The 230,686-nt window shown below is 66.5% G+C and carries 208 protein-coding genes, 4 tRNA genes and 6 pseudogenes (2 of these 218 only partly in view); 149 read left to right on the top strand and 69 right to left on the bottom strand.

Annotated features, from left to right (window positions below):
- Nucleotides 1-971 carry the 3' portion of a TRAM domain-containing protein gene (locus tag ABZ293_RS08040; protein WP_355178402.1) on the top strand. 649 nt of this gene lie to the left of the window's left edge, so 971 of the gene's 1,620 nt are visible here — the last part of the coding sequence; the start codon falls outside the window, past its left edge; the stop codon is at nt 969-971.
- Nucleotides 972-1,096: 125 nt separating this feature from the next.
- Here ABZ293_RS08040 and ABZ293_RS08035 read toward each other — a convergent pair whose 3' ends face one another.
- From ABZ293_RS08035 to glsA, 3 genes are all read right to left on the bottom strand, one after another.
- On the bottom strand, nt 1,097-1,900 hold the full coding sequence (locus ABZ293_RS08035; RefSeq protein ID WP_354950547.1) for an enoyl-CoA hydratase: 804 nt from the start codon (nt 1,898-1,900) through the stop codon (nt 1,097-1,099).
- 49 nt (nt 1,901-1,949) lie between these two features.
- Nucleotides 1,950-2,645 (bottom strand): SIMPL domain-containing protein, encoded by a 696-nt coding sequence (locus ABZ293_RS08030; RefSeq protein WP_355178400.1) that lies wholly within the window; start codon nt 2,643-2,645, stop codon nt 1,950-1,952.
- A gap of 73 nt (nt 2,646-2,718) precedes the next feature.
- A complete protein-coding gene (glsA, locus tag ABZ293_RS08025) occupies nt 2,719-4,566 on the bottom strand; it encodes a glutaminase A (protein ID WP_355178554.1) in 1,848 nt (615 codons plus the stop codon).
- Between the two features lie 221 nt (nt 4,567-4,787).
- On the opposite strand from glsA, the gene dxs reads away from it, so the two are divergent.
- Nucleotides 4,788-6,686 carry a 1-deoxy-D-xylulose-5-phosphate synthase gene (dxs, locus tag ABZ293_RS08020; protein ID WP_355178398.1) on the top strand — a complete coding sequence of 633 codons (1,899 nt, stop codon included), beginning with the start codon at nt 4,788-4,790 and terminating at the stop codon, nt 6,684-6,686.
- Between the two features lie 29 nt (nt 6,687-6,715).
- Here the strand turns inward: dxs and ABZ293_RS08015 are convergent, their stop codons facing one another.
- Complete coding sequence (locus ABZ293_RS08015) at nt 6,716-6,925, bottom strand: CGNR zinc finger domain-containing protein (protein WP_355178397.1); 210 nt, start codon at nt 6,923-6,925, stop codon at nt 6,716-6,718.
- Here ABZ293_RS08015 and ABZ293_RS08010 point away from each other — a divergent pair.
- Complete coding sequence (locus ABZ293_RS08010) at nt 6,924-7,076, top strand: hypothetical protein (RefSeq protein WP_355178395.1); 153 nt, start codon at nt 6,924-6,926, stop codon at nt 7,074-7,076. The genes ABZ293_RS08015 and ABZ293_RS08010 overlap by 2 nt on opposite strands.
- A 270-nt stretch (nt 7,077-7,346) precedes the next feature.
- On the opposite strand, the gene ABZ293_RS08005 is transcribed toward ABZ293_RS08010, so the two are convergent.
- Together ABZ293_RS08005 and ABZ293_RS08000 are read right to left on the bottom strand one after the other, a co-directional pair.
- On the bottom strand, nt 7,347-8,624 hold the full coding sequence (locus ABZ293_RS08005; RefSeq protein WP_355178393.1) for an HRDC domain-containing protein: 1,278 nt from the start codon (nt 8,622-8,624) through the stop codon (nt 7,347-7,349).
- A gap of 22 nt (nt 8,625-8,646) precedes the next feature.
- On the bottom strand, nt 8,647-9,285 hold the full coding sequence (locus ABZ293_RS08000; protein ID WP_355178391.1) for a DUF3000 domain-containing protein: 639 nt from the start codon (nt 9,283-9,285) through the stop codon (nt 8,647-8,649).
- 131 nt (nt 9,286-9,416) lie between these two features.
- Between ABZ293_RS08000 and hemE the strand changes: the two genes are divergently transcribed.
- Together hemE and ABZ293_RS07990 are read left to right on the top strand one after the other, a co-directional pair.
- The gene (hemE, locus tag ABZ293_RS07995; protein WP_355178552.1) at nt 9,417-10,481 is read left to right on the top strand and encodes a uroporphyrinogen decarboxylase; all 1,065 of its coding nucleotides are present in this window, start codon (nt 9,417-9,419) and stop codon (nt 10,479-10,481) included.
- Nucleotides 10,482-10,492: 11 nt separating this feature from the next.
- On the top strand, nt 10,493-11,089 hold the full coding sequence (locus ABZ293_RS07990; protein WP_355178389.1) for an AAA family ATPase: 597 nt from the start codon (nt 10,493-10,495) through the stop codon (nt 11,087-11,089).
- Between the two features lie 41 nt (nt 11,090-11,130).
- Here ABZ293_RS07990 and ABZ293_RS07985 read toward each other — a convergent pair whose 3' ends face one another.
- Nucleotides 11,131-11,772, bottom strand: coding sequence for a TetR/AcrR family transcriptional regulator (locus tag ABZ293_RS07985; protein ID WP_355178388.1), 642 nt, complete (start codon nt 11,770-11,772; stop codon nt 11,131-11,133).
- Between the two features lie 232 nt (nt 11,773-12,004).
- Here ABZ293_RS07985 and ABZ293_RS07980 point away from each other — a divergent pair, with 232 nt between their 5' ends.
- The 7 genes from ABZ293_RS07980 (at nt 12,005) to hemQ (ending at nt 20,100) form a co-directional block, all read left to right on the top strand.
- A complete protein-coding gene (locus tag ABZ293_RS07980; protein WP_355178386.1) occupies nt 12,005-12,808 on the top strand; it encodes an SDR family NAD(P)-dependent oxidoreductase in 804 nt (267 codons plus the stop codon).
- Nucleotides 12,809-12,839: 31 nt separating this feature from the next.
- Complete coding sequence (locus ABZ293_RS07975; protein ID WP_355178384.1) at nt 12,840-13,967, top strand: DUF5938 domain-containing protein; 1,128 nt, start codon at nt 12,840-12,842, stop codon at nt 13,965-13,967.
- Nucleotides 13,968-14,048: 81 nt separating this feature from the next.
- A complete protein-coding gene (locus ABZ293_RS07970) occupies nt 14,049-15,584 on the top strand; it encodes an AMP-binding protein (RefSeq protein ID WP_355178382.1) in 1,536 nt (511 codons plus the stop codon).
- A 96-nt stretch (nt 15,585-15,680) separates the two neighbouring features.
- Nucleotides 15,681-17,027, top strand: a complete 1,347-nt coding sequence (locus tag ABZ293_RS07965) for a protoporphyrinogen oxidase (protein WP_355178380.1) — start codon at nt 15,681-15,683, stop codon at nt 17,025-17,027.
- A 522-nt stretch (nt 17,028-17,549) separates the two neighbouring features.
- Nucleotides 17,550-18,020 (top strand): Rrf2 family transcriptional regulator, encoded by a 471-nt coding sequence (locus ABZ293_RS07960; protein WP_355178378.1) that lies wholly within the window; start codon nt 17,550-17,552, stop codon nt 18,018-18,020.
- Nucleotides 18,017-19,252 carry a globin domain-containing protein gene (locus tag ABZ293_RS07955; protein WP_355178376.1) on the top strand — a complete coding sequence of 412 codons (1,236 nt, stop codon included), beginning with the start codon at nt 18,017-18,019 and terminating at the stop codon, nt 19,250-19,252. The genes ABZ293_RS07960 and ABZ293_RS07955 overlap by 4 nt, the downstream gene beginning before the upstream one ends.
- Before the next feature lie 152 nt (nt 19,253-19,404).
- On the top strand, nt 19,405-20,100 hold the full coding sequence (gene hemQ / locus ABZ293_RS07950) for a hydrogen peroxide-dependent heme synthase (protein ID WP_354950574.1): 696 nt from the start codon (nt 19,405-19,407) through the stop codon (nt 20,098-20,100).
- Between the two features lie 113 nt (nt 20,101-20,213).
- On the opposite strand, the gene msrB is transcribed toward hemQ, so the two are convergent.
- From msrB to ABZ293_RS07930, 4 genes are all read right to left on the bottom strand, one after another.
- A complete protein-coding gene (gene msrB / locus ABZ293_RS07945) occupies nt 20,214-20,657 on the bottom strand; it encodes a peptide-methionine (R)-S-oxide reductase MsrB (protein WP_355178374.1) in 444 nt (147 codons plus the stop codon).
- An 86-nt stretch (nt 20,658-20,743) separates the two neighbouring features.
- On the bottom strand, nt 20,744-22,105 hold the full coding sequence (locus tag ABZ293_RS07940; protein WP_355178372.1) for a glycosyltransferase family 87 protein: 1,362 nt from the start codon (nt 22,103-22,105) through the stop codon (nt 20,744-20,746).
- A gap of 137 nt (nt 22,106-22,242) precedes the next feature.
- Entirely contained in the window at nt 22,243-23,799 is a 1,557-nt protein-coding gene (locus ABZ293_RS07935) for an alpha/beta hydrolase (protein ID WP_355178370.1), read from the bottom strand.
- Nucleotides 23,800-23,924: 125 nt separating this feature from the next.
- The gene (locus ABZ293_RS07930) at nt 23,925-24,686 is read right to left on the bottom strand and encodes a pyrimidine reductase family protein (protein ID WP_355178368.1); all 762 of its coding nucleotides are present in this window, start codon (nt 24,684-24,686) and stop codon (nt 23,925-23,927) included.
- 35 nt (nt 24,687-24,721) lie between these two features.
- Here ABZ293_RS07930 and zapE point away from each other — a divergent pair, with 35 nt between their 5' ends.
- Nucleotides 24,722-25,738, top strand: a complete 1,017-nt coding sequence (zapE, locus tag ABZ293_RS07925; RefSeq protein ID WP_355178366.1) for a cell division protein ZapE — start codon at nt 24,722-24,724, stop codon at nt 25,736-25,738.
- Nucleotides 25,739-25,798: 60 nt separating this feature from the next.
- On the top strand, nt 25,799-26,593 hold the full coding sequence (locus tag ABZ293_RS07920; RefSeq protein WP_355178364.1) for a tyrosine-protein phosphatase: 795 nt from the start codon (nt 25,799-25,801) through the stop codon (nt 26,591-26,593).
- Nucleotides 26,594-26,645: 52 nt separating this feature from the next.
- Here the strand turns inward: ABZ293_RS07920 and ABZ293_RS07915 are convergent, their stop codons facing one another.
- The 3 genes from ABZ293_RS07915 to ABZ293_RS07905 all read right to left on the bottom strand — a co-directional run bounded on the left by ABZ293_RS07915 (nt 26,646) and on the right by ABZ293_RS07905 (nt 27,786).
- Complete coding sequence (locus ABZ293_RS07915; RefSeq protein ID WP_355178362.1) at nt 26,646-27,137, bottom strand: MarR family transcriptional regulator; 492 nt, start codon at nt 27,135-27,137, stop codon at nt 26,646-26,648.
- Nucleotides 27,138-27,212: 75 nt separating this feature from the next.
- Nucleotides 27,213-27,404: a hypothetical protein gene (locus ABZ293_RS07910; protein ID WP_355178360.1), complete on the bottom strand. Its 192-nt coding sequence runs from the start codon at nt 27,402-27,404 to the stop codon at nt 27,213-27,215.
- The gene (locus ABZ293_RS07905; protein WP_355178358.1) at nt 27,370-27,786 is read right to left on the bottom strand and encodes an ATP-binding cassette domain-containing protein; all 417 of its coding nucleotides are present in this window, start codon (nt 27,784-27,786) and stop codon (nt 27,370-27,372) included. The genes ABZ293_RS07910 and ABZ293_RS07905 overlap by 35 nt, the downstream gene beginning before the upstream one ends.
- A 118-nt stretch (nt 27,787-27,904) precedes the next feature.
- On the opposite strand from ABZ293_RS07905, the gene ABZ293_RS07900 reads away from it, so the two are divergent.
- Nucleotides 27,905-28,657: an alpha/beta hydrolase gene (locus ABZ293_RS07900; protein WP_355178356.1), complete on the top strand. Its 753-nt coding sequence runs from the start codon at nt 27,905-27,907 to the stop codon at nt 28,655-28,657.
- Nucleotides 28,658-28,663: 6 nt separating this feature from the next.
- On the opposite strand, the gene ABZ293_RS07895 is transcribed toward ABZ293_RS07900, so the two are convergent.
- Both ABZ293_RS07895 and ABZ293_RS07890 read right to left on the bottom strand, forming a co-directional pair.
- Nucleotides 28,664-29,194, bottom strand: a complete 531-nt coding sequence (locus ABZ293_RS07895; RefSeq protein WP_355178550.1) for a GNAT family N-acetyltransferase — start codon at nt 29,192-29,194, stop codon at nt 28,664-28,666.
- Nucleotides 29,195-29,276: 82 nt separating this feature from the next.
- Nucleotides 29,277-30,503, bottom strand: coding sequence for an MFS transporter (locus ABZ293_RS07890; RefSeq protein WP_355178354.1), 1,227 nt, complete (start codon nt 30,501-30,503; stop codon nt 29,277-29,279).
- Nucleotides 30,504-30,712: 209 nt separating this feature from the next.
- On the opposite strand from ABZ293_RS07890, the gene ABZ293_RS07885 reads away from it, so the two are divergent.
- From ABZ293_RS07885 to ABZ293_RS07870, 4 genes are all read left to right on the top strand, one after another.
- Complete coding sequence (locus tag ABZ293_RS07885) at nt 30,713-31,939, top strand: cytochrome P450 (RefSeq protein WP_355178352.1); 1,227 nt, start codon at nt 30,713-30,715, stop codon at nt 31,937-31,939.
- 72 nt (nt 31,940-32,011) lie between these two features.
- Nucleotides 32,012-33,349 (top strand): cytochrome P450, encoded by a 1,338-nt coding sequence (locus ABZ293_RS07880; protein WP_355178350.1) that lies wholly within the window; start codon nt 32,012-32,014, stop codon nt 33,347-33,349.
- A 60-nt stretch (nt 33,350-33,409) separates the two neighbouring features.
- On the top strand, nt 33,410-34,942 hold the full coding sequence (locus ABZ293_RS07875) for an NAD(P)/FAD-dependent oxidoreductase (protein ID WP_355178348.1): 1,533 nt from the start codon (nt 33,410-33,412) through the stop codon (nt 34,940-34,942).
- 603 nt (nt 34,943-35,545) lie between these two features.
- Nucleotides 35,546-36,493, top strand: a complete 948-nt coding sequence (locus ABZ293_RS07870) for a LysR family transcriptional regulator (protein WP_355178346.1) — start codon at nt 35,546-35,548, stop codon at nt 36,491-36,493.
- Between the two features lie 101 nt (nt 36,494-36,594).
- Here ABZ293_RS07870 and ABZ293_RS07865 read toward each other — a convergent pair whose 3' ends face one another.
- Complete coding sequence (locus ABZ293_RS07865; RefSeq protein WP_355178344.1) at nt 36,595-37,695, bottom strand: hypothetical protein; 1,101 nt, start codon at nt 37,693-37,695, stop codon at nt 36,595-36,597.
- Between the two features lie 569 nt (nt 37,696-38,264).
- Between ABZ293_RS07865 and ABZ293_RS07860 the strand changes: the two genes are divergently transcribed.
- Nucleotides 38,265-39,248 (top strand): hypothetical protein, encoded by a 984-nt coding sequence (locus tag ABZ293_RS07860; RefSeq protein ID WP_355178342.1) that lies wholly within the window; start codon nt 38,265-38,267, stop codon nt 39,246-39,248.
- A gap of 28 nt (nt 39,249-39,276) precedes the next feature.
- Here the strand turns inward: ABZ293_RS07860 and ABZ293_RS07855 are convergent, their stop codons facing one another.
- Nucleotides 39,277-40,494 (bottom strand): sigma factor-like helix-turn-helix DNA-binding protein, encoded by a 1,218-nt coding sequence (locus ABZ293_RS07855; RefSeq protein WP_355178340.1) that lies wholly within the window; start codon nt 40,492-40,494, stop codon nt 39,277-39,279.
- A 242-nt stretch (nt 40,495-40,736) separates the two neighbouring features.
- Here ABZ293_RS07855 and ABZ293_RS07850 point away from each other — a divergent pair, with 242 nt between their 5' ends.
- Both ABZ293_RS07850 and ABZ293_RS07845 read left to right on the top strand, forming a co-directional pair.
- Complete coding sequence (locus ABZ293_RS07850) at nt 40,737-40,937, top strand: hypothetical protein (protein ID WP_354950610.1); 201 nt, start codon at nt 40,737-40,739, stop codon at nt 40,935-40,937.
- A 126-nt stretch (nt 40,938-41,063) separates the two neighbouring features.
- Nucleotides 41,064-42,065 (top strand): MASE1 domain-containing protein, encoded by a 1,002-nt coding sequence (locus ABZ293_RS07845; RefSeq protein ID WP_355178338.1) that lies wholly within the window; start codon nt 41,064-41,066, stop codon nt 42,063-42,065.
- A 323-nt stretch (nt 42,066-42,388) separates the two neighbouring features.
- Here ABZ293_RS07845 and ABZ293_RS07840 read toward each other — a convergent pair.
- From ABZ293_RS07840 to ABZ293_RS07830, 3 genes are all read right to left on the bottom strand, one after another.
- Nucleotides 42,389-42,463: transfer RNA gene (locus tag ABZ293_RS07840), tRNA-Val, on the bottom strand.
- 1 nt (nt 42,464) lies between these two features.
- Nucleotides 42,465-42,535: transfer RNA gene (locus tag ABZ293_RS07835), tRNA-Cys, on the bottom strand.
- Nucleotides 42,536-42,579: 44 nt separating this feature from the next.
- Nucleotides 42,580-42,652 (bottom strand) — tRNA-Gly (locus ABZ293_RS07830).
- 552 nt (nt 42,653-43,204) lie between these two features.
- On the opposite strand from ABZ293_RS07830, the gene ABZ293_RS07825 reads away from it, so the two are divergent.
- Nucleotides 43,205-43,276 (top strand) — tRNA-Val (locus ABZ293_RS07825).
- Nucleotides 43,277-43,569: 293 nt separating this feature from the next.
- On the opposite strand, the gene ABZ293_RS07820 is transcribed toward ABZ293_RS07825, so the two are convergent.
- Together ABZ293_RS07820 and ABZ293_RS07815 are read right to left on the bottom strand one after the other, a co-directional pair.
- Nucleotides 43,570-43,857, bottom strand: coding sequence for a hypothetical protein (locus ABZ293_RS07820; protein ID WP_355178336.1), 288 nt, complete (start codon nt 43,855-43,857; stop codon nt 43,570-43,572).
- Complete coding sequence (locus tag ABZ293_RS07815; RefSeq protein WP_355178334.1) at nt 43,854-44,540, bottom strand: TetR/AcrR family transcriptional regulator C-terminal domain-containing protein; 687 nt, start codon at nt 44,538-44,540, stop codon at nt 43,854-43,856. The genes ABZ293_RS07820 and ABZ293_RS07815 overlap by 4 nt, the downstream gene beginning before the upstream one ends.
- A gap of 108 nt (nt 44,541-44,648) precedes the next feature.
- On the opposite strand from ABZ293_RS07815, the gene ABZ293_RS07810 reads away from it, so the two are divergent.
- From ABZ293_RS07810 to ABZ293_RS07790, 5 genes are all read left to right on the top strand, one after another.
- Nucleotides 44,649-45,782 (top strand): NAD(P)/FAD-dependent oxidoreductase, encoded by a 1,134-nt coding sequence (locus ABZ293_RS07810; RefSeq protein WP_355178332.1) that lies wholly within the window; start codon nt 44,649-44,651, stop codon nt 45,780-45,782.
- Nucleotides 45,783-46,274: 492 nt separating this feature from the next.
- On the top strand, nt 46,275-46,628 hold the full coding sequence (locus tag ABZ293_RS07805) for a hypothetical protein (protein ID WP_355178330.1): 354 nt from the start codon (nt 46,275-46,277) through the stop codon (nt 46,626-46,628).
- A 61-nt stretch (nt 46,629-46,689) separates the two neighbouring features.
- Entirely contained in the window at nt 46,690-47,064 is a 375-nt protein-coding gene (locus tag ABZ293_RS07800; protein ID WP_355178328.1) for a DUF3578 domain-containing protein, read from the top strand.
- Between the two features lie 839 nt (nt 47,065-47,903).
- Nucleotides 47,904-49,088, top strand: coding sequence for a lipid-transfer protein (locus ABZ293_RS07795; protein ID WP_355178326.1), 1,185 nt, complete (start codon nt 47,904-47,906; stop codon nt 49,086-49,088).
- Between the two features lie 53 nt (nt 49,089-49,141).
- Nucleotides 49,142-50,032 carry an SDR family NAD(P)-dependent oxidoreductase gene (locus tag ABZ293_RS07790; RefSeq protein ID WP_355178324.1) on the top strand — a complete coding sequence of 297 codons (891 nt, stop codon included), beginning with the start codon at nt 49,142-49,144 and terminating at the stop codon, nt 50,030-50,032.
- Nucleotides 50,033-50,318: 286 nt separating this feature from the next.
- On the opposite strand, the gene ABZ293_RS07785 is transcribed toward ABZ293_RS07790, so the two are convergent.
- Nucleotides 50,319-51,509 carry a TetR/AcrR family transcriptional regulator gene (locus tag ABZ293_RS07785; protein ID WP_355178322.1) on the bottom strand — a complete coding sequence of 397 codons (1,191 nt, stop codon included), beginning with the start codon at nt 51,507-51,509 and terminating at the stop codon, nt 50,319-50,321.
- A gap of 73 nt (nt 51,510-51,582) precedes the next feature.
- On the opposite strand from ABZ293_RS07785, the gene ABZ293_RS07780 reads away from it, so the two are divergent.
- From ABZ293_RS07780 to ABZ293_RS07765, 4 genes and pseudogenes are all read left to right on the top strand, one after another.
- Entirely contained in the window at nt 51,583-51,801 is a 219-nt protein-coding gene (locus ABZ293_RS07780; RefSeq protein ID WP_355178320.1) for a hypothetical protein, read from the top strand.
- Nucleotides 51,780-51,905: a hypothetical protein gene (locus tag ABZ293_RS07775; RefSeq protein ID WP_355178318.1), complete on the top strand. Its 126-nt coding sequence runs from the start codon at nt 51,780-51,782 to the stop codon at nt 51,903-51,905. Before ABZ293_RS07780 ends, ABZ293_RS07775 begins: the two co-directional genes overlap by 22 nt.
- Nucleotides 51,902-52,543, top strand: a pseudogene (locus tag ABZ293_RS07770) (hypothetical protein); the annotation flags it as partial. The gene ABZ293_RS07775 and the pseudogene ABZ293_RS07770, both read left to right, overlap by 4 nt.
- 447 nt (nt 52,544-52,990) lie before the next feature.
- Nucleotides 52,991-55,789 (top strand): AAA domain-containing protein, encoded by a 2,799-nt coding sequence (locus ABZ293_RS07765; protein WP_355178316.1) that lies wholly within the window; start codon nt 52,991-52,993, stop codon nt 55,787-55,789.
- Nucleotides 55,790-55,932: 143 nt separating this feature from the next.
- Here ABZ293_RS07765 and ABZ293_RS07760 read toward each other — a convergent pair whose 3' ends face one another.
- On the bottom strand, nt 55,933-59,367 hold the full coding sequence (locus tag ABZ293_RS07760; RefSeq protein WP_355178314.1) for a protein kinase: 3,435 nt from the start codon (nt 59,365-59,367) through the stop codon (nt 55,933-55,935).
- Between the two features lie 168 nt (nt 59,368-59,535).
- On the opposite strand from ABZ293_RS07760, the gene ABZ293_RS07755 reads away from it, so the two are divergent.
- Complete coding sequence (locus tag ABZ293_RS07755) at nt 59,536-60,069, top strand: VOC family protein (protein ID WP_355178312.1); 534 nt, start codon at nt 59,536-59,538, stop codon at nt 60,067-60,069.
- Nucleotides 60,070-60,118: 49 nt separating this feature from the next.
- Here ABZ293_RS07755 and mftR read toward each other — a convergent pair whose 3' ends face one another.
- On the bottom strand, nt 60,119-60,730 hold the full coding sequence (gene mftR / locus ABZ293_RS07750; protein WP_355178310.1) for a mycofactocin system transcriptional regulator: 612 nt from the start codon (nt 60,728-60,730) through the stop codon (nt 60,119-60,121).
- 30 nt (nt 60,731-60,760) lie between these two features.
- Between mftR and mftA the strand changes: the two genes are divergently transcribed.
- The 5 genes from mftA to ABZ293_RS07725 all read left to right on the top strand — a co-directional run bounded on the left by mftA (nt 60,761) and on the right by ABZ293_RS07725 (nt 65,273).
- Nucleotides 60,761-60,919, top strand: a complete 159-nt coding sequence (gene mftA / locus ABZ293_RS07745) for a mycofactocin precursor MftA (protein WP_354950637.1) — start codon at nt 60,761-60,763, stop codon at nt 60,917-60,919.
- On the top strand, nt 60,909-61,217 hold the full coding sequence (mftB, locus tag ABZ293_RS07740) for a mycofactocin biosynthesis chaperone MftB (protein WP_355178308.1): 309 nt from the start codon (nt 60,909-60,911) through the stop codon (nt 61,215-61,217). The genes mftA and mftB overlap by 11 nt, the downstream gene beginning before the upstream one ends.
- Nucleotides 61,214-62,383, top strand: coding sequence for a mycofactocin radical SAM maturase (gene mftC / locus ABZ293_RS07735; RefSeq protein ID WP_355178307.1), 1,170 nt, complete (start codon nt 61,214-61,216; stop codon nt 62,381-62,383). Before mftB ends, mftC begins: the two co-directional genes overlap by 4 nt.
- A 14-nt stretch (nt 62,384-62,397) precedes the next feature.
- Complete coding sequence (mftF, locus tag ABZ293_RS07730) at nt 62,398-63,723, top strand: mycofactocin biosynthesis glycosyltransferase MftF (RefSeq protein WP_355178305.1); 1,326 nt, start codon at nt 62,398-62,400, stop codon at nt 63,721-63,723.
- 602 nt (nt 63,724-64,325) lie between these two features.
- Nucleotides 64,326-65,273: an undecaprenyl-diphosphate phosphatase gene (locus ABZ293_RS07725; protein WP_355178303.1), complete on the top strand. Its 948-nt coding sequence runs from the start codon at nt 64,326-64,328 to the stop codon at nt 65,271-65,273.
- Nucleotides 65,274-65,390: 117 nt separating this feature from the next.
- Here the strand turns inward: ABZ293_RS07725 and ABZ293_RS07720 are convergent.
- Nucleotides 65,391-65,629: pseudogene (locus tag ABZ293_RS07720) on the bottom strand (cholesterol oxidase); the annotation flags it as partial.
- Between the two features lie 151 nt (nt 65,630-65,780).
- Between ABZ293_RS07720 and ABZ293_RS07715 the strand changes: the two are divergent.
- The gene (locus ABZ293_RS07715) at nt 65,781-66,251 is read left to right on the top strand and encodes a MarR family transcriptional regulator (RefSeq protein ID WP_355178301.1); all 471 of its coding nucleotides are present in this window, start codon (nt 65,781-65,783) and stop codon (nt 66,249-66,251) included.
- A 469-nt stretch (nt 66,252-66,720) separates the two neighbouring features.
- Nucleotides 66,721-66,864, top strand: a pseudogene (locus ABZ293_RS07710) (methylmalonyl-CoA mutase family protein); the annotation flags it as partial.
- Nucleotides 66,865-66,876: 12 nt separating this feature from the next.
- Here ABZ293_RS07710 and ABZ293_RS07705 read toward each other — a convergent pair.
- From ABZ293_RS07705 to ABZ293_RS07695, 3 genes and pseudogenes are all read right to left on the bottom strand, one after another.
- Entirely contained in the window at nt 66,877-67,209 is a 333-nt protein-coding gene (locus tag ABZ293_RS07705; protein ID WP_355178299.1) for a hypothetical protein, read from the bottom strand.
- 46 nt (nt 67,210-67,255) lie between these two features.
- Nucleotides 67,256-67,372 (bottom strand): annotated as a pseudogene (locus tag ABZ293_RS07700) (acyl-CoA dehydrogenase); the annotation flags it as partial.
- A 127-nt stretch (nt 67,373-67,499) separates the two neighbouring features.
- Nucleotides 67,500-67,973: a MarR family transcriptional regulator gene (locus ABZ293_RS07695; protein WP_355178548.1), complete on the bottom strand. Its 474-nt coding sequence runs from the start codon at nt 67,971-67,973 to the stop codon at nt 67,500-67,502.
- Nucleotides 67,974-68,127: 154 nt separating this feature from the next.
- Here ABZ293_RS07695 and ABZ293_RS07690 point away from each other — a divergent pair, with 154 nt between their 5' ends.
- The 14 genes from ABZ293_RS07690 (at nt 68,128) to ABZ293_RS07625 (ending at nt 85,955) form a co-directional block, all read left to right on the top strand.
- Nucleotides 68,128-69,567 carry an MFS transporter gene (locus ABZ293_RS07690; RefSeq protein ID WP_355178298.1) on the top strand — a complete coding sequence of 480 codons (1,440 nt, stop codon included), beginning with the start codon at nt 68,128-68,130 and terminating at the stop codon, nt 69,565-69,567.
- A 220-nt stretch (nt 69,568-69,787) separates the two neighbouring features.
- Nucleotides 69,788-70,345 (top strand): helix-turn-helix domain-containing protein, encoded by a 558-nt coding sequence (locus tag ABZ293_RS07685; protein WP_355178297.1) that lies wholly within the window; start codon nt 69,788-69,790, stop codon nt 70,343-70,345.
- A gap of 352 nt (nt 70,346-70,697) precedes the next feature.
- Nucleotides 70,698-72,962: a bifunctional SulP family inorganic anion transporter/carbonic anhydrase gene (locus tag ABZ293_RS07680; protein WP_355178296.1), complete on the top strand. Its 2,265-nt coding sequence runs from the start codon at nt 70,698-70,700 to the stop codon at nt 72,960-72,962.
- 289 nt (nt 72,963-73,251) lie between these two features.
- Nucleotides 73,252-75,507, top strand: a complete 2,256-nt coding sequence (locus tag ABZ293_RS07675) for a bifunctional SulP family inorganic anion transporter/carbonic anhydrase (protein ID WP_355178295.1) — start codon at nt 73,252-73,254, stop codon at nt 75,505-75,507.
- Nucleotides 75,508-75,655: 148 nt separating this feature from the next.
- On the top strand, nt 75,656-76,084 hold the full coding sequence (locus ABZ293_RS07670) for a TIGR02611 family protein (RefSeq protein WP_355178293.1): 429 nt from the start codon (nt 75,656-75,658) through the stop codon (nt 76,082-76,084).
- Nucleotides 76,081-76,794 carry a (2Fe-2S)-binding protein gene (locus tag ABZ293_RS07665; RefSeq protein ID WP_355178291.1) on the top strand — a complete coding sequence of 238 codons (714 nt, stop codon included), beginning with the start codon at nt 76,081-76,083 and terminating at the stop codon, nt 76,792-76,794. The genes ABZ293_RS07670 and ABZ293_RS07665 overlap by 4 nt, the downstream gene beginning before the upstream one ends.
- A 255-nt stretch (nt 76,795-77,049) precedes the next feature.
- A complete protein-coding gene (gene thrS / locus ABZ293_RS07660) occupies nt 77,050-79,101 on the top strand; it encodes a threonine--tRNA ligase (protein WP_355178289.1) in 2,052 nt (683 codons plus the stop codon).
- A complete protein-coding gene (locus tag ABZ293_RS07655) occupies nt 79,098-79,688 on the top strand; it encodes an HIT domain-containing protein (protein WP_354950673.1) in 591 nt (196 codons plus the stop codon). The genes thrS and ABZ293_RS07655 overlap by 4 nt, the downstream gene beginning before the upstream one ends.
- A 1-nt stretch (nt 79,689) precedes the next feature.
- Entirely contained in the window at nt 79,690-80,373 is a 684-nt protein-coding gene (gene pgsA, locus ABZ293_RS07650; protein WP_354950674.1) for a phosphatidylinositol phosphate synthase, read from the top strand.
- 101 nt (nt 80,374-80,474) lie between these two features.
- Entirely contained in the window at nt 80,475-81,440 is a 966-nt protein-coding gene (locus ABZ293_RS07645; protein ID WP_355178546.1) for a phosphatidylinositol mannoside acyltransferase, read from the top strand.
- Entirely contained in the window at nt 81,437-82,561 is a 1,125-nt protein-coding gene (locus ABZ293_RS07640) for a glycosyltransferase family 4 protein (protein ID WP_355178287.1), read from the top strand. The genes ABZ293_RS07645 and ABZ293_RS07640 overlap by 4 nt, the downstream gene beginning before the upstream one ends.
- Before the next feature lie 47 nt (nt 82,562-82,608).
- The gene (locus ABZ293_RS07635; RefSeq protein ID WP_355178544.1) at nt 82,609-83,652 is read left to right on the top strand and encodes an NUDIX domain-containing protein; all 1,044 of its coding nucleotides are present in this window, start codon (nt 82,609-82,611) and stop codon (nt 83,650-83,652) included.
- Between the two features lie 536 nt (nt 83,653-84,188).
- A complete protein-coding gene (gene pdxS, locus ABZ293_RS07630; RefSeq protein ID WP_355178285.1) occupies nt 84,189-85,091 on the top strand; it encodes a pyridoxal 5'-phosphate synthase lyase subunit PdxS in 903 nt (300 codons plus the stop codon).
- 369 nt (nt 85,092-85,460) lie between these two features.
- Nucleotides 85,461-85,955, top strand: a complete 495-nt coding sequence (locus ABZ293_RS07625; RefSeq protein WP_355178283.1) for a hypothetical protein — start codon at nt 85,461-85,463, stop codon at nt 85,953-85,955.
- A gap of 391 nt (nt 85,956-86,346) precedes the next feature.
- Here the strand turns inward: ABZ293_RS07625 and ABZ293_RS07620 are convergent, their stop codons facing one another.
- Complete coding sequence (locus tag ABZ293_RS07620) at nt 86,347-86,973, bottom strand: hypothetical protein (RefSeq protein WP_355178281.1); 627 nt, start codon at nt 86,971-86,973, stop codon at nt 86,347-86,349.
- 121 nt (nt 86,974-87,094) lie between these two features.
- On the opposite strand from ABZ293_RS07620, the gene ABZ293_RS07615 reads away from it, so the two are divergent.
- Nucleotides 87,095-87,916 carry an acyl-CoA thioesterase II gene (locus tag ABZ293_RS07615; RefSeq protein ID WP_354950685.1) on the top strand — a complete coding sequence of 274 codons (822 nt, stop codon included), beginning with the start codon at nt 87,095-87,097 and terminating at the stop codon, nt 87,914-87,916.
- Nucleotides 87,917-88,034: 118 nt separating this feature from the next.
- On the opposite strand, the gene ABZ293_RS07610 is transcribed toward ABZ293_RS07615, so the two are convergent.
- Nucleotides 88,035-89,726 carry an APC family permease gene (locus ABZ293_RS07610; protein ID WP_355178542.1) on the bottom strand — a complete coding sequence of 564 codons (1,692 nt, stop codon included), beginning with the start codon at nt 89,724-89,726 and terminating at the stop codon, nt 88,035-88,037.
- Between the two features lie 219 nt (nt 89,727-89,945).
- Here ABZ293_RS07610 and pdxT point away from each other — a divergent pair, with 219 nt between their 5' ends.
- Nucleotides 89,946-90,596 (top strand): pyridoxal 5'-phosphate synthase glutaminase subunit PdxT, encoded by a 651-nt coding sequence (pdxT, locus tag ABZ293_RS07605; RefSeq protein WP_355178279.1) that lies wholly within the window; start codon nt 89,946-89,948, stop codon nt 90,594-90,596.
- A gap of 113 nt (nt 90,597-90,709) precedes the next feature.
- Nucleotides 90,710-91,465, top strand: coding sequence for a YebC/PmpR family DNA-binding transcriptional regulator (locus ABZ293_RS07600; protein WP_355178277.1), 756 nt, complete (start codon nt 90,710-90,712; stop codon nt 91,463-91,465).
- Between the two features lie 155 nt (nt 91,466-91,620).
- Here ABZ293_RS07600 and ABZ293_RS07595 read toward each other — a convergent pair whose 3' ends face one another.
- Nucleotides 91,621-91,827, bottom strand: a complete 207-nt coding sequence (locus ABZ293_RS07595) for a DUF5988 family protein (protein ID WP_354950689.1) — start codon at nt 91,825-91,827, stop codon at nt 91,621-91,623.
- Nucleotides 91,828-92,028: 201 nt separating this feature from the next.
- On the opposite strand from ABZ293_RS07595, the gene ABZ293_RS07590 reads away from it, so the two are divergent.
- Nucleotides 92,029-92,280, top strand: a complete 252-nt coding sequence (locus ABZ293_RS07590) for a hypothetical protein (RefSeq protein ID WP_354950691.1) — start codon at nt 92,029-92,031, stop codon at nt 92,278-92,280.
- A gap of 10 nt (nt 92,281-92,290) precedes the next feature.
- On the opposite strand, the gene ABZ293_RS07585 is transcribed toward ABZ293_RS07590, so the two are convergent.
- Nucleotides 92,291-93,241 carry an NADP-dependent oxidoreductase gene (locus ABZ293_RS07585; protein WP_355178275.1) on the bottom strand — a complete coding sequence of 317 codons (951 nt, stop codon included), beginning with the start codon at nt 93,239-93,241 and terminating at the stop codon, nt 92,291-92,293.
- Between the two features lie 70 nt (nt 93,242-93,311).
- Between ABZ293_RS07585 and ABZ293_RS07580 the strand changes: the two genes are divergently transcribed.
- Nucleotides 93,312-94,301, top strand: coding sequence for a helix-turn-helix domain-containing protein (locus ABZ293_RS07580; RefSeq protein ID WP_355178273.1), 990 nt, complete (start codon nt 93,312-93,314; stop codon nt 94,299-94,301).
- Nucleotides 94,302-94,335: 34 nt separating this feature from the next.
- Here the strand turns inward: ABZ293_RS07580 and ABZ293_RS07575 are convergent, their stop codons facing one another.
- A complete protein-coding gene (locus ABZ293_RS07575; RefSeq protein WP_355178271.1) occupies nt 94,336-95,802 on the bottom strand; it encodes an alpha/beta hydrolase-fold protein in 1,467 nt (488 codons plus the stop codon).
- A gap of 200 nt (nt 95,803-96,002) precedes the next feature.
- On the opposite strand from ABZ293_RS07575, the gene ABZ293_RS07570 reads away from it, so the two are divergent.
- The 4 genes from ABZ293_RS07570 (at nt 96,003) to ruvB (ending at nt 98,858) form a co-directional block, all read left to right on the top strand.
- Nucleotides 96,003-96,488 (top strand): MmpS family transport accessory protein, encoded by a 486-nt coding sequence (locus ABZ293_RS07570; RefSeq protein WP_355178269.1) that lies wholly within the window; start codon nt 96,003-96,005, stop codon nt 96,486-96,488.
- Between the two features lie 109 nt (nt 96,489-96,597).
- Nucleotides 96,598-97,167 carry a crossover junction endodeoxyribonuclease RuvC gene (gene ruvC, locus ABZ293_RS07565; RefSeq protein ID WP_355178540.1) on the top strand — a complete coding sequence of 190 codons (570 nt, stop codon included), beginning with the start codon at nt 96,598-96,600 and terminating at the stop codon, nt 97,165-97,167.
- Complete coding sequence (ruvA, locus tag ABZ293_RS07560) at nt 97,164-97,769, top strand: Holliday junction branch migration protein RuvA (RefSeq protein WP_355178267.1); 606 nt, start codon at nt 97,164-97,166, stop codon at nt 97,767-97,769. Before ruvC ends, ruvA begins: the two co-directional genes overlap by 4 nt.
- Nucleotides 97,770-97,775: 6 nt before the next feature.
- Nucleotides 97,776-98,858 (top strand): Holliday junction branch migration DNA helicase RuvB, encoded by a 1,083-nt coding sequence (gene ruvB / locus ABZ293_RS07555; protein ID WP_355178265.1) that lies wholly within the window; start codon nt 97,776-97,778, stop codon nt 98,856-98,858.
- A gap of 10 nt (nt 98,859-98,868) precedes the next feature.
- Here the strand turns inward: ruvB and ABZ293_RS07550 are convergent, their stop codons facing one another.
- Both ABZ293_RS07550 and ABZ293_RS07545 read right to left on the bottom strand, forming a co-directional pair.
- Nucleotides 98,869-99,447, bottom strand: coding sequence for a DivIVA domain-containing protein (locus tag ABZ293_RS07550; protein WP_355178263.1), 579 nt, complete (start codon nt 99,445-99,447; stop codon nt 98,869-98,871).
- A 165-nt stretch (nt 99,448-99,612) separates the two neighbouring features.
- Nucleotides 99,613-100,263, bottom strand: a complete 651-nt coding sequence (locus ABZ293_RS07545; RefSeq protein WP_355178261.1) for a TetR/AcrR family transcriptional regulator — start codon at nt 100,261-100,263, stop codon at nt 99,613-99,615.
- Between the two features lie 98 nt (nt 100,264-100,361).
- On the opposite strand from ABZ293_RS07545, the gene ABZ293_RS07540 reads away from it, so the two are divergent.
- The 8 genes from ABZ293_RS07540 to ABZ293_RS07505 all read left to right on the top strand — a co-directional run bounded on the left by ABZ293_RS07540 (nt 100,362) and on the right by ABZ293_RS07505 (nt 110,069).
- Nucleotides 100,362-101,852: an NAD(P)/FAD-dependent oxidoreductase gene (locus ABZ293_RS07540; protein ID WP_355178259.1), complete on the top strand. Its 1,491-nt coding sequence runs from the start codon at nt 100,362-100,364 to the stop codon at nt 101,850-101,852.
- A 269-nt stretch (nt 101,853-102,121) separates the two neighbouring features.
- A complete protein-coding gene (gene yajC / locus ABZ293_RS07535) occupies nt 102,122-102,484 on the top strand; it encodes a preprotein translocase subunit YajC (RefSeq protein ID WP_355178257.1) in 363 nt (120 codons plus the stop codon).
- A gap of 116 nt (nt 102,485-102,600) precedes the next feature.
- Nucleotides 102,601-104,334 (top strand): protein translocase subunit SecD, encoded by a 1,734-nt coding sequence (secD, locus tag ABZ293_RS07530; RefSeq protein WP_355178255.1) that lies wholly within the window; start codon nt 102,601-102,603, stop codon nt 104,332-104,334.
- A 23-nt stretch (nt 104,335-104,357) separates the two neighbouring features.
- Nucleotides 104,358-105,584, top strand: a complete 1,227-nt coding sequence (secF, locus tag ABZ293_RS07525) for a protein translocase subunit SecF (RefSeq protein WP_355178538.1) — start codon at nt 104,358-104,360, stop codon at nt 105,582-105,584.
- Between the two features lie 25 nt (nt 105,585-105,609).
- Nucleotides 105,610-107,325 carry an ABC transporter substrate-binding protein gene (locus tag ABZ293_RS07520; RefSeq protein ID WP_355178253.1) on the top strand — a complete coding sequence of 572 codons (1,716 nt, stop codon included), beginning with the start codon at nt 105,610-105,612 and terminating at the stop codon, nt 107,323-107,325.
- Between the two features lie 37 nt (nt 107,326-107,362).
- Entirely contained in the window at nt 107,363-107,935 is a 573-nt protein-coding gene (locus tag ABZ293_RS07515) for an adenine phosphoribosyltransferase (protein WP_355178536.1), read from the top strand.
- Nucleotides 107,936-107,995: 60 nt separating this feature from the next.
- Complete coding sequence (locus tag ABZ293_RS07510) at nt 107,996-108,286, top strand: DUF4291 family protein (RefSeq protein ID WP_355178251.1); 291 nt, start codon at nt 107,996-107,998, stop codon at nt 108,284-108,286.
- Between the two features lie 193 nt (nt 108,287-108,479).
- Nucleotides 108,480-110,069 (top strand): ATP-binding cassette domain-containing protein, encoded by a 1,590-nt coding sequence (locus ABZ293_RS07505; RefSeq protein WP_355178249.1) that lies wholly within the window; start codon nt 108,480-108,482, stop codon nt 110,067-110,069.
- Between the two features lie 2 nt (nt 110,070-110,071).
- On the opposite strand, the gene ABZ293_RS07500 is transcribed toward ABZ293_RS07505, so the two are convergent.
- Nucleotides 110,072-110,482, bottom strand: coding sequence for a nuclear transport factor 2 family protein (locus ABZ293_RS07500; RefSeq protein ID WP_355178247.1), 411 nt, complete (start codon nt 110,480-110,482; stop codon nt 110,072-110,074).
- An 84-nt stretch (nt 110,483-110,566) separates the two neighbouring features.
- Between ABZ293_RS07500 and ABZ293_RS07495 the strand changes: the two genes are divergently transcribed.
- The 7 genes from ABZ293_RS07495 to ABZ293_RS07465 all read left to right on the top strand — a co-directional run bounded on the left by ABZ293_RS07495 (nt 110,567) and on the right by ABZ293_RS07465 (nt 116,749).
- Nucleotides 110,567-111,067, top strand: a complete 501-nt coding sequence (locus ABZ293_RS07495; RefSeq protein WP_354950720.1) for a helix-turn-helix domain-containing protein — start codon at nt 110,567-110,569, stop codon at nt 111,065-111,067.
- Between the two features lie 22 nt (nt 111,068-111,089).
- Nucleotides 111,090-112,391 carry a hypothetical protein gene (locus tag ABZ293_RS07490; protein WP_355178245.1) on the top strand — a complete coding sequence of 434 codons (1,302 nt, stop codon included), beginning with the start codon at nt 111,090-111,092 and terminating at the stop codon, nt 112,389-112,391.
- A 106-nt stretch (nt 112,392-112,497) separates the two neighbouring features.
- Entirely contained in the window at nt 112,498-113,769 is a 1,272-nt protein-coding gene (locus tag ABZ293_RS07485; RefSeq protein WP_355178243.1) for a hypothetical protein, read from the top strand.
- Between the two features lie 72 nt (nt 113,770-113,841).
- The gene (locus ABZ293_RS07480) at nt 113,842-114,207 is read left to right on the top strand and encodes a DUF4345 domain-containing protein (protein WP_355178241.1); all 366 of its coding nucleotides are present in this window, start codon (nt 113,842-113,844) and stop codon (nt 114,205-114,207) included.
- Nucleotides 114,208-114,546: 339 nt separating this feature from the next.
- Nucleotides 114,547-115,506: an acyl-ACP desaturase gene (locus ABZ293_RS07475; RefSeq protein ID WP_355178239.1), complete on the top strand. Its 960-nt coding sequence runs from the start codon at nt 114,547-114,549 to the stop codon at nt 115,504-115,506.
- A 131-nt stretch (nt 115,507-115,637) separates the two neighbouring features.
- Nucleotides 115,638-115,796, top strand: coding sequence for a hypothetical protein (locus ABZ293_RS07470; RefSeq protein ID WP_355178237.1), 159 nt, complete (start codon nt 115,638-115,640; stop codon nt 115,794-115,796).
- 326 nt (nt 115,797-116,122) lie between these two features.
- Nucleotides 116,123-116,749 carry an NUDIX hydrolase gene (locus tag ABZ293_RS07465; protein ID WP_355178235.1) on the top strand — a complete coding sequence of 209 codons (627 nt, stop codon included), beginning with the start codon at nt 116,123-116,125 and terminating at the stop codon, nt 116,747-116,749.
- Between the two features lie 41 nt (nt 116,750-116,790).
- Here the strand turns inward: ABZ293_RS07465 and ABZ293_RS07460 are convergent, their stop codons facing one another.
- Both ABZ293_RS07460 and ABZ293_RS07455 read right to left on the bottom strand, forming a co-directional pair.
- On the bottom strand, nt 116,791-117,123 hold the full coding sequence (locus tag ABZ293_RS07460; protein ID WP_354950735.1) for a YnfA family protein: 333 nt from the start codon (nt 117,121-117,123) through the stop codon (nt 116,791-116,793).
- Nucleotides 117,124-117,156: 33 nt separating this feature from the next.
- Nucleotides 117,157-117,915 carry a metallophosphoesterase gene (locus ABZ293_RS07455; protein WP_355178233.1) on the bottom strand — a complete coding sequence of 253 codons (759 nt, stop codon included), beginning with the start codon at nt 117,913-117,915 and terminating at the stop codon, nt 117,157-117,159.
- Nucleotides 117,916-118,110: 195 nt separating this feature from the next.
- Here ABZ293_RS07455 and ABZ293_RS07450 point away from each other — a divergent pair, with 195 nt between their 5' ends.
- The 19 genes from ABZ293_RS07450 (at nt 118,111) to ABZ293_RS07360 (ending at nt 139,821) form a co-directional block, all read left to right on the top strand.
- Nucleotides 118,111-119,076, top strand: a complete 966-nt coding sequence (locus ABZ293_RS07450) for an alkaline phosphatase family protein (RefSeq protein ID WP_355178231.1) — start codon at nt 118,111-118,113, stop codon at nt 119,074-119,076.
- Between the two features lie 160 nt (nt 119,077-119,236).
- Nucleotides 119,237-121,642 (top strand): RelA/SpoT family protein, encoded by a 2,406-nt coding sequence (locus tag ABZ293_RS07445; RefSeq protein ID WP_355178229.1) that lies wholly within the window; start codon nt 119,237-119,239, stop codon nt 121,640-121,642.
- Between the two features lie 341 nt (nt 121,643-121,983).
- Nucleotides 121,984-123,615 (top strand): cutinase family protein, encoded by a 1,632-nt coding sequence (locus tag ABZ293_RS07440; RefSeq protein ID WP_355178227.1) that lies wholly within the window; start codon nt 121,984-121,986, stop codon nt 123,613-123,615.
- Nucleotides 123,616-123,669: 54 nt separating this feature from the next.
- The gene (locus tag ABZ293_RS07435; protein ID WP_355178226.1) at nt 123,670-124,605 is read left to right on the top strand and encodes a hypothetical protein; all 936 of its coding nucleotides are present in this window, start codon (nt 123,670-123,672) and stop codon (nt 124,603-124,605) included.
- Between the two features lie 19 nt (nt 124,606-124,624).
- A complete protein-coding gene (locus tag ABZ293_RS07430; RefSeq protein ID WP_355178224.1) occupies nt 124,625-125,503 on the top strand; it encodes a hypothetical protein in 879 nt (292 codons plus the stop codon).
- On the top strand, nt 125,500-126,141 hold the full coding sequence (locus ABZ293_RS07425) for a hypothetical protein (RefSeq protein WP_354950748.1): 642 nt from the start codon (nt 125,500-125,502) through the stop codon (nt 126,139-126,141). Before ABZ293_RS07430 ends, ABZ293_RS07425 begins: the two co-directional genes overlap by 4 nt.
- Nucleotides 126,142-126,201: 60 nt before the next feature.
- Nucleotides 126,202-126,498: a hypothetical protein gene (locus ABZ293_RS07420; protein WP_040692318.1), complete on the top strand. Its 297-nt coding sequence runs from the start codon at nt 126,202-126,204 to the stop codon at nt 126,496-126,498.
- A gap of 8 nt (nt 126,499-126,506) precedes the next feature.
- Nucleotides 126,507-126,782, top strand: a complete 276-nt coding sequence (locus ABZ293_RS07415) for a hypothetical protein (RefSeq protein WP_354950750.1) — start codon at nt 126,507-126,509, stop codon at nt 126,780-126,782.
- Between the two features lie 23 nt (nt 126,783-126,805).
- Complete coding sequence (locus ABZ293_RS07410) at nt 126,806-127,504, top strand: hypothetical protein (protein ID WP_355178222.1); 699 nt, start codon at nt 126,806-126,808, stop codon at nt 127,502-127,504.
- Nucleotides 127,501-128,316 (top strand): hypothetical protein, encoded by an 816-nt coding sequence (locus tag ABZ293_RS07405; protein ID WP_355178220.1) that lies wholly within the window; start codon nt 127,501-127,503, stop codon nt 128,314-128,316. The genes ABZ293_RS07410 and ABZ293_RS07405 overlap by 4 nt, the downstream gene beginning before the upstream one ends.
- Entirely contained in the window at nt 128,310-129,161 is an 852-nt protein-coding gene (locus tag ABZ293_RS07400) for a hypothetical protein (protein ID WP_355178219.1), read from the top strand. Before ABZ293_RS07405 ends, ABZ293_RS07400 begins: the two co-directional genes overlap by 7 nt.
- Nucleotides 129,155-130,639, top strand: a complete 1,485-nt coding sequence (locus tag ABZ293_RS07395) for a hypothetical protein (RefSeq protein WP_355178217.1) — start codon at nt 129,155-129,157, stop codon at nt 130,637-130,639. The genes ABZ293_RS07400 and ABZ293_RS07395 overlap by 7 nt, the downstream gene beginning before the upstream one ends.
- Nucleotides 130,636-132,129, top strand: a complete 1,494-nt coding sequence (locus ABZ293_RS07390; RefSeq protein ID WP_354950759.1) for an SCO6880 family protein — start codon at nt 130,636-130,638, stop codon at nt 132,127-132,129. Before ABZ293_RS07395 ends, ABZ293_RS07390 begins: the two co-directional genes overlap by 4 nt.
- 7 nt (nt 132,130-132,136) lie before the next feature.
- Nucleotides 132,137-134,455, top strand: coding sequence for a hypothetical protein (locus tag ABZ293_RS07385; protein WP_355178215.1), 2,319 nt, complete (start codon nt 132,137-132,139; stop codon nt 134,453-134,455).
- A gap of 49 nt (nt 134,456-134,504) precedes the next feature.
- Nucleotides 134,505-134,813 (top strand): transposase, encoded by a 309-nt coding sequence (locus tag ABZ293_RS07380; protein WP_355178213.1) that lies wholly within the window; start codon nt 134,505-134,507, stop codon nt 134,811-134,813.
- Nucleotides 134,814-134,859: 46 nt separating this feature from the next.
- Nucleotides 134,860-136,563: a peptidoglycan DD-metalloendopeptidase family protein gene (locus tag ABZ293_RS07375; RefSeq protein ID WP_355178211.1), complete on the top strand. Its 1,704-nt coding sequence runs from the start codon at nt 134,860-134,862 to the stop codon at nt 136,561-136,563.
- A complete protein-coding gene (locus tag ABZ293_RS07370; protein WP_355178209.1) occupies nt 136,560-137,267 on the top strand; it encodes a hypothetical protein in 708 nt (235 codons plus the stop codon). Before ABZ293_RS07375 ends, ABZ293_RS07370 begins: the two co-directional genes overlap by 4 nt.
- Before the next feature lie 48 nt (nt 137,268-137,315).
- Nucleotides 137,316-139,139 carry a TraM recognition domain-containing protein gene (locus tag ABZ293_RS07365; protein ID WP_355178207.1) on the top strand — a complete coding sequence of 608 codons (1,824 nt, stop codon included), beginning with the start codon at nt 137,316-137,318 and terminating at the stop codon, nt 139,137-139,139.
- Between the two features lie 295 nt (nt 139,140-139,434).
- Nucleotides 139,435-139,821, top strand: coding sequence for a DUF4913 domain-containing protein (locus tag ABZ293_RS07360; RefSeq protein WP_355178205.1), 387 nt, complete (start codon nt 139,435-139,437; stop codon nt 139,819-139,821).
- A 64-nt stretch (nt 139,822-139,885) separates the two neighbouring features.
- Here ABZ293_RS07360 and ABZ293_RS07355 read toward each other — a convergent pair whose 3' ends face one another.
- A complete protein-coding gene (locus ABZ293_RS07355) occupies nt 139,886-140,440 on the bottom strand; it encodes a hypothetical protein (protein WP_355178203.1) in 555 nt (184 codons plus the stop codon).
- A 424-nt stretch (nt 140,441-140,864) separates the two neighbouring features.
- Nucleotides 140,865-141,680, bottom strand: a complete 816-nt coding sequence (locus ABZ293_RS07350) for a peptidylprolyl isomerase (RefSeq protein WP_355178201.1) — start codon at nt 141,678-141,680, stop codon at nt 140,865-140,867.
- A gap of 135 nt (nt 141,681-141,815) precedes the next feature.
- Here ABZ293_RS07350 and hisS point away from each other — a divergent pair, with 135 nt between their 5' ends.
- The 3 genes from hisS (at nt 141,816) to ABZ293_RS07335 (ending at nt 145,377) form a co-directional block, all read left to right on the top strand.
- Nucleotides 141,816-143,093, top strand: a complete 1,278-nt coding sequence (gene hisS, locus ABZ293_RS07345) for a histidine--tRNA ligase (protein ID WP_355178534.1) — start codon at nt 141,816-141,818, stop codon at nt 143,091-143,093.
- 45 nt (nt 143,094-143,138) lie between these two features.
- Nucleotides 143,139-143,795 carry a hypothetical protein gene (locus tag ABZ293_RS07340; RefSeq protein ID WP_355178200.1) on the top strand — a complete coding sequence of 219 codons (657 nt, stop codon included), beginning with the start codon at nt 143,139-143,141 and terminating at the stop codon, nt 143,793-143,795.
- A gap of 574 nt (nt 143,796-144,369) precedes the next feature.
- Nucleotides 144,370-145,377 carry a malate dehydrogenase gene (locus tag ABZ293_RS07335; protein ID WP_355178198.1) on the top strand — a complete coding sequence of 336 codons (1,008 nt, stop codon included), beginning with the start codon at nt 144,370-144,372 and terminating at the stop codon, nt 145,375-145,377.
- Between the two features lie 32 nt (nt 145,378-145,409).
- Here the strand turns inward: ABZ293_RS07335 and ABZ293_RS07330 are convergent, their stop codons facing one another.
- A complete protein-coding gene (locus ABZ293_RS07330) occupies nt 145,410-145,805 on the bottom strand; it encodes a hypothetical protein (protein ID WP_355178196.1) in 396 nt (131 codons plus the stop codon).
- 58 nt (nt 145,806-145,863) lie between these two features.
- Between ABZ293_RS07330 and ABZ293_RS07325 the strand changes: the two genes are divergently transcribed.
- Nucleotides 145,864-146,310 (top strand): MarR family transcriptional regulator, encoded by a 447-nt coding sequence (locus ABZ293_RS07325; protein WP_355178194.1) that lies wholly within the window; start codon nt 145,864-145,866, stop codon nt 146,308-146,310.
- A gap of 6 nt (nt 146,311-146,316) precedes the next feature.
- Here the strand turns inward: ABZ293_RS07325 and ABZ293_RS07320 are convergent, their stop codons facing one another.
- The 4 genes from ABZ293_RS07320 to ABZ293_RS07305 all read right to left on the bottom strand — a co-directional run bounded on the left by ABZ293_RS07320 (nt 146,317) and on the right by ABZ293_RS07305 (nt 151,475).
- Nucleotides 146,317-147,396, bottom strand: a complete 1,080-nt coding sequence (locus ABZ293_RS07320) for a 2-oxoacid:ferredoxin oxidoreductase subunit beta (RefSeq protein ID WP_355178192.1) — start codon at nt 147,394-147,396, stop codon at nt 146,317-146,319.
- A complete protein-coding gene (locus tag ABZ293_RS07315; RefSeq protein WP_355178190.1) occupies nt 147,396-149,339 on the bottom strand; it encodes a 2-oxoacid:acceptor oxidoreductase subunit alpha in 1,944 nt (647 codons plus the stop codon). The genes ABZ293_RS07320 and ABZ293_RS07315 overlap by 1 nt, the downstream gene beginning before the upstream one ends.
- Nucleotides 149,340-149,422: 83 nt before the next feature.
- The gene (locus ABZ293_RS07310; RefSeq protein ID WP_355178188.1) at nt 149,423-150,439 is read right to left on the bottom strand and encodes an Rv2578c family radical SAM protein; all 1,017 of its coding nucleotides are present in this window, start codon (nt 150,437-150,439) and stop codon (nt 149,423-149,425) included.
- A gap of 31 nt (nt 150,440-150,470) precedes the next feature.
- Nucleotides 150,471-151,475: an NAD-dependent epimerase/dehydratase family protein gene (locus ABZ293_RS07305; RefSeq protein WP_355178186.1), complete on the bottom strand. Its 1,005-nt coding sequence runs from the start codon at nt 151,473-151,475 to the stop codon at nt 150,471-150,473.
- Nucleotides 151,476-151,722: 247 nt separating this feature from the next.
- Between ABZ293_RS07305 and ABZ293_RS07300 the strand changes: the two genes are divergently transcribed.
- Complete coding sequence (locus ABZ293_RS07300) at nt 151,723-152,049, top strand: type VII secretion target (RefSeq protein WP_354950788.1); 327 nt, start codon at nt 151,723-151,725, stop codon at nt 152,047-152,049.
- A complete protein-coding gene (locus ABZ293_RS07295) occupies nt 152,046-153,650 on the top strand; it encodes a hypothetical protein (protein WP_355178184.1) in 1,605 nt (534 codons plus the stop codon). Before ABZ293_RS07300 ends, ABZ293_RS07295 begins: the two co-directional genes overlap by 4 nt.
- 280 nt (nt 153,651-153,930) lie before the next feature.
- Here ABZ293_RS07295 and ABZ293_RS07290 read toward each other — a convergent pair whose 3' ends face one another.
- Both ABZ293_RS07290 and ABZ293_RS07285 read right to left on the bottom strand, forming a co-directional pair.
- Entirely contained in the window at nt 153,931-154,470 is a 540-nt protein-coding gene (locus ABZ293_RS07290) for a hypothetical protein (RefSeq protein WP_355178182.1), read from the bottom strand.
- A 129-nt stretch (nt 154,471-154,599) separates the two neighbouring features.
- Nucleotides 154,600-155,523, bottom strand: a complete 924-nt coding sequence (locus ABZ293_RS07285) for a neutral zinc metallopeptidase (RefSeq protein WP_355178180.1) — start codon at nt 155,521-155,523, stop codon at nt 154,600-154,602.
- 216 nt (nt 155,524-155,739) lie between these two features.
- Here ABZ293_RS07285 and aspS point away from each other — a divergent pair, with 216 nt between their 5' ends.
- Together aspS and ABZ293_RS07275 are read left to right on the top strand one after the other, a co-directional pair.
- Nucleotides 155,740-157,542, top strand: coding sequence for an aspartate--tRNA ligase (aspS, locus tag ABZ293_RS07280; protein WP_354950910.1), 1,803 nt, complete (start codon nt 155,740-155,742; stop codon nt 157,540-157,542).
- A 140-nt stretch (nt 157,543-157,682) separates the two neighbouring features.
- On the top strand, nt 157,683-158,651 hold the full coding sequence (locus tag ABZ293_RS07275) for a DUF389 domain-containing protein (protein WP_355178178.1): 969 nt from the start codon (nt 157,683-157,685) through the stop codon (nt 158,649-158,651).
- Between the two features lie 66 nt (nt 158,652-158,717).
- On the opposite strand, the gene ABZ293_RS07270 is transcribed toward ABZ293_RS07275, so the two are convergent.
- Complete coding sequence (locus ABZ293_RS07270; protein ID WP_355178176.1) at nt 158,718-159,419, bottom strand: hypothetical protein; 702 nt, start codon at nt 159,417-159,419, stop codon at nt 158,718-158,720.
- 808 nt (nt 159,420-160,227) lie between these two features.
- On the opposite strand from ABZ293_RS07270, the gene ABZ293_RS07265 reads away from it, so the two are divergent.
- Nucleotides 160,228-161,397, top strand: a complete 1,170-nt coding sequence (locus tag ABZ293_RS07265; RefSeq protein WP_354950799.1) for a kinase — start codon at nt 160,228-160,230, stop codon at nt 161,395-161,397.
- A gap of 18 nt (nt 161,398-161,415) precedes the next feature.
- Here ABZ293_RS07265 and ABZ293_RS07260 read toward each other — a convergent pair whose 3' ends face one another.
- The 3 genes from ABZ293_RS07260 to ABZ293_RS07250 form a co-directional block, all read right to left on the bottom strand.
- Nucleotides 161,416-162,684 carry a sigma-70 family RNA polymerase sigma factor gene (locus ABZ293_RS07260; protein ID WP_355178174.1) on the bottom strand — a complete coding sequence of 423 codons (1,269 nt, stop codon included), beginning with the start codon at nt 162,682-162,684 and terminating at the stop codon, nt 161,416-161,418.
- Nucleotides 162,685-162,702: 18 nt separating this feature from the next.
- Complete coding sequence (locus ABZ293_RS07255) at nt 162,703-163,050, bottom strand: YciI family protein (protein ID WP_355178172.1); 348 nt, start codon at nt 163,048-163,050, stop codon at nt 162,703-162,705.
- A 283-nt stretch (nt 163,051-163,333) separates the two neighbouring features.
- On the bottom strand, nt 163,334-165,001 hold the full coding sequence (locus ABZ293_RS07250) for an alkaline phosphatase D family protein (protein ID WP_355178170.1): 1,668 nt from the start codon (nt 164,999-165,001) through the stop codon (nt 163,334-163,336).
- 154 nt (nt 165,002-165,155) lie between these two features.
- Between ABZ293_RS07250 and ABZ293_RS07245 the strand changes: the two genes are divergently transcribed.
- The 6 genes from ABZ293_RS07245 (at nt 165,156) to ABZ293_RS07220 (ending at nt 172,897) form a co-directional block, all read left to right on the top strand.
- Nucleotides 165,156-166,502 (top strand): replication-associated recombination protein A, encoded by a 1,347-nt coding sequence (locus tag ABZ293_RS07245; protein WP_355178168.1) that lies wholly within the window; start codon nt 165,156-165,158, stop codon nt 166,500-166,502.
- 113 nt (nt 166,503-166,615) lie between these two features.
- Nucleotides 166,616-169,282, top strand: coding sequence for an alanine--tRNA ligase (gene alaS, locus ABZ293_RS07240; RefSeq protein WP_355178166.1), 2,667 nt, complete (start codon nt 166,616-166,618; stop codon nt 169,280-169,282).
- A 170-nt stretch (nt 169,283-169,452) separates the two neighbouring features.
- A complete protein-coding gene (gene ruvX / locus ABZ293_RS07235) occupies nt 169,453-169,926 on the top strand; it encodes a Holliday junction resolvase RuvX (protein ID WP_355178532.1) in 474 nt (157 codons plus the stop codon).
- On the top strand, nt 169,923-171,515 hold the full coding sequence (locus ABZ293_RS07230) for an endolytic transglycosylase MltG (protein WP_355178164.1): 1,593 nt from the start codon (nt 169,923-169,925) through the stop codon (nt 171,513-171,515). Before ruvX ends, ABZ293_RS07230 begins: the two co-directional genes overlap by 4 nt.
- Entirely contained in the window at nt 171,505-172,368 is an 864-nt protein-coding gene (locus tag ABZ293_RS07225) for a shikimate dehydrogenase (RefSeq protein WP_355178162.1), read from the top strand. The genes ABZ293_RS07230 and ABZ293_RS07225 overlap by 11 nt, the downstream gene beginning before the upstream one ends.
- 46 nt (nt 172,369-172,414) lie before the next feature.
- Nucleotides 172,415-172,897 carry a B-4DMT family transporter gene (locus ABZ293_RS07220; RefSeq protein WP_355178160.1) on the top strand — a complete coding sequence of 161 codons (483 nt, stop codon included), beginning with the start codon at nt 172,415-172,417 and terminating at the stop codon, nt 172,895-172,897.
- 71 nt (nt 172,898-172,968) lie between these two features.
- On the opposite strand, the gene aroB is transcribed toward ABZ293_RS07220, so the two are convergent.
- The 5 genes and pseudogenes from aroB to ABZ293_RS07195 all read right to left on the bottom strand — a co-directional run bounded on the left by aroB (nt 172,969) and on the right by ABZ293_RS07195 (nt 177,882).
- Nucleotides 172,969-174,102 (bottom strand): 3-dehydroquinate synthase, encoded by a 1,134-nt coding sequence (gene aroB / locus ABZ293_RS07215; RefSeq protein ID WP_354950812.1) that lies wholly within the window; start codon nt 174,100-174,102, stop codon nt 172,969-172,971.
- Between the two features lie 400 nt (nt 174,103-174,502).
- Nucleotides 174,503-175,021, bottom strand: a pseudogene (locus ABZ293_RS07210) (shikimate kinase); the annotation flags it as partial.
- Complete coding sequence (aroC, locus tag ABZ293_RS07205; protein WP_355178530.1) at nt 175,018-176,211, bottom strand: chorismate synthase; 1,194 nt, start codon at nt 176,209-176,211, stop codon at nt 175,018-175,020. The pseudogene ABZ293_RS07210 and the gene aroC, both read right to left, overlap by 4 nt.
- A gap of 91 nt (nt 176,212-176,302) precedes the next feature.
- Entirely contained in the window at nt 176,303-176,758 is a 456-nt protein-coding gene (locus ABZ293_RS07200) for an A24 family peptidase (RefSeq protein WP_355178158.1), read from the bottom strand.
- A 101-nt stretch (nt 176,759-176,859) separates the two neighbouring features.
- Nucleotides 176,860-177,882 carry a glycerophosphodiester phosphodiesterase gene (locus tag ABZ293_RS07195; RefSeq protein WP_355178528.1) on the bottom strand — a complete coding sequence of 341 codons (1,023 nt, stop codon included), beginning with the start codon at nt 177,880-177,882 and terminating at the stop codon, nt 176,860-176,862.
- A gap of 166 nt (nt 177,883-178,048) precedes the next feature.
- Between ABZ293_RS07195 and ABZ293_RS07190 the strand changes: the two genes are divergently transcribed.
- Genes ABZ293_RS07190 through ABZ293_RS07175 form a run of 4 tightly spaced genes read left to right on the top strand, consistent with a single transcriptional unit; the run spans nt 178,049 to nt 180,590 of the window.
- Nucleotides 178,049-179,176: a Xaa-Pro peptidase family protein gene (locus ABZ293_RS07190; RefSeq protein ID WP_355178156.1), complete on the top strand. Its 1,128-nt coding sequence runs from the start codon at nt 178,049-178,051 to the stop codon at nt 179,174-179,176.
- Between the two features lie 43 nt (nt 179,177-179,219).
- Nucleotides 179,220-179,783, top strand: coding sequence for an elongation factor P (gene efp, locus ABZ293_RS07185; protein ID WP_355178154.1), 564 nt, complete (start codon nt 179,220-179,222; stop codon nt 179,781-179,783).
- Nucleotides 179,784-179,817: 34 nt separating this feature from the next.
- Nucleotides 179,818-180,327: a transcription antitermination factor NusB gene (gene nusB, locus ABZ293_RS07180; RefSeq protein WP_355178152.1), complete on the top strand. Its 510-nt coding sequence runs from the start codon at nt 179,818-179,820 to the stop codon at nt 180,325-180,327.
- A complete protein-coding gene (locus ABZ293_RS07175) occupies nt 180,324-180,590 on the top strand; it encodes a YciI family protein (RefSeq protein WP_355178150.1) in 267 nt (88 codons plus the stop codon). The genes nusB and ABZ293_RS07175 overlap by 4 nt, the downstream gene beginning before the upstream one ends.
- 269 nt (nt 180,591-180,859) lie before the next feature.
- Here ABZ293_RS07175 and ABZ293_RS07170 read toward each other — a convergent pair whose 3' ends face one another.
- Nucleotides 180,860-181,816, bottom strand: a complete 957-nt coding sequence (locus ABZ293_RS07170; protein ID WP_355178148.1) for an NADP-dependent oxidoreductase — start codon at nt 181,814-181,816, stop codon at nt 180,860-180,862.
- Between the two features lie 293 nt (nt 181,817-182,109).
- Between ABZ293_RS07170 and ABZ293_RS07165 the strand changes: the two genes are divergently transcribed.
- From ABZ293_RS07165 to ABZ293_RS07150, 4 genes are all read left to right on the top strand, one after another.
- On the top strand, nt 182,110-182,751 hold the full coding sequence (locus ABZ293_RS07165) for a TetR family transcriptional regulator (RefSeq protein WP_355178146.1): 642 nt from the start codon (nt 182,110-182,112) through the stop codon (nt 182,749-182,751).
- Between the two features lie 69 nt (nt 182,752-182,820).
- Nucleotides 182,821-183,717, top strand: a complete 897-nt coding sequence (locus ABZ293_RS07160; RefSeq protein WP_355178144.1) for a hypothetical protein — start codon at nt 182,821-182,823, stop codon at nt 183,715-183,717.
- Nucleotides 183,718-184,434, top strand: a complete 717-nt coding sequence (locus ABZ293_RS07155; RefSeq protein WP_355178142.1) for a hypothetical protein — start codon at nt 183,718-183,720, stop codon at nt 184,432-184,434.
- Nucleotides 184,416-185,372 (top strand): inositol monophosphatase, encoded by a 957-nt coding sequence (locus tag ABZ293_RS07150; protein ID WP_355178140.1) that lies wholly within the window; start codon nt 184,416-184,418, stop codon nt 185,370-185,372. The genes ABZ293_RS07155 and ABZ293_RS07150 overlap by 19 nt, the downstream gene beginning before the upstream one ends.
- On the opposite strand, the gene ABZ293_RS07145 is transcribed toward ABZ293_RS07150, so the two are convergent.
- On the bottom strand, nt 185,355-186,614 hold the full coding sequence (locus ABZ293_RS07145; RefSeq protein WP_355178138.1) for an SLC13 family permease: 1,260 nt from the start codon (nt 186,612-186,614) through the stop codon (nt 185,355-185,357). The two genes, ABZ293_RS07150 and ABZ293_RS07145, sit on opposite strands and share 18 nt — an antisense overlap.
- A 105-nt stretch (nt 186,615-186,719) precedes the next feature.
- Between ABZ293_RS07145 and ABZ293_RS07140 the strand changes: the two genes are divergently transcribed.
- The 3 genes from ABZ293_RS07140 (at nt 186,720) to ABZ293_RS07130 (ending at nt 194,505) form a co-directional block, all read left to right on the top strand.
- Nucleotides 186,720-192,443, top strand: coding sequence for a TIR domain-containing protein (locus ABZ293_RS07140; protein ID WP_355178136.1), 5,724 nt, complete (start codon nt 186,720-186,722; stop codon nt 192,441-192,443).
- 117 nt (nt 192,444-192,560) lie between these two features.
- Nucleotides 192,561-193,118, top strand: a complete 558-nt coding sequence (locus tag ABZ293_RS07135; RefSeq protein ID WP_355178134.1) for a DUF4334 domain-containing protein — start codon at nt 192,561-192,563, stop codon at nt 193,116-193,118.
- 154 nt (nt 193,119-193,272) lie between these two features.
- Nucleotides 193,273-194,505 (top strand): FAD-dependent oxidoreductase, encoded by a 1,233-nt coding sequence (locus ABZ293_RS07130; RefSeq protein ID WP_355178132.1) that lies wholly within the window; start codon nt 193,273-193,275, stop codon nt 194,503-194,505.
- 142 nt (nt 194,506-194,647) lie between these two features.
- Here the strand turns inward: ABZ293_RS07130 and ABZ293_RS07125 are convergent, their stop codons facing one another.
- A complete protein-coding gene (locus tag ABZ293_RS07125) occupies nt 194,648-195,616 on the bottom strand; it encodes a zinc-binding dehydrogenase (protein WP_355178130.1) in 969 nt (322 codons plus the stop codon).
- Between the two features lie 84 nt (nt 195,617-195,700).
- On the opposite strand from ABZ293_RS07125, the gene ABZ293_RS07120 reads away from it, so the two are divergent.
- The gene (locus ABZ293_RS07120) at nt 195,701-196,273 is read left to right on the top strand and encodes a helix-turn-helix domain-containing protein (protein ID WP_355178128.1); all 573 of its coding nucleotides are present in this window, start codon (nt 195,701-195,703) and stop codon (nt 196,271-196,273) included.
- 20 nt (nt 196,274-196,293) lie between these two features.
- Here the strand turns inward: ABZ293_RS07120 and ABZ293_RS07115 are convergent, their stop codons facing one another.
- A complete protein-coding gene (locus ABZ293_RS07115) occupies nt 196,294-197,013 on the bottom strand; it encodes an HD domain-containing protein (RefSeq protein WP_355178126.1) in 720 nt (239 codons plus the stop codon).
- A 139-nt stretch (nt 197,014-197,152) separates the two neighbouring features.
- Here ABZ293_RS07115 and ABZ293_RS07110 point away from each other — a divergent pair, with 139 nt between their 5' ends.
- Entirely contained in the window at nt 197,153-198,010 is an 858-nt protein-coding gene (locus tag ABZ293_RS07110; protein WP_355178124.1) for a hypothetical protein, read from the top strand.
- A 41-nt stretch (nt 198,011-198,051) separates the two neighbouring features.
- Here the strand turns inward: ABZ293_RS07110 and ABZ293_RS07105 are convergent, their stop codons facing one another.
- The 3 genes from ABZ293_RS07105 to ABZ293_RS07095 are packed head-to-tail and all read right to left on the bottom strand — an operon-like array spanning nt 198,052 to nt 199,793.
- Nucleotides 198,052-198,498, bottom strand: coding sequence for an SgcJ/EcaC family oxidoreductase (locus ABZ293_RS07105; protein WP_355178122.1), 447 nt, complete (start codon nt 198,496-198,498; stop codon nt 198,052-198,054).
- A gap of 58 nt (nt 198,499-198,556) precedes the next feature.
- On the bottom strand, nt 198,557-199,183 hold the full coding sequence (locus ABZ293_RS07100) for an alpha-ketoglutarate-dependent dioxygenase AlkB (protein WP_355178120.1): 627 nt from the start codon (nt 199,181-199,183) through the stop codon (nt 198,557-198,559).
- Between the two features lie 55 nt (nt 199,184-199,238).
- On the bottom strand, nt 199,239-199,793 hold the full coding sequence (locus ABZ293_RS07095) for a helix-turn-helix domain-containing protein (protein WP_355178118.1): 555 nt from the start codon (nt 199,791-199,793) through the stop codon (nt 199,239-199,241).
- 105 nt (nt 199,794-199,898) lie between these two features.
- Between ABZ293_RS07095 and ABZ293_RS07090 the strand changes: the two genes are divergently transcribed.
- The 17 genes from ABZ293_RS07090 to ABZ293_RS07010 all read left to right on the top strand — a co-directional run bounded on the left by ABZ293_RS07090 (nt 199,899) and on the right by ABZ293_RS07010 (nt 220,297).
- A complete protein-coding gene (locus ABZ293_RS07090) occupies nt 199,899-200,759 on the top strand; it encodes an SAM-dependent methyltransferase (RefSeq protein ID WP_355178116.1) in 861 nt (286 codons plus the stop codon).
- A gap of 193 nt (nt 200,760-200,952) precedes the next feature.
- Entirely contained in the window at nt 200,953-201,588 is a 636-nt protein-coding gene (pyrR, locus tag ABZ293_RS07085) for a bifunctional pyr operon transcriptional regulator/uracil phosphoribosyltransferase PyrR (RefSeq protein ID WP_354950858.1), read from the top strand.
- Between the two features lie 73 nt (nt 201,589-201,661).
- Nucleotides 201,662-202,618, top strand: a complete 957-nt coding sequence (locus ABZ293_RS07080) for an aspartate carbamoyltransferase catalytic subunit (protein ID WP_355178114.1) — start codon at nt 201,662-201,664, stop codon at nt 202,616-202,618.
- Nucleotides 202,615-203,913, top strand: a complete 1,299-nt coding sequence (locus tag ABZ293_RS07075; RefSeq protein WP_355178112.1) for a dihydroorotase — start codon at nt 202,615-202,617, stop codon at nt 203,911-203,913. The genes ABZ293_RS07080 and ABZ293_RS07075 overlap by 4 nt, the downstream gene beginning before the upstream one ends.
- Nucleotides 203,914-204,408: a transporter gene (locus ABZ293_RS07070; protein WP_354950864.1), complete on the top strand. Its 495-nt coding sequence runs from the start codon at nt 203,914-203,916 to the stop codon at nt 204,406-204,408. It abuts the gene before it with no gap.
- A gap of 23 nt (nt 204,409-204,431) precedes the next feature.
- Nucleotides 204,432-205,571 carry a glutamine-hydrolyzing carbamoyl-phosphate synthase small subunit gene (gene carA / locus ABZ293_RS07065; protein WP_355178526.1) on the top strand — a complete coding sequence of 380 codons (1,140 nt, stop codon included), beginning with the start codon at nt 204,432-204,434 and terminating at the stop codon, nt 205,569-205,571.
- Nucleotides 205,571-208,879, top strand: a complete 3,309-nt coding sequence (gene carB, locus ABZ293_RS07060; protein ID WP_355178110.1) for a carbamoyl-phosphate synthase large subunit — start codon at nt 205,571-205,573, stop codon at nt 208,877-208,879. Before carA ends, carB begins: the two co-directional genes overlap by 1 nt.
- 28 nt (nt 208,880-208,907) lie before the next feature.
- Nucleotides 208,908-209,732 carry an orotidine-5'-phosphate decarboxylase gene (pyrF, locus tag ABZ293_RS07055; RefSeq protein ID WP_355178108.1) on the top strand — a complete coding sequence of 275 codons (825 nt, stop codon included), beginning with the start codon at nt 208,908-208,910 and terminating at the stop codon, nt 209,730-209,732.
- A 625-nt stretch (nt 209,733-210,357) separates the two neighbouring features.
- The gene (mihF, locus tag ABZ293_RS07050) at nt 210,358-210,675 is read left to right on the top strand and encodes an integration host factor, actinobacterial type (RefSeq protein WP_062993489.1); all 318 of its coding nucleotides are present in this window, start codon (nt 210,358-210,360) and stop codon (nt 210,673-210,675) included.
- 8 nt (nt 210,676-210,683) lie between these two features.
- A complete protein-coding gene (gene gmk, locus ABZ293_RS07045; protein WP_355178106.1) occupies nt 210,684-211,268 on the top strand; it encodes a guanylate kinase in 585 nt (194 codons plus the stop codon).
- Nucleotides 211,269-211,327: 59 nt separating this feature from the next.
- Nucleotides 211,328-211,609: a DNA-directed RNA polymerase subunit omega gene (rpoZ, locus tag ABZ293_RS07040; protein ID WP_040692158.1), complete on the top strand. Its 282-nt coding sequence runs from the start codon at nt 211,328-211,330 to the stop codon at nt 211,607-211,609.
- A 51-nt stretch (nt 211,610-211,660) separates the two neighbouring features.
- On the top strand, nt 211,661-212,884 hold the full coding sequence (coaBC, locus tag ABZ293_RS07035; protein WP_354950876.1) for a bifunctional phosphopantothenoylcysteine decarboxylase/phosphopantothenate--cysteine ligase CoaBC: 1,224 nt from the start codon (nt 211,661-211,663) through the stop codon (nt 212,882-212,884).
- A 286-nt stretch (nt 212,885-213,170) separates the two neighbouring features.
- Nucleotides 213,171-214,385, top strand: coding sequence for a methionine adenosyltransferase (gene metK, locus ABZ293_RS07030; protein ID WP_354950878.1), 1,215 nt, complete (start codon nt 213,171-213,173; stop codon nt 214,383-214,385).
- A gap of 76 nt (nt 214,386-214,461) precedes the next feature.
- Complete coding sequence (locus ABZ293_RS07025) at nt 214,462-217,731, top strand: hypothetical protein (RefSeq protein ID WP_355178524.1); 3,270 nt, start codon at nt 214,462-214,464, stop codon at nt 217,729-217,731.
- Between the two features lie 97 nt (nt 217,732-217,828).
- Nucleotides 217,829-218,236, top strand: coding sequence for an SSI family serine proteinase inhibitor (locus ABZ293_RS07020; protein WP_355178103.1), 408 nt, complete (start codon nt 217,829-217,831; stop codon nt 218,234-218,236).
- A gap of 763 nt (nt 218,237-218,999) precedes the next feature.
- Nucleotides 219,000-219,605, top strand: coding sequence for a helix-turn-helix domain-containing protein (locus tag ABZ293_RS07015; RefSeq protein WP_355178101.1), 606 nt, complete (start codon nt 219,000-219,002; stop codon nt 219,603-219,605).
- Nucleotides 219,602-220,297: a hypothetical protein gene (locus tag ABZ293_RS07010; RefSeq protein WP_355178099.1), complete on the top strand. Its 696-nt coding sequence runs from the start codon at nt 219,602-219,604 to the stop codon at nt 220,295-220,297. Before ABZ293_RS07015 ends, ABZ293_RS07010 begins: the two co-directional genes overlap by 4 nt.
- A gap of 95 nt (nt 220,298-220,392) precedes the next feature.
- Here ABZ293_RS07010 and ABZ293_RS07005 read toward each other — a convergent pair whose 3' ends face one another.
- A complete protein-coding gene (locus tag ABZ293_RS07005; protein ID WP_355178097.1) occupies nt 220,393-221,238 on the bottom strand; it encodes an NAD(P)H-binding protein in 846 nt (281 codons plus the stop codon).
- 74 nt (nt 221,239-221,312) lie between these two features.
- Between ABZ293_RS07005 and ABZ293_RS07000 the strand changes: the two genes are divergently transcribed.
- The 5 genes from ABZ293_RS07000 (at nt 221,313) to ABZ293_RS06980 (ending at nt 225,873) form a co-directional block, all read left to right on the top strand.
- Nucleotides 221,313-221,903: a TetR/AcrR family transcriptional regulator gene (locus ABZ293_RS07000; RefSeq protein WP_355178095.1), complete on the top strand. Its 591-nt coding sequence runs from the start codon at nt 221,313-221,315 to the stop codon at nt 221,901-221,903.
- A 279-nt stretch (nt 221,904-222,182) separates the two neighbouring features.
- Nucleotides 222,183-222,839: a PadR family transcriptional regulator gene (locus ABZ293_RS06995; protein ID WP_354960846.1), complete on the top strand. Its 657-nt coding sequence runs from the start codon at nt 222,183-222,185 to the stop codon at nt 222,837-222,839.
- Between the two features lie 62 nt (nt 222,840-222,901).
- Nucleotides 222,902-223,951, top strand: coding sequence for an alpha/beta fold hydrolase (locus ABZ293_RS06990; RefSeq protein WP_355178093.1), 1,050 nt, complete (start codon nt 222,902-222,904; stop codon nt 223,949-223,951).
- 149 nt (nt 223,952-224,100) lie between these two features.
- Complete coding sequence (locus ABZ293_RS06985) at nt 224,101-224,751, top strand: TetR/AcrR family transcriptional regulator C-terminal domain-containing protein (RefSeq protein WP_355178092.1); 651 nt, start codon at nt 224,101-224,103, stop codon at nt 224,749-224,751.
- 132 nt (nt 224,752-224,883) lie between these two features.
- Complete coding sequence (locus ABZ293_RS06980) at nt 224,884-225,873, top strand: NAD(P)-dependent alcohol dehydrogenase (RefSeq protein ID WP_355178090.1); 990 nt, start codon at nt 224,884-224,886, stop codon at nt 225,871-225,873.
- Nucleotides 225,874-225,880: 7 nt separating this feature from the next.
- Here the strand turns inward: ABZ293_RS06980 and ABZ293_RS06975 are convergent, their stop codons facing one another.
- Nucleotides 225,881-227,833: a VWA domain-containing protein gene (locus tag ABZ293_RS06975; RefSeq protein ID WP_355178088.1), complete on the bottom strand. Its 1,953-nt coding sequence runs from the start codon at nt 227,831-227,833 to the stop codon at nt 225,881-225,883.
- A 31-nt stretch (nt 227,834-227,864) separates the two neighbouring features.
- Complete coding sequence (locus ABZ293_RS06970) at nt 227,865-229,259, bottom strand: ATP-binding protein (protein WP_354960852.1); 1,395 nt, start codon at nt 229,257-229,259, stop codon at nt 227,865-227,867.
- A gap of 166 nt (nt 229,260-229,425) precedes the next feature.
- Here ABZ293_RS06970 and ABZ293_RS06965 point away from each other — a divergent pair, with 166 nt between their 5' ends.
- Nucleotides 229,426-229,974, top strand: a complete 549-nt coding sequence (locus ABZ293_RS06965) for a TetR/AcrR family transcriptional regulator (protein ID WP_355178086.1) — start codon at nt 229,426-229,428, stop codon at nt 229,972-229,974.
- A gap of 498 nt (nt 229,975-230,472) precedes the next feature.
- Here the strand turns inward: ABZ293_RS06965 and ABZ293_RS06960 are convergent, their stop codons facing one another.
- On the bottom strand, nt 230,473-230,652 hold the full coding sequence (locus tag ABZ293_RS06960; RefSeq protein ID WP_355178084.1) for a helix-turn-helix domain-containing protein: 180 nt from the start codon (nt 230,650-230,652) through the stop codon (nt 230,473-230,475).
- On the opposite strand from ABZ293_RS06960, the pseudogene ABZ293_RS06955 reads away from it, so the two are divergent.
- Nucleotides 230,642-230,686 (top strand): annotated as a pseudogene (locus tag ABZ293_RS06955) (DUF1214 domain-containing protein) (its annotated part continues 126 nt past the right edge of the window); the annotation flags it as partial. The gene ABZ293_RS06960 and the pseudogene ABZ293_RS06955 overlap by 11 nt on opposite strands.

Here is a 230,686-nt window from a genome sequence, read left to right as displayed (position 1 = left end):
CGGTGCGCGGTGGGCGTGGCGGGAACCGGCGTGGTGCTGCCGATCGGGACCACCGTGGCGGGCGTCGTGGTGCGGGCCGGGGCCGGGACGGGCGTCGTGGTCGCGGCGATCGCAGCGGTGACCCGCAGTGGCGCGGCATCGATGATCGAGACGGCGGACATGATCGGTCCCGGGGTGATGATCGCGGCGGGGCAGGTCGGGATCATCGTGGGGAAAGGCCGTCACACGGCCGCGAGTGGGATCACGGTGACGATTGGAGCGGCGGTCACGGTCGGGCGCGCGGGATCGGCGATCACGGGGCCGATCAGCTCGGATCGGCGGAGCACGAGGGGGATCGGCGGCGGGCGTCTGCGCGGCGTGCGGCGGCGCATGCGGCGCGGGACGAGTGGGTGCTCGGGGGTAGCGGGCGGACGGTCGAGTATGTGGCCGGGCGACGGTGGGAGCTGTCAGCGACCGGATTCTGGCAGGCGCATCGCGGTGCGGCGCAATGCTATTCGGATCTGGTCGCGGGGTGGGCCGGACTCGGTCACGGGGAGCGGGCGTGGGATCTGTACAGCGGCGTCGGGGTGTTCGCGGCCCGGCTCGCCGACCAGGTCGGTCCGACCGGCTCGGTACTCGCGGTGGAATCGGCGCGGTCCGCGGTGGCCGACGGCGCCGCGGTCCTGCGGGATCTGCCGTGGCTGGACCTGCGTGCCCAGCGCGTCGAGCACTGGCTGGCCGAACACGCCAGCAGTGCCGCTCCGGATGTGGTTGTGCTGGATCCGCCGCGCGCGGGCGCGGGCAAGGAAGTCGTCACCGCGGTGACCACCAGCGGCCCGGTCCGCATCATCCATGTCGGTTGCGACCCGGCGTCTTTCGCCCGCGATCTCGGCCTCTACCAGGCAGCGGGCTACCAGCTCGCCGACCTGCGCGCCTTCGATGCCTTCCCCGCCACCCACCACGTCGAATGCCTCGCCCTGCTGGAACGCTGAACAGCGCCGGTCGCGATGCGGGCGGGAACTGCCCAGCCATCAAGCCGAAGACCGGTCGGTACCGGATCGCAACGGTGCTCGGGGGATTCGAAGAGGCTGGTCAGAGGCATCGGCCAGCGCTCGGCTCAGTCCTCGTAGACGGGTGGGCGGCGGTCGCGGCGTGCACGGATGGCCTCGTCGAAGTTCTCGGTGGTGAGGCGAACGTAGAGCTGGGACATGCCTTCATGCTGCATATGGGATTCGAAGCCGCTGGCCTCCATGCCGCTCCACAGCATGCGTTTGGTGAGTTCGGTGCCGACCCGGCTGAAGCTGATAATTCGTTCGGCCAGGTCATAGCAGGTGTCGAGGAGTTTGGCGGTCGGGACGGTGCGCGAGACCAAACCGATGCGTTCGGCCTCGACCGCGTCGATATCCCGGCCGGACAACATGATTTCGAAGGCGCGCGAGGCGCCGATGGCGCGCGGCAGCAGATAGCTGATGCCCAATTCCGCTGAGGTGAGGCCGTTATTGATCCCGGCGGCGCGAAAGTAGGCGTCCTCGCCCGCGATTCGGATATCGGTGGCGACGCTGAGACAGAATCCGCCGCCGATTGCCGCGCCGTTGATCGCGCCGATGACCGGTTGGTTCATCCGCCGCAGGGCGATCATCACATCGTTGAGCAGATCCATCGAGCGCCGGGCGACGCTGGTCTTGGTCAGCCCCTCGGTATTGGGCACCTTGCCCGCGCTCTGCAGGTCGGCGCCGGAACAGAAGCCTTCGCCCGCCCCGGTGAGCACCACGACCCGCACCTCGTTATCGGCACTGACCTCTTCGAGGGCCTGCCGCAGCGGGATCATCACATCGAAGGCCATCGCGTTCATTCGTTCCGGCCGATTGAGCGTGACCAGCGCGACCTGCGGCCGCGGTTTGTCGATGAGCACGAATGGCATGCGGACCCCTAACCAGACAGGTGAAGCCCTCACTATACCCAAGCAAGCGTTAGGTTAGAGGGTGAGTGAGATGCCAGGTCGCGCGGATGGTCGCCGAGATTTCGGATTCGCCGAGCTCGACCGGAACCGGAGCCCCGCCGAAGCCCTCGTTCATGGGGGCCGCCACCGCCATCAGCCGGGGCGCGGCAGGCACCGCGGAGGCGGTGTTCTCGGTGATCTCGACGACCGGTCCGAGGGTGCGCTGTGCGCGGCCCGCGTACTGCTGGGCCTTGGCGAGCGCGTTGTCCCATGCGGCATCGCGGGCCCGGGCGAGCAGGCTCTCCTGATCGGCGAAGCCGAGATCGAGCCCACCGAGGCGCACATCGTCACCACCCGCGTCGACGCAGTTGGCGATGATCGTGGCGGGGCCGGGATCGGCCGTTTCGCCGATATCACGCAGGACAACGGTGAGGTCGGTGGTCGCGACGTATCCGGTGATCTTGGAGCCCCCGCCCTCCACCCAGACCGTTTCGGCGCGCACCGACAGCCCGCTGGTGGCGATATCAGTGCCCGCAATGCCGTCGGAGCGCAGCGAATCGGTGACGGCGGCGACGCGCTCACCGGCCTGGCCGTAGGCGAGGGCGACCTTGCTGGCCCTGGTCTCGATGGAGATGGTGACCCGCATGAGATCCGGCGTGGCGCGAGCGGTGCCGTACCCGAAGGTAGTGACCGTGCCGGTGTCGTCGTCGGACTGCTTCTTGCTCACGGCGTCTCCTGACTTGATGGCTTCAGATGCGAAACGGTCGATGCCACGGAAATGTCCCCGGGCCACGGTCAACTCAATAGTCGCCGCCACGGACGGCGATCGCTCGCACCGCTGTGTGCATCTGTGCGTAGGCGCCCGCGGCGAGTCGTTCGAGCAGGGCAAGCTTGATCTGCGGCGCTTGTTCGGTGAGCGTGTCGAACCGCTCGGGGCGGAGCACCGCGACGCGGACTGCGGTTTCCGCGCAGACGTCGTTCACGAAGGGCGTACCGAGGAGCATCGGAACCTCGCCGAACGACATTCCGGCCGACAGGGATATCAGGCGAAGGGGGCGGGCATCGGTGCCTTCGAAGGTGATCCGGACTCGGCCCTCCAGGATCAGATACAGCCCTGAGCGTCTACTGCCGCGTTCGGCGATCAACTCGCCGCGTGCGATGGTGCGCACCTCGAAATCCTTGGCCAGCCGGGCCCGATCGTCAGGAGCCAGCGCGGCGAGTGCGGGATGGTCCTCGATCGGCAGTGACGTGCACGCGGGTTCGTCCTCGGGCCGGTGGTGTGCGAGGACGATGTCCTCGCACCATTCCGTAGCGGTATCGCGATCGACGAACACCAGCCCGCGCGGGTCGGCCGGATCCAGACTGGAGACCAGATGGCCGAGTTTGCCGTCCGGGTCGACGATGGCGACGCGGCAGCCAGCGGCGGCGAGTTCGGTCTGCAGGGCGTCGAGCATCTGCACCGCGATCGTGCTCACCTCGTCGACCCGGCGCAGGTCGACGACCAACGCCACTAGTTCCCGCGCCTGTTCCTCGATCTCGCGCACTGCCCGCTCCGCACCGGCGAACAACAGGTCGCCGTGCAGTTCGTAGACCCGCGCCCGGTGCCCGTGCGCGGCGAGCAGGTCCAATTCCTCGGTGGTGCGGCGCAATCGCGACGGCACCTCGGCCACCGAGTAGGCGGCGCGGATCGCGGTGCGCGCCGCTCGCGTGACGTGTAGGAAGTGCAGTTCGAGGCGTTGCGACAGGGCGCGGCAGGCGGTGACACCGCGCACGCTGTTGCCGTGCCGATCCAGCCGGGGAGAGTAGACGGCGATGCCGATCTGGCCGGGCAATACCGCCAGGATGCCGCCGCCGACACCGCTCTTGGCGGGTAGGCCGACGGTGGTCACCCAGTCGCCCGCGGCGTTGTACATGCCGCAGGTGGTCATCACGCTGAGCACGCGTTCGGTCAGTGCGGCGGTCAGGGCGCGTTCCCTGGTCAGTGGGTTGACTCCGTTATTGGCCAGCGTGGCCGCCATCAGCGCGAGGTCGCGGCAGGTGATATCGATCGAGCACTGCCGGAAGTACCGGTCGACCGCCTCGTCCGGATCGGATTCGATGATGCCGAACGAGCGCAGCATGTAGCCGATGGCGCGGTTGCGGAAACCGGTGCGCGCCTCCGAGGCGTATACCGCCTCGTTCATGGTGAGCACACGCCCGGCGAAGCGGGAGTAGCAGTGCCGGATGCGCTCGAATCGGTCGGCCGGGTCGCGGCCGGTGATCAGTGCGGCCGCGGTGATGGCGCCCGCGTTGATCATCGGATTGCGCGGGCGCTCGGTCACCGGGTCCAGGCTGATCTCGTTGAACGCGTCGCCGGAGGGTTCGACATCGATATGCTCGTCGACGGTCTCGATGCCTCGATCGGCCAGTGCGAGCGCGTAGGTGAAGGGTTTGGAGATCGACTGAATGGTGAACTCGGTGTTGACGTCACCGGTGCCGTAGACTCGTCCGTCCGCGGTGGCCAGGCACAATCCGAACGAATCCGGTTGCACCGCAGCCAGTTCGGGAATGTAGTCGGCGAGATCTCCGGAGTCGTCGGCGCGACAGAGCTGGTAGACATCGGTGACTATGCGCGCCACGACACCGGGGTCGACCGTTTGCGGAACCATCTGCTCGGGCAGGGCCACGGGTCCACTCTAAGCTGGGTAACGTTGACCGCGGTCGCCGGACTCGTCCGCCCGAGCGTGTCGTGGAATGGGCTGGCGATTCGTGTGGAGGCTCACACTTCTGCGCGAAGTCGGCTGGTGGCGGGCCGTTGTCGTGCGGTGGCACTGCAGCGGCTCCGTAGACTGATCGGATCAGATGCGCTATCCGGAGGGAGCGAGTTCACGTGGGAGTGCTTTCCCGGGTCGATACACCCGAAGACCTGCGACGGCTCACCGTTGCCGAATTGGGTGAACTGGCGGAGGAGATTCGCGAGTTCCTGGTGCAGAAGGTCGCCGTCACCGGCGGGCACCTCGGCCCCAATCTCGGTGTGGTGGAGTTGACCATCGCACTGCACCGGATCTTCGACTCGCCGGCCGACCCGTTGATCTTCGACACCGGGCACCAGGCCTACGTGCACAAGATCCTCACCGGCCGCAAGGATCAGTTCGACACGCTGCGTAAACAGGGTGGGCTGTCCGGCTACCCGAGCCGATCCGAGAGCGCCCACGACTGGGTCGAATCCTCGCACGCCTCGGCGTCGCTGTCCTATGCCGACGGCCTGGCGAAGGCGTTCGCGCTGACCGGTCAGAACCGGCATGTGGTCGCCGTGGTCGGCGACGGCGCGCTCACCGGCGGCATGTGCTGGGAGGCGCTGAACAATATCGCCGCCGCGCCGGATCGTCCGGTTGTCGTGGTGGTCAATGACAACGGCCGCTCCTATGCACCGACCATCGGTGGGCTCGCCGACCGATTGACCGCACTGCGCACCCAGCCTGCCTACGAGCACGCGCTGGACGCGGGCAAGCGGATTCTCAAGAGCATTCCGCGCGTCGGCGAATCCGCGTACTCGATGGTCCATGCGGTGAAGGCCGGGATCAAGGACGCGGTGAGCCCGCAGGAGCTGTTCAGCGACCTCGGACTGAAGTATGTCGGCCCCGTGAACGGACACGACACCGTCGCGCTGGAGGCGGCGCTGCGTCGAGCGAAGGACTTCGGCGGGCCGGTCGTTGTGCATGTCGTGACGCAGAAGGGGCGCGGATACTCACACGCCGAGAACCATGTCGCCGATCAGATGCACGCCTGCGATCCGATCGACCCGCTCACCGGACGCCCGCTCGGCGGGCCGAAGGCACTCGGCTGGACCTCGGTGTTCTCTCAGGAGCTCATCGCGCATGCGGAGAAGCGCGATGACATTGTCGCGATCACCGCGGCCATGCCGGGACCGACCGGCCTTGCGGCCTTCGGGGACCGGTTCCCGGAGCGGATGTTCGATGTCGGCATTGCCGAACAGCATGCGATGGCCTCGGCGGCCGGACTCGCCCTCGGCGGTATGCATCCTGTGGTGGCCATCTATTCGACGTTCTTGAACCGCGCGTTCGATCAGTTGCTGATGGATGTCGCGCTGTTGAAGCAGCCGGTGACCGTGGTGCTCGACCGCGCCGGCATAACCGGCCCGGACGGCGCGTCGCACAACGGGATGTGGGATCTGTCCGTGCTCGGAATCATCCCGGGTATGCGCGTTGCGGCCCCGCGCGATGCGGCGACGCTGCGTGAGGAATTGGCCGAGGCGCTGGCGGTGAGCGACGGACCCACCGCCATTCGGTTCCCGAAGGGCAGTGTGGTCGAGGATATTTCGGCCGTCGAGCGGCTCGATGGGGTCGATGTGCTACGGCTGCCCGAGCGTGAGGGTGGCTCTGCCCGAGCGCAGCGCGGTGATGTGCTGCTGGTCGCGGTCGGGCCCTTCGCCTCGACCGCGGTGGAGGTGGCGGATCTGCTGGAGCCGGAAGGTATTTCGGTCACCGTCATCGACCCCCGGTGGGTGCTGCCGGTCTCGGATACCGTGGTCAAACTCGCCGAAAACTACCGTCTCGTGGTGACTCTGGAAGACGGCGGTCTGCACGGTGGCATCGGCTCCACCGTTTCCGCTCGGCTGCGCTCCGCGGGGCTGGATGTTCCCACCCGCGATCTCGGTGTGCCCCAGCAGTTCCTGGATCACGCCTCGCGCAATCAGGTGCACGAGGAACTCGGTCTGACCGCTCCCGATATCGCCCGCCGCATCTCCGGCTGGCTCGACGCGAGCTGAGCGCACGGCGCACATCCGGTTCCGATTAGTCAGCGTGCGGCGTTACGACAATGCGACGCACCGACTTTCACCCGGATCCCAGAGGCATCCGTAGAGCACCAGGTGCGGTCGCGGTTGCGGGAGTGGTCGTAGAAGGCCCAGCGGCAGCTGGGTTCTCGGCGCGACCAGGTGCCTGCCGCGACGGCGGTGGCGACATCCGTCGGCAGGAGCGTCACCCCGGCGCACGACAATTCGTCCATGCAGGTCTTCCTGCATGCCGACGGCAGCCGCTTCGTCCGGATCTGCGACACACTGCCGCATGAGCTCGCGCACGCGTTCGGCGCGAGCATGCAACACGGGCTGTCGCTGCTCGAGCAGACCGTGGAGCGTGCAGTCGCGGCCGAGCAATGAGGGCATTGCCGCTGGCGCGGTGCGGGCGAATCGCCGGGGGCACTCGGCTAGTGACGCACCGCACGATCCGACTCCGATCGCGTAACGCGCTCGCCTGCCTGGGCGTGGTCCGGGGTGCCGAGTGGCCGGTGGCGGCACTCGTGAATTGTGGGCCGCTACCTTTCCCGTCGGCGACAGCGCATCAGCAATCGACGCTAGGTAGATGGTGGCTGCGAAACCGCCGATCCACTCGTCTCGACGACGTGCCCACTGGCTGAAGCGGGTCGTGGGCTATGCGTCGGGTGTCGGCGTAAGAGCGGCCGTAAGCACGGGAACCGCGAGTTCACGCTGCCAAGGCCGGGCGCCACCCGATTTCAGGAACCCATCGATCGCGGCCGAGAGATCCGCCGCATCGCCGACTCGGTCGTAATCCGGCAGCCCGTCCCAGCACAATCTGCGCACCAGGTCGGGGGAGAGCAGATTCTCCACCGGGATCGCGTATTCGGTGGACAGCTCACCCATTGCCGCGCGCGCCCTGGCCAGTCTGGCCGCGGCCGCGGGGTCGCGACGCTCCCACCGGTTCACCGGCGGCGGTCCGTCGAACGGTTGGGTCAAGGGTGGCAGTTCGGTATCGGGCAGGCCGCGGCCGCGGTCGACAGCTGCGAGCCAGTCGCGGGAGTAGCGGCGCTGGCGGGGTCCGCCGAAGACCGGGAGCGTGCGCAACTGGGCGATGGTGCGCGGTTCGGCATTCGCGGCGGCGATGATCGCGGCGTCCGGCAGGATGCGGGCGGGTGCGACGTCGCGGGTGCGGGCCAGGGTGTCCCTGGTGTTCCACAGTTCGCGCACGATCGCCAATTGGCGGGTGCGGCGCAGGGTGTGGATGCTGGAGGTGCGCCGCCACCGGTCGGCCTTCGGCGTACTGGGTTCGGTGATCCGGACGTGCTCGAATTCCTGTGCCGCCCAGTCGGTCTTGTGTTGGGCCGCCAGCGAGGCGGCCACCTCGTCGCGCAGCTCGAGCAGCAATTCCACATCGAGGGCCGCGTAGTTCAGCCAATCCTCGGGCAGCGGCCGCGTGGACCAGTCGGCCGCGCCGTGACCCTTGCGCAGGGCGCGGCCGAGCAGTCGCTCCACCATCGCCGCCAGTCCGACGCGTTCGAAGCCGGCCAGCCTGCCGCCCAATTCCGTATCGAACAGGCGCGCGGGCCGCAGTCCGAGTTCGGCGAGTCCGGGCAGATCCTGGTCCGCCGAATGCAGCACCCATTCCAGTTCGTTGATCGCTTCGGCCAGCGGTGCGAGTGCGTCGGTGACCGGGATCGGATCGATCAGGAAGGTGCCCGATCCCGCGCGCCGCAACTGGATGAGGTAGGCGCGGGCCGAGTACCGGAATCCGGAGGCGCGCTCGGCGTCCACGGCCAGCGGTCCGGTGCCCGCGGCGAGGCGGGCGGCGGCATCGGCGACCGCGGCGGCGGTGACGAGCACGGGAGGCACACCTTCGGCAGGCACGAGCAGTGGTTCGGCTGTGCTGTCTTCGGCTGTGTTGCTCGGTTCGGACTCGTCTGCTACCGACATAAACCTGAACTTTACGTGGCGATCAGGTGTGGTCGTTGCTGGTATAGGACTCCGGCAGCAGATGTGTGATTCCGGCGGGCGGCAAACCGGCCGCATAGGCGAGTACTTCGCAGAAGCCTTCCACATGCGGGCGCATCTCGGTGGTCATCGCAGTCCAGGAGGCGCGCAGTTCCAACTGGTGCGCGCGCGGGGGTCCGGCGATATCGCCGTAGCGCACCGAACTGGTGGAGGTGACGGTGCCGCCGAGCGCGGTGAACGGCTCGCCACGGGACTCGAGCGCGTCGACCAGCCAGCTCCAGGCGACCTCGGGCAGCAGCGGGTCGGTGGCGAGCGCGGCATCGATATCGGCCTGGATATAGGCGACCAGACGGAATACACCGTGCCAGGCATCGTCACCATCGGGATCGTGCAGCAGGATCAGCCTGCCGAAGGCATCGCCCTCGGAATCGACCGGTACCACAGTGGTTTCGGGATGTGTGACTTCCGCGCCTAGTGCATAGGAATACGGTGCCAGGCGTTGTGGGGGGCGGATCGGTGCCAGCTCGATTCGAGGGTGCACAGTTGCGGTACCCATCGCATCGACCGCGGCGCGAAACTGAGCTGGCTCGCCGTTGGGTCCTTCGGTCGGTGCGGCTCCGTCGCGAAAGTCGAGCGGTGTCACGCAAACGACGGTAGACCCTGTGCGCCCGGGGTGGTCGGAGGCGCGCCGGATTCCCGCTCCGAGCGGGCGAACATCGCCCTTCCGTGACCCGGCACCCGGCCGCGCGGGGGCGGGGCGCGAGCCCGCATACGATAGCGGTGATGAGCACTCACACCCGCCGCCGGTTGACCGATGCCCCGTTCCTGGCCGCCGCCACCGGCGCCGAACCCACCCGTCGGCCGGTGTGGTTCATGCGTCAGGCCGGACGGTCGCTGCCCGAGTACCGCGAATTGCGCAAGGGCATCGGGATGCTCGAGTCGTGCTTCGATCCGGAGCTGGTGTGTGAGATCACCATGCAGCCGATCCGGCGTCACGGTGTCGATGCGGCGATCTTGTTCTCCGATATCGTCGTTCCATTGAAGGCCGCGGGCATCGACCTCGATATCGTCGCCGGTGTCGGGCCGGTGATCGCATCGCCGGTGCGGACCATCGCGGATGTGCGGGCGCTGCCTCGGCTGCGGTCCGAAGAGGTGGGCGCGGTTACCGACGGCGTGCGGCTACTGACCGACGCGCTCGGCGAGACGCCGCTGATCGGATTTGCCGGTGCGCCGTTCACGCTCGCGTCGTATCTGGTCGAGGGTGGTCCGAGTAAGAACCACGAGCGCACCAAGGCGATGATGCACGCCGATCCGACGACCTGGCACGAACTGCTCGGCGTCCTGACCGATATCACCGTCGCGTTCCTGCAGGCGCAACTGACTGCCGGTGTCGACGCGGTGCAATTGTTCGATTCCTGGGCCGGGGCGCTGTCGCTTGCCGACTATCGCGAATTCGTGCTGCCGCATTCGGAGCGGGTCTTCGCCGAGGTTGCCGCGGCCGGTGTGCCCCGGATCCACTTCGGGGTCGGGACCGGGGAACTGCTCGGTGCGATGGGTGAGGCGGGCGCCGATGTCGTCGGTGTCGACTGGCGGGTACCACTGACCGAGGCGGTGCGCCGGGTCGGACCGGGAAAGGCCTTGCAGGGCAACCTGGATCCCGCCGTGCTGTTCGCCGGATCCGCCGCGATCGAGGCCGAGGCGCGGCGCATCGCGCACGAGGCCGATGAGGCGATCACCATGGGTGCGGCCGGTCATATCTTCAACCTCGGGCACGGTGTGCTGCCCGAAACCGATCCGGGTGTGCTCACCGCGCTGGTGCAACTCGTTCACGAACTGTGACCTAGCTGGTCATGGGCGCGGATCCGCGACCGAGTGGCCTACCCCTGTCCGCGCCGCCGGGCGAGCCCAGTCCGGCGATCGAGGAGATCGTCGGTCTGGTCGCGGCCGGTGCAGCGCGACTCGGATCGACGCGGCTGGTGGCGGTGGACGGGCCGGGTGGGGCCGGAAAGTCAACGTTTGCAGCGTCTTTGGCGGCGCGGTGTGATGCGCGGGTCGTGCACACCGACGACTTCGCCAAGGGGAACAATGAGCTCCCGTGGTGGCCTCGGCTCGAGCAACAGGTGCTCCAGCCGATCGCCAATGGACGTGCCGGTCGATATCAGCGCTACGACTGGAACAAGCGAGCCCTGGCCGAATGGCACGACGTCGCGCCCGGGAGCGTGCTCGTCCTCGAAGGCGTTTCCGCGGCCCGGGCCGCCGTCCGCGATCGATTGACCCTGGCGGTGTGGATCGACACCCCACGCGCAGTGTGTCTGGCACGCGGACTCGATCGCGATGGTCCGCACACGCTGCCGCTGTGGGAGCGGTGGATGGCCGCCGAAGACACCCACTTCGCCGCCGATCGCACTCGTGACTATGTGGACCTGATCATCTCGGGTGAGGTTTGACGATTCCGTAGACGAAAGCCGACGCGCCGCAGCGGGACCGGCTAGGGCCTGCCCTGTCCGACCACCACATCCAGCAGACCCGCGGCCTCGGTGCGGAGATTGTCGGCGGCATCGACCTGCCCGGCGAGTTTGTGCAGCAGTGCCTGTTGGAACAGGCCGTCGAATATGGCGTAGGCCGTGGTCGAGGGGATCAGGAGAGGGCGACCGGACAACTCGGCAAAGCGGTCCACGACGTTGCGGATCATCTCCTCGCGGTGACTGTCGATCTCGAGCACGTCATCGCGGAAGGACTCCTCGAACAGACTCTGGTTGCGCAGGTCGTACCAGAGCCGGTGCAGCGGTGCGTCGGCGTCCAGGGTGGTCGCCATCGCCGTGCCGAAGTCCTTTCGTAGCTGTTCGGCCGTTGTCGCGGTGGCGACGATGTCGTCATAACGGGTGACGCACACCTGCTCGTACTGCCGCACCGCGTGGGTGATCAGCTCGACCTTGTCGTTGAAGTAGTAGTGCAGCACCCCGTGGGTGAACTCGGATTTCTGTGCGATCTCTCGCAAGCTGGTGCGTGCGTAGCCGAGTTCGGCGAGGGTGTGCAGGGCCGCGGCGGCCAGCTGAGCACGCCGCTCGCCGAACTTATCGACCTGTCGGCGCGCGATGCGATTCCGCCTGGTCTCGACGATTTCGGTCATCGTGGCTTCTCTCCGTCATCGCATCCGCATCTTGTGAATTCGCTCAGTGTATCGCGGTACCGGAATCAGGCGACCGGCTGGTTTGACGATTGTGTAAGAAAATCTTGACGACTGTCACGGAAAATCTTGACGGTTGTCAAGAACGCGAGCACACTGTGATCCACGTCGCATCGGGTTGGAGTGCCGGATGAGACCGAAAGCCGAATGGACCATCTCGAGGAGGAGATGCCCGATGAGTGGGTACAACCTGACCGGGCGCACGGCCCTGGTAACTGGCGGCGCGCGAGGGCTTGGTGCCGGAATGGCCGAGGCACTGGCCCGTGCCGGGGCGGCGGTCGCGATCGGCGACGTGCGCGAGGATCTCGGCAAGGACACCGTCGAAGCGTTGCGGGCGACCGGTGCGACGGCCGAATTCGTGCCCCTCGATGTCACCGATGACGCGCGTTGGGCGCAGGCGGTCACCGACACTGTCGGCGCACTGGGCGGCCTGGACATCGTGGTGAACAACGCCGGAGTCGAAATCACCAGCCTCGTTGTCGATCTCGATCCGGAACAGGTGCGCCGGATGCTCGAGGTGAATGTGCTCGGCACGGCATTGGGTATCAAACACGCGTTGCGCGCGATGCGGCCGGGCGGTGCGGCGGGCCGGGGTGGTGCGATCGTGAACATTGCTTCGGTCGCCGCAACGATCGCCTTTCCAGGCATTTCGGTCTACTCGGCGACCAAGTCCGCGGTGGATCGGCTGACCAGGGTCGCGGCGATGGAGTCCGGCAAGCTCGGCTACGGCGTGCGCGTGAACTGTGTCTACCCCGGACTCGTCCCGACCGAGATGGGTGCCCAACTCGCCGACGATGTCGCCCGGATCGGATTGTTCCCCAGCGCGGAAGCCGCCGTCGGCGCGGTGGTCGAGCAGACCCCGCAGGGGCGCCTCGGTGAGGTCGCCGATATGGCCGACGCGGTGGTCTTCCTCGCCTCCGACGCCGCTCGGTTCATTACCGGCGCGGGTCTGCCGGTCGACGGCGGCATGGGCATGTGAGTTTCCGAGACAGCGAAAGGTTCGAGATCTGATGAGTACCGATAAGCCCGTCGTCGTCTACGGCGCATCCGGATACACCGGCCGACTGGTGTGTGAATACCTGCGCGAGTTCAATATTCCGTTCATTGCCGCGGGCCGGGACAAGTCCCGGCTGCAAGAGGCGGTCGACAAGATTCCCGGCATCGACACCGTCGAGCACGAGGTCGTCGAAGTCGCACATGAGGTCGGGCCACTGACCGAGCTGTTTCGCGGCGCCGCCGTTGTCTGCAATACCGTCGGCCCGTTCTCGCAGTACGGACATGAGGTGGTGCGGGCCTGTGTGGCCGCGGGGACCCACTACCTCGACACCACTGGTGAACAGGATTGGCTGATCGACTGCGATGAGCAATACGGTGCCGAGATGGCCGCGCAGGGTCTGCTGCTCGCACCCGGAGTCGCGCAGATGTACACCACGGGGGAGATCGCCGCGAATATCTGCCTGGAAACCCCGGGCCTGGACACACTCGATATCCAGGTCTTCTGGAAGGGCTTCCCGACGGTCGCATCCACGAAGACGATTCTGGTCAATGCCGCGCTGTCCAAGGCCTACTACCTCGAGCAGAACCAATATGTGGAGTGGCCCGCGGACGCTGGACTCTACGACGTGGTGGTGCCCGGACAGCATGAGATCGGGCTCGCACTGCCCTGGGGCGGCACCTCACATCCGGTGTGGTTCAAGCGCGATCCGCGGGTGGCGAATGTAAGGGTGCTCGGTGGTGTGTTCAACCGGCCGTTGATGCAGGGTGTGCCGCAGATCGTGCAGGCGGTCGTCGAACAGGTGAAAGACCTTCCGGCGCAGGAGAAGTACCGCGTCCTCGCCGAACAGGCCGCCCTGGTCCGGGACGAGATGCCGCCGCGGGAGAATCCGCGCATCAATACCTCGCTCGATTCCGTGCACGCGTCCGGACCGCTGGCCCGTGCCCACTGCGTGATCTACGGGAATTGCAACTACAAGCAGACCGGTCTGCTGCAGGCGTTTGCCGCGAACGCGCTGCTGCAGGCACCGCCGAAACGAACCGGGTTCGCTTCGGCGTGCCAGGCATTCGGCCATCGAGAACTGCTCGGCGTGCTACGCGGTTTCGGACTGGTCAGTGAACCGGTACTAACCGTGCATCGTTGATCGCGCCTCGGACCATGGGTGGCCGGAGCTGCCCGTGGTCCGAATCGGCCGTTCCCGCAACAGCTTCCGTAGAGGATTACCGTGCGTTTGACCGACTATCTCGACAAGGGCGCCTCGCTCGGCGCCACCGCACCCTGCCTGACCATGAACGGGCACACGCTGACCTATGCGCAGGTACAGCAGTTGTCCTGGCGGATCGCTCGCGCGCTGGAGCGATCCGGGGTCCGGCCCGGCGAGCGGGTCGCGATCCTGTCAGCGAACGACACGCTGGCCTTTGCGTGTGTTTTCGGCATCGCCCGTGCCGGAGCGGTGTGGTGCCCGATCAATCCCCGCAACGAGGCCGCGGAGAATCAAGAGCTACTCGACCTCTTCGACTGCACCTGCCTGATATTCCAAGCCGCCTTCGCGCCATTGGTTTCCGCCATCGCACCGCGGCTGCCCATGCTGCGGACGCTGGTCTGTACCGACGGAAATATCGCAGGGGCAGCATATTTCGACGACTGGGTGCGGGACTGTCCGGCCGATCCGTTGGAGGTCGAGCCGATCGACGAACTCGCCATGCTGGTCGGCACCGGCGGTACAACCGGACGACCGAAGGGTGTTCGGCTCACCGGTCATAATCTCGAGACGATGACCGCATTGACCCTGATGAGTTATCCGTTCGAACATCGGCCCCGCTACCTGGCGTTGGCGCCCCTCACCCACGCCGCGGGCGTCCTGTGTTTTCCGATCCTGACCCTCGGCGGTGAGATCGTCGTGATGCCCACCCCGGATCTCGGTGAATTCCTTACGCAGATCGAGCGGCACCGGATCACCCATACCTTCCTGCCGCCGACGCTGATCTACATGCTGCTGGATCATCCTGCGTTACCAACCGCGGATCTCGGTTCCCTGCAGTGTCTTTGGTACGGAGCGGCCCCGATGTCGGCGGCCCGGCTGGCGGCGGCGCTGGAGCGGATCGGACCGGTCATGGGTCAGCTGTTCGGACAGTCGGAGGCGCCCATGATGGTCGCCACGCTGGCGCCGAAGGATCACTTCCGCCCCGACGGCTCGATTGCCACCGAACGACTGTCATCGGCTGGACGACCCACCCCGCTCACCCGCGTGGCCATCATGGACGCCGAGGGCCGTCTGCTCCCCGCCGGTGCGCGCGGCGAAATCGTGGTCCGGGGCCCGCTGGTCATGGCGGGGTATCACAAGAATCCGGATGCGACTGCCGAGGTGTCGCGCTACGGCTGGCATCACACCGGAGACATCGGCTACCTGGATGCCGACAACTACCTTTACATCGTCGACCGGGCCAAGGACATGATCATCAGCGGCGGATTCAATGTGTACTCCGCCGAGGTCGAACAGGCGCTGCTGACCCACCCGGCGGTCCAGGACTGCGCGGTCATCGGACTTCCCGACGATAAGTGGGGCGAGCGGGTCACCGCCGTCGTCCAATTGCACATCGGGCGCACCGCTACCCCCGACGAACTGCGCGAGCACACGAAGGCACGTCTCGGCGGGGTGAAAACTCCCAAGCAGGTGGAGATCTGGCCTGACCTGCCGCGCTCGAAGATCGGCAAGGTGCTCAAACCGGAGATTCGGGCACAGTTGCGTGGCGAGCGCTGACCGCGCCCCCACGGTGTCGGCCCGGCGATCGTGCGCTCGGTCACGAAGGCGAGGGGCGTGGTCGGCGCGGATCCACGGGAGGGCTACGGTCGCGACATGAGAATCGCGGTAGTCGGGGGCGGGATCAGCGGGCTTGTCGCGGCGTACCGGTTGCGGGTGCTGCTCGGTGCGGAAGCCGACATCGTTGTGATCGATCGGGCCGCGCGGCTCGGTGGGATTCTCTATACCGGCGAATTGGCCGGGGAACCTTTGGATCTCGGGGCGGAGGCGTTTGTCGGGCGGCGGCCGGAGGTGCCGGAACTGCTGCGGGAACTCGGCCTCGAAACGCAGTTGGTGGTTCCGGCCGGGTTGCGGCCGCTGGTCTGGTCGCAGGGCCGTGCGCATCCGCTGCCGGAACGCACCCTGATGGGTATTCCGTCGAATGCCGAATCGATGCGCGGACTGGTCGATGCCGAAACGCTCGAGCGGATCGAGACGGAATCCCGGCGGCCGCTGGGCTGGTATCCGGATGCCGATATGGACGTCTACCGCCTGGTCGCCGACCGGTTCGGCGTGCAGGTCGTCGAACGCAGCGTCGATCCGCTGCTCGGCGGTGTCTACGCGGGCAGTTCGCGTTCCATCGGCGTACGCGCCGCGCTGCCGACCCTCGCCGCCGCACTCGATGATGGCGCGCCGAGCCTGACCCACGCGGTTGCCGCCGCCATGCCGCCGCCCTCGAACGCTCCCGTCTTCGGCGGTCTGCGCGACGGCTATCGGGTGCTGTTGGATACGTTGGCCGCGAAATCCGGGGCGGAATTCGTCACCGCGACCTCGGCCACCCATCTGGTCCGCGCGTCCCATGGCTGGGTGCTCGAGCCGGTCGGCGGTGTAGACGCGGTGGTGCTCGCCACTCCCGCCCCGGTAACCGCGAACCTGCTGCGCCCGTTCGCCCCCGCCGCCGCATCCGCCGCTGCTGGCATCGAGCTTTCCTCATCGGTCGTTGTGGCCCTCGGTCTTCCGCGCGACACCGCGCTGCCCCAGAACTCCGGGATCCTGGTCGCCACCGGAGAACCCCTGCGCGCCAAGGCATTCACCTTGTCGAGCCGCAAATGGACGCATCTGGCGGAGCGCGGAACCGCTGCGGTCCGAGCATCATTCGGCAAATTCGGCGACGATTCACCCCTGCACTGGTCCGACGCTGACCTGATCGCCGCCGCGACCGAGGACCTCGCCACAGTCACCGGCGCGACCATAGAACCGACCTCCGCAGTGGTCCAGCGCTGGCCCGGCGGCCTCGCCCAATATGCCCCCGGCCACAACGGCCGCATCGCCGAAATCGAGTCGGCCATAGCCGATTTCGATGGTCTCGCCGTCGCGGGTGCCTACCTGCACGGCGTAGGCGTCCCCGCGTGCGTATCCTCCGCCACCGCCGCCGCCCGCCGCGTAGCTTCCATCCTGACCTGAACCGCCACCCCCTGATTCGCTCAATGCCGCGCGCTGTTGTCCCGCGTTCTGCCGCCATCCCGAGTCGAACCGCCGCACCCTGCGCGGTGCGATGCGCTGTTTGTCCACCGGATCGCTACCACCGTTACTCGCACTGCGATTCGTACTGGGGCTTGCGGCGCGACTTTCCGCGGGCTGCGCACGTCTAGTGCCCGCTTCGCGCAAGTTGTATGCCTATCGCGAAGCGGCCAATAGGTGTGTGCCAGCTCACAGACTGGGTCGGGCGTACGAGGTCGGGTTGCTGTCGTCCGAGTGGCCGGTGAGTCGCGAGCGTCCCGGGCCGCCGGCGGTGGTGCGCCGAGGGCGGGTTCGGGCGGCGCAGTAACCCACATGGGTTCCAGGCGTGTGATGCATATCGCACAGGGAGTTGAACGCGGGGTGATCGGGCATTGTCGCTGCACCAAAAACCGCACGGTATTGCGTAATTAAGGACACTGTGGCCGGGGGCTGTGGCAGGGGTTGCTCGTCGGTAGCGTCGGGGGCATGCAGCTCTCACGGTTCACCGATATCGGCTTGCGGGCCATCATGCGGTTGGCGGTGAGTGACGAGGCGGACGGCCGGGTGACTACTCGGTTGATCGCTCGGCAGGTCGATGCCTCCGAACATCATGTTGCGAAGGCGGTTTCGCGGCTGATCGAACTCGGTCTGGTGCAGGCGCAGCGCGGTCGCACGGGTGGTCTGTTCATCACCGCGGCGGGTCGAGCGGTATCTGTCGGGTGGTTGATTCGGGAACTCGAGGACGATCGGGAAGTGGTCGTCTGCGCGGGCGACCATCCGTGTCCGCTGGTGGGCGGGTGCCGGTTGCGCCGGGCGTTGGCCGATGCCAAGGAGGCGTTCTACCGGGAATTGGATCGGTACACCCTCGACGGACTCGTCACCGCGCCGACGTCCGGATTGCTGCGTCTGCTCGCCACATCAGCGGCGGGCGAATATGCGAATAAGGAGATGTCATGAACACCGCGGTCCGTAGCGAACCGGAGCTCGAAGCGCAGCACGCCGAAATCATCCGCGCCACACTGCCTTTGGTGGGCGCGCAGGTGGACGAAATCACGAAGGTGTTCTATCGCACTCTCTTCGGCAATCATCCCGAACTGATCCGCGACCTGTTCAACCGCGGCAACCAGGCACAGGGCTCCCAGTCGCGGGCGCTGGCCGCCTCGATCGCGACCTTCGCCACCTATCTCGTCGACCCGGATCTCCCGCACCCGGCCGCCATGCTCGCGCGGATCGGCCACAAGCACGCCTCGCTCGGTGTCACCGCCGAGCAGTACCAGCTCGTGCACGACAATCTGTTCGCCGCAATCGTGGAAGTACTCGGTGCGGATGTCGTCACCGAACCGGTGGCCGCGGCCTGGGACCGGGTCTACTGGCTGATGGCCGACGCGCTGATCGACCTGGAGAAGCAGCTCTACGTGGCCGCCGGTGTCGAACCCGGCGATGTGTTCCGGGACGTGACCGTCGTTGCCCGCGCCGACGACCCGTCCGGCGTCGCGGTGTTCACCGTCGAATTCGTCGACCCGTCCGCGCCACTGCCGAGTTTCCTACCGGGCCAATATATTTCGGTCGGCGTGCACCTACCCGATGGCGCCCGCCAGCTGCGTCAGTACAGCCTGGTCAACGCCCCAGGAGACGGCACGCTGTCGTTCGCGGTGAAGCGGATCGACGCCACTGGCGGCTGCCCGGCGGGCGAGGTGTCGTCGTGGTTGCACCACACCGTGCGCCCCGGCGACGCGCTGCAGGTCAGCCTTCCGTTCGGCGATCTCGTCATCGATACCGACGCGACCACGCCACTGGTTCTGATCTCCGCGGGCGTCGGCGCGACCCCGACGATCGGAATCCTCGAACACCTCGCCGCGAACACGCCGGACCGTCGCACGGTCGTGCTGCACGCGGACCGTTCGCCGCAAACCCATCCGTTGCGAGAGCGCCTGCTCGAACTCGGCACTCGGCTCCGCTGCGTCACGCTCGAACTCTGGTACCAAGACCCATCCGAGGGCGCGCATCTGGGCCTGATCGACCTGTCGCAGGTAGATCTGCCCGCCGACGCCGATATCCACGTCTGTGGCGGGGCCGAATTCCTGCACTCGGTACGCACCCAACTGCACGCCGCGGGCGTGCCCGGGGAGCGCGTCCATATTGAGCAGTTCACCCCGACCGACTGGCGGCTGGACGTCAGCCCGGTGTAGCAGCGGCGGCGATCATGGCGGCGCGCCGGGGCCCAATGTGACCGCGCGCCAACCATGCTCATGCGCCGCAGACGGCGCACATTCGGCAACCACCCGCGGCGACGACAGCCCACGCGGACACCCTGACCGCCCGCAGTGGCACGATAGGAATCATGGCGCGACTCGACTATCAAGCACTCAACTCCACCATCCGCTACCTGATGTTCTCGGTGTTCCAGGTACAGCCGGGGGTGTTGGGGGACGACCGTGAAGGTGCCATCAAGGAGGCGCGGGCATTCTTCGATGGCCTCGCCGAGCGGGAGATCGTAGTGCGCGGTATCTACGATGTCGCGGGGATGCGCGCTGATGCCGACTTCATGATCTGGTCGCATGCCGAGCGGGTCGAGGATCTGCAGGCGGCGTACGCGGACTTCCGGCGCACCACCGAACTCGGCCGGGCCAGCGCTCCGGTGTGGAGCAATGTGGCGCTGCACCGGCCCGCCGAATTCAATAAGAGCCACATCCCGGCGTTCCTGGCCGGTGAGGACCCGGGCAATTACATCTGCGTGTACCCGTTCGTGCGCTCCTACGAGTGGTACCTGCTGCCCGACGATGAGCGCCGCAAGATGCTGGCCGATCACGGCAAGGCCGCGCGCGGCTATCCGGATGTGCGCGCCAACACCGTGAGCTCCTTCGCGCTCGGCGACTACGAGTGGATCCTCGCCTTCGAGGCCCCGGAGCTGCACCGCATCGTCGACCTGATGCGCGATCTGCGCGCCACCGAGGCACGTCTGCACGTCCGCGAGGAGGTCCCCTTCTTCACCGGTCCCCGCGTCGAGATCGACAAGCTCATCGCCGCCCTGCCCTGATCCATGCCCCTCGGCGAGCCGGAGCGGGGGCGGCGACCGCGCATGCCCCAGGATTTCGGGGCATGCGCAACAAGCCGGTCGGTCTGTATCTTTCGCTGAGCGCGGCAGCCGTTCTACTCCGCTGCACTGCCCGAGGGGTGCAGCTGCAGGGCGATGGAGTTGATGCAATAGCGCTTATCGGTGGGCGTGTTGTATCCCTCGCCCTCGAAGACGTGGCCGAGGTGGCTGTGGCAGTTCGCACACAGCACTTCGACCCGCTGCATGCCGAGCGTGTCATCCGAGCGTAGGATGACCGCTTCGGATTTCGCCGGATCGAAGAATGACGGCCACCCGCAGTGCGAGTCGAATTTCTCGGTGCTGCGGAACAATTCGGCACCACACGCCCGACACACATACACCCCTTCGGTCTTGGTGTCGGTGTACTCGCCGGTGAACGGGCGTTCGGTCGCGGCCTGTCGCAGCACCGCGTACTCCTCCGGATTCAGCTTGGCCTTCCACTCCTGTGGGGTCAGCTGGATGCGCGGCTCGGGTAGGGACGTCTCGGCGTCGGAACTCATTGCTCCACGCTAATAGGTTTCCGACAGCAATGCCGCCCGCGACCCCGCAGTCGTGGGCCGGAACCCCGGTTCTGGCCCACTGGTCGCTACTGCACCGCGCTCGGCTGCGGTTCGGCCCGCAATGACTGCTCGGTCTCCCGGCCGTTCACGACCGAATTGTCGGCGGTGTCGGCGTGTGCGCCGGAATCCGCTGCGACCCGGTGCGGTGCCACTAAGACCGCATCCGGCGACTCCGGCGACCGCATCCACTCCGGATCGATCCCGGACTGCAGCCGACCTTCGCGCCGCGCCGCCAGGTACCGGTCGCCGAGCACGCAGGCGATGACGATCAGCAGCAGGCCCCAGCCGAAGGTGATCCGCAGGTATTCCACGTTGCGCCCCAGCCCCTGCCAGCGGTCGGAGAGCCACTTGTCGTAGGACATGAATCCGAATACCGCCAGCCACGCGGGCCAGTTCCGCATTACCGAATTGCGCAACACCACCGACATCAGCAGCGGGAACAGCATCATCGAGTAGTACATCTGCCCGAGCGAGTTGAGCAGGAACTCCGCGGTCATCAGCACGCCGGAGGCGGTGGCCACGAAGAACAGTTCATCGTCGCGGTAGTAGCGGTAGAGCAGCCACAGCGAGATGAGCACCATTACGCCCATCAGAATGCGGATGCCCCAGGTCAGCCACAGCGGCAACCCGTAGTACGCGGCATTGCCGACGATCGCACTGTTGAAGTAGTCGCGCGGATCGGACAGATAGCGCGCGGTCCTGGTGAAGAATTTGTCCGGATCGGCCGATAGCGGCCAAGCGATCGCGGTCAGTGCCAGCGGCACGCCGATAGCGGTATAGAAGACCTTCCACTGCCCACGGGCCGCCGCGATCAATACCAGCGGCGCCAGCGTCGGCTTCACCGCAATGCTCAAACCCAATATCGCACCGGCCCACAGATCCCGCCGCGCGAGCAGCAGCATCATGAAGACCACCTCGGCCAGCAGCACGCACCCGTTCACATTGGTGAAAACCAGTGTGTTGATGACGGTTTCGGAGCTGAACATGGCCAGCAGCAGGATCGGCGCCGCCATCGAGGAGAGAGTGAACTTGAACAGCTTGAGCAGCAGATACCAGGCCAGGATGATGGCGGCCGCGTTCAACAGAATGAAGCACCAGCGCGACTTCTCCGGGTCGATCAGCGCCAGCGGCGCGATCAGCAGGGTGCCGCTGGGCGGATACAGGTAGTGCGGATCCACCAGATCGTAGTTCGCGGTGTAGACCGGCCGGTGGTTGAGAAACGCCAGTGAGGCGTTGTAGACCGGTTTGAAGTCATCGGTGATGAACCCGTTGACGGCCTTGATGAAGACCCGGTTGAGCACAGTCATGACCGCGAGGGGCCAGAGTGCGAACTTGATCACCTCGGCGGTGGTGCGAGCGGTGCGAGGCTCGAGCTGTCGAAGTAACACTGGGGCACGGTACACCGGATCCGCTCACGACGGTTGCCTGGACCTACCTGGCGCGCCGACGTTAGGGGATCATGACCGTGCCCCTATCTCTCGGCTTCGTCATTTTCCCTAGTGGGCTGTGCCGACGCTCGGCTCGCTCATGCCGGGCACGCGGTGCCGTCGGCGGGGAGCTTGGCCTCCTTCAGGTAGTCGACGAGAGCCCGTTGCGCACAACCGGAATGGGCGAAAACCGGATGTCCCCAACCCTGCCAGGCGATCGCGGCCTTACGCGCGCCAGCGGCGCCGAGCGCACCGGTGACCGAGGCCTGGCCGCCATCGCCGACCATCGGATCCGCGACCCCGCCGAGGATGAGGACGGGCAGGTCCAGCTTCTCCGGCAGTGGCGGCGCGGCACTGACCGGCCAGGCGACACAGGCCATCATGCCGATCGCCGCCGACCTGCCGAAGACCGGATATTTCGTGCCCCAGGTATCGGTGAGCTCCTTGGCCTTGGTCGGGCTCGGTGGCAGCTGGTTATCGGTGCAGCGGTTGACGAACTGGCCGTCGGCCGCGGTGGCGGCGGATTCGCGCTGGATCAGCGTCCCGAGCGGTCCGCGATCGCCGCGTCCGGCCGCCGAGAGCGCGTCGGCCAGTTCGGCGATCCGCGCGGATTGGTCGCGCGGACCGGCGAGGAATCCGGACAGCCCGGTCAGCAGCGCATTCGCTGAAATGTCACCCAGTCCGCCGCTGCCCGCCTTGCGCACGAGATCGATGATCGCGGCGCGCGGATCCGGGCCGAGTGAGCAGCCGATCCCGGTGCAGCGCTGGGCGAATGCCGTGACCGCCGCCTCCGCGCCCTGGACATGCTGTTCGGTTCGGGTGACCGCGTCGGTCCCGACGGCCTCCGGCGAATCGAGGACCAGGCGCGCCAGATGGTCGCCGAATTTGCGCGCGTAGCTGAGCGCGACCTTCGCGCCGTTACCGGAACCGAGCAGGTCGATCCGGTCGACCTGCCACTGCCTGCGCAGCTGTTCGATGTCGTCGGCGGCGTGCGGTGCGTCGAAGGTGCCCTCATAGGGCTGCAGGAAATCGCGGCAGGCGATGGTGGCGTCCTGGCTGAATCCGGTCACCGCGTCGACCGGATCGCTTGCACCCGGCCCGAATTGCCCGTTATCGGCCAGACCGCGGCGGGCATCGATGGGCATACAGTCGATCGGCTGCGATGTGCCGAGACCACGCCGGTCCACCGCGACGATCGGGCGACTGGCCAGCAGACCGTTGCCCGCGCCGACCGCGAGCCCGGCCAGCGTGGCGGTGGATGACCGGTCCGCGCCGGAGGTGATGACCAGCGGCGCGACATCGGTCGGGGTCTGTGGCAGCCGGGCCCGCATGGCGCCGGTGCGGAAGTTGCCGAGCACGCCGCCGGTCGAGTCGATCGGTGTGGTGTATTCGGCGCAGTCCAGGACCAGACCGGACGGCGCGGGGCCGAGACCGAGCAGGTCGAGCGTCGGCGTGGTGCAATCGCGCCAGGTCAGGTCGGTTTTGGGGACACCGGCCGCCGGCGGCGGCGCGATGGCCGTGGTCGGGTGCGGGCCAGCACCGCCCTGGGGCGCGCGCTCGACGGCAACGCCGGGGCGATCAGAAGGGCCCGCACCGCATCCGGCGATCATGATCGAGAGTGTCGAGGCCAGCACGACGGCCCGAGTCCAGTGCATGCGCTACAGCCTGCCAGGTTCGTGCGGTTGTTTCACAAAGCAGGCGTAGATGTGGTGCGGTGCGGTTCGGCGCGACCGTCCATGCGCAGGTATCGCGCGGTCGGTGCGTTCGCTTGTCTCAACGATCATCGGCGGGTCCAACGAGTCAGCATCGTGCCGTCGTCGTCGAGGAGGATGTGCCTGCGCACCATCGGCATGCGGAACTCGTGCGCGGACAGCGATATTCGTCGGGCCGTACCGCCCACGAGCACCGGCGCGGTGGTGAGGCACAGTTCGTCGACCGCATCCGCTGCCAGCAGTTCACCGAACAGATGCGGTCCGCCCTCGCACAGCACGCGCTGCAGTCCGAGGTCGGCCAGTGCGCTGAGCAGTCCCTGCGGGGTGATCGCGACGCCGCCCGCCTCGACGACCCGCGCGCCCGCATCGGCGAGTTGCTGTTTGCGATCCGCTGGCGCGGTGCTGGTCGTGATGATCAACGGCGGCACGGCGGTCTCGGTGAACAGCCGCGCGCCCGGATCCAGCGCGGCGCTCGAGGTGACCACCGCGATCGGTGGCGATGCACCGTCGCGATGGCCGCCGATACCGCGGTCGTAGAGGGCGCGCCGCAGTTGCGGATCGGTCCGCGCGCCGCCGTAGTTCTCCGCACGCGCGGTACCGGCGCCGACCACGATCACGTCGGCTAGTTCGCGCAAGATCGTGAAGACGGTCTTGTCGGCGGGGGTGCCCAGTCCCTCGGAGAGATCGCCGCTGGTAGCCGACCCGTCGATGCTGGCGACGAAATTGGCCCGAACCCAAGGAACCTGGGGATCGGTGGGGTAGGCATACAGGTCCGCCAGGTTGTCGCGGCTCAGTCCTGTGAGCTGGATCGCATTGTGGATACGCTGCATGAAAGAAGATCACACCACGTCATTAGGCTTCGACCATGCAAGAACGCCTTGTCGATCGCCATCCGGAGGTTCCGGCGGACCAGTTGGTCGCCCAGATGGTGCCACCGCCCATGTTCGACGAGGTCAGTTTTGCCTCCTACATTCCGGACCCGAAGGAGCCGAGCCAGGCAGCCGCGGTCCGCAAGGCCGAGGATTTCGCCGGGCAGGTCGCCAAGATCCACCAGGCGGCCAATAAGAAGAGCCTGTTCGGCAAGAAGAAGCAGATCAGCGGTGCCGGGCTCTACCTCGACGGCGGCTTCGGCGTCGGCAAGACCCACCTGCTCGCCTCCATCTTCCACAGCGCCCCCGCGCCGAAGTCCTTCGGCACCTTCGGTGAACTCACCAACCTCGTTGGCGCACTTGGCTTCAACAATGCCCTCGAGCGGCTCGCGGCGAACAGCGTGCTGTGCATCGACGAATTCGAACTCGACGATCCCGGCGACACCATGCTGGTCTCGCGGCTGCTGACCGAGCTGTCCGCGCGCGGTGTCTCGATCGCCGCAACCTCCAACACCCTGCCCGGCCAACTGGGTGAGGGGCGCTTTGCCGCCCAGGACTTCCTGCGCGAGATCAAGAAGCTCGGCTCGATCTTCGAGGCCGTACGCGTCGACGGTCCGGACTACCGGCACCGCGATCTGCCGCCCGCGCCCGAGCCCACCTCGCCCGAGCTGCTCACCGAACGGGCCTCTGCCACAGCGGGTTCCACGCTCGACGAGTTCGACGCGCTGCTGAAGCACCTGAGTACGCTGCACCCGTCCAAGTACGGTGCGCTGATCTCCGGGGTGTCGTCGGTGTACATCTCGAATGTGCATCCGGTGACCGATCAGGCGGTCGCGCTGCGCATCGTCGTGCTCGCCGACCGACTCTATGACGCGAGCGTTCCGGTGACCGTTTCCGGTGCGAAGCTCGATGAGATCTTCTCCAAGGAGATGCTCGACGGCGGGTATCGCAAGAAGTACCTGCGTGCGATTTCGCGTCTGCTGGCGCTGTCGCGCTTCGAGGTCGCGGCGTAGTCGCTCTGGCCCAGAGGGGTTCGGGGGAATAGTCCTGCAGTCGATGATCGGAGCGCCGTCATGGTCCGTCGTACCCTTCGAGTCCCGGTGGCACTGGCCGCCGGTCTCACCGTCGCCTTCGGGCCGCTGGCAGGCATTGCACTGGCCGATCCGGTCGGTGTCGCCGATGCGGTCACCTTCGATCGTTCGCTGAACCTGCAGGGCGTGCAGAACGGCCGCGATGCGGGCGGCTACCGCACCACCGACGGCCACTGGGTGCGCACGGGGCTGGTCTACCGCACCGGTCAGCTCAATAATGCGACTCCGGCCGATCTGGCCGTGCTGAGCGAGCACCAGGTGCGGGTCGTCGACGATCTGCGCACCGTTTACGAGCGCACTATCGCCGCGGACCGCCTCCCACCGGGTGCGGCGGCCAACTGGGTCGATGTCATCGGCCAGGCCCCGCCGCAGACCCTGGTCACCACGCTCACCGGCGGCGACGACCTGTACCGGGCGTTCATCACCGCGCCCGGGGCGAATCAGGCCTTCGCCTCGGTGCTGCGCGACATCATCGACACCGATGGTGCCGTCCTGTTCCACTGCACCGCAGGCAAGGACCGCACCGGCTGGACCGCCGCGGTCCTGCTGACCATCCTGGGCGTCGACCGCGATACCGTGACGGAGGATTACCTGCTGTCCAATCAGTACCGCAATGCCAGCCCGAACGATCCGCTCAACGGTGTCTCGGCCGCGTGGCTGGACGCCGCCTTCGACCAGGCGAACCGGACCTACGGGAGTTTCGACAACTACGTCCGCGACGGTCTGAAACTCACGACCGATGAGGTTGCTGCGTTGCGGGCGAAGCTGCTCGCCTGATTCCGGCCTGTCACGCAGCCGATTTCGGGCCCGGCCGATCGTGCCCGACGGCTCAGGACGGACGGTCCGCGTACCACCGATCGATCAATGCGGGCAGCTCCTTGCCCATCCACACGAAGAACTCGTGCATATCCCGAACTCGTGCGGCGTCGGCACCATCCGGGTCGTCGAAAAGTGCGAGCCCGCGTGCGGTCATATTGGTGAGATCGGTGTACATCCCGCTCTGCTGGCGGGTCAGCTCCGGCAGCACCCCGGGCCGGATCGCGTAGTAGTCCTTGCGGTCGCCCGGCTTGGAGATCTTGTCCACCCAGCGCATGGTGACCAGCGTCTTCAATGCGGAGGAGATGGAACCCTTGGACGCCTGCAGTGCCTCGGCGATCTGGCCGAAGGTCTGCTCCGGCGGATTGCTGACCAGCAACCACCCCGCGGCCCGACCCACCATCCGGACCAGGCCCATCCGCTCGAGGACGAGCGCGAGATCCTCCACGAATGCCAACTGTTGCGCGGTCGGCGCGGTGGTCTGCGCGTTGTCGGTGGTGCTCATCGGAGAAGTATCCCTTCCAAGACGCGGATAGCGGTAAACGGGGCGGACCGTGTCGGTCCGCCCCGTTCGGGTCGGTCAGACCGCCAGATCGCGGCGATCGAAGGCGCCCAGCGCCAGCACCAGGGCCACGGCGGCCACGATCACCAGCACTACCAAATGGATGCCGTTCCAGCCGGTCACCAGCGGTGTGCCGCCATTGGCCCAGTAGAAGGGCGACAGCTTGCGAACGAAGTCACCGCCGAGATTGTTGGCGAGATAGCCCGCCACCGCGACCAGCGACGCCGAACCCAGTGTCACCGAACGCTTTCCGGTGGCCGCGCCGACCAGCAGCGTGATCGTGCCGACGACCAGTGCTAGCAAGCCGAGCCCCGCGCTGGCCCTCGATCTCGAGTTCGCCCGGCAGGTAGCCGATGCGCTTGCGTAGTTCCGCACCGCCGACCCGTGGCTCGACGCCGAATACCTCCACACGTCCCGCGGTCGGCCGGATCAGATCGAGCAGGATGCGGATGGTCGTGGACTTGCCCGCAACGTTGGGGCCGAGGAACCCGAACACCTCGCCCTGGCCGACCTCCAGGTTCAGGTCGGTGAGTGCGATATGCCTGCCGTAGTGCTTGGTCAGGCCCTCGGTGCGGATCGCGGCGGTGGTCATTGAGACTCCTTCGAGAGGGTTCCAGGTCCTGCATGTTCCGCAAGAACTGATCTGTTCAGTAAAGACTGAACAGATAGAACGTGTCAACCCTTCGTATCGGTACCACTACGATCCCGACATGACGAAGTTCACGACCTGGGACGGACTGGAGCTCAACTACCGCGTTTGGGAGGGCGAAGGCATTCCGGTCGTTTTGCAGCACGGGGTGGTCGCCGATACGAATGCCAACTGGATGGGCACCGGCGTGGTCGGCGCGCTACAGGCTGTCGGGCGCACCGTGGTCTCCCTGGACGCGCGCGGGCACGGCCGTTCCGAGAAACCGCACGATGCGGCCCGCTACACGTGGACGGGGATGGCGCGCGATGTCAGTGCGCTCTACGACGAACTCGGCTTCGATCGCGTTGTGCAGGTGGGTTATTCGATGGGCGCGATCATTTCACTGCTGGTAGCGGGCGCGGACCGACGGGTGGCGAAACTGGCGGTCGGTGGCATCGGCTCCGGGGTGCTGGACTGCGGCGGCGTCGATCGGCGCGTCATCGATATCGACGACCTGCGCACTGCCATGCGTGGTGCTGGTGCGGGCGCGCCGCCGATCGCGATGATGTTCCGGATTCTCGCCGATGCGGTGCGCGCCGATCGCGACGCCATCGAGGCGGTTGCGACCGGACTGGACGAGGAGCCGATCAAATCCCTGGCCGACATCACGATGCCGAGCTTGGTGCTGGCGGGGGATAAGGACCCGTTCGCGGCCGAGCCGGAGCGGCTCGCCGCCGCGCTACCCGACGGCACGTTGCGGGTGGTCCCCGGTGACCATCTGATGGCCGTGGTGGATCCGGCCTTCCATGCCGCGCTGATCGAATTCCTGGACTGATTCGGCTCAGAAAACCAGCCGCATGACGAAGTCGTGATGCAACTGACTGCCGACCAGGAAGGTTTTGGTGCCGACCCGCTCGAACCCGTGCTTGCGGTAGAACCGCTGGGCGCGCACGTTTTCCTGGTTCACGCCCAGCCACACCCCTGCCGCACCGTCTGCGCGCCCGCGCTCGAGCGCGGCATTCATCAGCGCCTTCGACACCCCGGCCCCGTGGTGGCCCGGCAGCACGTACATTTTGCTGATCTCGACGACCGGCCGCAGGTCGACCGCCTTGGCAACCTCGGGGTCGGCCGGATCGCCGTAGTGCAACATCGCGTAGCCGACGATATCGCCGTTCGTGACCGCCTTGAGCACGATGCGGGTGGGGTCGGTCAGGTACTCGCCGAAGCGTTCACCGGAGAGCACCTCGGTTATGAAGATCTCGATATCTTCCGGGGTTGCGTGCGGCGGGCATGCGAGCGGAAAGGTCGCGGCCGCAACGTCGCTGAGGGCTTCGGCGTCCCATAATCCGGCCCGGTCGACGATGACTGGGATGTTGCTCATGCCTACGCCTCGCTGGCGCTCGGCTCCGGCATGCGCAACGCGCGCTGGCATATGACTCGCTCGCTCCGCTCGCTCATGTGTCCAGTACAGCATGGCCTTCGTTCGACGCGGAAAGTTCATCCGGTTCGGAACGGGAATGGAATACGCGTGCGAGTCCGATAACGATCGCCATGAACAGCACCGGGATCACGAATCCGATCCGATGTCCGAACCCGGCGGCAATCGCGCCGACCAGCCCGCCGCCGACGAGTGTGCCCGCATAGTTGAACAGGTTCAGTCGCGCGATGAGTGCGTCGAGCTGGCGTCCGCTGGTCAGCTGTCCGGCCTCGCTGAAACACAGTGGCGCGACAACGCCGGTACCGAAACCGCCGACCAGGAACCCCGCGATCGCGACCGCAGGCCCTGGTGCGGCGACCGCGATGGCGAGCCCGAGCACACCGATCGCGCCCGCGACGCGCACCACCCGGCGTCCGCCGAGCCGCCGCACCCACAGGTCTCCGGATAGCCGCGCGGTCAGTGATGCGCACTGATAGACGGCCAGCGCCAGCGCCGCGGTGGACGAACTGGCCAGCAGATCTTCCTTGAGATACAACGCCGACCAGTTGCTGACGGTGAGGTCGATCGCGAAGACGAGCGAGGCCGCGATGCCGAAGGCGAGGTATTTGCGCAGCGGAACCATTCCGGATGCTGCGGATTCGCTCTCGGCTATCTCCGCGGGACCGGCCTCCGCCTCCTGCGCGCTGAGCAGGCGCGGACCGATGACCAGTCCGACCACGAGGACCAGCCCCGCCGCCGTCAGCAGCGATTCGCGCAGTGTGACATCCAGGGCCTCGCAGGTGGAGACGAACAGCGCGCCGATGATCGATCCGGCGCTCCACACCGCGTAGAACGAGGACAGGATGAACGTCCCGTACCCGTGCTGGATGAACACACCCTGCATATTGGTGCTCGCGTCGACGATACCGACCGCGACCCCGTACAGCCCAAGCGTGATCAGCAGGACGGGCGTATTCGGCGCCATCGCGATCGCGCATCCGGTGACCGTGATCCCGAACAGCCCGATCCGCACCGTGACCCGGCTGGACCAGCGCGTGGCCACCTGCTCGGCCGCCACGCTGCCCACGCCGGCCAGGATCGACACCAGGACCACCGAACCGGCGATCAGACCGTCGGAGAGTCCGAAGCGATCCTTCTGCTGGGGCAGTTCGGTGAGTACGACGGCGAAGAAAAAGCCCTGCAACCCGAATGCCAACGAATTCGCGATCCGGGCGCCGCGCAGGATAGGAGAAATCGGTCCCATTTGCGGAGACTATCGGCCCGGCCGCGGTCGTGCCGAGCGAAGTGGTCCACGGTCATCCTTTCGTCGGACGCGGCGCGCGCGACAGACGGACGGCGGTCATCCTTTGGCCAGATACGGCCGCGATCGATGGCGCGGGTGGTCGAGGTCGGTATCGCGTGCCACTATCGAAGGGGCGCAAGACAACTCGCGAACCGGAAAAGGTCGATCGAATGAGACAGCTGCCGCAGGACTTCTTTCGTACACCGTATGCCTTCTACGCGGAGCTTCGCGCCGAAGGCCCTGTACACGCCATCGAGCTGAGCAGCGGCGTTCGCGCCTGGCTGGTGGTGGATCTGGATGCCGCGCGCGAGGCGTTGCGCCATCCGAGCATCCGCAAGGACCCGCACACCGAGGCGAGCCGCAGGGCCAGGGGCCTGCCCACCGGTGACACCGGTGTCGGCGCGGTGAATGCCCGCCTCAGCTACCACCTGCTGAATACCGATCCGCCCGAACACGCGCGGCTGCGCCGACTGGTCACGCCCGCATTCGCACCGGCTCGGATCGAAGCGCTCGCCCCGCGCGTACTCGCGATCGCCGACGAATTGCTCGACCGGATGGCGGCGGACGGCGGTCGCGTGGATCTGTTGTCGGAGTATGCATTTCCGCTGCCCATTACCGTCATCTGTGAACTGCTCGGGGTGCCGGTGGCCGATCGCGCGGAGTTCCGGGAATGGTCGCGGATCATCGTCGAACCATCGACCGCCACGGAGGAGGAGATGCGGCAGGCAACCGCAGCCATCGCCGATTACTTCGAGCGGTTGATCGCGCGACGCCGCGCCGAGGGTTTGGGCGAGGATCTGGTCTCGGACCTGATCGCCGCCAAAGCCGATGATGATCGCCTCACCGACGACGAACTGACCTCGATGGTGTTCCTCATCCTGGTCGCCGGCCATGAGACCACCGTGAACCTGATCGGCAATACCGTGCTCACCCTGCTCTCGGATCCGGTGCGCTACCGAGCGCTGCACGGCAATCCGGAGGACGTGCCCGCGTTGATCGAGGAGATGTTGCGCTACGACGGCCCGGTGAACGTCGCGACCCTGCGCTACACGACCGCCCCGATCACCCTCGGCGATATCGAAATTCCCGCCGATGAACTGGTACTCGTCGCTCTTGGTTCGGCCAACCACGACGAACGGCGCTTCAACGCCGCCGCCGACTTCGATCCGCGGCGGCCCGCCTCCGGCCACCTGGCCTTCGGTCACGGCATCCACTACTGCCTCGGCGCCGGCCTGGCTCGGCTGGAGGCGCGTGTCGCCATCACGCGGCTGGTCGAGCGGTGTCCGGACCTGCGACTGGCCGCCGACGGCGGGGAATTGCGCTGGCGGGAGAGCATACTCATCCGCGGTCTGCACGATCTTCCCGTCGAATTGGCGGGTGCGCCCGCCCTGCGCTGATCCGGCGTTGTGCCCGAGGCTCTTCCGTCGCGCCCGGAAACTATGGAACAGTGCATAGAACCGGGCGTAACGATGCGTCCGGCGCCGGATGCGGAGGAGACGAAGACTGTGGCCTATCCACCCGGCCCACCGATCCCGGCGCTGCTGCAGGGCTTGCTCTACATCCGCAACCGTGCGCAGATGCTGCCACCGCTGCGGCAGCGCTACGGTGACGTCTTCTCGGTGCAAGTACCGCCGTTCGCGGACAATCTCGTCGTATTCACCCGCCCCGAGCACATCAAGGAGATCTTTGCGGGCGACCCGCGCGATCTGCACGCGGGCGAGGGCAACCAGATCCTCGGTCCCATCATGGGCCAACATTCGGTGCTGACGACCGATGAGGGCGAACACGCCAGGGCCCGCCGATTGCTCATGCCCGCATTCAATGGCGCGGCACTGCGCGGTTACCGCGATCTGGTCGCGGAAATCGCGGCCGCGGAGGTCGACCGCTGGCGGCCCGGTTCGACGGTGATCACCCTCGACCGGATGAACGCGCTCACCCTCGAGGTAATCATGCGCGTGGTCTTCGGTGTCACCGACGAGCGCACGCGCGCCGCGCTCGCACCGCGCCTGGGCCGCATCGTCACCATCGGCCCGCTGCAGTACATCGGGCTGATGAAGCCCGCGCTGCAGAAGTACCCGCCGTGGCAGTCCTTCCACGGCAATATGGCCGCCATCGATGACCTGCTCTACGCCGAGATCGCGGCCCGGCGCACCGCGCCCGACCTCGCCGAACGCACAGATGTCCTATCGCGGCTGCTGCAGGCGGGCGGAGATTTCGACGACGAACCACCGCTGACCGATGCCGAACTGCGCGACCAACTCATCACCCTGCTGCTCGCCGGTCACGAGACCACGGCCGCCGCGCTGTCCTGGGCACTGTACGAACTCGCCGTCGATCCGGAGGTACAGCGCGAGGCCCACCAAGCGGTCCGCGCCGAGGACGACAAGTCACTCGAGGCCGTCATGAAGGAGGCGATGCGGATGCGTACGGTCATACCGGGCGCGGTCCGCAAACTCACCAGGGATATGACCATCGGCGGCTGGGATCTGCCCGCGGGCACCGTGGTCGCCTGCTCGATACTGCTGGCGCACCGCAGCCCGCAGAATTACCCGGACACCTGGACCTTCCGCCCGTCCCGTTTCCTCGACGGGGAGGTCGAGCCGAATACCTGGCTGCCCTTCGGCGGCGGGGTGCGCCGCTGCATCGGTGCGGGATTCTCGCTGATGGAGGGCACCACGGTGCTACGCGAGATCCTGTCCCGGTACCGCCTGGACGCGCCGGCGGGGGCGAAGCCCGAACGCGGGAAGGTGCGCAATATCACCACCGTCCCGCGGGGCAAGGCCAGGATTCTAGTCACCCCCCGTTAAGGTTCGTGAAATCGCACCGAGGCTTTGCCGCATTCGCGTGAGCGACGTAATCTCCGTGCCATGACGAGCGGGAACCGCATCGCGATCGTAGGTGCGGGCATCGCAGGCCTCGCCTGCGCGAAGGTGTTGCGCCAGGAGGGTTTTCCGGTCGAGGTATTCGACCGGACCCCGGACGTCGGTGGAGTGTGGAGTGCGACGCGCCGGTATCCCGGCCTGCGCGCACAGAACAGCAAACACACCTATCACTTCTCCGACTTTCCGATGCCCGATGACTATCCGCGGGTGCCCGACGGGCAGCAGATGCAGGAATACCTCGACGGGTATGTGCGCCATCACGGCTTCGGCGAGAGCCTGCGCCTGGGCACCGAAGTGGTCGCCGCCGACCCGGTGGACAGCGGCTGGCTGCTGGAGATCCGCGACCACGTCGGCGTCCACCGCACCTCCTGCGATCATCTGGTCATCGCCAACGGTGTGTTCAATGAGCCCGCGGTGCCCGACTTTTCCGGAGCCGACCGGTTCCGGCAGGCGGGCGGGCAGATCGGCCACGCCTCGGAGTTCCTCGATGTCGAGTGGGCGCGGGGCAAATCGGTCGTGGTGGTCGGCTATGGCAAGTCGGCCTGCGATATCGCCGAGGCCATCAGCCATGTCGCGGCCTCGACGAATGTGGTCGCCCGCAGGCTGATGTGGAAGATGCCGCGCAAGCTGGCCCGTGGGCTGACATACGAGCGCATGATGCTGACCCGGTTCGGCGAGGCGCATTTCCGCTATCAGCAGCTCAATCGGATCGAGCGGTTCCTGCACGGCCGCGGGTACACCTTCCGCGACAGCAACTTCGACGTGATCCAGGAACTCGCCACCAAGAAGTCGCATCTGCGCGAGCTCGGTCTGGTGCCGGAGGGCCGCTTCGAGGAAATTGCCGAGAGCACCATCAGCGTGGTCACCGAGGATTTCTTCGAGAGGGTCGGGATGGGGCTGATCACGGTGCACCGGGACAGCACCATCACCGAGATGTTCGCCGACCAGCAGGGCCCGGCCGTGCAACTGTCCAATGGCACGACCGTGCAGGCCGACATCGTCATCTGCGCCACCGGATTCCACCAGCGAGTGCCGTTCCTGACCCCGTATGTGCAGCGTCAGCTCACCGACGACGACGGCAATTTCCGGCTGTACCGGCAGATCCTGCCCATCGGCGTCCCCAATCTGAGCTTCGTCGGCTACAACTCCTCGGTTGTCAGCGCGCTGAGCGCCGAGGTCGGCGCGCATTGGACCGCCGCTCTGCTGCAGGGGCGTCTGGCGCTGCCGCCCCACCAGGAAATGGCCGGGCAGGTCGACGAGCGGCTGCGCTGGATGGCCGAACGCACCGGTGGCCACCATGCGCACGGTACCGCCATCACCCCGTTCTCCATTCACAATCTCGACGAGATGCTCGCCGACCTGAAGTTCCGCCTGCCGCGCAGAACCCGTGCGGCGCAATGGTTCCGCACGATCCGGCCGTCCTCGTACCGCGGGCTCGCGGATCGACCGAAGGGTCCGGTGGTGATTACGGCGCCGGATGCGACGCCGCAGGTTTCCGCGGAGCAGCGCACGCCGTGAGGTTGTGAAGGTGTAGAACCGGTCGCTCTCACGCATTTCGGCATCGATCACGCTGACGGTGGGGTTGCTCACGAATCGGAGCGTTCCGTTCATGGGCGCCCCCATTCATCGTGAGTGGCGGCAGCCCAGTGTCGGAGTGCTGTGTGGCGCCCGAGATTCTTCCGCACCGGCTGCCGAGGTCGATTGCCAGTAATGCGCTGGAACCGCGCGGATCTTCCCCGACGGTGATGTGCGGCAGTCCGGTCGCGGTGTCGGATCGCAGTGGGGGCGGTGCGTGTTCAGATGCGATATTGCTGTCGCCCATGACCGCATGGGCGACGATGGTGGTCTCATGGCTCTTGGTCTCGTGTGCTAACCGGTGCAGGTATGGCCGGTGGACAGCGGCTGGGGCGTGGGGCCGAATCTCGGTTTGTGACCGCCCATTGATTTGCTCAGTGCGAGTGTGCGTTTCGCGGTTGAGCCGGTTCAGAGTGTGACCGCTCGCATTGAGCACCGCGCGTATGGACCGGACGTGTTGTTCTGCCGAAGGAGAGTTCGAGGACCGGGCAGCGCGGGTGCCGTCTTCGTCAATGGCAGGATCCGCGCCGGATTATCACCGACGCAATGTTGGTTATCAGTCATTTCATTCTGGATAATCCAGGAGTGGACGCGGTCGATATGAATCTGCTGGTTGCTCTGGATGCGCTGCTGGAGACCAATAGCGTCACGCAGGCCGCCGAGCGGCTGCACACCTCGGCGCCCGCGATGAGCCGGACGCTGGCCCGGCTGCGTCGCGTGCTCGGCGATCCGCTGCTGGTGCGCGCCGGCCGCACACTGGTACCCACGCCGCGCGCGCTCGAATTGCGTTATGAGGTGAGTGTTCTGGTCGAACAGAGCCGGACGCTGCTCACCCCGCGCGGCGCGCTCGACCCGACCACGCTGAAGCGCGGTTTCGCGGTGCAGGCCGACGATATGGTGATCGACGAGCTGACAGCGCCGCTGCTGGCGGCCGTCCGTGCACAGGCGCCCGGTGTGACGCTGCACTTGCTCTCGGACAGTTCGGAAGGCACCGCCGCACTCCGCGACGGCCGCGTCGATATCGAGGTCGGCGTTATCGACCACACCGATCCGGAGACCACCGTGCAGCGCGTGCTGCGCGACCGGGTGATCGGCGTAGCCGCACCGGACCACCCGCTGATCACCGACCGCGTCACGGTGGCGCGTTTCGCCGCGGCCGCCCACCTCGGCATCTCGCGCCGCGGCCGCGCCCGCGGCCCCATCGATGACCGCTTGGCCCTGCACGGCCGCACCCGCCGCGTGGTGGCCACCGTTCCCAACCTGACCGCCGCACTGCTGGCGGTCCGCTCCGGCGACCTCATCTGCCCGGTCCCCGCGGCCCTCACCGCGACGACCCGCACCGCATTGGGCTTATCCGCCTTCGAAATTCCCCTCCCACTGCCCGAAGTCGCAATCGCAATGGCTTGGCATCCGCGCAATACCGCCGACAACGGCCATCGGTGGCTGCGCGAGTTGATCCGGACCACGCTCACGGCGCTACAGCCGTCTCTCTAGGGGGCGTTGGGCCGTTTCTCCTGCCCGCACCCTGCTATATCGGCGTAGAGCCGCTACGGGTGCCGTGCGGGTGTGCGAGAGGTGCGGAGACGTGGAGGCGCTCAGCCCTCGGTGCGGACGGCGAAAGTCGGGTCCACGCCGGGGAGTTCGTTGCCGGAGGTGGTGGTTGGTTCGGGGCGGCCGAAGGGGCCGTTCGGATTGCGCTTGAGTTCATCGAGCATGGCTTGCAGTTTGTCGACGTGGGAGGTGTCCTCGCTGGTGCTGGCATGGTGGGCGCCCGCGGTGATTGCACCGCTGTCCTCGGCGCGGGGCGCGGTCATGCCGGAATCGAGCCGGGGAGTGGGGGATTCGTAGCCGTTGCGGGGCGGGGAGGTGAGCGGTTCGAGGCGGCCGTTGCTCGAGCCGATCGAGCCGTAGTCGAGCCGGTCGCTGGCGGTCGGAGGCTCGAGGCGGTTGGTGTAGCCGGGCGTGGCCGATTCGGTGAGGTTGGCCGGTGTGGCCGAGTCGAGCCATTCGCCGCGGGTCGTGGGTCCGGCGTGGGGTTCGCTGCGGTAGCTCGGGGGGACGGCGGGCGGCACGGGCTGTGGCGTCCGCGCGGGGAGGGGGACGGGCTCGTTCGGTGTTGCGGGACCGAAGGGTTCGAGGCGTTCGTTACGGGCTATCGGCGCGGTGAATTCGGTCCGTGCAGGGCGGGAGGCGGCTTCGTCGGGCGCGGCGAGGCGTTCGTTGCGGCCGGTCACGACGTCCAGGCGCTCGTTGTTTCCGGTCGCGGCATCATTGCTCGTGGTCCCGGTGCTGAGGCGCGGACTGCCGCCGGTTGTGGTGTCGAGGCGTTCGATGTGTGTGGTCGCGGCGTCCAGGCGTTCGTTGCGCCCGGTCACCGAGTCGGACCCGGTTGCGGTCTCGTTCCGTGTGGTGACGGCTTCGAAGTGGTCGGCGTGCCCATTGACATGTCCGAGGCGATCCCGGCGCGACGGAATCGGCTCGCGCCGTTCACGCTTCGCGGGCACCGGCTCGGGACGGCTGCTCGGCGTCGGGCTACCCGGTTCGTCCGCCCCGGTCTCGACCTGCTCCAATCGCGACCCGATCTTGGAAACATCCTCCGCCGTACGGAACGCCCACGCCTCCAACTTGGCCAGGCGACCGGCCAGGTTGCGGTCATCGTCCACGTGGGCGGCGACCGCATCGAGCTTATTGCTCACCTCACGTAGTGTCGTTGCGAGACTCGACAAGATAGCGCCGATCGCTTCGCCGCTCTGCTCGTCGTGGTCCATCCCATACCTTCTTCCCCATCTATTGCGGCGCTCCCGGGTCCTCCGTGGTCAACGCAAGCTACCGCCTCCCGGCCCCGTCGCTCACGCCGCAGGTATCGCCCCGAACTCAGCTCGTGGCGCGCCGATTCTATCCGTCGATCGGTAGGCACGTGGCTCGAGTACCGGCGGCGTCCGCGCGATGGGGCATTCGTCCGATTGCGCAGCGGCTTTCGTCCCTCCGTTCCGCGGGCACTGGTCCGTTTTCGCCGGGTGTCCCGCCGTGTCCGAGGAATGGTGGCAAGTATCAATCGATCGAAATTACTGTGGCAATGCTCTCGTGTGTCGCACCGAAATCGCTTGTGAGACAGCGCACATCTGCTGGTCGAGGGCCATTTCGGGGTTGTGGCGCACCCGAGCGCGGGGTATAGGGGGCTAGCGGGCGCGCCAAAGCTGGCGCACTCTTGATCTATGGCGTAGGTCGCCTGATCTGCGGTGGTTTTGGGCAGGGGTGTGGTCGCGTGAGAACGAAGCAGCGCGTCGAGCGGGCGTGCGGGCGTCGGGCGCTGCTCGCCGAATTGGGATTGGCGGACAGTCGCGTCACGGACACCCGGACCGACGGTGGAGCACCCGCGGTCAGTGGATCGGCGCGGAGCGTGGGATACGGCTGCACGTGTCCGGAATGTGCCGCTGCGCAATGGGATATCCAGCGGCTGAAATATTGGCTCTGCGGCAGACTCGCCGCATACGGTGCGGATGCCGCCGAGGTGGACCGCCGTGTCGGCGATATACCGGTGGACGTGCTGTGGCGCAGCGGTACACGGCAGTTCGCCATCGAGGTCCGCACCGGACCGCTGGATCGGGAATCGGCCCAGCACCACACGGCTCGGCTGCGCTCCTCCGGCTGCGAGGGTGTGCTCTGGCTGTGCCCGTCCGGTTACTGGGTCACGCATCTGCCCGCGCTCGGCATCGCGGACTTCGCTCCACCCGCCTGCGACTACCGGATCGAATCGGGGATGTTGGATGCCTCGAACAGCGCAGTCGTCGTGCCGCGCCGCGAACCTTATGAGCTGCGCGATTTCCTGTACGGCTGGGTGCGCGGCGAGATCGCGTGGGGCTACCGCGATGTGATGACAGGAGGATGGGCCACCGTGACCGACTGGGAACGCCACACCAGGACGCAGGCCAGCGTCATCGCCCGCCAGCGCCAGGAACTGGTGAACCAACGCACCACCCTGGCGCTGTCCCGAAAATCCGTGCGGGACAAGCAGAAGCAGATCATGAAGCTCACCACCCGCCTGGAACGCGCCGAGGACTCCGCACAGGAACGCGCGGATTCACTGGCCGAGGTCAAGCGCAAGCTCGACGACCATCACCGCATCGATACCTCGCTGCGCGCCAATATCGCCAGCTTGGAGAAGACGATCGGCCACTGGCAGCTCATCACCTACTGCGCGATGATGCTGATCGTCACATTTCTGGCCGGGGCGATGTTCGTGCGCTGAGGCGAGGCGGGCCGTCCGCAGCGGAGTATCAGTGACCATTGGTCAAACGGAACGGCGCACGGTCCCAACGCCATTCGTTGCGCAGCACCAGCGAGATGAGGTCGAGCAGCTCGAATTCGATCTCGCCGCGCAGCTGCTGCAAGGCAGGCCAATAGACCGGTCCGCGCTCGACGAGCTCCCACAGTCGGCTCTCGCACTGTGCATCCACCTTGTGCCGCAATAGATCTGGGATTCCGGTCCGGCTGCCGGTCCACCCGAGCCAGCCCCACCCATTGGCATGCGCGTGCGCGCGGCCCGCCGCGGACTTGATCCGATTGACATGGAAGCCGACATGTCCCAGCGGTTCGACATCGATCAGCACCACTCGGCCATCGGCCAGCCGGACCGCGATGCTGGGGTGGAAAATCCGTCCCGCGCCATCTATTTCATAGCTGACCGCACTCGGCTGTTCCTGGAAGGTCTCGACCAGATCGCTCGCGTTCAACGTCCGCAGCAGCCGGGCCTCCAGCGCGGAGTCGAACCCGATATCGCGCCCGACCTTGCTCAGGTAGAACCGTCCGCGCCCCTCGTCATCCCCGTCGACGGTGCGGGCCGATTCGATCGGCAGGGGAGCGGGGCCTTTTCCGGAGCCCGGCCAATCGACCTGTGTCAGCCAGGAATTCAGCTCGCCGGTCGCCACTGGCTCCGCATTGTGCAGCTTCGCCAATCGTCGATTCGTCTTCTTCTGCCACGCCATGATCCGCTGCATGACGAATCCGGCGATCCGCTTCGCATCCGCACCCGCATGTCCCGCCAACCGCAGCTTCAGATACGACAGCTCGTTGGCCGCCAGATCGGTATCCGTCGCATACGTCTCCACCAGCAGCGCCCGCACCAACTGCTGATCGCGCGTCCCCACCGGATACCGCGCCGCGAACACTCCCGCCGCCCGGTGCCCACTCAACTGCGCTTCCCGCAGGATCTGCGACACCGCCCGGGTGTGCAACTGCCGGATCCGATCCCGTGACAGGTCGTAGCGCGCTCCGATCCGCGCCAATGTCTCCGGCGGCTCGCCGCTCACCCCCAGTCGGAACCCCACGATCTCCGCATCCCGCCGCTTCCGATCCCCCCGCATCTCGATCAATTCCCCGAGCAGCTCATTGATCTCCTCGAGCCCGAACGAGACATCCCCCGCGATATCGTCGAGCAGTTCGGGATCCGCCTCGTCAACGGCCCGATCCGGTCCAGTGCTCTCGCTCGCCGTCACCCTGCACCCCTGACCCCGACTCGACATGTGCGCCAAAGCCTAGTGCCGCCCGCCGACAACCCGGCTCATCCGCTGGTCGGGCGCCGAATCGGCGTCGAGATGTTGACATCGGCGAATCGCGATGGACACGATGGAACGCGCAGCGCCGCTGTCCAGGGTCGCTGCCCGCAGTTCAGGCTATCGATGTGCCGCGTGAACGCGCGCGCTCAACTCGGGCGCGGCGAACCGAGACGGAGGTTTCGATGTCTGGAAGCAATAAATTCGGTGAGGCTGCTGATAAGGCCGAACAGGCCGCACGTCGCGAGGCGCAGCAAATGAAGCAGCAACAGCAGCATATGAAGCAGCGTGCGGAGGACGACATCAAGCACGCCGCCGACAAGGTCAAGGACGAGGCCGAGAAGGCGATGCGCGAAATGAAGGACAAGCGGGGCCGCAAGTCCTGACCGTTCGCGACAGAAAGGCCCGGGGTTGCCCGGGCCTTTCCGCGCCCGCCTGGTCTGACATCGCGATGACAGGCCGTGGCCGATATTCGCTGATCATGCGCGGGAAATCGGTTCTAAGCTGACGCGGTGGGCCGTTTCCGCGGTAACGCTGTTGCGGCGCTGTGGATCATTGTCGCGGCGGTCGCGTACTTCGTCGCTGCCGAAGTAGGTTTGCGAATGGCCCTGGTCGGCGAACAGGTCACGCCGCTATGGCCGCCGACCGGGGTTGCGCTGGCGTGCCTGTTCTTGCTGGGGCTGCGTGCCTGTCTGGGAATCACGCTCGGCGCATTAGCGGTCAATGCGTTGATCGGGCCGAATCTGCCCGCCGTCCTGATAATCGCCGCCGGGGATACCGTCGCCCCGGTGGTTGCCTACCTCTTGCTCAAATGGGTGCGTTTCCGCACCGATTTCGACACGGTTCGGGACGCACTCGAACTGGTGTTCCTCGGTGCCCTCGCCGCGATGCTGATCAGCGCTACGGTCGGCGCCGTGACGCTGGTGGTGGCCGGTGTGGCGCCCAATTTCTGGGGGACCTGGTCGGTGTGGTGGACCGGTGATGCGATGGGCGTCCTGCTGATCGCGCCGCTCATCCTTGTCGCTGCTCGCGCACGTATACCGAAAGTGCTCCCGCCGTTGCGAGTGCTCGAGGCCGTGGTCCTCGGGATCGGGACATTCCTGGTCGCGGTAGTGGCCACGGCCGTGTCGGCGAATCTGCTCTTCTTGGTCTTCCCGTTCCTGATCTGGGCCGCCATGCGCTTCCACCTGGCCGGAGCCATACCGTGCGCGCTCATCGCGTCGATCGTCGCCATCTTCGCCGTCGACCGCGACCTGCCCGCGTTCGCCGGACTCGACCTCACCAGGCAAATGATCACCTTGCAGGCCTTCAACGGCTCGGTCGCCCTCACCGCCCTGTTGTTCGCGACCATCACCGCCCAACGCGACCGCGCCCGCAAAGCCGTCGACGACACCTGTGCCGAACTCGCCGAAACAGTGATCACGATCAGCCGGGGCTGGCCCCTATCCGGCGTCGTCGATATGGTCCGCCGCGTCGAGTCCGAACATCCGCCATCGGACACCGCGCCGGGATGAGCGGCGGGAGATCGAGGTGGCTGTTGTAGGTGGGGCGGGGCGCGGACCGGCGGTTGAGCATCAGCGTTCCGATGAGAACGATGGCTTCCTTGTCCGCAATGACGTAGCGCCTACCAGCCCGAAATCCGAAGGGCGAGTGGGCTGTAGCTTCGCCGACTACCGCTATTCGGCCCGAATACTGATCCAGTTGGAGGAGATACCGACCGGCTCGCAACGATCACTTGCCCGGCGAACGCAGCGGACGCTTCACTTCGCCTGGGTACATTCGATCCGATCAAAACAAGAAAGCCCCGGTGAAAACCGGGGCTGACCTGCGGAGACGGTGGTGCGCGATACTGGGATTGAACCAGTGACCTCTTCCGTGTCAGGGAAGCGCTCTCCCGCTGAGCTAATCGCGCGAGGTGGAGACGGGAATCGAACCCGTGTGCACGGCTTTGCAGGCCGTTGCCTCACCACTCGGCCACTCCACCGTGCGAAGGGGGAAGGCTTGAATACTGCCTGGCCCTACTCCTCGAGCGGATGACGGGATTCGAACCCGCGACCCTCACCTTGGCAAGGTGATGCGCTACCAGCTGCGCTACATCCGCATTTGCACTTCCGGGAGGCTCGCTGCCCTCCGTGGTGCGAGACAGAACATTAGCCGACGTTCGCCGCAACCTACAAATCCGCTGGTAGAACGGCCCGAACTGGAATCACACGCGTGTTGTTCGGGGGCATGAATCGGGGCGGGATACGGCGCAGCGGGACCCCATGTCGGTTTCAACGGGGTGAGTGGAGTCTGCACTGCGACTTGTAGTCCGGTATCGAGACGCCGGGACGGTATATGTCGATCGGGGTGCCACAGCCCTGACGTGGTCGGGGATCCAGTCGACCGCGTGACGCGTCAGCCCGAGATCTACGGCGGGCCAGTCGAGCCGCCGGAGCTTCCGCCTCGCCGGAGTGAACGACTCGGCGGCCACTCGATCGAAGCATCGGTTCTGCTGGGAACCTTAGGGATTCGTCCATCGCGTCTCCGGAATCCGTAGCGAATTCACTGGATCCCACCCCCACGAGGTGGCGATTTGGTGGGACGCCGGTGATGCGTGCTAAGGTTCCATCTCGTTCGAACGGCCACTCCGGCCCCGCTCGAATACAATTTCGGTCCCATAGCTCAGCGGGAGAGCGTCCGCCTCACACGCGGAAGGTCGCTGGTTCGAAACCAGCTGGGACCACAAAATGGCAAGCCGCAGGTCAACAGCCTGTGGCTTTGTTGCATTCGGGTAGTAGTCCGAACCATTTACGTGCTGGAGCGCGCGCAGCCTCGGCATATCGTGCATAAGCTTCCGGATGGGCTCGTGGCTGTCGTTGCTCGCTGTCGATGGCGGAAGTCGGTGTGGCACAACCGGCGCATAGGGCTGGGCTGCGTCGTCGGGGGTCGGTTAGAGTGCACGCTCACCCTCGTGCGCTGGCCATAGCTGGAACGAGTGAGCGCTCATGCCGAATAGCGTGGGTCCTCGGAGCTGGTTCAGGACGTCTTCTCGGCGATGAACACGAACTCCCGTCCGGGACGATCGGGCGCGTCCCGGACGTCTCGGACCTGGTACCCATGAGCGACCAGGTCCGCCTCGACTTCCGTCCGGTGACGGAACCGCAGCGTCGAATCCGACACGACGACAGCGCCATCCGTAGCGAAGGTGTAGGTGTGCCGGAACGAGACAAGCGGGAGCTGTACAGCACCCGATACCCGGTCCTCGTTACGTGCCTGTTCGACGGCCAATGCGAGGTGGGGGCGGCGGCGCTTGTGGCCCTTCAATGCAGGGTTGAGATACCGGTCAGGAAGATGTCGACTCCGACGAGGAATTGTTGGCGGTCGTCGTGCTCGCGCAGCTGCGTCACTGCCGCGTGCACGAACGGGTACTGGCCGGGGTCCAGTTGCGCCCATTGCGCGGCGGCGTTGTCCAGGAAGGCCGCTCGGTCCGTATCGCTGCCGGCTCGGAGCCGGGCGTTCGCGGCGTTCTGCACGGCGACGCCGAGGACGTAGTTCACCAGCGTGCCAGCCGCGTCGAAGCGCGCATGCTCGGGGACGGCGAGGGCGTCCAGTAGTCTGCCGATGCTCTCGTAGAAGTCCACCAGCGCGGGCCGCCACGGTTGCCGGGAAAGTTCCGCCCCGACCCAGGGGTGTGCGTCGATCGCGTCGAACAGGCCCATAGCGAGGCGACGCAGGGCTTCGCGCGGATCGGGATCGCTGACCGCACCGGCCAGCACGCGGGTGATGATGTCGTCGGTGGCCGCCGCGAGCAGCTCGCCCTTGTCCGCGACGTGGTGGTAGATCGCTCCGTAGCCGGTGCGCAGGCGAATGGTGAGAGCGCGCAGCGTCAGACCGGGCTCGCCGGCGTCGTCCAGAAGGTCGGTCGCGGCCCGAATGATCAGCTCCCTGGACAGGCTGTCCGTGCGCCGCGGGCTCCGCCCAGAACCCGCCGCGGTTCTCTTCACCATATGGCCAGTATGACACTTATGGATCGTTGATCCAATCTCGTGTTAACGTGTTTGGAGTGACGATCCAATCTGGATTCGCTGAGGATCCGGAGACGTGGGAGGAAGACCATGACGACACCGGTCACGATCATCGGAGCAGGCCTGGGCGGTCTGATGCTGGCCCGCGTGCTGCATGTGCACGGCATCGCAGTGACGGTCTACGAGGCCGAGCCCTCGCCGGACGCGCGCCGTCAGGGCGGGCTGCTCGACATCCACCCCGAAAACGGTCAGGCCGCGTTGGAGGCGGCGGGCCTGACCGAGGAGTTCCGCGAGCTGATCCTGCCGGGCCGCGAGACCTATCGGGTCCTGGACCAGGCGGGGAGCGTGCTGCTCGACCTGCCCGACGATGGCACCGGCGCGCGCCCCGAGGTGCCGCGCGCCGCGCTGCGGCAGCTGCTGCTCGACTCGCTACCCGCCGGCACAGTCCGCTGGGGGCACAAGGTCACCGGCGTGCGGCCCCTGGGCGAGGGCCGCCATGAGGTCGGCTTCGCCGACGGCACCACCGTCGTCGCGAGTCTGCTCGTCGGGGCCGACGGCGCCTGGTCGCGGGTGCGCCCGGTGCTGTCCGGAGCCGCCCCCGACTACTTCGGCGTCTGCAGTATCGAGACGTTTCTGTTCGATGGCGACACTCGCCATCCGGCCTCCGCGAAAGCGGTCGGTGGCGGATCAATGTTCGCGCTCGCGCCGGGACGGGGGCTGCTGGCCCATCGGGAGGGCGACGGAACCCTGCACACCTACGCGCAGCTGCGCAAGCCCCGGGGCTGGTTCGCTGACCTCGACACCACCGATGCCGCAGCCCTGACCGCGCGGGTCGTGACGGAGTTCGATGGCTGGGCCCCTGAACTCACCGCTCTGCTCACCGACAGCGACACCCCGCCGGTCCTGCGCCCCATCTTCACGCTGCCGGCCGGGCACCGCTGGGACCGTGTACCGGGGGTGACCCTGCTCGGCGACGCCGCCCACCTGCGGGCGCCGAACGGCGAAGGCGCCAACCTGGCCATGCGGGACGGCGCCGAGCTCGGCCGGGCCCTCGCCGCGCACCCGGACGATGCCGAGGCCGCGCTCGTTGAACACGAACGGAGCATGTACACCCGCGCCGCCGCCGTAGAAGCAGACGATGACGGCTTCTACACGATCATGATCGATGACGACGCACCCCACAGCGTGCTCGCCCTGATGACCGGAGCCGACCAGGAATCGTGACTCACGGCACTGCCCAGACCAGCGGACTACGCCAAACCCGTTGTATTTCGCGCGAGTCCGCAATCCCGTACAAGGCGGCCGCAATCCCCATCGGCCCAGGGCAACTCACTACAGCCAGTCATAGCATGTACTGATGCCGCATATTGAGTGTTTTCCGCTGGTTACAACCGGGATGTCTATCGAGTCGGGTGTTCCGGCGCCGCCGATCATGCAAGCGTGCGAGGAATGCCGATAACGAGCGAACCACCGAAACCGCAGGTCACACCCTCGGTGTCACCTTGTGCGTGCCTACCGGCTTGATCTGGAGCGTCGGCCCCTCGGCCGTGGGATGGTTCGGATTGATCAGCGTTAGGCCCACTGAATCCCCTCGACGTATCGCCTGGTCGGGGGGATCTTTCGGCAGGCTTCGGGGACTCCACATGACCGTGTTCGACCGTGGCAATCCCGTTCGGCCTGGCTCGGAGCTACCGCGCGTGTGCAATACTCGAAAACATGTTCGATCGTCGGCAGTGGAGTGTGTGGCGTCCGTTCTCTCCGCCGCGGCCGGTCTACGTCGACATCGATCGCGTCCTTTCCAGTGATGGCGTGCCATCTGCGCGTGATGTGTCGGCGACCGTGAGGAAGTACGGGTTGGTGCTGTCGGGACAGATGCCTGCGACTCAGCGGGCCTGGCATCGGCTGGTGGATGGTCGGTGGATCGCGAGCATCGAGGTGCCGGTGGAGACCGGTGGGCAGTGGATCTTCCTGGATTTGATCGCGCCCGCCGACGCTGTGTCACCCCGTGATGATCCTGTGGCGTTTCCGGAGCGTCCGTCGAATCAATGGGGTCAGCCGAAGCGGTATTGACTCTCGAAGAACCGTTGCGGGTCAACGGTTTGTGTCGGCGGGGGCGAGTACATTGCTCGTCATGTCACTGGGGGAAACCTTGAACGAGGTCCTGAAACTTCAAGCCGCGTACACGCCGGATCCGAAGAGCGCGTTGATGAAGCGGCGTAAGGATCTGGTGGAGCATGTAATTCGGGATCAGCTCGGATCTGAACTCGCCGCGATTCGGCCCGCGTGGCGAGCGTCAGGTAGTGGCGGCAAAGGGGCCCCGGCGGAGGTGCCATGGAGCCGGTACTTCGATCCTGCTCGCAGCCCGGCGCCGACGGACGGCTGGTACGCGGTGTACTTGTTCGATGCCGTGGGTGAGGCGGTGTACCTGTCGTTGAATCAGGGCACGACAACCTGGGATGTTGAGCGACAAGACTTCTCGTTCCGCTCCTCCGTCCAACTGGCATAGCGAGTGGAGTGGGCACGAATGGCGGTACACCGGTCATCACTCAGCCGTGGAAGATCGATGACACAGCACTGACGCCGATCTCCTTTCGATACCGGGTTCCTCTGGAATAGGCCGGATCCGGATTATTGCCGGACCTGGCTCTTGTTCAAGTGGAGCTAATGAACGAACCCCTGACCCCGCACTGCCAGGAGCGGGCGGAACAGCAGATTTACAGATCGCAATACCGCGTCGATGTTGTTGGCCGGCCTGGTCGCCAGCTCGTCTTTGGGTCGGTCTGCTCGTGGGCGCGCAGAGGCGTGTGGGCTTCCCTCTTGGCTCTGCGCTGAGCAGTTGCGGCGGGGCTGCGGTCGGCGACGTGCACCTCTTCGGTCCAACCCTGACCGGGAGTACCAGTGACGGCCTGCCGCAACGCGTTTGTCGTTAGCGCGGCCTCGACGCCCTTGGTGAGCCCAGGGCTGATGAGTGCTATGAAACCGCTCCGGTTCGTACGGCGGTGAATCCCCGAACAAATACCTTTCCGAGACTGTTTCGCGGGAAACTGCCTGGGACGCTGCACCCGCACTACATCCGCGCCGAGATCGGCGAGTAGAAGCGGGGCGACCGGCCGCGGCTCGTTAGCTCGGATGCCCGCGAGCGGGCCCGGCTGGGCGTGAATGGTGTGCTCACGCCCCTACCTCGGTTCATGGTGGTCATCGGTCGTTGTGGCGATACCAAGTCAAGTGAATCACCACTAGTAGATCATCGACTCGTATGGAGTCAATTACCAACTGACTCTTGTGGAAGTCGAGGGATCAAGTATTAAAGTGAATCATGAATAATGACATATCGAGGAGTGTGTGATGACCGGTCGAGTGGTCGTGGCCGGGGTCGGCATGATCCCGTTCACCACACCGAGCCGCACCCAGACCTACGACGTCATGGGCGAGAGCGCCGCGCGGGCGGCGATCGCCGACGCGGGGATCGACTACGCGGCGGTCGAGCAGGCCTATGTGGGGTACGTGTACGGCGATTCGACGGCGGGGCAGGCGGCGCTGTATCGCGTTGGCACCAGCGGCATTCCGGTGGTGAACGTCAACAACAACTGCTCCACCGGATCGTCGGCGCTGTACCTGGCGCGGCAGGCCGTCGAGCACGGCGTCGCCGATGTAGTGCTGGCGCTGGGGTTCGAGCAGATGCAGCGCGGGGCACTGGCCATGTCCTATATCGATCGGCCGACACCGTTCGACACCTTCACCGAGGTCGTACACGGGTTGCAGGAGACGAGCAACGCGCCGTTCGCCGCGCAATTCTTCGGTGGCGCGGGACGCGAATACGCCGAGAAGTATGGGATGGATCCGGCGGTGTTCGCGCGGATCGCCGTCAAGGTCAGGCGGCATGCCGTCAACAATCCGTATGCGGTGTTCCGCGATCCGGTGACCGAGGCGGAGGTGCTCGCCTCGCCGCAGATCTACGGCCCGCTTACCCGGCTGCAATGCTGTCCGCCGACCTGCGGCTCCGCGGCCGCGGTGCTGGTGAGCGAGGAATATGCACGCCAGCATGGGCTGCGCGCCGATGTGGTGATCGGTGCGCAGACGATGACAACCGACCGCGCGTCCACCTTTAGCGACCAATCGATGATCACCATTGTCGGCTACGAGATGTCCAAGCTTGCCGCACAACAGGTTTACGAGGCGGCCGGAGTGGATCCGATCGACATTCCGGTGGTCGAGCTGCACGACTGCTTCACCACGAACGAAGTGCTCACCTATGAATCCCTCGGGCTCACCCCGGAGGGCACGGCGGAGAAGTTCATCGCCGACGGTGACAACACCTACGGCGGCCGGGTGGTGACCAACCCGTCGGGCGGTCTGCTGTCGAAGGGGCATCCGCTGGGCGCAACCGGCCTGGCGCAATGCGCGGAGCTGGTGTGGCAGCTGCGCGGGCAGGCCGCCGCGCGGCAGGTTCCCAACGCGCGAGTCGCGTTGCAGCACAACATCGGTCTCGGCGGCGCGGCCGTCGTCACCTTGTATCAAAAAGTGAGCTGACATGGCCGTGGATCCGGCCTACTCGAAATCCCCATCAAACCAAGGAGGGTCACGTGACGTATCCGAAGACCGTAGTCATTACCGGCGGCACCAGCGGGCTCGGGCTGATCACCGCGCGTCATCTCGCGAGTGCGGGCAACGCCGTCGTGGTGGTCGGGCGGGATCGAGCCCGCGCCGAGGCGGCGGTCGCGGGCTTCCCCGCCCGCACGACGACTGGTGCACCGACGATTCCGCCGCGCACGTACGTCGCGGACCTGTCCCGCATGAGTCGGGTGCGGGAGGTGGCGGAGCGGATGTCGGCCGATGGCCTGTCCATCGACGTACTGATCAACAATGCGGGTGCGGCGTTCCCGCGCTACGAGGAGACCGAGGATGGGCTCGAACGGGCCTACGCGATCAACCATCACGCGCCGTTTCTGTTGACGCACAGCCTGATCGGGCTCGGGGCGCTCGAGGCCGATGCGCGAGTCGTCAATCTGTCCACCTTTGTGGAGAAGCGGGGCCGCCTGGACCGCACGGCTCCCGAAGTGACCGGAACGTCGTGGCGGCGGCGATACTCCCAGCTCCACGTCTACGCGACCAGCAAGCTGGCGAGCCTGCTGGCAACTTCCGAACTGGCGCAACGACTGCCAGCCGGGATGAGCATCTACAGCGCCAATCCCGGCATGGTGCGGGACACCAGTATCAACCGCAGCGCCGGGGGCCTCATGCGGTGGACTGCACCGCTTTTCAAGCCGTTCGCCATCACCCCGGCCGAGGGCATCCGGACTGTGGTCCACCTCGCGGAAGCGACCCCGGCGCCCGAGCCGAGTGGGGGCTACTTCTCCGAGTCCCGCCCCGCGATGCCGTCCCGACAGGCACAGGATCCGCTCCTGGCCCGTGCCGTCTATGCGCGGACGGCCGCATTGCTGGGTGTCGAGCCGCTGGTCGCGGTCGCTGGATGACGGTGTTCGAGCGGGCAACCGGCCGTGCAAGGACGCTGTGGCCAAAGCCGGTCTCACTCGGCTACCGCCGGTCAGCCTGTCGGCGATCCGCGCGCCGAGCTGGTCGGCAGCGGCGGCAACCGAAGGGTGGCTTTGGGCACACCGGCACCCTGTGGATCGAGGAGTCCGCCGCCCTGTGCGCAGGGACTTGCCGGGCGCGGATTGCACTCGAAAGTTCGGGAAGTATTGCGCGTCGCCGGACGAGCATCCGGAAGCCAGGTGGGAGCTTTGATTTCCGGTAATTCACTTATCGCTCGACGGAGAGCAGTCTGAGAGACAGGGAGTTCAGCACCGGCCCGAGATCGGCGCTGGTACGTAGGTGCGGCATGCGCGCGGCATCGTTGATTACCGCCAGGGCCGCATGGACACGGATGCGCGCGGTCGGGGCGTCCAGCTCCGGAACCACCGATCGCAGCAGGTGCACCCATTCGCTGACATAGTCGTGCTGCACCTGGCGTGCACGCTGCCGGTGTTCGGCTGGCAGGTGATCGACCTCGGTCACCAGCAGGCCGATCAGGTGATGGTGTGCCCGGCAGAACGAGATGTAGTCGCCGATCAGCCGGCCCAATGCGTCACCGGCATCGGTGGCGTCGCTGAAAACGGGCGAGAGGTCCAGCAGCAGGGCTGCGCCACCGCGGTCGAACGCGGTGGTCAGCATGTCGAGCTTGCTCGAGAAGTGGTTGTAGATGCTCGGTCCGGTGACGCCGACGGCTTTGCCGATGTCCTCGATGCCGACCTCCGCGTAGCCGTAGGTCGCGAACATTCGAACGGCCTCGGTCAGCAGCGCTTCGCGGCGAGAAAACGGCAGCAGGTTCGATGATCCGGTGTAGCGGTCACCGGCGCTGAAACCGGTTGGCACGGTGGTGTCGAGCACAGTGGCGGCCAGTTCGGCGAGTAGGCGCACATAGTCCGCCCGCGGCAGCTCGAGGCGGTGGAAGGACGGGCTGGCCAGCACCGCAAGCAGTGACCAGGCCAGCAAGTCGGCGGCATCGGTGCCGAGATCTGTTCGGGCGCAACGGACCTTGTCGGCGAGCTGGGCTGACATCCGGAACAGGTCGCCGCGCTGGCGAGCCCGCGCGTCAGGGGGCAGGTAGCGCGATTCGCGGCGCCACAGCACTCCGACGTAGCGCTCGTCGAGTGCCAGTTCGCCCAGGCGCTGCAGTGTCGTCGAACTGTCGCGCAGGTCGATCTCGTCGATAAGTGCCGCCACTGGCTGGAAGCCGGCGTCGATGACCGCTGTGAGCAGATCCTGCTTTCCGGAGAAGTGTCGATACAGCGCCGACGGGCCGATGCCGACGGCCTCGGCGATGTCTCCCATGCCGACGTGATCGAACCCGTCCCGGTAGAACAGCTGGGCCGCCGCAGCGATGATCAGCTGGCGCCGGTTGCGCGGCCTCGTCCTTCGTTCGACTGCGGGAGCGGCCGGTTCGGCGGTCATCCGCTCTCCCCTCTGCGACATCCGGTTTCGAGGACGGTTCCGGGACCGGCCGCGACCTGTTCATCATGCCAGCGTGGTGTCGGCGCGGTCGAAACGCCCCGCACCGCACATTCGCCATACCGTCCGCTCTCGAATTATTGGAGATTCACATTCGCTCGACGGTGACGACGCCAAACGTACCGACGTGGACAACGCGGGCTTTGTGACGCTCGGCGACATCGGCTACCTCGATGCCGACGGCTATCTGTGTCTCAACGACGAGCCAGCGACATGGTCGTCTCCGATGGGGTGAACATCTACCCGGCCGAAATCGAGGCGGTCATCGGCGCGATCCCCGGCGTCCGTGGTGCCATCTCCACCTGGTTTCGCGCGCCCGTGTGCGGGATCGTCGGATGAAAGGCTCCCTAGGCTGTTCGACCGATGACGAACCCCGGCGGGGGGGGGGGGAGATCATCGGACAGACAAGCAATCGGGAGGACGGACACATGGGTATCGATTCCCCCGGCGCGGCGCCGCGTGCCGAGGAACCGCCGCTGCGGGTGGCCGAAGTGCTTGCGGCCCTGTCGCTCACCACGGATCCGGCCGCGGGCATGACCTTCGAGAAGGGGCTGCGCATGTGCGCGGTCGCCACCTCGTTCGCCGGTGCGCTCCCGGACAGCGATCCCGTGCTGTGTCGGACCGTGTTCGAGACCGCGCTGCTGCGCTCGGTGGGGTGCACCTCGTACGCGCCGGAACTGGCCGCGCTGTTCGGCGACGACGTGGCCGTCCAGACCGCGCTCAAAACCCTCGACCCGGGTGACGAGACCGTGCTCGCGAGGCAACTGGCCGGATTCGGCGAGTGGGCTGGCGCGGACGCGCCGCGGCTGGCGCAGACCTTGGTCGACGCCTTTCCGACGGTCGGCGTCGAGGCGATGCGCAGCGGCTGTGAAACCAGCCGGGCGCTCGGATCGGGGCTCGGGCTGCGACCGGAATCGCTGGAAGCGCTGGACCATGTCTACGAGCGCTGGGACGGCCGCGGAATCCCGGATGGTATTGTCGGGCAAAGGATCTCACTCGCGGCACGGATCGTGCATCTGGCCGAGCATCGACGAACACGACCGGCCGGGCGACCAGTGGCGCACCCGATACAAGTCAGTGGGCCCGCGCGACCCGGTGTGGTACGACCACCTGCGGTAACTGCCGTTCCCAGCGAACTGGCCGGTCTTCACGCCGAAAGACAAACTCGACCAGTAACCGCTATGTGGGATTGCCGGAGGCTTCCATGCCTGGCTGAGCAGGCAACGGTTGAAACCGGCCTGCGGGATACACGGCTGTCGCCGATGTCCGGCCGGGGGCGGGGGTTTCGATCAACGGCTCCGCCACCGAACCATGCTGGATCATCACCCTCAGCGATCGACTGGCGCTCAGCGAGAAAAGCTGCCCCGCTTGCCTTTTCGGGCAGTACGCTCGGGAGGCTGAGGTAGCCGGGGAGGGGGCATTTGATGGATCCGCGTCAGGTTGCGGTACTCATTGGTACCGACGGGGTGTTCGAGGACAAGACCAAGGAGGTTACCGGCCTGCGGTTCGATGGCGGGCGGGTGCACGTGACCTATGCAGGCCAGAGAACTTACGGGTTTGCGGCGCAACGTGTTCTTGTTCTCGACAATCCTCAGGTCGTTGCGATCGGTTCGGATATGGGCGTCGCGGTCGATGGTGAGATCTGGAACAACATCACCGAGGCACGCTACTTCACCGGGGCCGGGCAGGTGTGGTGGCATCTGTTCTACGGCACTGCCGGAAAGTGCGCCGTGCGCTCGGGGGAGCAAGTCGAGTTCGTTCGCAATGGGGCATTCGATGTGCGGACAACGAATGTTCTGCAGTACTGGCGTGCGGTGGCCGCACTGCTGCCGGACGAAAGCCGGTCGCTGCGTGAGGGATTCGCGGGATTGACATTCGTGCATCCGGACAGTGCACTGCATCGCTTTCTCGAGAGCGGGTCGATCGATGTGCGGAAGGGTTCGCCGTCGCCGCCGATCTATCCGTTTCACACCAATCTGAGTCAACGCGAAGCCATCGACAATGCACTGCGCCACCCGATTTCGGTGATCGATGGGCCGCCGGGGACCGGGAAGACGCAGACCATTCTGAATCTGATCGCCAATATCCTTGTCGACGAATCGCGGACGGTCGCGGTGGTGTCGTCCAACAACGCGGCGGTGGAGAACGTCCGCGATAAGCTCGCTGAGGCGGGATTCGGATATGTCGCGGCCGATCTCGGGCGTGCAGAGAAACGGACGAAATTTCTCGGCAATCAGGCACCGCGGAATCAGGTCGTCGCGGCCCTGCGGTCATCCGCCCAACGGGAACCGCCCTCGGCGGAAAGGCTGGTCGAGCTCGATCGTCGCCTGCGCGGCCTGCAGGACACCGAACGAGAACTGGCGCAATTGCGTTCGCGCCTGGCCGCCTTCGAATTGGAGCGCCGCCATTTCAATGGCTACTTCGAGCGGCACGAGCTGCCGGAACTCGACCAACTCCCGGTGCTGCGCTGGAGTGCGGCAAAGATTCTCGTCTACATCGGCGACACCGATCCCGAACTGGTCCGGACCACGGGCATCACACTGCTGTGGGACCGAATGCGGAAGTACTTCAAATACCGATCCATGCGGCACGTCGACGCCGGGGACGTGGAAATCGTGCTGCGACTGCAACGGGCCTTCTACGATAAGAAGATCGCCGAGCTCGAGCGGAAGATCGATAAGGTTCGAAATTCCTTGGCGGGGGCGCGATTCGAGCGGCTGGCGGAAGAGCAGCGAACACTTTCCGTGGACTGGCTCGGCGTGTGTCTGCGGCAGCGCTATGCGCGGCAGGCGCCTCGCACCTATGACAAGGGCTATCGAAGCCAGTGGGGTCGGTTCAGTCATGACTATCCGGTCATCTTGAGCACTTGCCACTCGCTCGAGCGCAGTATCGGCAAGGGACGCCTGCTGGACTATCTCATCATCGATGAAGCATCGCAGGTGGATCTGCTCGCAGCGGGAATTGCCATGGCCTGCTGTCGAAATCTGATCGTCGTCGGCGATCTGCGGCAGTTGCAGTTCATCGACAATATGCCGGAACAATTGTGTCCGCCCGCGCCCGCGCCCGCGTACGACTGTCAGCAGCACAGTATTCTGGCGTCGCTGATCGAACTGTACGGTGCTGAGTTGCCGCGCGTCATGCTGCAGGAACACTACCGTTGCGACCCGGCCATTATCGGCTTCTGCAACAAGAAGTTCTACGACGAACAACTCATCCCCTTCACCAGTAGCCAGAACGGCTACGAGGCCATGGTGGTGGCGCGAACCGAGGCGGGCAACCATATGCGCTGGCACGAAGGCGGTGGGCGCACCAATCAGCGGGAAATCGATGTGATTCGGCGAGAAGTGCTGCCACAGTACTGTGCCGACTTCCCGAACCAACAGATCGGCATCACCACGCCCTACCGCAAGCAGGCGAATAAGGCAGCCGACCAGCTCATCGCCGCGATCGAGGCGGATACCGTGCACAGTTTCCAGGGACGTGAGAAGGACGCCATCGTCATGACCACCGTCTTGGATGAGGGGGAAGCCAGTCAAAGCGGAAAGGGCGGACTGGAATTCGCGGACCAGCCGCAGTTGGTCAATGTCGCGGTGTCGCGTGCCAAGAGGCGCTTCGTGCTGGTGACCAACCACGACATGCTGCCGGGGAGTCGCCACCTACGGGATCTGATCGGCTACATCCGATACCACAATCCGGATAAGGAGACTTTCGACAGTTCGGTGGTATCGGTCTTCGACCTGCTGTACCAGGAATATTCGGCGCGTTTGCGCCCCTTGGCGAATCGGCTACGCAATCGAACCGGGCAGGTTCGGTCCGAAGTGATCATGCAGACCGTGCTCGAGGACCTGCTGCACGAGGACGAATACCGTGAACTGAGTGTCACTTCGCAAGTGCTGCTGATGAATCTACTGCCGGACACCCACTTGCTCACCGAGGGGCAGCGCGGCTTCGTACGCAGGCGCGCGTCGATCGACTTCGTCGTCTACAACCGGGTAACCAATCTGCCGCTATGCGCGATCGAAGTGGACGGCTTCGCATATCACGAGAACAATCCGCTGCAGTTGTCCCGAGATGCCTTGAAGGACAGCATTTGCAACACATACCGAATACCCCTCCTGCGGTTTCCAACCACCGGCAGCGACGAGGTCGACCGTTTGAGACGCGAGTTCAACCGCCTCCGGGAGCAAGCCCACAACCCCCCAAATCCGCCCAGCACCCGGTGATACGAGTCGATCCGATCCCAACGCCAGTCGGCAAGGCACTACGCTGCAAGGTCACCTGGTTCGACCGGATCTGCAGATGCCCGGCTACGGCTCGCTGGGGGGCGTTGGACCCGGGCGGGAGGGGCGCGGCCCGCACCCTGTATTCAGTCGTCGAGAACCATGGCCAAGAAGGCTTGCGGGACCTGCGGCCATTCGTCGCGCCAATTGCCCTCGCGCAGATCGTGTTCGAGTCCGCGGAGCAGGGATCGCAGCCAGGGGCCTTCGTCGCGCAGTGGCCGGATCAGGACGGTGTCGGCGCAGGTGGCCAGTATCGGCACGAGGGTATCTCGCGCTTGGTCGGTCTGTTCGGCTGCCGCGAGGCAGGACGCGAGCAGGAGTTCGGCGTCGAGAGCGGCGCGCGGTCGGCGGGTGGAGTCGATCGAATCGCGCAGCGCGCGAGCACGAACGCAGGCGGTGGCGATCAGTGCGGGGTCTGCGGTCCGCAGCAGCGTCCGGATCGCGGAGTTCTCGCCCAGTTCGGCGGTGATGATCGCGATGGCGCTATCGCTGCTCGGCTGAACCATGGCGGCCGTCGACGCGGTGGTCAGGCCGAGTCGGACTTGTTCATTGGTGATGCGCGCGGCCAGTCGCGGCAGGGATAACGCCTTCGCGGTTCTCGCGCCGTCCGTCAGCCGCTGCGCCGCGCCTTCGAGATCGCCGCGCACCGCCTTGATGCGGGCGCCGGTCGCGTAGCTCGCCACCATGAAGTCCACTGGGCCGCCCCCGATTCCGAGTTCGACGGCCTGATCGAGCAACTGCTCGGCGGCGTCGAGTTCATCGCGTTCGTAGAGCAGCTCACCGAGCAACGAACTCGCCAGTCGCGCCGCGTAGGACCGGGTGCCGGAGGCGTCGACGGCAATTTGGAGGGCGGTGCGGAAGCTGTGCTCCGCCGCGGCGATATCGAGTAGTTCGCGCTCGGCAAGGCCGATCAGGCAGTGGCTGTAGACCAGGCTGAATGTCCCGCCGGCCTGCTGGTGGTAGGGCGCGGCCCAGTGGTGCCACGCTCGCGCTCGGTCGAAATCGAAGCGATCGGTCGCCAGAAACGCCGCGAAAGCCGCCGCCGCGGACAACGTCCACGGTGACAGTGTGTCGGTACGTTTCAGGCAGTCGGTCACCACGGCCTCGATACCCTCGACCTGATCGGCCAGTGCGCGTTCGGAACAGCCGATCAGGGCCGCTTCGGCGGTGAGCGTCGGATCGGGTGCTGCGTCCAGCGCCGTCCGGGCCAAGCGCAGCGCGGTATGCAGTTCGGTGGGACGGCGCAATATCGCGTAGGTCCAGGCGAGGGCGACCTGAAGTCGAGCCCGGGTCGCAGTGAGCCGCGGCGGAAGTTTGGCGACCAGCCCTTGCAATGTCGCCAGCTGGGCATGTTCGACGAGGTCCATGGCTCGGGTTTCGAGGAGGTCCACCGCGTAATCGTCGTCGCCGCAAGCCAGCGCGTGATCGACTGCCTCGCTGAGCATGCCGTGCTCGGCGAACCAGGCGGCAGCGGTGCGGTGCAGATCGGCTATCCGTTGGGGGCGGTCACGTGCGAGTCGTTGGCGCAGGAATTCGACGAACAGTTGGTCGTAGTGGAACCATTCGCCGCCTTCGTCGATACGGTGCAGGAACAGATTTCGCCGTTCGATATCTTCCAGCAGTGCCTGCCCGTGCTGCTGTCCGGTCAGCGCCGCGGCGAGGCCACCGGAAATCCGTTCGGGCAGTGCGGTTGCCAGCAGGGCATCGAATAATTCGGGATCCACGGTGTCGAGTACGTTCTCCGCCAGATATTCGGCGATGGCTTGGTGTCGCCCCGATAGGTGGTCGATGAGCGTGGTCGGATCATGGTGTTCGCGCAGCGACAGTGATGCGAGTTGCAGTGCCGCGATCCAGCCTTCGGTGCCGGTGCGCAGCGCGGCGACCTCGTCGTCGTCCAGGGCAAAGCCGCCGAGCCCGACCAGTAGTGAGCTCACCTCGGACTCATCGAAACGCATTGCGGTGGAATCTATTTCGATGAGTTCATGGCGAACTCGCATGGTGGCGACCGGTATTCCCGCCAATGACCTGCTGGTGATGATGATCTGCAGGTGATGGCAGCCGTTCTCCAGCAGGAACCGCAGGGCCGCCACGGCGTCGGGATCGGTGACCCGATCCCAGTCGTCGATCACCACGGCCACTCGTTCGCGCTGTTCGTGGATGTCGTTGATCAGTGTGGTGAGCACATAGCGGGTGGACTGCTCGCCCTCCTCCTCGAGTACTCGGCCCAGTGTGGGTGCCAGTTCCGGCCGCACCCGGTGGATCGCCTCGATCAGGTGGGCGAGGAACCATACGACATTGTTGTCGTCGTCGGCGGCGTTCAACCAGGCGACCGCCACCTGCTGGTCCTCGTGGAGGTATTTGGCCCACTGTGCGGCCAAGGTGCTCTTGCCGAACCCCGCGGGCGCGTGGATGACGATCAGACGCCGCCGATGGTCGGCTCGCATCGCGTCGATCAGCCTGTCTCGCTGGACCATTCGGCGCCCGGACATGGTCGGGCGGAATTTGGTTTCCGGAGTGGCCGGTGTCGGCCGCGCGGACGATGTCCGCCCGGGTGCGATCGACGCCGCGGCGGTGGCATTCGACGGGGTGCCCGGGACCGCGGTGTCGATGGGCCTGACACTCGGCAGCGTCATGTCCTGAACGGGCACGCCGTTGGCGCGCTGGATCGCGCGCAGTGACTCACCGAATTCCGCAGCGGACTGCGGGCGGTCCGCCGGGTTGTGCGACATGCTGGCCTCGATGGCGACGCAAACGTCGTCGGGGATGCCCTCCGGGCGCAGATTCGGCAGCGGTTCGGCGGCGATGCGCAGAAATTGCGCGACCACCTGCTCGCCCGCGCGGCGTTCGTAGGCGGCGTGGCCGGTGATCATGCAGAACAGGGTCGCGCCGAGTCCGTAGACGTCCGAAGCCACCGACGAGTCGCCCGATTGCAGGACCTCCGGCGCGGTGAATGCAGGGGAGCCGGTGACCACGCCGGTCGTGGTTTCGAAGCCGCCCGTGACGCGGGCAATGCCGAAATCGGTGAGCTGGGGTTCGTCGTAGTCGGTCAGCAGGACATTGCCCGGCTTGATATCGCGATGCAGTATCCCGGCCCGATGTGCCGTCTCGAGGGCGCCCGCCAGTTTGATCGCGATTCGCAATGCCTCCGCCAGCGGTAAGGGCCCCGCAGTCCGGATACGGTCCTCCAGCGAACCACGGGCGTGATACGGCATCACCAGATAGGGACGTCCGCTGCGGGTGGTGCCGACCTCGAGGATGTGCACGATATTGGGATGCCCGGACAGCGCGCCCATCGCCTGCTGCTCGCGTAAGAATCGTTCGGAACTCTCCGACTCGAACTCACCGGAGGTGAGGATTTTGACCGCGACGTCGCGGTGTAATGCCTGCTGTCGACAGCGATAGACCACACCGAATCCGCCACGGCCGACCAGCTGCGGATCGTCGAGACCCGTGCCTGCCAGTTCCTTGCCGATATCCGGCGGCCGGTTGGTCTGTGTTGCCAGGGGATCGCGGTCGGCCATGTGCTGCTCGGTGTCGTTGGTCCGCGGTGCTACCGCGCTGGCTTCCCAGTTTATGCCCGGCGAACTCCGGAATCGGGATATCGACCACCCGGTGGGCGGGTCTCTTGTGGTGGGTGCGCGTTCATGGTCGGCTCATAGCAACGACCATGTCGAAAAGGAGCCGCCCCCATGCCTATTCAGCGACTGAACCATGCCGTCCTGTACGTCTCCGAGGTGGAGCGCTCGGCTGCCTTCTACGGTGCGGTGCTCGGGTTCCGGCGGATCGGCGAATTCCCCGGCGGTGTGTTCCTCCGGGCCGCGGGTTCGGCTAATGACCATGACCTGGGGCTGTTCCAGTCGTCGGATCCGGCCGGCGCGCACCGCACCGGCCGGGTCGGGCTCTACCACCTGGCCTGGGAGGTGGATACGCTGCGCGAACTGGGGCGAGTCAGGGATGTGCTGCGAGACGTCGCGGCGCTGACCGGAGCCTCCGATCACGGGTGCACGAAGGCGGTGTACGGGTCGGATCCCGACGGCATCGAATTCGAGGTGTGCTGGCTGGTGCCGGATGCGGCGGTCGGGCCGGCGCTGGCGGAGATGACCGCGCCGACTCGGCCACTCGATCTCCCGGCCGAGATCGCCCGGTACGGCGCGGACACCCCGGGCGGGCCGCGGACCGACCATGCGATCTGGCAGCGCGCTTTCGCCAAAAATGCGGATTAGGTCGATTCGTGGATCAGCTCTGTGCGCGGGCTGGGCATGTCGTCGAATCTTATTCGGCGTGCGCAAATCCGCTGGCGAGGCCGCGCAATGCGCGATCGAGCGTGGCGGGGAGATCGGTGCCGGGGATGGCGAGCCAAGTGTCGTATGCGGCGATGGCGACGCCGAGTGCCGAATAGCCGAGGGCCTGCGGAATGAGGTCCCGAGGCGATACCCCGAGCCGGGTGGCGGCGAATTCGGCGACGACGTCGCGCCATTCGCGGTACCGCAGTGTCGAATGTGCCTGCAGCGCCGGAACCGTGAGGATCAGGCGCATGCGCTGGCAGTGTCGGGGCAGTGCCGCGGCGTCGAAGCGGTTGAAATCCACTACCACGGTGCGAACCGCATCCATGATCGGCTGGTCGGCGGGACAGCGGGCGAACCGCTCGCGCATCACCCGCAACTGTTCGCTGAAGTCACCCCAGACGACATCGTTCTTGGAATCGAAGTAGCGGAAGAACGTGCGTTTGGTGATGCCGACCGCGGCGGCGATGTCCTCGACCGTGGTCGCGTCGAATCCATTGCGCTCGAAGAGTTCGAATGCGGCATGTTCCAGTTCGATCGCACTGGTCGAGGGGCGTCTTCCGCGCCGGTTGCGCTGCGCGGCCGCCCGCTGAACGGTCATTGCCCTTCCATTTCGACACTCGGTGACATTATGCTCCTGATCACAGATCCGACCTTCGATATCGAGGAGCATGTCATGCGCCGAGTGGAGACCGAGCCGACCGCTACCCGCACCGACGACGACACCGCCGTCGAAGCGGACCTGCTGGTGGAGGATGTCTCGATCGACGGCATGTGCGGTGTCTACTGAGACCAGGCCCTTCGATCCGGCCCGCCCGTATGCACTGGCGGCGTCGGTGTCGTTGCGGCCCGAACGGTTCGGTGCCCTGCTGTACGACTTCGGGACGCGCCGACTCTCTTTTCTGAAGTCTCCCTTGCTGGTATCGGTCGTGCGGGAGCTGGCACATCAGCCCGACGTGACCGCCGCGCTCGCGACGGCCCGGGTCCCGGCGGCGGAACACGACCGCTATCTGCGTGCGCTTGCCGGATTGTCCGAGGCGGGCACCATCCGGCCCCGGACGCTCGAATGCGGACAGGAACGATCATGAAACTGGTAGAGCATTTCGAACACGGCCTGGACGCGCCGATCTGTCTGACCTGGGAGCTGACCTACGCCTGCAATCTGGCGTGTGAGCACTGCCTGTCCTCGTCGGGGCGACGTGATCCACGCGAGCTCAGCACCGCCGAATGCCGGTCGGTAATCGATGAACTGCAGCGTATGCAGGTGTTCTACGTCAATATCGGCGGTGGTGAGCCGACCATCCGGCCGGACTTCTGGGAACTGCTCGACTACGCGATCGACCACCAGGTCGGAGTCAAATTCTCCACCAATGGAGTTCGGATCACCCCCGAGCGTGCGCGACGGCTCGCGGCCACCGATTATGTGGACGTCCAGATCTCCATCGACGGCGCCACCGCCGAGGTCAATGACGCGGTCCGGGGTCCCGGCTCATTCGCCATGGCCCACCGTGCCATGCGAAATCTCGCCGACGCGGGCTTCGAGAACTTCAAGATCTCGGTGGTCATGACCCGCCACAATGTGGCCCAACTCGACGAATTCAAGGCCATCGCAGATGAATTCGGCGCCCAACTGCGCATTACCCGGTTGCGACCGTCCGGCCGGGGCGCGGATGTCTGGAACGACCTGCACCCCACCACGGACCAGCAACTGCGGATCTACGACTGGCTGGTCGCCAATGGTGAAAAGGTGCTGACCGGCGACTCGTTCTTCCATCTCAACGCCCTCGGCTCGACACCGCTGCCCGGTTTGAATCTGTGCGGTGCAGGACGGGTGGTCTGCCTGATCGATCCCGTCGGTGATGTCTACGCCTGTCCGTTCGCTATCCACGACGAATTCCTCGCGGGCAATGTCCGCGAGCCGGGTGGCTTCGAAACCGTGTGGCGCACTTCGGAACTGTTCACCGAGCTGCGCAAGCCACAGACGGGCGGCGCGTGCGTATCGTGCTCGGCGTACGATGCGTGTAAGGGCGGCTGCATGGCCGCGAAGTTCTTCACCGGACTGCCGCTGGACGGCCCGGACCCCGAATGTGTGCGCGGCAATGCCGAATTGGCGCTCGCCGCGGCGGGCGCACCGCCGTACCCGGATAAGGATCATTCCCGCACCGGCAGGCGATCGGTGACACTCGGGCTGCCGTCCGTCGGCCGCATCCCGGACCGTGCCTGCGATACCAGTCCCGTGGCGGGCCTGCACTGATCGAGTTCGATGTCGTGACGGTCCGGCTGCGCTTGGATACGCGGGTGCGCCGGTTTCAAGGCGGGCGGGTCCTAGTGGGCGGTGCACCGCTGCGGCTGCTTCGCCTCGGTCCGGCGGGGGTCGAGTGCGTCGATGCGTGGTCGGCAGGCGAGCCGGTCGGTGCACGGCCGCACGAGCAGGCGCTGGCCCGCCGGATGCTGGACGCCGGAATCATGCACCCGGTACCGGATGGGGGAGCGCTTACCCACGATGATGTGACCCTGGTCGTGCCGGTGAAGAACAATCCGGTCGGCCTCGAGCGGTTGTTCGCCGCGACTGCGGATCTGCCGCATCGCGTCGTCGTCGATGACGGATCGTCGGTACCACTGCCGGAAGCGGCTGTTCGCCACAGTGATTCGCGTGGACCGGCGGCAGCGCGTAATGCGGGTCGGCGGCTTGCCCGTACCCCGTTGATCGCCTTTCTCGACTCGGACACCATCCCTGATCGAGGGTGGTTGGACAAAGTGCTCCCGCTCTTCGACGACCCGTCGGTGGCCGCCGTCGCGCCACGGATCCGATCATTGCCCGATGGGCCGCTCGGGCGATCCGAGATGGACCGTTCGAGCCTGGATATGGGACCGGATCCGGCTACGGTGCGCCACGACGGCCGGGTCCGCTATGTGCCCACCGCCGCGCTGGTGGTTCGCCGCTCGGATCTGGAGGCCATCGGCGGATTCGACGAAGACTTGCGCTTCGGCGAGGATGTCGACCTGGTGTGGCGACTGCTTGCCACCGGAAAAACCGTGCGCTATCAGCCCTTTTCGATTGTCCGCCACGCACCGCGCGCGACCGTGCGCGGATGGCTGCGCCAGCAATACGACTACGGCACCTCGGCGGCGCCGCTCGCGGCCCGGCATCCGGGGCGGCTGGGTTGCGCCCACCTGCCGAAAGTGTTTGCCGCACAATGCGCATTGGTGCTCACCGGCCATCCCGCGGTGGCCGTGGCGTCGGGCATCCTGGACGGCGGACGGTCGGCGCGCCGCCTGCACGGGCACGGCATACCAGTGCGGGCGGCATCAACTATCGCGGCTGCCGGACAATTCGCGCTTATCCGTCAGGCCGCCGATGCGTTGCGTCGGGTGTGGTGGCCGTTGGCATTGCTGAGCCGTCGTGGCCGCGCGGTGCTGGCGGGGGCCGTGCTCTCGGCGGCGGTCGTGGACCTCACCCGCGGCCGGAACCCGTGTCCGCGCATTGCCGCGGATCTCGCCTACGGCCTCGGCGTATGGGCGGGTTGCTTCCGGCATCGCAAGGCGGAACCAATACTGCCGCAACGCAATAGATCCCGGGGCGTGCCGGGCTGAAACGTCGCCGATGCCGCCCCTCCTAGACCATTGTTGCAATCCGGGCTTGACTGACAGTCGCTCGGTCAGGGTCACTCGTGGCCGCCATGGCCGGATCGGCGCCCGCGACCAATGCCGCGTCCAGCTAGCTCCTGCCGCATCGCCCCCTGGGTCCAGGGGCGGTCGAAGGTAGTCGAATGGTGGTCGCCCAAGCCCTTGGCTTCACGCGGTCGATGCAACAGCTGACGGGAGTCGAGGTGTTGCATGGTTCAGCAGGGTCCGGTGCGGTCGTTGCGGGTGGTGCGGAAGCTGTTCTGGGATTTGGTAATTGGCGGGGTCGCGGTGGGTGCGGGTGGGTAGCAATCTGTCTGGACGGGGAGTAGTCGACAAGCCGCGCACGCTATCGGTCGTCGGAGCGATACACGTCCGCGGATCGCAACGCAATTCCGGCTGGAAGCATGGTTGCGGGCGGGGAGTTTTCGCTCTGCTCGAAGCGGTATCAACGGTGCCGCGGCCCGCTGCGCTCGGCGGCGGACTTGCCTGCATGATCCGAAAGGTACTCGGGCAGAGGGAGTTCGGGCAGGGGGCGCTGCGGGGTTGCTGATATCCGACATGCGACACTCGTGACGATGCTCACCTACTTTCAAGCGACGGTTATCGGTGCGGTGCAGGGGATCACCGAACTGTTTCCCATCTCGAGCCTCGGGCACACGGTGCTGCTCGTCGCGTGGCTCGGCGGTGATTGGATGAAGTTGGCCAGCCAGGGCGGCGAGTCCGCCACGCACACACCGTATCTGGCATTCGTCGTCGCATTGCATGTGGCGACGGCGGTGGCGCTGCTCGGCTATTACTGGCGTGATTGGTGTGCCATTGTCGCGGGTTTCATCACGACCCTGCGAACCAGGCGGGTCGACACCATTCCGCAGCGGCTGGCGTGGCTGATCGTGATCGCGACCGTCCCGGTCGGTGTGCTCGGGCCGTTGCTGGACCATCCGCTACACGCGCTGTTCGCTGCGCCGATCTACGCGAGCATCTTTCTGACGCTGAACGGCGTCGTGCTGTTCGTCGGCGAGGGGTTGCGCCGCCGCAACGAACCGACACTCGCGGAATACGGGCGTCGGTTCGCCCTACGGAGCCAGCACGGTGGCGTGCTCACCGCCGAAGCGGAAACGCGCCGCCAATCCGATCGACCACTGGCCGCACTCGGTTTCGGTGATGCCGTCGGTATCGGCTTCGCCCAGGTCGGCGCGCTGCTGACCGGATTCAGCCGAGCGGGTCTGACGATGGTCGGCGGTTTGTGGCGTGGTCTCGAACATGAGCACGCGGCGAAATTCGCTTTCTTGCTGGCCACTCCGGCGATCCTGGGCGCGGGTTTGCTGGAAATGCCGGAACTGTTCGGGCCGCAGACCATTGGCATCCGGGGACCGGTGCTCGTCGGTGCCATTGCGTCCGGAGTGTCGTCGTGGCTGGCGGTGCGGTTCCTGGAACGGTACTTCCGAACGCACAAACTGCTGCCGTTCGCGTTGTACTGCGTTGTCGTCGGGACACTTTCGATCATCCGATTCAGCTGAAGCTCTGCTGGTGCGCCCGCGGCGGTGCATGGTCCGGCGGGGGATCGCCGGTACACCTACGAGCCGACCTGCATCCTGCGTGCTGCATCCTGCGTGGACCAACCGAGACGCGGCCCGCGGATCGTCCCAGTTCTTACTACCATAGACCACGGGACCGCCCTGTTCCGCGCCGAAACGTTCGATGGATTCATCCACACGTAGATCCGGTCGGCATTGGTGCCCCAGCCTTGGCCCAGGGCATCGGGCATATCCGGGATCCGCCCCTTGGCGGCGGCGCGCATCAGCAGCCGGGTGGTGTTGAGGCTGCCCGCCGCCATCACCAGGGCATCGGTCGTGATGACCTTGTTCTCCAGCAGAGCGCGAATTCGCCTACCGGACAAGAATGTCCGGTAGGTTTCGTAGTCTGCGGGAAACCGCGGTGGGCGTCAAGAGGGGGGATCGCCGCTGTGCTATATCTGCACCACGGGTCCGGTCGCGGGCTGCTGCGCATCGGCGGGAAGGGTCGGGATGGATAAGCCAATCGATGAAATCGAGCTGGAGACCATGCTGCTCGGACGGCGGATGAACCCGAGCACCTCCCGCAGGCGCGAGGGTGCCCATATCGACCGCTACAGCTCCTATGTGCTGCTGAGCCGTATCGCGGTCGAGGGCCCGATGTCGGTCGGCCAACTCAGCGACGCCTTTGGCCTCGACTCGTCCACCGTGCACCGCCAGACGAACGCCATGCTCGGTGACGGACTCGTCGAACGCATCCCGGACCCCGAGGGCGGCATGGCCCGAAAATTCCGCATTACCGGCGAGGGGCAGCACCGACTCGAACTGGAACGCACCGCCAATATCGAGGGCCTCGGTGTGGTGCTCGCCGACTGGACCCCCGAGGAAGTCGCCGGATTCGCGGCCTACCTGCGCCGCTTCAACGCCGATATCGAGCGACTGGAGGGCCGCGCATGGCCCCGATCCGCACCCTCCGAGCGTTGATCGACGGGAGAGGCTCGCCCTACCCGGCCACGGCCGGGTTCACCTGCATCGGTACCCCGTCCTTCGCGAGACCGGAAGCTACCTTCCTGGCGTTCCCTCGCTGGCATCAATGGTCATGTCCAGCAATGACGTTCGCTCAGTCGAGGAACAGGTCCGGGGTGGGCTGGTCGCCATCGCCGTAGTGGGACAGGTCGTCGACTCCGCCGCCGCATGGTCGCGTCGATGAAACAGTTGCCGGGGAGCTGATCTGCGGGGCGGGAACGATTTCGACGGCGGCGGCCAGGATCTCCGGGCCACGTGCGGCGGCTAGCTGGTTCGTGTCGTCCTGGAGATCGGTGACCGCCGAGGTCGCGAGTTAGGTCTGCGGCCATAGGGAGCTGAAGGCGATTCCGGCGCGGCCGAGGGGCGGCAGTGTCATGCCGACCGGTAGCTACGACTCCGATGATCTGGAAGTGAGTGCGGAGGTCTGCCGCTGGAACCCTCGCTGCGGCTGATCTCCGACACCATCGAGTTCTGCGCCGCGGAGGTGTCGCGGTTCAACGCGATCTCGGTGGCGGGCGCGCACTTTCGCGATGCGGGCGCGAACGCGGTACCGGGGAATGTCGGCTCGGTGCTATCGGATGGTTTATGTGGGTTCCGGGGCAATCGTGATCACGGCGGCGGCTCGGTCGAGTGCTGCGGGGACGATTCCGCCGAGGTGGGTGACATCGGGTGTGATGACCGCATCGGCGGCCGTTGTGCGGACCGTCGTGATGAGCCGGGCCATCGGGTCGTCCATGCCGCCATTGCAGGTCACGGTCTTGGCGAGGGTGTAGCCGAGGCGGCCCGCCAGACTGCGGATCTGGATCTCATCCCAGGCCTGGCGGGTGCCGGATACATCGCTGCGCAGGTATCCGATCGCGGTGCGGAAGAGTTTCATGATCAGCTGGCCTCGGCGGGTGGTGATGCGTTCGGTCATTGCCGTAGTACCAGGAATTCATGGTCACTTCAGTGGTTGTGTCCACTCAGCGGGACAACTTCGCCGATCTGGGCGCCGAGCCCTGTACGCGGATCCGGGTCCCGGCCGCGCGGGTCAGCTCCCAGGTGCTGCCGAGTAGCTAGTCGAGGACGAGAGCGCGGCGTCCCGCCGTCAGCGGCATCGGATAACCGACGGCAATACGGCGCAGCGGCAAGTCGGCATCGAGTATCGCGCCCGAGTCGGACGGTGCACTTTGGTCGAGCCCCGCTCCGATCAGCTTGACCGTCTCGTCATCGATGCGGAAGCCGGCCGCTGGTAATCGGCCGCGGCCAGGGGCGGCCATCGAGCTGCTCGATGCTGCTGTTGAAGCGCCGGAGGTAGTCGGCGAATGCGGTCACTTCGTGGGGTGTCCAGTCGCGCATGACGCGTTCGAGGCCGCTGATGATGGCAGCGCGTTCGGCCTCGAGTCGGTGCTCGCCTTCCGCAGTGGTGCGGAACTTGCGCGCCATACCGCCGTCGGGGTCGGGAATGCGTTCGACCAGTCGGTCGCGCAGCAGTGCGGCGATCTGGCGGCTGAGGGTGGACGCGTCCAGGTGCAGGGCGTCGCTGAGCTGCCTGATGGACCGCGGGCCGTCGATCGCCAGCCGACTCAGCAGCACGTAGGCGCTGCGTTCGAGCATGCCGTGCGCGCGGCGGCGGGAGCTCAGCTGATACCTGCTCAGCAGCATGGTTTCGAATTCGACCAGGTGTACGGGCTTATCCATGCCGTCCTTCCGTTGATCCGCCGCGCTGCGGGAGGTGCGGGCCGGAATTGCGCCGAAGATGTGCATCACACATACTCTTTGTACTATGCAATTGGCGTGCATCATACATATTGATTGTATGGTGCAAATCGATTCGAGATCGAGGGAGATTCGCGTGGACAAGCCCGACTCCGCCCGCCCGGGCGGCATCCTGGCGGTGTTGGCGACCGCCGGTATCGTCGCGTCACTGACGCAGACCCTGGTGGTACCACTGCTCGGACAGCTGCCGCAGCTGCTGAACACCACGGCGTCCAATGCCACCTGGGTGGTCACCGTGACCCTGCTCGTCGGCGCAGTGACCACACCAGTAGCCGGGCGGCTCGGCGATATGTACGGCAAGCGCCGCATCCTGCTGGCCTCGACGGTGCCGCTGGTCATCGGTTCGGCGGTGTGCGCGACCGCGACCTCGCTCGCGCCGATGATCATCGGCCGCGGCCTGCAGGGCATGGGCGTCGGTATCGTGCCGCTCGGTATCAGCGCGCTGCGGGACCTACTGCCGCCGGAGCGGCTCGGTTCGGCCATTGCCTTGATCAGCTCATCGCTGGGGATCGGGGCGGCTCTCGGTCTGCCGGTGTCGGCCGCCGTTATCCAGTACAGCAATTGGCATGTGCTGTTCTGGGGCACGGCCGTGCTGGCCGCGGTCGTCGGCGCCTTGATCTTCGCGCTGATTCCGGACACTTCGCCCGCCGCCGCTGCGGGGCGCTTCGACGTCCTGGGCGCGATCGGGCTCGGCACCGGACTGATCTGCCTCCTGCTCGCGGTATCGAAGGGCGCGGCGTGGGGCTGGACCAGCGGCAGCATCCTCGGACTTTTCGCTGCCGCGGTCGTGGTGCTCGCGATCTGGGGCTGGTGGGAGTTGCGCAGCTCGGATCCGCTCGTCGATCTGCGCGTGACGGCGCGTCCGCAGGTGCTGCTGACCAATGCCGCATCGGTCGTCATCGCGATGGCCATGTACGCGCAGGCATTGCTCGTGCCGCAGTTGCTGCAGCTGCCCGCGGCCACCGGCTACGGTCTCGGCCAGTCGATGATGGCGATGGGTCTGTGGATGGCGCCGTCCGGTCTGACGATGATGGTGGTCTCACCCCTCGGTGCGAAGTTGTCGGCGGCGCGCGGCCCCAAGGTCACCTTGGTCACGGGTGGCCTCATCATCGCGCTCGGCTACGGAATTTCGATGGCGCTCATGGGCTCTGCATGGGGTCTGCTGGTGGTGACCCTGGTGATCAGCACCGGCGTCGGATTCGCCTATGGCGCAATGCCCGCCCTGATCATGGGCGCGGTGCCGGTCTCGGAGACCGCTGCGGCCAATAGCTTCAATACGCTCATGCGCTCGGTCGGTACCTCGGTGGCGGCGGCGGTGATCGGTGCGGTGCTGGCGCAAATGACCGTCACCATGGGCACCCACGCCATTCCGACCGAGAACGGTTTCCGCGTCGGCCTGCTGATCGGCTGCGGCGTGGCCCTGCTCGGCGCGGCGGTCGCAATGACCATTCCGGTCCGGCGTGCGGCGGTCGCGGACCAGATCGTCGACGAGCCGAAGGTCACTTCCCGAGTCTGAGACCCGATCGCCAACTCGGTGGCGGCGGAGAAGGTCGTCGTCACCTACGACTGATCGCATCCGGGCGTTGCGCTCGGTGCCTCCTGTTCAACTGCAGCAGTCGGCGAGTGCTGCGGCTCAGCCCGCCGACCAGCCGCTGTCGGGGCGGGTCATGCCTGCGTCGTGTCTGCGAGCTATGCGTCAGCATCGCCGCCGTCGCGGGAGCGGTAACGTTGCGACGATGACAGCCTCGGGTCGCGCGAACAGGGGACCGAAGGCTGCGGCCGGCAATCGGGCAGCTCTCATCCGGGCGGCGCGGGAAGTATTCGCGGAGAACGGTTTCGATGCCACGCTGAGTTCCATCGCGCGCACCGCCGGGGTCGGCCAGGGTGTGCTGTATCGGCATTTTCCGACCAGGGAGAGCCTGGCACTCGCGGTATTCGAGGAGAATATCGCCGAGGTCGAAGAGCTCGCGGCGGATCCGTCGACCACCGTCGACGATGTCCTCGCGGTCATTGTCGAGCAGATCACCAACTCGGCCGCATTCGTGGCCATCATCAATCCCTCCGGAACCGACGATCCGCGCGTTGGCGAGGTGGCCGCGCGTCTGATGAGTCTCGTCGCGGGCAAACTGGAGGATCCGGCCCAGTGCGGTTCATTGCGCGCGGACGTCACGGCGGCGGACGTATTCATGGCCGTGGCGATGCTGGCTGCGATTCTGCAGAAGACCGACGGGCGGTCGAAACGGCAAATGGCGCAACAGGCTTGGGCGCTGTTGAAGCGCGGGCTGACTCGGTGACGTGGGTGCGTCGCCCGGCGTTCGCGCTGTCGTTCACCGCGTCGCCGTGATCGGCTGACTCTGCGACCGGCCTCGGGGCTGGGAACTACTTGGTAAACTGTGACTTGGGTCACAGTTTGGTAGCGGTTCGTCCCACTAGCACAATATAGCTTTCCATACGCTTTGCGAAGTCTTTACTATTGCGCCTGACCTTCACGACACCGGGTCATTGCTCGACGAAGTCGCTCTACGCGGGCGCATGAGGCGCTCAGCGTTCTCGCTCCACCAGCTTCGCCCGCCGCTCGTTTTCGATGCCAGTACATGTTCGACCGAAGAACCGATCGGCTCCACGCCGTTTCGGCGAAGGAGAATAATGTCCACCGACACCGATTCCGCACCACGGACGTCGCCGCTTCGCGCAAGTCTTCCAGCAAGTCTAGCCGCCGTCGGCCGCCATGATGTCCCCGCCTCGGTCGTGGTTTTCCTTGTCGCACTACCACTTTCGCTAGGTATCGCGGTCGCCTCCGGCGCCCCGGTAGCCGCTGGTCTCATTGCCGCCGTCGTCGGCGGTGTCGTCGCCGGACTACTAGGTGGTTCGGCAGTGCAGGTCAGCGGGCCGACAGCTAGCTTGACCGTCGTCGTTGCCGAGAGCGTGCACCAATTCGGCTGGGCCGCTACCTGTTTCATCACCGTTGGTGCGGGTCTACTACAGATTCTGTTCGGGCTCAGCCGCATTGCCCGCGGCGCGCTCGCCATCGCGCCGGTGGTGGTTCACGCGATGCTCGCCGGTATCGGCGTCATCATCGCGCTGCAACAGGTCCATATCCTGCTCGGTGGCAATTCGCTCAGCTCGTCGTTCGCCAGCCTTACCCAGCTACCACACCAGTTGATGTCGGTACATCGCGGTGATCTGTTCGTCGGCATGGTGGTGATCGTCATCCTGATCGCCTGGAAGTTCGTCCCGCGCCCGATCCGGCTGGTGCCGGGGCCGCTCGTCGCGGTGGTGGTCGCCACGATTCTGTCGCTGGTGCTACCGACCCATGTCGAGCGCATCGTGCTGAGCGGATCGCTGGCCGATTCCATCGGTCTGCCCGAGATCCCGTCCGGCAGTTGGTTCGCCGTCGCGATGACCATGGTGACGATCGCGCTCATCGCCAGTGTGGAGACCCTGCTCTCGGCGGTGGCGGTGGATAAGGCGCGCCCCGGCAATCGAACCAATTTCGATCGCGAACTGATCGGGCAGGGATCGGCGAATGTGGTGTCGGGCCTGCTCGGCGGCCTGCCGATCGCGGCCGTCATCGTCCGCAGCATTACCAATGCCCACGCGGGCGCGCAGGGCAGGGCCGCGACGGTGCTGCACGGCGTGTGGATCCTGTTCTTCGCGGTCGCGCTGGCCGGGCTGGTGCAGCAGATTCCCAAGGCGGCGCTGGCCGGGCTGCTCATTCTGATCGGCGTGCAGTTGGTGAAACTGGCCCATATCCGATTGGCCCGACGCACCGGCGACCTGTTCGTTTATGTGGCAACGGTGATCGGCGTCGTATTCCTGAACCTGCTGCAAGGCATGGTGATCGGGCTGGTACTGGCCTTCGCCCTGCTGCTGTGGCGGGTGGTGCGGGTGACGATCACTGCCGAACCGACGGCCAGTGCGCGGCGCTGGGTGGTCACCATCGACGGCACCTGCACCTTCCTGGCGCTGCCCAAGCTGACCGCGGAGCTCACCAAGGTCCCCTCCGGCGTGGATGTGACCATCGAGATGACCGTCGACTTCCTCGACCACGCCTCCTATGAGCTGATCACCGACTGGGCCGGTCAACGCGAAGCCGCTGGCGGCACTGTCGATTTCGTCGAGATCGGCAGTGCGCGGATGGCGACCGCCGTGGCGGGACCGCCGGAGCGTGGGCGCTCGCGGCAGGTTCTCGACGAAGTCATCGGGCCGTGGCGGCGCACGGGCAATTCGGCGGATCGGATTGCCGCGGGTATCGCCGCCTATCACCGCGGTCACGCCCATCTGATGCGTCCGCATCTGCACGGGTTGCGTAATCGACCCGACGCCGACACGTTCTTCCTGACCTGCGCCGATGCCCGCATCGTGCCGAATGTCATCACCAATAGCGGGCCGGGGGATCTGTTCACCGTCCGCAATGTGGGCAACCTGGTCCCGGTCGGCGGCAGCGATGTCTCGGTGGAGGCCGCGCTGATCTACGCGCTGGAGAAGCTGGACGTGCGGGCGGTGGTGGTCTGCGGACACTCCGGTTGCGGGGCGATGGACGCACTGCATCGCGAGGTCCGTACCGGGCCGGGACTCGGCGATTGGCTCGCCTACGCGCGCCCCAGCCTGGACCGGTTCCGGCTCGGCCATCCGGTCGCCGATGCCGCGGCATTCGCCGGATTCGGGCCGGTCGACCAGCTCGGCATGGTGAATGTGGCGCTGCAACTGGAGCGCCTGCACGCCCATCCCGCGGTGCGGCGCGGGATCGAGGATCGCGGTGTAGCGGTATCCGGACTGTTCTTCGATCTCGCAACCGCCCGGGTGATCGAGGTGACCATGGACGGTATCGCCGAATTCGACGATGAGGTGAGCGTCGCTGCCCTGGACGAGTTGGCCGATGTGCGCGGTATTGCCGCGGAGCCCGTCTAGCGCCGGGCGCGCCGCCGAGCCGGGCCGAATGATCGTGCCCGGCAAGCGAACTCGGCACAATTATGACTCACATCACGCTGATCCGGCGGTATGGATTCGGGCACTCTCCGGCAATTTCTCAGGCTTTGCTAAGTCTTTACTAATAACCTTGATTCGATTTACATCTCGACCCATTGCCGTGTCGGGAACTGCTTCACCGCGAGATGCCGGTTCGCGGTCTATGCCCTGTTGGACATGTTGATCGTCAACCGACCTCGGCGTTCGCGCCGAGTCGGCGAAGGAGAAGTCAATGGCTATTGATAGTGCTGTAGCCGCACCGCCGATACCACCCACCGAGCTGGGCAAGGGGCATCGCAGTTCCGAACCGCTATCGGATCGTCTGACATCGATCCTGCGCCACGATCTGCCCGCCTCGATCGTAGTCTTCCTGGTCGCGTTGCCGCTGTCCCTCGGCATCGCGGTCGCCTCCGGCGCACCTGTTGCCGCCGGACTCATCGCCGCCGTCATCGGTGGCGTCGTCGCTGGCCTACTAGGTGGCTCGGTGCTACAGGTCAGCGGACCGGCGGCCGGTCTGACCGTTGTTGTCGCCGAGTCCATCAACCAATTCGGTTGGCGGATAACTACTTTCATTGTCGTCGCGGCCGGTGTGCTGCAAATTCTGTTCGGGCTCAGCCGGATTGCGCGGGCCGCATTGGCCGTCACACCGGTCGTGGTGCACGCGATGCTCGCCGGTATCGGCATAACCATTGCGTTGCAACAGATTCACGTGCTGCTGGGTGGGTCCTCGCACAGTTCTGCCTGGACCAATGTCACCCAGTTGCCGTCGCAGCTGCTGTCGCTGCACGGCGATGACGCGATCGTCGGCGTGGTGGTCATCGCGATCATGCTCGGCTGGCGCCGGATGCCCGCCAAACTACAGGTCGTGCCGGGCCCGCTGGTCGCGGTTTTGGTCGGCACGGTGTTGTCGCTTGTGTTGCCGTTCGAGGCCGAGCGAATCGTATTGAACGGCTCGCTGTTCGACGCCATCGGATTGCCGCAGCTCCCCAGTGGTGACTGGTCCGCCGTGGCGTTGATGATCCTGACCATCGCGCTCATCGCCAGCGTCGAGAGCCTGTTGTCGGCGGTCGCCGTGGACAAGATGCACACCGGGAAGCGCACCAATTTCGACCGGGAGCTGATCGGCCAGGGCTCGGCGAATGTGCTCTCCGGTCTGCTCGGCGGTCTGCCGGTCACCGGCGTGATCGTGCGCAGCGCCACCAATGTGCAGGCCGGTGCGCGCAGCCGCGCTTCGGCGGTGCTGCACGGCTGCTGGATTCTGCTGTTCTCGGTCGCGCTGGCCGGGCTGGTGCAGCAGATTCCGAAGTCCGCGCTCGCCGGTCTGCTGATCGTCATCGGCATCCAGCTGGTCAAGCTGGCCCACATCAAGTTGGCCAAGCGCACCGGCGATCTGCTCATCTACGCGATTACCGTGGTCGGTGTGGTCTTCCTGAATCTGCTGGAAGGCGTGATCATCGGTCTGGCACTGGCCTTCGGGCTGCTTTTGTGGCGCGTGGTGCGGGTTGCCGTGACGGCCGAGCAGATTCCCGGTTCGCAGCGCTGGCTGCTGACCATCGACGGTTCCTGCACCTTCCTGGCGCTGCCGAAACTGTCCACGGAGTTCGCGAAAGTGCCTGCGGGCGTCGACGTCACCGTCGAGATGACCGTCGACTTCCTCGACCACGCCGCCTTCGAAGCCATCGAGGAATGGGTGCGCCAGCAGGAAAGCGGAGGCGGCACAGTCGATTTCGTGGAAATCGGCAGCGCGCGGATGGCGCACGCGACCGCGGGCCCGCCCGCCCGCGGCTTCGGGCGCGCGGTACTCGACGAGATCTTCGGCCCGTGGCGCGGCGACGATAAGAACGCCGATCCGGTGACCTCCGGTGTTGCCGCCTACCACCGCAGCCACGCCCATGTCGTGCGTCCGCACCTGGACGAACTGCGGGACCGCCAGGATCCCGACACCTTCTTCCTGACGTGTGCGGACTCCCGGGTGGTGCCCAATGTCATCACCAATAGCGGGCCTGGTGACATGTTCACCGTCCGCAATGTGGGCAATCTGGTGCCGGTCAGCGGCGACGCGTCGGTCCAGGCCGCGCTCGTCTTCGCGCTCAACGAGTTGAATGTGCGGTCCATCGTGGTGTGCGGGCATTCGTCCTGCGGCGCGATGAAGGCACTGCACACCGAGACCGATACCGGTCCGGAAATCGGACCCTGGCTCGCCCATGCCCATCCGAGTCTGGAGCGGTTCCGGCTCGGACATCCGGTGGCGCGCTCGGCGGCGGCCGCCGGATTCGGCGAGGTCGACCAGCTGAGCATGGTCAATGTGGCCGTGCAGTTGGAAACCCTGCACCGCCATCCCGCGGTGCGCGCGGCCATCGCCGAGCGCGGTGTGACGGTATCGGGGCTCTTCTTCGATATCGCCAGCGCGCGCGTGATCGAGGTCACCGTGGACGGGCTCGCCCATATCGACGACACCGGCGCGCGCAGCACGCCGGAACTCGTCTGAGTGGATGGCATCGGACCCGCCCGATCTTTTCGGGCGGGTCCAGTCGGGTCGCCGATCGGATCCGTTACGGGGCGAGACCAGCGGATCTGCCCGCGTCGCGCGCCGTACCGGGCGCAGGTTCCGTCGGCCCGCTCGTACGCTGGTGGCGATGAGTATCGAGCTGGAATCCGGATCGACCGAGCACACCGGATGGCGCGCCTTCCGTGCCCGACTGGCCGGGCGACCTACGCTGAACCTCGCCTACCGGATCGGGGTCGCGGTGGTCGGCATCGCGGTGCTGGTCATCGGAATCGTCGCAATTCCCTACCCCGGCCCCGGCTGGGCGATCGTATTCGCCGGACTTGGCATTCTCGCCACCGAATTCGCCTGGGCCCGCCGGGCACTCGGCTGGCTGCGCGACAAGTACCGGCTGGGTATGGCGTGGTACTCCGCACGGGGCCCGGCCATGCGGGTGTTCGCGGCCGTCGCCACCTGCGCGCTGGTCATCGCGACACTATGGGTCTTGGGAACATTCGTATTGCTCGGCGGCTGGATCGGAGTCGAATCGCAGTGGTTGCACAGTCCCCTCACGTGGTGAGTTCGGTTCCCGGGCGGAATCTGACCGAGCCGGAGTGGCTGTCCGCGCGGATCGCGGAAATGGGCCGCTCATGGGGCACCACCGAACCGCGCGTCTCGGGCACGCTGTGGTGGTGCATGGTGGCTTCCGCCCTGGTCGAACAGCTCGCACGCGCATACGCGACCGGGACGGGCGCACCGGAGCCGGTATTGGACCGGTTGGACTGTGAAGTCCGTCCCGATGGCGGCATAGAGCGAGTGCACATCCTGCCCGCCGCTGAATTCGAGGCCGAGCCGGCTGAACCGGATTCCACGGACGTGCCACACGGCTCACCACCGGCCGTGGTTGCCGGGCGGCAGTGCGCGGCGGACGCTGCCACCCTGAACCGTACGTGTGCGAATGCGCTGCGGGAGACCCTGGCCGCGGTGATCGGGCCGGTCGCGGCGGTATCCGGCGCGGGGGTGCCGTCGCTGTGGGCGATTGCCGCCGACGCGATCGGCAATCGCGCACTCGATGCGGGGAATCCGGACGCGGGGACCCAGCTTGCCAGTGAGGTGGGGGGCAAGCTGCCGGTGCCACGGTTCGTCGAGATCGGCGGGCGCAGCTTCGTGCGCCGCATCTCCTGCTGTCTGGTCTTCGAGGTGCCCGGCTGCGAGATGTGCACCAGCTGCCCGAAAAGGCCCGCTGCCGAACGCACGGCGCTGCTCACCGAGCTCGCCGCCGAGAGCTGATCGCGCTGCCCCTCCGCTTCGCGTACGGATGGCGGAGTGCCGCATCGAACCCGTCGGCGAATGTCACGTTCAGGTCTCGCGGATCCGGACCGGCCGATTCGCGACGCGGCGAGCCCGGTCCATCGACGCGGCGCCGCTCGGGTGCCGATAGCATGGTCGCGCCGGAGCAAATTCGCCTCCGACGATGACCCGTGGGCAACCGGCCCGCACCAGCGCGGGAACCCGCCCGCCAGGAACGCCAAGGAGTCTCTCGCCGTGACCACCTCAGCACCTATCAGCCCTGTCGCCCTCGTCCGGGTGCCCGCAGGGACGACGGCGGGTGCCGCGGTGCGCGAGGCGGGGCTGCCGACCAAGGGGCCCGACACCATCGTCGTCGTGCGCGATGCCGAGGGACTGAAGGATTTGTCCTGGACCCCGGAGACCGATGTCGAGGTCGAGGCAGTCGCCGCGAATACCGAGGACGGCCGCAGCGTGATCCGGCATTCGGCCGCGCATGTGCTGGCCCAGGCCGTACAGCAGGAGTTTCCGGAGGCCAAGCTCGGCATCGGCCCGCCCATCAAGGACGGCTTCTACTACGACTTCCAGGTGGACCAGCCGTTCACGCCCGAGGATCTGGCCAAGCTGGAATCCCGGATGAAGAAGATCGTCAAAGGCGCGCAGCGCTTTTCACGCCGCGTGGTCGAGGTCGAGGACGCGCGCGTCGAACTGGCCAAGGAGCCGTTCAAACTTGAGCTGATCAGCGATAAGTCGGGCATCGACGATCCGGAGGTCATGGAGGTCGGCGGCAAAGAGCTGACCATCTACGACAACCTGGATCCGCGCACCGGTGTGAAGGTCTGGGGCGATCTGTGCCGCGGCCCGCACATTCCGACCACCAAGTTCATTCCCGCGTTCAAGCTCACCCGCAGCTCCGCGGCCTACTGGCGCGGTGACCAGAACCGCGAGGATCTGCAGCGCATCTACGGCACCGCCTGGGAGTCGCAGGAGGCCCTCGAAGAGCATCTGCACCTGCTCGAGGAGGCAGAGCGCCGCGACCACCGCAAGCTCGGCCTGGAACTGGACCTGTTCAGCTTCCCCGACGAACTCGGCTCCGGTCTGCCGGTGTTCCACCCCAAGGGCGGCATCATCCGCAAGGAGCTCGAAGAGTACTCGCGCCGTCGCCATGTGGACGCGGGCTACGAGTTCGTCAACACCCCGCACATCACCAAGGGCCACCTGTTCGAGGTCTCGGGTCACCTCGATTGGTACCGGGACGGCATGTTCCCGGCCATGCACCTGGACGCCGAACTCAATGAGGACGGCACCGTCCGCAAGCCCGGCCAGGACTACTACGTCAAGCCGATGAACTGCCCGATGCACAACCTGATCTTCCGGTCCCGCGGCCGGTCGTACCGGGAGCTGCCGCTGCGGATGTTCGAATTCGGCTCGGTCTACCGCTACGAGAAGTCCGGCGTGGTGCACGGCCTGACCCGGGTGCGCGGCATGACCCAGGACGACGCGCACATCTACTGCACCAAGGAGCAGATGCACGCCGAGCTGACCAGCACACTGCAGTTCGTGCTCGGCCTGCTCGCGGACTACGGCCTCGACGACTTCTACCTCGAGCTGTCCACCAAGGACCCGAAGAAGTTCGTCGGCTCGGAGGAGACCTGGGACGAGGCCACCGCAACCCTCGCCGAGGTGGCCGAGGCCTCCGGCCTCGAGCTGGTGCCGGATCCGGGCGGCGCCGCGTTCTACGGCCCGAAGATCTCCGTGCAGACCAAGGACGCGCTGGGCCGCACCTGGCAGATGTCGACCATCCAGCTCGACTTCAACCTGCCCGAGCGCTTCAACCTGGAATACACCGCCTCCGACGGCACCAAGCAGCGGCCGGTCATGATCCACCGCGCGTTGTTCGGTTCGATCGAACGCTTCTTCGGTGTGCTCACCGAGCACTACGCCGGTGCCTTCCCCGCCTGGCTCTCGCCGGTTCAGGTTGTCGGCATTCCGGTCGCGGAAGCCTTTGCGCCGCATCTGGATTCGGTGATCACACAGCTGCGGGACGCGGGTATCCGGGCACAGGTGGACCGCAGCGACGACCGGATGCAGAAGAAGATCTTCAACAACACCGCCCAGAAGATCCCGTTCATGCTGCTCGCCGGTGAGCGCGATGTGAACGCGGGTGCGGTCAGCTTCCGCTTCCGCGACGGTACCCAGGTCAACGGTGTGCCGGTCGAGGCGGCAGTGGCCACCATTGTCGAATGGATCGCGAACCGGGAGAACGCTTCGCCGACCGCCGAGGGTTTTGTGGTGAAGGGCGGCGCATGAGTGAGTGGACCGCGCCCGGGTTCGCGGAGGTGAACGCGGACTCGGACGAGCAGGGGAGCATCGTGGATACCGGGGCCGGTCAGCCGGATCGGTTGCAGCGGTTGTGGACTCCGTACCGGATGTCCTATATCGCCGAGGCCGCCAGTCCGAAAGATGCGACGGGCCATCCATTCACCGATATCCCGAAGATGTCGGATGAGGACGGTCTGGTCATCGCGCGCGGCGAGCACGTCTACGCCGTGCTCAATCTCTATCCGTACAACCCTGGGCACATGATGGTGGTGCCCTACCGCAAAGTGGCCAACCTCGAGGACCTCACGCTGGAGGAAAGCGCCGAGCTGATGGCCTTCACCCAGCAGGCGATCCGGGTGATGAAGCGGGTATCGCGGCCGCACGGATTCAATGTCGGCCTGAATCTCGGTGCGGTGGCTGGTGGTTCACTCGCCGACCATCTGCATCAGCACATCGTGCCGCGCTGGGGTGGGGACGCCAATTTCATTACCGTCGTCGGCGGGGTGAAGGTGATGCCGCAGTTGCTGCGGGAAACTCGGGCGCTGCTCTCGGCGGCGTGGAAGGAAGTCGAGTAGGGTGCTCAGCTTCTTCGGCCGCGAGACGTTCTCCAAAGCGACTGCGCCGCTGGGCAGAGCGCTTGTCCGTACCGGACTTACCCCGGATGCGGTGACGGTGATCGGCACCGTCGCCTCGATCACGGCCGCGGTCACCCTGTTCCCGACCGGACATCTGTTCTGGGGAACCATGGTGATCTGGCTGTTCGTCATGTTCGACATGCTCGACGGCGCGATGGCCAGAGCGCGCGGCGGCGGCACGAAATATGGAGCGGTACTGGATGCCACCTGCGATCGGGTTGCCGACGGCGCGATCTTCGCCGGGCTGGCCTGGTGGGCGGTGTATCACGAGAACAGTAAGCCGCTGTTCTTCGCGACCCTGGTGGTTCTGGTTACCTCCCAGGTGATTTCGTATGCGAAGGCGCGTGCCGAGGCGAGTGGACTCTCCGCGGACGGTGGGCTGATCGAGCGGCCGGATCGGCTGATCATCGTATTGGTCGGCGCCGGACTCACCGGTATCGGCGGCTATTGGGGGATCGGCTGGCTGACCTGGGCCGTGCATGTGGCGATGTGGATTCTGGCGGTGCTCAGCATCGTCACGGTATTCCAGCGGGTGCTGGCGGTCCGGAACTCGCCGGGCGCGCGGGATGTGATCCCGCCCGCACAACCGCAGAACCCCGCGGACGCGACGGAGTTGCCCTCGTGAGTTCCCAGGTCGATTCGCCGGGGGAGTCCCCGCGGTCCTTTGGCGAGCCCGGTCATCGACTCGGCGAGCGCCCGGATGCGCACGGCAGCCTCGGATCTCGGATCACCGCCCGAATGACCGACTGGGCCTATGCGGCGGGTTGGCGCGTCGTGCGTACCCTGCCCGAATCGACGGCCAGGCGGGCATTCGACTGGGGTGGCAACCGAGCCGCGAACAAGGCGAATCGCGCATTCCGTGCCGGTGGTGCACCGAACCAGTTGCGGCGCAATCTCGCCCGCGTGCTGCGCGTGACTCCGGCCGAGGTGCCCGACGACCTCATTCGCGCGAGCATGCGCTCCTACGCCCGCTATTGGCGCGAGGCATTCCGGCTCCCGACGATGGATCACTCGGCACTGACCAGTTCACCCCTCGAGGGCGTGGAGAATCTGGATGCCGCACTCGCGCAGGGCCGCGGTGTGGTCTTGGCGCTACCGCACTCCGGGAACTGGGATGCGGCCGGGGTCTGGTTGGTCAACCACAACGGCACCTTCGCCACCGTCGCGGAACGGCTGCGGCCGGAGTCGCTGTTCGAGCGGTTCGTCGCCTATCGGGAGAGCCTGGGTTTCGAGGTGTTCCCGCTGACCGGCGGTGAGCAGCCACCGTTCGCCGCACTCGCCGCGCGCCTGCGCGAGAACAAGGCCATCTGCCTGATGGGGGAGCGGGACCTGACCGGAAAGGGCGTTCCGGTGACCATGTACGGCGAGCGCACCTGGCTGCCCGCTGGCGCGGCGAAGCTGGCCATCGAGACCGGTGCCGCGCTGATCCCGGCGCACGTCTGGTTCACCGTCGATGCCGACGGCCGTGAGGGCTGGGGGATGAAGACCGAAGCGCCGCTGGATGTTTCGGGCGGTGTCGCTGCGGCCACCCAGGCATTGGCCGACCGGTTCGCGGCCAATATCGCCGAGCATCCCGCCGATTGGCATATGTTGCAGCCACAATGGGAGCAGGACCTTTCGGCGCAGCGGCGCGCCAGGATCGCCGCGGCGCAGGCCGGGATCGATAGCGCCACAGGGGAGACGACACCATGAAAATCGGCATGGTCTGCCCCTATTCATTCGATGTCCCCGGCGGGGTGCAGGCCCATGTCGTGGAATTGGCGCGGGTGTTCATCGAGCGCGGCCACAAGGTGAGCGTGCTCGCGCCCGCGTCGGAGGACACGCCGCTGCCGGATTTCGTGGTGTCGGCCGGTCGCGCGGTGGCGATTCCGTACAACGGTTCGGTTGCCCGGCTGTCTTTCGGCCCCATGGCCTACACCAGGATTCGTCGCTGGATCGATGGCAACGACTTCGACGTTCTGCATATCCACGAACCGAACGCGCCGAGCCTATCCATGCTCGCGCTGAAGATCGCCGAGGGGCCGATCGTGGCCACCTTCCACACCTCGACCACCAAATCACTGGTGCTCAGTACCTTTCAGGGTGTACTGCGGCCCTACCACGAGAAGATCAGCGGCCGCATCGCCGTCTCCGAACTGGCGCGGCGCTGGCAGGTGGAGGCCTTGGGCTCGGATGCGGTGGAGATTCCCAATGGCGTCGATGTGCCCGCCTTCGCCCGGGCCCCGATGCTGCCCGGCTATCCACGAGCGGGCGGAACCGTACTGTTCCTCGGCCGCTACGACGAACCGCGCAAGGGCATGGACGTGCTGCTCGGCGCGCTGCCCACATTGGTGCGCAAGCATCCGGATATCGAGATCCTGATCGTCGGCCGTGGTGACGAGGACCGGCTGCGCCGCGAGGCCGGGCCGCTCGCCGGGCATCTGCGCTTCCTCGGCCAGGTTTCCGACGAGGACAAGGCCTCGGCCATGCGCAGCGCGGATGTCTACGTCGCGCCCAATCTCGGCGGTGAGAGCTTCGGCATCATCCTCATCGAGGCGATGGCCGCCGGAACCGCCGTGGTGGCGAGCGAATTGGACGCCTTCCGTCGGGTGCTGCGCGACGGCACCGCGGGAATGCTTGTACCGGTGGGCAATTCGGAACGTCTCGCCAATGCGATCGACACTCTGCTCACCGATGACGTTCGCCGTGAGGCCCTGGTCCGCACCGCCGATCAGGTGGTCGGCGAATACGACTGGCCGGTGGTCGCCGAACAGATCCTGCGGGTGTACGAGACGGTAACCATCGGCGACACGCGGGTCCGGGCCGCCGGATGACTACCGCCGCTTGCGGCAAATGACCTCAGGGTAAGGGCTCCGAGATGATTACTTTCTCCGCGACGACGGTTCTCGTTCTCGCGCTGATCGCGGCGGTGATCATCGCGATCGGTTTATGGGCGGCCTCGACCGCCAACCGGCTCGACCGGCTGCACGTGCGCTCGGACCAGTCATGGCAGGCATTGGACTCGGCGCTGGCCCGGCGCGCTGTGGTGGCCAGGTCGATCGCCGTAGCGATCGCGGGGCCGACCGCTGAGTCGGCGCTGTCCGAGCAGTCGAAGCGCCTTGCCGCGCTCGCGGATCGCGCGGAGCGGGCGGGACGCGCCGATCGTGAGACCGTGGAAAACCAACTCTCCGCGGCGCTTTCGGCGGTCGATATCGCCCAGTTGCGTCCGCAGCAGGTGGCCGAACTGGCCGACGCCGAGGCCCGCGTCTTGATCGCGCGTCGCTTTCACAATGATGCCGTTCGTGACACCCTCGCCCTGCGCACCCGTCGTCCGGTGCGCATCCTGCACCTCGGCGGTACCGCGCCGCTGCCGACCTACTTCGAGATCAGTGAGCGCGCCACTCCGGCTGCCGCGACGGGTCTGGCTGTCGACACCGTCCGCACCTCCGCACGCGTGGTGCTGCTCGACGAACAGGACCGGGTGCTGCTGATGCGCGGCAACGATCCCAAGACCCCCGACGTCTCCTTCTGGTTCACCATCGGCGGCGGCGTCGAACCGGGGGAGACCCTGCGCAGCGCCGCGGTGCGGGAACTGTGGGAGGAGACCGGATACACCGCCGATCCGGCGAATCTGCGCGGGCCGATCTGGCGACGGGTCGCGGTATTCCCCTTCGACGGCGAACTCATCCGCGCCGAGGAACTGTTCTTCGCGCTGCGAGTATCGGCCTACGATCCGAAGCCGGGCAATATGACCGCCGTCGAGCGCCGCAGCATCACCGCCAATAAGTGGTGCACCGGTGCCGATATCGTCGGGCTGGACCACACCGGTGAAACCGTCTACCCCTACCACCTGGACCAACTGCTCCCCGAGGCCGCGGCGGCCGCATCCGGTGACTCCGATCCCGAGGTCCGCTCCATCCGCTGAGGGCGGTGGCGATCCACCTGCGCGACCGCATCTTTCACCTGTGATGTGTTTCACGATCGTGATAGCGTCGCGACTGGATTGATGCCGCCTGGGTAGTGCTTACGGGAAAGTGCTGCTCGGAATCCGGTGGTGATTCCACTGCAGTGAGATGTCCGTTGGTGCGTGGAGGTATGCAGTACATGTCCTACCTGTTGTTCGATTTCCTGTTGCCGTTGCTCGGTCCCGCTGCCGCGGAGTACTGGGCACAGCTGCTGGTGATCGGCCCGCTCTAGCACGAAAATCCGGTGACCGTCGGGGCGGCCGAACTGTGCGTCGACCCGGCGGATCCGATTTGCGGCGGCTCCGTGTTCGGGCCGCAGATGTCCCTTCCGAGCACCGCCCGATCGGTCCAGTGGCTGCGGGCGGTGTGCAGACCCGCTGGTCGGGGCAAGGCCAGTGCTGCGCAACTGGCTATCAAGTGGCCTGATCGGCTTGCCTAGAATCGTTGTCGTTAGTTCCAAGCGACCCGATTGGCGCACATGACTCAGGAGTTTGCCGTGACCACGCCCGAGACCACCAACACCATCGGCACCGCCCGCGTGAAGCGCGGGATGGCCGAGATGCTCAAGGGCGGGGTGATCATGGATGTCGTCACCCCCGAGCAGGCCAAGATCGCCGAGGACGCCGGCGCGGTCGCGGTGATGGCGCTGGAGCGTGTTCCGGCCGATATTCGCGCACAGGGCGGCGTCTCCCGGATGAGCGATCCGGACATGATCGACGGCATCATCTCCGCCGTCTCCATCCCGGTCATGGCCAAGGCCCGCATCGGCCACTTCGTGGAGGCCCAGATTCTGCAGAGCCTCGGTGTCGACTACATCGACGAGTCCGAGGTGCTGACCCCCGCCGACTACGCCAACCACATCGACAAGTGGAACTTCACCGTGCCGTTCGTCTGCGGCGCCACCAACCTGGGTGAGGCGCTGCGCCGGATCACCGAGGGTGCGGCCATGATCCGCTCGAAGGGCGAGGCGGGCACCGGCGACGTCTCCAACGCCACCACCCACATGCGCAAGATCCGCGCCGAGATCCGCAGGCTGTCGTCGCTGCCCGAGGACGAGCTGTTCGTCGCCGCGAAGGAACTGCAGGCGCCGTACGAGCTGGTGCGCGAGGTCGCGCAGACCGGCAAGCTGCCGGTCGTGCTGTTCACCGCGGGTGGCATCGCCACCCCCGCCGACGCCGCGATGATGATGCAGCTCGGCGCCGAGGGCGTATTCGTCGGCTCGGGCATCTTCAAGTCCGGCAACCCGGCCGAGCGCGCCGCCGCCATCGTCAAGGCCACCACCTTCTACGACGACCCGGATGTGCTGGCGAAGGTCTCGCGCGGTCTGGGCGAGGCGATGGTCGGCATCAATGTCGAGGAGCTGCCGGTCGACCACCGACTGGCCGAGCGCGGTTGGTGATCCGGCGCTAGCGCTGAACTGAATCGACGCCCGCGGCAAGGGATTCCACGATCCGTTGCCGCGGGCGTTATTCGTCTCTGCGGCGCTTTGCCGCTCGTGTATGGGCTCAGATCGGTCCACGATCAGAGGCATAGATTACGGCCTGGGTGCGGTCGCGTACGGCGATCTCGCCGGTATCGGCATGATCTGGTTGCCGTCGATCGTATGGTTGAACGCGGGGCGGGCAGAAGCTGTTGCGCATCCCACACAGTTGTCTTATTCCCGCCACAGAGTTGATGGCTAATTTCGGGATTCGGTCGGTGACCGCGCGGGCAGTTCGCGCGGCACCGGCGGGGTCACGGACCTGTCCGAATGACAAAGGAGATTCAATTGAAGCTTCATAAGTCCGGGCGTATCGCTATCGCGGGTCTGGCCGCCGTGGCCGCACTCAGCTTGTCGGCGTGTGGCAGCGACGACTCGAAGACGACCCCGACCAAGGCGTCCAAGACCAGCACGTCGGCGGTGGCCAACCCGAACCTGCCCCCCAAGCCGACGGTGGCGGAGTTGAATGCCGCACTCGCCCGCGCCTTCGATCCGTCGGTGCCCAGTTCCGAGAAATTGGAATCGGTGCAGGGCGCAGAGGCCGATCCGGATCTGCCGAACCGCTTGGCGGAGGCGGCGAAGAACGCCAATGCGCAGATAACGGTCACCGATGTCACCTCCTTCGGTGACAGCGTGACCGCCAAGGCGAAGTTCGTCGTCAATGGTCAGGAGAACATGGTCGACGTGCCCTTCGTCGCCGAGAACGGCAAGTGGAAGATCGAGAAGTCCTGGGCCTGCACCATGCTGACCAACCTGGGTCAGCAGTCGCCGGCCTGCGGTTAGTTCGCTGCGGCCGGACCAGCGGTGGGTTCGGCCGGGCACGGTTCATCTCGGGTGGCGGGCGCATGCGGCGCTCGCCACCCGAGGTGTTTGTAGCGCGACCGGTCGAGGCTCGGCGGTGGGGGAGTGGTGCCGCTCGAATTGTGTTCGGCGGGAACAGGATTGGTTTCGACGCAGCCTGCGGTAACCCGATGACGAGTTCGGCATGTCCGACGATTGGCAGCGGGCGGTACGAGACGGAAGGTTTGGGTGAGTCTGTTGCCGACGAGGCAATAAATCATCTGCCTACTTAGATATGCGCATTTAAGCATGAAAAACCTTGGTCGAAAGTCCCGGAGGGGAACCGCACGTCAAAAACATTGCAAGGAGGGGAGTCGTTCGAGTCGGAAGCCGTCTATTTCCGGGCGTCGTCATCGATCCGCAGCGCGGGCCTATCGGGATGTTCCCAACGAATGAAAAAGGTTGGGGCATAGGGATTGTCCCGATCGTGGCGCAGAATGGCGGGAATGGTCCAGTGCGCCTCCGGCGCGGTGCGGCGGCGCAGGGCGGCCTCGGACATATCGAGTCGCACCGCCAGATCGAAGCTCAGCCCCCGGCCGAAAAGCATGGGACCCGCAATCAGCAGGACGGTGTCGGGCGCCGCGCTGCGGACGGGGGAGCGGGCGGAGCGGTCGCGGTCTTCGTCCCACAGTGCCGGAAGCCAGCGCGCGTCCTCGCGGAGCGCGCGAATGACCTCGCGATCGAGCGCCGCATAGTCGAACCAGGCTGCACGATAAGACATTTCGTCGGTGCGCCCGAATTCCATCCGGAGCGAGGCCGGTCGGATGTAGTCGTGCAGCGAGACCACCTCGGCGGCACGTCCGGTAGCGCGAAGGGCGGTCGCGATGCGGTCCGCGATCGCCAGCGGTTCGGCGGCGTCGGCACCGTCGATCGCGACCACCGCGCGCCCGCTGATCTCGCGGATGCGGTCGGTCAGGAGTTCGACAAGTCCGGCATGGCTGATCGGATCGAAATGTGGCACCGGCCCATCCCATCAAAACCTGCCAGCGCACCCCATTCTGGGCGGCGGTTGCGGCCGTTGCCGATCGATCACGGGCCAGCCGAGCGGAGCCCGCGTCGGCGCGCCGGTTAGGGTCAGCCGCATGGCGACAATCGAAGAGGCGCTGGAGATAGAGCGGCTAGAGCGGGATATCTTCCGTGGTGCGTCCACCAAGACCCAGCTCCCGCGCACATTCGGCGGCCAGGTTGCCGGTCAGGCGCTGGTAGCGGCGGTACGGACGGTGGAGCCGCGGTTCCAGGTGCATTCGCTGCACGGGTACTTCCTGCGTCCGGGCAATCCGGAAGAGCGGACCGTCTATCTGGTGGAGCGGATCCGTGACGGCCGGTCCTTCTGTACCCGGCGGGTGACCGGCGTACAGGACGGCGCCGCGATCTTCACCATGTCGGCCTCCTTCCACATCGGTGACGCGGGTCCCGAACATCAGGATGTGATGCCGCAGGTCCAGGCGCCGGACGGGCTGCCGGATGCCAGCACCACAATGAGTCCGGAACGGCTGTGGGCGATGCGCGAGTGGGAACACTGGGATATTCGCACCGTGCCCCAGGATGTCGTGGCCCGCCGCGACGGTGTCGTCTCCCAGCAGCAGGTGTGGTTCCGCTACCGGCATCCGCTGCCCGACGACCCGGTGGTGCACGTCTGCACCCTCGCCTATATGAGCGATATGACCCTGCTCGGCTCCTCCAAGGTCATCCACCCCGATGAGCCGACCCAGAACGCCTCCCTCGACCACGCCATGTGGTTCCTGCGCCCGTTCCGCGCCGATGACTGGCTGCTCTACGACCAGTCTTCCCCGTCCGCGGGTTTCGGCCGTGCACTGACCGGCGGCAAGATCTTCAACCGGCAGGGCGAGTTGGTCGCGGCGGTCGTGCAAGAGGGTTTGATCCGCACGTTGCGCGAGGACTGAGCCGCAACAGGGGCGAAGATCACCCGGTGACCCATAGATCTCGGTGACCGCGGGTCCGCGGTGGTGCGCGGGTGGCCGCCACGCACCACCGCGAACTACCCGTGAGCCCGCATGGGGCTCATCCCACCTGGACGCGTAGGTGGCAGACCACGGTGTCGGTCATTCGGCGGAGTTCGCGTTCGAGTTCATCGCTGCGGTGGCTGGGCAGCACGCGGTCCCAGCCGGTCGGCGGATCGATCTCGGCGATGACGACGACCTTGCGCCGTCCTGGGAAGTTCTCGCGGACGTACCGCGCGACGGGTCCGCCGACGGTCGCGTCGCTGTCCTCGAGCAGCACCAGCCTGACCTCGGGATGCCAGGCCTCCCATGCCTTGGCGAACGCCCGCACCGATTCACCGGGCAGGCAGACATGGACGGCGACCACGTCTTTGCCGATGGACATAGCAGCCGAGAGCGCCTCGCGGCTCAATTCCGAGACCTCGGAGATCGGTACCACGATCGCCGTACCGGTGGCCCGCGGCTGGTCCGGAATAGTGCCGTTGCCGCGGCAGCCGCCGATCTTGGTGTAGGCCCCACGCACGCGTTCCATACCGAGCACCAGCGCGGGCAGCACCAGCACGATCAACCAGGCGCCTTCGGTGAATTTCATGGCGGTGGTGACGATCGCGGCGACGAAGGTGAGCACCGCACCGAAACCGTTGAGTGCGATCCGCCAGCGCCAGCCCTCGCTGCGGTCCTGCCACCAGTGCCGGACCATACCGGTCTGGGCGATGGTGAACCCGACGAAGACGCCGATCGCGAATAGCGGGACGAGCGCATTCATATCTCCGCGCGCTGCGATCAACAGCACGGCCGAGGTGACGCCGAGGGCCAGGACACCGTAGCGGTACACCTGCCGCGGTGAACTGACCGCGAATCGGTGCGGCAGGCAGTTGTCGTCGGCCAGGATCCGGGTGAGCGTCGGCAGTCCGCCGTATGACGTGTTGGCGGCCAGCGCGAGCAGTACGACGGTCGCGAATTGCACAACGTAGTAGCCGATCCCGTGGCCGAGGGCGGCCTCGGTCAGCTGGGAGAGCACCGTCGTGCCGTCGATCGGCTGCAAGGAGAACTTCTTGATGAGCACCGCCAGCCCGATCAGCATGACGCCGAGCAGCGCGCCGAGCGCCACCTCCGCCCGCTGTGCGCGTTTGATCTTCGGTTCGGCGAAGCTGGGCACCGCGTTCGCGATCGCTTCGACGCCGGTGAGCGCCGCGCAGCCGCTGGAGAATGCCTTGAGCAGCAAGAGCACGCCAACGGTGTGGAGATCGCTGACGGCCGCGGCTCCGGTGGTGACGCTGGCCGGTTCCGAACGCACCAGCCCGCCGATAATGACGGCGAAGATGCCCGCGACGAACACGATGGTCGGAATCATGAAGGCGCGCGCGCTTTCTCGGATGCCGAGCAGATTCAGTGCGGTGACCCCGATCAGGATGGCCAGGCAGATCCACACCGTATACCCGTGCAGCGCAGGGAATGCCGAGGTCAGTGCGGCCACCCCCGCGGCGATCGAGACCGCGACATTGAGGATGTAGTCGACGATCAGCGAGGCCGCGGCGACCAGGCTGGTGCGGCGGCCCAGATGCCGCTTGGCCACCGCGTATGCGCCGCCGCCGTCGGGGAAGGCCGCGATCACCTGCCGATAGGAGGCGACCAGTACGGCCAGCAATGCGGCGATCGCGAGGGTGACCGGCAAGGTCATACCGAGTCCGGCGCCACCGGCCGTGGCCAGTACCAGCACGATGGCTTCCGGTCCGTAGGAGACCGATGCCATGGCATCGAGGGACAGTCCGGCCAGGCCGGTCGACACCGTCAGCCCCCGGTGCGGCGAGACTCTATTCGCTTCTCCACGGGGCTCGGGCGCCTTGCGTGGCAACACGGCAATCACATCTGTGAGTGTCGACCGATTTCCGCCCGATGAACCCGCTCTTGATGCAACGTTGACGGTCACCGTGAGCAGGACCACAGCACCCCCGCCTCGTAAGCTCGTGGCGTGAACGTATCGGTCGCCTCGCCTGTTCCCGGCGCGCAGCAGATTCCCACCCGGCCCACCATCGGCGTGCTGGCGCTGCAAGGCGATGTGCGCGAACATGTCGCGGCGCTGGCGGAATGCGGCGCCGAACCGGTGCTGGTGCGGCGTGCGTCGGAGCTGGCCGCGGTGGACGCGCTGGTGCTGCCCGGCGGCGAATCGACCGCCATCAGCAAACTGCTCGAGGTCTTCGAACTCCTCGAACCGCTGCGTGCGCGGCTGCGGGAGGGGATGCCCGCCTTCGGATCTTGCGCCGGGATGATCCTGCTCGCCTCCGAGGTGCTCGACACCCGCCCCGATGCGAAACATCTGTCCGGTATCGATATGACGGTGCGCCGCAATGCTTTCGGCCGCCAGGTCGATTCGTTCGAGACCGATCTGGAATTCGCGGGCCTGAACGGCGGTCCGATGCGCGCGGTCTTCATCAGGGCGCCGTGGGTGGAGCGGGCCGGCGCGGGGGTCGAGGTATTGGCCACCGTCCCGAGCGGCCCGTTTGCCGGGCGCATCGTCGCGGTGCGGCAGGGCAGGGTGGTCGCGACGTCGTTCCATCCGGAAGTCACCGGCGATCTGCGGGTGCACAAGATGTTCGTCGATCTGGTCCGCGACGCCCAGTAGTCGCCCTCGGAAAGTCGTCGCGACCGGACGAGTAGGCTGAGAGAGTTGTCTACCCGGCCGGTGCGGGTACCGTGCGCACGATCAGACGTGCTGTCGACTGGAGGAAGTAGGGAATGAGCGGCCACTCCAAATGGGCCACCACCAAACACAAGAAGGCGGGGATCGACGCGAAGCGCGGCAAGCTCTTCGCCAAGTTGATCAAGAACATCGAGGTGGCGGCCCGCACTGGTGGCAGTGACCCGGCGGGCAATCCGACGCTGTACGACGCCATCCAGAAGGCGAAGAAGTCGTCGGTTCCGAACGACAACATCGAGCGTGCCCGCAAGCGCGGCGGCGGCGAAGAGGCGGGCGGCGCCGACTGGCAGACCATCATGTACGAGGGCTACGGCCCCAATGGTGTCGCCGTGCTGATCGAATGCCTCACCGATAACCGCAACCGCGCCGCGGGCGAGGTGCGCGTCGCGATGACCCGCAATGGCGGCAATATGGCCGACCCGGGCTCGGTCTCCTACCTGTTCCACCGCAAGGGCATCGTCACCCTGGACAAGAACGGCCTCTCCGAGGACGACGTGCTGATGGCGGTGCTCGACGCGGGTGCCGAGGAGGTCAATGACCTCGGGGAATCCTTCGAGATCATCAGCGATCCGTCCGATCTGATCCCGGTGCGCAAGGCGCTGCAGGACGCCGGAATCGATTACGACTCCGCCGAATCCGGCTTCCAGCCGTCGGTATCGGTCGCGGTCGATCTCGATGGCGCACGCAAGGTGTTCAAGCTGGTCGACGCGCTCGAGGACAGCGACGATGTGCAGAACGTCTACACCAATGTCGACATCCCCGACGAGGTCGGCGCTCAGCTCGAAGAGGACTGAGTCGACCCCATCGGGTAACTCCGGGGCGGTTCGCACAGCTGCGGACCGCCCCGAGTGCGTCCACGGGTCGGTCCGTCCTGTTGAACGGAGCGAACCGGACGGTGCGTCGGGTGCGCGGACGTCGAGCGCGGAGAACTGCGCGGCGCTGCTGGAACTTATTCCGCGATTCTGGTGCGGTCGGACCACTCGTATACCGGCAGCCGCCCTTCGGGCGTATCTGCCTCGCGGTTGGTCACCTTGAAGTGCTCGTATCCGCCGCGGAATTCGACTTTGAGCTCGACGCCGGGCGGTGTGATCGGAACGATGCGCGCTGGCAAGTCTTTCGGCCCACCTTCGAGGACAGCCTTCACAACATTGCTCATCCTTCGGATGGTAGATCTCCTATGTGATGCCCGCCACAAACACGGCCGTGCAACCCGCGTAATCGCAGCCGACGATGTCAGCACCGTAACGATTTCGGCTCAATTCCTGATATCGGATTCGAGTACCGCGACAACCGTCGCGGCGACCCGATCAGGCTCCGGAACACCGAGAACTTGTCCTGCCCGGAAAGAGACCAACCTATGAGTCGATCCCTTGCCGACGAGCGTCCCGGCCATTCGACCGACCTGAATGTCACCCTCGCCCCGCTCGCGGTCGCGACGGGACTGATCCTGCTTATCGCCGCCTGCGCGACGATGAACCGGATGCCCGGCTGGGCCGACGACTACGGTGCGAGCCTGGTGTACTTCGCGATCTTCCTATACGTGGCGATTGCCGGGCGTTTGACCTGGTGGGGCGCCGACATTCTGATCCGCGCCGCGAAGAAGCGCTGACCAGGCCGGATCACGGCACCGTGAGGACCAATTTGCCTACGGTGCGGCCGGTTTCGCCCTGTGCGTGCGCCTTCGCGGCCTCCGCGAGCGGGAAGACTCCGGCGATGGTGGGACGCAGTGCCCCGGATTCGACGAGTCGAGCGAGTGCGGTCATCCCTGCATGGTCGTGCTCTACCAGCATGCGCACCGCCCGGACTCCGGATCGCTGTGCCTCGGCCGTCAATTCGGCCGTACCGAATGCGCGCAGCGAGACGAGTAGACCGCCGGGGCGGAGTGTGCGCAGCGACCGCACGCTGTTCTCGTCATCGATGGAATCGAGTACCACATCGACATCGCGTACCGCATCGGCGAAATCGGTTGTGCGGTAATCGATCGTCTCGTCGGCGCCGAGCTCGCGCAGAAATGCGTGGTTGGCTGCGCTCGCGGTGCCGATCACCTGAGCGCCGCGGGCCTTGGCGATCTGGACTGCGAAGTGTCCGACACCACCGGCGGCGGCGTGGATCAGAATGCGCTGTCCGGCTTGGAGTTTCGCGGTGTCGACGAGGGCCTGCCAAGCGGTGAGGGCGGCCAGCGGGACCGCGGCGGTCTGAATGTGGTCCAGGTTCGATGGCTTCGACGCGAAGGCGCGGGCGGGACCGACGGCGTATTCGGCGAACGCGCCATGGCCGTTGGGGTAGGGGAGCATGCCGAAGACCTCGTCGCCCGGGTGGAACAGGGTGACCCCGATACCGGTCCGCACCACTTCACCCGATACATCCCAGCCCAGGACGAATGGCGGCTCGTCGAGGAACAGTCCCGCGACGCCGCGATGGCGCCAGTCGGTCGGATTGAGCCCAGCGGCCCGCACCCGGACCAGGATCTCGCCGGGACCGGGCGTCGGAATCGGCAGTTCGACCTCGGTCAGGACCTCGGGGCCGCCGATCACATCCTGACTGATCGCGCGCATGGTGGTGTCGTTCATGTCCCTCAGCTTGCCGAGGGCGGCGACTCGGGGAAATGGCACGATTGCCAATATTCGATATGATCGCGCCATGGTCGGACCTTCGGATGCGCAGCGGCATCGAGTGGTCGTGCTCGCGCTGGACGGGGTGTATCCCTTCGAACTCGGCATTCCGAGCCGGGTATTCGGCACCGCCGCGGACCGCTACGAGGTGAGCACCTGCTCGGTCGACGGCGCGCCCGTGCCGAGCCGATCCGATTTCGCCATCGCCGTCCAGCACGACAGCCGGGCGCTGGCAGCTGCCGACACCGTGGTCATTCCGGCCTGCGATATCGAGATGACGCTCGGCGGCACGCTGCCGGCGCCGCTGGCGGAGGCGTTCGCGCGGATCCGGCCGGGCGCACGGATCGTCTCGATCTGCACGGGGGCATTCGTGACGGCCGCGGCCGGACTGCTCGACGGCCGGCCCGCGACGACGCATTGGAATGTGGCCGACCAGTTCCGGCGGAGCTTCCCCCGGGTTCGCCTCGATACCGATGTCCTGTACGTCGATGACGATGACGTGCTCACCTCCGCGGGCGCGGCGGCCGGTATCGATCTGTGCCTGCATCTGGTGCGCCGCGATCACGGCAGTGCGGTCGCCAATACGGTCGCACGGCGCTGTGTCGTGCCGCCGTGGCGCGACGGCGGCCAGGCTCAGTACATCGAACAGCCGGTGCCGCCGTCGACTTCGGCGGGCACCGCCGCCGCCAGGCACTGGGCCCTCGAGAACCTCCAATTGCCCTTGACCATGGACGAACTCGCGGTGCGGGCCCGAATGAGCAAGCGCACCTTTGCCCGCCGCTTCCGAGACGAGGTCGGCATGAGCCCCGGCCGCTGGCTCATCCAGCAGCGCGTCTTCCGTGCCCGCCAGCTCCTCGAATCGACCGACCTGACGGTGGATCGCATCGCGGGCGAGGTCGGCTTCGCCACCGGCAGTTCGCTGCGCCAGCACCTACACGATTCGATCGGCGTCGCACCGCTGGCCTATCGTCGGACCTTTCGTGCCGAGTCGGAGCCGCCAGCGCAGTCGCGGGGCTGACCCCCGGCTCAATTCATCGGTCGCGCAATCGGTTTCAGGTCGCGTCCGGCACCGGGAGTCCGACTCGGGCGACTATCCAGGGAAACGACGAGGTGAAGGCGGCCGCGGCGAACTGCCAGGTGTGGCCGCCCTGGGTGGTGTGGATGGTGCAGTCGATGCCGACCTCATGTCCTGCGGCACACAGCTTTTCGGCCGCGCCGACCTCGCCGGTGTCGACAACACCGTCGTGGCCGCCGAAGCCGACGGTGTCGTCGTCGACCGCCGCTGACTGGCGTCCACCACGGGATCCCGGACCGGATTTGGGTGGGGTGAGATCGTCGAACAGACCGGCCATATCGGTGTACGGGCCGTGTTTGCCCATGACGGTGATCGGGTCGAAGGCGGCCCAGCGGTCGGCGTCACCGCCGAAAAGGCGTTTGATCGTCTGCTCTTTGGTGCCCGAGGTCGGGCCCAGATCACCCGCGATATCGACGAAGGTGCGCACCAGCTCGGGGTGCATGACGGCCAGATCGACCGCGCAGGTGCCGCCCATCGACCAGCCAACCACGGCCCAGTTCGCCGGATCCGCCGACGCGCCGAAGCGGGATTCGAGGTAGCCGGGCACATCTCGGGTCAGATGGTCGGCGGCGTCGCCGCGCGGACCGTTCACGCATTCGGTGTCGTTATTGAAGCTGCCACTGGAATCGACGAAGACCAGAATGGGGGCGCGGCCGCCGTTGGCGGCGGTGAACTTGTCCACTTCGGGCATGATCTGGCCGCTGCGCATCCAGTCCGCGGGGGTGTTGAACTCACCACCGATCATCATGACGACCGGCAGGGTGGGCGGCGTCGGACCGGCGAACCAGGCCGGTGGCAGGTACACGTATTCAGTGCGATGCGGAAATCCGCTGCCCGCGTCGGGAATTCGCACCGGCACGATCTTGCCGGTGGTGACGTTCGTATTGCGCAGTGCGGGCAGGGCGTCGATATCGGTCTGGTTCGGCAGCGGGCCCGCGGTGAGCGCATTCCACGCCGACTGCACGGTGGGGTAGTAGCCGACCCACTGATTGAGCACGATGCCGGTGCTCAACAGTGCCAGGGGTATGGCGAGCACCGAGACGCCGCGCCGCCACCAGCGCGCGCTGCGCCAGCCGAGCGCGGCGACGGCGATGGCCGCGACCGCTGCCCCGGCACAGGCCCACAACTCGATCGGCGCCGGATCCGAGGCCAACCCCTGATCGTTTACATACGCCCACGCGGCCACCGAACCCGCGGCACCGAACGCCGCACACACCGGCAGCAGCACCAGCCGCCAGCGCCGGGTTCGCCAGCCGATCGCGAGGATCAGCAGGGCCACCGCGATCAGTTCGACGGTCAACGGTAACCAGCCGTGCAGCAGCGAAATCCCGTGATGGGAGCCGTATTGGTAGCTCGGATTCAGATTCGCCGACGGCAGCCGTGGCGGCGGTGGCGGCGTCACGGGGGTCGCGGGCGCGGCGAGCGGGGCACGGACTACGGGCACCTACGGCATTGTCGAGACCATTCCTCGAGAAACCCTGTGAATCGGCTCCAGCAAAACTGTGGTTCGGTGCCGAACCGGTGCGCGTTGCTGAAACGCAGCAGGCTCCGGGGGCGATTCAGAGGCAGAGCTGAAGCGGACTCCGAACGACCTTGTCCGGTAAGGTCCTATCGCCGGTTGTGCAGGATTCAGGAGGGGTGCACGTGACCTACCAACCACCGCCGCAGTATCCGGGTTATCCCGGGCAGGGGTATCCGGGCTACCCGGGCTATCCGCCGCAGCCACCCAAGGGAAAGCCGGTGTGGCCCTGGGTATTGGGCGGTGTCTTCCTGGCGATCGTGCTGACCGTCGGTGGGTGTGTCGCGGTGTTCGGATCCATCGCCTATCGGATCGACAAGGAGTCGAAGAAGGAAGTCGCGGTGACCTATGAGGTCTCCGGCACCGGCACCGCCGATATCACCTTCACCAGTGGCGATTTCGACAGCTCCAATGCCAACGACGCGCCACTGCCCTGGACCAAGGCCGTGACCCTCACCGGATTCGTCCGTTCGGGCCGGGTGTCGGCCACCGTCAGCGGGTCCGGCGGCGGCACGGTGAGCTGCCGGATCCTGCGCGACGGCAAGGTGGTCGTCGAAGATTCCGATTCCGGGTCGTACGCGTACGTGAGCTGCTATCACTCATTCGACTGAATCGGGTCCCGACGTCGAATCCCGGACGGGCGCCGTGTCGTTGGCGAACGGTGCCCGCGCGGTCCACTAGACTCTCGAACAGTTGTTCGTGTCTTCGAGAGGGGATCGTGTGCGGGTGATGGGCGTCGATCCGGGGCTCACCCGGTGCGGCCTCAGCATCGTCGAAGGCGGGCTGGGGCGGAAGGTGACGGCGCTCGACGTCGACGTGGTGCGCACCCCCGCGGATATGGATCTCGCACACCGGCTGATGGGCGTCGCCGATATCGCCGAACACTGGATGGATACGCACAAACCCGATGCGGTCGCGATCGAGCGGGTGTTCGCGCAGCACAATGTGCGCACCGCGATGGGCACCGCGCAGGCGGGTGGAGTGATCGCGCTGGCGGCGGCGCGGCGGGGTATACCCGTCGCCTTTCACACCCCGAGCGAGGTGAAGGCTGCCGTCACCGGCAATGGCACCGCGGACAAGGCTCAGGTGACCGTGATGGTGACGCGTATCCTCGGCCTGCAGGTCGCGCCGAAACCGGCGGATGCGGCCGATGCGCTGGCCCTGGCGATCTGTCATTGTTGGCGGGCGCCGCTGATGGCGCGGATGGCCGAGGCCGAGGCGCGGGCCGCCGAGGTACAGCGGCGGTATACCCAGCGGCTTGCCGAACAACGGAAGGTGGTGCGCCCGTGATCGCGTCGGTACGCGGTGAGGTGCTCGAAATCGCGCTCGATCATGTGGTGCTCGAGGCGGCGGGCGTCGGCTACCGGCTCAATGTCACCCCGGCGACACTGTCGACGCTGACCCGCGGCGAGGAATCCCGGCTGTTCACCGCGATGATCGTGCGCGAGGACTCGATGACGCTGTACGGATTCGCCGATACCGAATCCCGTGACCTGTTCGGTCTTCTGCAGACCGTCTCCGGCGTCGGTCCGCGGCTGGCCATGGCGGTGCTCGCGGTGCTCGAGCCCGAGGCGCTGCGCAAGGCGCTTGCGGAGAGCAATGTCGCGGCGCTGACCCGGGTGCCCGGCGTCGGTAAGCGCGGCGCCGAGCGCATGGTGGTCGAGTTGCGGGATAAGGTGAATCTGGTTCCGGTGCAGGCGGGTCCGCCGGGTACTACGCCCACACCGGTGCTCACGCCGGTGCGCGAGCAGGTGGTCGAGGCCCTGATCGGACTCGGCTTTCCCGCCAAACAGGCGGAACCGGCGGTCGATGCCGTACTCGCCGATCAACCCGCCGCCGGCACTTCGGCCGCATTGCGCGCCGCGCTCGGCTCGCTCGCCAAGAACCGGTAAGCCGTCATGGACCACGACACCACCGAACCCGAATCCCAGGTCACCGCAAGCTATCTCAAATCCGACGGGGAGATCGAGGCCAGCCTGCGCCCGAAATCCCTCGACGATTTCATCGGCCAGCCCCGCGTGCGCGAACAGTTGGCGCTGGTACTGCGCGGCGCCAAACAGCGTGGCGGCACGCCGGACCATGTGCTGCTGTCCGGCCCGCCCGGTCTCGGCAAGACCAGTATGGCGATGATCATTGCCGCGGAACTCGGTACGGCACTGCGCATCACCTCGGGTCCGGCATTGGAGCGCGCCGGCGATCTCGCCGCCATGTTGAGCAATCTGGTCGAGGGCGATGTGCTGTTCATCGACGAGATCCACCGGATCGCCCGGCCCGCCGAGGAAATGCTCTATCTCGCGATGGAGGACTTCCGCGTCGACGTGGTCGTCGGCAAGGGCCCGGGGGCAACATCGATTCCGCTCGATATCGCGCCCTTCACCCTGGTCGGTGCGACCACCCGCTCGGGTGCGCTCACCGGTCCGCTGCGTGACCGCTTCGGCTTCACCGGTCATATGGACTTCTACGATCCCGACGAGCTCCTGCGCATCCTGCAGCGCTCGGCCCATATCCTCGGCGTCACCATCGATCGTGACGCCGCTGCCGAAATCGCCGGACGCTCCCGCGGCACGCCGCGCATTGCCAACCGCCTGCTGCGCCGCGTCCGCGACTATGCCGAGGTCCGCGCCGACGGCCTGATCACCCGTCCCATCGCCCAGGCGGCGTTGGAGGTCTACGACGTCGACGTGCTGGGCCTGGACCGCTTGGACCGTGCCGTCCTCGGGGCCCTGGTCCGCAGTTTCGGCGGTGGGCCCGTTGGGGTTTCGACGCTGGCCGTCGCGGTCGGCGAGGAGGCTGCGACGGTCGAAGAGGTCTGTGAGCCCTTCCTGGTGCGCGCGGGCATGGTCGCGCGCACGCCCCGCGGTCGCGTCGCAACGGCTGCCGCGTGGGAGCATCTCGGCCTCGTGCCGCCTCCGGACCTGGTCTTCGGCTCCATCGAGGTCCGCGGCCGCGAACCCCACCCCACCCTCGACCTGTTCGAATGACCCACCGGCGCTAGCGGTGGTTGGCTCCATCTTCGAGAGCAGTGACGACCAGGTCGAGGAAGGCGTCCACCTCGTCCCGGGTGTAGCCGCGGGTGCCGAGGCGGGCTTCGGTGAAGCGGACCGCGCGGACTTCGGTGGTGGTGAGGCTGCCGGGTCCACCGTGTGCCAGGGTGGCGGCGACCAGGTCGAGGAAGGCGTCCACCTCGTCGGTGTCATAGCCGCGGCGGCCGACCGCGGCCTGGGTGAACTGCATGTGGTGTACATCGTCGGGGGTGAGCAGGGCGGCGGGGCCGGAACCATTGCCGCCCACGGGAACCGGGCGGCTGCCGCGCTGGCGGAATTCCAGTTCGATGCGGACCCGGTCGAGGAATTCGTCGACCTGGTCGGCCTGGTAGCCGCGGCCACCGAAGCGTGGGGCGTCGAAGGCGACGTGGCGGATATCGTCGGCGGTCAGCGCACCCTGCCCATCGAGCGTCGCGGAGACGAGTTCGAGGAAGGCGTCGACCTCATCGGCGTGATAGCCGCGGTGTCCCATCGGCGGCATGGCGAAATGGATTCGGCTCACGTCTTCGGGGGTCACCTGCGACATTGTGTCAGGGGCGGTGCCCTGCTCTGGTCGAATACGCATTTTTTCGAACTCGGCGGTCTCTACCGAACACGTGCTGCCCCCGTTGGCCACAGTCGATCTGGCTACACCCTAGCGCTGATCGCCGCGACGATCCGGTGGAGAATTATCGGTCTCGCCGGAGTCGATTCAGTCCTTGCGCACGCCGTCGATGAGCAGTCGCCGGATCGCCTCGTTCAGTTCGCTGACCGCGGTCTCGTCCGGATTGCGCAGCCCCTGGACGATGCCCGCGATGAGCATGCCGGTGACGGCCTTGGCGGTGTTCTTGGTGTCGAGGTCGGCCCGCAGATAGCCGAGCTCGACACCGTGCGAGAGGTAACCGGCGGTGAGCGCGTCGGCCATATCGAGCAGCCCGTAGAGCCGGGTGGTGAGTTCGTCATCGATACCGGTGGCGTGGAACAGCAGCAGCTGAGCGACCCGCCGGTCGGCGACCAGGATCCCGGTGAGGGCGGCGCCGATGCGGTCGATCTGGGCGCGGTATTCGTCAAGGGTGGTGGCGGCGTCGGGCGCGTTGTCGGTGCCGAGCGCCTCGATGATCCGTGCGGCCAGATCGTCGATGACCACGTCGATGATCTCGCGTTTATTGCTGAAGTACCGGTAGAACGTGCCGTGCCCGATGCCCAGCTCATTGGCGATATCGGCGATGCCGGTGGCGTGATAGCCCTTTTCGGCGAAGCAGACGAACGCGGTGTCGATGATCTCCTGGCGCAGCTCGGCCTTGCGTCGCTGGATCGCATTGCCGGCCGCTGGTCGGGGCGCACGCGTGGATGGCTTCGTCACCCACCCGATGATACTGTGTTCACAAACGGAATGAGATGTCATTCCGTGAGAGACGGTTCCTACATTCCCGTTGGAATGTATTCAGCAGGAGGTTCGACGTGGCGCCTCAGTACGACGCGGTTGTGGTCGGTGCGGGATTCGGCGGAATGGGTGCGGGTATCGAGCTCGACCGGCTGGGTCTGAGCAACTTCGTGATCCTGGAGCGCGAGAACGATCTCGGCGGCACCTGGCACGTCAATCGCTACCCGGGGCTCGCCGTCGATATCGCCTCGGTGACCTATTCGTATTCCTTTGAGCCCAACCCCTATTGGACGCGGCTGTTCGCGCCGGGCAAGGAGCTCAAGAAGTATGCCGAGCACGTCGCGGACAAGTACGGCCTGCGTCGTCGGATGCGCTTCGGCACCGTGGTGGACGGTGCCCGCTGGAATGCCGAGCACCAGCACTGGGCCGTATCCGTCGCCGATGGCGAAACCATTACCGGCCGTTACCTTTTGACCGCGACCGGATTCCTGTCCCAGCCCTACACCCCGCCGTTTCCGGGTATCGAGTCCTTCGCGGGTAAGATCATCCACACCACCGCGTGGGAGGACGATTTCGACCTCACCGGCCGCAGAGCCGCCATTATCGGCACCGGCGCCACCGCCGTGCAGTTGGTGCCGGAGGCGGCCAAGAAGACCAAGGAACTCACCGTCTTCCAGCGCACGCCGATCTGGGTGGTACCCAAGATCGATACCGTGATTCCCGCGCCGGTGCAGCAGCTGTTCGCCCGTGTGCCCGCCACCCAGAAGGCCGCGCGGCTGGTCAACACCAGCCTGCTGGAGGCGCTGATGGTGCTCGGCGTGTTGCACTTCAAGCAGGCCAAACCGCTGAACAAGGCCGCAGGCGTACTGGCCAAGGCGCACCTGCGCGCACAGGTGCGCGATAAGGAGACGCGCAAGCAGCTCACCCCGCACTACGACTTCGGCTGCAAGCGTCCCACGTTCTCCAATGCCTACTTCAAGACGTTCAACCAGCCCAACGTCCGGCTGGAGACCAACTCCATCGATCACATCGAGCCCGACGGCATCGTCACCGCCGACGGCCACAAGACCGAGATCGACACCCTGATCCTGGCCACCGGCTTCAACCTATGGGATGTGAACTTCCCGGCCATCGAGATCATCGGCCGCGAGGGCGTCGACCTCGGAAAGTTTTGGCGCGACAACCGTTTCCAGGCCTATGAGGGCATCACGGTGCCGAAATTCCCGAACTTCCTCAGCCTCAACAGCCCATATTCCTACAGCGGCCTGTCGTACTTCACCACCATCGAGGCCCAGATGAAGCATATGGGCCGCCTGTTGAAGGAGACCTTCCGTCGCGGCGAGACCACCTTCGAGGTGACCGAGCAGGCGAACCGGCACTTCCTGGATCGGGTCACCGACAAGCTGGGTTCCTCGGTCTTCTACGGCGGCGACTGCTCGAGCGCGCGCAGCTACTACTTCAACCAGCACGGCGAGGCCGCCCTGCTGCGCCCGACCAGCACCATCAACGCACATCGCGAAGCGGTCGCCTTCCCGCTCGATGACTACAGCTACGGCAAGATCGCTTAGCACGCCCCGTTGCGCAGCCCCGCGACCCACCACGGTCGCGGGGGCTCGCTCGTTACCTGTGGCTTTTCGGCCCGGATGCGGGTCGGCATCGAGTAGTGCGGTTGCGTGGAATACCTGGGCCGACCGGTCCACGGACCGTGCCCTGATGCCCGCTGAAGCGGCGTTCTGGGACGTCAGGGGGTGTGCCGGTGTGGTGGCGACGACGCGAACTGGCAGACTGTTGGTTGTACTTGTCCATCCCACCCACAGACTAGGGACTGACTTCGACGATGGAACTGCTGTTTCCGCTGCTGCTGGTAGCCCTGCTCGTGCCCATGTTCCTCGGTGTGCGCCGTCAGAAGCGCGAGGCCGAGAAGGTCACCACGATGCAGGAAAGCCTGAAGGTCGGCGACCAGGTCACCACCACGTCGGGGCTCTACGGCACCGTGGTCGATATCGATGACGAAACGGTCGATCTCGAAATCGCCGAGGATGTCATCACCACCTGGCTGCGTCAGGCCATCCGCGATGTGCGGACCACGGACGAGACCACGGATGAGACCGTGGCCGATGAGATCGCCGCCGACGAGATCGAGGCCGGTCCCGTCGAGGAGTCCGCGCAGCAGACCGAGACCCGGCTGACCAAGGACTGACCCGGTTCCAGCGGTGCACCCGCGTGCAGACGACCGCCGCGGGCGGTCCGTCCGGGTGCCCGGCTGTGCGTGCCCGCCTGTTCCACCCTCGACTTCCGCCTAGGAGATGACGAACTGTGCCACCTTCCCAGGGATCGGCGCATCCGCTCCGGTTGCTCGGCGTCTACGCCGTGCTGCTGGCCGTGATCTATGCGCTGGTGTTCTTCGCCGGTGACCATTCCCCGACCCCCAAGCTCGGCATCGACCTACAGGGCGGTACCCGGGTCACGTTGACCGCCCGCACCCCCGACGGCAGCAAGCCGAGCCAGGACAGCCTGCGCCGGGCGCAGACGATCATCGAGAACCGTGTCAACGGCCTCGGTGTGTCGGGTTCCGAGGTCGTCATCGACGGCGACAACCTGGTGATCACGGTTCCGGGTGACGACGGTGGCCAGGCCAAGGCGCTGGCGACGACCGCCAAGCTCTACATCCGTCCGGTGCTGCAGGCCGTGCCCGCGGTCGGCGGCAAGGGCACGCCGCAGGCCTCGGGTACTGCCGGGACAACTCCGGGCGCCATTCCGGACGCCACGCAGCTCAACCCCGACGGGACACTGCCGACCCAGTCCGCGCCGACCACCGCCGCGGTGCCGACCACCGAATCTGCACCCGCTGCGGAGTCGACCCCGCAGCCGCGCGTCTTCCCCGCACAGGCACCGACCTCGCCCCCGGCCCCGCCCGGCGGGCTGACGCCGCAGGAACAGGCGAAGAAGGAGATCGCGGACGCCAAGGCGACCCGACAGAGCACCGATCCCACGGTGCAGCAGGCCGCGATGGCCGCGATGGACTGCAGCAAGGCCGATCCGCTGGCCGGTAACGACGATCCGAATCTGCCGCTGGTCGCCTGCGCCACCGACGGCAAGGAGATCCTCCTGCTCGACAAGAGCCGCATCGACGGCCAGGAGATCAAGAACGCCACCTCGGGACTGAACCAGCAGCAGGCCCGCCATGAGGTGAACCTGGAGTTCAAATCCGAGGGTAGTGACGCCTGGGCGACGCTGACCGGCGAATACATCAACAAGCGGGTCGCATTCGTACTCGACTCGAAGGTGGTCAGCGCGCCGGTCGTGCAGTCGGGTCCGCAGCAGGGCGGTCGTACCACCATCTCCGGTAGCTTCACCGCGGCCAGCGCCAAGGAGCTCGCGAACACCCTGAAGTACGGTTCGCTGCCGCTGTCGTTCCAGACCTCGGAGGCCGAGACGGTATCGGCGACGCTGGGTCTGTCCTCGCTGCGCGCCGGTCTGCTCGCCGGTGCGATCGGTCTCGCGGTGGTGCTGCTGTACTGCCTGGCCTACTACCGGATGCTCGGCTTCCTCGCCGGATTCTCGCTGGTCGCCTCGGGTGTCGCGGTGTACGGCATCATCGTGCTGCTCGGCCGGTGGATCGGATTTACCCTCGATCTGGCCGGTATCGCCGGTCTGATCATCGGTATTGGTCTGACCGCCGACTCCTTCGTGGTGTTCTTCGAACGCATCAAGGACGAAATGCGCGAGGGTCGCAGCTTCCGCTCGGCGGTGCCGCGCGGTTGGCAGCGCGCCCAGCGCACCAACCTCTCCGGTAAGACCGTCAGCCTGATCGCCTCGGTCGTGCTCTACATTCTGGCCGCCGGTCAGGTGAAGGGCTTCGCGTTCACCCTGGGCATCACCACCGTCCTCGACGTGATCGTGCTCTACCTGGTGACCGCGCCGCTGATGATGCTGGCGTCGCGCTCGCCGTTCTGGGCCAAACCGTCGGTCAACGGGCTCGGCGCGATTCAGGAAGTGGCCAGGGAACGCAGGGCTGGCGAGGCTCTGGTGAAGGAGACGTCACGATGAGGACAGCATCGCGCAGCGATTCCATGGGGGGCGGCGGTCGGGATACCGACGATCGTTACTCGACTGTGGAGCCACTTGCCGACGAGGTGAACGCTTACGATGCCGCGCCGAAGCACAGCGTCTTCGAGCGGCTCTACACCGGCACCGGCGGTTTCAAGATCGTCAGTCGGCGGCGCTTCTACTACGCGCTGACCGCGGCCTTCGTGCTGATCTCGTTGCTGAGCATCGGAATTCGCGGATTCACCCTCGGCATCGACTTCGCGGGCGGCTCGCGCATCCAGTTGCCCGCGGCGGGGACCGCGACCACACAGAAGGTCGAGGACGTCTACTCCCAGACCATCGGCCACGCCCCGGTGACCGTGCAGAAGGTGGGGTCCGGTTCGGCGGAGACCATTCAGGTCCGCTCCGATACGCTGAGCGCCGCCCAGACCGACGCGCTGCAGACCGCGCTGTTCAACGCCTTCCAGCCGAAGGACAAGGACGGCAATGTTTCGCGCAACGCGATCAGTGTCGCGGAGATCAGCGAGACCTGGGGTAGCCAGATCACCAAGAAGGCCGTGATCGCGCTGGTGGTGTTCATCGCGCTGACCATGGTCTACATCGCCATCCGGTTCGAACGGGATATGTCGATCGCGGCGATCGCCTCGCTGTTCTTCAACATGATCGTCACGGCGGGTATCTACTCGCTGGTCGGCTTCGAGGTGACCCCCGCCGCGGTGATCGGTCTGCTGACCATCCTCGGCTATGTGCTCTATGACAATGTCGTCGTCTTCGACAAGGTCGAGGAGAACACCCGCGGTGTGGTGAATACGTCTCGGCGCACCTATGCCGAACAGGCGAACCTCGCGGCGAACCAGACGCTGATGCGTTCGATCAACACCACCGTCATCGGCATTCTGCCGATCGTCGGCATGCTGGTGATCGCGGTGTGGCTGCTCGGCGTCGGCACGCTGAAGGATCTGGCGCTGGTGCAGCTGGTCGGCATGGTCGTCGGCGCGTACTCGTCGATCTTCTTTGCGGTGCCGCTGCTGGTATCGATCAAGGAGCGGTGGGGTCCGGTCGCGGCGCACACCAAGAAAGTGCTCAACAAGCGTGCCGGATTGGCATCGGCGCGTGCGGGAGTCGAGGCGGAGCGGCGCGCGGTCGCGGCGACCGGCCGGGATCTGGGTGCGCACCCCGTGCGCGAACCCGGACAGGCCCCGCGTCCCGGCGCTCGGCCGAGCGGAAAGCGGAACAAGCGCAGGCACTGACAGCCGACGGCAGGGGTTTTCCTTGATGAAGCAGTCGCTAGCGGCACGTTTGATCGGAGCGGTGGCTGCGGGCACCGTGGCCGCCACGGTGGTGGCCGGGTGCTCGAGCCAGAACCAGGTGCCCTCCATCGGCTATGCCGTCGATGCGGTGATCGCCAGTTACAACGGGGGCACCACGCTCGGCGCGAGCAGCGGCTCGGACGCGGTGTTCGCGCGCGTGCTGACCGGGTTCTTCTACACCGGCCCCGACGGCCAGCAGATCGCCGATACCGATGTGGGCACCGCGAAAGAGGTGCCGGGCGAGGCGCAGACCGTGCAGTACCGGCTCAACGCGGACGGTGTGTACTCCGACGGCGTGCCGACCTCGTGTGACGATCTGGTGCTGGCCTGGGCCGCGCGCAGCGGCCGGTACACCAAACCCGGTGACCGCGGCCAGGTTCCGCTGTTCGATGCCGCGAGCACCGCCGGATACGCCGATATCGAGCGGGTGGACTGCCAGCCCGGCTCCAAGGACGCGACCGTGGTGTTCCGCGGGGACCGGCACTACCTGCCGTGGCGCAATCTGTTCGCCGCGGGGGAGTTGATGCCCGCGCATGTGGCGGCGCGGGTGGCGAATGTGCCGAATGTCGTGACGGCCGTGCAGTCCGGTGATCAGGCCGCATTGCAGCGGATCGCCGACTTCTGGAACAACGGGTGGACCATCGGCGCGGACAAGTTGGATCTGAGCCGATTCCCGTCGTCCGGACCGTATCGGATCGATTCCTACTCCGCCGAAGACGGGCTGGTCCTGGTCGCCAACGAACGCTGGCGGGGCAATAAGCCCGAGACCGGGCGGATCGTGGTGTACCCGAAGACCGCCGATCTGAAATCGAAGATCGGCGACAATGCGGTCGGGGTCGTCGATATCGGTGCCGGATCGGTGAAGGACATCAATCTGGACGGATTCTCGGTGCGGACGATACCGGGCCGCGGTGCCGAGCAGTTGGTGCTCGGGACCGGCGGCGTCTTCGGTTCGGCCGACGCACGGCGCGCCTTCGCACTCTGTGTGCCGCGGCAGGCGCTATTCGACAAGCTCGGCAAGGCCAAGGACGCGCCGAAGAGCGGGCTCGGCACCGGGATGCTGAATTCTCGCATCACACAGCAGGATTCGCTGTACTACTCGGCCGTCATTGGCGCGGCCGACAAGTACCAGGGCGCGAACGTATCCGGCGCCACCGCGGCCGTTGCCGGCGCGGGTGCGTCGAATCCGACCGTCCGGATCGGCTATCTGAAGCCGGACGAGCGGCGCACCCAAACCGTGCAGATGATCGCGGATGCGTGCAAACCGGCGGGTATCAGTGTGGTGGACGCCGGATCGCCCGATTTCGTACCGTCCCAGCTCACCGAGGGCAAAGTCGACGCCGTCCTCGGTAGCACCGCGTCGGCGCCGGGTCCGGCCGGATCCGAGACCGGTGTGGCCGCTACCAGCGCGTTGCGCACTGGTAGCGGGCTCAATTTCGGTCGCTTCGGTAATGGCCGCTACGATTCGATCACCGATCAGCTTGCGGGCGACGACAACTCGACCACAACGCTGAATCTGCGCACCGAGGCCGAGAACCTGCTGTGGGCGGAGATGCCGAGCATTCCGTTGTTCGCCACACCCCGCACCATCGCATTCGGTGACGGCCTGCGCAACGGGATAGCCGGGCCCACCCAGACGGGAACCGGCTGGAATATGGACCGCTGGGTGTTGCGGCGGTGACAGGTGCTGGTGGGTGAGTAATCATGGAGAGGTGTCGATGAGCAAGCACGCGGCGGTGGAAACGGATGACGTCCTAGCCGAGCGGACGGGCAAAGCCGCCGAATTGGTCGAACGCCTCACCCGCTGGCGCGATGATTTCCCCTCGCCCGGCGTCCGATTTGCCGATCTGACACCGGTTTTCGCCGATCCGGAGGGCTTTCGGGCGATTGTCGACTGCCTTGCCGCCTGTGCGCCCGATGCCGATCTGGTGGCCGGGGTCGATGCGCGTGGGTTCATTATCGCCGCGGGTGTGGCCACGACATTGGGTACCGGTGTCATGGCGGTGCGGAAGGCGGGCAAGCTGCCGCCGCCGGTGATCTCCCGCGAGTACAGCCTCGAGTACGGCACGGCCGCCCTGGAGATCCCCGCCGATGGGGTCGAGCTGAGGGGCCGCCGCGTCCTGCTTCTCGACGACGTGCTGGCGACCGGTGGGACATTGGCGGCGGCGGCGGACCTGTTCAAGGCCGCTGGTGCCGAAATCGTCGCGGCCGCAGTGATTTTGGAGCTCGGCTTCCTCAATGGGCGCGATCGCCAAGGGGATTACCCGTTGACGTCGGTGGTCCGGATCTAGTTCACGGTTCGCGAAAACCGGTTTGCCGGTTGGGGTTCGGTTGCGAGGATCGCTGGGTGGTTGCCTCCGCGCCGATGGGGCAGATTCGGGGCGTCGTATGACGATTCGACAGTTGTGGTCTATCAAGCTTATTCGCCGCATATCGCCGAACCCGCCCTCGCCGCAGCGACTTTCGTGAGTCCCTTCAAGCGGGAGCGGATGACGTGGATCAAGCCGTCGTTCCTGTGGATGATGTATCGCTGTCGGTGGGTCGGTAACCCGGGGCGGGAGCGAGTGCTCGCCGTCAATAGATCTCGGCTGTTATCAGTGCTGGTGGGTAGTGGATCAGAGCTTTCGGACCCAGGTAGTTGAGGCAGGTTAACCGGTCCTGTCGCCGTAGCGGATCGTGTGATCTAAATATCAGTGGCGTGAGATCCCCGGTTGCGCTTAACCTGTGTAAGTCTTACCCCCCGTTGATCGGAGTCATGTCGTTGCTCTCGTGAGGTAGCCACTCGGGCGGCCCGCATCCGCGCGCCGCGTTTCCGTAGCAACCTCTGGGGTCCACATGACCAATCTTTCTCTTTCCGATCTCACCTTTTCCTGGCCCGACGGCACGCCCGTATTCGACGGGCTCGATGCCGTGCTCGGCCCCGGCCATCTCGGCTTGGTCGGTGGCAATGGCGCGGGCAAGTCCACACTGTTGCGGCTGATCGCGGGTGCGCTGACGCCAGCACGCGGTTCGGTCACGGTAACCGGGCGGCTCGGTTATCTGCGTCAGGATCTCGGCCTCGGCACCGGTCAGCGCGTCGATGAGGTGCTGGGTATCGCCGCGATACGGAAGGCGTTGCACCGCATCGAATCCGGCCTCGGCGAAGAGTTGGACTTCGACACCGTCGGTGGGCAGTGGGATGTCGAAGAGGGCGCCATCGCGCTGCTCGGTCGACTGGGTCTGCACTACCTCGCCGATTCGATCGAACAGCTGGACCGCCGTCTGGAGACGCTCTCCGGCGGGGAGACGGTGCTGCTCGGTCTGGTCGCAGAATTGCTGCGCGAACCGGACGTGCTGCTGCTCGACGAGCCGACCAACAACCTGGATCAGCACGCCCGACAACGCCTCTACGAGGTGGTCGGGCAATTCTCCGGCACCGTCCTCACGGTCAGTCACGACCGCGAGTTGCTGGAGCGGATGAGCACGATCGCCGAACTCCGGCAGGGCGAATTGCGTTTGTTCGGTGGCAATTTCAGCGAATACGAGCGGATCATCGAGGCGGAGCAGGAGGTCGTGCGGGCCACGATCCGCGACGCGCGCAGTGACGTTCGCAAACAGGCGCGCGAACTGGTCGAGACCCGGATCAAACTGGATCGCCGGGCGCGTTACGGCCAGAAGATGTTCGAGAACAAGCGCGAGCCCAAGATCGTCATGGGTGCACGCAAGCGGGCCGCACAGGTGTCGGCGGGCAAGTTGCGCAATAACCACATCGAAAAGCTGGACACCGCAAAGGAACAGCTACAGCAGGCCGAGGACCTGTTGCGCGACGATCGGCACATCCGGGTCGATCTGCCCGGCACCCGGCTGTATCCGGGCCAGGATGTCATCGATCTCGACCAGGTCGAACTGGCTTGCGGGCCGACCGTGACGCTGCGGGTGTCGGGTCCGGAGCGGATCGCACTGACCGGCCGCAATGGCGCGGGCAAAACCACGCTGCTGCATCGCATTGCCGCGGCACCGCCGAAGGTTCCGTGGCGGATGTTGCCGCAACGTCTCGATATCTTCGACGAGCACCGTACGGTCTTCGAGAATGTCGCCTCGACCGCGCCGCACGCCTCTGCCGAACAGATCCGAGCCCAACTCGCCCGCTTCCTGTTCCGGGGCGCCGAAGCCGATGTCGCGGCATCGGCCCTCTCCGGCGGCGAACGCCTGCGCGCCGCCCTCGCCATGCTCCTGCTCGCCGAGCCGGCCCCCAAACTCCTGCTACTCGACGAGCCGACCAATAACCTCGACCTGCCCAGCCTCGACCACCTCACCCAAGCCCTCGCCAACTATGAGGGCGCGCTGATCGTGGTCAGCCACGACCCCCGCTTCCTCGACGACATCGGGATAACCAGGCGCGCGGAGTTGAGCACCGACGGACTGGCCGAAACCCTGATCCGGTAGCGCTATCCGCGCGCGGCCCGCCGCATGACCCCCGGATGCCGCAACAGCCGCGGACCCAGCTTCACCGCGAGGAAGCTGAGCGGGAGCCAGGGCCGCAGATGCGGGTTGAGGCGGCGAATTCGGCCGTCTGCGGCCAGTTCGAGGATCATGGCTTCGGTCATTCGGAAGGGACCGACGCTGGCCTCGGCCAGCAGGACGCGGCGGTCGCCGTCCCCGATGTCCTCGGTCCAGCGCAGGTGCGAGAGGCTGCCGTAGGCCGCGGTCAGCAGGATGCGCAGGTCATCGTGACCGCGGAAGGTGAGGCGGCCGGACAGCGGTGAGGTCAGCTCGGCATCGGGCGCGAGGGTGTGCATCATGGCGTCGATATCGGCGGCCTCGGTCGCCTCGCGGAATTGTGCCACTGCATCGGACATCGATCACCTCTCGGCGTTCGGTTCATCGGTCGTATCGCAACGTAATCGAGTCGCTTGCAAAAAGCAATGGACTAGGATGTGGTGATGCCCAAAGCTGCCATGTCCGACATTGTGTGCTCGATCGCGCGAACGCTCGACGTGGTCGGGGAGCGGTGGACGCCGCTGATCCTGCGCGATTTGTTCGTCGGGGTGAACCGGTTCGAGGACATCCGCCGCGATCTCGGCATCGCCTCGAATGTCCTCACCGCACGCCTGGATACGCTGCGGGAATACGGGATTGTCGAGGCGCGGGCGTATCAATCGAATCCGGTGCGCCACGAATACGTGCTCACCGAACAGGGCCGCGATCTGTATCCGGTGCTCACCATGCTCATTTCCTGGGGTGACAAGTGGCTCGCCGGGCCCGCGGGCCCACCTGCGCTGGTCGTGCACCGGGACTGTGGGCACGAGACCTCCGGGGTGGTGGTCTGCCGCGCCTGCGGCGCGCCGCTCACCGCGGATAACGTCTACTGGCGGCACGGCCCCGGCGCGCAGCGAGGGCCGGGGACCATGCTCATCGGCGACCATCTGGAACCGGCGCAGTAGGGCCGCCGCGCACCCGCTCGAGTTGAGCGACTTGCTCGGCTACAGCATGATCAATGCGATGGACCCGGTGCTGCAAGCGATAGCCGACGTCGATTGGGACGAGCTGGAACATGCCTATGGCCCCGCGGCGGACGCTCCGACGCATCTTCAGGCGCTGCTCGACGGTGACGCCGAAGCCTGTGTCGATGCCGTCGGCTATCTCGATGCCGCGCTATTGCACCAGGGCAGTGTGTACTCCGCCACCGCGCCGTTCGTCGCGATCGTGGCCCAATTGCTGCCGCGCCCGCATACCGCGATGACGATCGAGGACATCCTGCCGTGGGATCCGGAGCCGCGGTCCTTGCGGGTCGCGCTGCTGGATTACCTCGAAATCTTCGCGCACAGTTGTTGTTCCGGAATTTCGGATGCGCAGCTCTATGCCGAGGCCTATCCACCCGGTCGCAGCGAGGAGGATCTGCAGCGGGTCAAGGCGAATCGGCGTGCCGGGCTGCTGGAACTCGGTCCCGATCCCGCAAAAGCCCTACTGGTGGAGCATGTTCCGACACCGCCCGGCCTACTGGCGGCAATCGATGACAACGAATTCCGCACGGCGATGCGGGCGCGGGACGAGATCGCCTGTCGCGCGGTGATTCCCAGCGTGATCGAGGCGATCGAACCCCTGGTTGACGATGCGGATGCGGTGGTGCGCATCGCCGCGCTGCGCGCGCTGATCGAGCTCACCACGCATCCGGCCCTGACCGCGAAGCGGTCCGCATTGCTCGACCGGCTCGATACCATCGCGCCGACCATTCCGGATCCGGCCGAACGCGCCACCGCCGCAAGGGTTTCGGGCATCCATGGCGGCCGTCCGGAACGGCTGCTCGCCGATCCCCATCCCGGTGTCCGCGCCTGCGCTGCCCTGGCGCCCGCATTCGCCGCCGAACAACGCGCCACCGACGAACTCCTGTCCGCGTTGGAGCGGCCCGAGGCCATCGACGAGTGGTTCAACCGCTACCTACCCGGGCAGGACGGCTGGCTGCGCCACGATGTCATCCGCGAACTCGTCGGCCGCGTGCACGATTTCGAGATACTGCTGCCCGCCGCCATCGAAGCGGCCTGGGTCGCCAACGAGCATACCATGCACAACGATTGTATTTCGTTCCTGCACAGAGCCTTTCCCGATCCGATCTCCGACGAATCGGAGCTGTCCGCCGCGCAGCTGTCCTATCTCGCGGTGCTGGCGGAGATCGAGCCCCTGTGGCAGACCGGTCAACTCGATCGCTGGTTCAGCGAGGCGGGTCTGCCCGGCGGCCGGGCGAGCTGCCGTCGGTTCGTCGAGCAGTAGCCGATTCGGTCCATTGCCGCGGGCCGCGTCAACGGGTCCGCGCGCGGAGAGTGGGTGTAGGGTCCTGACTTTCGCCGCCGGACCGCGGACACAAGGATGTGTATCCATGGGAATCGAGTTGAACGTGGCGGGGGTGTGCCGCGCGCCCACCGAGGACTTCCTCGATCAGGTCGGGGCATGGTTGCGGACCGGTCCGGCCGGTGCACGGATCGGCTGGACCGCCACGTCGGCTCCATTTCGGAAATCGGTGGAGATCTCCGGTGATCGCCTGCTGGCCGTGCTGCATCCGGCAGCGGAACCGGTCGATCTGCGCGCGGCGCACGGCCAGGTAGTGGTGAGCGCGGGGTGCGCTTCGGCCGGGCCGGGCTATCACCGGCACGTCGCCGCGGTGCTGCACGAAATGGGCAGGCGCTTCGACATTGTGTGGGACGAGGGCACCGAGGATCCGCTCGGACTGGCCGATGACCGCGCCGAGGTCGAACGCGACTACCTGGTGTGGATCCGCACGCTTGCGCGGACGGTATTGACCGAGGTGCCCGCCGAGGGCGCCTGGGTGTCGATCGGATTATCCCTGGGCAGTGACCGATTCGATCACGACGGGCTGGCCGCGAGCTGGTTGGGTCCGCGCGACCGCGACTGGTTCCAGGCCGTCTCCGACGGCAATGAGGCGGCGGCGCGCGCATTCTTCCCGTGGTGGGACGACGGCTGGACCGCGCCGACAATGCGCAATACCGCGATGGGCATCATCTGGAACGACGTGCGGTGGCGCGCACCGACGGACGCCGATGACACCCCCGCGCTGCACCAGGCCGACGCGTTGCTCGCAGAGGCGCACCGGCTCGACGCCGCACTGGACCTGCCGTGGGCGGCCTGGCACGAATTGCGGTCGCTGCTGGCGGATTCGGCACCCATCGCGGCCGGTGCGCCCGCCGATCTGCCCGCGCGGGCCGCCGCGGATCGGCCCGCGCAGCTCGGCTACCGCCGTCGCGCGGTCCGCACGACGCCGGTGTCCGGGTGGAGCCTGCGGATACCGGGCGATTTCACCTACGGCTGGGACGGCGACCGCTGGTGGGCCTGGGACGGCACCCGCCAGATCGAGATCACCATTCTGCGGGTCGGCGATGCGAAGACCGGTCCGCCTCCGGCCGCGATGCTGCAATACGGCGCCAACGCGACCGCGGGGCATCGCGGCGAGCCGGTCATCGGCGGACCAGGTGACGGGTGGTGGTTGCCCGCGGAGGACGGCGACGAGGTCGGGGTGCAGGGTATCGCCAGCCACCGCAACGGCGAACTTCTCCTGGTCACGATCAGCGTTCCGGGGTCACAACTGGGTTGGGCGATCGAGGTCTGGCGCTCGTTGGAATACGGCGGGGACTGATCGCACGTTTGTGGAAGCGGGTGCGCGCTCCCGTCGATCATGCTGGCCTTCCGACTCGATCAGGAGGTTCCCTTGGCAACTGTCATCGATATCGTCATCGGCCTGTTCTTCCTCGCGATGGGTGGGTATGCCCTCGCCGCACCTGCCGCGCTGATTCGTCCCTTCAGCATGCGTCCCGAGCATGCCGTGGCCCGCTATGAGATCCGCGCCGTCTACGGCGGATTCGGTCTGGCGATGGCGGCGATGCTGGCGATCGCGGCGACTCACGATGGATCCCTGCGGTCCGGAATCATGTTCACGATCGGCGCCGCGCTCGGCGGAATGGCTTTGGGCCGGGTCGTCTCCGCCGTGATCGATGACCGCACTTCCTTCTATCCCAACTGGTTCTACTGCCTGATCGAAACCGTCGCGGCGGCGGCCCTGGTGCTGACAGCCTGAGCCGAAACGGGTTGTTGCATCACTGGTGGTGCCAGGCGCGCTGACTGTTGTCCGGGCAGCAGGTCGGTCGGATCGTCGAACCGGTTGCTGGTCGTGACCGGTGGTCAGGTGAGCCGTCTCGCACGGCATATCGCCAACCCATCGAGGTTGTACCTTGTTCAACTACGATGCTGCGCGCCTGATCAGGCCTCCGCGCGATACGCATCGGCCTGTCTACGCGATCAACTAATGGTGAGCAGTTCGAACCCGCCGGGTGAATTCGGCGTCAGGGGATTTCGGCAGCACGCCAATCGGGGCACTCTGGATGAGAGCCGCTGATCCAATGACAGGAACCCGATCGTGACACGTACTTTGACACAGCTGGAGTTACTGACCGAACTCGAACCCGTTGCCGAACAGAACCTCAACCGCCACCTATCGGTTGCCAAGGACTGGCACCCGCACGATTACGTGCCATGGGACGAGGGCCGCAATTTTGCCGAGATGGGGGGAATCGATTGGGAGCCAGGACAATCCAGTCTGAGTGAGCTGGCAAAGGCTGCGCTGGTCACCAATCTGCTGACCGAGGACAATCTGCCGTCCTATCACCGACTGATCGCCGAATCCTTCTCGCAGGACGGCGCCTGGGGCACCTGGGTGGGGCGCTGGACCGCAGAGGAGCACCGGCACGGAATCGTCATGCGGGACTACCTCGTCGTCACCAGAGGGGTGGATCCGGTGGCGCTGGAGCACGCGCGGATGGTCTGTATGACGACCGGGGTGCAGCATCCGACCGGAGTGGACGACAACGGATTCCTACCCGGCGTTGCCTACGTGACATTTCAAGAGCTGGCGACTCGGGTCAGTCACCGCAATACCGGCAAGGTCTGCAACGACGCGGTGGCCGACCGCATGCTGCAACGCATCGCCACAGATGAGAACCTGCACATGGTCTTCTATCGCAACCTGTGCGGCGCGGCCATCGATCTGGCGCCCGACCAGGCGCTGGCGGCGATTTCGGCGATCATCCGAAACTTTCAGATGCCGGGTGCCGGTATGCCGAACTGGCGTCGCAACAGCGTATTGATGGCCAAGCACGGCATCTACGATCTGCGCCAGCATCTCGAGGAGGTCATCAACCCGGTGCTGCGCAAGTGGAACGTCTTCGAGCGCACCGACCTCACTGCCCGCGGCGAACAGGCGCGCGAGGAACTCGGGTTGTTCCTGGAGCGGCTCGGCAAGGATGTGATCAGGTTCGAGGAGCAGCGCGACCGGGCCTTGGCACGCGAGGCGGCCAAGCGCGAGCAGCGGGACGCCTGAGCAGGTTCGTCCCGTCCGCGAAGATCAACTCGCGGTACCGATCCCGACCAGCGGGCTCTTGACGAGCATGGGAGCGGCGCGGTAAGCGCGGCTATCTGTTCATCATCGGTGACGAGCTGAACAAGGCGAAGTTGGCCGGGCGGCACATCAGCGCCGTCATCGGCAATCATGTGCGCACCGATATCGACGTGGCCTCGATCTATCGGGAACTGGCCGATCGGTGGCACGTGCACTACATCCTGCCCAACCAGTCGAGCTACTTCGACGATCCGGAGATCGCCGAGCACTAGCGGGGATTACTCGGTCAGAACTTCATGGAACTAGACGATCCGGCCGCGGTGTGTGAGCTCATCGCACTCACCATCGGGCTCGCGGAGGACCGCGTCGATATGCATACCGGACTGGCGGACCTGCGCGATGTGGGGTCGGCGGTCGAGGCGGATTCGGTCGGAAAAGCGTTGGGCGCCAAGGCGGGACCGAGTATGCGTGCGCTGTCTCGGGGCGGAGCTGACATCGGCTCGGGCGGTGCGCATTCCGCCAATGGGCACGGGTCGAGATGTTCTTGTTCGCATGCCACTCGGCGCAGGATGTCGGGGGTCCGGCAGGATGGGCCGGCGTGGAGCAATCCGTTGTTTCGGTCGATGTGGTGGCGTTGCGGTTCTGGGGCGATGACGCCGGGGTGAGCATTGGTATCGCACCGCGGCAGATGGAGCCGTTCACCGGGCGGTTGGCATTGCCGGGCGTGCTGCTCGGGCGGGGGGAGCGGCTGGTCGCGGCCGCTCGACGGGCCGTGCACAGCAAGCTCGGGGTGCCGGAGGCGGCGATCGGTGCCGTCGGGCAGTTGGTGACCTTCGATGAACCGAACCGCGACCCGCGCGGGCCGACATTGTCCATTGCCATGTGGGCGGTGGTCGGACCGCACGAGGGGCCCGCCCAATGGGTCTCCTTCGATGCGGTGCCCGAACTGGCCTTCGACCACAATCGCATTGTCGATGCCGCCCGCAGCCTGCTCGCCCGGTTGCTCTGGAAGGATTTGACGTTCACCCGAGCACTGACCGGCGACGAATTTCCCGCCACCCGCGCGGTCGAACTCAGCGCCTCCGTCCACGGCACCCGCCCGGACCCGGCGAATCTGAACCGCACCCTGGCCGCCATCCCCGGCCTGGCCCGCACCACCGAACGCCGCCGCATCAAGGCCACCGGGCGCCCGGCAGCCATCTGGGCCTTCACTCCGGACGAATAGCACAGCTGCCTGCCGAGTCGGTGCAGGTAAGGACGCAGGGTTCAGGGGCGTGGGGCGTACATGATGACCGCGACGCCGATGAGGCAGAGGGTGGCGCCCAGGTAGTCCCAGCGGTCTGGATGGAATTTGTCGACGATCATGCCCCAGGCGAGTGAGCCCGCGACGAAGACGCCGCCGTAAGCGGCCAGGATGCGGCCGAAGTTCGGGTCCGGTTGGAAGGTTGCGACGAAGCCGTAGGCGCCGAGCGCGAGCACGCCCGCCGCGATCCAGAGCAACCCGCGCTGCTCGCGCCAGCCCTGCCAGACGAGCCAGGCACCGCCGATCTCGGCGAGTGCGGCGAGGGCGAACAGCAGCAGCGACCGGGCGATCGTCATGCGGTAGAACGTACCTGCTGCGCCCCGCCGCGCTTACACCTCGTAAACCGCATAGGTGCGCCCGAGCACCGGAAACGAGACATTCCGCACCGGCACCCCGCCAGCAGTGCGCCCGAATTCGGTACCACCGTGCGCATGGCCGTGGATCGCCAGCACCGCACCGCCCGCATCCACGGCCTCGCCCAGATCGTGACACCCCAGACCCGGGTAGATCTTCGGCGGCTCACCTACCAACGTGTCGACGATCGGCGCGAAATGCATAAGGGCGATACGGGTTTCGCACTCCAGCGAGTCCAATGCGTGACGCAGCCGCAGCGCGTCCAACGGTCCACGGCGCATCCGACGGCGATGTTCGGCACTGCCTTCATCGGGTCGGCCCGGATACCCCGGAAATCCACCGCTGCCGCCCATCACACCCGCGATACCCAACCGCCGCCCACGCACGTCGAGGGTGATCGCATCGCCGTCGAGCAGATACACCCCGAGGTCGGTGAGCATGGCGGCAATGCGGTATCCCAGACGCCGGTCGTGATCGTGATTGCCCAGCACCGCGACCACCGGCACCGGCAGCCGGGCGATCTCGGCGCACAGCAGATCCGCCTCATACAGTGCGCCGCCCTCGGTGAGATCACCGCCGAGCAGCAGCACGTCGGCGGTGATCCGCAGCAAGTCCGGACGGAAGCGCCCCGCGACGGCATCGCGCATATGCAGGTCCGCGACGGCGGCGATTCGGATGGGTGCGGTGGCCGTGCCGTCGGCAGCGTGGAACATGGCGGTCAGCCAGCCACACATGCGGCGAGGTGTCAAACGGCTTTTGCTGTTCACCTCACCGCTACGCACCCTCGAGCAGTACGAATAGCTTTTAGCTATCGTGAGTTCAGTGGTTGTTCAGCGAGGCGACCAGCGATGGCGAGACCGATGAAACATCAATGAACACTCACTCGGTGAACTATCCGAAAGGCACAGGCGTACCGGATCGTTCCGGATATGAGCGCGCGAACCAGCACGTCCCTCGCACGCAGGCAACTGTTCTCCGGTGCCGTTGCCGCAGCGGCCGTTTCGACCGTCCTCGCCACCGGCCGTGCACAGGCCGCCACCCGAGTCGACAAGGTCGTCCTCATCGGACTCGACGGCCTGATGTACCGCAAGATCGAGGAAGTCCGCGCCCCGAACCTCTTGCGGCTCAGCGCCGAAGGCACCCTCGGCCGCGCCTCCATCGCCCCGCATGTCACCATCTCCGGTCCGTCCTGGGCCACCGTGCTCACCGGGGTCTGGGGCAGTAAGCACGGGATCACCGACAACAATTTCGACGCCACCCCGTTCGCGAAGTACCCGACGGTCTTCACCCGGCTCGAACGCTCCGATCCGACCCTGAAGACCCAGTCCATCGCCACCTGGGATCAGATCGCCACCATGGCCGGCAGCGGTAACCCCCGCGCCGACGTCGTCATCTCCACCCCACCCGTCCCCGGTGACGACGACGAAATCGCCACCGATGCCGCCACCGCCGACAGCGTCGTCACCGCCATCACCAAATACGCCCCCGACTTCCTCTTCACCCACCTCGACCAGGTCGACCGCGCCGGTCACAAGCACGGCGGCGCAACCAGCGAATACCGCGACGCCGTCACCCGCATCGACACCCTGGTCGGCCGCATCGTCGCCGCCGTGGACGCCCGCGCCCGCGCCAACCCCGCCGAACGCTGGACCATCCTGGTCACCACCGACCACGGTCATCGGCCCAAGGGCGGGCACGGCGGCCAAACCCCAGATGAGACAACCAGTTTCGTCATCGCCCGCGGCTCGAACTTCATCGCGGGCGCGACCAGTTCCAGCTTCTCCCTGGTCGATATCACCCCAACTGTGCTGGATATCTTCCACGCCCCGCTCGATCCGGACTTCGACGGCCAGTCCCGCATCCGCCAGCCCGTCGAACCCTTCACCAGCCGATAGGGCACCTTTTTCGCACCTCATACGGTGATGTTTTCCGAGGTTGCCGGCGACTCGGCAACCTCGGATCGAACGCATGACCTGCGCTCGGACTAAAGTTGTGGTCTGGGCGGTTGCAGCGGTCGGATAGGGTGTTCCGATCGCGGCGTGGAGAGGTGGTGGCATGACTCAGCATCTTGGCGAGGCGAATGTCGAGCAATCGGCGGGCGCCCCGCAGTCGAACGGTGCGGCCACCCCGGATGCATCGAAGCCCAAGCCGCAGGTGAGCGGCACTTCTGCGGCGGCGCGCCAGCCCGGTACCGCGGCTGCCGTCCCGACCTCGGCATCCCGGCGGGTGCGCGCCCGCCTGGCCCGGCGCATGACCGGTCAACGTGGTATCGCGGCGGTCAAACCGGTGCTCGAACCGCTGGCCAGCGTGCATCGCGAGCTGTACCCGAAGGCGAACCTCAACCTGCTGCAGCGTGCCTTCGATGTCGCAGACGAGCGCCATGCCCACCAGTTCCGCAAGTCCGGTGACCCCTACATCACGCATCCGCTCGCGGTCGCCAATATCCTGGCCGAACTCGGCATGGACACCACCACCCTGGTCGCGGCGCTGCTGCACGACACCGTGGAGGACACCGGCTACTCGCTCGAGCAGCTGACCCAGGATTTCGGCGCCGAGGTCGCGCATCTGGTCGACGGCGTCACCAAGTTGGACAAGGTCAACCTGGGCGCCGCCGCCGAGGCCGAGACCATCCGCAAGATGATCATCGCGATGGCGCGCGACCCGCGTGTGCTGGTGATCAAGGTGGCCGACCGCCTGCACAACATGCGCACCATGCGCTTCCTGCCGCCGGAGAAGCAGGCGAAGAAGGCCAAGGAAACCCTGGAGGTGATCGCGCCGCTGGCGCACCGCCTGGGCATGGCCACGGTCAAATGGGAACTCGAGGACCTCGCGTTCGCGATCCTGCACCCGAAGAAATACGACGAGATCGTGCGACTGGTCGCCGATCGCGCGCCCTCGCGCGACACCTACCTGGCGCGGGTGCGCGCGGAAATCGTCAATACCCTTGCGGCGTCGCGGATCAACGCGATCGTCGAGGGCCGCCCCAAGCACTACTGGTCGATCTACCAGAAGATGATCGTCAAGGGTAAGGACTTCGACGATATCCACGACCTGGTCGGCATCCGTATCCTGTGCGACGAGGTCCGTGACTGCTACGCGGCGGTCGGTGTCGTGCATTCGCTGTGGCAGCCGATGGCGGGCCGGTTCAAGGATTACATCGCCCAGCCGCGCTATGGCGTCTATCAGTCGCTGCACACCACGGTCGTCGGCCCGGACGGCAAGCCGCTGGAGGTGCAGATCCGCACCCAGGACATGCACCGCACCGCCGAATTCGGCATTGCCGCGCACTGGCGCTACAAGGAAACCCGCGGCAAGCACTCCAATGACTCCACCGAAGTCGACGATATGGCGTGGATGCGGCAACTCCTCGACTGGCAGCGAGAGGCCGCCGACCCGGCGGAATTCCTGGAATCGCTGCGCTTCGATCTGAAGTCGCCGGAGATCTTCGTCTTCACTCCGAAGGGTGATGTGATCACGTTGCCGCAGAAGTCGACTCCGGTCGACTTCGCCTACGCGGTGCATACCGAGGTCGGGCACCGCTGCATCGGCGCGCGGGTCAACGGCCGACTGGTCGCATTGGAACGTCAGCTCGAAAACGGTGAGGTCGTTGAGGTATTCACCTCGAAGGCGCAGAATGCCGGACCCAGCCGCGACTGGCAGAACTTCGTGGTCTCGCCGCGCGCGAAGGCCAAGATCCGGCAGTGGTTCGCCAAGGAGCGCCGCGAGGAAGCGCTGGAGAGCGGTAAGGAGCAGATCTCCAAGGAGGTCCGCCGCGTCGGGCTGCCGCTGCAGCGGTTGATGAGTGTGGACGCGATGACCGCGGTCGCGCATGAACTGCACTACACCGACATCTCCACGCTCTACACCGCCGTCGGTGAGCACCAGGTATCCGCGCACCACGTCGTGCAGCGGTTGATGGCGCAGCTCGGTGGCATCGGCGATGTCGAGAACGAACTCGCCGAGCGCTCCACACCGTCGACCACCCCGGCCCGCCAGCGCGTCACCGGTGATGCTGGCGTGCTGATTCCCGGCGCGGCCGGCACGGTCGCCAAACTGGCCAAGTGCTGCACCCCGGTGCCCGGCGACGAGATCATGGGCTTCGTGACCCGTGGCGGCGCGGTCAGCGTGCACCGCACCGACTGCACCAACGCCGGTTCGCTACGTGAACAGGCCGAGCGCATCATCGACGTGGAGTGGGCGCCGTCGCCGTCCTCGGTATTCCTGGTGGCCATCCAGATCGAGGCCCTCGACCGCACCCGGCTGCTCTCGGATGTGACCAAGGTGCTCGCCGATGAGAAGGTCAATATCCTGTCCGCCTCGGTGGCCACGCACGGCGACCGGGTCGCGATCAGCAAGTTCACCTTCGAAATGGGCGATCCGAAACACCTGGGCCACTTGCTGAATGTGGTGCGCAACGTGGAAGGCGTCTACGACGTCTATCGTGTGACCTCGGCCACCTGATCGCTCCGGTCGAGCACGCTGAACATCGCCGGAGGGCGCATCCGGCGCATCCGCAGGGATCGACGGGATGGCCGGTGCACGCCGTCCGCCGATCACCGGAATGCGATGTCCACGTTGATGATTCGAATCGCCGAGCGGGCGACCACCGGTTGCCGGGCGATTCCGGCGATCGGAAGTTTGTCGGAATATCGGTGACGGCACGCCGCGAACTGCCATCTGCCCGACGGCGGTTCGCGCGGACTTTTCATCGAACCCGCAGGAAGAGTCGGAATCTGTTACGGTCTATTGCGTTTCATGGCGTTTTGGTTGGGTGCGGCAACACGAATTGATTGCGGATCGCTATGACGAAGTACACGGCACGGATTTCGGGAATGCTGGTCGCATTCACCGTTGCTGTGGTGACCGCGGGAACCGCCGTGGCGCAACCGTCCGATCCCGTTGGCCCGACGACGAATATCACCATCGGCACCTGTCCGGCACTGTACGCGTTGGGAATTCAGGGCACCGGCGAATCATCGCCCGATGCCGCACCGACCACCGATACCGGCATGCTCTCCACGGTCTTCATGCCGATGCTGGCCAAGGCGTCGCAGCCCGGATTGGTCGATCGGGCCTACGTCCCTTATGAATCCGGCTTCGGCGGCGTGACCGCCGGTGGTGCCGCGTCGTACGCGGAGTCGGTGACCGGCGGATTGGCTCGGCTGCGTTCGATGGCCAAGGATGTCGCGGACCGCTGCGCCGAGACCCGTTTCGCGATCGTCGGCTATTCGCAAGGCGCGCATGTGGCCTCGATGTTCGCCCAGGAGGTCGGGCAGGGCCATGGCGTGATCACGCCGGACAGGGTCGCGGCGGTCGCCCTGTTCGCCGATCCGACCCGCAACCCCGGAGCGCCGCTGTTTCCCGGCTCGCCGGGCAAGGCCACCCCCGATCCCGCGCCGGGCACCTCGGGTGATCAGATCGCGTCCATCGCGGCACTGCCGCAGGAACCGGCCAGCGGCGGCGGCATCGGACCTGAACGCGATAAGGCCGCCAACTTCGCCGCGCTGACCGGCCGCGTCGCCAGTTTCTGTGCCGCAGGCGATCTCGCGTGCGACGCACCGGAGGGTGCGCCGATCCTCAAAGCGGTGGCCAGTATCGCGGGCCAGACCAAGTTGAGCGGTGGCGATCCGATCGCCTCATTGGTTTCGATCGCGCAGGCGCTGGCCTTCACCTCGATCAAGACCGCAACCGAGGTCGTCAACCAGGACGTCCAAGGCAGCTCGTTGGCGAATCTGTCGATCTCGCCCAAGAAGTCGATTTCCCAGCGCCTCGCCGACGCCGCTGACCCGCGAACTCCGCTCGATGCCCCCGCGGCACTGCGGGCACTGCTGAGGGTCGGTACGATCGGTCTGAACGCCGTCGTGACGGTGGTCAAGGCGGTCATCAACCCGGCGACCATCACTCAACTCGCCACCGCAGGCCTATCCGACCCGGTCTCCGGAATCCTGCTGCTCGGCACGAAATTGTTGGGCGCGCTGACCCAGCTGGTGCCGCCGACGACCGGTGTCCGGCTGGTCACCCAGGCCTTCGACGCGGTTGTCCAGAACATCACCGACAACAGCGACCTGCTCAATGTGACGACCTGGGTGCGGTATTGGGACACCGTCCAGCGCCACGGCGCCTACGGCAGCACGGCCGTGACCGCCACCGGTGCGGCGCCCACCCGATTCGTCGCCGACTGGTTCGCCGCGGTGGCACACGATCTGGCCGACAAATTCGGCGGCGGCGCGGTGCCGGAGGGCGGGAGCGCCAAGCCTGGTACCGGATTCTTCGGACAAACTTCCGGCGCGTCGACTACGCCGAATACCTCCAGTACGGGACAATTTCCGTTTGGGACAGGAGCCGGTGGCGCGTCAACCGGCGGCTCGGCGTCGGCTCGGCCCACCGTAGTACCCGGCACCGTAAACAACACCTACCCGTTCTCCACGAACTGATCGCCGAGAGGGTCCGATGATGCATCACGTGCCTCGCGCTGCGGGAATGGGGGAATGTTGAAGTCGTACAAACAGCTGTCGCGCTGGTACGGCGCGCTGGAGCCGGAAGCGGATGTATCCACCCCGCAGCAGGACGAGGCGGAATTGCGGATGCCGAGCGATGAGGACGGCCCGGCCCGGTATCCGCACTACATTCGCGAAGAGGATCCCGACGAAATGCGTGCGCGTAATGAGGTTCCGGCCGATCTGGGTTCCAATCGCAGCGAGTTCACCGGTGGCTGGTCGGATTGGGTCGCCGGACACGCCCCCGGCCCAGACGACGACTACGTCGGGCCGCGCGATGGCGAACTCGTTCAGTTCCCGTGGCCGGAGGACGAATACGACAACAGTCGCATTTCGCGCGCCGAGCGGGCGACGCGAGCGTTGCGCCAGGAGGCACGCGATCACCCATCCGCGCGCCGAGCCCGGGTGGTCGCGGTGCTCGTCGTGGCCGTGCTGCTGCTGGCGGCTGCTGCCGCCGGCGCGATCTATCTGCTGCGTTCCTCCGATGATCACGGCGCCACGGCACCGGTCGTGCCCTCGATGCAGTTCACCGCGGGCAGCGTTCGATCCCAGGGCATTTCGGATTGCCCAACCGAACGCGCCGACCGCATCGTGCGCAGTGCCGAACCCGGTGGCACCGATTCCGGACCGGACGCGATCCTGGCATTTCAGTACGCCTACTACGTGGAACGCTCCGGCGAGCGAGTCCGGGCGGTTGTCGCACCGGATTCGAATATCTCCGCCGCCGAGGTGATCCAGCACGGCATCGACACCGTTCCGGTCGGCACCACGCACTGCGTGCGGATCCAGACCATCACCGAGAACCGGTATTCGGTCGAAGTCACCGAGTACCGGCCCGGCGGCGCGCCCGCTACGTACAACAAGCAGACCGTCACCACGGTGATGGTCGGCGGCCGCACGCTCATCACGGGCATTGCGGCCGGATGAGTAGGGAGAGCTGATAGCGATGGGAGACGACTGGAGCCGCTGGCTCGATGAGGCGCCCGATGCGGGTGATTCGTCGGACCGGCATGCGCCATCCAAGGCTCCGGTGGTGCGACTGCGACGTAGCAAGCGCGGTGAGACCGAATCCGCGGAACCGACGCAGCGTTCGATTCTGGTGGTCGGTGGCTGTGGTGGTGCGGGGACGACAACCACGGCATTGGGCCTGGCGGGTGAGTTGGGCATGGCGGGCACCCCGACGGTGGCGGTGGACGCGACCGCGGCGGGCAGCGATCTGGCGCTACGCGGAGCCGATGAGCACCTGCATCCGATCAGTCTGCAGTCGTGGTTGTACGGACGTGGTGGCGATGAACCGGCGCCGTTGAAGGAGTGTCTGTCGCAGGCGAGTTCGGGCATCGGATTGCTGTGGCGCGACGCCGCGCCATTGCGTCGGCGTGCCACATATCTCACAGTCGCGCGCGGAATCTATGACGCCGGGTACACCGCGGTCTACGACGGCGGCAACCCGATTGCCGGACGGCAGCTGCGGCCGTTGCTCGATGACGCGGATGTCGCTCTGGTGCTTGCCATTCCGGCGCGAGCCGATGCCGCGAACCGGCTCCGGGTCACCCTGGAATGGCTCGACGACCAGTTCGGCGACACGGCCGAGGGACAAGGCGGTGGTATCGTCGGCGATACCACAATCGTTGTCTCACACCAGATGTCGGGTGCGGACTCGCATGTTGCCGACCATTTGCGCGAACATCTGTCCGGCTGGGTTCGCGACATCATGGAGATTCCCTACGATCCGCATTTGGCGCGCGGTGAACTCGTGCGCCACGCATCGCTGGCCGCCGAGACGCGCCGTGCTTATGGGCGGCTGCTCGCCGGAGTGGCATCATGACGGCCGCCATGAAACTTCGTCGTCGAACCGAAGCCGCTAGAGCCGGTGTGGTCGCCCCGCCGGAATCTCGTCGTGCACCTATCTGGGACCGCCCCGTACCCGGCGTCGGCCGGGCACCGCTGTGGTGGCTGCTAGGTGTGCACGGCGGTGCGGGAGCCAGTACCCTCGCGCATGTGCTTGCGCCCGCGGCGGATTCGGGCCGCCGCTGGCCCGGCGTCTTCGACCGCGAATCCCCGTTCGTCGTGTTGGTGGCCAGGGAAACCATTACCGGGCTCACCCGCGCGCATGACCTTCTGCGCCAATACCATTCGGACTTCGCCGGATCGTGTGAGGTGCTCGGTCTGATCACCGTCGCCGCACGTCCCGGTCGCCTGCCCGCCGAGATTCGCCGCTACCGCGATGTGGTCGGCTCGCTCGCGGGCCAGGTCTGGCAGATCCCGTGGTACGAGGAATGGACTCTGGTCGAGCCGGAGAAACTGCCCATCTGGACCCCCGGCGACGAGATTCCGCCGAAAAAGAAAAAGATCGACCCGCTCGAGGAAGTTCCGCTCGAAGTCCGCGAACTCGGCGCCGATATCGTTGCGGTGGTACGCGAAAACCTGGATAGCAGTACATCTTTCGAGGAGGGCCACCGATGAGCCTGACACTGACCGCCGGACCGGACCGTTGACGACAATTTCAACCCTGAAAGGCAGCCGATGAGCATGATTCTCCTCGCCGTGCAGGACACGTACGGCACTGTCCTGGCTCAGGTCGGTAACCCGACCCCGGAGGCGCCTCCCGGCTCGGAGAAGATCTTGCAGCTGGTCCGGTACCTCACCTGGTTCGTATTGCTCTCCGGAATCTGCGGAATCACCTACGCGGGCGGCAAGTTCGCATGGGAGAAGTGGACCGGTGGTGGACTCGAATCGCCGAAGATGGTGGCCGGAGCCATGATCGGCGGGGTGGTCGCGACCAGCGCGGGCACCATCATGAACGCCGTCATCGGAACCTGATGTCCGCGATGTCGACCGTGCGAATGTCCGCGGCGGAACTGCTCGCCTACAAGCAGATGCCCGCCGAAGTGCTGCAACCGCTGATGCAGCTGTTGAACTGGTTGCTCTGGTTCGTGCTGCTGGTGTGCCTGGCGTGGATGATCGTGTCCGCGGGCCGCCTGTGGATCGCATTCCGGAGCGATCTGGCGATGAACGACGCCTCGCACGGCGTTTTGATGAGTCTGCTCGGGGCAGCGGTGGCGAGTACGGCCTCGGGGATCGCGTTGGCGTTCCTGCCGACGTGAACCGGGATGGGGACGGCCCTGGCATGAATTCCACACCGCTGGCGACCGCTCGCCGGTCGCGCGCAACAGCAGAGCGCGAGCACGCGCGAAATCACCTCATCGCGCCCCGGCGGCGCATCCGCACGCCCGCTGCGGGTGTGTTCGGTGCTGCCATGCTGCTGGCGACGGTCGGCTGCGGCGGCGGTGACGGCGATTCCGGCCCGAACCTGTCGGCCGCGCCGACTCAGGTGCGGTGGCAGCCGTTCCAGGGCGTCGCACTTCCGAATGCCGCGCAGGGGCCCAAGAAGACGGCCAACGGCGCCGCAACGGGTTTCGAGCAGTCACCGAGCGGTGCGGCCCTCGCGGCGATCGTCCACACGGTGCGATTGTCGATCGCCGCCGACAGTCAGTGGCCCGATATCGTGCGCCTCGAGGTGGTGCCGGACAAGGCGAGAGATGAGTGGTCGGTGAACCGCCTGCAGCTCTCGATCACCGGCCCGGCGTCGCCCGAATACGCTCCGAGACTGCTGGGTTACAAGATCACCAGCTACACCGAGGCGGCATCGGCCGTCGATGTCTATACCGAATATTCCGACAGCTCCAAGGCGGTGAATCACACCACCGTCGAGTGGTTCGGCAACGACTGGAGGTTACGGCTGCCCGACCAGGACCCGACCGCCCGGCCCATTGAGTCGGTCGATGAATTACCCACGGACATAGTGAAATTGGAGGCACCGGCATGAGCGAAAAGGAGTCGTACCCGCGCGATCGCGTCTCCTTCGGTGTCATCGCGTCCGCGGCCGTGGTGGTGCTCATCGTCGTGGTGGGCATATTCGTTTTCATCGGGCGAGGCGATTCGGGTTCCGGCGGCGACAAGGCTGCCACCGCAGCGGGTTCCGGCGCGGACGGCTTCGCGACCCCCGAGGTGGATATTCTGGGCAGGCGCGTCGATATCCCGAACAACCCTGCCGGACAACCACTTCCGCAGGATCCGACCCGCCAGCGCAAACCGTCCGACGCGGACTGGCTGACCGCCGCCCCCGAGGGCACCACCGCACCGCACGGCTGGCAGCGGGTCTATGGCGCCTCGGTCCCGTTCTCCACCTCGGACGGACCCACCCGCATCGAAGACGGTCTGGCCGTCGGCTATTCGCACACCCCGCAGGGCGCGGTGCTCGCGGCGGCCCAGATCACCTACCGCCTCAACGCCCGCCCCGCCCACCGCGACCTCTATGTCCGCCAGGTGCGCGTCTCGGCCCAGCAGATCGCGGCCTATGACAAGGCGCTGTCCCAGGACAAGCTGCCGGAACAGCAGCCGGAGAAGGTAACTCGGTATTTCGTTGCCTCGGATGCGTTCAGGGTTGAGAACTATGCGGATGATCTGGCGATCATTCAGTTCGCTTCGCGTGGCCCGGTGGTCGACGGCAAGCAGCTGTGGGCGGCCCTGCGATTGGTCATGGTGTGGGATGCGGGGGACTGGCGACTGAAGCCCGCCACCACGAACACCACGCAGACCGCGTATGTCGAATCCCTGAACGGGTGGACGAAATGGTGAGCCTGGGGCCCGGCTCGGGTCCGGCACGCAACCGTTCGCCGCTCGCGGTGCTCGGCGTCGGCGCGCTGCTCGCGGTGGTCGTCGCGGTCGCGGTGACCGTGGTTGCGATGCGGGACAACGCCGATGGCGGCGACCAGGTGTCGAAGACGGGGACGAGTTCGGAGAATGTGCCCGAGACCGGGGCGGCGGGCTTCGGCAATCCGGACGTCGATATATTCGGCCGGCGAGTCGATGTGCCCGACAATGGCATAGGCGTTGTGCTGGAACAGAATCTCGCACTGCGACAGCAGCCGGGTGGGCCGAATTGGCAGACCGCGGCACCGCAGCCTGCCAGTGGACAAGGCGTGTGGCAGCGCGTGTTCGGCGGACCTGTGGTGCGGTTCTCCAGCTCCGATGGTCCGGCACGCATCGACGGCAAGGCAGCCGTCGGATTCGCCCACACTCCGCAGGGCGCGGCCCTGGCGGCCGAACAGATCTACTGGCGCACCAATGCGAACCCGCGCGACCGTGATCTGCTGCTGCAGCTGGTAGAGGTCACGCCGCAATATCTGGCCGATTACGACCGACTCGTGGCCGAGGGCAAGGTCTCGGATCGACTGCCGGACAAGTTGAGACCCTTGCTGTTCGCTTCGGATGCATTCCGAATCGAGAGCTATGCCGAAGATTCAGCGATCGTCCAGTTTGCGAGAAAGGCCCGAGAAACAGCTGATGGCCAACCAACATGGGTCGGCATGCGCCTGGCAGTCGTATGGCGCGAAGGCGATTGGAAGCTCACGGCGGTGAGTGGACAGCAGCAAGTCCAGATCGATTCCCTGGGAAGCATCGAGGGGTGGACACAATGGTGAGGCGTCTAGTCACGATTTTCGCGGTCATCTTCACGGTGATGATCGCGACACCGACGGTGGCATACGGACAGACCTACGGTTTCGACGACACGTGCAACGAACTGCACGACACCCTCGACAATGTCGGCCTGCCGGGGGTATCCCTCGGTGACGCCGCGTCGGCGGTATGCAAGGCGGGTAACGCCGCATCACATCCCAGCGGCGTCGCGAACGCGATCAAGGACAAGGCCTGGGATTCGACCTTCGGCAAGGTTGTCGATTCGCTGATGAACGGCCTCGGCCAGGCCATCATCCTCGCATTGACCTTCTGGATGAAGGTCCCCAACGAGGCGGCCAGCGATAACGGTTCGTTGTTCGTGAAGATCAACGATTACACCTACCAGGCACAGATATTGCTGCTGATAGCCTCGGTGATCTTGTCCGGCGCCAGACTGGCCGAAGCCAGACGCGGCGCCGCGATGAACGAGGCGGCCGAATCGTTCCGCATGTTCGCCCGTGTGGTTTTCAGCTCCTGGATGCTCGGCGCCGTCATCGTCGCCGGTACCCAGGCCTCGGATCGCTTCTCCGAGTGGATCATCAACGATTCGACCAATGGCAATGCCAAGGACCTGGCCGAGCTGATGGTGAAAACCAGTAAGCTGCAGGCATTTTCGCCGGGTCTGGTGCTGATCATCGCGATCGTCGGATTGCTCGGCGCGCTCGCGCAGATCGTGCTCGCCATCGTCCGGCAGGGCCTGCTGCTCATCGCGGCGGGTGTGCTGCCACTGGCGGCGGCCGCGTCCGGTATGAATGTCGGCAAGCAGTCCTATCAGAAGCTGATCGGCTGGATCATCGCGTTCATGCTCTGGAAGCCGGTGGCCGCCATCGTCTATATGATCGCGTTCACCACTGCGGGCCATGTGGATTCGCTGACCGATACCGGCGGGCTGCCCGAAGGTGAACAGGCACAGCGGATGTTGGTCGCGATCGTGCTGCTGTGCAGTGTCGCGTTCGTGCTGCCCGCGCTGATGCGACTGGTGACGCCCGCGGTCGCGATCGTGGGCAGCGGCGGTTCCGGTCTCACCGCGACGGGTGGAACCCTGATTGCGGTAGGCGCTTTGGGTGCGATGGGTACCAAGGCCGTTTCGGTCAAGGGTGCCGCACCGGGTTCGGCTGGGTATGTCAGCGGTTCGTCCACCGGTCCGCGGCCCCCGGGCGGCGCTGGCGGTCCGCGCGGTGGCGGTGGCGCTCCGCGTCCGGTCCCGCCGCGCGGCGGCGGTGGCGGCGGCGGTGCCGCGACGGGCGCACCTCCGCGCGCCTCCGGCCCGCAGGGCGGGGCGGGAGTACCGTCCGGAGCGTCCAGGGCGGCGGGTGCGATCGGTGCGGCCCGCGCCGCGACCGCGCCGCTGACCCGCGCCGATGAGGCCATGGGTGATGTAGCTGGTGACCGCTGGGCGAATCGTTCGCCCGACCTCGGGAGGAGCACCATTCCGCGATGACGATGACGAGCGATCCCTACGAGCGCCGCTCGTACGGGCTGTGGCAGAAGCCGCGCAGCGCAGGTCTTTTCGGTCTGCGCTGGGAAGAGACCGTCATCGGCTTCGTCGTCGTGATCACGGCCCTGATCTGCGCGATGGTCGGCGGGTTCCAATGGGGTCTGATCGTGGGCGGCACCGGCGTTGTCGTGATGGTTCCACTGGTGTGGCGGACCGGGGGCCGCTCCGGATACGAGAACGGATTGATGATGTTCAACTGGATGCGCTCACGCAGCCGCGGCGAGCATGTGTACCGAGGTGGCCGGTTCTCGCGGATTCCGGGCGGTGTCACCCGGCTACCCGGTCTGCTCGCGCCCTCGAAGCTCTATGAGGGCATCGATGCGGGCGGCTACAGCTTCGGCATGATCCACCTACCGCAATTCGCCCAGTACACAGTGGTTTTGCGGGCGTGGCCGCAGGGCCACGAGGCCGTCGATCAGCCGGTCATCGATCGCTGGGTCTCGGCATGGGGCACCTTCCTCGCCTCGGTCGGCCAGACCAGTGACATCGTCGCGGTGGTTCCGGTGATCGATACCGTGCCCGAAACCGGCAACCGGCTGCTCACGGAGGTCTCCACTATCACCCGGCCGGAGGCACCAGAACTGGCGCAGCAGGTGATGTACGAACTCGCGACCGAACTACCGCAGGAACGGGTGCAATTGCTGCCGCGGGTCGCGATCACCTTCAAGGCGACCACCGCCGAGCGGCGCAAGAATCCCGCCGAGGAGGCCGTCGAGATCGGGCGCAGGTTGCCGGGCATCTGCGCCGCGCTCGCCGAGGCGGGCGTGCGCGCCCAGCCCATGTCGGCCGATGAGGTCATCTCGTTCATCCGGCGCAGCTACGACCCGGCCTCGCAGGCCGATCTCGAGGTCGCCGCCGGCGAACCCGAAGGGCACGGGCTGGATTGGGCCGATGCCGGACCGGTCTCGCACGACGAGAAGTGGGATCATCTGGTGCACGATGGCGGCCGCTCGGTCACCTGGGAGATGGACGCCGCACCCGAGGGGGCGGTAGACGAGCGGGTGCTGCAGCGGCTGCTGGCGCCGAATCCCGAAGTGCCGCGCAAGCGCATCGCCATCGTGTACCGTCCGCATTCGGCCGCCGACGCCGCCGAAATCGTCGATGACGACTTCAAAAACGCGCTGGTGGCACAGCAGAGCGAACGCGGTGTCGTCTCGGCGGCCGCGACCCTGCGGGTGGGCGCCACCCAGCAGGCCCGTGAGGAACAAGCCCGGGGTCACGGTGTGACCCGCTTCGGGGCGCTGGTGACCATTACCGAGCCCCTGCGCGGCGACCTGCCGCGTATCGAAGCCATAACCCGCGACCTGTCCACACAGGCGCGGTTGAAGATCCGGCGGTGCTACCGCTATCAGGCGGCGGCCTTCGCGGCCTCGCTCGGTTGCGGGGTGATCCTGCCGGAACACGCGACAATTCCGAAAGCCTTGGCGGGGTGAGCGATCCATGGCACGTGAGTACGAGCCACCCGTGCGCGAGCGGGACGAGGTGCGCCGCAAGCGGCGTCCCGAGGACGAGGCGTGGGCGCCGCCGACCAGTGACGGTCGGCCCCGCCCCGCACAGGGACGTGCACAGCGGCCCACCGGCGGCCGGGTCGAGCGGTCGGGCATCGAGGACATGCCCGACCGGGATCGGCGGTCCGCGCGGGTGAGCGGCGGCGAACGGACCGGGGTGGGCCAGACGTCCGATCGGGAGCGGCGACCGTCGCGCGATGCGGCAGAGCGTCGGGCGCGTCCCGGCGCCGGGTCCGCCGACGGTGGCCGTGCCGATCGGCCGCAGTCCGGCTCCGAGCGCGGGCGCACCAGATCCGAAAGCGGCCGGGGTGAGCGAGCTTCGGCCGATCGTGGCCGTCTCGACGGCGCCAGGACCGCCCGCCCCACACGCGAGGGCGCACCACAACGATCGGTACGGGGGGAACGCGTGGCACGACCGGATCGCAACGGAGCCAGGACGAGTCGCGAGGCACAGCGCGCGGCCAAGGTCGACTACACCGCCGACCGTGCGATGGGCACCCCGCAGATGGATAAGGCCGCCCGCCGGGCAAAGGCCAGGGCCGATAAGCGCAAGCAGTCCGGTCCGCCCCTGCTCGACGATGTGACCCGGGCCAAACTCGAACAGATCAGCCGCGAGGGCACCGGACTGCGGGCGGCCTTCGCGACTTTCCGTGTCCGCACCGACGATATCCGCCGCCGCAACTATGCGGCCCGCGCCGAACAGGTCTTCGAGGACGGATTCGACCGCAGCACAGCCCAACTCACCGATCGCGGCTATCTGGGCCCGGGTGGCGGCCGGATGAATGTCGTCGGCCGCCCGGTCGAATACCGGGCCACCACTGCCCAGGTGGCCGGCCTGTGGCCGTGGTCGGTCGGTGCCGGTGCGCCATTGATCGGCACTCCGCTCGGTTCGCATCTGCACACCGGCGCGCCGGTCTGCTTCGATCCGATGAACTGGTTCCTGCGCGGCAGCTTCATTACCGCGCCGAGCCTTTTCGTCTTGGGGCTCAATGGTTTCGGTAAGTCCTCGCTGGTGCGCCGGATCGTGCTCGGCGGTATCGCACAGGGCATCACCCCGCTGATCCTGGCCGACGTGAAACCGGACTACCGCAAGCTGGTCGAGCTGGTCGGCGGACAGGTGATCGATCTGGGCTACGGCCACGGCAAGCTCAACCCGCTCGCCGCGGGTGTGCTCGGTTCGGTCGTGCCGTTGCTGGACGAGCTTCCCGCACTGCAACTTCAGGTGCTGCAGGACCTGCGCGCCCGCCAGGTCACGCTCATCGCCGGTCTGGTGGAACTCGTGCGCGGCGCACGCGTGCGCGACTACGAGGAGACCCTGATCGCCACCGCGCTGCGCATCCTCTACCGGCCGGGCAGTGGCTACACCCCGGACCAGCCGCCCATCATGGAGAACCTGCTCGAGGTGATCGTCAGCGGCGGTGACGAATTACAGCTCGACGCGGGTGCCGACGACCCCAACGAATACCAGGTCGCCATCAAGGGCCTGCGGCGTTCGCTGCGCGCACTCACCCAGGGCCCCTTCGGCGCGATCTTCAACGGGCAGACCAGCGTTCCGATCGATACCAGCGCGGTCGCGGTCTGCATCGACGTCTCGCACATCCCCACCGGCGATAAGAAACTCAAGGCCGCCGTGATGCTGGCCTGCTGGGCCGACGGATTCGCCTCGGTGGAGGCCGCACATGTGCTCGCCGACGCGAATCTCGGCCCGCAGCGCTATTTCCAAGTGGTCATGGACGAGCTGTGGCAGGTGCTCGGACTCGGTGACTTCATGGTCGACCGGGTCGATGAGCTGACCCGTCTACAGCGCACCATAGCCACCGCGCTGATCATGATCAGCCACACCATCAAGGACCTGCAAGCACTGGGATCGGAGGCCGCCATCGCGAAGGCGCTCGGCTTCCTCGAACGCGCGCGCGCCAAGATATTCGGCGCGCTGCCCGGCGAGGAGATCAAGCGCCTGGACAGCGTGGTTCCGTTCACATCCGCCGAGGAGGAGATGGTGACCGGATGGTCCGCACCGCAAGCGCTGACCGGTGAGGCACTCAAACCCGGCCAGCAACGTCCGTCACCGCCGGGTACCGGCAAATTCCTATTGAAGATCGGTGAGGACCGTCGCCCCGGCATCCCGTTCCATATGGAATTCACCCTGTCCGAGAAGGAGAGTGGTATCCACGAAACCAACCAGCGTTTCTCCGAGTTCACCGAATCCACTTCGCGCGGTGGCGATTCCCCCAATGGGAGCGCCGCATGAGAAAACCCGCACTGTTATGGAGACCGGTTGTCTGTGCGAGGTGGGGCGCATGATGCCGCACCGGTCCTATCGCAGAGTGTCCCCGGAGGTGCGCAAGGCCGCGGTCGAACAGGTCATCGCACTGACCGGCAAATTGCGCAGCGAATCGGAGGCGTGTCGGGTGGTGGCCGAGCAGATCGGCGTGCATACCAATTCGGTTCGCAACTGGGTGCGTGCGGCCGAGGGACCGAGTCTGGAGCGCCTCGACGCGACCGCGTTGCGCCGCAAAGTCGCACTGCTGCAACAACAATTGGCCGCCGCGGCGGAGATGAACCGGACGCTGGCCGACACCCTCAACGAATCTCGGCGGCAACGGTGAGTCACCTGAATTCGTCTCGCGTCCGATCGGCGCCGCCGGGGATGCGGTGACCGGGCGGACCGTCCTGTACCTGGCGCTGGCGAGTGTGCTGGGTTTGATGACCCTGGTGCTGGTTGTCGTGATGCCCGCCGTGGACGACGGGTGCGAGGGCTCCTCGGTGCTCGGATCGTCGAGTGTGCTGCCGCCGCTGGGTGGTTACGCGCCGGGCGATTCCCGGGTCGCCGCTACCACTTCCGCCGCGCGTACAACCGGCAATCCCACGGTCACGAAGACCGATCTCACTGCCACACAGGCTAATCCGACCGCCACCGGTGCGCCGTCGCTGGCCGCCGGCATCGGCCCGATCCGCCGGACCCTGCCATTGGCCGTTGGCACCTTCACCGTGTCGGATGTCTTCGGCGCGCGCGGTGGCACGCATCTGGGCGTCGACCTCGCCGCTACGGACGGCACCACCATCTACTCGGTATCCGATGGACGCGTCGTCGCGGCCGGTCCCGCATCGGGTTTCGGCAACTGGATCGTCGTCGACTCCGTGGATACCAACGGCCGCGCGTATTCGGCGGTCTACGGGCATATGTGGGACAGCGGTGTGCACGTGCACGTCGGCGATACCGTCGTCGCCGGTCAGCCGATCGCTCAGGTCGGGTCGGCGGGCCAATCCAGCGGTCCGCACCTGCATTTCGAAATCGTCCCGGGCGGGCGCTTCACCGGTGGCCGCCAGATCGACCCGCTGCCCTGGCTCGACGGTGCCCCGACCCCGGATGTCGGTGGTGCGCAGGCCTTCTCCTCCGATCCGCGCTGCAATCGCGGCTTCGGCACGGCGGGCGGCGCGCTGGCGGCGGGCAAGGTACCCCAGGAACTCGAAATCTGGTATCGCCGTGCGGGTTCCATCTGCCCGCAGATCACCCCCTCGCTGCTGGCCGCGCAGGGCAGGCAGGAGTCCGGATTCCGGCGCAGCGCGTCCTCACCCGCTGGCGCGCAGGGGCTGGCCCAGTTCCTGCCCGGGACCGCGGCCAGTATCGACCCCGACGACGGTAAGCCCTACGTTATCGATGCCGACGGTAATGGCGTGGCCAGCGTATGGGACGACGGTGACGCGATCATGGGTCAGGGCCGCTATATGTGCGCCATCGCGCGCAAGATCGTCGCATGGGAGTCCGAGGGCCGGGTACAGGGCGATGTCGTCGCGCTGACCCTGGCCGCCTACAACGCCGGTGAGGGTGCGGTACTGGCCTCCGGCGGCATGCCGAACCTGGTGGCCGCGCACTATGCGGAGACCCAGCCCTATGTCGCGAATATCCTTGCGATGGAACCGTTGTACCGCGCGCAGGGCTCCAACGGGCGGTTCACCCCGCAGGAGGGTGCGGGCCGCGGGCAGATCGTCCAGGCGGCGCAGCAGTGGCTCGGCACCCCGTACGTGTGGGGCGGTGGCGGTCCGCAGGGACCGAGCGGTGGCGGGCTGGACGGACCGGGTCTCACCTCGGCCGCCGTATTCGCGGCCTCCTCGGGCACGGTTACGCTGCCGCGGACCGCCGAACAGCAATGGGAGGCGGGCATCGAGGTGCCCATGCGCAAGCTGGAGCCCGGCGATCTGGTATTCAGTTCGTTCGGCCCGCGTGGCCCCGCCGAGGTCGGAATCTATTCCGGCAATGGACGAATGATCAAATCCGTGCCCGCCGCGTACGGGCATTCCAGTGGCGTGACCGAGGTCGCGGTGCCGGGTGATGGCCGCGGGAGGAGGGTGCTGTGACGACAACCGCTACCGCGGCGGGGACGACAACCACAACCGCGGTGGAAAACACAACCCCGGCAGAGATGCCGACCGCGCGTGCGGCGAGCGAACACGCCGAGGCGCGTGCGTCGATCGGACCGCCCAAGTATCGGCCGTGGCGGCTAGCCTTGAATGACACACGCGCGAAACTGGTGGTGATGCTGGTGGTGAGCGTTGCGATGCTCGGTGCAGGGTGTGGCGGCAAGGACAGGGACGCGGGTTCCGCTGCGCCGCATGCGCCCACGTCCACAACCCGATTGCTGGAGGAGGTGCCCGCACCCGATCCGGTGACGCCCGATGGTGTCGCGGTGGCCGCGCTGAAAGAGATCTACTCCTGGCAGCCCGCCACCGAAGCCCAGGGCGCCTCGCTGTCGCGTGCGCGGAAATGGTTGGGGCCCAGCCTGATCCGCATGCTGGACGGCACACCGACCGCGGTGGAGACGCCGAAGGCGACGCTGCAGTGGGCGGATTGGGCCAAGGCGCAGGCGCATATCGATGCCTTCACCTTCGCGTCGGGGGAGCGCCCGCCCGCGAGCACGGATCCGAACGTCGAGCAGTTCAAGATCGGGATCGAGCAGACGGTCGTCTATCCGAACGGGCGCAAGGAATCCCTGCCGCCAACAACGGTGATCGCGACCGTCGTACGCACACCAGCGGGCTGGCGGCTCGACGCGTACCGCTGAACCCGCACCAGCGACAACCGCATAGCTAGGTCCTAACAGGAGGCAGACATGGCGAAAAAGAAGAAGGTGCAGGATCCGGCCGCGGTCGGACCCGATATCACCCTCTACATGATCTACGCCGGTTTCGCGCTGCTCGGAACCCTCTGGCTCGCACTGCATCTCGGCAACGCGATGGCGATCACGCCGCAGCACATTCCGATCAACCCGATCGAGATCGTCGCCGATCTCGCCAAGGGCAAGCTGCACTGGCCGCGCGCCTCCACCGTAATCGTGCTGCTCGTCATCGCAGCGCTCGTCGCCTATCTGGTGGTGCGCAAAAGGCTTGCCGCGCGCCGGGCGGTGGGCCGGCTCGCCGTCGATGACAAGGCCGATGTCATGGGCAGCGGCAGCGCCATCAAGTCGCTCACCGAGGCCGGGGTCCGGGCCAAGGCCGATCTGCTCGGCGTACGACTCGGCTACAACGACAGCCCTGGCGTGCCGATCGGCATCGGCGTCGCCGACGGGGTGATGCTCTACGGCTCCTATGAGGATCTGCACCTGGACATCTGGGGCCCGCGACAGGGCAAGTCGACCTCGCGGGTGATCCCGGCGATCCTGACCGCGATCGGCCCGGTGCTGTCCACCTCGAATAAGCGCGATGTGGTCGACGCGACCCGAGATGTGCGCGAGGCCAAGGGAAGTCGCACCTTCGTCTTCGATCCGCAAGGCGTCGCGGGGGAGGAGCCCTCCTGGTTCTGGGATCCGCTGGACTGGGTGGACGCCCACCATGACGGCGCCGAGATGCGGGCCGCGCGGCTGGCCGGTCACTTCGCCGACGCCGACAACGGCTCCGACGCCAAGGGCGACGTATTCTTCGATCCGGAGGCCGAGGATCTGCTGGCCGGGCTGTTCCTGGCCGCCGCGCTCGGCAATCGCCCGATCGTCCAGGTCTGGGATTGGGTGACCAACCCCAACGACGCCGAACCCATCGAGCTGCTGCGCAATGCGAGCAAGCATTACACGGCCTCGGGCCTCGCGATGCAGTACAACGCCGATCCTCGCACCAAGAGCGGTATTTTCGGCACCGCGAAGAAGATGATCCGCTGCCTGCAGCTGTCGAACGTGCATCCGTGGATCCTGCCCGGCGATAACCGCATGCAGTTCGACGAACTCGAATTCATCGAGAACAACGGCACTCTCTACAGCCTGTCGCTGGAGGGCCGCGGTTCGGCGGCGCCACTGGTGAGTGCGCTCACCGAGGCCGTGGTCGATGTGGCCATGCGCAAGGCCTCGCGCTCACCCGGCGGACGGCTGCCGATTCCGATGCTCGCCGTGCTCGACGAGGCGGCGAATGTGGTGCGCTGGAAGGATCTGCCCAAGCAGTACAGCCACTTCGGCTCGCGCGGCATCGTGGTGATGACGGTGCTGCAGTCCTGGGCCCAGGGCGCGCGCTGCTGGGGTGATGACGGCATGCTCGCGCTGTGGTCGGCGGCCAATATCAAGGTGCTCGGCCCCGGCGTCGACGATATGAACTTCCTGCGGGACCGGTCCGAGGCGATCGGGGAATACGACGCGATCTCCTCATCGGTCTCGGAATCCAAAGGCGGCAAGAGCTATTCGCGGTCACTGGGCTCATCCAAGACCTTCACCGTGAACGCGTTGGCAACCCTGCCGCAGGGGCGCGCGATCGTCTTCACCTCCGGCCAGCCCGCGGTGCTCGTGCGCACCGTGCCGTGGTGGGAGGGCGACTACGCTGACGATGTGAAGAAGTCGATCTCGCACCATCTTCCGGGGCGCAAGACCGAGATCGCCGACCTGTTCGGCTCGCCCAACCTGACCAAGGCTGCTCCGCCACCCGAATACGGCCAAGTCGAGGAGGTCCGGCCCCTGTGAACGAGCCAACCATGGACATAGCATCATCGGGCGCAGTGGAGTCGAGTGTTAGTGAGGTGGAGGTGTGAGGGAGCGGAGCGAGCGAACCATGGACACAGCACCATCGGGCACAGCGGAACCGAGCGTCAGCGAGGTGGAGGTGTGAGGGAGCGGAGCGAGCGAACCATGGACACAGCACCATCGGGCACAGCGGAACCGAGCGTCAGCGAGGTGGAGGTGTGAGGGAGCGGAGCGAGCGAACCATGGACACAGCACCATCGGGCACAGCGGAACCGAGCGTCAGCGAGGTGGAGCTGTGACCGAACAGCAGCAACCGCCGATGATCTACACCAATGTGGTGGAGTTCGTCGAGAACTATCTCGGCGTGGTGTATCGGCGTCAGGTCACCGACATCAGTGAAACGGTGTGGTGTCCGGAGTGGTGGAAGCATGCCGAGGCGGTTGCGCGGCTGGACGCGCTCTGGCGCGCATGGGAGCACTACCGAATGGAGCCGAGCACCGGATTGAGTGTCTGGTTCCTGGACCATGCCGATCCGCATATGACCAAACTGTTCGATCCGCGTGGCCCGTTCAAGTACTGCAGTGTCCGCAACGGCCACAAGGACATGCTCAGCCCGCTTCCGCTGAAGTCACCGACCCAGGGGTTGTTCGGCGATCCGACCGTCGGCGATTTCCGCATGTGAGAAACCCCGAGAACGCCGAAACGCCCGCTGATTTCAGCGGGCGTTTCGGTTTGCGGTGTGCGCCTTACTGTCTGACGCGTTCCAGGCCGCGGGCATCCTGCTCCCGGCCCCGTGCCGTGGCGGCTCGGGCCGCTTCATCGCGAATACGAACCGCTTCTTCGGGCGGTTGGCCCTGGCCTACTTCGATGAGCATCCGCACCGCCGCCAACTCCGGTGCGATACCGATGCGAGCGAGGTGCGCCGCGATCGCCATCCGGCGTTCCGCGGAGTCATACCGTACGAGTGGTTTCGATTGAGCTGAGGCCGTGGCGGCCATCCGGCTGGCCTCGGCCTGCGCGGAGAAACGATCCTTCTCCAGCGAAATGCCCTGGGCCGGTACCGATTTCTCGACCATGCGGGCCAGTTCGAGATTGCGCGGGTCCTTGGCCTTGGCGTCGCGGGCCTCACGGATCTGGAGTTCCCGGGCCTCCTTGATACGGGCCTCGGTGACCTTGACGCGGGCTTCGGCTTCTTTCTGACCACGCTCCCGGGTCCGCAGCGCGACCAGGGTCGCAAGCTGCAACATAGTCTTCATCATGGCCGCGGTTTCCCGGCCGATGTCGTCCAGTTCCTCGGACATGGCTGCTCCCCGATGCTGCAGTGATCACTATGGATGTTGTGGTGCTTGACACGGACGCCGCCACGCCGAACTGTAATCCGTCGTGTCGGTGCCCCGCCTGCAAACGCGGACACCCGGAGGACTCGTCGCGTGACACTCCCCACGGGGGTCGCCCGATCGGGGGATGACTACGCTACGCGTTCTCCTTCATTCGAGATTACCCGAGAAAGCTCGGCACCAACCGTGTGGGCGTGCCGCTTAACAGCATATATCGCACAATTCCGGCGGGTAGGCGAAAGCTTCGGAGGATCTTCGGTTTTAGCGCATCCTAACCGAACTATTAGGGTCGCCTACCCTAGGCTCATCCAGTGGATGACAGTTCGGGCCCGCTGCTCATTGTGCGCAGCGGGCCCGAACGAAGCGAGCACCCGGATCGGGCGTGTCACTAGTCGATGCGAACTGACTGGATGGTCACGGGGAGATTCGGCTTACCGTCGCCCTGGCCGTTGGAGTTGTCCTGACCGCCCGCGGCGATCTTGTCCAACGTGGCCATGCTGTCCGGGTCGACCGTGCCGAAGATGGTGTAGTTCGGCGGCAGCTTCGAATCGCCATAGACGATGAAGAACTGACTGCCGTTGGTGCCACCGCCGTCGATCGGATCCGGTCCCGCGTTGGCCATGGCGAGGGTGCCGCGCGGGTAGTCCATCGGCTTCTGCAATGCGGGGTCGGCGGGGTTGTACCGATTGGTCGGGTACTCATTGTCGAACTGGTAGCCGGGACCGCCCGTGCCGGTGCCGGTCGGGTCGCCGCACTGCAGCACCTTCAGACCCTCGTCCGCGGTCATCCGGTGGCAGATGGTGTTGTCGAAGTAGCCCTGACCGGCCAGGCTGGCGAAGCTGTTCACCGTGCAGGGCGCCTTGGCGTTGTCCAGAGTCAGGCCGATGGGGCCCTGGGTGGTCTCCATGCTGACGCTGAGCTTGGCGTTATCGCCAGTGTTCTCGATGCCGCTGGTGCGCGGCTTGTTCACCGGCTTATCGGCGGGCTTCTGGCTATTGCGGTAGTCGCAGCTGATAGCGGCGGGCTTTTCATCGCCCTTGGTCAGGAAGTACACGCCGACGGCCGCCGCGGCCACGATGACCACGCCGAGCGCGGACCCGGCGATCATGAGTCGCTTGCGCTTGCGCGCCCGATCGGCCCGGTTGGCCAGCTGGCGCTCCAGCTTGCGTTTCGCCGCTGCCCGTCGCTGTTCGTTGCTCGGCACTACCACGTTCCTCCCGTATCCGTTACGTACGGCACAGGATTGTGCCATCTATTCCTGAGACTGCTCAGCAGGCCATTTGCCACGTGGGCTAACCGGTTGGACTTGACGGGCGGTGGTGGTGGAAACTTGACCATCGTGACCAAGACCAGCAGCTTCTTCGCCCCGAAGGGGGTCCCAGATTACGTGCCACCCGGTTCGGCCGAGTTCGTCGCGGTGCGCGACGGCTTGATCCGCGCCGCCCGACTGGCCGGATACGGGCATGTGGAGCTGCCGATCTTCGAGGACACCGCGCTGTTCGCCCGTGGCGTCGGTGAGTCCACCGATGTGGTCACCAAGGAGATGTACACCTTCGCCGACCGCGGTGACCGCAGCGTTACGCTGCGGCCGGAGGGTACCGCCGGTGTCATGCGAGCGGTGATCGAACACGGGCTCGACCGGGGTCAACTGCCGGTGAAGCTGGTGTACTCGGGTCCGTTCTTCCGCTACGAGCGCCCGCAGGCCGGTCGCTACCGGCAGCTGCAGCAGGTCGGCGTCGAGGCCATCGGTGTCGATGATCCGGCACTGGACGCCGAGGTGATCGCGATCGCCGATGCCGGATATCGCGGGCTCGGACTGGACGGTTTCCGGCTGGAGATCACCTCGCTCGGTGACGAGACCTGCCGTCCGCAGTATCGAGAGCTGTTGCAGGAGTTCCTGTTCGGCCTGCCGCTGGACGAGGAGACCAAGCGGAGGGCGCAATTGAACCCGCTGCGCGTGCTCGACGATAAGCGGCCCGAGGTGCGGGAGATGACCGCGAACGCGCCGTTGATGATCGATCACCTGTCCGAATCTGCGAAGACGCACTTCGAGCAGGTGCTGGGATATCTGGACGCGCTCGGCATACCGTATGTGGTCAATCCGCGCATGGTGCGCGGCCTGGACTACTACACGAAGACGACCTTTGAATTCGTGCACGACGGACTCGGGGCGCAGTCGGGAATCGGCGGCGGCGGTCGCTACGACGGGCTGATGGCCGAGCTGGGTGGACAACCGCTGTCCGGTATCGGTTTCGGCCTCGGCGTCGACCGCACCATGCTGGCCTTGCAGGCCGAGGACAAGTCGGCGGGCGATCCGGCGCGGTGTGAGGTCTACGGTGTGTCGCTGGGCGATGCGGCCAAACAGCGCCTGGTCGTGCTGGCGGCACAGTTGCGGGCGGCGGGGATTCGGGTCGACCTGGCCTACGGTGGCCGTGGCGTCAAGGGCTCCTTGAAGGCCGCCGATAAGTCCGGTGCGAAATTCACCCTGGTCCTCGGCGATCGTGACCTGGCCGAGAACACCATCGGCCTGAAGGATATGGCCACCGGTGAGCAGCGCCAGATCCCATTGGACGAGACGGTCGCCGCCGTCGCGGCGGCGCTGCGCCCGGCGGGGTAGTACGGTGCCGGGAGACGACATCCGCACCCATATGAATGCGCAGCCGTGCCCGTAGAACCCATCGACCCCGGCGCAGCCGAACCGGTTCCGACGGTCGGACTCGACCTCGTCGCACCCGAAACCTACGCACCCATGCTGCGGCGACTTGCCCTCGCCGCGGTAGGGGTGGGTGTCGGTGCCGCACTGCTCGCGGCACTGCTGGTGCCGTGGCCGATCGCGATCGCGATCGGTGTGGTCGTGGGTGCGCCAACGGTTGCCTATGCCATTGCCCTGCGGCGGCGGCGGATGTGGTTGGCCGGAACCACGATTCACGCCAGACACACCTTCGGTGAACGCCGGGTCGACCTCGCCGCCGCGAACGGCGTGGAGATGCTTGTCTATCCGGCCCGTTTGAGCCGAATCGTCCTGCGAGTCACCGCCGGTGCCGAATCACAGGTTGTTCCGCTGGCGATGTACACCGACGCGGGCAGCGGTCGCGAACTCCATCTGCTCGGCCTCCGTAAACTCGCCGATGCCCTATCCGCCAGTGAACTCGCTGCGGCCGTTGCGGTTTCGACAATGCTCGTCCACCAACTGCGCGCCGAAGCTCGTGACGCGGGTTTGGCGGAGCGTCCGTTGTATCGCGCTGTGCAGCTTGCGAGGGCGAAGGATTATGTTTCGCCGATCGTGCTGACCGATCAGGAAGTCGCGGGATTGTGCTGAACTCGCGCGCAGCGGATTTCGCGCGTGGCCGAGGTTGGCAGGATGCGTTGATGGGGTGCTGAGTTGTTGCTCGGGTCGAGTCAGCGGGTAGGTTGAGTGTCGCTGGAGGACAGCCTCTCTTGCTAGCCGGACGTTCGCGCAATGGCTGCGGTTCACGCGGATCCCCAAGGCGCGAGTTGAGCTGCGCGACATGCGAATCAGCCGACGGCGCGACAATGCACACGATGCATGGTTGCGCGATGTGTCGAACGGCGGCAGCGGTTCCGGGGATCCGTACCCGCGCACTGGCAGGTGCTCAAAACTCCCACCCGAGCGGGGCGCACAAAGCGGCATCAGCACTCCTGATCAGACGTGCTGCAATACCCTCGAGCCCGCATAGGCGCGGATTCTTGGTGGGGCTGTTGGGTGCGGCGAAGCAGTCGAGTCGAAGGCTGGTCGACTCGCGCTTCTTGGTCGCGGGGCGGGATAGATGTGTTTGCCGGGGTGACTGTCGTGTAGCTCACCACAGCGGTTCGGGGGTGGTGAGAGTCGTTAGGGTGGGGATCGAGTGTCCGCCTATTGCAAGGAGTTCGTCGTGAGCACCGCCGCTCGGACCGCGCCCGTGACCGTCGCCGTGACCGGGGGTGCGGGGCAGATCGCCTACGGTCTGCTGTTCCGGATCGCGTCTGGGGCCATGCTCGGGTCCGACACGCCGGTGCGGCTGCGGCTGCTCGAGATCCCGGCCGCCGTGGCATCGCTGGAGGGTGTGGCGATGGAGCTCGAGGACGGAGCCTTCCCGCTGCTGCAGTCGATCGATATCAGTGACGACCCCTGGGTCGGCTTCGCTGGGGCGAATGTCGCGCTGCTGGTGGGGGCGCGGCCGCGCACCGCGGGCATGGAGCGTTCGGATCTGCTGGCCGCCAATGGCCCGATCTTCACCGACCAGGGGCAGGCCATCAATGCCAGCGCCGCCGACGACGTCAAGGTGCTCGTGGTCGGAAATCCTGCCAATACCAACGCATTCATCGCGATGAGCAATGCCCCCGACGTGCCCGCCGACCGCTTCACCGCCATGACCCGCCTCGACCACAACCGCGCCATCGCCCAACTCGCCAAGAAGACCGGCGCGCCCGCCGCCGATATCGCCCGCGTCACCATCTGGGGTAATCACTCCGCGACCCAGTACCCGGACATCACGCAGGCCACCATCGCGGGCAGCCCCGCCCTCGACATGGTCGACCAGAGCTGGCTGAGCGAGTACTTCATCCCCACTGTCCAACAGCGCGGTACCGCCATCATCCGGGCCCGTGGCGCATCGTCGGCCGCCAGCGCGGCCAGCGCCGCCATCGACCACATCCACGACTGGTCCCTCGGCACCCACGCCGACGACTGGACCTCCATGGCCGTCCCCTCCGACGGCTCCTACGGCATCCCCGAAGGCCTCATCACCTCGTTCCCCGTCACCTGTGCTGACGGCGAATACTCGATCGTCCAGGGCCTCGATATCGACGACTTCTCCCGCGCCCGCATCGACGCCAGCGTCGCCGAACTCGAACAAGAACGTGACGCCGTAATCGACCTGGGGTTCGCCAAGCGCCCCTGATCCTCGACGGTCGATCGCGCCATACTCATGGCTCAGACGGTGACTGCGGCGCCACGATTCCTGCCGAGGACCAACTGGCCAGCAGTCGCCAGATGGATGAGCGCGAGCACGGTGCCACCGACCATCATGCCCGGAATCCCCTGAGTGGCTCCGATGGCGGCGTCGCCGAGTTGGACCGCTCCGGAAACGGTCAGCAGCGGGAGCAGGCCGCGCTTGTGGCGGCTGGTCAGGCTGAACAGTAGGGCGGCGCCCAGCGGGATGGCGCGGGCGGCATAGGCCTGGGCGTACATATCGACGCTCGGGGAGTCCGCGCCGCCGGTTACGGCGAGGGTGGGGTCGATGACAGCCGCGACGCTGAATGCCATGGCGATACCCGCACCGATTGCGTTCACGATGATCGCGGACTTGGTGAGCTTCACGGTCTGCATCTTTCACTCCCAGAATCGTTCAGGATATGAATGGTTCTGGATCAGTATTATGCGACTCATGAAGAACGTCAAGGCGGAAAATCTGCCGGAGACCATGACCTTCCGACTCGGGCTGCTCGGCGCGTTCCTGACAGACCGCTTCAGTGCCCGCGTGGCGGATCTGGGCCTGAAGCCGAAACATGCCGGAATGCTGAATGTCCTTGCGACCAACGGTCCCGCATCGCAGATGCAGATGGCGCAGATCCTGCGCGTCGCGCCGAGTCTGGTCGTCACTCTGGCCGACCACTTGGAATCCCTGGGCGCCATCGATCGATTGCGCGATCCGGAGGATCGCCGCCGTCAGGTCCTGAGCCTGACCTCCCATGGACGCGCGCTACTGCGCAAATGCCTCGAAGCGGCACATGCGATCGACGCCGAGACGACCGCGGATCTCACCGCCGCCGAGCGCGCCGCATTGCATCGCAGCCTCGGCGCGCTCGCGGATCGGCTGGGGCTGCCGAGCTAGTCGCAGCTAGCCGACGGTCCAGGTTTCCGGGCCATTGAGCAGGGTTTGCAGCGAGTCCGCCTGTACCGGTTTGCGTTCCCGCGCCGCCGTGGTCTGGGCGCGGACCGCATCGTCGTAGGTGGGCCTGGTGACATTGCGGAAGATGCCGGTCACCACATGGCCGAGGTCCTGGTCGGACAGGCGCGAGAGGGCGTACGCGTACTCCGGATTGTCGGCGTAGGCGTCGTGCACGATGATGTCGGACTCCTCGACCTCGTCGGCGCGCGCCACCGCGAGCCCGAAACCATCTCGGACCACAGCGAATTCACCGTCGGCACCGAAGCGGATCGGTTGGCCGTCGTGCAGCGGAATGAGGCGGGATTCGGCATCGCCCTTGCGCAGCACATCGAAGGAGCCGTCATTGAAGATCGGGCAGTCCTGCAGGATCTCCACGAATGCGGTGCCGCGGTGTTCGGCGGCGGCGCGCAGCACCTCGGTGAGGCCAGCACGATCGGAATCCAGTGCGCGGGCCGCGAAGCTGGCCTCGGCGCCGAGCGCGACCGACAGGGTGTTGAACGGGTGGTCGACCGAGCCCATCGGCGTCGACTTGGTGATCTTGCCCTGTTCCGAAGTGGGGGAGTACTGCCCCTTGGTGAGTCCGTAGATCCGATTGTTGAACAACAGGATCGTCATATTCACATTGCGGCGCAGTGCGTGGATCAGGTGATTGCCGCCGATGGACAGCGCGTCACCGTCACCGGTCACCACCCACACCGACAGATCGGGCCGGGTCACCGCGAGGCCGGTTGCGATGGCGGGCGCCCGGCCGTGGATGGAGTGGATACCGTAGGCCTCGAGGTAGTACGGGAACCGGCTCGAGCAGCCGATCCCGGAGACGAACATCAGGTTCTCCCTGCGCAATCCGAGTTCGGCGAGGAAGCCGCGCACGGTCGCCAGGATCACGTAGTCACCGCAGCCGGGGCACCAGCGCACCTCCTGATCGGAGGTGAAGTCCTTGACCTTTTGCGGCCCGTCAGCGGCGGGGACACCGGAGATCCCGGTGAGACCCAGATCGGCTCCGATGAGCGAGGTTTCGATGATGGTCATCAGTTACCCCCAGTCGAGTACGTAGCCCGAGCCCGCGCCGCGAAGGCTTTATCGTTTTCCATCTCCTCGATCGACCCGTCCAGTGCGGCATCGATCACCCCGACGAGTTCCTGCGCGGAGAACGCCGTACCCGCGATCTTCGTCCACGGCTGCACATCCACCAGGTACTTCGCCCGCAGCAGCATGGCCAGCTGACCGCCATTCATCTCCGGCGTCACCACCGTGCGATAGCGGCGCAGTACGGCACCGAGGTTGGCGGGCAACGGATTCAGGTATCGCAGGTGCGCCTGGGCGACCGGGACGCCGCGGCGGCGGGCACGGCGACAGGCCTCACCGATCGGTCCATAGGAACTGCCCCAGCCGATCAGCAGCAGTTCGGCACGCCCATCCGGATCGTCGACCTCGAGTTCGGGAACGGCGATGCCATCGATCTTGGCCTGCCGTAGGCGGACCATCAGCTCGTGGTTGGCGGGCTCATAGGAAATATTGCCGCTGCCATCGGCCTTCTCCAGTCCACCGATCCGATGTGCGCGGCCCGCGGTGCCCGGCACCGCGAGTGGTCTGGCGAGGGTCTCCGGATCACGGGCGTAGGGCTGGAACGGCGTGCCCTCTTCGGCATGCGGCTCGAAGCGCGGATCGATCGGCGCCAAGTCGCTGACACGCGGAATCGACCATGGCTCAGAACCATTCGCGATCGAGCCGTCCGAGAGCAACAGCACCGGTGTGCGGTAGGTGAGCGCGATCCGGGCCGCCTCCACCGCGGTGGCGAAGCAGTCGGCGGGGGAACGTGGCGCGAGCACCGCGACCGGTGATTCCCCATTGCGCCCGTACAGCGCCTGCAGCAGATCGGCCTGTTCGGTCTTGGTCGGCAGTCCGGTGGACGGACCGCCGCGCTGCACATCGACGATCAGCAGCGGCAGCTCGGTCATCACCGCGAGTCCGATGGTCTCGCTCTTGAGCGCGAGTCCGGGCCCGGAGGTGCTGGTGACCCCCAGCGCACCGCCGAGCGAAGCGCCCAGCGCTGCGCCGATACCCGCGATCTCGTCCTCGGCCTGGAAAGTGGTGACCTCGAAGTTCTTGAGCCTGCTCAACTCGTGCAGGATGTCCGAGGCGGGCGTGATCGGGTAGGTGCCGAGGAAGACCGGCAATCCGGACAATTGACCCGCGGTGACGAGGCCGTAGGCGAGCGCGGTATTGCCGGTGATCTGGCGGTAGGTGCCCGGCGGCAGCTTGGCGGGGGATACCTCGAAGGTGGTGGCGAAGCTTTCGGTGGTCTCGCCGTAATTCCAGCCCGCGCGGAAGGCCAGCAGATTCGCCTCGGCAATATCGGGCTTCGCGGCGAACTTCTCGCGCAGGAAGCGCTCGGTCCCGCCGATCGGGCGGCCGTACATCCAGGACAGCAGGCCGAGCGCGAACATATTCTTGGCGCGCTGGCCGTCCTTTTTGCCGACACCGGTCGGTTCGGTCGCGCCGAGGGTGAGTGAGGTCATCGGGACGCGATGCACCACGAAATCACTCAACGTGTCATCGTCGAGCGGATCGGTCGCATAGCCGACCTTGCTGAGATTGCGCTTGGTGAATTCGTCGGTGTTCACGATGACGGTGGCGCCACGCGGCAGGTCCTCCAGATTCGACTTCAGCGCGGCCGGGTTCATCACCACCAGCACATCGGGCTGATCACCGGCGGTGAGGATGTCGTAGTCGGCGATCTGGATCTGGAAGGACGAGACGCCGGGGAGCGTGCCCTGCGGCGCCCGGATTTCGGCCGGAAAGTTGGGCTGGGTGGCGAGGTCGTTGCCGAATGCGGCCGCCTCGTGTGTGAAGCGGTCGCCGGTGAGCTGCATTCCGTCGCCGGAGTCCCCAGCGAACCGAATTACGACCTTTTCCAATTTCGCTGTGCCGACATCATTTTGGTCCGCGCTGATCCGATGATGTGGGGGCATATGCCTGCTTCACTTCCTCGTCCGATGGGAGGTGCCATTGGCCAACCTACTCCGCCGTGTGCGGGATTTGCCTGTGAAATGCTTTACGCGAACAGAGCCAGCTGTGTGTCGTTCGGAACCGGTGTCGTGGCCTGGGTCTCGGGTTCCGGGGGGTGTTCGCGGATAAGACCGTGCTGTTGTAGCAGCGGCTGTACCCGCTCGCGTAGCCAGGAACCGTACTCCGGTGTCACATAGGCGCCCCGGCCATAGAGCTGGCGATAGCGCCGCAGCAGGGCGGGATGGTGCTCGGCCAGCCAACTCAGAAACCAGCCGCGGGTGGCGCCGCGTAGATGCATCGGAAACGCGACCACCGAAACCGCCCCGGCCTGGGCGATCGCGCCGAACAGCGCGTCCAGATGAGCGCGGCTGTCGGTGAGATACGGAATCACGGGCGCGACCATGACATTCACCTCGAACCCGGCATCGGCGAGTGCTCGCACCATCTCCAACCGTGCCTTTGGAGCCGGGGTGCCCGACTCCAGGCTGCGGTGCAAATCGATGTCCAGAATCGCGATGGAGACCGCGATGCTCACCCGAACCTGCCCGGCCGCCGCCGTGAGCAGCGGTAGATCCCGGCGCAGCAGGGTGCCCTTGGTGAGGATGGAGAACGGCGTCCCGGAATCGGCCAGCGCGCGAATGATGCCGGGCATCAACCGATACCGACCCTCGGCGCGTTGATACGGATCTGTGTTGGTGCCGAGTGCGACGGGTTCCCGATGCCAGGAGCGGCGGCCGAGTTCCTTGCGTAATACCGCGGCGATATTGGTCTTCACCACGATCTGCGAATCGAAATCCCGGCCCGCGTCCAGATCCAGATACTCGTGCGTGGGGCGCGCGAAACAGTAGCGGCAGGCATGTGAACAACCGCGCATCGGATTGATCGTCCAATGGAACGGCAGGTTCGATGCCTCCGGCATTTTGTTCAGCGCGCTCTTGCAGAGCACCTCGTGGAACGTGATGCCCTCGAATTCGGGGGTCTGTACGGTGCGCACGAAACCTGCCCGGCCGAGGCCGGGCAGGGCGCCATCGTCGGCATCCAGGGTTTGGCTTTGCCACCGCACCCCCTCAGTCGAACATGTGTTCTAAAGGGTGTCAAGCGATCTGTCGGGTGTTGGACGTGGTCAGTTGCTCCGGGTCGGTGAAGAATGTGACCAGATCACGCACGGTCTCATCGATGGGCCGTGGCTGATAGCCGATTTCGCGTTCGGCCTTGCCATGGTCGACGATCGGGGCGGAGACCAGCGCGCCGAGCGCGGCCTTCGACACGATATCGGTCTTGAACAGTTTGCCGATCGGCTCCAGTGCCGGGATCAGGCCGTTGACGACCTTGGGGGAAATCGCGAACTTCGGCCCCTTCTTGCCGGCGCAGGCCGCCGCCGTGCGACACAGGTCGAGCATGGAGATCATCGAACCGCCGAGCAGGTAGTTCTCGCCGGTCTTTCCGCGCTCTCCGGCCAGGATCAGGCCCTTGGCGACATCGCGCACGTCGACCAGATCGAAGCCGCCGCCGATCATCGCGGGCACCCGGCCGCGGGCCGCGTCCTTGAGCGTGCGGTTGATCCTGGACAGCGGGGTGCTGTAGTCGAGCGGGCCGAAGACTCCAGTGGGATTGCAGATCACCGCGTCGAGTCCCTTGTCGATGACCTTGCGCAACTCGACCTCGCCCGCCCACTTGGACCGGTCGTAGACGGGCAGGCTGGGATCGGTCGAGCGCGCCGAGGACTCATCGATGCGGCCACCGCAGGTGTACTGGTTGAAGGCGTGGATGGAGCTGGCGTGCACCATCCGGCGCACGCCGAGGTCGAGTGCGGCCTCGGCGACGACGCGCACGCCCTCGGTATTGACCTTCCAGGCCAGGTCGTGCTGCTCGGCCAGGGTGATCACGGCGACCAGGTGGTAGACAATCTCCGCGCCCGCGAGGACGGTGCGCATCGATTCGGGATCGAGCACATTGCCGCTGACCCAGGTGACGTTCGGGTCCGTCCGCTGCTCCGGAACGATCCGATCGATTGCTGTGACCTCATGTCCTCGTTCGACCAGCAGGTTGAGCAGATTTGTGCCAAGATACCCGGCTGCGCCGGTCACTGCGACCTTCATGTGATCGAGAATATAGAACTTGTTCTAATTTGCAACACGTTCCAGTTCCTTTCCGGTGTCCGCGTTGGGCTCGAAAGTTGCCGTTGGGGTCCGCTATATTGGGCGCAACCGCAGCGGCGCTGGTATCAACTCGCGGTTGCGCAGGGGCCCGATCACAGCTCAACTGCCCGGTTCGGGCAGGGAGTGACACTGATCGACGCTATGAGTACTGAATTGCAATTAAAGAGGATATGGGGGGTGCAACTCGATGGCTGATCTCTCGGTGGAGACCGATGCGGTCCGGGCCTTCGCTACCACGAACGCCGGGGTCGCCAGCGAGATCGCGGGGGCGGGCTTCGACGGCGTGCAGAACGTTGTCGCGCTCACGCCGGTATTCGGTTTGATCGGCGCCGACTATCTGTTGGCCTTCGCCGCGGCACAGGTATTGCAGGCCAAGGACATCAACGATCTCTCGGCCAAGTACGACAAGCTGTCGAAGTCGGCGTTCACCGCGGCCGCTGCGTTCGATACCACCGACTCCAGCAACGCTGGCGTATTGAGCGCGATCACGAACCAGGTCGGAGGCGGGGCATGAAGCCGATGGATACCGGCGTGATCGCACCCGACGGCCAGAGCGTGGCGATCGAAGAGGCCGTGATCGCGACGCAGAACACCGCGGTCGATGCGCTGCAGAATGCGGGGCAGGGTTTGAGCGATCTATCGCTGCCGCAGTTGCCCGCGGATCTACCGCCGATCGAGGCGCCCGAATTCGTACTCGCGCGCAAGATCACCGAGGATTCGCCGCAGCTGGGCACCATGCCAGCGGGGTTGTCGGGGTTGAACGGCAATTCGACGCCGGATGCCAGCGCGATCCTGTCCGGGGCGGTGCCGCCCGACGTATCGCAGGCGCTCAGCGATGCGCATACCGCGATCAGCCATGCCGCGGCGCCGGTGATCCAAGCGGCGCAGAACGTGGCGCAGCAGGCGCACAGCGCGGTCAGCAGTGCGCTCGGCGGGGCGGGCACCCAGGCGGCGGCGAGCGCGGCGGCGACCAACATTCCGACCGATCCGGTCGCGGCGCTGATGCAGGGGCTCTCGATTCCCGGGATTCCCGGCATCGACACCTTGTTCCAGCCGATTCTCCAGCTGCTCAGCAGCTTCGGCACCGGTGTCATCGGCGCCTTCGACCCGACCGCGATTCTCAGTCAGTCCTCGAAGATCATCGAGGCGGCCGTGAGTGTGGGCAAGGGTGGTCTGCAAACCGTCGAACAGCTGTGGGAGGGCCAGTCCTCACGTGAGGCGCAAGCCGCGAGCAAGACGGCGCAGACCCAGGGGCAGGACACCAGTCAGCGCGGTATCGACATCTCCGAACTCACCCAGCGGGCCGCCGCGGTGGTGCAGCAGGGCAATGCGCAGTTGCTCGGTATCGCGAGCGAATTCGCCACACAGGCCACCGCACTCGTGCCGGTGGCGCTGACCCCGCCCGGTCAGGCCGCGCTGATCGCGACGGCGACCGAACATCTGGGGACGGCCGTCGCGGTCGCCAATGCCACCCGCGGTGACCTGGCCGGAAAGACGGCCGAGCTGACCGGTCTGGTGAACCAGTTGCTCGGGACCAGCGGTCTGCCCGCGCCGCAGGAGGTCGCGCAGGCGGTCATGCAGAACATCGGTGAGCCGATCCTGGAGCAGGCGCAGTCCATCGCATCGGACACCTCGACCAACGCGGCCAGCCTGTTGGACGGATCGAGCACCTCGAGCTCGCCGAACACGTCCACCACGGCGGCGTCGACGAGCACCGGACACACCACCGCGGGCAGCCCGAGCATCACCGGCATCGGGAGCCGGTCCGGATCGCCGAGCACATCGGGTTCGCCGTCGACGCCGAAGGTGACCGGCACGCCGGGCGGCACCGTCTCGCCCATCAGTCGGGTCTCGGGTTTGTCGGGCACGTCGTTCGGCGCCGGCACTTCGACAAGCGGCGCCAGCACGGGCAACTCCTTCATGGGCGGCAGCCCCGGCGCCACCGGCCAGCGCGGTGCCAACGACGACGAGCACTCACGTACCGTCGAGCCCTACCAGAGCCGTACCGGCAATGATGACCTCACCGGTCCGCTCGGGGAATCCACCCCCGACGTCATCGGTGCGACCCATCCCGACGAACTGGTCAGCTCGGATTACGAACAGGACCAGTTCTAACCCCAACCGCCACAACGGTTCTGACAGTGCCCCCGCCCGGTTTCCGGCCGGGGGTGCTGTTGTTCTATCGGTGCTATCCTCCGCGTTGTCGGGATCCCGCCCGGTATGGAGGTCTCTCTGCCGTACTCGAAGTGCCGGGTGCGGAAATGTTCACTCCACCAACGAGTCTGCTGCATCCGGCGCCACCCGCAAACCCAATTGGGGTGCGGCTCTGTAGATCTCGGGGCCGAACGGCGGCGACCGTCGCCCCGGTGCGGGAGGGTCGCGGCGCTGGGTGGATTCAGTGTTCCTGGCTGAAGGCGTCGAGGAGTTTGCGATAGAGATCGGTGAAGCGTTTGCGGTTGGCCTGTTGGTCGGTGGTCAGGCCCTCGGTCGCCTCGGGGGCGTACATGAGCAGGTGGACGTCCTGATCGGGTGCGGCGGGCATGAGGTCGATGATCTGCGAGCCCCGGTCGTCGTTGCTCGGCATGCCGAGATCGAGGGCGGCGAGTGCTCTGGTTTCCGCCAGTGCGGCATTCAGGATGTCGGTGGGAACGGTGCCGGTGAGCCGCTGCGGTGAGACGTCGGCGGACCGGGTGGTCGAGGCGGCATCGGGTTGGTGGACGGCGCGGCCATCGGCGTAGATCTGCAGCATCGGGCGCAGGTCGACTCGCTCGGACCAGCCGCTCGGGATGGTCGTCAGTGTCAACAACGCGGTGGTAGGCAAGGGTGCCTGGATCGGGGCGGGCGGCGGCGCGTCGGTGGCCGGTTGGGCCGAGGCGATGCCCCAGCTACCGGCGAGTGCCACGACCAGAACCAACAGTGCCGACTTCGTGCGCATGAAATCCCCATCTACGGTGTGTCACAGGCCAATTGCTCTCGATGATCGAAACCGAGTGCCCTCGATCATCGCAGCGCGCGGGCCCGAATCGGTGCCCGCCCACTGTGGTGTCGCTCAATTCCTATTCGATCAGCGCAGGCCCGACGGATTGTTCAGATCCGATGCCGAGTAGGTATCGCATGCCTGGACCTGGCCGGTCTTATATCCGGTGAGGAACCACTTCTGCCGCTCCTCCGACGAGCCGTGGGTCCAGGCCTCGGGATTGACCCGGCCCTGGGCGGCGCGCTGGATCCGGTCGTCGCCGACCGCGGAGGCGGCGGAGAGGGCATCGCGAATGTCGTTGTCGGACAGGGGTTTCAGGAACGGCTGATCGCTGCCGGGGGCGCTCTGCTTATCTGCGAAGTGGGCCCAGATGCCCGCGTAGCAGTCGGCCTGGAGTTCGGTGCGCACCGCGCCCGATTCGGCCCCGCGCGGATCCCGTTGGGCCCGGCCGATATCGCCGAGCAGGTTCTGGATGTGGTGGCCGATCTCGTGCGCCACCACGTATTCCTGGGCGAGCGGACCGCCGCTGGATCCGAAGCGGTCGACCAGCTCCTGGAAGAAGCTGGTGTCGAAATAGGCGGTCCGGTCGGCGGGGCAGTAGAACGGGCCGACCGCGCTGGTCGCATTGCCGCAGCCGGTCGAGACGGCACCGGAGAACAGCACCAGCTTCGGCTTCGAATACTTCTTACCGGTCTGCTGCGGCAGTTGTGCCGCCCATACCGCGTCGAGGCTCTGCGCGGTGGCGACCACCCGGCAGTCGACGTATTTATTGGCATCCGCGCCGGTCTTGCAATGCGCGGGCGTGCCAGCGGTCCCGGGCTGCACAGTGCTCTGCTCGGTGCCGTTCAGCTGTCCGAGCAGTGACCCGGGATCGCCGCCCAACAACAGGCCCAGCACCAGCAGGATCAGACCTCCCGCGCCACCGCCGAGCGCCAGCTTGCCGCCCATCCCCGGTCCACCACCGGAGGAAGCGCGATCCGGGTCGATCTGGAGGCCTTCGTTGAAGGTCATCTGCTTCGCTTTCTGTGTTGGATGTGCAGCGCCTGCGGCGGTGGGCACCTGCGCCGTGCTGTTCGGATCGGCCCAGAAAAGGCGGCCGCAACCCTGTCGCTATACAGCTTCGCACGGGTGGCGGCGATATCGGTTTCCAGTTGCGGAATGTGTCTCACTACGATGGACGCGCACCGGGTTCGCCTTTCCGGTGTCACATTCGTCGAAAGGAATCCCGTGCTGCGCACCCACTTGGCTGGTTCGCTGCGAAGCGAGCACGCCGGTCAGACCGTCACCCTCACCGGCTGGGTGGCCCGGCGTCGTGACCACGGTGGCGTGATCTTCATCGATCTGCGCGATGCGTCGGGTGTGGCGCAGGCGGTGTTCCGCGAGGGTGAGCCCGCCGAACAGGCGCACAAGCTGCGCGCCGAGTACTGCGTGCTGGTCACCGGTGTCGTCGAGCGGCGGCCCGAGGGCAATGAGAACCCGGAGTTGCCGACCGGTTCGATCGAGGTCAACGTCACGAAGCTCGAGGTACTCAACGAGGCCGCGCCGCTGCCGTTCCAGCTCGACGAGCAGCCCGGTGACGAGGCCCGACTGAAGTACCGCTACCTCGATCTGCGCCGCGAGGCGCCGGGTAAGGCCATTCGGCTGCGGTCCAAGGTCAACGCCGCCGCCCGCGCGGTGCTGGCCCAGCACGAATTCGTCGAGGTCGAGACCCCGACGATGACCCGCTCGACACCGGAGGGCGCGCGCGACTTCCTGGTACCCGCACGCCTGCAGCCGGGCAGCTTCTACGCACTGCCGCAGAGCCCGCAGCTGTTCAAGCAGCTGCTGATGGTCGCGGGAGTCGAGCGGTACTACCAGATCGCGCGCTGCTACCGCGACGAAGACTTCCGTGCGGACCGCCAGCCCGAATTCACCCAGCTCGACCTCGAGATGAGCTTCGTGCGCCAAGAGGATGTGATCCTCGTCGCCGAGGAGATCCTGGAGGCGCTGTGGCGGCTGGTCGGCTACGAGATTCCCTTCCCGATTCCGCATATGACCTATGCCGAGGCGATGCGTCGCTTCGGTAGCGATAAGCCGGACCTGCGTTTCGGCGTGGAGATCACCGAATGCGCCGAATATTTCAAGGACACCCCGTTCCGGGTGTTCCAGGCGGAGTATGTCGGTGCGGTTGTCATGCCGGGCGGCGCGAGCCAGCCGCGGCGTCAGCTCGACGCCTGGCAGGAGTGGGCCAAGCAGCGCGGCGCCAAGGGGTTGGCGTATGTGCTGGTGCAGGAGGACGGCACGCTCGGCGGTCCGGTCGCCAAGAACCTCAGCGAATCCGAGCGTGAGGGTCTGGCCAAACATGTCGGCGCAGTGCCCGGTGACTGTGTGTTCTTCGCCGCCGGTCCGGCCAAGGCGCAGCGTGCGCTGCTCGGTGCGGCGCGCGGCGAGATCGCGCGCAAATGCGGTCTGATCGATGAGAACGCCTGGGCGTTCGTGTGGATCGTGGACGCGCCGATGTTCGAGCCGACCGCCGATGCGACCGCGAGTGGTGATGTGGCACTTGGCTATTCGGCGTGGACGGCGGTGCATCACGCGTTCACCTCACCCAAGCCGGAATCGATGGACACCTTCGATACCGACCCGGGTTCGGCCCTGGCCTACGCCTACGACATCGTCTGCAACGGCAATGAGATCGGCGGCGGCAGCATCCGTATCCACCGCCGCGATGTCCAGGAGCGCGTCTTCAAGGTGATGGGCATCGGGCACGAGGAGGCTCAGGAGAAGTTCGGCTTCCTGCTCGACGCGTTCTCCTACGGCGCGCCGCCGCACGGCGGTATCGCATTCGGCTGGGACCGGATCACCGCACTGTTGGCCGGTATGGATTCGATCCGCGAGGTCATCGCCTTCCCGAAGACCGGTGGCGGTGTCGATCCGCTGACCGACGCGCCCGCGCCGATCACCGCACAGCAGCGCAAGGAAGCTGGGCTCGACGTCAAGCCGGAGCAGAAGAAGGACGGCGCCGCGAAGGGTCCGGCCGCCGCGGAGTAGGGCGGACAGTGCTGAGCGACCGACGCCGGATCGCGTCGGTCGCTCGCCAGCACGACGAGCGTCGTACCACGGGATAGCGGTGCAGTCGGGCCAACGGTACTTTTGGTCAGTTTCACCGACGCTGACCACAAGGGGTTCCGTTGCTGCATTTGCGCATGATCAGTCCGCCCGATAGCACCGAGAAGGTGATGGCGGTGCTCGGCGCCGACCCCGGAGTCACCCATGTGACATTGGCGCGGGGCATCGCCGTTGAACCCGTCGGCGATCTGATCCAGGCCGACGTCGCACGCGAGGCCGCCAACGATGTGCTCGCCGATCTGACCTCGCTCGGCATCAAACACTCCGGCGGCATCACACTGGGCCCGGTCGAGACGGTGATCTCGGATGCGGGCGATCGGGCGATCAGCGAGGCGCCTGGCGATCCGACCGACGCGGTGGTGTGGGAGGAACTGCTCGCGCAGACTCATGAGGAGTCCTCGCTCACCTCGAGTTTCGTCGCATTCCTCACCATCGCATGTCTGCTGGCGGCCGTCGGAGTGGCCACCGACTCGCCGGTGACGATTGTCGGCGCGATGGTGGTCGGGCCGGAATTCGGGCCGCTGGCAGCCTTTTCGGTGGGACTGTGGCGGCGCGATTTCCGGCTCGCCCGCAGGTCGGCGATCGCGCTACTCGTGGCGTTTCCGGTGGCGATGCTCATCACGATGTTCGCGACGGTGCTGTGGGAGCAGTTCGGCTGGATCACGTTGACCGGCATCGAAGCGATCGAGAATGTCGATTTCATCTACGAGGTCGGGCCGTTCTCTTTGGTGGTCGCGCTGCTGGCCGGTGGGGCGGGCATGTTGGCGGTGGTCACCGCGAAATCGGCGGCGCTGGTCGGGGTGTTCATCTCGGTGACGACCGTGCCCGCGGCCGGATTCGCGGTGATCGCGGCGACACTGGGACAGTGGCATATCGCGTTCATGTCGGCGGGGCAGCTCGCCGTGAATCTGGCGGGCATTGTGACCGCAGGGGTGATCGTGCTCGCGCTGCGCCCGCGCGCTGGCAGCGAAGGCGGGCCCATCGTGCGGTTCGAGAAGTGGCTGCGGTTGCGGTCGCTGCCGTCGAAGTGACCGCCAATTCTGTTGCGGGGCCGAGGTTCCGAAGCGCTGGGCGCGGGTGCGCCCAGCGCCATGGGACTAGGACGCGGACAAGGTGCCGCCGGTGAGTGCCCGGTAGGCGTAGGTCACCGCGATCGTGCATACCGGTCCGGCGACCAGCAGGCCGAATCCGCACAGCAGCGTGGCGACGAAGGTGATCACCAGGACCGCCAGGGCGAGTAGCAGTACCTGCCCGATATTGGTGATGACCAGGGTGGCGCTGGATTTGATCGCAGCGAACGGGCCCTGCTCCTGATCGACGACGAAATGCAGTGCGAACATGCACAGGAACCCGGCAATCAGGCCGGGTACAAAGCACAGCGCCGCGCCGATCCAGGTGAGTGCAAAGGCGAGCAGAGCTGTCAAGAGGACATTGCCCGCATTCACGAAATGGAAGTAGGACGCGAAAGTCGGTTTGTTGCCGTCGGTTTCATAGAGGGCACCGCGGATCATGGCGGCCTGCAGCAGCCAGATCGCGGCCATCACCGCCAAGAAGATCAGCAACAGGCTGAACAGTGAATTCGGTTGGACGACCTGGACGATGAGCACGAAGGCGAGGTAGATGATCACACCGAGCGCCGTGACCGCCAGCCAGGGAGCGAAATTCGCGCGGAACTTCTCCCAGCCGTAGCTCAGCGCATTGCCGACGTCGAGGCTGATCGGGACGCCGGGGGCGGATTGGTAGCCGTAAGTCGGTGTGTCGGGTTGGAAGTCGGGTGGCATTGCGCTGGGCGGAGGCATTGCGCCGGGATGCATGGTGCCGGGCGGAGGCATTGCGCCGGGCTGCATTGAGCCGGGCGGCATCGCACCAGGCGGAGGCATTGTGCCGGGAGGCATCGCGCCGGGTTGCGTTGTGCCGGGAGGCATTGTGCCGGGAGGCATCGCGCCGGGTTGCGTTGTGCCGGGAGGCATGGTGCCGGGTTGCATTGCACCGGGCGGCATTGCGCTGGAGGGTGCCGTGCCGGGCTTGTCCAAGCTGGGAGCGGCGCCGGTCGGTGTAGTGCCAGGTGGCATTGTGCCAGGTGGCATCGTTGCTGGCGCTGGTGCGGGACCGGTTCCCGGCGGACCGTAACTGGGCTGCCCCGATTGCGCGGGAGTGCCGACCGGCGGTGGCGGCGCCACCGGTTCACTGCCGTATTGCGCCGCACCGGGGCCCTCGAACTGTGGGTATCCCGCGGGTCCCGCCATCTCGTGCCTGCGGTGTCCGGTGCCCGGTTCCGTCGGTTGCGGGTTCGGACTTTCGTGCTGCCCCGGTTGCGTGGCGTGCTGTTCGCCAGCACTGGCCCCGGGCGCGTCGCCACTGTCCTCGGGCGAGCCAGTTGGTTCGTTCGGATGGGGCGACGGGGTGTCGGCCATTATCTGCAGACCTTTCGACGCAACTGGTTTGCGGTGTGGCGCACGGCAGTTGACGATGAGAAAACCGGACAGCCGCAATGGTGTCAAGCAAGCAGCGCCCGGTCCGCAACCTTGGCGCAGACACGCCGAACGACGCGGAAAGGTTGTCCAACCGCTCGCTAGAAGTGACCCGGTGCGAGTAGCTTGAGTAGCGATGACCGCACTATTGGCCGAACGCGCCGCCGAAGTCGTGTCCGCAGCACAACAGTTGCTCACAAAGCGAATGGGTGCTCCGGTAAAGCTGAGCGATCCGATGGAACTCAGCGGTAGTGGTAGGACGACGGTCCTACGCGTACGTGTTTCAGAGAACGCCTTCTCCCTACCCCGGACGCTCATCGTCAAGCAGGTCCGCGGAGCCGCGGCGGACCGCACGACGGGTGGTCTAGCGCCCGGTGTCGCCAGCATCGATTCCGCATTCCTGCGCGAGGCGGTGTCCTACCAGTTCACCACCGCGCTCAGCCGCGAGCAGCGGCCCGGCGCATACCTGATCGCGCACAGCCTGCCGGATCGGCTGCTCGTGCTGAGCGATCTCGGTGACAACTCCCGGATGACACAGGTGCTGCAATCCGGTGCGGAACCGGTCACGCGCAATGGGTTGATGGCATTCGCGCAGGCGCTGGGGCGGATGCATGCGGCGACCGTCGGGCGGGAAGCCGATTTCGTCGCGCTGCTGCGCCGGGTGGATGTGGTGCATCGGGTCGACGGCATCGCACAGCAGGCCGAGGCCGCGATCTCCGAGGTGCCCGGCATGCTGCAGCGTGAACTCGGCATCGAGGTGCCCGGTGAGATCGCCGAGCGGATCGTTCGGGGCAATCGGCTCTTCTCCGCCGGACGCTTCCGTGCGTTCAGCCCGTCCGATCTGTGCCCCGACAACGTGATCCTCAACGAGGAGGGCGCGCGCTTCCTGGACTACGAATGGGGCGGCTACCGCGATGCCACCCTGGATATCGCGTACGCGCTGGTGTCCTTCCCCGGTTGCCTGTGTGACTTCGAACTGTCCCGCGAACGCGCCCAGCAGATGGTGGAGGCATGGCGTGCGGAGGTCGTCGGCGTCTGGCCCGCACTGGCCGACGATGCCGTCCTGGCCGAACGTATCCTGGAGGCCCGCCTCATCTGGGTATGGCTGACCACCTACTGGTTCCTGCCCGCGGACCACACCCGCATTGCCGCCGCGCGCGAACACGGGCTGTCCGTCCCGCGCTCGGAAGCCCTGATCAACCGCTGGGCCGCACTCGCGGAGGATGCGCGTTGCACGGGCGACGACGCGGTCGGTGATTTCGCCGAGGATGTGTCGGCGATGCTCGAAGAGCGTTGGGCGGAATAGGGTTTTGCGCTCGTTGGATCAGGGGCTGAGTTCGGCGAGGCGGGATTCCAGATAGGCTCGTTCCACCGTGTTTTCGGTCAGGAACAGGGCCGATTCGTAGGCTCGGGCGGCTTCGGTGATGCGGCCCAGTCGGGTGAGGAAGGCGGCGCGGGAGGCCTCCAGGTAGCCGTAGGTGGCCAGGGCAGGTTCGCTGGCGAGGGCGTCGAGTAGGGCGAGTCCGCGCGCGGGGTTGCCGGAAAGGCCCACGGCCACAGCGTAATTCAGGCGGGCGACCGGTGCGGGCCAAATACGCAGCAGCAGCGCGTAGAGGCCGGTGATCTCGCGCCAGTCGGTCTGTTCCCAGGAGGGGGCCTCGTCGTGGACGGCGGCGATGGCGGCCTGCAGTGTATATCGATCGGTATGTGGCAGAGCGCTTTTCACCAAGGCGACGCCTTCGGCGATCGCTGCTCGGTCCCAGCGCGAGCGGTCCTGATATTCGAGGGTGCAGAGTCGGCCGTCGGCATCCAGCCGTGCGTCGCGCCGTGCGTCGGTCAGCAGGATCAGTGCGAGTAGGCCGGTGACGGACGGGTCGTCGGGGACCAGCGCGTGCATCATGCGCGCGACCTGGAGTGCTCGTTCGACGAGATCGGGACGGACCAGCGCATCGCCCGACGGGGCGGTATGACCGGTGGTGAACAGCAGGTGGATGACCGCGCAGATGGCGTCGAGCCGGTCGGGAAGTTCGCGAACCGAGGGCACCCGGTAGGGAATGCGCGCCACCGCGATCTTCCTCTTGGCGCGGGTGATCCGGGCCGCCATGGTCGATTCGCTGGTGAGGAAGGCGCGGGCGACCTCGGCGGTGGTGACACCGCAGACGAGGCGCAGGGTCAGCGCCACCTGAGCTTCGCGGGCAAGGGCGGGGTGACAGCAGGTGCTGATCAAGCGCAACCGGTCGTCGGGGATGGCGGCGGCCGAATCGAGTTCGGCGAGTGCCAGATCGGCGGTGTCGTCGTCGGTCTGGTCGGTGATCAGTTTGGGCAGGGTGCGTTGCATGGTCGAATCGCGGCGCAGCAGATCCAGGCCACGCCGTCGGGCGACGGTGGTGAGCCAGGCGCCGGGCTTGGCGGGGACGCCGTGCTGGGCCCACTCGGTGAGTGCGCGGGTGTAGGCGTCCTGAACGCATTCTTCGGCGAGATCGAAGTCGCGGACGAGCCGCACCGTCGCGGCGAGCACGAAGGCCCATTCGCGACGGTGCGCTTGCTCGACGGCCGCGGCGGCACGGTCGGCCGCATCGGTGTCGATCGGCATCGGATCAGTCGAAGGTGATCAGTCGAAGGTCATGATCGGCCGCACCTCGACACCGCCGAACCGGGCGGGTACCTGCTTGGCCACTGCAATCGCGGCATCCAGATCGTCGGCCTCGATCAGGTAGTAGCCGCCGAGGGCCTCCTTGGCCTCGGCGAACGGCGCGTCGGTCACAGTGAAATCGCCGCTGTCGTTCTGCCGGATCGAGGTGGCGGTGGGGGTGGGCTGCAGTGCGTTGCCGCCCTTGACCGCATCGCCCGCGATCTCCTGGAAAGCCACGTGCGCCTGGTAGACCTCGCCCAGGACCTGCTCCGATGCGCCCGCGTATGCGCTCTCGTCCTCGTAAATCAGCACCAAGTACTGGCTCATGATCTCGCTCCTTCGGGTTCCGGCGACCCGCCGATCGGGCCGTCGTATTCGTTCCGACGAGCGAGCTCGACGGAAATCGACAACCTGTCGCGAGAAATTCTGCTCCCGAAATGTGTCGGGCGTGTCGAAAGCGCTGACGCCAGGCTTCCGGGCGGCTCAGTTCGAGGCTCGGCACTCGCCCGGCCTGCTCGAGCCTCGGCGTCGCCGACCTGGCCGCGGCCGCGACGGCGTGCTTCATGTATCCGGCGATCTTTTGCGTGCTCAGGCCGATCGAGGCCAAGTGCTACTGGGCCACCGGCCCCGGGCGCGGCTCGACCCGGCCACCGGACCCCACTGCGAACGAAGCGCCATGGCGCACGCCGGAATTCGGATCGGCGACATCGGTGACATAGAACCAGTCCATTTGCGCCTGGGCCGGGGTGACCTCCAAGATGCCGTATCCGTGCGATTCCATCTCGACGTACCGCAGATGCCGGTTGACGCCCTTGACGGATTCCTCGACCGGCACTGCGACCGTGCGCGGAGCAGAATTGAGCAGTTCGCCCAGGCTCGACGACGTCACCGACGGGACGACGAATTCCGCGCCGACGGTCGGTCCGGCCGGATAGTTGGCCGGGTCGACCGGCAGGTCGGCGGCCCAGGAGGAGTGGATATCGCCGGTCAGGAAGACGACGTCGCCGACTTGCTGGTCGATCATCGACTGGAACAGCGTCCGGCGGTCGGCGGTGTAGCCGTCCCACTGGTCGCCGTTGGCCGGAATGCCGGATTGCGGTACGCCCATCATGGTCGTGATGGCCTGGGTGGTGGCCGGTTCCAGCGGCGGGAATACCAGCGGCGCGATCATCACCGAATTGCCGACGAGCTTCCACTGCACCGGTGCGGAGGCCAGACCGCTGGTGAGCCAATCCATCTGAGCCTTGCCGGTAATGGTGCGCGCCGGGTTGTCGACCTCGCGCCAGCCCGCGACCGGTTTTACTTCCTGATCGCGATAGCTGCGCAGGTCGAGCATGGACAGCTCGGCCAAGCCGCCGAAACGCAGTCGCCGATAGATCTGGACGTCGGCGCCCGAGCTGGTCGCGCGGACCGGCATCCATTCGAGATATGCCCGGGCGGAGGCGGCGCGCCGGGACTGCCAGTCGCCCTCGGTGGCCGGATCGTGGTTATTGGCGCCGCCGGACCAGGCGTTATCGGCGAACTCGTGGTCGTCCCAGGTGCAGATGAACGGCACTCGCGCGTGCAATGCGCGCAGGTCCGGATCGGTTTTGTACTGCGCGTGCCGAATTCGATAGTCGGCCAGCGTGACGATCTCGTTGGCGGGTTCGTGCGGACGAACCGCCCCGCTGCGCCCGCCGTATTTGCCGCGTCCGTATTCGTAGATGTAGTCGCCGAGATGCACGATCGCGTCCAGGTCGGTACGGTTCGCGAGATGCCGGTAGGCGCCGAAGTATCCCGCCTCCCAGTTCGAGCACGACACCACGCCGAAGCGTAGGCGGTCGACCTGCGCCGAGGTGGCCGGGGCGGTGCGGGTCCGGCCGACGGGGGAGTGCACGCCGAACGCGGTGAAGCGGTAGAAATAGCCGCTGCCGGGCGGCAGGTCGGTCACGTCGATTTTGACGGTATGATCGGATTCGGCTGTGGCCGTTGCGATTCCGGATGCGGTGACCGAGGTGAAGCGCTCGTCGGACGCGATCTCCCAGCGCACCGCCGCCGCTGCGCCGACGCCGGAACCGGGCGTCGCGTCATCGGAGACCGTCACGCGGGTCCAGATGATCACGCCGTTCGGCAGTGGATCGCCCGAGGCGACGCCGTGGCGGAATATCGGCCCGTCCGCTTGCGCGGGCGCGGTGGCCAACAGTGCAGTGGCGGTCGCCGCGGCCCCGCCCTTCAGCAGGGTGCGTCGAGCGAACGGCCCGAGGGGCAAAGAATCTGGAACGACGACGTTTTCAGCCACGAATGTCGATCACAGCTGATCGATTTGCCACAGGCAAATCGGGACCGTTCCCGTACCGCTCGGTCTCTGTCGGTGGACTGCGCTAATGGTGCCGCACCACCTCCCGCGCCCGCACCGCGCGGAGGTGTCGGTCCCGCTCGGTAACGTGCTCGGTGTGAGCGACGGCTTATTCGACGTGCCCGGCGACGACGCCCCGACGGGGCACTCCATCGACAGTGTCGTGCGCCGCGATGCCGGTGCGCCGCTCGCGGTGCGGATGCGGCCCGCGACCTTGGACGAGGTGGTCGGGCAACAGCATCTGCTCGGGCCCGGATCGCCGCTGCGTCGGTTGATCGAAGGTTCGGGCGCGGCGTCGGTGCTGCTGTACGGACCACCTGGAACCGGCAAGACGACGCTGGCCTCGCTGATCTCGCAGGCCACCGGCCGCCGCTTCGAGGCGCTGTCGGCATTGTCGGCGGGTGTCAAGGAGGTGCGCGCGGTCATCGATGTGGCCCGCCGTCGCCTCAGCGTCGGCGAACAGACCGTGCTGTTCATCGATGAGGTGCACCGCTTTTCCAAGACCCAGCAGGACGCGCTGCTGGCCGCGGTGGAGAACCGGATCGTGCTGCTGGTCGGCGCGACTACTGAGAATCCGTCGTTCTCGGTGGTATCGCCGCTGCTGTCGCGCTCGCTGGTATTGCAACTGCAATCGCTCACCGCGGCCGATATCCGGACCGTGCTCGATCGCGCGCTGGCGGATCCGCGTGGCTATGACGGGGCGTATACGGTGACCGAATCCGCGCTCGAGCACGTCGTGCGGATCGCGGGCGGTGACGCGCGTCGGGCATTGACCGCCTTGGAGGCGTCGGCCGAATCCTCACTGGACGGCACCGTCGACGTGGACCTCGTCGAGGCCAGCGTGGACAAGGCCGCGGTCCGCTACGACCGCGCTGGCGATCAGCACTACGACGTGGTGAGCGCGTTCATCAAATCCATTCGCGGTTCGGATGTCGATGCGGCCCTGCACTATCTGGCCCGAATGCTCAGTGCGGGGGAGGATCCCCGCTTCATCGCCCGCCGCCTGGTGATCTCGGCGAGCGAGGATATCGGCATGGCCGATCCGATGGCGCTGCAGACGGCGGTCGCGGCCGCGCACGTCGTCCAGCTCATCGGCATGCCCGAGGCTCAACTCACCTTGACTCACGCGACGATTCACCTGGCCACCGCCCCGAAATCCGGTGCGGTCCCGGCCGCCCTCGGCGCCGCCCTCGCCGATATCTCGGCGGGCAAGGCTGGCGCGGTACCCGCTCATCTGCGCGACGGCCACTACGCGGGCGCCGCCGCCCTCGGCAATGCCAAGGGCTACAAGTACCCGCACGATGACCCGGACGGCGTGCTGGCCCAGCAGTATCCACCCGACGAAATCGTCGGTCGCGACTACTACACCCCGACCGACCACGGCGTGGAACGCGATATCCAACGCCGAGTCGAGAAGCTGCGCCGAATCGTTCGCGGACGCTGACCGCGAACTCCCGGCGATCAGCGCGGGGGCGATTCCAGGGACCGGGTCGATGGTGGCGGCACCACCCCGGTCGCTGAAAAATCGAATGCGGGACACCGGTAGGCTGGATATTTGTGCAGACCCACGAGATCCGACGGCGATTCCTGGACCATTTTGTCCGTGCCGGACACACCGAGGTGCCCAGTGCCTCGCTGATCCTGGCCGACCCGACCCTGCTGTTCGTCAACGCGGGCATGGTTCAGTTCAAGCCGTATTTCTTGGGCCAGGAGGCGCCGCCCTTCGCGCGCGCGACCAGTGTGCAGAAATGCGTCCGCACCGGCGATATCGAAGAGGTCGGTGTCACCACGCGGCACAACACCTTCTTCCAGATGGCGGGCAACTTCTCCTTCGGTGACTACTTCAAGGAGGGTGCCATCACCCTTGCCTGGGAGTTGATCACCAAATCGCAGGAGGACGGCGGCTACGGCTTCGATCCCGAGCGGATCTGGGTGACCGCCTACGAATCCGATCCGGAGGCCGCCGAGATCTGGCACCGCGTCGCGGGTATTCCGAAGGAACGGATCCAGTTCCGCGACGGCAAGGACAACTACTGGGATATGGGCGTGCCCGGACCCGGCGGTCCGTGTTCGGAGATCTACTACGACCGTGGCCCCGAATACGGCAAGGACGGCGGTCCGGTCGCCGACGAGGATCGCTACCTGGAGATCTGGAACCTGGTCTTCATGCAGGACATCCGCGGCGAGCAGAGCCCCAAGCTGGGCCACCCGCCGATCGGATCGCTGCCCAGGAAGAACATCGATACCGGCATGGGCGTCGAGCGCATCGCGCTGCTGCTGCAGGGTGTCGAGAACGTCTACGAGACCGATCTGCTGCGCCCGATCATCGATAAGGCCGAAGAATTGACCGGCCGGTCCTACGGTGTCGAACACGAAGACGACCGGCGCTTCCGCGTCATCGCCGATCACGCGCGCACCTCGGCCATGTTGATCGCCGACGGCGTCAACCCGGGTAATGAGGGCCGCGGCTATGTGCTGCGCCGCCTGTTGCGCCGGATCGTGCGCTCGGCCCGGCTGCTGGGTGCGGAGAAGCCGGTGATCGGCGAGTTCATGAAGGTCGTCAGCGAGTTGATGTCGCCGTCGTATCCGGAACTGGCCACCGACTTCGCCCGGATCGAGAATGTCGCGGTGGGTGAGGAGGCGGCGTTCCTCAAGACCCTCAACACCGGCTCCCGGTTGTTCGCCGAGGCCGTCGACGAGGTCGCGGCCGTGGGCGGCAAGACCATTCCGGGTTCGGACGCCTTCAAACTGCACGACACCTATGGCTTCCCGATCGAGCTGACCCTGGAGATGGCGGCCGAGGCGGGATTGTCGGTCGACGAGGAGGGCTTCCGCTCGCTCATGGCCGAGCAGCGGAAGATGGCCAAGGAGGATGCGCAGGCGCGCAAGCACGGACACGCCGACCTGACCATCTACAAGGAACTGGTCGACCGTGGCGCGACGGAATTCACCGGCTTCGACGAGCTGACCTCCGAGGCGCATGTGCTCGCGCTGATCGCCGACGGCGTCCGGGTGCCGACCGCAACCGTCGGTCAGGACGTCGAGGTCATCCTGGACCGCAGCCCGCTGTACGCGGAGTCCGGCGGTCAGATCGCCGATCGCGGCACGATTACCGCCCAGGGCCTCAAGCTGCGCGTCAACGATGTGCAGAAGATCGCCAAGAAGCTGTGGGTGCACAAGACCACCGTCGAGCAGGGGCAGATCACCGAGGGCGATGTCGTCCTCGCGCAAGCGGATCCGGCGTGGCGGCGCGGTGCCACCCAGGGCCACTCCGGCACGCATATGGTGCACGCGGCGCTGCGGCAGGTGCTCGGCCCGAACGCCGTGCAGGCCGGTTCGATGAACAAGCCGGGCTATCTGCGTTTCGACTTCAACTGGCAGGGTCAGCTCTCCGAACAGCAGAAGGCCGATATCGAGGCCGTCTCCAATGACGCGGTGGGCGCCGACTTCCCGGTGAACACCTTTGTCACCGATCTGCCCAAGGCCAAGCAGATGGGCGCGCTGGCGCTGTTCGGTGAGAACTACGGCGACGAGGTGCGTGTCGTCGAGATCGGCGGGCCGTTCTCGATGGAGCTGTGCGGTGGTACGCACGTACAGCATTCCTCGCAGATCGGCCCGATCACCGTGCTCGGCGAGTCGGCCATCGGTTCCGGTAAGCGACGGGTGGAGGCCTTCGTCGGCCTGGACTCCTACCAGTACCTGGCCAAGGAGCGCGCGCTGCTGGCCGGTGTGGCGTCCTCGCTGAAGGTGCCCTCGGAGGAGGTGCCCGCGCGCGTCGAGCAACTCGTGGAGCGGCTGAAGGTGGCCGAGAAGGAACTGGAGCGCACCAAGATCGCCGCGGTGCTCGCCTCGGCCAGCAAGTTCGTGGACGCGGCCGAGCGGTTCGGCGATGTGCTCTTGGTGGCCGCCGCCGCGCCCGAGGGCGTCGCCGCTGGTGACCTGCGCACCCTGGCGACCGATATTCGTGGCCGGTTCGGCAGCGACCCGGCGGTGGTGGTGCTGCTCGGCAATGCCGACGGCAAGGTTCCGTTCGTGGTGACGGTCAATAAGAGCGCGCAGGACCTCGGCTTCAAGGCCGGTGATCTGGTCGCCAGTTTCGGCCCGAGTATCGCGGGTCGCGGCGGCGGCAAGCCGGAGATGGCGCAGGGCGCCGGTTCGGATCCCGCGGGCATCGAAGTCGGCTTGGCCGCGGTCCGTGCCCGGGTGGCCGAACTGGCCGGGTGATGGGGGACTCGGAGAGTCATCATTCGTCGGAGGCGCGCTCTGCTGATCCGGAGCGCGCTTCGCTTAAGGCTGATCCGGAGCGCGCTTCGCTCAGGGCTGATCCGGAGGGTGCTTCGCCTAGGGGTGCCGACCGCCCGTCACCCGCGACCGATCCCGGTCGTGGCAGGCGGATCGGCGTCGATGTCGGCAGCGTCCGGATCGGGGTCGCCTCCAGCGACCCGGACGGCGTGCTCGCCACCCCCGTGGAGACGGTGCCGCGCGCGAAGCCGGATAGGCGCTCGTCCGGTCCGGCAAGCGATATTTCCAGAATTGCTGAAATTGTGCGGGAGTATGAGGCCGTCGAGGTTATCGTCGGCCTGCCTCGGACGTTGCGTGGGGAAAAGGGCGCTGCGGCCGGTTTGGCGATCGCATTCGCGGAGCGTTTGCGCTCAGTCATAGCACCTGTGCCTATCCGACTTTCCGACGAACGTTTGACTACGGTGTCAGCTGCACGTGCATTGCGGGACAGTGGTGTTCGCGCGCGTGGCCAGCGGCAGGTGATCGATCAGGCGGCGGCCGTGGCGATCCTGCAGGGATGGTTGGACGAACGGAGTGCGGTGTTGAGGTCGGCCGAAGCGGCGTCTGAGTCCGGAGACGGTGCATGACGGATCGATGGGCGCAAGCCGAGGAACGGTTCCGACAGCGCGAGGCTGATCGGCGTTACCGGCGAAACGACCAAGCCTGGGAAGACTACGACGACGACACCAATGTCATCCCGCGTTACACCGACGAGGATCCGGACGAACCGCTCCCGGCCGGGCGTTCGCGTCGCGCGGCGCCGCAGCGTGCCGAGCACTCGGAACCGCGGCGGGGCCGTGCTTCGAGCGCCGAGCGTGCCGAGGACGCGCAGCCCCGGCGCTCGCGCGGCGACGGGTTGGGTGGCGGCCGGGCCGGTGGCGGTTCCGCGCGGTCCGGGTCCGGGCGGCCCCGGACCCAGCGCGGCGGGAGCCGTGCCGAGGAACGCCGTTCGGAGTCCCGCTCGGAGCGTCAGCGCAGCGCGCCGTCGCGCGGCAGGCGTTCGCGGGCGGCCTCACGCAAGGCCGCCGAGCGGAAGAAGCGCCGCCGGTATCTGTGGCTCATCGGCGCGATGTTCGTGGTGCTCTTCGTCGGCGCCGCGGTCTTCGCGGGGCTGAAGCTGGCCAAAATGTTCAGCGCCCCAGAGGATTTCGCGGGTCCGGCGGGACCGCTGGTGGTGGTGCAGGTGCATCCGGGTGACACCTCGAACCAGATCGCGGACGCAATGCTGAAGAAGGGTGTCGTCGCGAGCAGCGAGGCATTTTTCCAAGCGGCTGTGCGCAATACGAATATGAACTCGGTGCAGCCCGGGTACTACGCGATCCCGAGCCACAGTCCGGCCGCGCAGGCGGTGACGGCGCTGCTCGGCAAGGATTCGCGGGTCGGAAATCTGGTCGTCTCCGAGGGCAGGCAGCTGCACGATCAGCAGGATGTGAACACCGGCTCACGCAAGGACGGGATCTACCGCAAGATCGCGGACGCCAGCTGCGTGGGCACGGGCACCAATAAGAAGTGCATCACCTATGACCAGCTCGACGCCGCCGGATCGGGCGCGGATCTGGCCGCCCTCGGCGTGCCGAGCTGGGCCGAACAACGGGTGCGTGATGTGCCCGACCGCAACAGGCAGCTCGAGGGTTTGATCGCCGCGGGCACCTGGGATTTCGATCCGAGCGGGACGCCGCAGCAGATCCTGCAGCAACTGGTGAGTGCGAGTGCGCGCAGCTACGAGTCGACCGGACTGCTGCAGTCGGGCGGCGAAACGAAGCTGAATCCGTACCAGACCCTCATCGCCGCCTCGCTGGTGGAGCGGGAAGCGCTGCCGCAGGATATGGGCAAGGTGGCGCGGGTGATCGTGAACCGGCTCGAGGTCAACCAGCCGCTGCAGTTCGACTCGACGGTGAACTACGCGCTGGACCGCACCGAGGTCGCGACCACCGATGCCGACCGCGCCAAGCGGACCCCGTGGAACACCTACGCCATGCCCGGGCTGCCCGCTACGCCGATCTCGGCTCCGTCACTGAATGCGTTGCGTGCCATGGAGAATCCGGAGCCCGGGACCTGGCTGTACTTCGTGACCATCGACAAGCAGGGGACCACATTGTTCACCGAGAGCTACAGCGAACATCTGCGCAATATCGAAAAAGCCAGGCAGAGTGGGATTCTCGACAGTGGACGGTAAAGGGAGCGGCCAGCGCAAGGCGGCGGTGCTCGGGCAGCCGATCGCACATTCGCGCTCGCCGCAACTGCACCTGGCCGCATACCGCGCGTTGGGTCTCGACTGGACCTATGAGCGCATCGAATGTTCCGCCGAGCAGCTGCCGGGCTTGGTCGACGGACTCGGTCCCGAATGGGTCGGGCTTTCGGTGACCATGCCGGGCAAGGAGGCCGCGCTGGCGTACGCGAGCGAGCGGACCGAGCGGGCCGTGCTGGTCGGGTCGGCGAATACGTTGGTTCGGATCGACGCTGGCTCGAGTGCGGCGGGTTCGGCCGATGCACCGGCCAGCGGCGGCTGGCGTGCTGATTGCACCGATGTGGACGGGGTGCTCGGCGCATTGCGCAGCGGTGGTGTCGGCGAACTCACCGAGGCCGTGGTGCTCGGTGCGGGCGGCACTGCACGCCCGGCGCTACTCGCATTGTCCGAACTCGGCGCGAAGGCGGTGACCGTCGTCGCGCGGGATGCCGGAAGGGCGCGCGGGGCAATAGATCTCGCGGAGCGTCTCGGCATGACCGCCACCATGATCGCCTTCGACCCCGGCCCGTTGCGCGCGGTATGCGTGGACGCGGGCGCCGTCGTGAGCACGATTCCGGCGGAGGCCGCGGCCGTCGTCGCCGAGGCGGTGGCCACCGCACCGGTGGTGCTCGACGCGATCTACAACCCGTGGCCGACCCCGCTGGCCGTCGCGGTCGCGCGGGCGGGGCATACCGTGGTGAGTGGGCTGGAGATGCTGCTGAACCAGGCCTACGGGCAGGTCGAGCAGTTCACCGGCCGCCCGGCACCGCGCGTGGAAATGGCCGCGGCGATAAATCTGTAACCGGTTCTCATTTGGATCCGGTCGACTCGAGGCTATGGTGTTGACCATGAATGGTTGGGTGTTGCGGGCCATAGCACTCGGTGCGCTGGTCGTTTTCCTGCGTGCCGTGCTGGGATTCGCGATGGTGTACTGGCCGACCCAGGGCAGCTGGATGCGGCCGCTGTGCCTGGTCGTGCTGCTCGTGGCAGTCGTGTTCTGGGGCGTGCTGGACGGGCGCAAGGACCGCGAGGTCCATCCGGACCCGGAGCACGGCTCGGATCTGACCATTCTGTGGCTTAAGACGGCGGTCGCCGCTGGTCTCGGCAGTGGCGCGGTCTCCTGGGGGCTGGACTGGCTGCCCAAGTTCGATCTCGGCGATAACGGCCTGCTCTTCGAGCTGACCGCGGGAGCCTCCTTCATCGTGCTGCTGGTGTTCATTCCGGGCCTCGTCGGCGTCGGCATCGGCCGCATGATCGCCGACCGTCGGCTGAACAAGTCGGTGAACCCGCCCGCACCGCAGGTGCCGGAGTCGGCCGCGACCTCCGTATAGCCCGCTCGCGAATTCGACCGAAGGCGACCTTCCTGGCCGATACGGCAAGGAAGGTCGCCTTCGCTCTGTGACTAGAGGAGGATGGCGCCGCTGCTGGGGCTGTCCTCGCGGGCGATCGCCGAGTAGGCGGCGGCCAGCAGGGTTGGGTCGGGACCTTCGAGGCGGCCGGGTTTGGCGAGGCCGTCGAGCACGACGAAGCGCAGAACGCCGGAGCGGGTCTTCTTATCGGTCTGCATGGCGTCCATGAGCTGGGGGAGGGCGTCGGCGTCGTAACTGGTGGGCAGGCCGACGCTGGCCAGGATGGCGCGATGGCGGTCGGCGGTCGCATCGTCGAGTCGGCCGGCGAGGCGTCCGAGTTCGGCGGCGAAGACCAGACCGACCGAGACGGCGGCGCCATGGCGCCAGCGGTAGCGCTCGCGGCGCTCGATGGCGTGGCCCAGGGTGTGACCGTAGTTGAGGATCTCGCGCAGACTGGCTTCCTTGAGATCTGCGGCGACGACATCGGCCTTCACCTGGATCGCCCGGCGGATCAGCTCGGGCAGCACATCACCGGTCGGATCGAGGGCCGCCTCTGGATCGCGCTCCACCAACTCCAGGATCACCGGATCAGCGATGAAACCGGCCTTGATGATCTCGGCCATACCCGCGACGATCTCATTGCGCGGCACCGTCTCCAGGGTCGCGAGATCCACCAGCACGGCTGCCGGTTCGTGGAAGCTGCCGACGAGATTCTTGCCCGCCTCGGTATTGATGCCGGTCTTACCGCCGACGGCCGCGTCGACCATGGCCAGCAGCGTGGTCGGCACATGCACGATCCGCACCCCGCGCATCCAGGTGGCGGCCACGAATCCGGCCAGATCGGTGGCCGCACCGCCGCCGAGGCTCACCACCACATCGTTGCGGGTCAGGCCGATGCGGCCGAGCACCTCCCAGCAGAAGCCCGCGACGGCCAGATCCTTACCCGCTTCGGCGTCCGGGATCTCGACGCGGTGCGCGTCGATCCCCTTGTCGGCCAGCGCCTTCCGGACCACCTCGGCGGTCTCGGCCAGCGGCGGCTGATGGAAGATGGCGACGGTGCGCACGCCAGTGGTCGCGCCAGCGACCGAGTCGACGAGTTCGGCGAGCAGGCCACGGCCGATGATCACCGGATACGGGTCGGCGGTGCGGACTTCGATGCGAGTCGGCTCGGCTGGGCTTTCACTCACGGGTACTCGGCTCCGATTCTGTGCGTGCTGTTTGGTTGAGCGCTCGCGCGCGGGCGCGGCGGGCCCGGGTGCGCCGGGACCGGCTGCCGGGGGTCGGCGTATCACCGGATCCTTCGGAGCCGGAGGGGCCACTGGAGATTTTGCCGGTGGGCTTGGTCCGGTCGCTCGTCGCGGTGGTGATCTTGGCCCGTTCTGCGGCCGTTGGTTCGCCGGCATCGGCCTGTGTGGCGGCCCGGCGGCGGGCGGCGGCCCGGCGGCGGGCCGCACGGCGGGCGCGTGACCTGCTGCTGCCCTGGGGCTTTGCGGCTTGGGTCGAAGGGCCCGCGGCACTTTGTGCCGTATCCGGCGCGATGCCGGTCGAATCGGGCTCCGCGTCTTGTGGCAGCACCGATTCCATGCCCAGCTTGGCCATGATCATCCGCACCACTCGGCCCGGACTGCGACCATCGGTACGCACCCGCACCGTGGCGACCTCCCGATACAGCGGCCTGCGCTTGCGCATCAGCTCGCGGTACTTCGCACCCGGATCCGCACCGTTGAGCAGCGGTCGCTGGGTACTCGCGCCGGTGCGCCGAAGTCCTTCGGCCACACTGATTTCCAGATACACCACGGTGCGATTGCGTAGCAGTGCCCTGGTGTCATTGGACAGCACGGCCCCGCCACCGAGCGAAACCACGCCACGTTCGGCGAGGATGGCGCGGCGCACCACCCGCTCCTCGATCCTGCGGAATTCGGGCTCGCCGTCCTCGGCGAAGATCTCCGGGATGGTGCGTCCGGTCTCGCGCTCGATCCCGGCATCGGTGTCGTACAGCTCGACACCGAGTTCCCTGGCGAGCTTGCGGCCGATCGTCGATTTCCCCGCCCCCGGCGGTCCGACCAGCACCACGCGCGGTGCGCGCGGATCGGACTGCACGATCATTGCGGCACGTGTGGTCGGGTGCTGACACGCTTGGCGTAGCTGGTGATGTTGTCAGTGGTCTCGACCAGCGAATCGCCGCCGAACTTCTCCAATGCGGCCTGCGCCACGACCAGCGCGACCATCGACTCGGCGACCACACCCGCGGCGGGTACGGCACAGACGTCGGAGCGCTGGTGGATGGCGACGGCCTCCTCACCGGTGGTCATATCGACCGTGGACAGCGCGCGCGGCACCGTTGAGATGGGCTTCATCGCGGCGCGCACGCGTAGCGGTTCGCCATTGGTCATGCCGCCTTCCAGACCGCCCGCGCGGTTGGTCGAGCGCAGCACACCGTCGGGTCCCGGCCGCATCTCATCGTGGGCCTGGCTACCGCGGCGGCGCGCGGTTTCGAAGCCGTCGCCGACCTCGACGCCCTTGATCGCCTGAATGCCCATGAGCGCGCCCGCGAGTCGCGAATCGAGCCGGTCCGCACCGCTGATGAAGGAACCGAGTCCGACGGGCAGCCCGTCCACGATCACCTCGACGACGCCGCCCAGGGTGTCGCCGTCCTTCTTGGCGGCCTCGATCTCGGCGATCATCGCGGCCTCGGCGTCCTTGTCGAACGCGCGCACCGGACTCTCATCGATCGCGGCCAGGTCGGCGGGGGTCGGCACGATGCCGGTGGTGTTGGCGGCGGTGCCGATCGAGACGACGTGCGAGACGACCTCCACACCGAAGGCCTGCCGCAGGAAGTTCCTTGCGACGGTGCCCGCCGCGACGCGTGCCGCGGTCTCGCGAGCGCTGGCCCGCTCCAACACATTGCGAGCGTCGTCGAAGTTGTACTTGAGCATCCCGGAGTAGTCGGCATGGCCGGGCCGGGGCCGGGTCAGCGGCGCGTTGCGGGCCAGATCGGCGAGTTCGCTCTCGTCGACCGGGTCCGCGGACATCACCGTCGTCCACTTCGGCCATTCGGAGTTCGCGATCTCGATGGCCACCGGGCCGCCCATGGTGCGTCCGTGGCGCACGCCGCCGACCACGGTGACCTTGTCGGCCTCGAACTTCATCCGGGCGCCGCGCCCGTACCCGAGCCGACGGCGCGCCAACTGTGCGGAGATCTCCTCCGATGTCACCTCGACACCGGCCACCATCCCCTCGAGGATGGTGACGAGAGCGGGACCATGGGATTCTCCGGCAGTTATCCAGCGCAGCACGTCGTCCATCTTCCCATGTCGGCGCGGGTGCTCCGGCACGCGGCCCGACGTGATGACCGGCACGCTCGGGCGTCCCGCGCCATGGGTTCGGCTAGCCATGTGCCGCCGCCAGGCTCAGTACCGTCGCCAGGCACATGGCGGGCCCATGGGGCAGCGCCCGCGGACCGGCTCGATTAACGCCCGATCGAATCCGCCATAGGGTCAGCACGGCCAGTCCGAATGCCGCGGTGAGGACCGGGGCCGCAATAGCCGCCCGGACCCACACCTGTGCACCGCCGAGCGCGGCGACCGCACCGAGTCCGACAGCGAGCTTCACATCACCCGCTCCGAGCGCGGCGGGTGCGATCAAGTGCACCAAGAGATAGGGCACCGCGAGCAGGACAGCACCGACTGTCGCTGCTGTGAATTGTGTTGTGAACAGCGCATATCCGAAGATGATCACGGCACCGGACGTGGTGAGCGCATTGGGTAGTCGGCGCTGCCGGAGATCGACTGCGGTGAGGGCCGCGCACCAGGCCACCAGCAGGGCAAAGGCGATGGGAGGCATGGCTTCCAGCCTCGTCCGCCTCGTCCGCCGATGCAGCCCCGATCTTTGGATTGGGGATAACCGATCGATATGTGAACATCGATCGGCTCGCTCGAGCGCAGCTATCGATAGGCCGGCGGAAGCGGAAGCCCCTTCTCCTGGAGCACTTCTCGCATGACATCCGGATAGTCGGTGATGACGCCGTCGACACCGGTATCGATCTGCGCCGCGATGGTGGCCTTATCGTTCACCGTCCAGGGAATCACCCGCAGCCCGAGGCGGTGGGCGTTGTCGACATAGGCCCGGTCGGCGATGAGGGCGAATCCGGGCTCGCCCGCCTTCTTGCCGTAGGGGACCGAATACCCGGGTGAGACGATATCCGCGCCGAGAGCCCGCACCGCGGCGAGCGGGTCACCGGGGTGATCCTCGTAGCGAACCGGTCCGAGCCAGCGCGAGCCGGCGTGGAAGGTCGTGTCGTCATAAAGCGCGACGAGCGGTATCGACGGCGCGGCCTTGCGCACCAGCGGCAAGGTCCGCCAGTCGAAGCTCTGGATCTCCACGGCATCGGTCTTTCCCGCCTGTGCGACCGCGGCGAGGATGGTGTCGACGAACTCCTGCGGCGCAGCAGACTGTTCGGTCTTTTCGGCCTCGATCTTGGTTTCGATATTGAAGCGCACCCCGTCCGCGCCGTGCGTACTGACCAGGTCGAACAGCTGGGGCAGCGTGGCGATCCGGTTGCCGGGAACCGCTTGCTGGCGCGGAAAATTCGGCAATGTGCGGCTGCCGCAGTCCAGCGTCTGGGTCTGGGCGTAGGTGAGATCGTGAATCACCTTGCCCACGTAGGGGAATTGCGGGTCACCGGGGAAGGCGGGCGCGGTGTCAGTGCATTTCTCCGCGAGCACCACCGGGTCGTGCCAGATGAGCGGCGTCTTGTCGGCGGTGAGCACGATATCGAGTTCAAGGGTGGTCACGCCGAGCCGCAGCGCCTTGGTGAAGCCGTCCAGCGATTCCTCGATGGTGAGGCCGCGCCCGCCGCGGTGCGCCTGCAGGTCGATCGCGGTGTGGGTGTCGTGCTCGGTGGTCTGCGAGGACGACTCGCAGGACGCGACCATGCCGATCGCGAGCACTGCCGCAATGCCGGAAATCAGGCCGCGTCGCATCCGCATGGTCGTCGACATGGGCTCGAACGTAGCAATCGGAGCTGTCGGAGCGGCTTCGGGGACGGGAGATTGTGCCGAATACGTCGGGTACGGCACGGGTTGTGCCGATGTTTTATGCGGAGTCACGGCGTGTCGGCGGTAGTTTTGACACATGTCTGCTTATCCCGCGGGCCGTAGGCCCGACTACGCGGCGCGTCGTGGTGCGCTGCGGAGTCTGCTGGTGGAAAACGAGGTCGATGCGCTGTTGGTCACCGATCTGGTGAACATCAGGTACCTGACCGGTTTCACCGGGTCCAATGCCACCCTGGTGGTGACCTCGTGGGATATGCGTAATGCCGAGGAGCGCACGGTGATCGGGACGGACGGGCGCTACCTGAGCCAGGTCGCCGAGCAGGTGCCGGACCTGCGCGCCGAAATCGCCAGGGCCACCGCTCGGCGCATCGTGGAGCTCGCGGGTGAGTGGCAACTCGGCCGGGTCGGCTTTGAGAGTCACGTCGTCACGGTCGACCAGCATCGGGGATTCATCGCGCAGAAGACCGGTTTGGAGTTCGTCGCCACGCCGGGGCTGGTCGAACAGTTGCGCATGGTCAAGGACGCTTACGAGATCGAGCAACTGCGCGCCGCCTGCGCAGCGGGTGACGCCGGGTTGGCGACCCTGCTGGAACGTGGTGGCCTGCGGCCCGGCCGCACCGAACGTCAGGTCGCCAGGGATCTGGAGTGGGCGATGTTCGAGCACGGCGCCGACGCGGTCGCCTTCGAGACCATCGTGGCGACCGGTGCGAATTCCGCCATTCCGCATCATCGACCCACCGACGCGGTCCTCGCCACCGGTGACTTCGTCAAGATCGACTTCGGCGCCGTGGTCGGCGGCTACCACTCCGATATGACCCGAACCTTCGTGCTCGGCACCGCCTCCGACTGGCATCGCGAGGTGTACGCGCTGGTCGAGGCGGCGCAGCGGGCCGGGCGCGAAGCGCTGAAGCCCGGCGCCCAGGTCAACGATGTGGATGCGGCGGCACGCGCGGTGATCGAGGAAGCCGGGCACGGGAAGCTGTTCGTGCACGGTCTCGGGCATGGTGTCGGACTGCAGATCCACGAAGCGCCGGGAATCGCCAAAACCGGAACCGGTACACTTCTGTCTGGCGTGGCGGTGACCGTCGAACCAGGTGTGTACTTCCCCGGCCGCGGCGGCGTCCGGATCGAGGACACGCTCGTGGTGCGCGAGGGGGGCCCGGATCTGCTCACCAACACCAGCAAAGACCTGACCGTCGTCGACTGACGTCGGTTGCCCAAACATTCATGAACTAGGAGATCCGAGAACAGTGGCGGACACCAGCGACTTCAAGAACGGCCTCGTGCTGAAGATCGACGGTCAGCTCCAGCAGATCGTCGAATTCCAGCACGTCAAGCCGGGTAAGGGCCCTGCATTCGTGCGGACCAAGCTGAAGAACGTGCTGTCCGGCAAGGTCGTCGACAAGACCTTCAACGCGGGCGTCAAGGTGGAGACCGCCACGGTCGACCGTCGCGATATGACCTACCTGTACCACGACGGCACGGATTACGTCTTCATGGACGGCCAGACCTTCGACCAGATCTCCATCGCCGAGGAGACCATCGGCCCCAGCGCCCGCTTCCTGCTGGAGAACATGGTCGCGCAGGTCGCCACCCATGAGGGCGCGCCGCTCTACGTCGAACTTCCGGTCACCGTCGAGCTCGAGGTGCAGCACACCGATATCGGCCTGCAGGGCGACCGCTCCACCGGCGGCACCAAGCCTGCCACCCTGGAGACCGGCGCCGAGGTGCAGGTCCCGCTGTTCATCAACACCGGCGACAAGCTGCGCATCGACTCGCGCGACGGCAGCTACCTCGGCCGAGTCAACGCCTGATCGCCCCTCCAGGCAAACAGGGATAATGACTGCTGTGGCGGAACAGCCCGTAGACAAGAAGTCCACGTTCAAGAAGCTCGGCGCGCGCCACAAGGCCCGCCGCCGGGCGGTCGACCTGCTCTTCGAAGCAGAAGCGCGCGACGTGGACGCGGCCGACCTGCTCAGCGAGCGGGTCGAACTGGCCACCCAGGATCAGGCGGTCGCCCCGGTGCACGCCTACACCCGGACCCTGGTCGAGGGCGTCGCCGACGATCTGGATCGGGTGGACGGCACCATCGAGTCCTATCTCAAGGATTGGGAGCTGTCCCGGCTGCCTGCCGTCGACCGGGCCATTCTGCGCATCGCGGTGTGGGAGTTGTTCCACGCCAACGATGTTCCGCCGGTGGTCGCCGTCGACGAGGCGGTCGAGTTGGCCAAGGAGCTGTCCACCGACGATTCGCCCGGATTCGTCAATGGTGTGCTCGGCCAGGTCGTGCTGGTGGCCCCGCAGGTGCGCGCCGCCGCCGCGGCGACCAGGGCGCCGCGTCCGGAGCCGCAGGCGTGACCAATAAGTACCTGGTCATGGCGATGCGCAAACCATCTTTCGACCCGGCCACCATCGAACCGCACCGGCAGTTTTTGAACGAGCTGTTGGAGCGTGGGCAGTTGGTGGAGAGCGGACGGTTCACCGACGGCTCCGGCGGTGCCTACGTGATCCGCGCCGAAAGTCTGGAAGCCGCCCGCGAGATCGCGTTCACCGACCCGGTGCACACCACCGGGTCGTCGGAACTCACCGTGTACGAGTGGGAGATCGCCGTCTCCGCTTGATCGTCACTCGCGCAGCCGCGCACCGAAATGGTGTGCGGCTGTTGGCGTTTCAGGCTGTGCATGGGCTGCGCCCACCCGCGCTCCCACTGGTGGGTGTACTGGCCCAGTGGGAGCGAACCGCGAGTCATCGACGCTGACCGGCTCGCGGATTCGGGGGTGCCGGGCTCGGCGGCGCGCTTCGACGTGCGCCGCATTCGGCGAACCTGGGCACGGATCGATCTTGGTTCCTCAACTGCACTCGAGGTCAAGGAGCCATGGTGTGGCCTGGGTCACTCGGCAACGGTGAGCACGATCTTCCCTGTGGTTCGGCCCTGTTCGATCAGTCGGTGTGCCTCGGCCACCTGTTCGAGCGGCAGCACCGTTTCGACGTGTGGGCGCAGTTGATTCTTTTCGACCAGATCGGTCAGTGATTCGAGGTCCGCGCGGTCGGGTTCAACCAGGAAGGTGCTGGCACGCACGCCGAGTTCGGCCGCGCGCTCGTACATTCCGGGTGTCCATGCCGCCTGTCCGTTGACGAGAATGCCACCGGGACGCAAGGTTTCGAGCATGCGCAGCGCCGGATCGCCGCCGTACATCTGGATCACGATATCGACATCGCGGACCGTGGCGGCGATATCGGTCGTCGTGTAGTCGATGGTCTCGTCGGCGCCGAGTTCGGCGAGGAAGTCGTGCTTGGCCGAGCGCGCGGTGCCGATTACATAGGCCCCGAACGACTTTGCGATCTGCACGGCGAGGTGGCCGACCCCGCCTGCCGCGGCGGATACCAGAACGCGCTGTCCGGGAGCGACTTTCGCGATGTCGACGAGCATCTGCCAGGCCGTCAGCGCGGCCAATGGCAGTGCCGCCGCCTCGGTGAAACTCGAACCCGTTGGCATGCGGGCGAATTGGTGCGACGGCGCGGTCACATACTCCGCGTAGGCGCCCGCCGCGCGCGGAAACCACGGCATGCCGTACACCCGGTCGCCGGGCCGGAACCGGGTCACGCCGTAGCCGACCTCCTCGACGATTCCGGCGACATCCCAGCCGTTGACGAAAGGCAGCGTCCGCGCATCGGCGTACGCCCGCCCTTCCCTGCTGAAGCAATCGACCGGATTCACCCCCGCCGCAATGACTTTCACCAGCACTTCGGTGTACAGGGGTCTTGGCCGCTCGATGTCCACGAGTCGCATGGTTTCGGGCCCACTCCAGTGCTCCTGCTGAATAGCGCGCATGATCTGTCCTCTCATCTAAACAAAGTGGACGCTCGTCCCAAGTTTTCGAGCGGCCGATGTGTCCACAGATCTGCCGATTCTGTGCCAACTCTGCACTGCAATCCGCCTCTCCGGTAGCGGTAAATGCTGCCGATTGGCGGCGCTAGCTTGTGGCTACGGTGAACTATGTGGACAGTCGTACTATTACTTGTGCCCGAAGTTGTCTGTCAAGACCAGGCGAACGACAGGATGATCCAGATAATTCTGTGCAAAACAACTGGGACAACCGTCCGTCGACTATGCTCGACCTCGACGAAAGGCAGGTACCGATGACCGTCGAGACCAAGGTCGACAAGCGTTTGGAGCGCGGTGAGCGATCCCGCCGCGTCATCCTCGACCGCGCGATGGATATCGCCTCGGTCGAGGGCCTGGAAAGCCTGTCCGTCCGGCGCCTGGCAACCGAACTCGACCTCAGCAAGAGCGGCGTCTTCGCGCACTTCGGCTCGAAGGAGGAACTCCAGCTCGCCACCGTCCGCGCGGCCGTCGAGGTCTTCGTCGCACATGTGGTGAAGCCTGCGCGACGCGCACCCGCTGGTATCCGCCGCGTCCGGGCGCTGGCCGAGTCCTGGCTGGACTATGCCGCCAAGCCGTACTTCAGCGGTGGCTGCTTCTTCCTGTCCGCCGTCGCGGAATTCGATGCCCGTCCGGGCCGGGTGCACGACGCCGTGGCCGCATCGCGGCGAGACTGGTTGCGGCTCTATGAAACCACCGTCGGCGAGGCCGTCGACCTCGGTGAGATCGCCGCCGATAACGAGCCCGCCGACCTCGCCTTCGAACTCGACGCCATCGCACGCACCGCGGCCCAGGACGCGCTGCTGTTCGGCGAATCGGCCCCCTACGACCGAGCCCGCCGACTCCTCACCGCGCGACTGGACGCCGTGTCGACGCACCGGTCCGCCAGCGGGACTTGACGGTTCGCTCGCTGCGTCGACACCGGTGCACCTATCCTGGGTGGAAACCCAAGGGGAGGCCGAAAACCTATGGCACGGGTGCTGATCTGGCTGCGGAACAATATCGACGGTCTCGTCGCCTTGGTTCTGGCGGTCATCTTCGGTGTGATCTCGCTGATCGATATCGGCTTCTTCGATGCGGATCTGATCAACGCCGTCATCCTGCTGGTGCTCGGTCTGCTGGCCACCACGCTGCTGCGTGATCGGCACCTGTCGGCCAAGGCAATTCGGGATTCGAATTCGGTGCAGCTGCTGTACGGTCCGGAGATCGGGCACGCGCATACCCTCGCGCGGCGTGGCACCGAACAATGGCTGTTCAAAGGCGGCACCGGGACCTATCTGCGGGCCGTCACACTGCGCGAATGCGTCGAAAACGCCCGCCGCGAACAGCGTCCGCTGCGGATCCAGGTCGAGGTCCTCGATCCGACCAATGAGCAGCTGTGCAAGACCTATGCGCAATTCCGCTCGTCGCTGGTCCCGGAGGCCGACCGCACCGGCGAACTGTGGACCACCGAACGCACTCGCAAGGAGTCCTTCGCGACGGTCCTTGCCGCCTGCTGGTACCGGCAGCGCTTCACCTTCCTGACCATCGATGTCGGTCTGTCGACGGTGATGACGACCTTCCGCTGGGACCTGTCGTCGAGTTGCGTCATTGTCACCCAGGACAATCCGAACACCCCGGCCCTGATGTTCGAACGGGACAAGCCCTACTACCGGGACTTCAACCGGGAACTGGTGGCTAGTTTCAAGCAGGCCAGGCAGGTGCCGCTCAGCCGCAGCGAGGAGCTGCCGCTGGCCGATGAGCCGTCCGTCGATCAGACCCGCGGGCTGTTCGATGCGCTCGGTCTCGCACTACCGGCCTCCTACACCGATCGCGATGTCGCCGATATCGTGCGCCGCGCGCTACAGCCGAGGAATCCGTACTGAATGAACGACTACGACCGTCTCCTAACGCTGATCGGCTCCGACGCGGCGGGGCGCGTCTCGTCGAGCGAGCGGCGCGCGGTCGCAAACGGCACCGTGCGCCGCTGGACCCACGACCTGATGACCGGTGTGCTGGACGGTCGCGTCGAGGTCAGCCCGGTCCGACATCCGTTGGGGTTCCTGTGCTTTCCGGTCTGGCGTGGCGGCGGTCGCGGCGTCTGCGTGCACGTCTGGACCGCGGGTCTGCGCGCCGAGCCGACGACCTCGCCGATGCACGCGCACAGTTGGGATCTGCTGAGCGCTGTGCTATATGGCCAGGTCGGCAACCAGATTCTCGACGTGACAGGTGCTACGGATCGGCCGACGCACCGGATATTCGAAATCCACAGTGCCGCCGATGGTGACGTGGTGCGCGCGACCGCGCAACTGGTCACCAGCCGTACCCGATCGACCGAGCACTTCCACTCGGGCGATGTATACACGTTGCCGCACGGGGTATTTCACGTCTCCGACGTACTGGGCGAGGCGGCCACCGTCGTGCTCGGCGAGGCTCGACCCGGCCGACCGGACCGATCGCTCGGTGGCCTCGCCACCGCCGACCACTGGGTGCACCGAACCGCGTGCACCACAACCGAAATCCGGCAGGCCGCCGAGACCGTGCTGGATCATCTGAGTACCGTGCCGGAACAGCTGGAGGACCGATGCGAGCGAGCGACGTGATGAATCTGGCTGCCCCCCAGGTGAATCGGGCCGACGCGGTCCGGATCGGGGCATTGCGCGAAAAGCCGCCGGAGGCGATCCTCGCGCTCGCGCGGTCGGTCGCGGTCGAGGCGGCGGTCGAGGCGGGTCGGGCGATTCGTGCGGGTCTGGCCGGATCGCTGACCGTGCGGGTCAAGGATGCGGCCGGTGATCTGGTCACTGATCTGGATGTACGCGCCGAACATCTCATTGTCGGCCATATACGTCGGGCCTTTCCCGATCACCGCATCCTCGCCGAGGAGTCGGGTCTCGATGGGGTGGACGATGCCTGGTGCTGGGTCGTCGATCCGCTGGATGGCACCAATAACATCGCCATCGGCCTGCCGGTCTGCACTGTTGGTATCGCCCTGTGCCACAACGGAATCCCGGTACTCGGCGTAATTCACGAGCCGGTATCGGACCGCACCTGGTCGGCCGTGCGCGGCGGCGGCGCGATCGGACCCGGCGGCCCGATCCGCCGCCCGCCACATCGGTCCAGCGCATCCGCGCCGACTCTGGCCTGGTTGCAGGGGTATCCGGTGGGTCGCACCGATGCGGCCGCACGTGCCCTGCGTCTGTCCCTGGAATCCGGCTCGCGCCGGCTGATCCAACTCTGGTCGCCGCTGTTGTGCTGGGTCATGCTCGCGCGCGGCGATATCGACGGCTTCGTCGGCTATCGCGCCGGTTTTGTCGATCTCCCGGCCGGAACCTTGCTTGCCCGCGAATCCGGCTTGCACCTTACCGATTTCGACGGCGCACCGCTCGATGATCGCCTGGATCTGCCCATCGGTGAGGTGAGCTTCATTGCCGCGAGCGGCGAAATGCTCCCGGAGCTGACGCTACTGGTCAAGTCGGCCGCCGACGTCATCGTCACCGGTCTGCCGGGCCGAGGTGAAGTGCGCCTATCCGGTCACGAGTAGTGCCGCGACCGCTCCTGCCGTCGCGACCACTGCCAGCCCGAGGCCGGTGAGCACGAACCGCAGCATCGGCACCCGCACCCCATGCTTCCGGCAGAACTCCAGACACAGCAGTGTGGCCAGCGACGCCCACGGCGTCACAATCGGCCCGATATTCGTGCCGATCAACAAGCCGAGTAACTGATCCCCATGATTTTCCGGAATGACCGCCTCACCGGCCGTATAGGCCGGAAGATTATTGGCGATATTGGATAGTCCGGCCCCGGCCCCGGCCGCGCGGAAGGCCCCGACAGTGCCGGAGTCGTCACCGATCAGCGCGCGCATCGCATCGGCGAGACCGAATCGGCTCAGCGTCGGCACCAGCAGGAAGAGTCCGACCACGAAAACCAGGAGTTGCCAGGGGATCAGCGACCAGCGCAGCGAGGATCGGTCCAGGATCGCGAAGGCCGCCACCGCGATGGCGGCGGCGAGGGTGGCAGCGATGCCGATCCGGTCACCCACGAACGGTATGGCCAGGATGAAAAGCAGACATGCGCCCGCCGTCGTGTAGAGCAGCGTGCGCTCACTGGCATTCTCCGGGCGGATCGGCTCCGGCGGTACGTATCGGTCGGTCTCGCGTCGACCGCGCCGCCAATACCAGATCCAGAGGCACACCATCGTCGCGATGATCGATACCAACTGCGGCGCCCACATCCGCGCCGCGAAATCGGTGGCGCGCAACGCGACTCGATCGGCGGCGAGGAGATTGGTGAGATTGGAGACCGGCAGCAGCAGACTCGCCGTATTGGCCAGCCAGAGCGTGGTCATCGCCAAGGGCAGCGGCGGAATGCGGGCCGGTGTGGCCAGCGCGAGCATAACCGGGGTGAGCAGGACGGCGGTGGTATCGAGATTGAGCAGGGTGGTGGTCGCCGATGCGAAGAGCACACAGAGCAGGAACAGCGCCGGATAGTAGCCCCGGCCCAGAATGGCCAGCCGGTGGGCGATCACATCGAAGACCTTCGCCTGTCGGGTGAGCTCTGCGAGAATAATCACACTGCACAGGAACAGCAGCAGTGGCCCGATCCGGCGCATATTGTCGGCGGCCTCGGCCCGCGGCAGCAACCCGGTTGCCACACACAGCAGCCCGGCCGCGAACAGTCCGAGCCGGACCCGATCCAGCGTGCTCAGCCCCCATCTGGCCGCCGGTGCGGGCGTCAGGGCACTCGACGGCGGGTTCTCCGCAGTGGAATCGACCTGTTCGGACACATGCCCCATCATGCAGCATATCGGCTGGGGCACTTCTCTATTCGCCTCGCTTCGCATTGATCTTCTTCCGTTTGGTGTGGCGACCCCTCGGGGCATACTGATGCTGTGACTTCGGGCGGGCGGCGGGACTTCTTCATCAGCTATTCACCGGCCGACGAGCGTTGGGCCACCTGGTTGGCCTGGCAGTTGGAGAGCGCTGGCTACACCACCCTCATCCAGGCCTGGGATTTTGTACCGGGCACGAACTTCATCGATTTTATGGATCGCGGCGTGCGCGAATCGGCGGTGGTGCTGGTCGTGCTGTCGGAGAACTATCTCGGTTCGTATTACGGAACCATGGAATGGCAGGCGGCCTACCGAACCGATCCGGGCAAGCTGATGCCGGTGCGCATCGCCGAATGCGCACTGGAGGGCCTGCTCGCCACCATCACCTATCTGGATCTGGTACGGGTGCCCAGCGCCGATGAGGCGCGCCGAATCCTGCTGGAGCGGGTCGGACATCTACTCGCGGGGCGGGCCAAGCCGCCGTCGGAACCGGGCTTTCCGCATGATGGCCCTGCCCATGGGTTGGACCGGTTCGCCGCCGAAACCCTTTCGGACACTGTCGAATCCGTGCTGCGCCGCCGCACGCCGGTGTCGGCTCCGGCCTTTCCCGGTGCCGCGCAGCGCGACGAGCAGCGCACCGGCATTTCGGTGCTGCACGTGGCGGGACCACGATTCGGTCGCGGCCTGCTCGGTCCGGACGAGCCGAGCACCGCGGCCGAATTGCAGGCGCGCATCCACGCAAATGTCACCCATCTGGTGAATCAGGGGGTGACCAAGCCGGATCTGATCGTGGTCTCGGGTGATATGACCGAATCCGGCCGTCCACGCGAGGTCGACGAGGCGCTGACCTTTCTGAGCGGACTGCGCACGCTACTCGGTCTCGGTCCGGATCGGCTGATCGTGGTGCCCGGCAATCACGATGTATCCAAACCCGCCTGCCACGCGTACTTTCTGGGCTGCGAGGCCCGCGATCGCAAGCCGCAGCCGCCGTACTTCCCGAAGCTGGAGCAGTACGCGCGGATGTTCGCCGCGCTATATCAGGGGCTGGATCACCTCGTCTTCGATGTCGGACAGCCATGGACGCTGTTCCCGATTCCCGAATTGCGTGTCGTGGTGGCCGGATTGAATTCCACCATGGCCGCAACCCATCTGCCCGAGGACGATTACGGCCGGATCGGGGAACCCCAGGCGGCGTGGTTTGCCGAGCGGCTGCGCCCGTTCGAGGAGAACGGATGGCTGCGCCTCGGCGTCATCCGGCACGATCCGCTGCCCGGTGCTGGTACGCCCGCGCATGATCCGGATCTGCTGCGCGACGCCGACACCCTGTCGCGGCTGCTCGGCAGCCGGTTGAATCTGCTGGTGCACGGCCCGGGACCCGGCGGGCCGCATCTGGATCGGCTCGACGGCACACTACCCGTGCTGCCCGCCGCCGCGCCGGGCCGCGATGAGATCATCCAGCTCACCGCCGCGGGACTGGCCCGGTTCTCCGGACGGGGTGATACGACCGGGCAACTCGAATTGGACTGGTTGAAGACCACGGCTGCGCTGCCAACGGCCAAACAACCCGAACTCCTCGGTCCGGACGAGCCCGAACTCCCCGAACCGCCCGCCGAGGCACCGGCGGTCGACCCGCACGGGCGGCTGCTCGAGCGCGTCGCCGAGGTATGCGAAACCCGTTATCCCGGTGCGAAAATCCGCTGCGTCGAGGTGGAGCCGCCGCATCTGCTCATTACCAGGGAGGACGACGAGGTCATCGCCCAGTGGCGCATCGGTGTGCACGTCGGCGATATGACGCGGCAGGTGGTGGAGGACTTCCTCGGCCACGATCCGGAATACGGTTCCGAACTCGTCTATCGCGGTGCGGCGCCGCCGCGTTCACTGCGCGAGGAGGCCGCCAGCCATGGTCTGCGGGTGCGCAGCTTCACCGAATTCCAAGGCCTGCTCGATCTGGACGACTATCTCACCCATCAGGCGGCGCGGTTGCGTAGCGATCGCACCTATCCGCCGGATCTGTATGTGCCGCAACGCTTCCGGATCCTTGAACATGGTGACCAACTGATCCGTGACGATCTGGTGGGTGAACTGATGAAAGTGGTCGCCGCCGACCACGGCAGATTCATCCTGGTACTCGGCGATTTCGGCCGCGGCAAAACCTTCGCGCTGCGCGAATTGGCCAGGCGCATCACCGAAACCATGCCCGCGCTGATCCCGATCCTCATCGATCTGCGTGCACTGGACAAAACGCATTCGGTGGACGGTCTGGTCGCCGCACATCTGGCCAACCACGGTGAGGATCGGATCGATCTCAAGGCGCTGCACTACATGCTGCGCGAGGGTCGCGTGGTGCTGCTGTTCGATGGTTTCGACGAACTCGTCACCCGGATCAGCTACGACTTCGCCGCCGACCATCTGGAGACCCTGCTGCAAGCCGCGGTCGGCAAGGCGAAGATCATTGTGGCGAGCCGGACCCAGCATTTCGAATCCCGCGCCCAGGTGCTCACCGCGCTCGGCGAAAGGGTCGGGCTGCTCCAGGATCGACGCATCGTCAGCATCGAGGACTTCGCCCCCGCGCAGATCCACGCCTTCCTGACCAACCGCTACGACGGCGATGCGCGCCGCGCGGATGCCCGAATGGGGTTGATCACCGGTATCGAAGATCTGCTCGGACTCGCACAGAATCCGAGAATGCTCGGCTTCATCGCCGATCTGGACGAACGGCGGCTGCGCGCGGCCGCGGGCGCCAAGCAGGCGGTGGGTCCGGCCGGGCTGTACCGGGAGATCCTGGAATCCTGGCTGACCTATGAGGCCGACCGGACCGCGGGCGTCGCCGGCGCGCTGCCCGGGCTGCGCCTGCACGAATTGTGGCTGGGGGTGACCGCATTCGCACTGCGCATTTGGGAGACCACCGAACCGTATCTGCGGCTATCCGAATTGACCGACGTGGTGGCGGGTTTGGCCGAACTGACCGGGTCGACGCGCCTGTCGGTGCAGCAGTCGGCACATGCCATCGGCTCCGGCAGTCTGCTGGTGCGCACCGAGGACAACCTGTTCGGCTTCATCCATTCCTCGGTAATGGAATGGTTGGTGGCCAACCACATCGCCGAACAGTTCGAGGTCGGAACCGCAGCGCCCGTACAGCTCGCCCAAGCGCCGCTATCGCAACTTTCGATCGACTTCCTCTGCGATCTCGCCGACAACCGGGCATTGCGCGCATGGGCCGACGGTGTGCTTGCGGACCAGGCGGCCGATGATGTCTCGCGCACCAATGCCATTCGGGTGACAACCAGGCTGCGTACCGCGCCGACCGCGGACCTGCGCGGTGCGAGCCTGGTAGGGGAAGATCTGTCCTACCGGGATCTGCGCGATGTCGATCTCACCGGAGCCGACCTCACCGGCGCCCGGTTGGTCGGCACCAACCTGGACCGCGCCGTATTGCACGGTGCGCGACTGGTCGGCGCCCGGCTCGACGAGGCCAGCCTGGTCGGCGCGGATCTCGGCGAGGCCGATCTGACCCGTGCGCGACTGGTGCACACCGATCTGACCGGATCGCGGGCGAGCGGCAGCCGCTGGACCCGCGCCGCCCTGATCGATGTCACCGGCACCCCCAGCGGCACCGATCTGCGCGGCGCGGCCTGGGTGCCCGGGGCCGCGGCACAGACCGAATTCGCCCCGGCCGCAATCGGAGTCCGGCACGGCTTCCACGCCAGACACGGCAGACTGCCGCAGCCGGTCGCCTACAATCCGGACGGCGGCACCCTCGCCATCGGCAGCGATGACGGCGGCGTGCTCATCTGCGACAGCGAGACCGGTAGACCGCTGCGCACGCTGCAGACACATCGGGCCAGAGCCTTCGCGGTGGCCTTTACCGAGACGGTGCTGATCACGGGATCAGGTGACGGCACCGTCGCCATCTGGGATGCCGCCACCGGTGAACTGCGCCGAATTCTGCAGGGGCACAAGAACTGGCCATGGCCCGTGGTACTCAGCCCCGCCGGTGATCTGCTGGCCACCGGCGACGCCGAAGGGGTGCTGCGCCTCTGGGCACTGCCCAGCGGCGAACTCCGCCACGAATGCCGCCCCGCCGCCAGTGACCGAGAACTGATCTACAGCCTGGCGATTCACGGACCACTTGTCGCGGCCGCCTACCGAGACGGGACCGTACGGCTGTGGGACATCGAAACCGGCAGGGAGAGCGGCCAATTCAGCGGTGCCTCCGGCTCGGTGTTCCGGATCGCGTTCAACCCGACCGGTGAGCTGCTCGCGGTCGGCGGCGTCGACGGCACGCTGGCGCTCTGGGATCCGCTGAGCTGCCGCAAGATTCGCGATCTGCCCGGTCATACCGGACGGGTGTACACCGTGACCTTCCATCCGAATCTGCCGATCCTGGCGAGCGGCGATACCGATGGCGGACTGCGGCTGTGGGATGCCGACACCGATGTCGAACGACAGGCGCTGACCGACCACAGTGCGGCCATCTACTGGCTGGCCTTCGATCCGTCCGGCGAAGTGTTGGCCTCGGGCGACAGTGCTGGGCTGGTGTGCCTGCGCGTCAGCGCGACCGGGGAACTGCGGCACCGGCTCACCGCACACACCGGCTCGATCTGGCCGTTCGCCTTCCGCCCGGACGGCGCCCAACTGGCCATTACCGATGACCAATTCACCACCCGACTCTGGGATCCGGTCACCGGCACCTGCAAACACACCCTGACCGGTCACGGCCGCCAGGTCCGCACCGTCACCTTCAACACCGACGGCACACTGCTCGCCGGAGTCGGCAACGACGGTGTGGTGCGGCTCTGGGACCCGGTGACCGGTCGGCTGGTCCGCAGGCTGATCGGCAGCGAGGATCGTCTGCTCACCTTCGAATCGGCGGTGTTCAGCGCGGTGCGGCCGCAGCAGCTCGGCATGGTCGGCAATGACGGGCGGCTCAGCCTGTTCAATCTCGATACCGACCTGTACGAGCGACACATCACTGTCGAATCCGCGCCGATCTGGGCGATTGCCTTCGACCCCACCGGCGACTTCGTGGCCACCGCCAACGACGACGATACGGTGATCATCTGGGTGCGCACCACCGGTGCGCTGCACGCCGTCTGCGCCGAACATCGCGGGCGGGTGCGCTCGATCGCATTCAGTGCCGACGGCACGCTGATGGCCACCGGCTGTGACGATTCCATCGTGCGGCTCTGGGATGTGCGCTCCGGCCGGCTCCTGCGGGCGCTGCGCGGACACCGGGACCGGGTGTATGCGGTCGCCTTCCACGACGATCGGGTGGCCAGCGTCTCGTGGGACACCACGGCCCGCATCTGGGATATCGAATCCGGCGACGCGCTGCACACCCTGACCCGGCACACCGGCCGACTGTGGACCGCCGCGGTCGACCCGCACACCGGCACCTTGGCCACCGGCGGCGACGATCTGGTCGTCCGACTGTGGGATATGGCATCCGGACGTCATCTGCATACGCTCGAAGGACATAAGCGCCGGGTCTGGTCGCTGAGCTTCGACCCGTCCGGCCGGGTATTGGCCAGTGGTGGCGATGACGGGAACATCATCGTGTGGTCGCGTCCGCAGGGTGATGTCGGCGTCGTGCCGTCGATCCGGGCGATTCTGCTCGGTCTGACCGAAGGATGGGCGGCGCTCGCGCCGGATGGTCGCTACAAGTTCGAAGGCAATACCGCCGGACAGTTCTGGCATGTCATCGGTATGTCGCGGTTCGAATCCGGGGAACTCGACCCCTATCTGCCGGAGGTCGGGCAGATCGCGGCCGACGCGCCCTTCTGAGGCTGGACCTGCTGCCTTCCCGGGTAGGGGATTCGGTCCGGGGTGGCGGTCGTACCGAGTCTTTGAGAGACAGATAGGGTTTCTCTTGCAATGTTTCGGTCGGTGAGAGGGTTGCAGATGGCCGAGGTGGGAGACGCGGGGTCGGCCGCTGTCGAGCTGGCGGAACTGCCCGGTGGTCGGTGCACCGCGGAGCATGCGTGGGAGCTGTTCGATCGTTTGCCCGCGGCCAGGGTCGCAGAGGTCACGCTCGGGCGCTGGCGGGGCGAGGAACTCGATACCGGACATCCGTTCGCAGGAGTGCTCGTCGCCTCGGGCTGGTACGGCAAACAGTTCGACGATCCGGATTCGGTGCATCCGCTGCTGTTCGCCGACGCATCGGGAAATATTTTCGCTGTCGATCCACGCCGGGTCCCCCTCGGCCTGGCTGGCAAGGTGCCGGTCGCGGGTGTCGAGGCGGTGCGGAAGTTATTGCCGGTGATCGGTCCGGCAATCCGAACACGCAGGCCCGCAGCGCGTTTGCGCGATATCGAGTACCGCGGTGTGGTGAGTGCCGCGATGGTCTACGACCACCTGCCGATCATCGACCACTTCCGGCGCCTAGCTGCGGATACGCTGCTCGGGGTCATGGATATGCGGGGGATTGGCGAGCCATACTTCTTCATCCTGCGCCGCTGACCAGCTGTTATCGGCGGGTTTCGGTTGGCGCGGTGACGATTTCCGGACCTTCGCTCGGCCACCCGGCCTACCATGGAGCTGAGCCAAGGGAACCGATACATCCGCGCCCGCGGAATGTCCGTCCGGCGCGCGCAAGCACGGAGGGAGGCCCCGCGTGGCCGAGCGCACGACGTGTCTGGTGGTCGGTGGCGGTCCGGCCGGAATGGTGCTCGGACTCCTACTCGCCCGCGCCGGTATCGACGTGACCGTCCTGGAGAAGCACAAGGACTTCCTGCGCGACTTCCGCGGCGACACCGTACATCCCACAACCCTGGACCTGCTGGATGAACTAGGGCTGGCGGAGGAATTCGCGAAACTCCCCGCGCGCAAACTGAATACGATCCAACTGCCGATCCGCGGTTCGGTGCAGGCCGTATTCAGCCTCGACCACCTGCCCGGCAAATACAAATACATCGCGATGGTGCCGCAGTGGGATCTGCTCGACCTGTTGGCGCGGGTGGCCGATAGCGAACCGACCTTCCTGCTGCGCATGAATACCGAGGCGACAGGGGTGATTCGGGAGGGTCACCGGATCGCCGGGGTCACCTACCGGACCCGCGACGGCGGCACCGGTGAGATCCGGGCCGATCTCACAGTGGCCTGCGATGGCCGCGACTCGGTGCTGCGGGCCGCGGCCGGGCTCCGGTCGCACCGCTGGCCGACGCCGATGGATGTGTGGTGGTTCCGCCTGCCACGCACCGATATCGACCCGGCCGGATTGCTTGCGCTGCTCAGCGCCGAACGCGCCGTGGTCATGCTGGACCGCGGCGACTACTGGCAGGTCGCCACCCTCATCGCCAAGGGCAGTGATGCGGTGGCCCGCCGCGGTCCCGTCGCCGATATCGTGCGCAGCATGGCCGACACCGCGCCGTGGCTGCGCGATCGGGTTGATGCGCTGCGGGACTGGGACGATGTGAAACTGCTCGAAGTGAAGTTGGATCGCCTGGACAAGTGGTACACCGACGGCCTGCTCTGTATCGGCGACGCCGCCCACGCGATGTCCCCGGCGGGGGGCGTGGGTATCAACCTCGCTGTCCAGGACGCCGTCGCCACCGCGAGAATCCTGGCCGCGCCATTGGTTTCGGGCACAGTGACAACCCATGACCTGGCCAAGGTGCAGCGCCGCCGCAGCATCCCGACATCCGTCACCCAGGGCATGCAACGATTTCTGCACGCCTTCGCGATTCGCCCCGCGCTATCCGGCCGTATCGATGTCGCCCATGCCGCCAAGGCCCCCTTAGCGGTGCGGGTACTGCGCCGAATCCCCGTGCTGCGGACCGTCCCCCCGTTCCTGATCGCCCGGGGCATCCTGCCTGAACATGCGCCCGCCTTCGCGCGGCGGCCCTGACGGCCCGTGTCAGCGGCATCGATTGGATGCATACAGCGCAATAGTGCATGCGGTGAATTCCATGGTCTCACGGGAAACATCAAAGGTCACAGTCGATTTCACGCACCTTTCCCGGCGATCGGTGCCCGCGAACCCGCCGGAATCAGGGCTGTAGGACGATCTTGCCGATGGGGGAGCGCTCCTCGATGAGCTGGTGTGCCTTGGCCGCCTGGTCGAGTGGTAGCACCGAATCGACACGGGGAGTGAGGGTTCCGGTGGCGGCTCGGTTCAGGACCGCGGGGCGGGCTCGCGCTACTTCGGCGAGCCAGTTCGGCCCGGCGCAACCGGTCAGGGTGAGGCCGCGGGTGATCAGATCCATGGCCGAGACCTGCGCGGGAGTGCCGGAAAGCCAACCATAGCTGAGCATTCGGCCACGCAGCGGGGTCATGGTATCGAGCAGGGCGAGGGCGCTGGCGCCGCCGATCGAATCGAAGACGACGTCCAGCGTTGTGCTGTCGAGGATTTCGGCCAGTCGGGTGGGCCAGTCCGCGGCGTTGTGGTCGATGACCTCATCGGCCCCCAATTCCTTGGCCCGTGTGCACTTTTCGGGACCACCCGCGGTTGCGATGACGCGCGCCGCGCCGCGCTCCTTGGCGAGCTGGGTGAGTGCACTACCGACTCCCGTTGCGGCGGCTTCGATCAGCACGGTTTCAGTGCCGGTGAGTGCCGCGGTCTCGAGTAGCGGCAGCGCCACCGAACCATTCATCAGGACCGCGACCGCATCGGCCGATGCCAGGCCGTCGGGGATCGGGGTAGCGGAAGACGCTGGCGCGGAGACGAATTCGGCGTAGGAGCCGAAGCCGACGGTATCCACCGCAACGCGTCGGCCGATCAATGCCGCATCGACCCCGGCTCCGGCCTCGATGACCACACCGGCGGCCTGGAAGCCGAAGACCACCGGTGGCTCGACCGGCATCGGGAACTCGCCCGAGCGCAGTTTGGTCTCCGGGAACAGCACCGGTACCGCCTCGGTGCGTATCACCAGCTCACCCGGGCCGGGATGCGGTGTCGGGACGTCCTGGGCGACCAGGACCTCGGGTCCGCCTACGCCCGTCATTACGATTGCCTGCATCGATAACTCCATAACTTGACTGTCGGTCCAGATGTTTCTGAAACAATATGGACCGACGGTCAACTTGTCAATGAAAGTGATGGAATGACCGACGAACGTCCGAGGGAACGCGCGGATGCCGCACGAAACCGGCAGGCGATACTGGCCGCGACCGCCGCGCTGCTTGCCGAACACGGTGCCGACGCGCTCACCATGGATCGGGTCGCGGCCGCCGCCGGGGTCGGCAAGGGCACGATCTTCCATCGCTTCGGCAATCGCGCCGGGTTGCTGCACGAACTGATAGCCGAGGGCACATTCGCACTGATGGATGCCGTGCGGACCGGACCGCCGCCGCTGGGACCGGGGGCGCCAGCCGGGGAGCGGCTGGTGGCCTTCTTCGAGGCATTCGTCCGATTGATGACCGACAACATCGAGTTGACGGTTGCCTACCTACAGGGCCCGCCGCATCCACAGGCCGCCGAGATCCACGAATTCTGGGACGCACATATCATCGCGCTACTGCGGGAGGCCCGCCCGGATCTGGATGCCGAGGTGGTGGGCAGGTTGCTGCTCGGTGCGTTGGGCGGTGAACAGGTGCCGCGGCTGGCGCGTGCGGGGGAGACCGATCGCCTGCTCGCGGCGGTTCGTCAACTGGTCGAATCGGTGGTGCGAGCGTAGCGACTGCTTGCAGGTAATGGTCAGCCCTGATCCCGCGCGAGGATCGCGTCGAAACGTTCGTCGGCGCTATCGAGCTGGTGCAGGATACGGCGTTTGACGTGCTCGGCAAGCGGTGTGTCCTGGCGGGTCACGAGTTCGCGATAGATATCGGTGAGCGGGCGGTATTTGGTGGCGAGTTTGCGCATTGCCGGACTGTCGGCATACAGGATGCCGACACCGTTATCGGTGAAATCGGAGAGTTTGACGATGCGAGCCCAGGGCGCGCGATCAAGATTGGCCGCGACGTGTTCCCGGTATTGCTCGTGCCGATCGACAGCCGGATCCGGTTCGGGATTGGTGACGGCGGCGACGAGTTCCGCGACACGGGCACCGAATCGCGCGGAAAGTTCGGCGAGTGCGGCATCGGTCGGTGCGCCGGGACGGGCTCCGGCCAGTTCCACGGGATGATCCTCGACCGAATCATGCAGCAGTCCGGCCGCGATGACGTCCGGGTCGCGCACCTCGTAATGGCTGACGATACGAATCGCGACGCGCAATAGGTGACTCAAATACGGTTCGCGCCCGTAGCGATCATCGCGATGCAGTTCGGTGGCCAGATCCAGCGCGGCGGTGAGACGCTCGGCGTCGGATAGTTCGGAGATTTCGAAAAGGAGTCGTTCACGCAGTCCGGATTCGCCGTAGACCTCGCTGATCGTATGTAGCGGCATCACGGCCAAAACCCCCGCCCCAGGATTGCTCATAACGCCAATCTATCGGGGCGGGCCGGTCGGCGCTGTGCTCTGGAACACTGTTCATCTCGATTGCCCGCGAAATAATCCGTTGCCGCTCGCGGACGGCCGTGGTCTCCTGGAACGCACGCGAGGCGGACTGGAGGTGAACGTGGCCGCGCAATACAAACGGCCGCGCCCGGGTTCGGCCACCGACAATTTGTTGAAACTGCATCGGCGCACCATGGTGCTCGATGGGCGCGTGTACACGGTGCTGAGCCTGCGCCCCGGCAGCGATTTCCGCTTCGCCACCAATCGTTTTCACGACACCTGGCATGTGCTCTCCGATTGGCGCGGTGCGCGGGTGCTCGCCCGGCTGCTGTGGGGGCTGGCCTATCAGCGACGGCCGGGCACGCTCGTGGTGATCGATCCGGCGCATCTGGATCCGAATCCGTTCGATGCCGCGCCCTCGGATCCGATTGTGCTGGTGCCTTCGGATCTGACCGTATTCACCCGCGCCGCAGCCATCGGCCTGCGCAGGCGGCTGCCGTTCCGCGATGGTTCGCAGGGGACCGTCCGCTGGCAGACCTTCGGACTGGACGCCGCGGTGGCCGAACTGCGGGAGTGGCGGGCGAAGGGGCCGGGGGAGCGGGACTGGAATTTCGTCGGTATCCCCACCGGATGGGAACGTGTCGATCGCATCGGCGGCCTGGTGACGATTTTCGGGGCAGCCGATCAGCTGCGTTCGTGGGGGACCATGCTCGCGACGCTCGGCACTTATGCGTACTACGGCATGGACTATGAGTACCTGGATGAAGACCGCAATGGTGAGGTGCAGATCTTCCGGCAGTACCGCCGGAATGTGAATGTCGCACGCCAGGCCCGCGCCGAGGTGCTGGCCCGACGGGGCGGGGGCGCGCCGACGGAGGAGGTCCAGCGGGCGATCTGGTCGCATGCCGCGGCCGTTCGCCGACGTCGTTTGCCGACTCCTGAACAACGCACTACCGCGGAACCGCTCGCGCCGAACTGATCATGCGAAGGGGCAGCGTCGCCGCTGCCCCTTCGCTGCGGCTATTTCGCCTGCGGAACCAGCGTGTTCTGCCTGGCCGCGGTCCACCACCGACCGTTCTCCTTCACCAGGACGTACAACGCGATCATGGCGTGATCGAGATCGATCAGTGCACCATCGGCGGTTGTCGCACGCGCGACCTTGTGCGCGATCGCGATATCGGGCCGCAGGAAGACAATGTCGGCGACGTCGTAACGGACGTACTGATCCTTCAGGAATCCCGCCAGTCCCTGTCGATTCGCCTCGAGCAGCGCATCTTTGCCGACCATGAGGGCGCCGACCGCATTGACCACCGCCGCATTGGCGGTGAAGTCGGCGGTCATCAAGTCGGCGTCATTGGTGTTGTACGCGGTCTGGACATTGGCGATGATCTGCTCGATCGCGGCGATATCGTCGGCGTGGTCGACCGTGTTGTCCTCGACCACCGGCTGAATTGTCTTTGCGCTCATGCAGATCAGCTTCTGATCTCAACCGTGGTTGAGGTCAACAAATCGTCGGCCGCGTCACTCAGCGGACGCCGCGCGGCCGGAATTGAATGCTGATCCGCGGGCCGGTCGGCTTGCGCGTCTTCGGTACCGCATGCTCCCAGGTGCGCTGGCACGAGCCGCCCATCACCAGCAGATCGCCGTGGCCGACCTGATATCGAATGCTCGCGCCGCCCCCGCGCGGTCGCAGCAGTAGCGCTCGCGGCGCACCGATCGAAACGATGGCCACCATGGTGTCGTCGGTCGCCCCGCGTCCGAAAGTATCGCCATGCCAGGCCACGCTGTCGCGCCCGTCGCGGTAGTAGCAGAGTCCCGCGGTGCGAAACGGCTCGCCGAGCTCGTCGCGGTAGTGCGCACTCAATGCTGCCCGCGCCTCGTCCAGTGACGGGTCCGGCAGCGTCGCACCCTCCTCGTAGAAGTGGAGCAGCCGCGGCACATCCACTACCCGGTCATACATCGGCCGCCGCTCCGCCTGCCACGGCACCCCGGCTACCAGCCGCTCGAACAGCACATCCGCCCCCGACAACCACCCGGGCAGCACATCCACCCATGCCCCATGGGTCAATATCGTCCGTCGAATGCCGGTAAGGCTTCCGACCTCGATCTCGCCGAATCCGTCGAGCAGCGATCCTTGCAGCGGTGTCGACATGCCGCCGAATCTACGCCGATTCGAACATATGTGCTAGCGAGAAACGGACATCAATTCAGTTCTTGGTGAGGATGTCCTTGGCGATATCGACGGCTTCGGCGTAGCACTCGTCATCGGTGAGCGGGAGATCGCCCATCATGGCGGTGCTCCAGCTGATGGCGAGGAGGGCTTCGCGGGCACGGAAGACGGCGAGGGCCGGGCGGTCGGCACCGGCCATGAGGTCGGCGAGGACGCGGAATTGGTAGCGCATGCTGGAACCGAAATCGAGCTGGCGGAAGGCAGGCTGGTTTTCGTGCCAGAAGCGCACCATCGGGCGGCCGATGCCGTGCAGGAGGGCGCCGTAGCGGGTGAGGATTTCATTGGCTCGATCCGGGCCGGATGGTGTGCTCTCGGCCCAGGTCACGATGTCGTCGATACCACGGCGCAGGTCGTCGGAGAGGCTGGCGACGATGTCTTCCTTGGTGCGGAAGTGGTAGTAGAGCGCGGCCTTGGTGACGCCGAGGCGGTCGGCGATCTCGCGCAGGGAGGTCTTCTCGTACCCGCGCTCGGAGAACAATTCCATTGCGACCGAACGAATTCGCTCGCGCGTATCGCTGCGACGTCCGTCCATGGCGTCCTTCCCATTTTTGCTTGACGACCGGCTAGTAGAAGCCTAGCGTCCTCGCTATATTCGGATTACTAGCCGGGCGGCAAGTAAACTATTAGGGAGGCAGCAATGACCGAAACGCATCCGAAGGTGCCGAGGGCAGGTGTGGCGTTGACCGCGATCGGAGTCGCGGTGATCCGAGCCAAGGAATCCGCGCGGCCGGACCGGCTGTACGACGATCCGTTCGCGCGGTTGTTCGTGGATGCCGCGCGAAGCGCCTATGACGACGTCGACGGGGGCACGGAGCGATGGGTGCGGCTCGAACAGGTCGCGGAGACGTTCTTCGAGGGCCGCACGGTCGGTGTCCGGCTCGTCGATGACCGGGTCGCCGCGGCGATCGAACAGGGGATACGCCAAATCGTGCTGATCGGCGCGGGTCTGGACACCAGAGCATTTCGCATGCCGCTGCCCGCCGATGTGCGAGTGTTCGAGATCGATCTGCCGGAGCTTTTCGCATTCAAGGAGCCGGTCCTCGCCGCGGCGCAGGCGGTACCGCGCTGCGAACGCGTGGTGCTGGCTACCGATTTGCGCGAGGACTGGGCAAAGTTGCTCGGTGAGTACGGGTTTCGGCGGGAACTGCCGACGCACTGGGTGGATGAGGGCGTCCTCGGCTATCTGACCCACGAATATGCACTGCACGTGGTCACCACACTGACCGAATTATCCGCTCCGGGAAGTCGTTTCGGCGTCAGCCGCTTCGCCGTCGACGAAAATGCCCGACCCTATACCGAACTCAAACGGCTGGTCCGTGGCGATGAGGGGGTGGACCGGCCGCGCACCGGCCTCGGGGCCGATGCCAGAACCTGGCTGGACGAACACGGCTGGCGCACCGAATTCCACAGCTGGGACGATATGGTCGCGGCCTTCGACCGGCCCGTGGCGTTGCACGATCCGGAGATCGGAGTCGTTGTCGCGGTGCGTGAGCCTTAACGGCGTCGATTGCGTCGCGCTGCCCGGAATGCCCGAAGGATCCGAAACGTGCGGGCGACCGGCGCACCGGGCTCGGGTGGCCCCGCTCACAGCGGGATATGCCTGGTTAAAGCCGGGTAATCGGCGCTGCTAGGCTGCATGCCGTAAGACATCCTTTAACGGACCGTCCGGTGAGGCGGGGAAGGAGGTCGGCATGGCCGTGCCCGAGGAACGGGCCGCCAAGTCCGGCGCTGCCGAAACGTCGCAGCGACACACCCCGGAGTGGGTGAGCGCGGGACGTGAGCTGTTGTCTCCTTCCGACGTCGGCCGGACCATCGCGCGCATCGCGCATCAGATCATCGAGAAGACCGCCCTGGATTCGGGCGAGCCGGACGTACCGCGCGTGGTGCTGATCGGCATTCCTACCCGCGGCACCACGCTCGCCGCGCGGCTCACCGACAAGATCGAGGAATTCTCCGGCGTACGCCCGGCACTGGGCTCGCTCGATATCACCCTCTATCGCGACGATCTGCGCAGCCGCCCGCACCGACCGCTAGAGCGCACCTCCGTCCCGGATGGCGGTATCGAAGACGCACTGGTCGTGCTGGTCGATGACGTGCTCTTCTCCGGCCGCACCGTTCGCTCCGCCCTCGACGGTCTGCGTGATCTCGGCCGCCCCCGCGCCGTCCAACTCGCGGTGCTCATCGACCGCGGGCATCGCGAACTCCCCATTCGCGCGGATTTCGTCGGCAAGAACGTGCCGACCTCCCGCAGCGAGGACATCTCTGTACTGCTCACCGAACACGACGGCCGCGACGGCGTCTACTTGCATCAGGAGGAAGCGCAGTGAACCGGCTCGCCGGACCCGACCCCGGCCTCGACCAGCGCATTCGCGGTCGTCGCGTGGTGCGGGAGGTGGCGGCGTGAAGCATCTGCTGACGGTGACCGACCTGAGCCGCGCCACTGCCACGGAACTGCTCGACGAGGCCGAACGCTTCGAACAGGCGCTGCTCGGTCGCGAGGTGAAGAAGCTGCCGACCCTGCGCGGCCGCACGGTGATGACCGTCTTCTATGAGAACTCGACGCGCACCCGGGTGTCCTTCGAGGTCGCGGGCAAGTGGATGAGCGCGGACGTGATCAATGTCAGCGCCAGCAGCTCGTCGGTCTCCAAGGGCGAATCGCTGCGTGACACCGCGCTCACCCTGCATGCCGCCGGTGCCGACGCGCTGATCGTCCGGCATCCCGCTTCCGGTGCCGCACACCAGATCGCGCGGTGGATGGATGCCTGGGCAGCGGCCGAGGGCCGCTCCGGTCCGGCGATCATCAATGCGGGTGACGGCACCCACCAGCACCCCACCCAGGCACTGCTCGACGCGCTGACCCTGCGGCAGCGTCTCGGCGATATCGAGGGCAAGCGCGTCGTCATCGTCGGCGATATTCTGCACAGCCGGGTCGCGCGCTCGAATGTGTTCCTGCTGAACACCCTCGGCGCAGAAGTGGTACTGGTCGCGCCGCGCACGCTGCTGCCGGTCGGCGCGGAAACCTGGCCAGCGCGGATCGCGCACAGCCTGGACGCCGAATTGCCCGGTGCGGATGCGGTGCTCATGCTGCGGGTGCAGCAGGAGCGGATGAACGGCGGATTCTTCCCGTCGACCCGCGAATACTCGGTCAACTACGGGCTGTCCGAGCGCAGGCTCGCGATGCTGGACGCGGACGCGGTGGTGCTGCATCCCGGCCCGATGCTGCGCGGTATGGAAATCGCCTCGCCCGTGGCGGATTCATCGCAGGCGGCGATCCTGCAACAGGTGACGAACGGAGTGCATATGCGGATGGCCGTGCTGTTCCGGCTGCTGGTCGGTACCCAGGAGGCTGCCGCATGAGTCTGCTGCTGAAGGGTGTTCGGCCGTACGGCGAGGGCGAGCCGGTCGACGTATTCGTGCGCGGCGGCATGATCGCCGCCATCGGCACCGATCTCGACACCGGCGAGGACACCGAGGTCATCGACGCGCAGGGCCAGATCTTGCTGCCCGGTTTCGTCGATCTGCACACCCATTTGCGCGAGCCGGGCCGCGAGGACACCGAGACCATCGAAACCGGTTCCGCCGCAGCGGCACTCGGCGGTTACACCGCGGTCTTCGCCATGGCCAATACCAATCCGGTGGCCGATTCGGTGGTCGTCACCGATCACGTGTGGCGGCGCGGCCAGGAGATCGGCCTGGTCGATGTGTATCCGGTGGGTGCGGTCACCGTCGGCCTGGAGGGCAAGCAACTCGCCGAAATGGGCACCATGGCCGCCGGAGTCGGCGCGGTGCGCATGTTCTCCGATGACGGCCACTGCGTCTACGACCCGCTGCTCATGCGCCGCGCGCTGGAGTACTCGAACTCGCTCGGCGTATTGATCGCCCAGCACGCTGAGGAGCCGCGCCTGACCAAGGGCGCTGTCGCACACGAAGGTCCGACCGCGGCCCGCCTCGGCCTGGCCGGTTGGCCGCGCGCCGCGGAGGAGTCGATCGTCGCGCGCGACGCATTGCTGGCCCGCGACGCCGGCGCCCGCGTGCACATCTGTCACGCCTCCACCGCTGGCACCGTCGAACTGGTGAAATGGGCCAAGGCGCAGGGCATTTCGATTACCGCCGAGGTCACCCCGCACCATCTGCTGCTCGACGATTCGCGCCTGGAGACCTACGACGCGGTCAATAAGGTGAACCCGCCGCTGCGCGAGGTCTCCGATACCGTCGCACTGCGGCAGGCGCTGGCCGAGGGGATTGTCGACTGCGTCGCCACCGACCATGCCCCGCATGCCGAACAGGACAAGTGCTGCGAATTCGCCGTCGCCCGCCCCGGCATGCTCGGCCTGGAGACCGCGCTGTCGATCATCGTGCAGACCATGGTCGAACCCGGCCTGCTGGACTGGCGCGGCGTCGCCCGGGTGATGAGCGAGCGTCCGGCCGAGATCGTCGGACTCGACGGGCACGGTCGCCCGATCGAGGTGGGCGAACCGGCCAATCTCACGCTGGTCGATCCGGATACGACCTGGACCGTGCGGGCCGCCGAGCTCGCCAGCATTTCGAACAACACGCCGTTCGACGATATGACGTTCCCGGCTCGGGTGACAACGACGTTGCTGCGAGGCCGGGTAACCGCCCGTGAGGGCAAGGCGGTGGGAGGTCCGTAAGTGGAAAGAACGCTGTGGGTGGTCGGGCTGCTCGTACTGTTCGCCCTGTGCATCTGGCTGATGTATCGCGGCTGGCAGAACCGCGCGGCACGCCAGGTGGCACGCATCGGCGAACTACCGCATGTGCCGGGTGATCTCGGCGCTCAGGTGCTCGAGCCGACCACCGGGCTGTATCTCGGCAGCACCATCGCGCCCAGCTGGCAGGACCGGATCACGGTGGGCGACTTGGGTTTCCGGGCCACGGCGGAACTTACGCGGTTCGAACGGGGGATTCTGCTCGAGCGCGACGGTGCGACGGTGCTCTGGATTCCGCAGGAATCCATTACGGCCGTGCGGACCGAACGCGGACATGCGGGCAAGGTAATGACGGAAGATGGAGTGCTGGTAATTCGCTGGAAGCTACCGACCGGAACCGAGATAGATACCGGTTTCCGAGGTGACGACAAGACGGTGTACCCGGCGTGGGCCAGGGCGATGACGGGAGACGACGAATGAATGCAGGATCGCGGAGCGATTCGATGGGGGGCGGCGGCCGGGCGGCGGGAGGGCAAGAACAGGCAGCTTTGGTGCTCGAGGACGGCCGGGTTTTCCGTGGCACGGCCTTCGGCGCAGTTGGCGAAACACTCGGTGAGGCGGTGTTCTGCACCGCGATGACCGGGTACCAGGAGACCCTCACCGACCCCAGCTACCACCGCCAGATCGTGGTGGCCGCGGCCCCGCAGATCGGCAATACCGGCTGGAACGACGAGGACGACGAATCCGCCAAGATCTGGGTCGCCGGATACGCGGTCCGCGACGCCTCGCGGGTCGCGTCGAACTGGCGCTCCACCGGCACCCTGCAGGACCAGCTGGACCGCCAGCACGTCGTCGGCATTGCGGGCATCGACACCCGCGCGCTGGTGCGCCACCTGCGCACCCGCGGTTCGATGAAGGCGGGCATCTTCTCCGGCGCGGCGCTCGCCGACGCCGATGAATTGCTGGCCCGCGTCAACGGCCAGCCCTCGATGCTCGGCGCCGACCTGGCCGAAGAGGTCAGCACCGACGCGCTGTACACGATCGAACCGAGCGGTGACCGGTGCTTCACCGTGGTTGCGGTCGATCTCGGCATCAAGACCAACACGCCGCGCATGTTCGCCCAGCGCGGCATGCGGGTGCATGTGGTGCCCTCGACCGTCACCCTGGACCAGATCCGGGAGCTGAAGCCAGACGGCGTCTTCCTGTCCAACGGTCCCGGTGACCCGGCGACCCAGGACGGTGCGGTCGCGATCACCCAGGGGGTGCTGGAGCAGGGCCTGCCGCTATTCGGCATCTGCTTCGGCAACCAGATCCTCGGCCGCGCCCTCGGCCGCAAGACCTACAAGATGAAGTTCGGCCACCGCGGTATCAATATCCCGGTTGTCGAGCACGAGACCGGGCGGATCTCGATCACCGCGCAGAACCACGGCTTCGCACTGGAAGGTGAGCAGGGCGAGCAGTTCGACACCCCGTTCGGCAAGGCCGAGGTCAGCCACATCTGCGCCAATGACGGCACCGTCGAGGGCGTCCGCCTGGTGAACGGCCGCGCGTTCTCGGTGCAGTACCACCCGGAGGCCGCCGCCGGACCCCATGACGCCGCCTATCTCTTCGACCGTTTCGCCGGTCTCATGGAAGGAGCCTGATGCCTCGCCGCGAGGATCTGAAGCACATCCTGGTGATCGGCTCTGGCCCGATCGTCATCGGCCAGGCGTGCGAATTCGACTACTCCGGCACCCAGGCGTGCCGGGTGCTGCGGGCCGAGGGCTTGCGGGTATCGCTGGTGAACTCCAACCCGGCGACCATCATGACCGACCCGGAATTCGCCGATTCCACCTACGTGGAGCCGATTACGCCGGAGTTCGTCGAGAAGGTCATCGAAAAGGAGCGCCCCGATGCCATTCTCGCCACCCTGGGCGGGCAGACCGCGCTGAACACGGCCGTCGCCCTGCACGAACGCGGTGTGCTGCAGAAGTACAACGTCGAGCTGATCGGCGCCGACTTCGAGGCCATCCAGCGCGGTGAGGACCGGCAGAAGTTCAAGGACATCGTCGCCAAGGTCGGCGGCGAGAGCGCGCGTTCCCGGGTCTGCCACACCATGGAAGAGGTCCGCGACACCGTTGCGGAACTGGGCTTTCCGGTGGTCGTGCGGCCGTCGTTCACGATGGGCGGCCTCGGCTCGGGCATGGCCTACAACCATGAGGACCTCGATCGCATCGCGGGCGGCGGACTGGCCGCCTCGCCCACCGCGAATGTGCTCATCGAGGAATCCATCCTGGGCTGGAAGGAATACGAGCTCGAGCTGATGCGCGACGGCCGCGACAATGTCGTGGTGGTCTGCTCGATCGAGAATGTGGACCCGATGGGCGTGCACACCGGTGACTCGGTCACCGTCGCCCCCGCCATGACCCTCACCGACCGCGAATACCAGCGGCTGCGTGACCTCGGCATCGACATTCTGCGCGAGGTCGGCGTCGACACCGGCGGCTGCAATATCCAGTTCGCGGTGAACCCGGCCGACGGGCGCCTGATCGTCATCGAGATGAACCCGCGGGTCTCGCGCTCGTCCGCATTGGCTTCCAAGGCAACGGGTTTCCCGATCGCCAAGATCGCGGCCAAGCTGGCCATCGGCTACACCCTGGACGAGATCGTCAACGACATCACCAAGGAAACCCCGGCCTGTTTCGAGCCGACCCTGGACTATGTGGTCGTCAAGGCACCGCGGTTCGCGTTCGAGAAGTTCCCGGGTGCCGATGCCACGCTGACCACCACCATGAAGTCGGTCGGCGAGGCCATGTCGCTGGGCCGCAACTTTGCCGAGGCGCTCGGTAAGGTGCTGCGCTCGCTGGAGACCAAGGCCGCGGGCTTCTGGACCCAGGACGACGGCAAGTGGACCGATATCGAAGCCGTCTTGGAAGACCTGCGCACCCCGACCGAGGGACGCATCTACCAGGTCGAGCGTGCGCTGCGGCTGGGGGCCAGCATCGCGGACGTCGCCAAGGCTTCCGGTATCGACCCCTGGTTCGTCGCGGAAGTGGCCGGGCTCGTGGAGCTGCGCCGGGAGGTCATCGACGCACCAGTGCTCGACGAAGCGCTGCTGCGCCGCGCCAAGCACTACGGCCTCTCCGATCGCCAGATCGCCGCGCTGCGACCGGAATTGGCGGGCGAGACCGGCGTGCGCGCCCTGCGTCACCGGCTCGATATCCGTCCGGTCTTCAAGACCGTCGACACCTGCGCCGCCGAATTCGAGGCCAAGACGCCCTACCACTACTCGACCTACGAACTCGACCCCGCCACCGAGTCCGAGGTCGCGCCCCAGCGCGAGCGCGAGAAGGTGATCATCCTCGGTTCGGGCCCGAACCGCATCGGTCAGGGCATCGAGTTCGACTACTCGTGTGTCCACGCGGCGCAGACGCTGTCGCAGGCCGGGTACGAGACAGTGATGGTCAACTGCAATCCGGAGACCGTCTCCACCGACTACGACACCGCCGATCGGCTCTACTTCGAGCCGCTGACCTTCGAGGACGTGCTCGAGGTCTACCACGCCGAAACCGAGTCCGGCACCGTCGCCGGTGTAATCGTGCAGCTCGGCGGGCAGACCCCGCTCGGGCTGGCGCAGCGCCTCACCGACGCCGGTGTGCCGGTGGTCGGCACCAGTGCCGCCGCCATCGACCTGGCCGAGGACCGAGGCGAATTCGGCGATGTGCTGGTCGCCGCGGGTCTGCCCGCGCCGAAGTACGGCACCGCGACCACCTTCGCGCAGGCCAAGAAGATCGCCGCAAGCATCGGCTACCCGGTGCTGGTGCGCCCGTCCTATGTGCTCGGCGGGCGTGGCATGGAGATCGTCTACGACGAGGCCTCGCTGGAGGGCTACATCTCCAGGGCCACCGAGCTCAGCCCGGAACATCCGGTGCTGGTCGATCGCTTCCTGGAAGACGCCATCGAGATCGATGTCGACGCGCTCTGCGACGGTGACGAGGTCTACCTCGGCGGTGTGATGGAGCACATCGAAGAGGCGGGCATCCACTCCGGCGACTCCGCCTGTGCGCTGCCGCCGATCACCTTGGGCCGCAGCGATATCGAGGCGGTGCGTCGCTCCACCATTGCGCTTGCCAAGGGCATCGGCGTCAAGGGCCTGCTCAATGTGCAGTACGCGCTCAAGGACGATGTGCTCTACGTGCTCGAGGCGAATCCGCGGGCGAGCCGGACGGTTCCGTTCGTATCCAAGGCCACGGCGGTGCCGCTGGCCAAGGCGGCCGCGCGGATCACCATGGGCGCGACCATCGCCGAACTTCGCAAGGAGGGCATGCTGCCCGCCGAGGGCGATGGCGGCCACGTGCCGCTCGACGCGCCGGTCGCGGTCAAGGAAGCGGTACTGCCGTTCCACCGGTTCCGCAAGGCCGACGGCAGCGGTGTGGATTCGCTGCTCTCGCCCGAAATGAAGTCCACCGGTGAGGTCATGGGCATCGACGCCGATTTCGGCACCGCCTTCGCCAAGAGCCAGTCCGCGGCCTACGGTTCGCTGCCGACCGAGGGCACCGTCTTCGTCTCGATCGCCAACCGGGACAAGCGCGCGATGGTGTTCCCGGTCAAGCGCCTCAACGATCTCGGCTTCCGGATCCTGGCCACCGAGGGCACGGCGGAAATGCTGCGCCGCAACGGAATTCCCTGCGAACAGGTGCGCAAGCACTCCGAGGACGGTCCGGCGGACCAGCCGACCATTGTGGAGCAGATCCGCGACGGTGAGGTCGACATGGTGTTCAACACCCCCTACGGCAACTCCGGGCCGCGCGTGGACGGCTACGAGATCCGCACCGCTGCGGTGGGCGTGAACATCCCGTGCATCACCACGGTGCAGGGTGCGGCCGCCGCGGTGCAGGGCATCGAGGCGAGTATCAACGGCGGCATCGGGGTGCGCTCACTGCAGGAACTGCATTCGGTGCTGCGTGGCTGAGGCGGCGACGGACGAGGGAGGTGCGGCGATGAAGACATTCGGTGCCCGATTGCAGCACGCCATGCGGCATTTCGGGCCACTGTGCGTCGGCATCGATCCGCATCCCGGCCTGCTCGAGTCCTGGGGCCTCACCGACGATGTCGACGGTGTCGAGAAGTTCGCCGAGATCTGCGTCGAGGCCTTCGACGGTGAGGTCGCGCTGATCAAACCGCAGGTCGCCTTTTTCGAGGCCTACGGTTCCGGTGGCATTGCGGTGCTGGAGCGCACCATCGAGGTGCTGCGCGCCTCGGGCACCCTGGTGCTTGCCGACGCCAAACGCGGCGATATCGGCTCCACCATGGCCGCCTACGCGCGCACCTGGCTCGCCGACGGCCCGCTCGGATCGGATGCGGTGACGGTCTCGCCGTATCTCGGATTCGGTTCCCTCGCACCGGCTTTGACGCAGGCGCAGGCGAACGGCCGCGGTGTCTTCGTGCTCGCCGCCACCTCGAACCCCGAGGGTGCGCAGGTGCAACGGGCGCTGGCGGCGGACGGTCGCACGGTGGCGCAGACGATGGTCGACGCGGCGGCGCAGTGCAATGCGGGTCCGGAGTTCGGATCGGTTGGCATCGTGCTCGGAGCCACACTCACCGAGGCGCCGGACCTCGCGGCGCTCAACGGTCCGATCCTGATGCCGGGCGTGGGCGCGCAGGGCGGCGGCCCGGAAACCGTGCGTGGGCTGGTCTCGGATCAGCAGCTGCACGCGGTTGTGCCGAATGCCTCGCGCGAGGTGCTGCGCCACGGCCCGTCCGTATCGGCACTGCGTGCCAAGGTGAGCGCATTGCAGGAGGAGTTCGCCTTCCTGCGGCGATAACGCGGCGATGATGACGGTGGACCGGCGCTTCGGCGTCGGTCCATTCTGCGTTTCCGGGGTGGGGGGTGTCGGCCGAGCGGGGATGACGTGTCATATCGAACAGCTGTGCGCCCCGCTGCGCCGTTTTTCCCGCCATCTGGCACACCGATGGCCGACCCGGCGTTCTGATCGATCACGGGCCGCGCTGGCACGGCACAGAGTGCCGCTCATGCCCACCGTGCCACCCTTCGAGCGATCGCCGGTAGGGCCGGAAGACTCGAAATCGGTCGATTCGCGCGTCCGACACGCGCAAGAACAACGCGACACGCGGAAAAATCCGAGAAACTTCCAGGTCGGACGAGCGACCGGTTGCTGGCGCGGTGCGGGTTGTCGCCGCTATCGCTCCGCTAACCGAATGAATCTATGAAAAACCCCTGCTCGTGGGGCATTTCGAGCTTTCGGCGGTAGGATCACCGCAGCGATCGACGCGCTGTGCGCATCCCGCCGCGCCCACCCCTACGATATCGGCGAATCATGCGCTGACCTGGGGGGTGGGTTCGCAATCGAGGAACGTCGTGGGTACGGTCGCTGGGACTGCTGGGTTACCGGCAGGAGTTGATGCAATGAACGATGAGACGGAGGAACCGTGGCCCTTCCCCAGCTGACTGACGAGCAGCGCGCCGCTGCTTTGGAGAAGGCGGCTGCCGCTCGCCGTGCTCGGGCGGAGCTCAAGGAGCGCCTGAAGCGTGGCGGCACCGACCTGAAGCAGGTCCTCACCGATGCCGAGACCGACGAGATCCTCGGCAAGATGAAGGTGTCGGCTCTGCTGGAGGCCCTGCCCAAGGTGGGCAAGGTCAAGGCGGCGGAGATCATGAGCGAGCTGGAGATCGCCCCCACCCGGCGGCTGCGCGGACTGGGTGATCGGCAGCGCAAGGCGCTGCTCGCCCGATTCGACTTCGCCTGACCACCAAGGTGGTCGAAAACACGCGGAAGGGTCGACTGGTTGTACTGGTCGGCCCCTCGGCCGTGGGTAAGTCGACCGTGGTCCGTTGCGTCCGCGAGCGACTTCCCCAACTGGTCTTCAGCGTGTCGGCGACAACCCGGGCCCCGCGGCCCGGGGAGGTCGACGGCCGCGACTACCGGTTCGTGTCCCGGCAGGAGTTCGACGCCATGATCGAGGCGGGCGAACTTCTCGAGTGGGCCGATATCCACGGGGGACTTCAGCGCTCCGGCACCCCGGCCGAACCGGTGCGTACCGCAATGGCGGCCGGTCTGCCGGTGCTCGTCGAGGTGGACCTCGAGGGTGCGCGGTCGGTGCGCAAGGCCATCCCGGAGGCGCTGCTGGTCTTCCTCGCCCCGCCCAGCTGGGACGAATTGGTATCCCGGCTGACCTCGCGCGGTACCGAATCGCCCGAGGTGATCGCACGCAGGTTGGATACCGCCAGGACCGAATTGGCGGCCTGTGACGAGTTCGACATCGTCATAGTGAACGACGAGGTGACCAGCGCCTGTGAGCAGTTGGTATCGTTGTTCGTTAGCACAAATTCGAGTTCGTGACAGGCACACGCTCGAAATAACCCAGCCCGAAGAACCGATCCCCGCAGGAGCCCACACAAGTGAGCAGTACGGACATCAAGCCCGCGCCCGCATACGACACTCCGGTCGGCCTCACCAACCCGCCGATCGACGAGTTGCTGGAGCGCACCTCGTCCAAGTACGCGCTGGTGATCTACGCGGCCAAGCGGGCCCGCCAGATCAATGACTACTACAACCAGCTCGGCGACGGCATTCTCGAGTACGTCGGTCCGCTGGTCGAGCCGGGTCTGCAGGAAAAGCCGCTCTCGGTCGCAATGCGGGAAATCCACTCCGACCTGCTCGAGCACTCCGAAGGCGAATAGCAGGCTCGTCGAACTCCCCGCTCAGGCGGGGATCAGCCCACCGGAGGGGTAGTGACCACACGGATCGTCGTCGGCGTCGGCGGCGGAATCGCCGCTTATAAGGCTTGCTCGATCGTGCGCCGGTTCACCGAAACCGGGCACCAGGTGCGGGTGATCCCCACCGAGTCGGCGCTGCAGTTCGTCGGCAAGGCAACGTTCGAGGCACTGTCCGGGAACCCGGTGCACACCGATGTGTTCACCGATGTACCCGAGGTGCCGCATGTGCGGTTGGGCCAGGAGGCGGACCTGGTGGTCATCGCCCCGGCGACCGCCGATCTGATGGCGCGGGCCGCGCACGGCCGCGCCGACGATCTACTCACCGCCACGCTGCTCACGGCCCGATGTCCGGTGTTGTTCGCGCCCGCGATGCATACCGAGATGTGGGAGCATCCGGCCACCGTCGCCAATGTGGCGGCGCTGCGCTCGCACGGTGCGATCGTCATGGAACCCGCGTCGGGCCGGTTGACCGGCGCCGACACGGGTCCCGGCCGGTTGCCCGAGCCCGAGGAGATCTTCGGGCTCGCGACGCTGCTGCTGGAACGCGCCGACGCCATCCCGCGTGATCTGGTGGGCCGCCGCGTGGTCATCACCGCGGGCGGAACCAGAGAACCGCTGGATCCGGTGCGTTTCCTGGGCAATCGCAGCTCCGGCAAGCAGGGCTACGCGCTGGCGCGGGTCGCCGCGCAGCGCGGTGCCCACGTGACGTTGATCGCGGGCAATACGATCGAGATGGCCGCACCCGCCGCCGTCGATCTGGTGCACATCACCACCGCTGAACAGCTCAAGACCGCCGTCGAGAAGCATGCGCTCGGTGCGGACGCGGTGATCATGGCCGCCGCCGTCGCCGATTTCCGGCCGACAACGGTGGCCGCGGCCAAGATCAAAAAGGGTGCACACGAGCCCGATGTGATCCCGCTGACCAAGACCGACGATATTCTCGCCGGGCTGGTCCAGGCGCGCCGCGATGGTCAACTGCCCGGAACCGCGATCGTCGGCTTCGCCGCCGAGACCGGTGACGAGCACGGCGATGTGCTCACGCACGCGCGAGCCAAACTGGCACGTAAAGGCTGCGATCTGCTGGTCGTCAACGCCGTCGGCGAAGGCAAGGCGTTCGAGGTCGACACCAACGACGGCTGGCTACTCGGCGCCGACGGCACCGAACAGGCGCTCGATCACGGGTCGAAGGCGTTGCTCGCCAGCCGGGTGCTGGACGCGCTCGGTCCGCTGCTGCGCTGAAATCCGGTGCGGTGCTTGGAAATACATGCACCGAAAACATTTGGTGGAAGCGCCGCCGATGCATGGTTAGGCTGGTGGTCGACCGCAACCCGGACTGGTCGACGTGTTGGAGGCTGGAGCCCCGGCCCGACACGTTGACGGATTCAATAGTCTGAGACAGTTGCCTGTCGTCTGCTCCATCGTGTCGGTGGTTTGGAATAGTCTGAGATGAAGGATTGTGTGGTGGACGCATCGCGTTACCGTCGCAATTCGATACGAGTAACCCGTTGAGGGAGAGGGAAGAACTGTGCCCACGTCTGGCAGCCGCCTTTTCACCAGTGAGTCCGTGACCGAAGGTCATCCGGACAAGATCTGTGACGCCATCAGCGATTCCATCCTCGACGCCCTGCTCGCGGAAGACCCGCGTAGCCGGGTCGCGGTGGAGACCCTCGTGACCACCGGTCAGGTCCACGTCGCGGGTGAGGTCACTACTTCGGCCTATGCGGATATTCCCAAAATCGTCCGTGAAAAGGTCCTGGAAATCGGATACGACTCGTCCGCCAAGGGTTTCGACGGCAATTCCTGCGGTGTGAATATCGCGATCGGCGCGCAGTCGCCGGATATCGCGCAGGGCGTGGACACCTCGCACGAGGCGCGCACTGCCGGATCTCATGACGAGATCGAGCGACAGGGCGCCGGTGACCAGGGCCTGATGTTCGGCTACGCCAACACCGACACCCCCGAGCTGATGCCGCTGCCGATCGCGCTCGCGCACCGCCTCTCGCGTCGGCTGACCGAGGTTCGCAAGTCCGGCGTGCTGCCGTACCTGCGTCCCGACGGCAAGACTCAGGTCACCATCGAATATGACGGCGACCGCCCGGTCCGCCTGGATACGGTCGTGATCTCCACCCAGCACGCCGCCGATATCGACCTGGACAACCTCCTGGCACCCGATATCCGCGAGAAGGTCGTCGACGCGGTGCTCGCCGATCTCGACCTGCCCGCGCCGCTGGATGTCTCCAATATTCGTCTGCTGGTGAACCCCACCGGCAAGTTCGTGCTCGGCGGTCCGATGGGTGATGCCGGTCTGACCGGTCGCAAGATCATCGTCGACACCTACGGTGGCATGGCCCGCCACGGTGGCGGCGCGTTCTCCGGTAAGGATCCGTCGAAGGTGGACCGCTCGGCCGCCTACGCCATGCGCTGGGTTGCCAAGAATGTCGTCGCGGCCGGACTTTCCGACCGGGTCGAGGTTCAGGTCGCCTACGCCATCGGTAAGGCCGCACCGGTGGGTCTGTTCGTCGAGACCTTCGGCACCGAGAAGGTCGACCCGGCGCGCATTGCCACGGCCATCACCGAGGTCTTCGACCTGCGGCCCGGCGCGATCATTCGCGATTTGGATCTGCTGCGGCCGATCTACGCGCCGACCGCCGCGTACGGCCACTTCGGCCGCACCGACATCGACCTGCCCTGGGAGCACACCGACCGCGCCGACAAGTTGCGCGCGGCTGTAGGACTGTAGGCACATCGGGGTCCGCGTGCACGAACCCACAGCGGACCTCTCCGCCATGGCTTCCGCCGACGCCGGTGCCGCGGTCATGGCAACGCACGATTCGACAACAGCGGGACATCCGATCGCACGGGTGCTCCCGCTGTTGTCGCCTGCGCACCTGGACCGCGACTTCGACTACCTGGTGCCCCCGGAACTGGACGAACTCGCCCAACCCGGCGTTCGGGTCCGCGTCCGCTTCGCGGGCCGCCTCGTCGACGGCTACATCCTGGCCCGCCTGTCGCACAGCGACCACACCGGGAAAATGGTCAAACTCGAACGCGTGGTCTCCGCCGAACGCGTCTTGACCCCGGAAATCCTTCGGCTGGCCACCTCGGTAGCCGCCCGCTACGCGGGCACCCGCGCCGACGTCCTGCGCCTCGCCATCCCGCCCCGCCATGCGCGCACCGAGAACGGCGGCCCGAAGAAGTCAGCCGAATCCAAAGAGCCGCAGCAGGATTCGGCCACGCCTCCGCGTCGAGCCGCCAAATCCGGCACCTTGCGCGCGCCGTTGGACAGCGAACTCGTCGACGATCCCGCCGCGGAACCGACTGCCGCCGTCCCCGATGCGGCATCCGCCGCTGCCCGACGCGACGCACCGTTGGCTGCCGACCCGCAACGGGCGGGTTCGGGGTCACCAGAGGCGGCCGGGACCGACTCCGCCCCCTCCGTCGTTGGAGTAGACGCACCAGCCACCGTCACTGATTCACTCGATGCGACGCCGAAGGCTGACGGCGGAGGTGCATCAGCGGGTGCGATCGATTCCGCTGCGGCGGTGAATGCGGTAGCGGCGCTGACTGATTCGCCAGATGCACCCGCGAGCGGCTTAGCACCAGGGGCGCCGAGGACCGACTCTGGCGTGACGGTAGATGCCGCAGCGGCGGTCGGTGATTCCTTCGATGCGCGGCCAATGGGTGACACAGTGGGCGCGCGGGCGGATGTGAGCGAGCCCGTTACGCAGGTAAATGTGGTGGCAGCGCAGGCTGGTTCGCCGGATGCACCGGCACTCGGGGCGGCGGGGACCGACTCTGCCGAAGAGGTGGATGCTGCAGTGGGGGTATGTGATTCATTCGAAGGGCGGTCGGCGGCCGACGCTGGAGGTGTATCGGCGAATGCGAGCGATTCCGCTGCATTGGTGAATGCGGTAGTGGCGCTGGCCGGTTCGCCGGTTGTACCGGTGAGCGGCCCAGCATCTGGGGTGGCGGCGGTCGACTCTGCTGCCGAGGCTGCGGGGGTAGATGCTGCAGTGGGGGTTGGTGATTCATTCGAAGGGCGGTCGGCGGCCGACGGAGAAGGTGCACAGGCGGATGTGAGTGAGTCCGTTGCGGTGGTGAATGTGGTGGCGGCGCTGGCTGATTCGCCGGATGCTCCAGTGGCGGGCGGACCGGTGTCCGGGGTGGCAGGGACTGACTCTGCCGACTCCGCGGTGCGGGTGGATTCCGCGGCTGTGGTCGCGGAATCGTTCGATGCGTCGCTGGAGGCTGACGCTGTAGGTGCGGCGGCGGATGGGGTCGAGCCCGCCATGCCGGTGAATGCGGTAGTGGCGGTGACCGATTCGGCGGATGCACCGGTGGCGGGCGGCGGGAAGGCATCCGGCGCGCACCGTCCGTCCGATACAGCGGTGGGCACAACCGTGGGGGGCAGTGTGGAACCGGATGTGCAGGGTGCTGGTGCGCGCCGCGAATCGGGGGGAGTGTCCGGGGCTGTTGCGGTGAATCTGGATGCGTGGGAGCGGTATGTCCACGGGAGGGCGTTTGTCGGTGCGCTGGGGCAGGGGAAGGGGGTGCGGGCGGGGTGGCAGGCGGTGCCGGGGGAGGATTGGGCGCGGCGGTTGGCGGAGTTGGCCGCGGTGGTCGCGGGGCGGGGGCGCAGTGCGATTCTGATGGTGCCGGATCAGCGGGATCTGGATCGGGTGTTGGCGGAGTGTGTTCGGCTGGTGGGGGATTCGGCGGTCGGATTGGCGGCGGGGTTGGGTCCGGCGGCGCGGTATCGGCGGTGGCTGGCTGCATTGCGGGGGAGCGCGCGGGTAATTGTCGGGACCCGGAGTGCGGTCTTCGCGCCCGCTCATGATCTGGGGTTGATCGCGATCTGGGATGACGGTGACGACACCTATGCCGAGCCGCGTGCGCCGTATCCGCATGCGCGAGAGGTCGCGATGCTGCGGGCGCATGAGACCGGGGCGGCATTCGTTGCGGGGGGATTTGCGCGGACGGCGGAGATCCAGGCCGTGGTGGACTCGGAGTGGGCGCACGATCTGATCGCCGATCGTGCCGTGGTGCGCAAGCTTTCGCCGCGGATCAGTGCACCGGGTGACTCCGATATCGCGATGGAGCGCGATCCCGTCGCGCGGGCCGTTCGCATTCCCGCGGTGGGATATGCCGCCGCGCGATCGGCGCTGAAGGAGGGGGCGGCGGTCCTGGTGCAGGTGCCGCGGCGCGGGTACATTCCGGCGCTCGCCTGTGCGAAATGCCGTACGCCCGCACGATGTCGGCACTGCAACGGCCCACTTGCCCTGCCGGATGGGCGAGCCGGGCATCGCGGCGAGACCGCGCACAGTCCGGCATGCCGGTGGTGCGGTATCACCGAGGCCGCGTTCCGTTGTCCCGCTTGCGCTTCCAGGGCGCTGCGCGCGGTGGTGATCGGCGCGGCGCGCACCGCTGAGGAACTCGGTCGCGCCTTTCCCGGCGTGCCGATTCGCGGATCCAGTGGCGGCGCAATCCTCGATACGGTGGAACCGGGTCCGCAGGTGATCGTCGCGACCGTCGGCGCCGAACCGGTGCTGCCCGGTGGCTACGGTGTTGCGCTGCTGCTCGACGGCTGGGCCCTGCTCAGCCGCGCGGACCTGCGCGCCGCCGAGGACGCGCTGCGCCGGTGGATGTCGGCAGCGGCCCTGGTCCGCAACCACGGCCAGGTCATCGTCATGGCCGAACCCTCGCTGCCGACCGTGCAGGCATTGCTGCGCTGGGATCCGGTCGGCCATGCCCGTGCCGAGGTGGCGAGCCGCGCCGAGGTCGGCTTCCCACCCGCGGTCCGCATGGCCGCCATCGACGGCACTTCCGACTCGATTGCCGAACTGCTCTCGGCCGCAAAGCTTCCGGATAGCGTCGACCGCCTCGGCCCGGTGCCACTCCCGCCCGGCGCCCGCAAACCCTTCGACAGCGGCGATTCTCCTGCCGAAGTCGAGCGCATGCTGCTGCGCGTCAACCGCGCCTCGGGTGCCGCCCTCGCCCGCGCCCTCACCGCCGCCCAGGCCATCCGCAGCACCCACCGCTCCGACGCCCCCCTCCGCGTCCAAATCGACCCGGTCGACATCGGCTGACACTCGCCCGCCATTTGCTGCGCGAACTGTCGCCGGCGTGCCGACTTGTGCCGACCGACCGTGGTGCCGTGCCTGCTGTGGTTGAGTGGGGCGGATGATGACCAACTCGCTTCGCACCATCGCCACCATCTGCCTTGCGATCGCCACCGCCGCACTGTCAGCGGCACCAGCAGGCGCGGATCCCGAGCAGTCCGAGGTATCGCTGAGCGTCAGCAAGGGCGATGCACAGAGTCCTAGTGCGGAGCAGGTCACGCTGACGTGCGATCCGGCGGCCGGTAGCCATCCCGCCGCGAGCGAGGCGTGTGCAGCGCTGACGGCCGCCGATGGCGCTTTCGACAAACTAGCGGGCTCTCCCGGCGTCCGCTGCATGAAGATCTACGCCCCGGTCACCGCGACGGCCGCAGGTACCTGGCGCGGCCGAAACTTCCAGTGGCAGAAGACCTTCGGCAACAGCTGCGAACTACGCGCCGCCACCACCCCACTCTTCGACTTCTTCACCAGCTGAACCGGCACCCCGCGTAAGGCCGCATCCCTCCTGCATTCCTCTAACTGCACAACGCGGCGTCTACTCGCCGGTGGTCGCCACGCATAGTGTGCAGCTTGCGCGCCGTGGCTGAATCCTGTGCGAGAGCCGTCGTAAGGCCTCCGCCAACCGACCTCCTTCGCAGGCCAGGCCACAGGCCGCGACTGTTGGGCGCCGCCAACGGCTGCAACCCGCGCATGGGAGGCCAGCGCACCGCAGCTCAACCGTGTACGAGAGCTGTTGCGGTGCCACCCCGCACCGACATCCTCCGACGAAGGGTGCTGCGGCCCGCGCCAACTGGGCATCATGGACTGCACGGCAGATTCGGGCGTGACCATGCGCGTGGACTGGCTGCTCGATGCGCCCGGCCTACCCCTTCGGCGGGGGTACCGCCGGTATCGGCGATCGGTTGCGCTAGCGCATATCCAGTGGTTGCCACGCATAGTGCAGCTTGTGCGTCGCAGCTGAACCGTTGTGAGAGCTGTCGTAGGGCCTCCGCCGACCGGCCGCCTTCACATGCCAAGCGACCGGCTCGCCGCGCCCACCACAAGCGCCGTATGCCGGTCTCGGCCGTCCGCCGCGCACCAGTGTTCGTGCTCGCGCATATCCAGCGGGTGCCGCGCGAAGGCAGAACTTATGTGCGGCGGCGACATCGTGTGCGGCGGCGCTGCCTTGGACCTACGTCGGGTGGCTTCTTTGTCGGAAATTCTTTAACTGGCTGATCAGTTAATGATAGGCTCGCGGCATGGCCCGCACCGTCGATCCGCAGCGTGTTGCCGAAAGGCGTTCCGTCATAACGCATGTCGCTGCTGAGCTGTTTGCCACGCAGGGGTACGAGCGGACTACGGCGGCGCAGATCGCGCGGGCAGCGGGGCTCACTTCGGGCAGCGTGTTCTATTACTTCCCGGATAAGGCCGCGGTCTTCCGTTCGATCTTCGAGCTGTCGATTCCCGAGCACGCCGAACTCGTATCGCGACATATCGACCGGAGCGATTCGCTGAACGCGATACTCGACATCGTCGACGCGCTCGCCGGTGAGGTACTCGATCCGGTCGCGCCGGGGCTGATGGTGGAACTGCTGCGGCGGATCGAACATGACCAGGAACTCGCCGCGGTGGTCATGGAGGATGCGCGCCTCAGCGCGGCCGCGCTCACCACCCTGCTCGAGCGCGGCATCGAACAGGGCTGCATCGATCCGGGGTTCGAGCCCGCAGAGACCGCGCGCTGGATCCTGTCGATCATCGACGCGGCCTTCCTCAATGCCGATCCGGATCGTCCGCACGATCCGCGACCGCTGGTGCGCGCCACCGTCTCTCGCCTATTGCGCCCAATCGGATCGGAGGACCGATGACCACTACGTCCGCACCCACCGCCCTGCGTTTCTCCACCGTCTGGCTCTGGCTGTTCGCTATCGGTGGCCTCGCGCTCGGCTGCGGCATCGGTTTCGCCATACCGTCGGTGGGGCAGTGGTTGGTGGATACCGTGCACGCGATTCCCGGCCCGCTGCGCATCGCCATGACGGTGCCGCGCGTCTGGCTGGTTCCTGCCACCACCGTCATCGGTCTGATCGCCGGGCTCGCCCTGTTCGACACCGCGCGCAAGGAGAGCTTGGCGCTCACGGTCGCCGACGACCATGTCGGGCTCGCCCAGAACGGACGTGAGCAGTACGTCGCCCGCGCTGACATCGCGGCGGTGTTCCGTGAGGACGCCGACTTGGTCCTCACCGACCGAAACCGCCTGCGGCTGGCCCGATTCCGCGCCACTGACCTGAATGCCCGCGATATCGAGACTGCCTTCCGTCAGCACGGATTTTCGTGGGTCGACGAGAACGATCCCTTCAGCGGGGAGTTCGTGCGTTGGACCGATGGGCGACCCGAAACCGGGGAGGCCATCGATGCGCTGATGCGCGCGAGGCGGCGCGCGGTGGCCGATAAGAAGCCGCTCGTCGTAGAGGAGCTGGACGAAAAGCTGGTGGCGCTCGGGGCCGACGTCCGAGATCGTAAGGGCGAGCAGCAGATTCGGATCGTCAGCCGCTCGAACTGATCCGATTGGCGATCGGGGGACTGCACCAGGTGGTGTCGGCCCCCGACCGCCCGCGGGAGCGTCGACCGCCGAGATCGCGGTCGACGCCGATGCGATCAGGCGAAAAGCGCGCGATTGCGCTGGACCCATTCGGCATACGAGGCCGCCGGTCGCCCGATGACCTGCTCCACATCCGAACTGACCTGCTGCTCGCCGGGTGTCGGCGTGCCGATGATGTCCAGCGTGCCATCGGCGACATCGCCGGGCATGAACCGCAGCATGCCCGCCCTGGCCTGCTCGCGAGTCAACTCGACGAACCGCAACGAAGTATCCAGGGCCGCCGCAACGATGTCCGCTTGCTCGCGTGGACTGATCGCGGCGGGCCCGGTCAGTTCGTAAGTTGTGCCCGAATGTCCCTCTGTGCGAAGCACATTCGCCGCGACCTCGGCGATATCGGCGGGGTCGATCGCGGGCAACGCCACATCCGCGAACGGTGCGGCGATCACCCCTTCGGTCCGGATCGACTCGATCCACGCGTAGGTATTGGAGAAGAATCCGGTGGGCCGCAGAATCGTCCAGTTCAGGTCGGACTGCCGCAGGGCCGACTCGAACGCATGCAGTCGCGCGTGTGAGGCGAGTCCGGGCCGGGTGCCGGTCGCCTGGGATGACAGCAAAACCAGCTTCTTGACCCCGCCCGCCGCGGCGACCTCGACGAATCGCTCCGGATCGGGTCCGGTCACCAGCTGTGGTCCGGTGAGGAGCAGGAAGAGGGCGTCGGCGTTTTCCGCTGCGGGGGAGAGGCTTTCGGGATCGGCGAGGTCGGCTCGCCGATGCTGGACGCCGTCCGGCAATGCGATGTCCTGATTGCCGCGGGATACGGCCGTCACCTGCTCGCCCGCGGCGATGAGCTGCTGCACGAGGGTGCGCCCGATATTGCCGGTCGCTCCGGTCACTACGATCACTTCAACTCCTGAGTTAGTTGGCTGACTAAAACGAACGTAGTCGATGAGTAGTCGGCTTGTCTATAGTTAGTTGCATGACTAACTCAGTCGAAGGTCGACGCATGACGCCCAAGGCGGGCAAGCGGGAACGCCTCGCCGTCGCGGCCGCTCAGGTGTTCCATGAGCAGGGTGTCGAGAAGACGACGATCGCCGATATCGCGCGGGTCGCCGAGGTGCCGGTCGGCAATGTGTATTACTACTTCAAGACAAAGGATCAGCTGGTAGAGGCCGCACTCGGTGCGCATGCGCAGACCCTGCAGGAGTTGATCGCCGCGCTCGAACAGTACGACGCGCCGCAGGAGCGGTTGCGGGCGCTGGTGCGCGGTTGGGTCGACCAGCGCGACCTGGCCGTGCAATTCGGCTGCCCTACTGGCACTTTGGCCTCGGAACTGGGTAAACGTGACGACGGGCTGGAGCGGGCGTCCGCGGCGAGTGTTCGCACCTTGCTCGACTGGATCGAGCGGCAGTTCACGGCGATGGGGCGCGCGGATGCGGACGAACTTGCCGTTGCGCTGTTCGCGGCTTACCAGGGGATCTCATTGCTCACCAATACATTCCGCGATCCCGAGCTCATGGTGACCGAAGGTCGTCGGTTGGAGCGCTGGATCGATTCGCTTGCGCCATAGGGTGCGCATGAAAACTTCGGCGCGCGAACAGTGGTCAGCCTGCCGGTCGTCCAGGGGACGGGCCGCCCGCCCTCGGCCGCTGGATCGTCGACCCGGCCGACCTGCCTGGTACGCCCACGGGTGGCAACTCGCATACGCGGGCCGCACATCGACCGATGTGCGGCCCGTTCGCATTGGGGGCGACTGGTTGGTTCGTGTCACCCATCACTCTTGCGCGCGATGCATTGCCGATATATCGTCGATAACGTGAGATACACACAAGAGCCCAAGGAGGCTGACATGGAAAACATCGAATACGGAGAATTCAGAGGTCGTGGCCGCTGGCGGAAGCCGGGCCGCGACGAGGGTGACGCGGGTCGTCGGCAGCATCGCCGCGGCGGGCGGCACGGTTTCGGTCCCGATTTCGGACCGGGCTTCGGTCCTGGGTTCGGCCCCGGCTTCGGTCCGGGTTTCGGACGTGGACGCGGTCGCGGCGGCCGGGGCAGGCGCGGTGACGTGCGTGCGGCGGTGCTGTTGCTGCTCACCGAGCGCCCGATGCACGGCTATGAACTGATCCAGCAGATCAGGGAGCGCAGCGACGATGTCTGGCGCCCGAGTCCGGGATCCATCTACCCCGCGCTCGCACAGCTCGAGGACGAGGGTTTGGTGCTCATCGAGAAGGTCGCCGGCCGCAAGACCGCGAAACTCACCGACGCGGGCGAGACCTATGTCACCGAGAATCGCGACGAGCTCGGTGATCCCTGGGCGGATGTCAAGGAAGACGTCGGCACTCAGGCGATGGATCTGCGGGCGCTCATCGGACAGCTGATGGGTGCGGCCGCTCAGGTCGCGGCGGCGGGTACTCCGCAGCAGGCGACCCGGGCCGCGGAGGTGCTGACCGAGGCACGCAAAGCGCTATACCGCATTCTCGCCGAGGATGACGCCCCCGAAAAGTGAGGGCAATGTGAAACACCGCCCGGGCGTGCACTTTTCGAGTCGATCGGGTACATCATTGTGATATGGAACAGCCGATTGGTTCGTGGGGTTGGGGTAGTTCACAGTTCCGGCGTGTGGTCTGTGCCGGCATCGTCGCCGGAGCCGTGACTTTCGGCTCCGGCACGGCGCCGATCGCCAGCGCCGGACCGGTCGATACCGCGCCGGCGAGTGCGCCGATCGTGGGATACCGTCCGCCGGATATCCCGACCCAACCCGGTCCGGCTCAGTCGGATCATCTGACCGCCGCGACCTATCTGAAGACGCACAAGAACGCGGTCCCGGTCGGCGCCAACAACTTCGACTGTAAGCCGACCGCGGAACATCCCCGTCCGGTCATCCTGGCACACGGCACCGATTCCACGGCCTACTCCGACTGGTCGGCCATCGGGCCGCAGATTTCGGCGCTCGGCTTCTGTGTCTTCGCCCTCAACTACGGCGGTGCTCCTGGTAAGGACACCTATGGCACCGAGGACATCGTGTTGAGCGCCTATCAGGTCGGCGCGTTCGTCGATCAGGTGCTGGCCGCCACCGGTGCCACGCAGGTCGATATCGTCGGATTTTCCCAGGGCGCCAATGTGACTCGCTACTACGTGAACAAGCTCGGCGGAGCGCCGAAGACCGGTCAGTGGATCGGTCTGGCGTCCCCGAGCTACGGCGGCGTGATGTACGGACTTGTGCCGGTCGCGGAGGCGATCCCGGGTGCGCTGCAGGCGTTCTCGATGGTCACCTCGCTCGCGGCGGTGCAGCAGGCGCAGGGGTCGCCGGTAATGGTCGAACTCAATGCGGGTGGTGACACCGTGCCCGGCCCGCATTATGTGACCATCGGCAGCCGGGTCGACGAGATGATCCAGCCGTTCAGCAATATCGCACTGCACGGCCCGAGCGTCGAGAACATCGCGCTGCAGGATGTGTGCGCGGTCGACCAGACCGGTCACTTCCACATGGTCTACGACCCGTTCGTCCAGGAACTGCTGTTGCAGACGCTGGATCCCGTGCACGCGCCGACACCGACGTGCCGCGCGGTCCCGCTCGGTACCGGCATTCCCGAGGTCATCATCGCCGGACATTCCTGATCGTCGAGGCTTGCGACCGGGCGGAGGTTTGGACACTCCGCCCGGTTCCGCTGCCCTCGGCGGGCTGGACTTACGCTGTAGTCGGAGTCCGGAGGAAGGGGTTTGCGTAGGTGGCCACCGAAGTCGAGCCTCGAATCCCATTGAGCCGGATGCGAGTACTTTCCACGGCGATCGGCGTGGCCGATGAGGGTGGTATCGAATCGCTGACGATGCGTCGGCTGGCGGAATTGCTCGGTGTCGAGGCGATGTCGCTCTATCACCATGTGGCCAATAAAGAAGATGTATTGGATGGTGTCGTCGACGTCATCGTGGGGGAGATCAACGAGGTGGTGGCCGGCATTGGTATGCCCGCTGCGGGGGACGCGTGGAAGCAGGCCGTGCGGCAGCGGATTCTGGCGGCCCGCGAGGTGCTGCTGCGGCATCCGTGGGCACCCGCGGTATTCCAGACGCGGACCAATACCAGCCAGGCGGTCCTGCGCTACTACGACGGCCTGCTGGGGCTGATGCGCGAAGGCGGTTTCTCCTACGACCAGACCCATCACGCAATGCATGTGCTGGGCAGTCGGGCATTGGGTTTCGCTCAGGAATTATTCGATCCCGGCGACGGACCGGTCGATGCCGAAGCCATGGCCGCGCTCGACGCAATGTCCGAGGCGCTCCCGAATCTGGTCGGGATGCTGCGGGAGGTCGCCCACGATGATCCGGACTCGACCTTGGGTTGGTGTGATGACCAGTTCGAATTCGAGTTCGCGCTCGATCTGATCCTCGACGGTCTCGACCGTCTGCGCAAGAGCGCCTGAACCGCAGCGACTTTGGTCGGAGTCGGTGTGGTCCCGGCTGCCATTGACCAGCCTTACGTCGTAAGGGTACCTTACGACGTAAGGCTCATGAGCGCGGGAGGCGGCTCGGTGCCGAGATCTGAGGAGAACACGATGAAGGCCTATGTCCTTCGCGCATTCGGTCCACCGGAGCAGCTGACTCTCATGGACATCGACCGGCCGGTACCGGCCGACGACGAGGTTTTGGTTCGGGTGCGTGCCACCTCGGTTCAGCCGTATGACTGGCATTTCATGCGCGGTGAGCCATATATCGCGCGGCTGATGGGGGGCGGTGTCGGGTTGCGCAAACCGTCGATCGCCATCCTGGGCGCCGATATGGCGGGGGTGGTCGAAGGGGTCGGCAAGGCGGTGACGGGATTCCGGCCCGGCGACGCGGTATTCGCGATGATCAAAGGGGGTGGCTTCGCCGAGTACGTGTGTGTCCGGGAAAGCGAATTGGCGCCGAAGCCGAAGAATCTGTCATTCGAGCAGGCGGCCGCGGTACCGCTGGCGGCCAATACCGCGCTGGTGGCACTGCGTGATGAGGGACGAATCCAACCCGGGCAGCGCGTGCTGGTCAACGGCGCGTCGGGTGGAGTCGGCACATTCGCGGTACAGCTCGCGCACGCGTTCGGCGCGGTGGTCACGGGTGTCTGTGGCGCGAGGAATACGGAACTGGTCCGCGGACTCGGCGCGGATGCAGTAATCGACTACACCGCAGCGGATTTCACGCGCGACGGGCAGCGTTACGAGTTGTTGGTGGATATCGCGGGAAGTCGCTCGGTGTCGGCATGCCGCCGTGTGTTGACACCCAAGGGCACCTACGTCGCCGTCGGCGGGCCAGCGGGTCGATGGCTACAACCCGCTGGCCGGATGTTCGCGGCGCTGGCGGTGGCGCCGTTCGTCGCACAGCGAATCGCGATGGCGGAGGTGACCCGATGTACTCGGAACCGGGAAAACCTCATGGCGCTTACCGAGTTCATCGAGGACGGAAAGCTCACTCCGGTCATCGATCGGACCTATCCCTTCGCCGACATCCCGGCGGCCGTGCAGTACCAGGAGGAGGGCCACGCCACGGGAAAGGTGGTCGTGGTCACCGACTAGCGCGAGTTCAGCCGCGCCTGCCACGCAGATAGTCACTGACCACGGCGGCACCGAGGCCGTCCAGATCCGGCGCCACCACCCGACCACCGCTGCGGCGGGCTACCAGGTCGACGAATGCGGCCAGGCTGGGGTCTTCGCCGAGCATGAATACGGTGACCGACGCGCCCAGCTTGGCCAGGGCATCGACCTGTGCCATTGTCGCGGCGAGGGTGCGCCGTTCCGGCGGCCAGTTGAAGTACGCCGTACCGTCGGGTTCCAGGTGCGCCGTTGGCTCGCCATCGGTCACCACGAGTACGACGGGCACGGCGTCCGGATGTCGACGCAGGTGCCGTCCGGCGAGCAATAGTGCGTGGTGCAGATTGGTGCCCTGTTCCCAAACGCCTTCCAGCGCCGTCAGTTCGCCGATATCGACGGTCGCGGCGTGTCGGCCGAAGGTGATCAGGCTCAGCGCGTCGGAGCGGAAACGGGTGCTGATCAACTGATGTACCGCGAGCGAGGTGCGCTTCATCGGCAACCACCTGCCCTCCTGCACCATCGACCACGATGTGTCGACACAGAGCGCCACGGCTGCCCGCGAGCGCTGCTCGGTTTCCATGATCTCGACATCGGATACGTCCAGCGTGACACTGCGGCGGCCCACCGACATCGACCGCAGCACCGCATTGCGTACGGTCCTCGGCACGTCCCACGGTTCGGTGTCGCCGAACCGCCATGGCCGGGTGGCGCCGGTCGGCTCGCCAGCCGCGCCGGCCAAGGTCGTATCCCGCTCGCCGCGACGGGACCGCAGCTGGCCGATGACGGCGCGCAGCGCGGTCTCGCCGAGCCGTCGTAAGGCCTTGGGCGTCAACCGAAGTGAGCCGTCCGATGCCCGTTCGAATATGCCCTGTGCGCGTAGTTCGCGCTCGAGTTCGGCCAGTCGCGCGGCATCCACGCTGGCGTCGTCGCCGAGTTGGCGGGCCAGGGCGTCGAGATCGATGTCCTCGAGTCTGGCACCCGGGTACGACTGGCCGAGCTGTTCGGCCAGTGCGTCCAGTTCGGCGAGATCCTGCAGGGCTTGCGCGCCCGCGCCCAGGCCCAGCGGGTCGTCGCCGCGGAACCGCTGGGAGGAGTCCCAGTCCTCGCCCGGCCGCAGTGCGCGCAGGGTGGCGTCCAGGGCGGCGACCTGTTGGGCAATGCGCGGGTCGCCGAATGCCTGGCCGATCAGCTCGGCCAGTTCGGCCTGCTGCTCGGCGGACATCGAGTTCAACATGCGTTGTGCGGCAGCGGACCTGGCGGCGAGCGCGTCGATCAGCTCGTCGGTATCGCGCGGATTCTCCGGGAAGAATTCGCCATGTTCGGCCATGAATTCGGCGAACTGCTGTTCGGTGTCCTCGCCCCGCGCATGCGCCGCGAGCAGGTCGTTGAGGTCGGACAGCATTCGTCCGACGCGTTCGACATCCTCGGGGGTGGTGTTCGCCAACGCCTGTTTCATGCCCTGGAACCGGGATTCGAGCAGTTCCTGACCGAGCAAGTCGCGGATCTTCTGGTAGTTCTCCCTGCCGGTTTCGGATCGCCACTGGTACTCGGCCAGCTCGTTGACGGCGGCCGCAGTGCTCGGCGGCAATGCGTCCAGCTGTGCTTCGGCGAATCTGGCGTCGTCGGAGGGATCCGGAAACAGTTCGCGGCGCTCGGCTTTCAGGGCCTGCTCCAGCAGTTCACGGACTTGTTGCAGGGTGCCGTCGAGCCGGTGTCGTCGAGCAATCTCCGCGCGACGCTGCCACACCCGCCGGGTGAGCTCGTCGAGTCCCCGCGTTTCGCGCATACCGCGTCGCAGCACCTCCTCCAGTGCGGTGCGGGGCGAGCTGCCTTCCATCACGTCGCGCCCGATCTGGTCCAGCGCCTCTCGTAGATCGAGCGGAGGTGCCAGTGGATCGGGCCCGTCGTGATAGGGGCCGTAGGCGTAGCGGTCGGGGATCGTCATGACGGCGTACCCGGACGAGATACTTCGGCGCTCATGAGCCGTACACCGCGACGCCGTCGTCGGAGTCCTTGGCTACCTGCCGGGCCAAATAGAGCGCTTCCAGGGCGAATTCGACCGCCGACGCGATCCGGGTCGGCGGTTCGGTGGCGCCGACGCCGAGCCGATGCGCCACCTCGTGCAGGACGGGCAGCTCCGGCAGCGCCGAAAGGACATCCTGGCCGGGCACGCGCTCGCCGGTGGTGACCAGATGGCCGTCGCCGACCGCCTCCGCCAAGGGCCGCAGGTTCAGTCCGCCCAGCAGTGCACTCGCCGTCTCGGCGAATGCGCGCCGCAGCAGATGGGTCAGATGCTCCTGCTCACGGCCTTCTTCACCGGACTCGAACTCCAGCTTGCCGCGCAATACCGCGGGCACGGATTCGAGGTCGACGGGTCGCGCGACGGCGGGGCGCTCGCCGGTGAGCGCCGATCGGCGCAATGCCGCGGCAGCTACCGTTTCGGCGGCGGCGACCGCGAATCGCGCGGATACGCCGGAGCGCTGATCGATCGCGGACGATTCACGCAGGTGCCGGACGAATCGGGCGAGTACTTCGATCAGCGGATCGCCCACCTCGGCCACCAGTTCCGCCTCCTGCTGGACCAGCGCCACCTCGGCCGCGACGCTGAGCGGGTAGTGGGTGCGGATCTCCGCGCCGAACCGGTCCTTCAGCGGTGTGATGATCCGGCCGCGGTTGGTGTAGTCCTCGGGGTTGGCGGTTGCGACGAGCAGTACGTCGAGTGGCAGGCGCAGGGTATAGCCGCGGACCTGGATATCGCGTTCCTCCATCACATTCAGCAGCGCGACCTGGATGCGTTCGGCGAGATCGGGCAGTTCGTTGATCGCGACGATGCCGCGGTGCGCACGTGGCACGAGTCCGAAGTGGATGGTCTCGGGGTCACCGAGGCTGCGACCCTCGGCGACTTTGACCGGGTCGACGTCGCCGATCAGGTCACCGACCGAGGTATCCGGCGTAGCCAGTTTCTCCGCATAGCGCTGCGAGCGGTGCCGCCAGGTGACCGGCAGGTCGTCGCCCAACTCCTCGGCCAGTCGGCGGCCCGCCGGACTGATCGGTTCGAGCGGGTGCTCGCCCAATTCGGTGCCGACCATGACAGGTGTCCACTCGTCGAGGAGGCCGACCATGGTGCGCAGCAGCCTGGTTTTGCCCTGACCGCGCTCACCGAGCAGTACGACGTCGTGGCCGGCCAGCAGCGCGCGTTCCAACTGCGGCAGGACGGTCCGATCGAAGCCGACGATGCCCGGCCAGGGATCGTCGCCGGAACCCAAACGGGAGAGCAGGTTCTCGCGCATCTCGGTCTTCACGCTGCGCGGCAGATGACCATCAGCGCGCAGTTCGCCAACGGTTGTCGGCAGGTGCTCTGGAACAATCACCCCTTCGACGCTACGTCGGTTCGGCGATGCGGTCGACGGGCAGCATCGCATGGAAACACGCCAGAAATAACCTTGACAAGCGTCGTCGGCGCCGGATCGTTCGCGAGTCGAACCCCTTCATTACGACTGAGGCCGACAGTACGATGAGCTACGGTACGGTGACGGCATGTCACGTGTGGTGAACAAGGAGCAGTACTTCGAGTACGGGCTCGGGATCCTTGCCCAGTCCGGTTTCAAGGGGCTCAACATCCGCGTTCTCGTCAACGGGTTGGGCGTCACCAGTGGTTCGTTCTATCACCATTTCGGCAGTTGGCAGGGCTATGTCGACGCGCTGCTCGAGTTCTGGGAGAACCGGCAGGTGGTGATCCTGAAGGAGATGGAATTCGGTTCCGGCACACCAGATTCCGATATCGAGAAGCTGCGCGAGCTGACCTTGGGGCTGCAGCACGGGGCCGAGGCGGCCATCCGAGCTTGGGGCGCGAACGACGAATCCGTGCGCGCCGCGCAGCGTCGCGTCGACGATGCCCGGCGCAAGACCGTGCAGAAGGCCGTCTACGGCGTCACCGGCGATAAGGAGAACGCCCGGGTCATCACTTCGCTCGGCATGGCGATGCTGGTCGGGTTCCAGCAGCTCGCGGCGGCCGGGCACCGTGACAACTTCGCCGCCCTGCTGGAGGAGTTCGTTCGGCTGGTCTATTCGCGCGCCAAGGTCTGACGGCTTGTCTCCGCCGAGCTGCGATGGAGATTTCCGCCGGTTACCCCCCGAGTCGTCGACGTGACCGATCCGGAGTCGATCCGCTCGTTTGCTGATGGCGGGGCCCAGATACCGCTCTGTCCATCGGCCGCCGCGCAGCGGTGGAAACAGAGTCACCATCTCCATCACAGCACGACGGGTCACCTGGCTCGTCATACGAAATGATGACGACCGCACCCGCCTTATGGCCGATGAATCGCATCCGACGCGGGCGGCAGGATTGCAGCATGCAGATACGACTTGGGGCCGGCTTAGGGGTATTGCTCGTCGTCGCCGGGGCAGCATTGTGGCTCTTCGCGCGGGACACCGAATTCGTCTGGTTCCGAGGTGGGCCACTCGGCGCCGTTCTCGTAGTGGTCGGGGGGATCGACATCGTCAGCGCGCTCAGGACGGACCGGCGCAAGCTTTGACCGGTCCACGACCCTCGCGACATTGATTCATCCGAGTCCGGGCGTCGGGTCAGACACCGGCCCCGCGCCAGTTCAGCATTTCCAGCGCCACCGCGATAGGTACGACGTTGTCGTCCAGTGGTCGCGGTAGGAGCTCTTGGGCGCGGGTGACTCGACGCAATAGCGTGTTGCGGTGGGTGTACAGGCGTGCTGCGGCGCGTGCGGTGTTGCACCGTTCCGATCTGTACATCCAGACCGACTCCCCAGGTGCGGACAAGGAATCG

Source organism: Nocardia sp. NPDC005998 (assembly GCF_040614395.1).
Classification (GTDB): domain Bacteria; phylum Actinomycetota; class Actinomycetes; order Mycobacteriales; family Mycobacteriaceae; genus Nocardia.
The sequence above is the reverse complement of the archived record's forward strand: the minus strand, read 5'-3'. Positions and strand labels throughout refer to the sequence as shown.

Excerpts from the sequence above, each read along its gene's own strand:
- yajC (WP_355178257.1), top strand. The coding sequence starts at position 102,122 with ATGGAACTGCTGTTTCCGCTGCTGCTGGTAGCCCTGCTCGTGCCCATG.
- ABZ293_RS07025 (WP_355178524.1), top strand. The coding sequence starts at position 214,462 with ATGGCAACGCACGATTCGACAACAGCGGGACATCCGATCGCACGGGTG.
- ABZ293_RS07990 (WP_355178389.1), top strand. The coding sequence starts at position 10,493 with ATGGGCGCGGATCCGCGACCGAGTGGCCTACCCCTGTCCGCGCCGCCG.
- ABZ293_RS07610 (WP_355178542.1), bottom strand. The coding sequence starts at position 89,726 with ATGGCATCGGTCTCCTACGGACCGGAAGCCATCGTGCTGGTACTGGCC.
- ABZ293_RS07460 (WP_354950735.1), bottom strand. The coding sequence starts at position 117,123 with ATGACGATCGCCCGGTCGCTGCTGCTGTTCGCCCTCGCCGCACTCGCC.
- ABZ293_RS07695 (WP_355178548.1), bottom strand. The coding sequence starts at position 67,973 with ATGGATAAGCCCGTACACCTGGTCGAATTCGAAACCATGCTGCTGAGC.
- carA (WP_355178526.1), top strand. The coding sequence starts at position 204,432 with ATGGGGGGCGGCGGCCGGGCGGCGGGAGGGCAAGAACAGGCAGCTTTG.
- ABZ293_RS07980 (WP_355178386.1), top strand. The coding sequence starts at position 12,005 with ATGAGTGGGTACAACCTGACCGGGCGCACGGCCCTGGTAACTGGCGGC.
- ABZ293_RS07920 (WP_355178364.1), top strand. The coding sequence starts at position 25,799 with ATGGTCCGTCGTACCCTTCGAGTCCCGGTGGCACTGGCCGCCGGTCTC.
- ABZ293_RS07425 (WP_354950748.1), top strand. The coding sequence starts at position 125,500 with ATGACGGCCGCCATGAAACTTCGTCGTCGAACCGAAGCCGCTAGAGCC.
- ABZ293_RS07430 (WP_355178224.1), top strand. The coding sequence starts at position 124,625 with ATGGGAGACGACTGGAGCCGCTGGCTCGATGAGGCGCCCGATGCGGGT.
- ABZ293_RS07905 (WP_355178358.1), bottom strand. The coding sequence starts at position 27,786 with ATGACCACCGCCGCGATCCGCACCGAGGGCCTGACCAAGCACTACGGC.
- ABZ293_RS07420 (WP_040692318.1), top strand. The coding sequence starts at position 126,202 with ATGAGCATGATTCTCCTCGCCGTGCAGGACACGTACGGCACTGTCCTG.
- ABZ293_RS07785 (WP_355178322.1), bottom strand. The coding sequence starts at position 51,509 with ATGACCGCCGAACCGGCCGCTCCCGCAGTCGAACGAAGGACGAGGCCG.
- mftC (WP_355178307.1), top strand. The coding sequence starts at position 61,214 with ATGAAACTGGTAGAGCATTTCGAACACGGCCTGGACGCGCCGATCTGT.
- ABZ293_RS07680 (WP_355178296.1), top strand. The coding sequence starts at position 70,698 with ATGTCCACCGACACCGATTCCGCACCACGGACGTCGCCGCTTCGCGCA.
- mftA (WP_354950637.1), top strand. The coding sequence starts at position 60,761 with ATGCTCCTGATCACAGATCCGACCTTCGATATCGAGGAGCATGTCATG.
- ABZ293_RS07010 (WP_355178099.1), top strand. The coding sequence starts at position 219,602 with ATGACCACTACGTCCGCACCCACCGCCCTGCGTTTCTCCACCGTCTGG.
- ABZ293_RS06985 (WP_355178092.1), top strand. The coding sequence starts at position 224,101 with ATGCGAGTACTTTCCACGGCGATCGGCGTGGCCGATGAGGGTGGTATC.
- ABZ293_RS07265 (WP_354950799.1), top strand. The coding sequence starts at position 160,228 with ATGACCGCACTATTGGCCGAACGCGCCGCCGAAGTCGTGTCCGCAGCA.
- ABZ293_RS07315 (WP_355178190.1), bottom strand. The coding sequence starts at position 149,339 with ATGCCCCCACATCATCGGATCAGCGCGGACCAAAATGATGTCGGCACA.
- ABZ293_RS07320 (WP_355178192.1), bottom strand. The coding sequence starts at position 147,396 with ATGACCATCATCGAAACCTCGCTCATCGGAGCCGATCTGGGTCTCACC.
- ABZ293_RS07015 (WP_355178101.1), top strand. The coding sequence starts at position 219,000 with ATGGCCCGCACCGTCGATCCGCAGCGTGTTGCCGAAAGGCGTTCCGTC.
- ABZ293_RS07655 (WP_354950673.1), top strand. The coding sequence starts at position 79,098 with ATGAGTGAGTGGACCGCGCCCGGGTTCGCGGAGGTGAACGCGGACTCG.
- ABZ293_RS07805 (WP_355178330.1), top strand. The coding sequence starts at position 46,275 with ATGTTCGATCGTCGGCAGTGGAGTGTGTGGCGTCCGTTCTCTCCGCCG.
- ABZ293_RS07380 (WP_355178213.1), top strand. The coding sequence starts at position 134,505 with ATGATGCCGCACCGGTCCTATCGCAGAGTGTCCCCGGAGGTGCGCAAG.
- ABZ293_RS07160 (WP_355178144.1), top strand. The coding sequence starts at position 182,821 with ATGGCACGGGTGCTGATCTGGCTGCGGAACAATATCGACGGTCTCGTC.
- ABZ293_RS07590 (WP_354950691.1), top strand. The coding sequence starts at position 92,029 with ATGAGTCGATCCCTTGCCGACGAGCGTCCCGGCCATTCGACCGACCTG.
- ABZ293_RS07885 (WP_355178352.1), top strand. The coding sequence starts at position 30,713 with ATGAGACAGCTGCCGCAGGACTTCTTTCGTACACCGTATGCCTTCTAC.
- ABZ293_RS07125 (WP_355178130.1), bottom strand. The coding sequence starts at position 195,616 with ATGCAGGCAATCGTAATGACGGGCGTAGGCGGACCCGAGGTCCTGGTC.
- ABZ293_RS07495 (WP_354950720.1), top strand. The coding sequence starts at position 110,567 with ATGCCCAAAGCTGCCATGTCCGACATTGTGTGCTCGATCGCGCGAACG.
- mftR (WP_355178310.1), bottom strand. The coding sequence starts at position 60,730 with ATGACCGTTCAGCGGGCGGCCGCGCAGCGCAACCGGCGCGGAAGACGC.
- ABZ293_RS07075 (WP_355178112.1), top strand. The coding sequence starts at position 202,615 with ATGAGTCTGCTGCTGAAGGGTGTTCGGCCGTACGGCGAGGGCGAGCCG.
- ABZ293_RS06965 (WP_355178086.1), top strand. The coding sequence starts at position 229,426 with ATGTCACGTGTGGTGAACAAGGAGCAGTACTTCGAGTACGGGCTCGGG.
- ABZ293_RS07105 (WP_355178122.1), bottom strand. The coding sequence starts at position 198,498 with ATGAGCGCAAAGACAATTCAGCCGGTGGTCGAGGACAACACGGTCGAC.
- ABZ293_RS07385 (WP_355178215.1), top strand. The coding sequence starts at position 132,137 with ATGGCACGTGAGTACGAGCCACCCGTGCGCGAGCGGGACGAGGTGCGC.
- ABZ293_RS07615 (WP_354950685.1), top strand. The coding sequence starts at position 87,095 with ATGGCGACAATCGAAGAGGCGCTGGAGATAGAGCGGCTAGAGCGGGAT.
- ABZ293_RS07355 (WP_355178203.1), bottom strand. The coding sequence starts at position 140,440 with ATGTCCGAGGAACTGGACGACATCGGCCGGGAAACCGCGGCCATGATG.
- ABZ293_RS07295 (WP_355178184.1), top strand. The coding sequence starts at position 152,046 with ATGAAGCCGATGGATACCGGCGTGATCGCACCCGACGGCCAGAGCGTG.
- ABZ293_RS07270 (WP_355178176.1), bottom strand. The coding sequence starts at position 159,419 with ATGCCTCCGCCCAGCGCAATGCCACCCGACTTCCAACCCGACACACCG.
- ABZ293_RS07800 (WP_355178328.1), top strand. The coding sequence starts at position 46,690 with ATGTCACTGGGGGAAACCTTGAACGAGGTCCTGAAACTTCAAGCCGCG.
- ABZ293_RS07985 (WP_355178388.1), bottom strand. The coding sequence starts at position 11,772 with ATGACCGAAATCGTCGAGACCAGGCGGAATCGCATCGCGCGCCGACAG.
- ABZ293_RS07120 (WP_355178128.1), top strand. The coding sequence starts at position 195,701 with ATGACCGACGAACGTCCGAGGGAACGCGCGGATGCCGCACGAAACCGG.
- ABZ293_RS07450 (WP_355178231.1), top strand. The coding sequence starts at position 118,111 with ATGAGCGCGCGAACCAGCACGTCCCTCGCACGCAGGCAACTGTTCTCC.
- ABZ293_RS07405 (WP_355178220.1), top strand. The coding sequence starts at position 127,501 with ATGAGCGAAAAGGAGTCGTACCCGCGCGATCGCGTCTCCTTCGGTGTC.
- ABZ293_RS07190 (WP_355178156.1), top strand. The coding sequence starts at position 178,049 with ATGTCTGCTTATCCCGCGGGCCGTAGGCCCGACTACGCGGCGCGTCGT.
- ABZ293_RS07975 (WP_355178384.1), top strand. The coding sequence starts at position 12,840 with ATGAGTACCGATAAGCCCGTCGTCGTCTACGGCGCATCCGGATACACC.
- ABZ293_RS07435 (WP_355178226.1), top strand. The coding sequence starts at position 123,670 with ATGTTGAAGTCGTACAAACAGCTGTCGCGCTGGTACGGCGCGCTGGAG.
- ABZ293_RS07880 (WP_355178350.1), top strand. The coding sequence starts at position 32,012 with ATGCGTCCGGCGCCGGATGCGGAGGAGACGAAGACTGTGGCCTATCCA.
- msrB (WP_355178374.1), bottom strand. The coding sequence starts at position 20,657 with ATGAGTTCCGACGCCGAGACGTCCCTACCCGAGCCGCGCATCCAGCTG.
- pyrR (WP_354950858.1), top strand. The coding sequence starts at position 200,953 with ATGGCCGTGCCCGAGGAACGGGCCGCCAAGTCCGGCGCTGCCGAAACG.
- ABZ293_RS07135 (WP_355178134.1), top strand. The coding sequence starts at position 192,561 with ATGGCCGAGGTGGGAGACGCGGGGTCGGCCGCTGTCGAGCTGGCGGAA.
- ABZ293_RS07890 (WP_355178354.1), bottom strand. The coding sequence starts at position 30,503 with ATGGGACCGATTTCTCCTATCCTGCGCGGCGCCCGGATCGCGAATTCG.
- ABZ293_RS07795 (WP_355178326.1), top strand. The coding sequence starts at position 47,904 with ATGACCGGTCGAGTGGTCGTGGCCGGGGTCGGCATGATCCCGTTCACC.
- ABZ293_RS07520 (WP_355178253.1), top strand. The coding sequence starts at position 105,610 with ATGAAGCAGTCGCTAGCGGCACGTTTGATCGGAGCGGTGGCTGCGGGC.
- ABZ293_RS07585 (WP_355178275.1), bottom strand. The coding sequence starts at position 93,241 with ATGAACGACACCACCATGCGCGCGATCAGTCAGGATGTGATCGGCGGC.
- ABZ293_RS07165 (WP_355178146.1), top strand. The coding sequence starts at position 182,110 with ATGACCGTCGAGACCAAGGTCGACAAGCGTTTGGAGCGCGGTGAGCGA.
- ABZ293_RS07915 (WP_355178362.1), bottom strand. The coding sequence starts at position 27,137 with ATGAGCACCACCGACAACGCGCAGACCACCGCGCCGACCGCGCAACAG.
- ABZ293_RS07505 (WP_355178249.1), top strand. The coding sequence starts at position 108,480 with ATGACCAATCTTTCTCTTTCCGATCTCACCTTTTCCTGGCCCGACGGC.
- ABZ293_RS07170 (WP_355178148.1), bottom strand. The coding sequence starts at position 181,816 with ATGAGAGGACAGATCATGCGCGCTATTCAGCAGGAGCACTGGAGTGGG.
- ABZ293_RS07500 (WP_355178247.1), bottom strand. The coding sequence starts at position 110,482 with ATGTCCGATGCAGTGGCACAATTCCGCGAGGCGACCGAGGCCGCCGAT.
- ABZ293_RS07600 (WP_355178277.1), top strand. The coding sequence starts at position 90,710 with ATGAGCGGCCACTCCAAATGGGCCACCACCAAACACAAGAAGGCGGGG.
- ABZ293_RS07850 (WP_354950610.1), top strand. The coding sequence starts at position 40,737 with ATGTCTGGAAGCAATAAATTCGGTGAGGCTGCTGATAAGGCCGAACAG.
- ABZ293_RS06995 (WP_354960846.1), top strand. The coding sequence starts at position 222,183 with ATGGAAAACATCGAATACGGAGAATTCAGAGGTCGTGGCCGCTGGCGG.
- ABZ293_RS07440 (WP_355178227.1), top strand. The coding sequence starts at position 121,984 with ATGACGAAGTACACGGCACGGATTTCGGGAATGCTGGTCGCATTCACC.
- ABZ293_RS07400 (WP_355178219.1), top strand. The coding sequence starts at position 128,310 with ATGGTGAGCCTGGGGCCCGGCTCGGGTCCGGCACGCAACCGTTCGCCG.
- ABZ293_RS07220 (WP_355178160.1), top strand. The coding sequence starts at position 172,415 with ATGAATGGTTGGGTGTTGCGGGCCATAGCACTCGGTGCGCTGGTCGTT.
- ABZ293_RS07715 (WP_355178301.1), top strand. The coding sequence starts at position 65,781 with ATGGATAAGCCAATCGATGAAATCGAGCTGGAGACCATGCTGCTCGGA.
- ABZ293_RS07670 (WP_355178293.1), top strand. The coding sequence starts at position 75,656 with ATGAGTATCGAGCTGGAATCCGGATCGACCGAGCACACCGGATGGCGC.
- ABZ293_RS07515 (WP_355178536.1), top strand. The coding sequence starts at position 107,363 with ATGAGCAAGCACGCGGCGGTGGAAACGGATGACGTCCTAGCCGAGCGG.
- ABZ293_RS08005 (WP_355178393.1), bottom strand. The coding sequence starts at position 8,624 with ATGTCGGTAGCAGACGAGTCCGAACCGAGCAACACAGCCGAAGACAGC.
- ABZ293_RS07285 (WP_355178180.1), bottom strand. The coding sequence starts at position 155,523 with ATGACCTTCAACGAAGGCCTCCAGATCGACCCGGATCGCGCTTCCTCC.
- zapE (WP_355178366.1), top strand. The coding sequence starts at position 24,722 with ATGCAAGAACGCCTTGTCGATCGCCATCCGGAGGTTCCGGCGGACCAG.
- glsA (WP_355178554.1), bottom strand. The coding sequence starts at position 4,566 with ATGGTTCCGCAAACGGTCGACCCCGGTGTCGTGGCGCGCATAGTCACC.
- ABZ293_RS07390 (WP_354950759.1), top strand. The coding sequence starts at position 130,636 with ATGACGATGACGAGCGATCCCTACGAGCGCCGCTCGTACGGGCTGTGG.
- ABZ293_RS07960 (WP_355178378.1), top strand. The coding sequence starts at position 17,550 with ATGCAGCTCTCACGGTTCACCGATATCGGCTTGCGGGCCATCATGCGG.
- ABZ293_RS07765 (WP_355178316.1), top strand. The coding sequence starts at position 52,991 with ATGGATCCGCGTCAGGTTGCGGTACTCATTGGTACCGACGGGGTGTTC.
- ABZ293_RS07705 (WP_355178299.1), bottom strand. The coding sequence starts at position 67,209 with ATGACCGAACGCATCACCACCCGCCGAGGCCAGCTGATCATGAAACTC.
- ABZ293_RS06990 (WP_355178093.1), top strand. The coding sequence starts at position 222,902 with ATGGAACAGCCGATTGGTTCGTGGGGTTGGGGTAGTTCACAGTTCCGG.
- ABZ293_RS07485 (WP_355178243.1), top strand. The coding sequence starts at position 112,498 with ATGGGAATCGAGTTGAACGTGGCGGGGGTGTGCCGCGCGCCCACCGAG.
- ABZ293_RS07095 (WP_355178118.1), bottom strand. The coding sequence starts at position 199,793 with ATGGACGGACGTCGCAGCGATACGCGCGAGCGAATTCGTTCGGTCGCA.
- ABZ293_RS07580 (WP_355178273.1), top strand. The coding sequence starts at position 93,312 with ATGGTCGGACCTTCGGATGCGCAGCGGCATCGAGTGGTCGTGCTCGCG.
- ABZ293_RS07100 (WP_355178120.1), bottom strand. The coding sequence starts at position 199,183 with ATGTCGACACCGCTGCAAGGATCGCTGCTCGACGGATTCGGCGAGATC.
- ABZ293_RS07935 (WP_355178370.1), bottom strand. The coding sequence starts at position 23,799 with ATGCACTGGACTCGGGCCGTCGTGCTGGCCTCGACACTCTCGATCATG.
- ABZ293_RS07090 (WP_355178116.1), top strand. The coding sequence starts at position 199,899 with ATGACCGAAACGCATCCGAAGGTGCCGAGGGCAGGTGTGGCGTTGACC.
- pyrF (WP_355178108.1), top strand. The coding sequence starts at position 208,908 with ATGAAGACATTCGGTGCCCGATTGCAGCACGCCATGCGGCATTTCGGG.
- ABZ293_RS07325 (WP_355178194.1), top strand. The coding sequence starts at position 145,864 with ATGAAGAACGTCAAGGCGGAAAATCTGCCGGAGACCATGACCTTCCGA.
- ABZ293_RS08035 (WP_354950547.1), bottom strand. The coding sequence starts at position 1,900 with ATGCCATTCGTGCTCATCGACAAACCGCGGCCGCAGGTCGCGCTGGTC.
- ABZ293_RS07300 (WP_354950788.1), top strand. The coding sequence starts at position 151,723 with ATGGCTGATCTCTCGGTGGAGACCGATGCGGTCCGGGCCTTCGCTACC.
- ABZ293_RS08010 (WP_355178395.1), top strand. The coding sequence starts at position 6,924 with ATGCAGGTCTTCCTGCATGCCGACGGCAGCCGCTTCGTCCGGATCTGC.
- ABZ293_RS07330 (WP_355178196.1), bottom strand. The coding sequence starts at position 145,805 with ATGCAGACCGTGAAGCTCACCAAGTCCGCGATCATCGTGAACGCAATC.
- ABZ293_RS07415 (WP_354950750.1), top strand. The coding sequence starts at position 126,507 with ATGTCGACCGTGCGAATGTCCGCGGCGGAACTGCTCGCCTACAAGCAG.
- ABZ293_RS07870 (WP_355178346.1), top strand. The coding sequence starts at position 35,546 with ATGTTGGTTATCAGTCATTTCATTCTGGATAATCCAGGAGTGGACGCG.
- ABZ293_RS07550 (WP_355178263.1), bottom strand. The coding sequence starts at position 99,447 with ATGTCGCAGGTGACCCCCGAAGACGTGAGCCGAATCCATTTCGCCATG.
- ABZ293_RS07930 (WP_355178368.1), bottom strand. The coding sequence starts at position 24,686 with ATGCAGCGTATCCACAATGCGATCCAGCTCACAGGACTGAGCCGCGAC.
- ABZ293_RS07815 (WP_355178334.1), bottom strand. The coding sequence starts at position 44,540 with ATGGTGAAGAGAACCGCGGCGGGTTCTGGGCGGAGCCCGCGGCGCACG.
- ABZ293_RS07675 (WP_355178295.1), top strand. The coding sequence starts at position 73,252 with ATGGCTATTGATAGTGCTGTAGCCGCACCGCCGATACCACCCACCGAG.
- secF (WP_355178538.1), top strand. The coding sequence starts at position 104,358 with ATGGGGGGCGGCGGTCGGGATACCGACGATCGTTACTCGACTGTGGAG.
- ABZ293_RS07410 (WP_355178222.1), top strand. The coding sequence starts at position 126,806 with ATGAATTCCACACCGCTGGCGACCGCTCGCCGGTCGCGCGCAACAGCA.
- ABZ293_RS07230 (WP_355178164.1), top strand. The coding sequence starts at position 169,923 with ATGACGGATCGATGGGCGCAAGCCGAGGAACGGTTCCGACAGCGCGAG.
- ABZ293_RS07810 (WP_355178332.1), top strand. The coding sequence starts at position 44,649 with ATGACGACACCGGTCACGATCATCGGAGCAGGCCTGGGCGGTCTGATG.
- ABZ293_RS07395 (WP_355178217.1), top strand. The coding sequence starts at position 129,155 with ATGGTGAGGCGTCTAGTCACGATTTTCGCGGTCATCTTCACGGTGATG.
- ABZ293_RS07290 (WP_355178182.1), bottom strand. The coding sequence starts at position 154,470 with ATGCGCACGAAGTCGGCACTGTTGGTTCTGGTCGTGGCACTCGCCGGT.
- ABZ293_RS07965 (WP_355178380.1), top strand. The coding sequence starts at position 15,681 with ATGAGAATCGCGGTAGTCGGGGGCGGGATCAGCGGGCTTGTCGCGGCG.
- ABZ293_RS07760 (WP_355178314.1), bottom strand. The coding sequence starts at position 59,367 with ATGGCCGACCGCGATCCCCTGGCAACACAGACCAACCGGCCGCCGGAT.
- ABZ293_RS07685 (WP_355178297.1), top strand. The coding sequence starts at position 69,788 with ATGACAGCCTCGGGTCGCGCGAACAGGGGACCGAAGGCTGCGGCCGGC.
- ABZ293_RS07020 (WP_355178103.1), top strand. The coding sequence starts at position 217,829 with ATGACCAACTCGCTTCGCACCATCGCCACCATCTGCCTTGCGATCGCC.
- ABZ293_RS07255 (WP_355178172.1), bottom strand. The coding sequence starts at position 163,050 with ATGAGCCAGTACTTGGTGCTGATTTACGAGGACGAGAGCGCATACGCG.
- ABZ293_RS07150 (WP_355178140.1), top strand. The coding sequence starts at position 184,416 with ATGCGAGCGAGCGACGTGATGAATCTGGCTGCCCCCCAGGTGAATCGG.
- ABZ293_RS07155 (WP_355178142.1), top strand. The coding sequence starts at position 183,718 with ATGAACGACTACGACCGTCTCCTAACGCTGATCGGCTCCGACGCGGCG.
- carB (WP_355178110.1), top strand. The coding sequence starts at position 205,571 with ATGCCTCGCCGCGAGGATCTGAAGCACATCCTGGTGATCGGCTCTGGC.
- ABZ293_RS07775 (WP_355178318.1), top strand. The coding sequence starts at position 51,780 with ATGGTCGTCTCCGATGGGGTGAACATCTACCCGGCCGAAATCGAGGCG.
- ruvB (WP_355178265.1), top strand. The coding sequence starts at position 97,776 with ATGGACCACGACACCACCGAACCCGAATCCCAGGTCACCGCAAGCTAT.
- ABZ293_RS07445 (WP_355178229.1), top strand. The coding sequence starts at position 119,237 with ATGACTCAGCATCTTGGCGAGGCGAATGTCGAGCAATCGGCGGGCGCC.
- ABZ293_RS07955 (WP_355178376.1), top strand. The coding sequence starts at position 18,017 with ATGAACACCGCGGTCCGTAGCGAACCGGAGCTCGAAGCGCAGCACGCC.
- ABZ293_RS07900 (WP_355178356.1), top strand. The coding sequence starts at position 27,905 with ATGACGAAGTTCACGACCTGGGACGGACTGGAGCTCAACTACCGCGTT.
- ABZ293_RS07640 (WP_355178287.1), top strand. The coding sequence starts at position 81,437 with ATGAAAATCGGCATGGTCTGCCCCTATTCATTCGATGTCCCCGGCGGG.
- ABZ293_RS07595 (WP_354950689.1), bottom strand. The coding sequence starts at position 91,827 with ATGAGCAATGTTGTGAAGGCTGTCCTCGAAGGTGGGCCGAAAGACTTG.
- ABZ293_RS08015 (WP_355178397.1), bottom strand. The coding sequence starts at position 6,925 with ATGGACGAATTGTCGTGCGCCGGGGTGACGCTCCTGCCGACGGATGTC.
- ABZ293_RS07000 (WP_355178095.1), top strand. The coding sequence starts at position 221,313 with ATGACTAACTCAGTCGAAGGTCGACGCATGACGCCCAAGGCGGGCAAG.
- ABZ293_RS07200 (WP_355178158.1), bottom strand. The coding sequence starts at position 176,758 with ATGCCTCCCATCGCCTTTGCCCTGCTGGTGGCCTGGTGCGCGGCCCTC.
- ABZ293_RS07455 (WP_355178233.1), bottom strand. The coding sequence starts at position 117,915 with ATGTGTGGCTGGCTGACCGCCATGTTCCACGCTGCCGACGGCACGGCC.
- ABZ293_RS07755 (WP_355178312.1), top strand. The coding sequence starts at position 59,536 with ATGCCTATTCAGCGACTGAACCATGCCGTCCTGTACGTCTCCGAGGTG.
- ABZ293_RS07305 (WP_355178186.1), bottom strand. The coding sequence starts at position 151,475 with ATGAAGGTCGCAGTGACCGGCGCAGCCGGGTATCTTGGCACAAATCTG.
- ABZ293_RS06980 (WP_355178090.1), top strand. The coding sequence starts at position 224,884 with ATGAAGGCCTATGTCCTTCGCGCATTCGGTCCACCGGAGCAGCTGACT.
- ABZ293_RS07365 (WP_355178207.1), top strand. The coding sequence starts at position 137,316 with ATGGCGAAAAAGAAGAAGGTGCAGGATCCGGCCGCGGTCGGACCCGAT.
- ABZ293_RS06975 (WP_355178088.1), bottom strand. The coding sequence starts at position 227,833 with ATGACGATCCCCGACCGCTACGCCTACGGCCCCTATCACGACGGGCCC.
- ABZ293_RS07260 (WP_355178174.1), bottom strand. The coding sequence starts at position 162,684 with ATGCCGATCGACACCGATGCGGCCGACCGTGCCGCCGCGGCCGTCGAG.
- hemQ (WP_354950574.1), top strand. The coding sequence starts at position 19,405 with ATGGCGCGACTCGACTATCAAGCACTCAACTCCACCATCCGCTACCTG.
- ABZ293_RS06960 (WP_355178084.1), bottom strand. The coding sequence starts at position 230,652 with ATGTACAGATCGGAACGGTGCAACACCGCACGCGCCGCAGCACGCCTG.
- ABZ293_RS07115 (WP_355178126.1), bottom strand. The coding sequence starts at position 197,013 with ATGAGCAATCCTGGGGCGGGGGTTTTGGCCGTGATGCCGCTACATACG.
- ABZ293_RS07875 (WP_355178348.1), top strand. The coding sequence starts at position 33,410 with ATGACGAGCGGGAACCGCATCGCGATCGTAGGTGCGGGCATCGCAGGC.